Genomic DNA, 198,910 nt, shown 5'->3' with positions numbered 1-198,910 from the left:
GCGGCTGAGTGTGATGGCGTCCCGGGTCATGACGACTTGACGAGACCGAGATCGACGAGGCTTTGCGCCATCTCGAGCAGGGTCTGCTCCACGGAACGAGGTCGCCACCCCAGTACATCGTGCGCCTTCGCGTTGCTCAGGCCCTTGAAGACGCCGAGATCGTGCACCATCGAGCGCACCGAGGGAACGACGAGCCCCAGAGCCCGCACCACGATGTCCGGCATCACGCGCCTGGGAACTCGTCGGCCCGCCGCGCCGAGGTTGTCCCGCAGGATCCGCGCGACGTCCGCCACCCAGAGCGCCTCACCCGCGGTCGCGAGAAACCGCTGCCCGTTCGCCGCGGGGTTGGTCATCGCCCGTACATGGAGATCGGCGGCATCGCGGACGTCCACGACGCCGTAGGTCAAGCGAGGTACCGCCGGAAGCTGCCCGTTGAGCAGTTGCGTCATCAGCTGCATCGAGGTCGTCGGTTCCGGGTACAGGAGCGGTCCGATGATGCCGACCGGGTTCACGACGGCGAGTTCGAGGCCCCCGCCGTCGGTGGCGACGAAATCCCATGCGGCACGCTCGGCGAGGGTCTTCGACCGCTGGTACGCCTCGACGCCAGGAGCATCCGGATCCGTCCAGTCGGCTTCGGTGAACGTGTGAGCTGCTTCCTTCGGGTGTCCGTAACCGATCGCAGCGAACGAAGACGTCAGGACGACCCGCTCGACGCCGGCGTCCCGTGCCGCGCGCAGTACCCGCAGGGACCCGTCGCGGGCCGGGACGATGAGGTCATTCTCGTCGCGAGGTCGCCGCGATGGGTACGGGGAGGCGACGTGGAGGACGTAGCGGCAGCCCGCGACAGCTTCGCGCCAACCGGCGTCTTTGGTCAGGTCCGCTGCGACGACGTCCACGGAGTCGGCGTCGTGCGCACCGCCCGCGCGCAGCATCTCGAGCAGTCGCGGAGCGTTCCGGACATTCCGAATGGTGGTCCGGACCCGGTATCCGGATCCCAGCAGGGCCAGGGCGCAATAGGCCCCCAGGAACCCATTTCCCCCGGTGACAAGCACCGTTTCGTTCGTCATAGTCACTCACCTCTCCGTGGCCCGAGCGAGTTCCCAGGCCTTCAGTCGGTGACGCTAACACAAATGTGACCCTGCGGTCATATATTTCCGACCTTCCGGTCATGTATGGTGGCAACCATGTGCGCCGCATCCAACGCCGTGACGCCGAAGGGCCGGGCGACCAGGGAATCGTTGCTCGATGCCGGCGAGGTGATCGCGGCAGACGGCGCCCAGGGGCTCACCGTTGCCGCTATCACGGCGCGGGCAGGTCTGGCGAAGGGGACCTTTTACGTCCACTTCGACGACCGCGCCAGCTTCATCCAAGCTCTCCAAGCGAGATTCCAAAGCCACGTCGAGACAGCAATCCTGACCGCGGTCGATTCGCAGCCACCCGGACGCGCGTTCCTCGCCGCGGTGCTCGACGGATACCTCAACGCGTGCCTGACCCACCGGGCGGTGAAGGCCGTCCTAGTCGATACGCGTGCAGGGAACGAGGCGGCCGCCGCACACCTCTTGCTGCTCGAACGATTTGAACGACTCGTCGGACCAAGTTTCACCGTGCTCGGCATGGGCCCGATCGATGTGCAGACACGAATCTTGATCTCCGTCGCGTCGGAAGCAGCCCATCTTGCCCTTCGTGCCGGCACCGACATCGACGGAGTTCGCGACGCCGCGAAGGCGTGGCTCCCGCAATAAGTCCCGTCCCAGAACGCCTGGGCTCAGTTCCGTCACTGTTTGCCTCGTCCCTAAAGATCACACAAGCCGTCGCTGCCGCCTCTGTGTGGACAGAGGGGGTTCGCCTGGATCGGCTCAGCCTCCGCTGCTGGCGTCGCCGCAGGCGCTGCGCACATCTGCGCAGCGATCGAACTCGAGGCGCTCCGCACAGGCGCAGTCGTCCCAGCGATCCTCACCCTCGCAGCACTAACGGTCGGTGCGTACGCGGCACGGCCAAGCCGCACCCGCGGACCGATGGCGTCTCAATAGCGGATGGCGGTTTCAAGGGGTCGTTGCAACAGGCGGCTCTGTGAGCTCGAAGAGCAGCTGTCAGAAGGTGTTCTCTGAAGCGGTGGCGGTGGACTTTGCGGAGGTCGTTCGTTGAGAACCGGGTTGTTCAGTCAAGGATCGACATGTTCGTCAGAGGCCGGGTGGGGCGACTCATCTGCCGATCCGCGGCTCCTGCGTATTGCAGCATCTAGCCGGGCATGACGCCACCGGTTCTGCGTGAGCCCGATCCCGACGAGACAAAGCACAGCGCCTGCGCCCGCTAGGACCGTCGGCAGGATGCTCCCTGCCTCGCCCGTTCCGGCGCGCGCGAACGTGATCGTGAGACCGACGAGCCCGACGAACTCCAGACCGAGCACTGCCGCGATCACCTTCATGGTCCGAAGCTACATCGCGTCCCGTGCGCCGATGGCGGTTCCGAGAGGGTTATGGCACCGGACGGCGTCCGGGGGTCCAGAACGTAGGTGTTCAAATGCTTCTCTTGGAGTGCGATGGTCGAGGGTTTTGCGGGGTCGGTCGTTGAGTTCAGCAGCGACTTCGAGCAGTTGTTCGGGAGTGTGGACGCTGAGGTCGGTGGCCTTGGGGAAGTACTGCCGGAGCAGGCCGTTGGTGTTCTCGTTCGAGCCGCGCTGCCAGGGCTTGTGCGGGTCGCAGAAGTAGATCGCGAGGTCCGTTGCGAGAGTGATGTCTTTGTGCCGGGCAAGCTCGGTGCCCTGATCCCACGTCAACGACCGACGGAGGTGCTCGGGCAGGGTCTGGATGGTGGGGATAATCGCGTCGCGGACGGCGTCGGCGCTGTGCCCGTCCGGTAGGTGCAGGAGCATCACGTAGCGGGTGGTGCGTTCGACGAGGGTGCCGATCGCGCTGCGGGCGTTGATCCCGACGATCAGGTCCCCTTCCCAGTGGCCGGGAACAGCTCGGTCGTCGGCTTCGGCGGGGCGTTCGCTGATCAGGATCATGTCGCGGATCTTCGACCACGACGCCCGTCTGGGTTCGCCGCGGTGTCGGCGGATCGCGCGGCCGGTGCGGAGGTGTGTGTGCAGGTCTGCGCGCAGGTGCCCGCGGCCCTGGACGAACAGGGACTGGTAGATCGTCTCGTGGGACACGTGCATCTCCGGCCGGTTCGGGAAGGACCGTGTCAGGTCATCACGGATCTGCTCCGGGGACCAGTTCCGCACCAACCGCAGCTCGACGTACAGGGCAAGCTCGACTCGGTCGAGCTTGCGGGGCTTCGGGCGCCGCGCCCGTTCCCGGCATCGCTTCTCCGCGGAGTGAGGCCGGTAGGTTCCACCGGCCGCGGCGTTCCTTATCAGCTCGCGGCTGATCGTCGACGGCGCCCGACCGAGGGCTTTCGCGATCGCACGCACGCCCTCGCCGCCGAGGCGCAGGTCCGCGATCTGCAGCCGCTCTTCCTGACTCAGGTACCTGTCCGACCGAGGCTTGTGCGCGAACGGGTCCCGGCCGCCGGCTGCTTTGACCCATCGGTATCCCTGACGTCGATCCACGCCGACAGCATCACAGGCCGCCGTCCGTCCGAGGCCCTGTCTCAATAGCTCCCAGAACCGCGCCTCCCGGGCACGGTGTTCCAGCCTCGATCCCATCTGCGGCACTCCGATTCACGGTGGTGTTGCAACGACCAGTTGAACCCAAGGATCGCCATCCGGACGCTGACCGCCTTGGGCACGGGTGAGCTCGCTGGCCCGCGTTCCGCCGAGCGTTGACAGCGCTGCCTGCCACTACCGTTGCTGCACTGCTTCGCGGGGGCAGCCCCGAGCCACCGCATGAGTTCGGGTGCTGCCTGCGGGGCATCCGGTCCGCTCTTGTTGCCGAGACGAGCCTGCCCCTTCTCATGCCGGACTGGGCTTCTCAGCGCCGTCGCCTCATGCCAAGAACACCAGTAGACAAGTGGTTCCGCTCCGGTACAAGTGGATGTACCGTGCCTGTGGGGTTGCAATGTCGCGACCGGGGACAGAGCCCATCGCTGCGCCTCATGGATTCGAGGGGAACCATGAAAATCTCACGCTCAATGATCACGTTGTCGACTGCAGCGGCGCTCGTCGCCGCAACGACAATCTCGGCGGCACCGGCCATGGCGGCTGACTCCGCACCGGAAGCGCACGTTGTGGCATCAGCCTCGGCGAGCACCGCGCTCCACTACTCCGACCGTGACATCGTCGACTTCCTCGTCTTCGGCCGCGGACCCATCGCTACGGAGCAGCCGGAGCTGCTGAAGAGCATGAACATCACGACGATCACGGAAGCATCTGCGTCCGTGACTGACCGGCTGCTCACCGACCTCAAGTCCGTCGACCCGGCATTCCACGACCGCGTGACCGCCCAGGCTCAGGCTGGGGACCCGTACAAGGCAGAGGCCTCCATCAAGGCGTTCACCGAGGACATCAGCGCAGTCGCGGCGAAGTACCAGGTGACACAGAAGACCGTCCGCGCCGCATCCACGGCGGCGACCGCTAACGGCCAGGTGTACGCGTTCGCGAACTACGTCGTCAGCGTCCAAGTCGCCGTCGCGGCGTCTCTGGCCGTCAGTGTCATCGGCGTCGTCGCGGCGCTGGCCGTGTTCGCTTACCAGAAGCCCGGTGACTCCTCCGCAATCGCTCGCGAGGGATACGCCAGTTCCTGGGCGTCGCTGTAACACGGCATGCTCCAACGAAGCACGACGGGACGCTCCGCCTCAAGCTTTGAGACGGGGCGTCCCGACCGCCGTGCATTCGGTATCGCCCTGGCGGTGGTGTGCGCGTTCCTCGCTGTCACCGTCGCCGCATCGTGGTCCACGAACGTCCTCGCTGGTGTCGCCAACGGCGGGCCGAGGCAGGCGCTGCAGGTGCTTGTTCCACAGGGCTGGGCCTTCTTCACCAAGAGCCCTGAGGGCATCACCCTCGTTCCATACGTGAAGACAGGCGGCGCCGGGTGGAAGCGTGCGGACTCACTGCCGCAGAGCTCCGCGGCGAATGGCTTCGGGCTGAGCAGGAATCAACGTGCGCAGAGCACCGAATTGGCCATCATCGCAGCGGCAGTACCGAAGTTCACCTCCTGCGAGGACTACCTCACTGCCTGCCTCCGAGAGCGAGCCGGTGAAACCGTGACCGTGCAGAACCAGACGAACACGCAGCACTTCTGCGGCGTTTTTCGCATCGTTCAGCAGGAGCCGGTGAAGTGGGCGTACCGCGACGCCGTTCCGGAGTCAGTTCGCGTTGCGCGGTTCGCGGACGTGAAGGTCGAGTGTCCCTGAGATGACACCGATACGAGACCTTCACGCTGCGTTCAACGCGCTCGCCGCGAATCTTGAACGATTCGATGGGCAGTCCGTTCGCCCGCAGGTCGGGCGGTCCATCATCGCGTTGGCGCAGTTGATGACGCTGGCTTTGACGACGTGGCCAAACCTAACCGCGGACGTTCTCGGGCGGACCGCGGAGGGCTACTGCGCCGGCCCGAGAAGCATCTCCCTGTTCTGCCTCGGTTCCGCCGCCCCACAAGAGTCTGGCCGTTGGATTGCGATGGTCGTCTGTGCGCTCGTCATCAGCGGCGTGTACCCACGGTGGACGAGCATTCTCCAGGCGTGGGTCGCTATCTCGATGGCGGTGTCGCTCTCCTTGCCCGATGGTGGAGAAGCGGTGGCCGTCTTCAGCTGCGCACTGCTCATCGGCGTGCTCCTTCCGAACGGCAAGACGTTCGGATGGGGCCGATCGGCACCTGCGGAACGCCCTGTCCTCATCGCGGTCGGATACGCCGCTTCGCTCGCTCTGTGCCTGCAGATCGCTGGAATCTACTTCGAGAGCGGACTGGCGAAACTCGCTGTCGCTGACTGGTCTAACGGCTCCGCGATGTACTACATCGTCCGCGACCCCATGTTCGGAGGAGTTGGACCGCTCGGTTCGGTACTGGCCGCCGTCACGGCGAACCCGCTCGGGTCCGCCGTGCTCACTTGGGGAACGATCCTTGCGGAGTGCAGCATCGCGGTCGCGTTCCTCCTGCCGCATCGATTCAAGCGCTATGGCCTCCTCGGCGTGATCGTCCTGCACGCAGGGATCGCACTCATCATGGGGTTGTGGTCGTTCGCGCTGGTGATGGTGGGCACGGCCGTTGTCGCCTCCTACGATCTGCGCCCCCGCGACGGCAGAGACGACGCAGAGCTCGAAGTCGACACCGACGTTGCTCGAGAGAGGAGCACAGCATGATCATTTGGACAGTCGTTGCAGTCCTGGTACTCGCGATGGTGGTGGTTTGCGCGGCAGGATGGGTGAAGCCGAACCATGGAGTCGGACTCCGCATCCCAGCGACTCAGCGCAGCGAAACAGCTTGGAGGGTGGGGCATCGCGCCGCTCTACCTGCTGCCGTCACGGGAACGGCGGTCATCGTCGCGGCGCTCATCGTGTCCCTGGCCGACCCGGCGAGCGGGACCGCGATGATGATCGTCGCCGCTGTCGCGTTCGTCGGCGAGCTCGTCTGGATGATCGTCGCAGCGAACCGAGCCGCATCACACGTCTCCGTACATCATCCATGACCACCCCGGGGCACAGCCACGACGTCGCGGAAGCTCGCGGGGGAGGCCCGACCGTGCGGAGCCCCGCCCTCGTCGTCGCCGCTGTGATGGCATGGGTGCCCGCGGCGGTGCTCGTGGTGGTCCGCATCCTCTGGACGGGTGTGCCCGCGAGGGTACCGACGCACTGGAGCGGAGCAGGGGTCGTCGATGGGTGGGGGTCGTCAACCTTTGCGTTCTGGTCGATGCTTGTCCCCGGCGCGGTAGGTGCATTCATCTGCTCGGTGCTGGCGGTGACGCTCGCGACCGACACGACGAAGGTGAAGGCGGCTCTCGCCCTCGGCATCGTCACAGCAGTCACTGGGGGCATCGCCTCGGCATGGTTCACGATGGTGCTCACCGCAATCGGATCCGCCGTCGCTCTGCTGCCTGTCGCTGGTGCGATCGTCTGGGGTGCGTTGACCTTCGTCGTGTGTCTACTCCGCCGTGATCCAACCGGCTGACGCGTACGGCGGTTCTTCGAGTAGTGCAAGCGATAAGTCTGCCTGGCGTCTTCGGAGGAAGAATTGGAAGCGTCTGTAGACCGCGATCGATGAGGACCCCTACCTCGGCGCCTGGATCCAACCAGACACACTCGACGTTCCCATCGACCCAACAACGGCGAGCGCTACGCACGCCGCATCCGACCCGTCAACAATTTCGATCCACCGGACACGGCTGCACAATCGATCCGGTCGTGGAAGATGGCGCGGTTGCGGGTCTCGCGGCCGATCGTGACGAGGTGATCTCCGTCACGCAGTCATTTCGCAGAGGACCTGACCGTGCACGAGGACGCGCAGATCCTCGTTGAGACCGCCGCCGCTGAGACGGTGCAGGCCGACTGCAGTGCTGCGCTGCGGATGTGTGAATGGTCGACGTTGAGACGCGACGGAACGGCGCTGGCTGTTGAGTGGCGCAGTTGCACCCCTGTCGCGAAGGGGTACACGACAATGACCTCGAATGATCCGAGTGCGATTGCATCTCGGACCATTCCCGACTTCGGCACGTTGTCAGCGGCACGCTCAGTGACGTTCACATTCACGGCGCGCACGGGGACGTCCAAGTGCAAGTGGGATCGGTCTCTGCACACCGGCACGGGGAAGCGCAACGGTCAATTCGCGTACTGATTTCGTCGACGATGTGGCTCCATGCGGGTACCGTCGGAGGCCAGCCCGGGAGAAGTGACATAGACAATCCTGACTACGACCGGCCGCTCGGCGACGACGGCCTCACGGACCCCAGGAAGAAGGGGCCCGTTGCGACGGTCTTCACCGCGATCCTTCGCGCGATCGCCGGTGTGGTCGGCGGGTCCCAGGGGCGGCAGTGGCCGCGGCAACTGCCACTCGACCAGCCCGACAGGAACCGCGACTACCGACCGTAGGCGCAGAGCATAGGAACGCGTGGCAAGCGACCGGCGTCAGACCGCCGCTGCTGCGAGCAGCGCCTCAGCCTCCCGCCGCGCCGCCACGACGGCGGCAGCGCCGAGCCCGCACGCCCGGAGGCACGCCCCGGTGATCGCCTCCCGGTCCTGCTCGTCCACCTCCCCGGTGCGGCGCAGCTGGATGACGGTCTCGGCGAGCTGGATGAGGATCCCGCCCAAGAGCGCAGGCGGCACCGCATCCCGGACGTCCTCGGTCGCAGCCCGGGTCCCGAGCCGGCCGTAGGTGTCCTGCAGCTCCTGCCGGTCGGCACGGAACCCCTGGTACCGGTCCCCCTGCACCTCGGGGAGCAGGTAGAGCGTCCCGATGTTGTGGGGGGTGCGGGCGAGCGTGTCGATGTCGATGAGCACGAGTGCGGCGAGGGCACCCGCGGCGGACACGGAGTCCGGGACGCGCTCCTCGAGGCCGCGCACCACGTCCAGGCTCGGGCGGACGGATGTCGTGAGGAGCTCGACGAGCACCTCGTCCTTGCCCGCGAAGTGGTAGTACAGCGAGGCCTGCCGGATGCCGACGCGCTCCGCGATCGCCCGGGTCGAGGTCGCGCTGAAGCCGTTCTCGACGAACAGGGCCGCGGCCGCGTCGAGGATCTGGTCGCGGGGGCTCAGCCCGGACGCGGTGTCCGGGACGACCCGCGGTCTGCCGAGTCGGGCGGGCCGGTCGTCGGAGGACATGGTCCCATCCTCGCAGCCGGTCGTCACACCCGCTCCCGGGCCGCGTGCTCCCGGTACGTCCGCCAGCCGCCGTGGTGCGTGATGTCCTCGGCCCCTTCGACGGCGTGGGCCTCGACCGTGAACCCGGTGACGTCCGATCCGTTGTCGAGTGTCACGGTGCCGATCGCCATCGGGGCGGGGAGCGCCGCGACGAACGTGCCGAAGCCGGCGGCCGGGAGCCGCCAGACCTCACCCACGATCCCGGCGCCCGGCGCCCCCGTGCCGGGCGCGACCGCGACGGCCCGGACCAGCCCCGGCTTGGGCGGCACCGTGTCGAGTGCGTACAGCCGGTAATCGGAGGCGGTGCGGGCCTCCTGGACGAACGTGCCGCCTGCGGCGACGAGCTGACCGTTCAACGGCTGGTCCCGCAGGTGCGCGCCGACGACGAGCAGGTCGACCGTCGGCGCGGCGAACGCCGCGGCCAGCGCCGCCAGGCGGCGGTCGCTGAACGCGGGTCCGGTGAGCATGACCCCGAACGGCAGCCCGTCGACGAAGCCCGCGGGCACCGCGAGCGACGCCATGTCGAGCAGGTTCGCGAAGTTCGTGTACCGCCCCATCCGGCTGTTCGCCCCGACCGGGTCTGCGGCGACCTCGGCGAGGGTCGGGTGCCAGGTCGTGGTCGGGGTGAGGAGCGCGGTCGTGCCGTCGAGCACCGCCCGGCCCGCGGCGCCCAGGGCGTCCAGGCGCTCCTGGTCTGCGAAGAGCTCCGCGGCGGTGGGCGTCGCGCCGCCGAGCACGATCCCGGCGACGGTCGGGTCGAGGTCCTCGCCGATCAGGTCGCGGTTCGCCTCGATGTGGGCACCGACCGCGGCGTAGCGCTCGGCCACGAACGCACCCTCGTACAGGAGCGCAGCGGCGTCGAGCAGCGGCGCGATGTCGACCTCGACGACCTCGTGCCCGAGCGCACGGAACCGCTCGACGGCCCCGTCGAACGCCGACGCCCAGCCCGGGGCGAGGCCATCGAGCTGGGACGGCAGCGGCACGGCGATGCGCGGCACCGTCGGCAAGGCCACGAGGGCGGCGTCCGTCCGGGCGAGCGGGTCGAGACCGTCGGGCCCGGACATCAGCTCGGTGGCCGTCCGGGCCAGGTCGAGGGACCGGGCGAAGACGGTGACGCAGTCCTGCGAGCGGCAGGCCGGGACGACGCCGGTGTTCGGCACGAGACCCTTGGTGGGCTTCACGCCGACCAGGTGGTTCAGCGCGGCGGGGACCCGTCCGGAGCCCGCGGTGTCGGTACCGAGCGCGAAGTCGACGACCCCGAGGGCGACGGCGGTCGCACTGCCGCTCGATGAGCCCCCGGAGATCCGGGTCGGGTCCCAGGCGTTCCGGACGGCGCCGAAGGGGGAGCGGGTGCCGACCAGGCCGGTGGCGAACTGGTCGAGGTTGGTCTTGCCGACCACGACCGCGCCCGCGGCCCGGAGCCGGGCGACGGCGGTGGCGTCGGCCGTCGGCGTGTACGCGTACGACCGGGCCGCAGCGGTGGTGGGCAGCCCGGCGACGTCGATGTTGTCCTTCACGGCGAAGAGCATCCCGGCGAGGGGCAGCGCGCCGTCCACGGACTCGGCCTCCGCCAGGACGGAAGCGCGGTCGCGCAGGGTGATCCAGACCTCGGGACGGTCGACGGCCTCGATCCGGTCGAAGGCGGCGTGGACGCGGTCGGCGACCGAGCGGCCGGCCCCGGCGACGGCGCTCACGCGGGCACCCCGATCGCTGCCAGGACCTGTCCGGGGGCGACCTGGTCGCCCGGCTTGATGTAGACCTCCAACACGTGTCCTTCCACGGGTGCGTGCACCATCGACTCCATCTTCATCGCCTCCACGGCCAGCAGCCGCTGGCCTTCGTCCACGCGGTCGCCCGGTCGGACGTCCACCTGCCACACGGTCGAGGTGAACGGTGCGGTCACCGCGGTCGCGCCGGCGGGCAGGACCACCTCGTCGGGCAGCACCACGGCCGGTTCGTCGCGGACGTCGAACTCGCCCGAGGCCCGCCACCGTTCCTTCTCCTCGTCGAACGCCCGGGCCTGCTGCGCCCGGAAGTCCGCGATCGAGGTGGCGTTGTCGCCGAGGAACCGGTTGTACGACGCGATCGAGAACTCGCCGTCGACGGTCTCGAACGATCCCCGACCGGCGTCGGTCTCGGCACGCAGCTCGAGGAGCTCCTCCGCACCGACCGGGTACCACTCGATGCGGTCGAAGAACCGGAGCGCCCACGGGTCCTCCTGGAACAGCCCGCCGCGGCGGAACCGGTTCCAGATCTGCACGGTGCGGCCGACGAACTGGTAGCCGCCCGGCCCCTCCATGCCGTAGATGCAGAGGTACGCGCCACCGATGCCGACGGAGTTCTCGGCGGTCCAGGTGCGGGCCGGGTTGTACTTCGTCGTGACCAGGCGGTGCCGGGGGTCGAGTGGGGTCGCGACCGGTGCGCCGAGGTACACGTCACCCAGGCCGAGCACCAGGTAGCTCGCGTCGAACACCGTGCGGAAGACGTCGTCGACGCTGTCGAGCCCGTTGATCCGCCGGATGAACTCGATGTTCCACGGGGTCCACGGAGCGTCGTTCCGGACACCGGCCATGTACCGCTCGATCGCGAGCCGGGTGGCCGGGTCGTCCCAGGACAGCGGCAGCTTGACGGTGCGCGACGGCACGACGAGCTGGTCGGTCGGCGGGATCTCGTCCTCGAGCTCGCGGAGGAGTCCGGCCATCGTGCTCGCCTTCAGCACCGACGCGTCGGTGTGCACCTGCAGCGAGCGGATGCCGGGGGTGATGTCGAGGATCCCCGCCGGCGCCTCCTCCTGCAGCTTCGTCATGAGGGCGTGCACGCGCATCCGCAGTGCGATGTCGAGGGTCATGTCGCCGTACTCGACCAGGACGTTGTCGTCGCCGTCACGTCGGTACGCGACGCCCGGTCGGGCGTCGGTCGCGTCCAGTCGCGCGATCACGCCGTCGTCGCCGTCGCCTCCGGTACGGGGGACGGTCCTGGAGGCCCGGCTCGCCTCGAGCGCGGCGGCGTCGGCTTCGCGGACGGGGACGAAGCGGACCGTGTCGCCCGGTCGGAGCTGGCCCAGCTTCCACAGGTCGCCGCTGGCGACCACCGCGGGACACACGAAGCCGCCGAGTGAGGGCCCGTCCGGTCCGAGGATGATCGGGGTGTCGCCGGTGAAGTCGATCGCACCGACCGCGTACGGGGTGTCGTGGATGTTCGAGGGGTGCAGTCCCGCCTCGCCGCCGTCGGTCCGCGCCCAGCCCGGCCGGGGGCCGATGAGCCGGATCCCGGTGCGCGCGGAGTTGTGGTGCACGGCGTAGTCGGTGGCGTAGAAGACGTCGAGGTCGGCGCGGGTGAAGAAGTCCGGCGCCGCGTGCGGCCCCTCGGTGACGGCGATCTCCCACGCGTCGGTCAGCGCGGTGCGTCGTTCGGCGGGGGTCGGGCCGCCGACCAGGCCGAGCCGGGCGCCGGCGGGGAAGGCGGGGTGCGGCGCGTCCGAGTCCGGTGAGCCCGGTCGCAGGACGTCGCCGGCGAGCAGGGCCCGACCGGCGTGGCCGCCGAAGCCGCCGAGCGTGAACGTCGCGGCGGAGCCGAGGTACGTCGGGACGTCGAAGCCACCGCGGACGGCCAGGTAACTGCGGAGCCCGGGGCCGGGGGCGGCGCCGACCGCGAGGGTCTGTCCGGCGCCGACCTCGACCGGTTCCCAGAGCGCGACGGGCTCCCCGTCGAGGGTGACGGGCACCGGAGCGCCGGTGAGGGCGACGACGCCGGCGGCCGAGAAGCGCAGGGTCGGCCCCGTCGCCGTGATCTCCAGCGCCGGGGCGCCGTCGGGGTTGCCCACCGCGCGGTTGGCCTCGGCGAACGAGCCGGCGTCGAAGGGGCCGCTCGGCGGGACGCCGACCTGCCAGTACCCGACCCGGCCGGGCAGGTCCTGGATCATCGTCATGGTGCCGGGGACGACGACGTCGATCCGCGGGTCCGGGTCCGCCGTCTCGTCGAGCGTCGAGGTGGAGTGCGTGGCGGTCCGGAGCTCGAGGTCGTCGGTCAGGGAGCGCAGGAGCCCGGCGTTCGTGACGATGCCGTCGACGCGGGTGTCGGCGAGGGCGTCGCGGAGCAGGTCGAGGGCGTCGTCGCGGGTCTCCCCGGTGGCGATGACCTTCGCGAGCATCGGGTCGTAGAAGGCGGACACCTCGGAGCCGGTCTCGACCCAGCCGTCGACGCGGACGCCGTCGCGCTCGGGGAACGCCGCCCGGGTGACGAGACCGCTGGAGGGGAGCGACCCCTTCGCCGGGTCCTCGGCGTAGACCCGGGCCTCGACGGCGTGGCCGGTCGGGGCCCAGCTGCGCGTGAAGACGTCGGGTTCGATGCCGGCGGCGCCGTCCCGCGCCAGTCGGAGCATGAGCTCGACGAGGTCGACGCCGAAGACCTCCTCGGTCACCGGGTGCTCGACCTGCAGCCGGGTGTTCACCTCGAGGAAGGACGCCTCTTCGCGGACCGGGTCGTAGACGAACTCGACGGTGCCGGCGCTGCGGTACCCGACGCTCTCGGCGAGCCGACGGGCGGACGCGTGCAGGTCCTCCCGGACCCGTCGGGGGAGTGCCGGGGCCGGAGCTTCCTCGATCACCTTCTGGTTGCGGCGCTGGAGCGAGCAGTCGCGGTCGCCGATCACGGCGACGCGGCCCTCGCCGTCGCCGAAGAGCTGGACCTCGACGTGCCTCGCCGGTCGGACGAGCCGTTCGAGGAAGATGCCGGCGGACCCGAACGCGGCGGAGGCGGTGCGCTCGACGCTCGCGTAGGCCTGTCGGACCTCGTCGAGGGTCGCGCACGCCTGCATGCCGATCCCGCCACCGCCCCCGGTGGCCTTGAGCATCACCGGCAGGCCGATGCGCTCCGCCTGGGCGACCGCTTCGTCGACGTCCGCGAGGAGACCGGTCCCCGAGAGCATCGGCACCCCGGCCGCCGCGGCGAGCTCGCGGGCGGTGTGCTTCGCGCCGAACTGCACGATCTGGTCGGCCGTCGGTCCGACGAACCGGATGTCGGCGTCCTCGCACGCACGGGCGAACGCGGTGTTCTCGGACAGGAAGCCGTACCCGGGGTGCACGAGCCCGGCGCCGGTGTCCTTCGCGGCGCGCACCACCGCGTCGATGTCCAGGTACGAGTCGCGTGCGGGCGCCGGACCGAGCCGGACGGCGACGTCGGCCTCGCGGACGTGCGGTGCTGCGCGGTCGGCGTCCGAGAAGACCGCGACGGTGCGCATGCCGAGCGCCTTGGCGGAGCGGATCACGCGGCGGGCGATCTCGCCCCGGTTCGCGACGAGGACGGTGTTCGTGCTGAGTTCCACGGTGGCGGTCCCGGTGGGGTCGGGCGCGGCGGTCACGGCTGGACCACGATCATGCGCAGCGGGGTGCAGGAGAAGTCGTTGCACGGGTTGTTCATCTGCGGGCAGTTCGACACGATCACCAGGACGTCCCGCTCGGCGCGGACGGCGACCCGCTTGCCCGGGGCGCTCATGCCGTCGACGATGCCGAGTGCACCGTCGGCCTCGACCGGCACGTTCATGAACCAGTTGAGGTTCGACACGATGTCCCGGACGCCGAGTCCGTGCCGCCCGGCCTCGGCGAGGAAGTTCTCGCGGCAGCCGTGCTGGTACTGGGTGTGGTGGCCGTAGCGGAGCGTGTTCGACTCCTTCGAGCACGCGCCGCCGATGGTGTCCTGGCGGTCGATCTCGTTCGCGACGACGGTCATGAGCGGACGGCCCTCGTTCGACATGAGGACGGTGTCGGTGCGGACGTAGGCGTTGCCCTGGGCTGCCAGGGTGTCCGGCACGCTGTAGCGCTCGTCGGGGTCGTGGGCGTCGTAGACCAGGCAGTCGGCGCTCTGGTTGCCGCCGACGTCGACGATCGTGAGCACCTCGCCGGCCCGGACGACGGCGGACCACGGCGCGAGCGGGGCGACCCGGTCGTCGCGGACCACGGCCCCGGGCACGAGGGACTCGCTCCAGTCGAGCGGGACGTCGGGGGCGTGGACGGCGCCGACGGGGACGGTGGACGTGAGCGTGTCGGTCATCAGCAGCCTCGTGCTTCCGCGTGGTCGATCGAGTTCAGGTAGGCGCGGGTGAGCTCCGGCGACGCGGTGAAACGGTCGTCGGCGGCCGTCGTCGGGGCACCGCGCCAGGCGTGCACGCGCAGGGGACCGACCGCGTACTCGGGGCGGGGGTCGATCGGGTGGGCGACGTTCGCGACGAGGACGAGGAGCGGCAGCTCGGCGACCAGTGTGACGTGGTGACCGGGGCCGGCCGACCCGGTGAACTCCATCGCGCCGTCCGGGTCGATGCGCACGCCCTGGAAGAACGAGACGCTCGGCGGCAGGTCCCGCTTCGTGAGCCCGTGCTTCGCCGCGGCCTTCGCGAAGAGCGACCGCCCGCTCGGCGTCGGACCCTCGGGTGCCGCGCCGCCGTACTTGCGCTCGTTCCACGCGTCGGTGGACGTGCCGCAGAAGGCGTCGTGGTGGCCGGACGTGTCCTCGAGCACGGTCGCGAGTGCTCGGCCGTCGCCGCTGAGGAGGGGCGAGCCCTGCCCGAGGTACGCCTGCCACGGGATCTTCTGGGTGTCCGCGACGTTGAGGCGCTCCCACGGTTCGAGGGCGTTGAACAGCAGCAGGTGGGCGCAGGCAGCACCCGTGGGGTCGTCGAACCGGATCCGGGACCCCCGGGCGAGCACCTTGTGGGTGTACCCGCCCGGGGCGACCGTCTCGGCCCAGACCAGGTCGGCCGTGTCCACGCCCTCGGGGGCGAACGGGGACGACGACGCGGGGAGGTACGGCATCCAGTCGGACGTGGCACCGCCCTGGGCGCGGGCGTCCGAGCGTGAGGCGGTCACGCTGTCGGTCTGGTGCAGGTCACGCACGGTGGTTCCTTCCGGTGGTGCTGGCGTTCGAGGAGGACGACGGGGTCACGCCTCGACGGGGGTGGGGGCGGTGTGCGGCACCTCGGCGAGGGTGATCGGACCGTGCGCACGGTGCCGCCACGACGACCACGCCCAGCCGACGAGCAGCACGGCGCCGATGAACAGCAGCGCGCTGTACTGCAGCCACCACGAGCGGCCGGTCAGGTCGTAGATCTCCGGACGGGGCCAGATCAGGTTGACGGCCATGCCGATCTGGAACGCGACGGCGAGGGCGTTCAGCGGGATGCCCCAGCGGCCGAGGGTGAAGAGCGGCTTGCCGTCTTCGTCCACCCCGGCCGGCAGGCCCGTCCGACGGAGCCGGATCCGCTGGACGAGCAGCGGGCCCGTCACCCCGAGGTAGGCCAGGTAGAGCATCGCGATGCACAGGCTGGACAGCGCGGTGAAGATCGCGGACTGGCCGATGTTCACGGCGAGTGCCAGGCCGGCGCCGACCCCGACGACGATCGAGGCCGCGATCGGGGTGCCCGTCCGGGGCGAGACGCGGGCGAGGGTGCGGTGGAAGGGCAACGCCTTCTCGCGGGCCATCGAGTAGACCATGCGGGCCCCCGCGGTCTGCACGGCCAGCGTGCAGGCGAAGACGGCGACCGCGACGGTGCAGAGCAGCAGGCGCCCGGCGACGTCGCCGAGTGCGGACGTGATCACCCAGGCGAGTCCCTGTGTCGCGAGCTTGCCGTCGGTCAGGCTCGGGGCGGCGACGAGGGCGCCGATGATGAGCAGCCCGCCGCCGAGGCCGGAGACCGTGAGCGCGCGGACGATCGTCTTCGGGGTGGTCCGCCGCGGGTTGTGCGTCTCCTCGGCGAGCTCGCCCGCGGAGTCGAAGCCGACCATCACGTACGCGGCCATCAGGGACGACGCCAGGAACGCCCAGACGTAGGGCTCGGTGCTCGTCGAGCCCTCGGTCGAGAACACCACCGCGGCCGAACGGTGCGGCAGGAGGAACAGTGCGGCGATCAGGACGACGACGCCGACGATCTCCACGAGGACGCCGAAGCTGGTCACCCGGGCCATGAACCGGACGCTGACGATGTTGACGATCGTCGTCACGGCGAGCATCACCAGTCCGAGGACCACCGCGTTCGCGGCGCCCGTCGGCGAGGCGACGGACGGATCCGCACCGGGACCGCCGACGAGCTGGAAGCCGGCCCAGATCGTCGGCAGGACCGCCTGGACGGCGATCGCCGCGACGGCGACGGTGAGGATCTGCCCGATGATCATCGTCCAGCCGGTGAACCAGCCGAACCGGGGACCGGCGAGACGGCTCGACCACTGGAAGACCGCGCCGGAGATCGGCCAGCGGGCCGCGAGCTGGGCGAAGTTCAGCGCGACCAGCAGCTGACCGCCGAACACCAGCGGCCACGCCCAGAAGAAGGCGGCGCCGCCGAGTCCGAACCCGAGCCCGAAGAGCTGGAAGACCGTGGTGAGGATGGAGACGAAGGAGAAGCCGGCAGCGAACGACGAGAACGAGCCGACCCCGCGGTGGAGTTCCTGCTCGTAGCCGAGACGGGCGAGGCCCTGGGAGTCGACGCTGGACGTGGCGCGCGGTGCGTGGAGCGGTGCTTCGGGAGAGCGCATGGCTACGGACCTTTCGCGGAGTACCTGTCGTGTGACAGGTAGTGCGACCAGTGTCGTGCGGGGCTGTGTCGCCGTCGTTGCCCGGCTGTTTCGGGCACGTGTCGGAAGTCGCCCGCGTGTAAACGTTCGGGGTCGGCTGGCACGATCGACGACACCCGCGGACAAGAGGGATCCAAACCGATGTAGATTGGATCCGTCAAGTCCGCCACGGTGAAAGGCACGTCGTGATCCAGACCGTCCTCGGTCCCGTCGAGTCGTCCGGGACCGGCCCGGTGTCGATGCACGAGCACCTGCTCACCGATGCCAGCGCACTGCAGCGACCGGGCGTCGAGGCGCTCGAACCGAGCCTCGCCGTCACGGCGGACCTCGCAGCGGCCCTGCGGTGGAGTCAGCTCGCGCTCGCCGACAACCTGCGACTCGACGACATCGACCTGCTCGCCGACGAACTGCGCATCGCCGGGGCCGCTGGGCTCGGGCTCGCGGTCGACCTCAGCTCGCTCGGCTTCGGGCCGGACCACGTCCGGCTGCCCGCGCTCGCGCTGGCGAGCGGCGTCGACGTCGTCGCGGGCTACGGCGCCTACCTGCCGCGCCTGCTGCCGGAGTGGTACACCGAGCTCGACACCGACGGGCGACAGCAGCTCTTCGAGCGCGCGCTGACCCAGGCGGTCCCCGGGACGCACTACCGTGCCGGCATCCTCGGCCTGATGGGCACCACGTCCGCGTTCGCCACCGCCGAGGGGGACGAGGAGCGCCGGAGCCTGACGGCCGCGGCCCGGGCCGCCGTCACCACCGGTGCCGCCGTCGTCGTCCGGCTGGCGGCCGACGCCCGGAACGGCCTCGAGGTGCTCGCGCACGTCGTCGCCGAGGGGGTGGACCCGAGCCGCGTCGTCTTCTCGACCGTCGACGAGTTCCTCGACCTGCCGTACCTGCAGGACCTCGGGCAGGCCGGCGCCGTCCTCGAGCTCTGCTTCGGCAACGAGGGCTCGCACGTCGGCCGGATCCGGAACGCCAGCGACCCGCAGCGCCTCGACGCCTTCCTCGCCCTGCGCGACTCCGCGCCGGAGACCCGGTGGGTGTTCGGTCACGCGACCTGGACGAAGGGGCAGCTCCGTCGTCACGGCGGGCACGGCCTCGACCACCTGACCGCCCGCGTCGTGCCGGGGCTCCGGGCGCTCGGCGTGCCGGACGACGTCCTCACCCGCATCACGGTGGACGAGCCCGCACGGCTGCTCGACCGCCCCTGACCCCGATCACCAGCGCACCGCACCACGTCCCCGGAGGAACCACCATGAGAGACACGCTCGCACCCCTGGCCCCGCTCGAGCCGTTCCTCGTCGACGGCACGTGGACCGCGCCGGACGGTGCCGAACTGCTCGACGTCCTCGACCCGGCGACCGAGGCCCTGCTCACCCGGGTGCCGCAGGCCGGCCCCGTCGAGATCGACGCCGCCGTCGCCGCCGCGCGCCGGGCGCACGAGGACCGCCGGTGGAGCGGGATGAGCCCGCACGACCGCAGCCGGATCCTGGGCCGCGTCGCCGACCTCATCGAGGAGCGGCTCGAGGAGCTCGCCGTGCTCGAGACCCGCGACAACGGCAAGCCGATCGAGCGGTCCCGCGCGGACACGGCGACCTCGGCCCGGGTGTTCCGCTACTACGCGGGCGCCCCGTCCCGCCTGACCGGCACCGTGGTCCCCGTCGACGGCGGCCAGCACCACGTGTACACGACCCTCGAACCCGTCGGGGTCGCGGCGCTCATCCTGCCCTGGAACTTCCCGATCATGACCGGGGCGTTCAAGCTCGCCCCCGCGCTCGCCGCAGGCTGCACCGTCGTGGTGAAGCCGGCCGAGCAGACGCCGCTCACGATGCTGCGCATCGCAGCGATCTGCGAGGAGGCCGGTGTCCCCGCCGGGGTCGTCAACGTCCTGACCGGTGACGGTCGGGTGGGCGCCGCGCTCACCGCGCACCCGGGCGTCGACAAGGTGTCGTTCACCGGCAGCACGGAGGTCGGCCGCAAGGTGATGACCGCCGCGAGCGCCGACTTCAAGCGCCTGACGCTCGAGCTCGGCGGCAAGAGCCCGAACATCGTCTTCGAGGACGCCGACCTGGACGCGGTCGTGGTCACCGCGATGCGGGCGTCGTTCGGCCACTCCGGCCAGATGTGCACCGCTGGGAGCCGGCTGCTCGTCCAGCGGTCGGTGCTCGACGAGGTCACCGAGCGTCTCGTCGCGGCCGTCCGGAAGGTCCCGGTCGGCGACGGTCTCGACGGCGGGATCACCGTCGGACCGCTCGTGTCCGAGGAGCAGCGGCAGCAGGTCCTCGGGTACATCGAGCAGGGCAAGGCCGAGGGTGCCACGGTCGCGGTCGGCGGCGGCGTCCCCGAGCGCCCCGGCTACTACGTCGAGCCAACGCTCTTCACCGGTGTCTCGAACACGATGACCATCGCGCGCGAGGAGATCTTCGGACCCGTCGTCGGGGTCATCCCGTTCGACGACGAGGACGAGGCGATCGCCATCGCGAACGACCAGACCTACGGGCTCGCGGCCGGCGTCTGGACCCGTGACCTCGCCCGGGCGCACCGGATGGGGCAGCGGCTGCACGCGGGGACGGTTTGGGTGAACACCTACAACCTGTTCGACCCGGCGCTGTCCTTCGGCGGTGTCGGCGAGTCCGGTCTCGGCCGGGACCTCGGCGAGGAGGCACTGCGGGCGTTCTGCGAGTCGAAGAGCGTCGTCATCGCGCTCTGAGACCACGACCGTGGGCGCGACCGCGACCGCGAACCGGTCAGCGGCCGCGGTCGTGCCGGCCCAGCGCCGGGACGGCCGCGAGCTGCAGCGCGGCGAGCACGACGAGGGCCCAGCCGGACCCGACCGCCGACACCAGGACCCCGCCCACGAGCGAGCCGACGGCGTAGCCCGCGCTCGTCACGGCCGAGAACACGCCGACCCCGGTCGCGCGGCTCCGGTCGTCGAGCGAACCGGTGCTGAGGATCGTCAGCGTCGGGAACAGCGGCGAGTACCCGGCACCGACGAGCACGGCCCCGGCGGCCGCCGTCGGGAAGTCGTGCGCGACGGCGAGGACGACGAGCCCGGCGGCGAGGACCACCAGCGCGCCCCGCGCCGTGCGGACCGGTCCGATCCGGTCCGGCAACCCGCCGAGGAGCAGTCGCACCCCGACGACGCTCGCAGCGAAGACCGTGAAGACGTTCGCCGCGCCGGTCAGCCCCTGCGCGCCGACCCCCTGCCCGACGAGGTGCTGGATGAGGAACGCGATCATGAAGCCCTCGGCTGCCCAGGCGACCAGGCCCGCGGCACCGGGGCGCACGACCGCACGGAGCACCGGTGCGATGCCGGTCCCCGTGGGACGGGCCGAGCTGCGGTGTGTCGGCGCGGATCCGTCTCGGACGAGCAGCGCCACGGCGAGCCCGGCGAGCTGGATGCCGATCGCGACGATCCACACGGAGCGGTGCCCGGCGGACTGGTACAGGTTCTCGCCGACCACCGGCCCCAGGGCGAGTCCGATCCAGACGGCGAGCCCGAACAGGCCGAGGGCGCGGCTCCGCTGGGTCACGGGGACCTCGGCGACGACCCAGGCGGTCAGGGCCGTGGCGGTCGCGGCGTTGCCGGCGCCGAAGACGACACGGCTGACCGCGAGCGTCGGGATGCTCAGCGCGACGAGCACGATCCCGAGCCCGACCGCCGCCAGCAGTCCGGCGCCGAGGAGCACGCGACGTGGTCCGAGCCGGTCGCTCAGGACCCCGGCCACCGGCATCGCACCGATCGCGACGAACCCCGCGAGCGAGACGAGCAGTCCCCCGAGCGCCGGGTCGGCGCCGAGCTGGTCCGTCGCCAGGCGCGGCACGACCGGCGTGCTCGCGCCGTTCACGACGTAGCCGGCGGTCGACGCCAGCACGAGGAGCCAGAACGCCCCTCCCCGGACGCCGGTCTCGGCGAGCGGTCTCACTCCCCGGCTCGGCGCGGGCGGCACTCCAGGCTGAGCCAGAGCTCGAAGCAGGCGCTCCGCGACAGGGCCGTCGCGCCGATGGAAGCCCGGCCCATCCGGCCGACGTCCGGACCGAAGACGTCGAAGAGCAGGTCGCTCGCCGCGTTCGACACCTGGTTGAGCTGTTCGAAGCCGGGCGGGCAGAGCACGAAGCACAGCCCACGGGACAGCGCGGCGACCTCGTCCAGCGACCCGAGGGCGTACCGGATCATGCCGAGCGCGTTCACCGCCGTGTACCGGGCGGCCTCCTGCGCCTGCTCGAGGGTGACGTCGACACCGACGGCCCCGGGGTGCAGCATCGTGCCGTCGCGCGACTCCGGTGTCATGCCGCTCAGCTCCAGCAGGTCGCCGGTGCGGTGGAACGCGCGGAGCGAACTGCCGTAGCGGCCGCCGTAGGGCGGGTTCGCGTAGTCCGGGATGACGAGTCCGAGTTCGAGCGCGCGGGCTTCAGCGGAGTGCTCCATGCGACCAGAGTATCCGGCGGTGGCGGTAATGGATGCAACCTGTTTATGATGGGATCCATTCAGCGTCCGGGGGTGACGCGCACGAGGGAGGACCCGCGACATGACGATCGGTCTGGAGGACGGCACGCGCGCCGACCCGGCAACGACGGTGATCGACGTGGCCGCCGAGCGGTCACGCACGGCCGGCACCGCGGGACGCCACTACTTCAACGCGGCCGGCGCCGGCCTGGTCAGCGACGGCGTCCTGGAGGCCGTGGTCACCCACCTGCGTCGGGAACAGCGGGTGGGTGGGTACGAAGCGGCCAACGAGGTCGCCGACGACGTCGCCGCGGTGTACACGTCGGCCGCTGCGCTGCTCGGCGCCGAGGCGGACGAGATCGCCCTGTTCGACAGCGCGACGAGCGGTCTCCGCGGCGTCTTCGACGCGCTCCGGCTCGGCGCCGGCGACACCGTGGTCGCGCCACGGTCGAGCTACGTGAGCCAGGCGCTCCGCCTGCTCGCCATGCAGCGGCACGACGACGTCCGGCTCGTGGTCGTGCCGAGCGACGGCAGCGGTGCGATGGACCTCGATGCGCTCGACCGGGCCGTCGCCGGCGCCACCGGCCGGGTCGTGGTGAGCGCCGTGCACGTGCCGACCTCGTCCGGGCTCGTCGAGCCGGTCGCCGAGATCGCCGCCGTCGCCCGGCGCCACGGCGCCCTCTCGGTCGTCGACGCCACGCAGTCCGTGGGACAGATCGACATCGACGTCCGGGCCGTCGACTGCGACGCCCTGGTCACGACCGGCCGGAAGTTCCTGCGCGGCCCGCGCGGGACGGGCATGGCCTACCTGCGCCGCGGGATGCTCGAGGGCATCGGTGCGTGGGCACCGGATGTCCGCGGCGCGGTCTGGACCGGCGAAGATGAGTGGACGATGGACGGCACCGCGCGACAGCTCGAGACCTGGGAGTGCTCCGTCGCCGCGCGGCTCGGCCTCGGGGTGGCGCTGCGCGAAGCGCTCGACCGCGGCCCGGCAGCCACCGAGGCGCACCTCGTCGGCCTCGGCTCCCGCCTCCGGGACGCCCTCGACGGCCTCGACGGCGTGACCGTCGCCGACCCGGCCGCGTCCCCCTCCGCGATCGTCACCTTCACGGTCGACGGTGTCGCGTCGAAGGAGGTCTCCGCACGGCTCCGACAGCGCCGCATCGACTCCATCTCGGTGCCCGCGAGCCACGCGCAGTGGGACCTCGGCGCCCGCGGGCTGCCCAGCGTCGTCCGGGTGTCGCCGCACGTGTACAACGACGACGAGGACGTCCGGGTCCTGCTCGACGGCGTCGCCGACGTCGTGGCCGAGGCCCGGGCATGACCGAGGTGCACGACGTCGTCGTCCTCGGACTCGGGATCCACGGTTCCGCCGCGACCTACGAACTCGCCCGCCGCGGCCTCGACGTCGTCGCCGTCGAGCGGTTCGCCCCCGGACACACGCGGGGCTCGTCGCACGGTGCGACCCGGATGATCCGCCGCGCCTACCCGAGCCCGGTCTGGAACGACCTGGTCGACCGCGCGTACCGCGGGTGGGACCGGTGGGCGACCGCAGCCGGCGCACCCTTCCTGCACCCGACCGCCGGACTGTACGCCCACCGTGGCGAGCCGACGATGCAGGGCGGGGCGAGCCTCCCGGCCGACCGCGACACCTGGCCGACGCACGCGCCGTCGCTGCGTCCCCCCGAGGAGTACGGCGCGGTCCACGACCCCGACGCCGGCGTCCTCGACGCCGCACGGGCGCTCGCCTTCGCGCAGTCGGCCGCCGCCGCGGCCGGTGCCGAGCTGCGCTTCGGTGAGACCGTGCTCGACCGGCAGGTCGACGACGGCGTCGTCACCGTCCGGACCGACCGCGGCAGCATCCGCGCGCGCCACCTGGTCCTGGCCGGCGGCGCCTGGGCGGCGCAGCTCGTGCCGGGGGCCGCCGCGTTCTTCGAGGTCTGGCGCATCGTCACCCTCACCGTCCCCACCGGCCAGGCGATCGCGGAGCCGCCGGCACTCGGCTGCTTCTCCGTCGACCTGCCCGAGGGTCTGGTGTTCGGACTGCCCGAGGCCGCCGGGTCCGGCGCCAAGATCGGGATCGACGCCGGCCCGGTCTGGGACCCCGACGTGCCCTTCGCACCGCCCACCGAGGCCGAGACGGCCCACCTGGCCGGGCTGTTCGAGCGCTTCGTCCCGGGGATCGACACGGCGGGCGGCGACGCCGTCGCCTGCCTGTACACGATGACCCCCGACAAGCGCTTCGTCGTCGGCGCGCTGGCGGACGAGCCCGAGGTCATCGTGGCCGCCGCGTGCTCCGGACACGGGTTCAAGTTCGGCCCGGCGATCGGCGAGGCCGTCGCCGACCTGGTGCAGGGCGTCGCGCGTCCGGACCTCGACTTCCTCAGCCCAGCACGGATGGTGACCACCGCATGACCGAGTCCACCGCAGCCGCGTCCCGCCGGGTCGCCGTCGCCGCACCGCACCCCGCCGCGCTCGACGCCGCGGCCGAGGCCGTCGCAGCCGGCGGTGACGCGATCGACGCCGCACTCGCCGCCGCCGCCGCGCTGACCGTCGTCTACCCGCACCAGTGCAGCATCGGCGGCGACCTCGTGGCCCTCGTCCGCCGCCCCGGACACGCCGTGACCGCCGTGGTCTCCGCCGGTGCCGCCCCGAGCGCGATCGACGTCGCCGCGCTCGCGCAGCAGGAGCGGATGCCGCGGCAGGGTGCGCAGACCGTCACGGTGCCCGGAGTCGTCGCCGGCTGGCGGGCGATCGACGCGCTCGGCGGTCGGCTCGGTCTCCGTCCGGCGCTGCTCCGAGCAGCCGGGCTCGCGGCCGACGGGGCGCCCGTCTCCGCCGGTCTCGCCCGTGCGATCGCCGTCCGCGAGGACGAGATCCGCGCCGACGCCGGCATGACCGACGTCTTCGGCGACGGCGCCGGTGGCCTGCTCGGTGCGGGTGACCGCCTCGTGCAGCCCGCGCTCGCCGCGACGCTCACCGAACTGGCGGCCGACCCCGGGGCGATGTACCGCGGGCGGATCGCCGGGTCGATCACGGCGCGGCTGCGGGGACTCGGTGGCGCGCACACCGAGGCCGACTTCGCCGCGCACGAGGCCGAGCTCGCCGAGCCGGAGCAGGCCGACGTCGGCGGGGTCCGCTGGTGGGTGGCGCCACCGCCCACGCAGGGCGTCGTGCTGCTCGGAATCCTGCCGGAGGCGCTCGCCGACGACACCGACTCCGCAGACCGCACCGCCGAGCTCGTCGACGCCGTGCACCGCGCGGCGCTCGTCCGCCAGGCCGAGCTCGGCGACCCCCGCGGCGGTCCGATCGACGTCGCCGCGATGACCGACCCGCGCGACACCGGCCGGACGGGGGCGCTGCCCCGGGCCGGACGCGCGCTCGGCGACACGGTCGCGGTCACCGCGGCCGACACCGACGGCACCGTGGTCACCCTCATCCAGAGCGTCTACCAGCTGTTCGGGTCCGGCATCCTCGATCCGGGCACCGGCGTCGTCCTGCACAACCGCGGTTCGGCCTTCAGCACGGACCCCGCCCACCCCGGGCACGTCGGTCCCGGACTGCGCCCGCCGCACACGCTGCTACCGGTCATCGCCGAGACGGACGGTCTGGTCGTCGGCCTCGGGTGCCAGGGCGGCAGCGCCCAACCGTGGATCCTCGCGCAGGTCGCCCGTGACCTGGTCGACGGCGACAGCAACCCCGTGGCCGTGCTCGGCCGCCCGCGGTTCGTGGTCGGCGCGCGCGACCTCGGGCACGAGGAGATGACCCTCGTCGCCGAACCGGGGACCGACGACGCGATCGCAGCGGCCACCGCGCTCGGCCTGCCCGTCGCACGGACCGACGGCCCGGTCGACGAGGCCGGGCACGTGCAGACCGTCCGACTGCACGCCGACGGCCACCTCGACGCGGCGAGCGACCCCCGCGCGGACGGTCGCGGCGTCGTCCTCCACGCCAACTGACCCCCGATCCACCCGAGAAGGAAGCCCATGAGCAGCACCGCCCACGTCCTCGATCCGCTCACCTCCGCCGAGATCGCCTCCTTCGTCGCCGCGGTCCGCGGTTCCGGTCGGATCGGTGCACGACCGCGCTTCTGGGGGATCGCCCTCGACGAGGAGAAGGCGCGGGGGACCGTGGCCGGCGGCGCCCGCCCGGTCCGCATGGTCGTGATGGACCCGGACGCCCACGCCGCCTGGGAGGTGCGCGGCTGGACGGCCGGTCCGGACTCGCCGGCGATCGTCGAGCTGTGGACCGACGTGGACCACCGCCGCCCCGGCGTCTCGAGTGACGAGGCACGGCTCATCGCCCAGGCCGCCCGGAAGTCGCCGCTGATCATCGAGGCCCTGGCCAAGCGCGGCATCACCGACACCTCGCTGGTCTGGGTCGACCCGGAGTCGATCACGGGCTTCGTGCCCGAGGACCTCGCCGACCGCCGCCTGAGCTGGGGCACGGTCTGGTACCGCGAGTTCGCCGAGGACAACGGCTACGCCAGGCCGGTCGCGGGGCTCGTCCCGATCCTCGACCTGGACACGCTCGAGGTGATCCGCATCGAGGACCACGGGGTCGTCCCGATGGCCACCGAGACCGGGGTCTACACCTCGGGCACCTGGGGTCCCGACCGCGAGGTCTCGGCGCTCGACATCGTGCAGCCGAACGGTCCCGGCTTCGCGATCGACGGGCACCTGGTCACGTGGCAGAACTGGAGCTTCCGCGTCGGGTTCTCCCACCGCGAGGGGCTCGTCCTGCACGACCTGACCTACCGCGACGGTGACGTCGAGCGCCCCGTGCTGCACCGTGCGGCGGTCAACGAGATGTACGTGCCCTACCTGGACAGCGACCCGACCGCCTACCGCAAGAACTTCTTCGACTGGGGCGAGTACGGCGCCGGACCGCTCACCGCGAGCCTCGAGCTGGGCTGCGACTGCCTCGGCGAGATCCGGTACTTCGACGTCGACTTCCTGGACGGCCACGGCGAGCCCCAGACCATCGTGAACGGCATCTGCCTGCACGAGGAGGACGACTCGATCCTCTGGAAGCACGTGAACACGCGCACCGGCAGCGCCGAGGTCCGTCGCAGCCGCCGCCTGGTGATCTCGAGCTTCGCCACGGTCGCGAACTACGACTACGGCTTCTACTGGACGCTGTCCCAGGACGGTTCGATCGAGCTCGAGGTGAAGCTCACCGGGATCATGTCGGTGTCCGGCATCGCCGACGGCGAGACCCCGCGGTACGGCCGCATGGTCGCGCCGAACGTGCAGGCCCCGACGCACCAGCACTACTTCGCGGTGCGGCTCGACACCGCCGTCGACGGGCCGTTGAACCGGCTGGTCGAGGTCCACGCGGAGCCGGAGCCCGACGAGGCGCTGAACCCCTACGGCAACGCCTGCATCGCGGTCGAGACGCCCATCGCGACCGAGGCCGACGGTGCCCGGACGACCGACCCGGCACGGGCGCTGCACTGGCGCATCGAGAGCGAGTCGGCGCAGAACCGCTTCGGCGAGAGCACCGCGTACCGCCTCGCCGTCCAGAACACCGCGCAGCTGCACGTCCGGCCCGGCAGCATCGTGGAGCGCAAGGCGCCGTTCGTCGCGAAGCACCTGTGGGCGAGCGCGTTCGACCCCGAGGAGCGGTTCATCGCGGGGGAGTACCCGAACCAGGGCGAGCTCGGCGACGACGGCGTGCACGTCTGGCAGCGGGCGGGCCGGTCGCTGGAGAACGAGCGGCTCGTGCTCTGGCCGGTCCTCGGCGTGCACCACTTCCCGCGGCCGGAGCAGTGGCCGATCATGCCCGTCGACCGCATCGGCTTCCGGCTCGAGCCGGACGGCTTCTTCGACCGGAACCCCTCGCTCGACGTGCCGCCGTCCGCGACCGACCACTGCGCACCGGGCGCCGGCCACGAGCACGCGGGCCACGACCACGCGGGCCACGACCACGACATCCACGCCGCGCACGACGGGCACGTCCACGCCGAGCAGCAGCACGACCACGAGGGCGGCCGCTGATGACCGGGACCGAGCACACGCCCGAGCACCTCGCCGACTGGTCCGCCGTCCGACTGGCCGACGCCGTCGCGGCCCGCGAGGTGTCGGCGGTCGAGGTGATGCGCGCCCACCTGGAGCGGATCGAGGAACGCAACCCGCGCCTGCGGGCCGTCGTCTCACAGCAACCCGACTCTGTCTCGCTCGCCGCCGCGGAAGCCGCGGACCGCCGCACCGCCGAGGCCCGCGCCGCCGGCGACCCCCTGCCGCTCCTGCACGGCCTGCCCACCGCGGTGAAGGACCTGATGGACGTCGCCGGGCTGCCGACCACGAACGGGTCCGCGGCCTTCGCCGACGCGCGTCCGGCAGCGCACGACAGCGTCCTCGCGACCCTCCTGCGCGACGCCGGCGCGATCATCATCGGCAAGACGAACACCCCGGAGATGGGGCAGGGCGTCCTGACCTTCAACCCGGTGTTCGGCACGACCGTGAACCCCTGGGGCACGTCCCGGCACGCCGGGGGGTCGAGCGGCGGCGCCGCGGCGGCCCTGGCCGGACGGATGCTGCCGATCGCCGACGGTTCGGACAGCGGCGGGAGCCTGCGCTACCCGGCCGCGTTCTGCAACGTCGTCGGCGTCCGACCGAGCCCCGGCCGCGTGCCGAGCGGCCGGACCGGCAACGCCTGGACGCCGCACGGGGTCACCGGACCGATGGCGCGCGACTCCGCGGACGCCGCGCGCTTCATGGACGCCCTCGCCGTCGAGCAGTCGGTCTGGCCGATGTCGGCGATGACGCGGTACCCGGTGCGGCCGGTCCAGGTCGACGGGCTCCGGGTCGCGTGGAGCGACGACGCCGGCGGGCTGCCGATCGACCCGTCGGTCCGAGCCGTGCACCGTGCGTTCGCCGAGCAGCTCGCGGGCCTCGGCGCGGTGGTCGAGGCGGCCGAGCCCGACTTCGCCGGTGCGGACGAGGCCTGGGAGACCATCGAGACGTTCGAGTTCTTCCTCGGTGGTCGGCACGCCGTCGACGCCGGAGCGACCGGGTTCCGGCCGGACTACGTCCGCAACGTCGAGCAGGGCCGCGCCACCACCGCGACGCAGCTCGCCGACGCCTACGAACGCCGGACGCGCATGTACCGGGACACAGCCGCGGTCCTCGACCGGTACGACGTGCTGGTCCTGCCGGCCACGCCGGTCGCCGCACCGCCCGCCGAGGTCGAGTGGGTCGACGAGGTCGACGGACACCGCTTCGAGCGCTACTTCACGTGGCAGATGCTCGCGAACCGGCTCACGCTGACCGCGCACCCGGTCGTGGTGACCTCCGCCGGGTTCACAGCAGAGGGGCTGCCCGTCGGGGTGCAAGTCGTCGGGCGATACGGCCGCGAGGCGCAGCTGCTCGCGGCGACGCGCGCGATCGAGGAGGCCACCGGCTGGATCCGGCGGGCACCGGCGCTGTAGCCGGGGCGGGCGGCCGGCTCAGCCCGTGAAGACCGTGGACGAGCGGCGCTCGTACCAGTGCGCCAGGTGCTCGCCGGCGCGCAGGACGTGGTCGCGCATGAGTCCGGCCGCACGCTCGTGGTCACCGCTGACGAACGCCTCGATGAGCTCCTCGTGCTCGCGGAAGTTCTCTTCGCGGTGCCGGGAGTTCTCGCGGAGCACGAGCGCCGAGACGTTGCGCGGGAAGGCGTCGTTGATCTCGACGAGCATGCGGGTCAGCCGGGTGTTCCCCGACGCCTGGTAGATCAGCCCGTGGAACTGGTCGTTGTCGACGCCCTCGCGCTGCTTCGGCTGCTCGCCGTCGGCCGCGGCGAGCGAGCGCTCGTACATCGCCTGGTTCACCGATCGCAGCTGGGTGATGGTGGCGTCGTCGAGGCGGTCGACGGCGCGGCGGGCGGCGAGCGACTCGAGTTCGGCCCGGACCTCGTAGGCCTCGCGGACCTCCCACGGCACCGGCACGCGCACCACGGCGCCACGGTTCGGCACGACCTCGATGAGGCCGCCGGTCTGCAGCTGCCGCAGGGCCTCGCGGACGGGCGTGCGGCTGATCCCGAACTGCGCCGCCAGGTCGGCCTGGCGCAGCGGTGCGCCGATCGGGATCTCGCCGGACATGATCTTCGCGCGGATCCGGGCGGCGAGGTCGTCGACGAGTGCGTTGCCGTCGGTGGTGGTCACGAAAGTGGTCTCCTCGGTGCGTCATCGCAGCGAGCCCCCGCTGCGGATCCAATCCTGCCAGGTGTTGGATCCCGTTGCCGGATCCGACCCGCCCATGATTGGATCCAATCATGGGCTTCTTGATCGTCGTGACCCTCGGTGGGTCGCTCGTCGCGCTCGTCCTGGGCGTCGCGGGGGCGCGGCGCGTCGGGCGGACGGCGCTCCTGGGCGAGGTCGTGATGCTCGCCGCCATGGCGGACGTCCACCTGCCGGCCATGGGCTTCGTGCCCGCACCGTTCTGGGCGGTCCTGCTCGGCGGCTGTGCGATGGTGACCGCGCTGGTCGACCGCGTCCGCCGTCCGCGCCGTCCGCAGGGGGACCACCTGCACGCGCTCGGCATGCTGCTCGGCGCGGTGTTCGTGGTGCTCGGTGCGGCGCACGCCGGTGACTCCGCGGGGCACCACCACGGCGCTGCGCTGCTGCTGCCGGTCGCCGTCGCGGTGGCCGTGCACGTCGGTGCCGTGGCGTGGAGCGTCGGGCGGCGCCGCGTCGCACGGACGGAGTCGGTGCGACGGATCGCGGCACTCGTCGGGCTGCTCGCGATGGGCGCGATGGCGGCCGTCCACTGAACCACCTGCGGTCGTGACCGGCGTCGACGAGGCGACCCGAGCCTCCCGGCCGGACCATCCGCTACCAAATTGGATCCAATTCTGGCAGTATCGGATGACATGTGGGGAGCATCGTCCCCGCGAGCAGCCGACGAGGAGACGCCCAGGATGATCATCGACGCCTACAACACCACGCAGGACCGCCGTGGCCGGAGCGACTACCTCAGTGGTGTCCGGCCGGGCGAGGAGCCGCCCGCGTACACGCCGTTCGACGCCAACCGGATCCTGGACCGCATGGACGCGGCCGGCGTCGACCGCGCGATGGTGTGCTCGCTCGCGCAGGGCATCGAGAACGACTTCCTGATGGACCTGGTCGCCGCCCACCCGGACCGGCTGTTCGGCTTCGGACAGGTGATGCCGCAGTGGGAGAACGCGACCGACGAGATCCGCCGGTTCGCCGACGGTGGACTGGTCGGACTGAAGCTGCACCCGAGCCTGCACGGGTACCACGTGGCGGACCACGGCCTGCTCGACCCGCTGTTCGAGGTGTGCGCCGAGCTCGGCCTGCCCGTGCTCATCAACGCCCTCGACGACGCGTTCTGCGCGCCGTTCGCGATCGAGGAGATCGCCAAGGGCTTCCCGACGGTGCCGACGATCATCGCGCACATGGGTGCGGTGTGGAACGTGCCGGAGGCGATCATCGTCGCGGAGCGGAACCCGCACGTCTACCTCGAGACCTCGGCGACGCTCATGTCCGACGTCAAGCGTGCCTACGCCCGTCTCGGGGCCGAGAAGATCCTGCTCGGGTCCGAGTGGCCCGGCAGCGACTTCGACCTGGAGCGCATGAAGATCGCGAAGGCGATCCCGGACGAGGCCGACCGGGCGCTCGTCGAGGGCGGCAACATGGCACGGATCCTGGGCTGGTCGTGAGTGACCGGGGTGCGCCGGTGTCGTCGGAGCGTCCGGTCCTGGACGGGCCTCCGACCGGGATGGACACGGCCGACCGCGAGCTGCTCGCCATCGCCACCGACGTGCTCGAGCGTCGGTACCGCGCGGGCGTGCACGAGGTCGCCGCGGCACTCCGCCTGGTGGACGGCACCGTCGTCACCGGCCTGCACGTCGAGGCGTCGGCCGGTCGGGCGTCGGTGTGCGCCGAGTCAGCGGCACTGAGCGCCGCGGTCGTCGCCGGCGCCGCGGTCGAGTCCGTCGTCGGTGTCCTGCGCCGACCGAGCGGGACGCTGCACCTCATCGAGCCGTGCGGCGTCTGCGCCGAGCTGCTCGGCGACCACGCGCCGGACGCGCACGTGTGGGTGGCGGTCGGCGACGGGTTCGGCCCGGTCGGCGTCGCCGAACTGCTGCCGTTCCGGCGGCGCCGAGCGGCACGAGCGGCGTCGAACTCCGCGACACCTGAGGTTTAACGCCGCGGAAACACCCCCGACCCGTGCGGTGTCCGAAGCCGTCACAGAATGACGGCGACGGCGCGCACCGGTCCCCACCCGAGTGCACCCCGTCGTGGAAGGAACCACCGCATGCTCGCCGTCTCCGGCAACCCCGTCCTGATCGTCGTCGACATCCAGGGCGGCGCCGCCTCGACGATGCCCACCCCGGGCATCCCCGTCATGAGCGGTCGCGCCGAACGCGCACCCCGCGTCCGCGACCTCATCGAGCACTGCCGGTCCGCGGGTGTGCCGGTCGTCTTCATCCAGGAGGTCCACAAGGCGAACCTCGTCGACATTGGTCGGGAGCTCGACGGCGCCGAGGGGCCGCACTGCATCGAGGGGGACGAGCAGACCGAGCTCGCCTCGTGGATCGACCCGCGTCCGGAGGAGTTCGTCATCCGCAAGCGCCGGTACTCGGCGTTCTTCGGGACGGAGCTCGAGATCGTGCTCAAGGCGCACCGCGCCGGCACCGTGCTGCTGGTCGGCGGGCTCACCGACGTGTGCATCCACTACACCGCGGCCGACGCGCACCAGCACGACTACGCGGTGCGGGTGCTCACCGACTGCGTCGCCGGGTCGAGTGAGCGTGCGCACGACGCGGCGCTCGAGGCGATCGCGTACCTGCAGCGCGACGCGCTCGTGACCGCGGCCGACGTGCGCTCGTGGCTCGACGAGCGGGAGCCGGCGCGTGCCTGAGCCGACCAGCACGTCGGAGCGCGGGCCGGCCCGGATCGTCCTCGGCCGCATCCGCACGATGGACCCCGCGGCGCCGACGGCCGACGCCATGCTCGTCGTGGATGACCGGATCGTCGCGGTGGGCACGGAGGACGCGGTGCGGGCCGCCGCGCGCCACACCGCGGCCGCGCGTGACTCCGCGGTCGGCGTGTCCGAGGAGCGCGTCGAGGGCACGGTGCTGCCCGGCTTCACCGACGCGCACGCCCACGCGCAGCGCGCCGGCCTCAAGGCGCTGCAACTGCTCGACGCGGACGCGGACGCCGACGCGTTCTCGGCCGTGATGCTCGCCGACGGCGATGCCGACCCGGACGCCCCGGACTGGCTCGGTGACACCCCGCCGACGCTCGAGGACCGGCTCGCCGCGATCCGCCGGGTGCAACCGCTCCTGCACGCCATGGGCTTCACCGGGGTCGTCGACCCGGCGGTCACGCTCCCCGAGCTCGCCGGGTACCGCGAGGCGTACCGGCGGGGTCTGCTCACCATGCGCGTGGTCGCGATGCCGTACCCGGAGCTCGGCACGGACGCCGTGCCCGACGTCGACGCCGCGCTGGCCGTCCTCGAGTCGATCGACGGCGTCACGGGCGACGGCGACGACCTGCTGCGCCTCGGGCCGATCAAGGTCTACTACGACGGCGAGGGCATGAAGGGGCAGGCCCTGCTCGAGCGGCCGTGGGCCGGCGACGACCACGGCGTACAGCGCATCTCCGCCGACGACTTCGCGCGGCTCGCCGCCGCCTGCGTCGGAGCCGGCTGGGGCCTCGGCGTCCACGCGGTCGGCAGCCGAGCCGTCGCCGAGGTCCTCGACGGACTCGAGGCCGCCGAGCGGCAGACCGGCCGGCCCGTCGCACCCCTGCGGTGCCAGCTCATCCACGCCTACCTCGAACCGAGCCCGGCGAGCGCAGCCCGAGCGGCCCGCCTCGGCGTCGTGGCGTCGCTGCAGCCCTCGATCGCCTGGAAGAACACGGCCGGCCTGCGCCGACGGCTGGGCGACCGGGTGGACGAGGTGAACCCGATGCGCACCTGGCTCGACGCCGGAGCCGTCGTCGCGATGGGCTCGGACGCGCCGTACTTCCCGTTCGACCCGCGCGAGGTGGTCCCGGTCGCGTCCACGCGTCGGATGCGCGACGTCGACGGACCGCTCGGACCGGGGCAGGCGATCTCGGTGATCGACGCGGTGGCGGCCTACACCCGCGGGGCGGCACACGCGGCCTTCGCCGAGGACCGGCGCGGGGTGTTGCGAGCCGGTGCCCTGGCCGACTGGGTGCTCGTCGACGTCGACCCGGGCGACTGCACCCCCGACGAGTTCGCCCGCGCCCGCGTGCGACGGACGGTGGTGGGCGGCCGGACGGTCTTCACCGCGGTCCAGATGTAATCCACACGAAACATAGTTGGATGCGGATTGTCCTAGATTGGATCCAAGTTGGACCCGCTCGGGACTGACTCCCTGGCATCACCCCGAATCCCATTGGAGGACAGCACCATGGTGAGGAAGCGCATCCTCGTCGGCGTCGCGGTCGCGACCGCCGTCGGCCTCTCCCTGAGCGCGTGCAGCACGTCCGGCTCTGCCGACGGCGGCAGCGGCGGCTCGACGACCAGCACGATCAACGCCGAGCTCTGGTACGCCCCGGCGACGTTCGACCCCGCGAAGGCCTCGGCCAGCTCGGACGTCGAGGTCGCCCGACTCGGCTTCGACACCCTGCTCCGGCAGGGCGAGGGCGACGACGGCGGGTACATCGGCGGCCTCGCGACCAAGTGGGACGCGGAGTCGGCCTCGAAGTACGAGTTCACCATCCGGGACGGGGCGACCTGCTCCGACGGCACCGAGATCACGCCGACCGTGGTGGCCAAGTCCTTCGAGTACCTCGTGGGACTCGACGACTCGGGTGCCCAGACCTGGAAGAACCAGGCGTTCGGCTCGGGTGACCCCACCTTCACGCCCGACGACTCCGCCGGCACCCTCACGATCTCCCTCAGCTCGCCGTACTCGCAGCTGCTCGGCGGTCTGACCCGGCCCGGCACCGGCGTCATCTGCCCGGCCGGCATCGCCGACCCGAAGGGACTCGCCGCCGGCACCGTGAAGGGCGCCTGGTCCGGTCCGTACACCCTGACCAAGTCGGCCGCGGGCAAGAGCGTGCAGTACTCCCTGCGCTCGGACTACGACGCCTGGCCGGACTGGAAGACCGTCACCGGCAAGCCCGCGAAGACGATCAACATGACCGTGCAGGGCGACTCGAACACGAGCGCGAACCTGCTGCAGTCCGGTGGCGTCGACGTCGCCCGCTTCTACGACTCGAACGCCGAGCGCTTCACCGGCGACGGCTACTCGACCGTGAAGTTCGCCAGCTCGGCCTACAACCTCGTCTTCAACGAGGCCGAGGGGTCCGGCTCGGTGTTCGCGGGCAACCAGCCACTGCGTGCGGCGGTCGCCCAGGCGATCGACACCAAGGGCTTCAACAACGCCGGACTCGACGGGCTCGGGGTCGCACAGACCACCGTGAACGCCGCCAGCTACCGGTGTGCCGTCGACGGCTCGTCGCTCGTGCAGTCGTACGACGCGAAGGCGGCGGCGAAGGAGCTCAAGGGCAAGACCATCCGCCTGCTCATCATGTCGAACTGGGACCCCGCGGCGGACTTCCTCGCGGAGTCGCTGCGGAACGCCGGAGCCACCGTGAAGGTCTCCGCGCCGGACCCCGCCGACTGGACGACCCAGATGCGCACGAAGCCGGACACCTGGGACGTCGCGGTCGCGGCCGAGGACGCCCAGGTCGGCCTGATCAACCTCTCGATCGCCCGGTACCTCGGCCCGACCTACCCCGAGGGCGGCACGAACGTGTCCTCGAGCGACAACCCCGAGGGCCTGAAGGCCTACCAGGCCGCGATGGCGACGACCGACGAGGACGAGCAGTGCGCGGACTTCGCCACGGCGCAGAAGTCGATCCTGGAGCGGGTCGACATGACCCCGCTCATCACGGACACGCACCGCTACGTCGCCCGCAAGGGCTTCGAGACGCACGTCTTCTCCGGCTACTGGGACCCGTCCGCCATGCGGATCGTCTCGTGACCGTCTGACGCGCTCACCCAGCACCGCCCAGCACCACCCCACCACCGCCCGGACCGGAGCACCTGGAGGACCCGCGATGAGCACCACCACCGTCGACCATCCCCCCGTGCCCGGTCCGGGCGCCCCGGACGCCCCCGTCGCAGCGGCTCCCCGAGCCGCGAGCCTCGGGGGCGCCTGGCGGCGGTTCCTGCTCCGCCGCGCCGGCGGCCTCGTCGTCAACCTCGCGCTGCTCGTCCTCGTGACCTTCCTGATCGTGCAGCTCATCCCTGGCGATCCCGCCACGGCCATCGCGGGCGACACGGCGTCGCTCGCACAGGTCGAGCTCGTCCGGCACCAGCTCGGCCTCGACCAGCCGCTCCCCGTCCAGCTCTGGCACTACGTCGCAGGCGTTGTCCAGGGCGACTTCGGGGACTCGTACAAGTACCGCGCACCGGCCATGGACATCGTCATGACCGCCGTGCCGTACACGCTCACCATCACGATCGTCGCCGTCCTGCTCCTGCTCGTCCTCGGACTGGCGCTCGGGATGACCGTCGGCGTCCTGACCCGCGGCGACCGCCACCGGTGGCTCGACGTGACGTTCACCGCCGTCACCGGCCTGATCTCCTCGATCCCGACGTACGTCCTCGCCACCGGGTTCGTCGTCGTCTTCGCGGTCCTGCTGCACGTGCTGCCGCCGGCGTACTCGCCGGCCTACGACTTCGGGGCCGCCGCCGTGCTGCCGATCGCCTCGCTGACCGTCGGCGGCACGTGTTCCGTCGCCCGCATCGTCCGCCGGGAGACCGCGGTCATCCTCGAGCAGGACTACATGCGCACCGCACGCGGCTGGCGACTGCCGGCACTGTCGATCTACGCGAAGCACATGCTGCCGAACCTGCTCACCACCGCGCTGACGCTCTCCGGCATCATCCTGACCGCCCTGCTCGGCTCCGCGCTGATCACCGAGGCGGTCTTCGCCTGGCCCGGCCTCGGCGGCGTGATCGTCCAGGCGATCGCGGTCGACAAGGACTACCCGGTGATCCGTGCCGCCGTCTTCGTGATCGGCCTGATCTCCCTCGTGATCACCCTGGTCATCGACATCATCCTGGGTCTCATCGACCCGCGCACCCTCGGAGAGAAGCGTGGCTGACACCATCACCGCCGTCCGCGCCGCCACCGTCGACCGGCCCGCGCGGCCCCGGGCGTTCGCGTGGAACGCCGGCCTCGTCGTCGGACTCGCGATGTTCGGCCTGATCCTCGTCGTCGCCGTCGTCGCACCGTTCGTCCTCGGTTCCCAGGCGACCGGGATCGGCGGCACCGCCGGACTCGGGTCGACCGCCGAACACCCGCTCGGCACCGACACCCTCGGCCGGGACATGCTCGCCCGCACGCTCGTGGCCACCCGCGCGACGGTGCTCATGGCGCTCGCCGCCACGGCGCTGTCGGCCGTCGTCGGCATCGCGCTCGGCATCGGCGTGTGGCTCGCCCCGCGGCGGCTGCGCGAGTTCGGGCTCCGTGCGATCGAGTTCGCCGTCAGCTACCCGACGATGCTCGTCGCGATCATCGTCGCCGCGATCCTCGGACAGGGCATGGTCCAGGTGGTGGTGGCCATCGCGGTCGCCAACATCGCCGGGTTCGCCCGACTGACCGCGAACCTCGCCGCGAAGATCTCCACCAGCGAGTACGTGACGACGGCCCGGCTGATGGGCGTCCCGGCACACCGCGTCGCGGTCCGGCACGTGCTGCCGAACATGGCCGAACCGACCCTCATCCTCATCGCCGGCGCGTTCTCCGGCGCGCTCGTCGAGATCTCCGGCCTGTCCTTCATCGGCCTCGGCGCGCAGACCCCCGCGTTCGACTGGGGCACCCTGCTCAACGACGGCCTCGACCGCATCGTGGTCAACCCCGTGGTCATCGTCGGGCCGGCGGTCGCCCTGACGTTCGCGTCGCTCGCCGCCCTGCTCGTCGGGGACGGGCTCGCCGCCGCGGCGAACCCCCGGTCGAACACGACCCGCGCCCGGACCACACGGGCGACCGGGGCGCCGACGCTCGCGGCCGAGGAGGACGCGGTGCTCGTCGCCGACGGCATCTCCGTGCGGCACGGCGCGAGCGGACGCCCGCTGGTGGACGACGTCTCGTTCACCATCCGTCGCGGCGAGGTGCTCGGGATCGTGGGCGAGTCCGGTTCCGGCAAGTCGCTCACCGCCTCCGTCGTCGCCAAGCTCCTCGGCGAGGGGCTCGAGGCGTCCGCCCGACGGCTCGAGCTCGGCGGGGTGGACCTGCTCGGCCGGGTGCCCGACCGCGTGCTCGCCTCGCGGATCGGCCTGGTCTACCAAGACCCCGGCACCGCCCTGAACCCGGCGATGGTGCTCGGCATCCAGCTGTCCGACGTGCTGCGGATGCGCCTGCGCCACAGCCGGCGCGACGCGCTGCGCCTGCTCACCCAGGGGTTCCGGGCGGTCAAGCTCACCGACCCCGAAGGACGCCTGCGGCAGTACCCGCACCAGCTGTCCGGCGGGATGAAGCAGCGCGCGATGATCGCGTCCGCGATGAGCACCAAGCCGGACCTGCTCATCGCCGACGAGCCGACCACCGCGCTCGACGTGACAGTCCAGCGCGAGGTCCTCACCGTGCTGAAGCGCATGAACGAGGAGTCCGGGACCGCCGTGCTCTTCATCTCGCACGACCTCGGCGTCGTCCGCGCGCTGTGCGACCGGGTCCTCGTGATGCGGAACGGCGCGATCGTCGAGCGTATCGACGACGTCGCCGGCCTGTCGCCGGAGACGGTCGACCACCCCTACACGAAGCAGCTGCTCGCGGCCACGCCGGTCGTGACGGTCCCCTCGGAGCAGACGGAGGCGCACGCGTGACCGACACCACCACGACCCGCCAACCGGCCGCGACCGACGTCGACCCGATGATCGACGTCCGCGCGCTCGACGTCGCGTTCGGGTCGACGACCGTCCTGCACGGCGTGGACCTGCGCCTCGAGCGCGGCCGCACCGTGGGCATCGTCGGCGAGTCCGGCTCCGGCAAGTCCACGCTCGCCAAGGTCCTGGTGGGCACGGTGAAGCCGGCCGCCGGCAGCGTGACGGTCGACGGCGTCGACCTCGGCTCGGCACACCGGTCCGCGCTGCACGCCGCACGGCGCCGCATCCAGATGATCCCGCAGGACCCGTACTCGTCGCTCTCCCCGCGGCGCACCGTGGCGCAGACCCTGGCCGAGGCGATCGACCCGATCCGTCCGCGTGTGGCCACCCACGAGGACGTGATCAGCGGCTGGCTCGAACGCGTCGGGCTCTCGCCGGACATGATGCACCGCTACCCGCACGAGTTCTCCGGCGGGCAGCGGCAACGGATCGCGATCGCCCGCGGGCTCGTCATCGACCCGCACCTGGTGATCGCCGACGAGATCACCTCGGCGCTCGACGTGTCGGTGCAGGCCCAGATCCTCGAACTGCTCGCGGGCATCAAGGAGTCCCTCGGCCTGACGATGGTGTTCATCTCGCACAACCTCGCCGTCGTGCAGCGCGTCAGCGACGAGGTCGTGGTGCTGTACCAGGGCGAGGTGGTCGAGTCCGGTCCCGTTGAGCAGATCTACGCCGACCCGCAGCACTGGTACACGCGACGGCTGCTCGACGCGGACCCCGGCTCCGCCCGCTTCAGCCTGACCGGCTGACCGATCACGGAAGGTCGCGACAGTGGCGGCACGACTCCCGACGACCCCGCACGCCCCCGGTGTGCTCCGACTGGTCGGCGCGACCCTCGTCGACGGCACCGGCGCACCGCCGCGCGCCGACGCCGAGGTCGAGCTGCACGACGGCGTCGTCACGTACGCCGGCCCACGACGCGCCCCGGCACCAGGCGTCCCGGTCGCCGACCTCACCGGCACCTGGCTGCTGCCCGGCTTCATCGACACGCACGTGCACCTCAGCATGGTGCCGACCACCCCGGAGGAACAGCGGGCACGGTTCCCCGAGGAGGACGTGCTCGAGGTCGCCGAGGTGCTCCGCTCAACGCTGCACGCCGGTGTCACCACCGCACGGGACCTCGACGGCCTGACCCCCGGGTACCGGAACGCCGTCGCCCGCGGCACGGTGGTCGGCCCGCGCCTGCACCTGGCGATCGCGATGCTCTCGCCCACCGGCGGGCACGCCGACCCCGTCCGGCCGAACGGCTCGCTCCCGGCGTGGGCGGTGCGCTCGGGGATGCCCGAGCCCGGCGTCGTCGACACCGACGAGGACGTCGTCCGCACCGTCCGCACCCTGCTCCGCACGGGCGCCGACGCGATCAAGGTCTCGACATCCGGCGGTGTCGGGTCGCCCACGGACGACCCGGACGACGTCGGGATCACCGAGGAACAGGTCCGCCTGGTCGTCCGCCTCGTCGGCGAACGCGGTGGTCGCCCCGTCACCGCGCACGCCCTGACCGACGCAGCCGCACGAGCGGCCGTGCTCGGTGGCGCGTCGAGCATCGAGCACGGGTACGACCTCAGCGACGACACCATCGCCCTCATGGTCGAGCGCGGGACCGCGCTCGTCCCCACGCTCAGCACGCTGCTCCGCGAGCTCGACCCGGCCACGGCCTCCGAAGCGCGTCTGCGCCACCGCGCCGCCCTGCACGAGCGCGGACTCGACAGCGTCCGCCGCGCCGTCGCCGCCGGGGTCCCCGTGGCACTCGGCACGGACGCCGGCGTGCATCCGCACGGCCGCAACCTGGCGGAGCTCGCACGACTGGTGCAGGTCGGTCTGTCACCGCTCGCCGCCGTCACGGCCGGCACCCTCCAGGGGGCGCGGCTCCTCGGACTGGAGGACCGGCTCGGCTCCGTCGAGCCCGGCAAGGTCGGCGACGTGGTCGTCTCGGGCGTCGACCCGCTGGTCGACGTCGGCGCGCTCGCCGACGCTGCCAGCGTGCGCGCGGTCCTGCAGTCCGGACGCGTGGTCAAGGACCTCGACGGCCTGGTGACCACGGCCTCCTGACCGTGGTCACCGCCGGTCGCTCAGGCGACCGCGGCGATCGCGCGCTCGATGACCGCGACGACCCGTTCCGGGGCGGCGTGGGCCACCGCGTGGCTGGTGTCGACCTCCTCGGTGTCGGCGCCCATGCGTGCGACGAAGTCGCGCTGGATCTCCGGCAGCAGGTGGCGGTCGCTCTGCGCGACCAGGTACCAGCTCGGCCGCGTCGCCCACGCGGGCTCGCCCGTCGGCTGCTGGAACGCGGCGTCCGCGGTCACGCGGTGCTCGTACCGCGCGGCGCGCAGGACGTCCTCCGGGACGTCCCACGCGAGCGCGGCCCGGGACTCCTCGTCGTCGCGGGTGATCCACTCGCCGTCCGGGCCGCGGTGCGTGTACCGCGACACGAGGGCGGGTTCGCGGCGTTCGACGATCGCGGAGACGGACTCGCCGGCGTCCGGGGCGAAGGCCGCGACGTAGACCAGGCCGACGACGCGCTCGTGCGTGCCGGCGTTCGTGATGACCGCGCCGCCGTACGAGTGCCCGACGAGCAGCACCGGACCGTCGACCGCGTCCACCAGTGCGCGCACCGACGCCTCGTCGTCCCGCAGCGACGTCATGGGGTTGTCGGCGAGCGTGTAGGCGATCCCCCGAGCCCGCAGGAGGGGTGCGACGGAGGACCAGGCCGACGGCGACCCTCCGGCGCCGTGGACCAGGACGACGTGCACCGCCGGGGCGCTCACAGGTCGACCGCCGCGACGAGGGGGAGCAGGACGGTCGGGGCGGGCGCGGCCTCGCGTCCGGCGAACGGCACCGGCTGGCACACCATCAGGTAGTCGCCCGGTTCGACAGCGGACAGGTCGGCGTTCTCCAGGATCACGACACCCGCATCGCAGAGCGCGACGTGCGTGGGCCACGCCTCGGTGTGGGCGGGGGCCTCCATCGTCATGTAGTCGATGCCCGCGAACCGCACCCCGTGCTCGACGAGCCACGCGGCGCCGCTCGGTCCGAGGCCGACCCACGTGTCGGAGCGCACGTTCCGCGTCAGCGCGTCGGTCGAGTTCCGGGTGCGGAAGAGCACGCGCTCGGCACCGGCGGCTCCGGCGTCGGCCAGGTCCTCGGCCGTGATCTCCTCGGCGACGTGGCGGAGGTCGAGGACGCGGACCGGACCGACCACGCTGTCCAGCGCGATCTCGTCGACCGTCGCCGCTCCGGGGACGAAGTGCGACGGGGCGTCGACGTGCGTGCCGGTGTGGGCGCCGATCAACCACCGGGAGACGTCCGAGGGGTACCCGTCCGCGATCTCCTCGACCATCTCGAAGGTCGGCCGACGGCCCCAGTGCAGCATCTCGGTGTGGATCGGGATGTTGATGTCGATCGCGTCGGTCATGGGTCCCTCCGGGAACTGCGGCACAATGGATTCGGTTTCAAACAAATTGTATCCAATACGAGTCGAGGAGCAAGCATGGTCCGATCGGTCCGCGACCTGGTGCCGGACGAGCTCGCGCTCGTGGGTCACCCGCGTCGGCTCGTCCCGCTCGTGCTCGGGTGGGAGCCCATCCCCGAGTCGATCTCCCTGCGCGGGGGCGACCCCGCCCGGTTCCTCCTCGAACCGGTGACGGCCGTCGCCGTGGTGTTCGACGAGGGCTGGGTGCTCGTCGACGGCGGGTTCGACCTGGACCGTGTCCGGGACCCCGAGCAGCGTGCGGCGCACTACGACCACGAGAGCTACACCGCCGTCGTGCCACCGGGTGACGCCCTGGCCGAGGGCGTCGCCGCCGCTGGGCTCGGATGGGACGCGCTCGCGGCGTGCGTGATCTCGCACGTGCACCTCGACCACACCGGTGGCCTCCGCCTCGTCGCTCCGGGGACGCCCGTCGTGCTGCAGCGCCGCGAGTGGACGTGGTTGCGGAGCGGGATCGGGCGGCGGGAGACCGTCGTGGTCGACGACGTGCTCGCCGCCGACGTCCGCGTGCTGCTGGTCGACGGGGACACGGACCTCGCGCCGGGTCTCAGCGTGCTCGACACCCGCGGGCACACCCCGGGTCACCAGTCGGTCCGGGTCGACCTGCCGGACCGTTCGGTGGTGCTGGCGTGCGACGCGGCCGACCTCGAACGGAACCTGACCGAGCGGACGCCGTGCGGGTGGGTCGGCGTCGGCGGCGACGAACCCGACGCCCAGCGGTCCGTCGACCGGCTGGCCGATCTGGCGGGGCTGCCCGGCGTCGAGGTCTGGCCGGGTCACGATCCTGCGTGGGGGCCGTGGGTCCGCGGCTCGTCGAGCTGACCCGGGGGCATGCTGGTCCCGTGAGCCACGACGAGAAGGAAGCGGACGACGTTCCGCGTCGATTCCGGAGGCTGCGGTTCAACCCGCTCCGTGACGTCCTCCCCTGGGTCGCTGTCGTGGTCGGCCTCGTCGTGACGCTCAGGGGAGCGTTCGGCGTCACCCGACACGACGGTCCACAGCAGTTGCTGATCGGTACCGGTCTCGTCCTGATCGGTGTGATCGTCTTCCTGGTCAACCGGTGGCAAGCGAGGCGGGGCCACTGAGTCGATCGCGGCAGCGCGCGCGACCCATGGATCCGCGGAGCCGTACTTGCCGCCTCGGCCCGCGCCGTGGGAGTTTGGCCGGATGGACGCTGCCGCCGGACGGGTGCCGACCCTGACCCTGTTCTGTGGCCTGCCGGGATCGGGGAAGTCCACGCTGGCCCGTCGCCTCGAAGCGGCAGGCGTGGGCGTGCGGCTGGCGACCGACGAGTGGCAAGCGGCCGTCGGCATCCCGCACGCCGACGGTGCGTTCCACGAGCGCCTCCAAGCGCTGCTCTACCGGCATGCGCTCGTCCTCCTGCGAGCAGGCGTCGACGTGATCCTCGAAGACGGTCTCTGGATGGCGCACGAACGGGCATCGAAGTTCGCGGACGCCCGCTCGACCGGGGCGAGGATCAGCCTGCACGTCTTCGACACCGACCTCGACACGCTCTGGGCCAGGATCGAGCAGCGCAACACCGCGGCTGCCGCCGACACCGCCCCCATCAGCGAGGCCGAGCTCCGCGCCGCATGGGACGTGTTCGAACCAGTCCGAGATGACGAACTCGCCGCAGTCGACGAGTACAGCCGACACCGTGGCGGTCTGGGCTGATCAGTCGTGCGCCGTCGTACGCTCGACGCGTGAGCGATCCGAGAGAACCTCTCCTCCGTGAGGAACACGGCGCCGGGAACTGGGCTGCTGCCACGCAGCTCGCCAGGGTGCTCGTCGAACGAGGACCGATCGTCGTCGGCGCGTCGGTCCAGGCCGGCCTGGCCGGGCTGAGCATCCTCTTCTTCGCTCTCGGCACGTCCCTGGCGGCACTCGAGCCGTCGCCGTGGCAGGCGATCGTCAGCGGTGCCGGGTGCACCGTCGCTCTGCTCGGCTGGCTGTGGGCACGTCGGCACGACGGCTTGGAACCGCTCCTCGCCAGCGGCGAGCAAACTCCCGCGGCACTTCTCGATCGCGATCAACGGCGCGCCCTCCGCTCGCAGATGCGCGGGAGGACCGCGCCCACTCCGCAGTCGGTGGAACTCGTCGACCTCCTGACTCGTCGACAGCGAGCATCGGCGAGGAACACCTGGCCGACGCTCATCGGGTTCGGAGTCGCCCTCGTCGGCGCAAACCTCACATCCGGGATCCTCCTGCTCGGCTTCCTCGGGGTCGGCGTCTTCATCGCGGTCGTCAGCTGGATCGGGCGACGTCAGTGGAACCGAGTGCGTGCAGCGATCTCGCGAGTTCCTCGCGATCGACGCGAGGACGGCTGAGACTGTCTGACGCCGACGGGTCCCGATGCGCACCACCGTCTCGGGAGCTCGGGCGACGACGGAAGGATCCCCGACCATGCGACCACTGATCCTCTCTGGAGGCCCGGCTGTCGGGAAGACGACCTGCGCTCGGGCTCTCGCGGTCAGCCAGGAGCGAGCCGCGTACCTCGACGGCGACGACATCCGTCAGCTCGTCGTCAGTGGAGCCGCGACGCCGTGGTCTGGTCCGGAAGGTCAGGCGCAACACGAGCTGGCTGCCCGCAACACGGCGGCACTTGCGCGGAATCTGCTGGCGGACGGGTTCACCGTCACAGCATCCGATGTGGTGACCGCGGAGGTCCTGCCCGTGTACCGCGCGCAGTTGCCGGAGTGCTTCATCGTGCACCTGGCGATCGGCCTCGACGAAGCTCGCGCACGAGCGACCACCCGCCCGATGTACATCACGGACGAGGAGTTCGAGCTGCTGCACCGGATCACCGCCACTCCTCCCGCGGTGGACCTGGTCATCGACGTCACGGGCATGACCGTGGAAGAGCAGGTCGACCGGATACGTGACGCTTGGGCGGGAGCCGCGCCCGGCGTCCGGTAGCGGATCGGCTATCGGGCGCTTGAACCGCTACTGCCGCAAAATGAAGAGCGCCGCGGCGGTCGTGGCCGTCAGCGCGACCGCCACGGCTATCGCCATACGGAGCACTACGCTTCGGCTCCAGGAAGGGGCCGCCAGGGCCACGAACGTGATGAGCCCGATGAGGGTCAACCAGATCCAGGGCTGGCTGAGCAAGTACCCCTCCAGCCCTTCATCGGCGGAGGCACCGGCAGAGTTGCCCCAGTTGGCGAGCCAGGCGATGAAGGCGAGTACGGCGTTCGTGGCAATCGCGACGGGAACCGTCCACAGGAGATGCCAGCCGGCACGATTGCGCGCCGGAGGAACTGTGCTCTGCGAGGTGGCGCCGTGGTCGTCCATCATTATTCAGTCCGTCCGTCGAGGCAGCTGCTGTCCGTCACGTGAGTCACACGACCCTGCTCACAGCATGGAGTCGACGCCCCCGTTTCGTCGTTCCCCACTGTTGGGGGCGCCGCTCAGCAACGATCGCGCTACATCGCTGATCGGCCCAGCCCAGCCGAACCGAAGCGGAGCTGACGAGTCGCACCAGACGATCCCCTGGTGAATCGGGTTAGGCCGTCGACGAGGGTCAACCTCGTGAGCGTCGCGCGATCCCCAGCGCGACGGACGCAAGCCCGGCGACGAGCGCGACGACCAGCACTACGAAGCTCGCTCCGTGAATCGTCGGGTTGATGATCCATACAAGCAGCGCGAACGCGATCACGACGACACCAATCACGACAAGACTTTGAGCAGACATGGGGGCGAGTCAATCAGGATGAGCGCCGTCCCAATAGCCGATCGGCTTTCGGACAGACGCTCGATCCGGCAGCCTGCACAGCCTTCGCGCGAGTCTGCAGCAGGTGCAAATGGTTGGTTGTGGGCTCTGCTGATGTTGCCGGTTGTCGTCGCCCTGGGTTCTACCGAGACCGCCGCAAGCGGCTGTGACCGTTCTGCGACCGGAGGACGGACAAGCTCACGGCGAGGCCTCCTTCGCCGCCGCGCGAATCGAACTCAAAAGGGACTGCTCGAACTCCGACAGAACCGGGTCGGGCGCGGACAGGCCACCCCGCCGAGCCCTGACGATCACGACCTCAGAGTCCCCATGCGGTGTCTGGCGGAACGCGAGCGAGATGACCTCGACGCGAGGAATCAAGACGCCCGAGCGTTGCGTGATTGTCGCCCCCCCGTCGTCGAGCTCGGAGACGGATGCGCGCGGAATCCGCGCCACGGCAGCCCTCACGACGCTGGGCACATCCCGCAGCGCCACGTCGACGAGCGTGGAACCCCTCACGGCTGTTGTCACGTGTTCACCCAAGCACGTTGTCCCGTTGTCGATCGATGATCGGACGCCGATGCTGGGGAGTTGGATGCAAGCATGCTGTCCCGCCTCCCGCCTCGCGTACTCGGCCTTGCGATCGGCGCCGGAGCGTTGGCTGCCGGGCTCGTCATGGCGCTTCTCGGAGCTGTCCTCGGTGCGGACTACCTCGGGCTCGTGGCGGCGGGGCTGGTCATCGCTGCGACGGGATTGCTCCTCGCGGTCGCGGGAGCGATTGGCTTTGCACTCCATGGGCCCACCCGACCCGAGCGTGAGTGAACGAAGCGGAGATGAGTTGCTGATCGGGTCCGGACGGTTCGCAGTCTGCTGACGCAGTGCTCGCTGTGACCGTGTGAGCATTCCACGGCGCGTCGGGTTCTGGCATTGTCGAGCCGTGCGCCCGTCGACGATCCTCCTCGCCGCCATCACCGTCGTCTTCGGTGTCGCGACGATCGTCCTCGCGGTCCTGATCGGCACCGACGGAGGACGGGCTTTGTCGACCGAGCTTCGTCTCGGCATTCTCATCACATTCGGCTTCGGCGTTGCCTGCGTCACCACCGAGGTCAACCACCGCCGGCGGGCGCGCCTTCGGCAGAAGTCCGAGACCCATCCCGGCACCGCGTTCGTCACCGCGCATGCGACAGAAGCGACGGCCGCCGACCTCTCGGCTTGGAGCCCGAGGCTGCGGGTCTGGTTCCCGTGCGACCTCGGTTTCGACCGGACGGGGATCACGAGCTGGCCGACCCGGAACGACGGGCAGCGGACACCGATCGCCCTCCGTTCGGAGGTGCTCGGCTTCGATGTGTTCAGCGAGCCCACGCCGCGCGGCGTCGCGTACAGATGGGGGATCGTGGTCCACCTCGCACCCAGAACATCGGGGCCCGGAGCGGTCCACTTGTGGGTGGCCGACGACCAGCCGGCGCAGGACGAGTACGCGATGCGCCGGACGATCGGTCGGATTGAAGCTGCGCTCGGCACGACCCACTGACCAAGCCCGCGCAGTACGGGGGCGCCGCGCTCGGCGCGAAATCCGCCGGAGAATTCGCCAGCTACGGCGGCTGCTCGGCAGCCTTCCAACCGACTTCGGCGTCGGAGGCAAAGGACGTTGGTGGATCTGCGTCGGGGTCTCTTGCAATCAGGACACTGAGGGGCGCAGTGAGCTCGGTTTTCCATCCATCGCCGGCGTCTCCGCCATCGGAGGTGCCGCTTGTAGCCTGACCGAACATCGTTCAACAGTTGCGACGACCCGTTGAAAGCACCGATCCGCTACCGGACAGGCGGAGCTGTCCACACCGCTCGATATCGCCAGAACAGTGAGCGCCGCATCCTGAACCCTGGAAGCACTCGACTCGCGACCGCGTGGATCTCTTCGAACGTGAGCGACGGCATCGTCGTCGGCGCCGTCATGTTCTCCGGCGGCACCACCGCGCGGTGAGGGTGAAGGACCACGCCGATGCCGGCATTCAAGAGAACCGAGGCGAGTGAGCAGGGAAGGTCTTTCGGCGTCTCGCGGGCGAGGCCGACGATGACGAGTCTTCCGCCTGGCCGTAGCAACGAGCGTGCCGCTTCGAGGGCCGGCGCAAGCGGAAGATGGTGGAGCGACGCCACGAAGGTCACGAGGTCATAGCACGGGTCTTCCTGGACTGTGAGGTCGAAGGGTTCTTCTCGAACGGTGACGTTCCGGAGGCCGTTCACGTTCACACGAGCCAGCGCCGCGGACCGGGCGTCTGGTTCGAGGCCGACGACTGCTCCCCCACACTGCGCGAGTCGCCTGATGAGCGAGCCGGTTCCGCACCCAACGTCAAGAACCGTGGCCGCTCTACCCACCCGCCGTGCATGCCAGAGCACGAACGGCGCGTACGCGTCGTTGTGGGACCAGGGATGCCCATCGCTGAACCGCCCCAACTTCGAAAGCAGCCGCATCCCCGTCTTGTTCATGGGCGCAGCGTATCCGCGACCGAGACCGAGGAGCCCGCTCACGATCTGGCATGCGCTGGTGACGACCTCGATGGACTCGAACGGCAGGCAGAGCACTGCGGCGCGGACACGGCACCCGATCAGCCCAACGCGAGGTGGGTCGTGATGCTGGATCCTGCGGGGTACCGGTTCCGCTTGACGCCGTTCACCCGGTGGTGCCCGACGGCTCGGGAGGCTCAGCGCTCGTCGAGATCCAGAAACGCTGGAACACTCGCCCGGCGGCGTCGGTCACCTCCTTCTCGAACCGACCGCCACTGCCCTCGATCACACGCCGGGAGCCGACGTTCTGCGCGTCGCAGGTGACCAGCACTTCAGCCAGACCACGATGGTGAGCGATGGGGAGGACGCCGCGGAGCGCGCGAGTGGCGAGTCCTCGGCGTCGGGCACTCGGGCGGACGCTGTAGCCGATGTGGCCGCCGTAACGGCGGAGGAAGTCGTTCAACTCGTGACGGAGCGCGATGCTTCCCAGGTACTCGTCGTCCTCGACCATCCAGTAGTAGCTGCAGGTGACGAACCCCTCTCCCGCAGGAACGTCCTCCTCGGCGCGGAGCTGCATCACCCATCGAGCGAATCCGCCTTCGGTCGCCAACAGGGCTGCGTCCCGGATACCGGCACCGTCCTGGTGCTCGCCCTCCCACTCGAGCATGGACTGCTGGAACGATCTGAAGAGCCGTTCGGACGGCCGCTCGAGCTGCATCCAGTGATCCTAGAGCTGACTCGGTGGCCGATCGGCTGCACCGGTGCACCACGCGAGGCGGCACCCGTGCGTCACGCCACCACGAGCGCCTTCATCCCCTTCCCCGCCCGCAGCGCCTGGATCGTCTCCTCGACCCGGTCGAGCGGCACGTCGTCCACCCATCCCGTGGTGTCGTACCGGCCCTCGGCCATGGCGGCGATCACCGCGTCGAAGTCCTCCTGCAGGTAGGCCAGGGTGCCGGTGATCGAGGCCTCCGGCATCACGAGCGCGGTGGGGTCGAAGTCCATCGCCCGCTCGTGGATCGCGACGACGACCGCGGTGCCGTGCGGTGCGAGCTGCTCCAGCCCCGAGGCGAGCGCGGAGCCGACCCCGGCGGCGTCGAACACCGCGTCGACGCCGTCCCCGTCGGTGACCCGGGCGACGACCGCGGACAGGTCCTCGGACATCGGGTCGATCACGTGCTCGGCGCCGATGCCCTGGATGGCCCGGCGCCGGACCTCGCTCGGCTCGGACACGACGACGGTCTCGACGCCGCGGGCGCGGAGCGCGAACCAGACGCCGATGCCGATCGGTCCGGCTCCGACGACCAGGGCGCGCTGGCCGGCCTCGATGCCGCTCCTGGTGACGGCGTGCCACGCGACGGCCATCGGTTCGACCAGCGCACCGAGCCGCAGGTCGACGTTCTCGGGGAGCACGTGGAGCTTCGACGCCGGCACGGTGGTGAACTCGCTCATCCCGCCGCCGTGCGCGGTGATGCCGTGGAACCCGATGGTCCGGCAGGCGTTCGGTGCGCCGCGGCGGCACGCGGCACATGTGCCGCACGCGTAGATGGGCCAGACGGCGACGCGGTCGCCGACCGACACCTCGGTGACGTCCGGGCCGAGCTCGACGACGGTGCCGGAGAACTCGTGACCGAGGATCTGCGGCAGGGTCGAGCCGGTGACGGGGTGCGGGTGCTCGAGGTCGATCCCGGCCGAACCGGGAGCGAAGTAGATGTGCAGGTCCGACCCGCAGATGCCGGCGTAGGCGTTGCGGATCTTCACCTCGCCGGGGCCCGGCGTGGGTTCGTCGACCTCTTCGATCCGGAGGTCTTCCTGGGCGTGGAACACGGCTGCGCGCATGGTGCTGGTGCCTTTCGGGGCGTAGGCGGTCAGGTCGGGGCCGGTCAGTACAGGGCCGGCTGGGCGGTCCACGCGGTGAGTCCGCCGTCGACGGGCAGGGTCACGCCGCTGACGTAGGCGGCGTCGGCGGAGGCGAGGAAGAGGATCGCGGCGGCGATCTCGTCGGGCTCGCCGACCCGGCCGAGGGGGATCCGCTCGGCGTAGGTGTCGCGGACGACGGCGTTGGCGTCGAGGATCGGGCGGAGCAGCGGGGTGGCGACCGGGCCCGGCGCGACGGCGTTGACGCGGACGCCCTGGTGGCCGTAGTCGACGGCCATGCTGCGGGTGAGGTTGATCACCGCGCCCTTCGCGGCGTTGTACGCGGCCATCGCGCTGTCGCCGCGCATGACGGAGATCGACGCGGTGTTCACGATCGACCCCTTCGAGGCGACGAGGTGGGGGAGCGCCGCGCGGGCGACGTGGAACACGCCGTCGAGGTCGACGCCCAGCACGAAGCGCCACGTGGCGTCGTCGACGTCGGCGACGGCACCGGCGGCACCGACGCCGGCGTTCGCGACCAGGAGGTCGAGCTTCCCGTGGGCCTCGACGACCTCGGCGATGGTGCGGTTCACGGCATCGGCGTCGGTGACGTCGAGCACACGGGTGTCGAGACGGTCTCCGGCGTCCTGGTGCTCGCCGCGGAACGACGCGATGGTGGCCTCGGCGACGTCGACGGCCACGACGGTCGCGCCTTCGGCCAGGAGGCGGGTGGTCACGGACGCGCCGATGCCGGACACGCCTCCGGTGACGAGGGCGACGGTGCCGTCGAAACGGCCTGGGGTGATCTGCATGGTGGGTTCCCTTCGGTGCTCCTCGATGAGCACCTCACCACCGTACGCCTTTGTCTTGCAGGTGTCAGATAGTCACCGCATCAGGCGAACCAGAACTCCGGCGACGCCGCGATGATCACGGCGACCCCGCGGTCGACGTCGAGTGGCTCGGTGTGGATCCACCGCTCGACGGCGCCGACGGTGCCCGCTGCCGCGTACGAGGCGACGATGTCGAGGGCGTCCTCGTCCGTCGCGTCGACGCCGGCCGGCACGCTCTGCGGGTGCTGGTCGAGGTGCGTGCGGAGCGTCGCGTGGATCGTCCGCTCGAGGTTCGCCCGGAGCGGTGCGAGCAACTGCGGGCCCATCGCGTTCCGGTACACCACGACGTGGTCGGCGACGTGCTGCAGGAGCGACCGCTCGGCTGCCCGGAACGCCTCGAGCCCGGACAGCGGATCGTGCCGTCCGATCGCCTCGGCGAGTTCCTCGCCGAGGGTGACCGCGACGAGTTCGACGGGGGACGGGGCGTGCCGGTAGAAGGTGTCGCGGGTGATGCCCGCCGCGCGGCACACCTCGGAGACCGAGATGGACTGCAGCGGCGCAGCCGCTGCCAGGGTGAGCGCTGCGTCGCGCAACGCGCGCTGTGATCGTGCGTACCGCGGATCCACCCCAGCAGCCTAGGGCGGACGGGAGGCTCGTGGCGGCGCCGCCACGAGCCTCCCGTCCGTCACGGCGCACCAGGCGATCGCGCTCGCCGCCTGCCGGAGGCGACCGTCAGCGGTCGGCGAACCCGCCGAGCATCCCCGAGATGAACCGCTTCTGCAGGAAGAAGTACAGGACCACGATCGGCAGGGCGACGATCACCCCCGCGGCGGACAGCAGCGAGTAGTCGGTCAGGTGCGCGCCCTTGAAGAACGCCAGGCCGAGGGGTGCGGTGCGGTGGTCCTCGCTGGTGATGAGGACCAGGGGCAGCAGGAACTCGTTCCACGTCCACATCGTGATGAGGAGCGCCATCGTCATGATCGGCGCGATGGCCGCCGGCACGATCACCTGCCAGAGCAGCCGCACGTCGCGGGCGCCGTCGAGCCGGGCGGCCTCGATCACCTCGCCGGGGAAGGAGCGGAACTGGCTGCGCATCCAGAAGATGCCGAAGGCCAGGGACTGCGCGGTCTGCGGCAGGACCAGGCTCGTGTAGGTGTCGGTCAGGCCGACCGATCGCAGGTTGAAGTACAGCGGGATGATGAACGCCTCGGCCGGGAGCATCAGCCCGGCGAGCATCACGAAGAAGATCACGTTCGAGCCGAAGAAGTCCAGGCGGGCGAACGCGAACCCGGCGAAGACGGCGAGCACGGTGGTCAGCACGACGACCGACACGGTGACCAGGACGCTCGACAGCATGTAGGACGCGAAGTGCCCCTGGTTCCACGCGGCGCCGAAGTTGCCGAGGTCGATCGTGGTCGGGACGCTGAAGCCGCCGGAGTTCTGCGCCGACGGGGTGACCGACGACAGCAGGACCCCGATCAGCGGGATGATCGCGAACAGGGCGAAGAGCGTCAGGATGACGTAGTTGACGGTCTTCTCGCGGACGGAGATCCTCATGCGACGTCCTTCGGCTGCAGGCGGTTGATGAGCGCCGTGACGATCATGATCACGACGGTGAGGGACACCGCGACGGTGGCCGCCGATCCGACCTGCCCGGTCTGGAACGCCCGGTTGTACGCCTCGAACGCGGGCACCGAGGTGGAGTTGCCCGGTCCGCCGCTGGTCGTCACGTAGACCAGGTCGAAGGTCTTCAGCGCCGACACCACGGTCAGGGTGAGTGCGGCGGCGATCTGCCCGCGGAGCGACGGGAGCGTGATCGAGAAGAACTCGCGCACCGCCCCCGCGCCGTCGATGCGGGCGGCCTCGAACAGGCTCGGGTGGATGTTCCCGACCCCGGACAGGAACAGCACCAGGCACAGCCCGACGTTCAGCCAGGTGCCGACGAACCCGATCGCGGGCAGCGCGGTGTCGTACCCGCCGAGCCAGACCTGCGCGAGCTGCCCGAGGCCGACCAGCCGGAGCGCGTCGTTGAGGAGCCCGTCGGCGGAGTAGATCGACACCCAGATCGTGGCGACGACGACCGACGCGATGACCTGGGGCAGGAACAGCACCGTGCGGAAGAACGACATCCCGCGCAGCCCGTTCGCCCGCGAGATGAGGGCCGTCAGGAACAGCGCCACGACGACCGGCACGGCGGCGTAGAACACCATGAGCACGAGTGCGTGCCCGAACGACGCCCGCAGCTGCGTGTCCGTGAACACGTCGAGGTAGTTCGAGAACCCCGCCCACGTCGCCGCGGACAGCCCGTCCCAGTCGTAGAACGAGTACTGGATGCTCTGCAGGAACGGCACCCCGAGGAACACGGCGAACACGACGAACGCCGGCAGGATGTAGAGGTAGGCGACGAGACTGCGGCGCCGCTTCCGGACGCCGCCGGTCGTCGCACGGGCCCGCCCACGGCGGGCGCTGCGGTCGGCAGCACCCGCCGTGGTTCCGGTGAACTGGGTCACTGGGGAGCCCCCGCTACTTCTTCACGAAGCCGGAGTAGTCGTCCTGGAGCGTCTTCGTGTACTGCTCCGGGGTCGCCTTGCCCGCGACCAGGTCCTGCATCGCCGCCGTGATGGTGTCGTAGAACGTCGGCGTCGCGTAGTCCAGGTACGGGGTGATGCTGTTCGCGCTGGAGATCGTCTTGTAGTTGCTCGTGATGTCCCCGGCGATCGTGCCCGACGCGGGGGTGTCGTCGTCCGGCACCACGGTCGGCAGGTTGCCCTTGTCCACGAGCGTCTCCGCGGCCTTGGCGTTCGTCACGAAGTCGACGTACGCCGCAGCGGCGTTCGCGTTCTTCGTCTTCGAGGTGATCGCCCACGCCAGGCCCTCGCCACCCATCGTCACGGGGGAGTCCGCGCCGGCCGGGGTCAGCGCGGTGAAGCCGATGTCCTTCGCGCTCGCCGCGGCCTCGAGGGTGGCCTGGTACCAGGTGCCCGTGATGAGGAACGCGGACTGGCCCTTGCCGAACGCGGCGACGGCGTCGTCACGCGAGACGCCGTTCGCGCCGTCGGTGACGTAGCCCTTGTCGACCCAGTTCGTGATGGTCTGCGCGGCCTTGACCTCGTCGCTGCCGGTCCAGCTGCCGGACTTGCCGGCGACCAGGTCGTTCACGGCGTCGTGACCGGCCAGCGCGGAGAGCACCAGCCCGTACAGGTGGATGCCCGGGCTCTTCTCGACGTCGCCGTAGCTGAGCGGCAGCGACCCGGCGGACTTCACCTTCGCCATGTCCGCCGTCAGTTCGGCGACGGTGGTCGGCGGAGCGTCGATGCCGGCCTTCTGCAGGACTTCCTTGTTGTAGTAGAGACCCACGAGCTCGCCGGTCTGCGAGACGCCGTACAGCTCGTCGCCCTGCCACGTGGACCCGTCGGAGGAGAACGAGTTGAGCTTGAGCAGGCTCGACGGGTAGTAGTCGTCCCACCCGTAGAGCTTCGAGTAGTCGTTCACGGGGCGCAGGAAGCCGGCCTTCACGAAGGCGCCCATGTCCGGGTAGCCCTGGTTCGCCTGCACGACGTCCGGCGGGTTGTCGCCGGAGAGCGCGAGCTTCAGCGTGGTCTTGAGGTCGGCGAAGGACCGGGACACCCGCTTGATGGTGATGTTCGGGTGCGCCTTCTCGAACTCGTCGTTGAGCACCTGCTGCGCGTCGTTGATGCCGGTGTCGGTGTTCTGGTCCCAGACGGTCAGGGTCGTCTTGCCGGACCCGACGTCCTTCGACACCGGGCCGAGGCTCTGCGACGCGGCGGGGGCGGCCGAGCCACCCGGGGTGCACGCGGTCAGACCGAGTGCGAGGGCTGCGGCGACGCCGATGACCATCGTCGCCTTGCTGGAGTGCTTCATGGTGGTCCAGTCCTTCGAGTGGGCTTCGGGTAGGGGGTACAGGAGGAGTCAGTGGCTGCGGGCGGCCGTGTCGAGGAACGACCAGTCGCCAGGGGCGGCGGTGCGGCGGAGGAAGGCGCGGAGCTGGTCGGGGTGCGGCGCGCTCGCGGCGCCCCCGAGACCGGTGACGGCGTACGCGGCGCTGGCGGCGGCGAACCGCAACCGTGCCTCGAGGTCCCAGCCGTGGTGGCCGCCGGCCATGAAGCACGCGACGAACACGTCGCCGGCGCCGGTGGGGTCGACGACGTCGACCGGCACGGTGTCCGTCGTGACGACGACGCCGTGCGCCGAGTCGACGGCGACCACGCCCGATCCACCGCAGGTGACGACGGCGAGCGGGACCCGCTCGGCGAGGGCCTTCGCGGCGTCGAGCGCGGTCTCGGTGCGCGTGTACCGCATCGCCTCGACGTCGTTCGGGACGAAGACGTCGACCTCGGCGAGGCGGTCGAGCACGTCGCCCGACCACTCGCCGGTGTGGTCCCACCCGACGCCGCCGACGACGGTGGTCCCGCTGGCGCGGAGCTGGGCGACCCAGCCGGGCAGCGGGTGCGCGATGCCGACGTGGGTGGCGGCGACCGGGCCGAGGCCGTCCGGGATCGTCAGGGCGTCGAGGTGTTCCTCGTACGTGATGAAGCTCCGGTCGTCCGGGCCCGTGAGTGCGACCGACACCGAGCTCTGGTGCCCGGGGACGACCTCGAGCATGCTCGTGTCGAGCAGCGGTTCGGCGGTGAGCGTCGCGTACACGTGCTGCCCGAGCACGTCGTCGCCGAGGCGGCTGAGCAGCTTGGTCGGAGCACCGGCACGAGCGGCCGCCACGGCGCGGTTCGCGACACCACCGGGTGTCACGGTGAACGCATCCGCGTAGACCTCGGTGCCCTGCTCCGGCGCGGTGACGCCGGAGAAGACCAGGTCGCAGAACACGTCGCCGGCGAACAGCAGTGCGGTCACGGCGTCTCCTCATCGTTGCGGATCGTCCCTGCGCAGGTCTGCGCATTCCCGGGGCGGTACCGCTGGTGATGCTCAAGCCTGCGTGTTCGGTGTTGCGAGGACGTTACTCGATTGCGCCAGATTTGTTAAGTCTGCGCAGATCGGAAAGAACATGCGCGACCTTGCGTGATTGTGCGCGAGTTCGGATACAGTGGCGCCATGATCCTGCGAGAGCGGCAGAACCGCATCATCAAGGCGCTGCGCGTCGAGGGCGCCGCGTCGGTCCAGGAACTCGCCGACGCACTGTCCGTGAGCGCGGCGACGATCCGCCGCGACCTCGAGATGCTCGACCGCAACGGTGAACTCGTCCGCACGTGGGGCGGCGCCGTGCTCGCACCCGGACAGACCGCGCAGGACGGCGACGACGGGGAACCGATCGAGACCCCGTTCGAGCAGGCCGGCGACCTCGACCTCAAGCGCCGGATGGCCGTGGCCGCCGCCGCGATGGTGCAGGACGGCCAGGTGGTCATCCTGGACATCGGGACGACCACGCCGCAGATCGCGGAGCTGCTGCGCGGCCGCGACATCACCGTCATCACGACGAACCTCGCCGTGTTCGACGTCCTCCGCGACGACGAGGCCGTCCGCCTGGTCCTGCTCGGCGGCGTCGTCCGTCGCAACTACCGGACGCTCGTCGGCTCGCTCGCCGAAGCAGCGCTCGAGCACGTCAGCGCCGACCTGCTCTTCCTGTCCTGCACCGGCGTCCGGGCGAACGGCCACGTCGTGGACAACATGGCGGTTGAGGCCCCGATCAAGCAGTCGATGATCGCCGCCGCCGAGCGCGTCGTGCTCCTCGCGTCGGAGGCGAAGTTCCCCGGCACCGGGGCGCTCCGGCTCTGCTCCCTCACCGATGTCGACACGCTGATCACCACGACCGGCGCCCCTGACGAAACACTCGCACACAGCCGGAACGCCGGCGGAGAGGTCATCACCACATGAAGCTCTGCATCCTCGGAGGCGGCGGGTTCCGCACGCCGTACGTGTACCAGGCACTGCTCCGCGACACCGGCTCGCCCCGCGTCGACGAGGTCGCGCTGTACGACGTCGACGAGGTCCGGCTGCACGCCATGGTCGCGATCCTGATCGAACTCGCCGCCGACTTCCCGGACGCCCCGGTGCTCAAGCCCACGACCGATCTGCACCGCGCGGTCGAGGGCAGCGACTACGTGTTCGCCGCGCTGCGCGTCGGCGGCCTCGAGGGACGCCGCTGCGACGAGCACGTCGCGCTCGACCTGAACGTCCTCGGGCAGGAGACCACCGGTCCCGGCGGGCTGGCCTACGCCATCCGCACCGTGCCCGTCATGGTCGAGGCCGCGAAGGTCATCCGCGACCTCGCCCCGAACGCGTACGTGATGAACTTCACGAACCCCGCTGGCATCATCACCGAGGCCATGCAGTCCGTCCTCGGCGACCGCGTGCTCGGCATCTGCGACACCCCGTCCGGCCTCGGCCGCCGGGTCGCCGGGATGCTCGGTCTCGACCACACCCGCGTCCAGATGGACTACGTCGGCCTGAACCACCTGGGCTGGATGCGCCGCGTGATGTACGACGGCCACGACGTCCTGCCGCAGCTGATGGCCGACGACGAGCGCCTCGGCGCGATGGAAGAAGGGCACGTCTTCGGGCTGGACTGGATCCGCTCGCTCGGCGCGATCCCGAACGAGTACCTCTTCTACTACTACTTCAACCGCGATGCCGTGCGCTCGATCATCGGCTCCGGCAAGACCCGCGGGGACTTCCTGGCCGAGAGCCAGTCCGCGTTCTACGACCGGGCGAGCGCTGCGGGCAACGGTGTCGCCGAGCTCTGGCGGGAGACCGTCGAGCGCCGGAGCGCGTCGTACATGGCAGAGGCCAAGGGCGGCACGCAGGACGAGCCGCTCGACCCGAAGGAGCGCGAGACCGACCCGTCGCACCAGGGCTACGCCGGTGTCGCGCTCGGCGTGATGGCAGCGATCAGCCGCAACGAGCGTCAGACGATGATCCTCAACGTGCGGAACAACGGCACCATCGCCGGGCTCCCGCGCGACGCGGTCGTCGAGGTGCCGACGATGGTCGACGCGAACGGCGTGCACCCGATGACGACCGACCAGCCGGACCTGCACCAGATCGGCCTGATGAGCCAGGTGAAGGCCGTCGAGCGGCACACGATCGCCGCGGCGCTCACCGGGTCGAAGGACGAGGCGCTCAAGGCGTTCGCCCTGCACCCCCTGGTCGACAGCGTGAGCGTCGCCCGGGACCTCGTGCGCGGGTACATCGACGCGATCCCGGAGGTGGCTGCGGTCCTGACGAAGTAACGGCGGTTCCCGTCGGGTCGATCTGTCGTCCACCCGATGGGAAACCTGGGGGTCTGGTAACGATCGGTGCGAACGCATGCGTACGCTCGTCACCGATCAGGACCGAGGTCATCACCGTCGATGTGCCACCACCGCACATCGAAGGACGACCATGCCCCTGCCAGCCCGCACCCCGCGGACCCGCACCCCCGAGGACCGCAGCGCCTACGAGCCCGGCATCGAGACCACCGTCATCCCGGTGCTGCCCCCCGACGCCCGCGCCCGGAAGCGCTTCGTCCGCGTCGTCGCCGCCGTCGCGGCCGTCGGCGGTGCGCTCTTCGGCTACGACACCGGGGTCATCTCCGGTGCGCTGCTCTACGTGTCCTCGGACTTCGACCTCAGCGTCTTCGAGGAGGGCATGGTCACGAGCGTGCTCCTCATCGGCGCCGCGGTGGGTGCGCTGGCCGGCGGTCGGGTCGCCGACCGCGTGGGTCGCCGGCTCGCCCTGGTGCTCGCCGGCGCGATCTTCGTCGTCGCCACGGTCGGGTGTGCCTTCGCCCCGGACTACGCCGTCCTGCTGGTCAGCCGGGTGGTGCTGGGGCTCGCGGTCGGGGTGTCGTCGATCATCGTCCCGCTCTACATCGCCGAGATGGCGCCGTCGGACATCCGCGGACGCCTCGTCTCGCTCAACTCGCTGATGATCGTCACCGGGCAGCTGCTGGCGTACCTGGTGAACGCGTGGCTCGCGCAGTACGGCGCGTGGCGCTGGATGCTCGGGCTCGCCGCCGTGCCGGCGGTGGTCCTGGTCGTCGGGATGCTCCTGCTGCCGGACACCCCCACGTGGTACCGGATGCGGGACCGCGCGGGCGACGCGCTGCAGGTCCTCCGCCGCACGTACCCGGAGCGCGAGGCGCACCGGGAACTCCGCACCATCCGCCAGGCGCAGGAGTCGCAGTCGTCCGAGAGCCAGGGCTGGAACGGCTTCCGGCAGCCGTGGGTGCGTCGGTCGGTGCTCATCGCGGTCGGGGTCGCCGTGCTGCAGCAGGCGACGGGCGTCAACACGGTCATCTACTTCGCGCCGACGCTGCTGGTCGACACCGGCCTGCCGTCGTCGACCGCCGTCGTCGCGACGATCGCGATCGGCGTGATCAGCGTGGTCGCGACGATCGTCGGCCTGCGCCTGGTCGACCGGGTGCCGCGCAAGAAGCTGCTGATCGGCGGGTCCCTCGGCGGGGTCGTGTCGCTCGTCGCGCTCGGGGCCACCTTCCCGCTGACGGAGCGCGGTCCCGGCTTCAGCTACCTGACGCTCGGCGTGATGGTGCTGTTCCTGGCGTTCCAGCAGTCCGCGGTCGCCACGACCACCTGGCTGATCATCTCCGAGCTGGTGCCGTCCGCGGTGCGGGGCATCGGCATGGGCGTCGCCGGGGTGTTCCTCTGGCTCGCGAACTGGGCGGTGTCGCTGGCGTTCCTGCCGGTGGTGCACGCCATCGGCGGAGCCTCGACCTTCATCGCCTTCGCGGTGATCGGCGTCGCGGGTGTGGTGTTCGTGTGGCGCGCGGTCCCGGAGACCGGCGGCAAGTCGTTGACGGACATCGAACACGAGATGCAGGAAGCGACGGACTGAGCCGTCGGCCGGCGGTTCCGGACGTCACCAGCAGACCGGCCTGGAGGCTGATGGCGGCGCCGCCATCAGCCTCCAGTCCGTCGTCTGGTCACCGACCACCCGTGGAGACCCACGCGCCGAGCGGTGCGTCCGGCACGTCCTCCTCGGTGTGCGCGGTGTCGCAGAGGACGACGCCACGGGCCTCGTAGTTGGGGCGGGCTGCCGGCCCGTCGAGGCTGCAGGTGTGCACCCAGACCCGGACCGCGCCGGGGACGGACCACGCGGCGGCGATCGCGTGTTCGAGGAGCGGGCCGCCGAGCCCGCGCCCGAGGCCGGGCGCAGCCAGGCCGAAGTACCGGATCTCGACGTGCACGCCGTCGTCGTGCGTGACGGGCTGGAGCTGCACGTAGCCCAGGGGCACGCCGTCGGCGGTCGGCAGCAGGAACAGCGTGCCGGGGACGCCGAGCTCGTCCACCCACTGCTCCCGCGTCCAGTCGAGCCGGTCGGTCCATCGCCATGCGCCGCCGACGTAGCCGTACAGGAACCGGGCGAACTCGGGGTCGACCGCGCTCGTCCGGTCGAGCCGCACCCCGGTCGGCACCGGCCGGGGTGGCCCGCCCGGTGGGGTGCGCGACTCGAGGGTCCAGGTGACGACGTCCATGCCTGCGATCCTGCCGCACACGGGACGGGCCCCTCGGCAGCAGCCGAGGGGCCCGTCCCGTGTCGTGTCCCGGTCAGGCGCCCGGGACGACCTCGGCGGCCCGGATCTCCTCGATGCGCTCGGTCTGCCCACCGACCTGCTCGAGCTCGTGGGCGAGTTCCTCGAGTTCGGCGCCGCCGGCCATCATGCCGGTCAGCTCGGCGAGGGTGATCCCGCTCTTCTCGAAGTAGCCGATGCTCTTGCCGCGGCGGAGCAGCAGGAAGCGGTCGCCGACGGGGTAGGCGTGGTGCGGGTTGTGCGTGATGAAGATCACGCCGAGCCCGCGGTCACGTGCCCGGAGGATGTACTTCAGCACGACGCCGGACTGCTTCACGCCGAGGGCGGCGGTCGGCTCGTCGAGGATGAGCGCCTTCGCCCCGAAGTACACGGCGCGGGCGATCGCCACGCACTGCTTCTCGCCACCGGACAGGGTGCCGATCGGCTGGTCGACGTCCCGCAGGTCGATGCCCATGTCGAGCAGTTCCTGCTTGGTGATCCGCTTCATCGCCGGGACGTCGAGCATCCCGAGCTTGTTCCGGAGTTCGGAACCGAGGAAGAAGTTGCGCCAGATCGGCATCAGCGGGACGACCGCCAGGTCCTGGTAGACCGCGGCGATCCCGGCGTCGAGGGCGTCGCGGGGCGAGGAGAGCTTGCGGTCCTCGCCCATGATCGAGAACGTGCCGGCGTCGTGCTGGTGGAGCCCGGCGATGATCTTGATCAGGGTCGACTTGCCGGCGCCGTTGTCGCCGAGGACGCAGGTCACGCGGCCGGCGTCGACGTCCATCGTGATGTCGGACAGGGCGATCACGTTGCCGTAGTGCTTGCCGACGTCGCGGAGGGCGATCAGGTGCGGGGCGCCGGCGACGGTCTCGGAGGTCTCCGTGACCGGGACCTCGACGACCTGCGTGGTGGGGTTCGCGGTTTCGGGCATCACTTCTGCTCCGCTCGTTTCTTGACGATGAGGTTGATGATCGTGGCGAGCAGCAGCATCAGGCCGAGGAAGAACTTGAACCAGTCCGGGTTCCACTGCGCGTAGACGATGCCCTTGTTCGCCATCCCGAAGATCAGGGCGCCGATCGCACCGCCGACCGCCGAGCCGTACCCGCCGGTGAGCAGGCAGCCGCCGATGACCGCGGCGATGATGTAGAGGAACTCGTTGCCGACGCCCTCACCGGACTGCACGACGTTGAACGCGAACAGGTTGTGCATGCCGCCGATCCAGGCGCAGAAGCCGACGCCCATGAACAGGCCGATCTTCGTCTTCGTGACCGGGACGCCGACGGCACGCGCCGCGTTCTCGTCGCCGCCGACCGCGAAGATCCAGTTGCCGACCCGGGTCCGGAGGAGCACCCACGAGGCGATGAGCACGAGCGCGATCCAGATGAACACGGTGATCTTCACCGTGATGCCGAAGACCGGGACGTCCGCCGCGAACATCTGTTCGGCGACACCGAAGCCGTCGAGCCGGGAGATGTCGAGCGTCGACACCGATCCGGACACCAGCCGGGTGATCGCGAGGTTCAGGCCCGTGAGCATCAGGAAGGTCGCGAGGGTGACGATGAACGACGGCAGCTTCGTGCGGACGAGGATCCACCCGTTGACGAAGCCGACCCCGAGCGAGAACACCAGCCCGAGCAGGACGCCCACCCACACGTTCGTGGAGAAGTACCAGGCGAACAGGCTCGCGGTGAGGGACGAGGAGATCACCGCGACGCCGGCGGAGAGGTCGAACTCGCCGCCGATCATGAGCAGGGAGACACCGACCGCCATGATCCCGATGGTCGACGAGCCGTAGAGCACGGTCGAGATCGAGTCGGGCTGCACGAAGACCGGGGCGATGATCGCGAAGAACACGAACATCGCGATCGCGCCGACGACCGCACCGACCTCGGGGCGGCCGAGGAGCTTCCGGACGGGGCTCCGGGCGGCGAGGCGCTCGTCCCCGGCGGGGACGAGGCCGGCTGCCGTCATCGCAGACCGTCCTCGGCGTACTGCAGGACCTTGCCGATGTTCGACTTGTCCACGATCGCCGGTCCGGTCAGGGTCGGCTTGCCACCGCCGAGCACGAACCCGCCCTGCTTGTAGAGCACGATCGAGTCGATCGACTCGTAGCCCTGCATGAACGGCTGCTGGTCCACGGTGAACAGGACGTCGCCGGACTTGATGCTCTTCGCGAGCGTCGCGTTGAGGTCGAAGGACGCCACCTTGATGTCGCTGCCGGCGGCCTTCACCGCCTTGAGGATCACCGCGGTGTACGGGGCGCCGAGGCCGACGATGACGTCGGCGTCGCTGTCCGCCTGGAGCTTCGCGGTGACGGTGGACTGCACCGCGCTGTTGTCCGTGCCGTTGACGTAGAGCGTCTGGGTGTCCGGCAGGACCTTCTTGATGCCGCCGCAGCGGGCTTCGAGTGCGACGTTGCCCTGTTCCTGGATGACGCAGATCGGCTTGGCGAGTCCCTGCTTCTTCAGCTCGTTGCCGACGGCCTCACCGGCGACGGACTCGTCCTGGCCGAAGTGCGCGAGGATCCCGAGCGCCGAGTAGGCGTCGCTGCCGGAGTTGAAGGAGACGACGGGGATGCCCGCCTTCTCCGCCGCCTGCACCGAGCTCTTCAGCGCGTCGGGCTTCGCCAGGGAGACCGCGATGCCGTCCACCTTCTGGTCGGTGTACTGCTGGACGAGCTGCGCCTGCTTCGACCCGTCCGGGTCGGACGCGTAGAGGAGCTTGACACCGTCCTTCTTGGCGGCGTCCTCGGCGCCCTTGCGGACGATGTCCCAGAACGTGTCGCCGGGAGCGGCGTGGGTGACGAGGGCGATGGTCAGCCCGGAGTCCTTGCTGGTCCCGCCGGCGGAGTCGTCGCCGCTCGACGCGACACGACCCCCCTGCGAGGAACAACCGGCGAGGACGAGGGCACTCGCCGCGACTGCGACGGTGATGCCCATGACTGCAGAGATGCGCTTCACGGAAGACTCCTTTGTCCAGTGGTTCCGCTGTGGTGCACGGGTTTCGACGGTCCGCCACGGTGCTGTCCGAGAACCGGCAACCCTGCTAATTCTCACCTGGCGGTTTGTCTGTCCGGCGTACGGTATAACGAATCACCCTGGTCCACAAGCATCCGTTTTCACTTTCCGGCCGCTCGCAGCCCCTGTTACAGTGTGAACAGTTCGTCCGCGGTGTGAGAACTGCGGGACACATCTCGCCGAACACGAGTCCACGATGACGAAGGGGTCACAATGTCTGGACAAGGACAACCGCGCGGAACGCTCGAACTCCCGCCCTTGACGACCGGACCGCACCGCAAGCGGATCGGTCTCATCTCGGTCGTGGCCTGCCTCGGCGGCCTGCTCTTCGGGTACGACACCGGCGTCAGCAACGGCGCCGAGATCTCGATCCAGTCGCAGCTGGGTCTCGACGACATCGGTCTCGGTGTCGTCATCTCCTCGCTCGTCTTCGCGGCCGCGGTCGGCGGCCTGGTCGGTGGCCCGGTGTCCGACCGGATCGGACGCCGGTCGACCATCATCGCGATGGCGGTCTTCTTCTTCTGCGGGACGCTGCTCGCGGTGTTCTCGCCCAACTTCGAGGTGCTGCTCGCCGGCCGCATCGCCGTCGGGCTCGCGGTCGGCGCAGCGTCGATCGTCGTCCCCGTGTACCTGGCCGAACTCGCGCCGCTCGAGATCCGCGGCATGATCACGGGCCGCAACGAGCTCGCGATCGTGAGCGGGCAGCTCGCCGCGTTCGTGATCAACGCGGTCATCGGCATCGTGCTCGGCGACGAGGGCGGCGTCTGGCGCGTGATGTTCTTCATCTGCGCGATCCCGGCGGCCGCGCTCTTCATCGGCATGCTCCGGATGCCGGAGTCCCCGCGCTGGTTGGTCGAGCACGGCCACGACGAGCGCGCCCTGGCGGTGCTGAAGACGGTCCGGAACGAGGACCGCGCGGCGGTCGAGCTCGAGGAGATCCGCCAGATCACCACCGAGGAGCCGAGCGAGACGCGGCTGAACGGGCTGAAGGCGCTGCTCTCCAGCCGCTGGCTCATCCGGATCGTGCTGATCGGCTGCGGCGTGGCCATCGCCCAGCAGGTCACCGGGATCAACTCGATCATGTACTACGGCCAGCGCATCCTGATCCAGTCCGGCTTCGGGGCGAACGCCGCCCTGATCGCGAACATCGCACCCGGGATCCTGGCGGTCGTCGGCGGCATGATCGCGCTCCGCAACATGGACCGCGTCGACCGGCGGAAGACGTTCATCCTCGGCCTGTCGCTCACGACCACGTGCCACATCCTGATCGGTGTCTCGTCGCTCGTCATCCCGGACGGCAACCCGATCCGCCCGTACGTGCTGCTGTTCCTGATCTGCGCGTTCGTGCTGTCCATGCAGTCCTGCCTGAACATCGCCGTGTGGGTCTGGCTCGCCGAGATCTTCCCGCTGAACATGCGCGGACTCGGGACCGGCATCGCCGCGTTCGCCGGCTGGCTGATGAACGGCGTGCTGGCGCTCTACGTGCCGTCGCTCATCGAGGGCATCGGCATCACCGGGACGTTCTTCCTCTTCGCCGTCATCGGCGGCATCGCGCTCGTGTTCATCGTCACGCAGGTCCCCGAGACCCGCGGCTGGTCGCTCGAGAAGCTCGAGGAAGAGGTCACGACCGGCGCGATCTACATCGACACGATCAAGGGCAAGGCGAAGCGGGCCGGTCGCGACGAGCGGTGACCGTGCTGCAAGATGTGGTCCATGGCTGACGACGGGTCCACGGCGACGGCACGACGGGCGACCATGCGCGACGTGGCCGAACGCGCCGAGGTCTCCAAGTCACTGGTCTCGCTCGCGTTCAGTTCGCCGGAGTCGGTCAGCCAGGAGCGGCTCCGGCGGATCCTGGACGCGGCGGACGCGCTCGGCTTCCGCCCGAACCGGGTCGCCCGGTCGCTGAACGGGGCGCGGGACGACTTCGTCGGGATCCTCGTCGCCGATTCCCGGAACCCGGTGTTCGCCGAGGTGGTCGACGCCGCACGGGTCTCGCTGTCGGCTGGGGGCCGTCTCGGCCTGATGACGAGCGCTGTGCTGCCCGGCGCGGGGACACACCTGGACGTCGAGGCGGTCGCGATGCTCGGCGACCTGCAGCCCTCCGGGCTCATCGTGGTGGGCTCGGTCCCGAGCATGGACCGCGTGGTGGAGGCGATGGGGGCCGCGCGCATCGTGATCGCGAGCGCCCGCCCGGATCGGCTCGCCGGCGCGGCGACCGTGCGCGGGGACGACGAGGTCGGTGTCCGGCTCGTGGTGGACCACCTCGCCGGACTGGGCCACCGTCGGATCGGCCACGTCGGCGGTGCCGGCGGCCGAGTCGCCTCCGGGCGCGCCGACGCCTTCGTCGCCGCGGTCCGGGAGCGCGGGCTGGACGCCGGTCTCGTCGCGGAGAGCGACTTCTCCGAGGCGGCCGGGTTCCGCGCGGCGCAGGCGCTCCTGGACCTCGACGAGCCGCCGACCGCGATCACGGCGGTGAACGACCTGGCCGCGATCGGGGTGACGGCCGCGCTGCGGCAGCGTGGCCTGACGGACTCGGTCGCCGTCACCGGGTACGACAACACCTACCTGGCCGCACTGGGGGCCGTCGAGCTGACCTCGGTCGACCCCGACAACGCCACGATCGGACACCGCGCCGCCGAGCTGCTGCTCTCCGACGAGAACCCGGGCGAGGTGCTCGTCGCCCCGACCCTGCGGATCCGGTCGTCCTCCGTGCCCGCGCGCGACTGACCTCGGGACGCTGGCCGGCGTCGACCGGAGCACGCGGTTGACACCGCTCGACCGCCGGTCGTACATTGAACCGGTCCAAGATTTTGGACCGGTTCAAAATCAGGAAGCAAAGGAGCCCCCTGTGGCAGAGAACAGCGCGCCCCGCACCGTTGGTGTCGGACTCATCAGCGTCGGGTGGATGGGGCGACTGCACTCCCGCTCCTACGCCCTCCTCCCGCTCCTCTACCCGGAGCTCGGCATCCGCCCGCGCCTGGTCGCCGCCGCGGACGTCGCTCCCGCCGGCCGTGACTACGCCGCGGACGTCCTCGGGTACGAGAAGGTCGTCTCCGACTACCGCGAGGTCCTGAACGACCCCGAGGTCGAGGTCGTCTCGATCTGCGCCCCGAACTCCCTGCACGCGGAGATCGGCATCGCCGCCGCCGAGGCCGGCAAGCCGTTCTGGATCGAGAAGCCCGTCGGCCGTGGCGCATCCGAGACCGAGGCCGTCGCCGCAGCCGCGGACGCCGCAGGGGTCGCCACCACGATCGGCTTCAACTACCGGCACGTGCCCGCCGTGCAGCACGCCCGCCAGCTCGTCCTCGACGGCGCGCTCGGCCGGATCACGAACGTGCGGGGCCGGTTCTTCGGCGGGTTCTCCTCGAACCCCGAGGACCCGCTGACCTGGCGCTTCGTCCGTGCCACCTCGGGCAGCGGCGTCCTCGGCGACCTGATGGGGCACCTCGTCGACCTGATGCACTACGTCCTCGGCCCGATCGGCTCGATCTCCGCCGCCACGGGCACCTACCTCACCGAGCGGCCCGGGCTCCCCGGCACGCCCGACGGCGGCAAGCTGCTCCCCGTCGAGAACGAGGACTACGCCACGATGCTCGTCCGCTTCGGCGAGTCCGCGGTCGGTGCCGGTGCGATCGGCAACCTCGAGGCGTCACGCATCGCGGTCGGTCCGCGCTCCGAGTACGCGTTCGAGGTCTTCGGCACCGAGGGCTCGGTCCGCTGGGACTTCGAGCGGCTCAACGAGCTCGAGGTGGCCCTCGCCCGGACGGGGCAGCACGTCGGCTACACCCGCGCGTTCGCCGACGGGTACTTCCCGGACTACTCCCGCTTCCAGCCGAGCTCCGGCACGAGCATGGGCTACGACGACCTCAAGGTGATCGAGGCCGCCAAGTTCCTCACCGCCGCGACCGGCGGGGAGGCCACGGGGTCCAACATCCACGACGCCGTCGCCTCGGCCCGCGTGCTGAGCGCCGCCGAGGAGTCCGCGGAGTCCGGCCTGTGGGTCGACCTCCCCGTCGAACCCGGTGCCACCGCCAACGTCCGCACGACCGCCGTCCACACCCCAGAAGGGGCACGCGCATGAGCCTCCGCATCGCCACCGCACCGATCTCCTGGGGTGTCAGCGAGGTGGACGGCTGGGGCTACCAGCTGCCGCCGGAGCGCGTCCTGGCCGAGATGAGCTCCCTCGGGTTCGAGGCCACCGAGCTCGGCGCCCAGGGCTTCCTGCCCCCGGCACCCGAGGACAAGGCAGCCCGCCTGGCCGAGTTCGGCATGACCGCCATCGGCAGCTTCGTGCCGGTCATCGCGCACCAGCCCGGCATCGACCCGCTGCCGCGCATCGAGCAGGAGCTCGCGGACTACGCGGCTTCGGGGGCGACCGTGCTCGTGGTCTGCGCCGACAGCGAGCAGACCGGGTACGACGCCCAGCGCGAGCCGCTCACCGACGAGCAGTGGGCCACGCTGTTCGCGAACCTCGACCGCATCACCGCGGCCGCGGCGGCCGTCGGCGTCACCGCGACGCTGCACCCGCACGTCGGCACGGTCGTCGAGACCAAGGAGGACGTCGACGCCGTCCTCGCCGGCTCCACGATCCCGTTCTGCTTCGACACCGGGCACCTGTTCCTCGGCGGGACGGACCCCGTCCGCTTCGCCGCCGAGCACACCGACCGCATCGCCTACATGCACCTCAAGGACGTGTCGCTCGACGGCATGCGCCGGGTCGCGGACGGCGAGATCAGCTACTTCGACGCGATCAAGGCCGACCTGCTCTACCGCCCGGTCGGCCAGGGCGACGTGGACATCCGCGCGATCCTGACGAGCATGGTCCAGGCCGGCTTCGACGGCTGGATCGTCCTGGAGCAGGACAAGGTCGTGCTCGAGGACCCGGCCGCCGGCACGGGCCCGATCGAGGACGCCCGTGCGAGCGTCGAGTACGTCCGCGCCCTCGTCGCCGAGCTCGAGGCCGCCGAGGTCGCACGGTGAGGATCGGCGTCGCCGGGCTCGGCCGCATCGGCGCGATGCACGCGCGGAACCTCGCGCGGACACCCGGCGTCGACGAGGTCGTGCTCATCGGCCGCGACGCCGGACGGACGGAGTCGGTCCGGGCGCGGCTGGCCGAGCAGCAGGCGGCCGAACAGCCCGCCGGGCCCGCGGCCGCGTCGTGGTCGACGGTGTCCACCACGGTCGACCCCCTCGCCGACGTCCTGCCGTCGCTCGACGGGGTGCTCGTCGCCTCGGCCACCGACACGCACGCCGAACTCGCCCGCGTCGTGGCGGACGCGCACACGCCGCTGCTCATCGAGAAGCCGCTCGCCCTCGGCGTCGACGAGCTGACCGCGCTCTCCCGCGACCTCGACGCGACGGGGACGCCGATCATGGTCGCGTTCCACCGTCGGTACGACCCGGGCTACCAGCGACTCCGGCAGCACGTCCTCGACGGCGACGTCGGCACGCTCCGGCTCGTGCAGGCGACGGAGAACGACCACCACGCGCTGCCCATCGACTACATCCCGCAGTCGCACGGCATGTGGCTCGACCTGCTCGTCCACGACTTCGACATCATCCCGTGGACGGTCGGCGACCAGGTGGTCGAGATCTCGATGATCGGGTCCGTGCTCGACGAGCCCGTCTACGGCGAACACGAGGACACCGACACCGCGATGGTGACGCTCCGGTTCGCGTCCGGCGCGGTCGGCAGCATCGGCGCACTCCGCCGCAGCGACGCCGGCCAGGACGTCCGGCTCGAGGTCACCGGCTCGAAGGGTGCGTTCGGCGCGGGCTACGGGCCGCGGACCCCGATGACGTCGACCGAGCCGGGCGGCAGCGCGCCGTCGAACCCGTACGACACGTTCGGCGACCGCTTCGTGCCGGCCTTCGAGGAGGAGATCGCGCACTTCGTCCGGATGGTCCGCGGCGAATCGGAGAGCCTGACGCCGCCCGCCGCCGGACTCGTCGCCACCGCGCTCGCCGAGGCGGCCGCGGAGTCGTTCCACACCGGGCGTCCCGTCCGGCCCCGCACCACCGCGTAGACCACGCGGCACGACCCACCACTCAGGAGATTGCAATGACGCAACAGATCCGGATCGGCCTCTTCGGCACCGGTCGCATCGGACAGGTCCACGCCATGAGCGTGGCCGCCATCGAGGACGCGGAGCTCGCGTGGGTCTGTGACCCGTTCGTGGAGGGCGCCGAGCGCACCGCCGCCGAGTACGGCGGCACGGTCAGCACGGACCCGGCCGAGGTGTTCGCTTCGGGCAAGGTCGACGCGGTGATCATCGCCGCGCCGACCGCGACCCACGTCGACCTCATCGACGCCGCGATCGACGCCGGCGTCCCGGTGCTCTGCGAGAAGCCGATCGACCTCGACCTGGCGCGGGTGGACCACCTCCGCGCAAAGGCGGCCGCGGCGACGATCCCGATCGTCCTCGGCTTCAACCGACGCTTCGACCGGCACTTCACCGAGCTGCAGCGCCGCGTCGCCGCCGGGGAGATCGGCACCCTCGAGCAGGTCCTCATCACGAGCCGCGACCCCGCAGAGCCGCCGGCCGCGTACCTCGGGGCATCCGGGGGCATCTTCCGGGACATGACCATCCACGACCTCGACATGGCGCGCTTCTTCGTGCCGGACATCGTCGAGGTGACCGCACGCGGAGCGAACACCTTCAGTGCCACGGCCCGCGAGCTCGGCGACTTCGACTCCGCGGTGGTGACGCTCCGCGGGTCGGGCGACGAGCTCGTGGTCATCACGAACTCGCGGCACGCGTCCTACGGGTACGACCAGCGCTTCGAGGTCTTCGGGTCCGAGGGGCTGCTGCAGGTCGGCAACCAGACCGACACCCTCGTGCGCCGCTGGAACGCGGACGCCGTGGAGTCCCTCGAGCCGTACCAGAACTTCTTCCTGCAGCGCTACGCCGAGGCGTACCGGCTCGAGGTCGTCGAGTTCCTCAAGGCCGTGCGTGGCGAGCCCTCGCGGAGCCCCGGGTTCGAGGACGGCCGTGCCGCCCTGGTGCTCGCGGACGCCGCGGACCGGTCGGCGCGCACCGGGCAGTCCGTCGCGGTCGACCTGTCCCGATGAGCCCGATCAGCCGCGACCTCGTCGCCACCTGCTGGACGACCGCGGGGACCGCCGTGCCGGACGGACCGTCGGAGCGGAGCTCGTTCTCAGCGCGGGAGCGTGTCAGCGCCGCCGCGGACGCCGGGTACGTCGGGCTCGGCTTCGTCGTCGACGACCTCGAGGTGGTCCGCGACACGATCGGCTTCGACGCGCTCCGGGCGCACGCGGACCGCGTCGGGGTCCGGCACCTCGAAGTGGAGCTCGTGAAGGACTGGTGGCGCGACCCGGCACAGACCCCGTGGCGTGCACGCTGGGACCTCCTCCGCGACGCCGCCCGCGCCTTCCGGAGCCCGATGGTGAAGATCGCGCCGCCGCCCGCGCCCACCGTGGACTCGCTCGAACCGTACGTCGGGCCGTTCCGGCGGTTGGCCGACGAGGCCGCGGAGATCGGCACCCGCCTGGCGCTCGAGCCGCTCCCGTTCGCCGGCATCTCCTCGATGCCGCAGGGGTCGGAACTCGTCCGCGCCGTCGACCACCCGCACGCCGGGCTGGTCGTGGACTCGTGGCACGTGTTCCGCGCCGGCACCTCGCTCGACGAGCTGCGGCGCACCCTGGACCCAGCCACCGTGGTCGGCGTCGAGGTGAACGACGCCGACGCCGAACCGCAGGCGGGCCGCACGCTCTTCGAGGACACCCGGGACAACCGGCGCTACCCGGGGGAGGGCGCGCAGGACGTCGTCGGCTTCCTCCGGACGATGGCCGAGATCGGCTGGGGCGGGCCGTGGGGCGTGGAGATGCTCTCGGTCGAGCACCGCGCCAAGTCCCTCGCCGACGCACTCGACGCTGCCCGGGACACGACGCTGCGCTGCCTCGAGCTCGCCGCAGCAGATTTCCCCACAGCGGACGTTTCGTCCATTCAGCGATAAAAGCGCTATGCTCATCCAGTCCGACGCAACGACGCAGAGAGGATCAGACATGGTCGACCCGCAGGTGCTCAAGCACGGCGCATGGGACGTCATCACCCCGGAGATCGCAGGATGGGAGTTCGTCACCTTCCAGGTGAAGACCTTCGGTGCCGGCGAGACGGTCGAGCTGCCGGCAGACGGCAACGAGCGGGCGTTCGTGAACCTGCACGGTGACCTCGTGCTCACCGTCGGCGGCGACGAGTACCGCATCGGCGGCCGCGACACGGTCTTCGACGGCCTCGGACACACCCTGTACGTCCCGCGCGACACCGCCGTGACGATCACCGCCACCCCCGGCGCCGAGCTCGCGATCGCGACCGCCCCGGCCACCGAGCAGCACGAGGTCGTCCTCGTCACGCCGGACGACGTCGGATCCGCCACCCGCGGTGGCGGCACCGCCACGCGCCAGGTCTCGACACCGATGTCGCCGGCCTTCCCCGCCGACCGGCTGCACATCGTCGAGGTGTGGACCCCCGGCGGGAACTGGTCCAGCTTCCCGCCGCACAAGCACGAGCACGACATCGACGGCGAAGCGCAGCTCGAAGAGGTCTACTACTACCGCCTCCGTGACCCGGAGAACGGGTGGGCGCTGCAGCGGGTGTACAGCCCCGAGCGTGACTTCGACCTCGACGTCCCGGTCCGAGACGGCGACATCTGCCTCATCCCGTGGGGGTACCACACCACCGTCGCGGCCCACGACCAGGACCTCTACTACCTCAACGTCCTCGCCGGCCCCGCGCCGGAGCGCACGCTGCAGGCCGCCGAGGACCCGGCGCTCGCACCGGCCCGCGCCAAGTGGGACGACCTCGGTACGGACCCCCGGGTCCCGTTCGTCCCCGTCCGCCCCTGACCCACCACAGAAGGAAGTTCGCAATGGCGCAACACCCTCAGCCGACCCGCCGCCTCACGGTGGGCCAGGCGATCGTCGAGTTCATGCAGGCCCAGCACGTCGAGCGTGACGGGGTCACGAGTCCGTTCTTCGGCGGCGCGTTCGGCATCTTCGGCCACGGCAACGTCGCCGGCCTCGGACAGGCGCTCCTGCAGTACCAGGACGTCTTCCCCTACTACCAGGGCCGCAACGAGCAGGGCATGGTCCACATCGCCACCGGCTACGCGAAGACGAAGAACCGCCTCGGCGCGCTCGCCGTCTCCACGTCGATCGGCCCCGGCGCGACCAACATGGTCACGGGGGCCGGCACAGCGACGGTGAACCACATCCCGGTCCTGCTGTTCCCGTCCGACGCGTTCGCGACCCGGTCCACCGGCGCCGTCCTGCAGCAGCAGGAGCACCCGTACGCGATGGACGTCACCGCGAACGACTCCTTCCGTGCGGTCTCGCGCTACTTCGACCGGATCAACCGGCCGGAGCAGCTCGCATCGGCACTGCTCGAGGCGATGCGGGTCCTCACGAGCCCGGCCGACACCGGCGCGGTCACCATCGCGGTGCCGCAGGACGTCCAGGCCGAGGCCTTCGACTTCCCGGAGGCGCTGTTCTCCGACCGCGTCTGGCACGTCGCCCGCAACCGGCCGGACCGTGCCGCGATCCAGCGTGCCGCCGAGCTGATCAAGGGCGCGAAGAACGCGGTCGTCATCGCCGGTGGTGGCGTCGTCTACTCGGACGCGACGGACGAGCTCGTCCGCTTCGCCGAGTCGACCGGCATCGGCGTCGGCGTCACGCAGGCCGGCAAGGCGGGCATGCCGTGGGAGCACCGCCTGGCGCTCGGCGCACTCGGCTCGTCCGGGTCGGCGTACGCGAACGCGATCGCGAACGAGGCCGACGTGGTCATCGGCATCGGCACCCGCTACACCGACTTCACGACCGCCTCGAACACGATGTTCCAGAACCCCGACGTGGCGTTCGTGAACATCAACGTCGCCGAGGTCGACGCCGTCAAGGAGTCCGGCATCCCCCTGGTCGGCGATGCCCGCGAGACGCTCGCCGAGCTCCGCGCCGCGCTCGAGGGCTTCACGCTCGACGCCGACGTGGTCGCGTCGAACGAGCAGGCCGCGAGCGACTGGCGTGCCGAGGTCGACCGCATCATCGAGGTCCAGGACGGCCCGACGCTGTCGCAGGCCGAGATGCTCGGACTGCTGAACGCCTCCGCCGAGGCCGACGACGTCGTCGTCAACGCAGCAGGGTCGATGCCGGGCGACCTGCACCGGCTCTGGCGTCCGGGCAGCCCCAAGGGCTACGACATCGAGTACGGCAACTCGTGCATGGGCTACGAGGTCGCGGGCGGTGTCGGCGCACAGCTCGCCGCACCCGACCGTCGTGTCCACGTGCTCGTCGGCGACGGCTCGTACCTGATGATGTCGCAGGAGATCATGACCGCGGTGCAGGAGCACCTGCGCATGACGATCGTCATCGTCGACAACTTCGGCTACGGCTCCATCGCCGCACTGTCGGAGACGCTCGGCTCGCAGACGTTCGGCACCCGCTTCAACGAGCGCGGAGAAGCACTGCGCCACGACGGACGCCGGCTCGAGGTCGACTTCGTCGCGAACGCGGCGAGCTACGGCGCCGAGGTGTTCTCCGCGGACACCGCCGACACCTTCCGGAAGGCGCTCGACGACGCCCGCGCGTTCGACGGCACCAGCGTCGTCTACGTCCGCGTCGACGCGCAGGGCCGGTTCGGCGGCTCCGGCGCCTGGTGGGACGTCCCCGTGGCCGAGGTCTCGACCCTCGACAGCACGAAGGACGCCCGCGCCACCTACGACGAGCACAAGCGGGACCAGCGGCTCTACCTGACCCAGTCCGCCCCGCGCGTTCGAGAACTGGAGCACTCATGACCGACGCGACCGACGTCCTGGACCCGACCACGGACCCGGCGAGCATCGTCGCCGGGGTCCCCACGGGCCTCCTGATCGGCGGGGTGGAGCGAGCCGCGTCGGACGGCGCGACCTTCGACGTCCACAACCCCGTGGACGGCAGCGTGATCGCGACCGTCTCGAGCGGCACCCGGAACGACGCGCAGGCGGCCGTGGACGCCGCGGCGGATGCCGCCGCCGAATGGGCGGCGACCCCGCCCAGGAAGCGGTCCGAGATCCTGTCACGCGCCTACGACCTGATGATCGAGCGTGCCGACTGGTTCGCCCGACTGATCACGGCGGAGAACGGCAAGGTGTTCGCGGACGCGCGCGGTGAGGTCGTCTACGCGGCCGAGTTCCTCCGCTGGTACGCGGAGGAGGCCGTCCGGATCCCCGGGTCGCTGCAGACCGCGCCCGGCGGTGCGAACAAGATCCTGGTCGAGCACCGGCCGATCGGCATCGCGATCCTCGTGACGCCGTGGAACTTCCCCGCGGCCATGGCCACCAGGAAGATCGGCCCGGCGCTCGCCGCCGGCTGCACCACCGTCCTCAAGCCGGCGAGCGACACCCCGCTCACCGCGCTCGCGATCGGGAAGCTCTTCGAGGAGGCGGGCCTGCCCGCCGGTGTCCTCAACGTGCTGCCGAGCCGGTCCTCCGGCACCGTCGTCGAGCAGATGGTCCGGGACCCGCGTGCCCGGAAGCTCTCCTTCACCGGGTCCACCGAGGTCGGCGTGAAGCTCATGAAGCTCGCGGCGGACTCCGTCGTGAACACGTCGATGGAGCTCGGCGGCAACGCGCCGTTCGTGGTCTTCGACGACGCCGACCTGGACGCCGCGATCACCGGCGCGATGATCGCGAAGATGCGCAACGGTGGCGAGGCGTGCACGGCCGCGAACCGCTTCTACGTGCAGGAGGGCGTCGCGGCGGAGTTCTCCGCGCGGCTCGCCGAGGCCATGGGGGCACTGCGCACCGGCGACGGACTGGACCCCGACGTCCAGCTCGGCCCGATGGTGAACGAGGGTGCCCGCGACGACATCGCCCGTCTGGTCGACGGCGCGAAGGAGGACGGCGCGACGGTGCTCACCGGCGGCGCGTCGCCCGACGGCCCCGGGTGGTTCTACCCGGCCACCGTGCTCAGCGACGTCCCCGAGCACGCCCGGATCCTCAAGGAGGAGATCTTCGGGCCGGTCGCGCCCGTCGTGACCTTCCGGACCGAGGACGACGCCGTCCGGCTCGCCAACGGCACCCCGTTCGGCCTGGTGTCCTACGTCTACACGCAGGACCTCGCCCGCGGCTTGCGCGTCAGTGGGCGGATCGAGTCCGGCATGGTGGGGCTGAACCGCGGCCTCGTGTCCGACCCGGCCGCGCCGTTCGGCGGGATGAAGGAGTCCGGCATCGGCCGCGAGGGCGGCGCCGAGGGGCTCCTGGAGTACATGGAGTCGCAGTACATCGCGGTGAGCTGGTAGCGGCGAGCGGCTGCTCGCCGCACGCCGCTCGCTAGGACAGCGGGGTCGCCAGTTCGCTGGCGACCCCGCGCTGCAGTTCCGCCACGGACCCGAGTGCGGCGTCGACGAACTCGTCCGCGCGCTCCCGGATGTCCACGGACCGGCCGGCGATCGACAGGCACCCGACCAGGTCGCCGCCCGACCCGAGCACGGGGAACGCGAGCGCCCCGATCCCGATGGTCGCGTCGTCGAGCGAGAGCGTGTGGCCCTGGGCGCGGGTACGTCGGACGTCCTCGCGGAGCGCGTCGGCGTCGACGATCGTCTGGCTCGTCAGCGGACGGCGGTCCGGTCCGTCCGCCAGGTACTCCTCGACGTCGCGGGCGTAGGCGAGCACGAGCCGGCCGGCGCCACCGGCGTAGAGCGGGAGCGAGCGTCCCGGTGCGAGGGTCAGCACGCCGATCCCGCGGCCGGGAGCCCAGTCGATGCAGACGGCCTGGTCGCCGCGCGGCACGGTCAGGAACACGGTCTGCTCGGTCAGCTCGGCGAGGGCGTCGAGGACCCGTCGGGCCGACGACCACTCGGTCATGGCGGCACGGGCGGCATCGGCCAGGTGCAGCCACTTCACGCTGAGGCGCGCACGGTTCTCGTCCGTGGTCGTCGCCATGCCGACGGCCTTGAGCCCGTCGATGAAGCGGTAGACGCTGGGGCGGGGGAGGCCGGTGGCCTCGGCGAGCTCGGCCGGGGAGAGGTCGCCGCGTTCGGCGAGGGCCTCGACGACGGCCATCGAGTTGGCGAGGACGCGCATCGGCTTCCGCTCACCCACGACGGACCGCCGTCCCCGCGGACGCCAGGGCAGCACCGGCGTCGCCGTGCGCCGCGTCGAACCCGAGGTCCGCGCTGATCTGGGCCGCCGTGGACATCACGAGCGCCCCGAGCTCGGGCTCCCGGTCGACGAGCCGCTCACGCAACCCGCTGATCGACACCGCCGCGACCAGCTCACCGCGGTGGTTGAAGACCGGGCTGCCGAACGCGGCGATCCCGATCGTGACGTCCTGGTCGGACCGGGCGTAGCCGCGTTCACGCGTGGCCCGGATCCGCGCGTCGAGCTCCTCGGCGGACGGCACCGGGTACGGCAGGTCGTCGGCGGTCAGCAGCTCGTCGACGACCGCGTGCTGCTCCCCGGCGGGCAGGAAGGACAGGAGTGCCATGGGCGCGCCGCCCACGTGCAGCGGGAGCGAGTCGCCGACCTGCATCGCGACCGAGCGGACGTCGTGGCCCTCGATGCGTTCGACACACACGGCACGGGTGCCGCGGCGGTAGCAGAGCAGTGCGGCGACGCCGGCCGTCGACCGGAGGGCACGCATGCGGGGGAGCGCCAGACCGCGGACGTCCAGGGAGTCCTCGAGGACGCCGCCGATCTCCATGCACGCCAGTCCGAGGCGGTAGGTGCCGCGGGCCGGGGCAGCGTCGACCCAGCCCATCGCGGTCAGGCTCTGCAGCAGCCGGTAGGTCGAGCTCGTCGGTTCCCCGACGGCGTCCGCGAGCGCGCTCACGGTCAACGCGGTGGTCTCGGCGAGTGCGTCGATGATCGCACCGGCCTTGCTGAGGATCTCGATCCCGCCGTCGTCGGAGGCGCCGTCTGCCATGTGGTCATCCTCCCATGCGGCCTCGCCTCCGTTAATCTCACTCAGTAGACACCTCGTTCACGGAGTGATAGTTTGTGGACACCACCGCAGAACGAAGGAGTCGCCGTGACACGCAACGACGCGAGAGACGTCGAACACCTGGAGACCGTTGCCCGCGAAGGGCGGTGGCGTGTCCTCGAGACCGTCGCGTCCAGCGGCGCCGGGCACATCGGCGGACCGATGTCCGCGATGGACCTGATGGTCGCCCTCTACTTCCACCAGCTCCGGATCGACCCCGAGCAGCCCCACGACCCGGACCGCGACCGGTTCATCCTGTCGAAGGGCCACTCCGCGATCGGGCTCTACTCGGTCCTGGCGCTCCGCGGGTACTTCCCGGTCGACGAGCTCGCGACGTTCGACCACGGCGACTCCCGGCTGCAGGGGCACCCGGACATGAAGCTCACGCCCGGTGTGGACTCCTCCACCGGCTCGCTGGGCCAGGGCCTCTCCGCCGGTTCCGGCATGGCCATCGCCGCCAAGATGCAGGGCAAGGACTTCCACACGTGGGTCGTGCTCGGTGACGGCGAGATCGAGGAGGGCATGGTCTGGGAGACCGTCATCCACGCCCCCCGGTACGGCCTCGACAACCTCACCGCGATCATCGACCTGAACGGCCTGCAGCAGTACGGCTGGCCGTCCGGCGACCACGACCGCTACGACCGCAGCGAACCGATGGGGCACGTCAACCTGCCCGCCGTGTTCCGCGGGTTCGGGTGGAACGTGATCGAGATCAACGGCCACGACTACGACGAGATCCTCGACGCCTACGGCGAGGTCGACGCGGCCCGCGGCACGAGCGGCAAGCCGACCGCGATCATCGCGCACACGGTGAAGGGCAACGGCGTCTCCTTCACCCGCGCCACGTTCAAGTGGCACAACGGCGTCCCCACCGAGGAGCAGCTCGCCACCGCCCGCGCAGAGCTCCTCATCGACCAGAAGACGGAGGCCCTGGCATGAAGGCACAGCGCGCAGTGTGGGGCGACACCCTCACCGAACTCGCCGAGACCGACGACCGCATCGTCGTCGTGGACGGGGACCTGGCCACCTCGACGATGGCCGTCACGTTCGCCAACGCCCACCCGGAGCGCTTCGTCCAGGCCGGCATCGCCGAGCAGAACATGGTCGGGATCGCGTTCGGGATGTCGACGCTCGGGTACCGTCCGTGGCTGTCGTCGTTCGGCGTCTTCCTGACCAACCGCGCCCTCGACCAGGTCCGCATGCTCGTCTCGCAGACGAAGGCGCCGGTCCGGCTCGCCGCGGCCTACACGGGCCTGCTCAACGGGGCGAGCGGCAAGACGCACCAGGACATCGAGGACCTCTCCGTGATGCGGGCGCTGCCGAACATGACGGTGCTCGCCCCCGCGGACGAGACCGAGGCGGAGGCGATCATCCGCTGGGCGGCGGACCACGACGGCCCCGTCTACCTGCGGCTGGCCCGCGACGCCGTGGCCGACGTCTTCGACGGCGGCTACGAGTTCCGCATCGGCGCCCCGGTGCTGCTGCGCGACGGCGGCAGCGCGGCGGACGTCACGGTCGTCTCGACCGGCGTGCAGACCTCCCGCACCGTGCAGGCGGTCACCGCGGTCGAGGCCTCGGGCGCCACCGTCACCCACGTGCACGTGCCGACGATCAAGCCCCTCGACGACGACGCGCTCTGGGCGATCCTCGACGGCGCACGGAACGTCGTCACGGTCGAGGAACACTCCGTCGTCGGCGGGCTCGGCGACGTCGTCGCGGCGGTCCTCGCCGGCCACGCCAGCGGCGCGCGGCTGCACAAGGTCGGGCTCGCCGACTCGTGGGCCGAGTCCGGACCGAACGACTTCCTGCTCGACAAGTACGGGCTCTCCGTCGAGAAGGTGGCAGCCCGCATCCGCGACGTGCTGGGGGAGCGTGTCGGCGTATGAGCATCGCGCGTCCGACCACGTCCGTCACGTCCGGCATCCACCCCGGACCCGGCCTGGAGGCCCTGCACACCTGGGTCGCGGACGTCGCGTCCCTGACGGAGCCGGACCAGGTCGTCTGGTGCGACGGCAGTGACGGCGAGAACCGCAGGCTCCTCGACGAGATGGTCGCCGCCGGGTCCGTCATCGCGCTGGACGACGGGCTGCGCCCGGGCAGTTACCTCGCCAGGAGCGACCCGGCGGACGTCGCCCGCGTCGAGGACCGCACCTTCATCTGCTCGGAGGCCGAGGCGGACGCCGGGCCGACGAACAACTGGCGCGCACCCGCTGCGATGCGTGCCGAGCTCACGGACCGCTTCCGCGGCTCGATGCGCGGCCGCACGATGTACGTCGTGCCGTTCTCGATGGGGCCGGTCGGCGGTGCCATCTCGCAGGTCGGCGTGCAGGTGACGGACTCCCCGTACGTGGTGGTCTCCACCCGGATCATGACCAGGATGGGCGACGACGCACTCGCGCAGATCGGACCGGACGGCGTCTGGGTGCCGGCGCTGCACACCGTCGGCATGCCGCTCGTCACCGACGACGGCTCCCGGATCGACGACGTCCCGTGGCCGTCCAACCCGACGAAGGTGATCGCGCACTTCCCGGAGACCCGGGAGATCTGGTCGTACGGCTCCGGGTACGGCGGCAACGCGCTGCTGGCGAAGAAGTGCTTCGCGCTCCGCATCGCCTCGACCATGGCGCGCGAGGACGGGTGGCTCGCCGAGCACATGCTGCTCATCCGCGTCACGACACCGGCAGGCAGGGTCCTGCACGTCGCGGCGGCGTTCCCCTCCGCCTGCGGCAAGACGAACTTCGCGATGATGACGCCGACCGTCCCCGGGTGGAAGGTCGAGACCATCGGCGACGACATCGCGTGGTTGCGCCCCGGTGCCGACGGCCGTCTGTGGGCGATCAACCCGGAGGCCGGCTTCTTCGGGGTCGCGCCGGGCACGGGGCCGGACACGAACCCCGCCGCGATGACGACCATCCGCTCGAACACGATCTTCACGAACGTCGCCATGACGCTCGACGGCGACGTCTGGTGGGAGGGCGCGTCGGACGAGGCCCCGCGGCACCTCATCGACTGGCGCGGCGAGCCGTGGGAGCCCGGGAGCAGCAGTCCCGCCGCGCACCCGAACGCCCGGTTCACCGTCGCGGCCGACCAGTGCCCGACGATCTCCGACGACTGGGACAGCCCGGACGGCGTCCCGATCGACGCTGTGGTCTTCGGCGGACGCCGCGCGACGAACGTGCCGCTGGTCGCCGAGGCCGAGGACTGGGAGCACGGCGTGTTCTTCGGGTCCACGATCTCGAGCGAGCAGACCGCCGCGGCCGAGGGGCCCGTCGGGGAGCTCCGGCTCGACCCGTTCGCGATGCAGCCGTTCTGCGGGTACAACATGGCCGACCACTGGGCGCACTGGCTGGAGATCGGTGACCGGCTCGGGTCCAGGGCGCCGCGGGTGTTCCGGGTGAACTGGTTCCGCAAGTCCGCCGACGGGAAGTACCTCTGGCCCGGGTTCGGCGACAACGTCCGCGTGCTCGAGTGGATCGCGGCACGGCTCGAGGGGGACGCCGACGTGGACTGGAGCCCGATCGGCGGGCTCCCCGCGGTGGGTGAGCTCGACCTCGCGGGCCTCGACCTCGACGGCTTCGCGCTCGACGAGCTCTTCGCGGTCGACCCGGCCGCATGGTCCGCCGAGGCCGAGCAGCTCCGCGCGCACTTCGACCGCTTCGGCGACCGCGTGCCCGCCCGGCTGCGTGCACGGCTCGACCAGCTGTGCCGTCGACTCGAGGAGGCCGCGTGACCGGCCCGCAGGACGCATCGGCGCTGTGGGACGACTGGAACGCGCAGCTCGAGCTCGCCGAGGAGATGATCCCGATCATCGGGCGGCTGCACCGGCGGGACGGCGTCGTCGCCGGCATCCACGGACGCCGGCTCGTGAACCGCTCGGCGATCGAGATCGTCAAGGCGCACCGGTTCGCCCGGCACGTCGACGGGTCACCGTTGCCGCTGACGGAGTCGCTCGCGATCCTGCGGACGATCGACGCTGCCGGCAGCGGTCCGGCCTCCCTCGACCTCGGCGCGCTCGCCGCGCGGGTGCGGTCGGCGTCCGACGAGGACGCTGCCGCGACGATCGCCGCGCAGCTGCGGTCGGTGGACGCCACCGGCCCGCTGCCGACGACTGACGTCGTGCTCTACGGGTTCGGCCGGATCGGACGCCTGCTCGCCCGCATCCTGATCTCCCACCAGTCCCGCGCGACGGGGCTGCGGCTCCGCGCGATCGTGGTGCGCTCGGCGACCGGCGCGGACGACCTGGTCAAGCGCGCCAGCCTGCTGCGTCGCGACTCCGTGCACGGGCCCTTCGACGGCACGATCTCCGTCGACGAGGACGCCCAGGCGATCATCGCGAACGGCACCAGGATCGCCGTGATCCGGGCGTCCGACCCGGGCGAGATCGACTACACCGCGTACGGCATCGACGACGCGATCATCGTCGACAACACCGGACGCTGGCGGACCGACGAGCAGCTCCGTCGGCACCTGGTGGCGCCGGGGGCGTCCCGTGTGCTCCTCACCGCGCCGGGCACGGGCAGCGTCCCGAACGTCGTCCAGGGCATCAACGGGGCCGACGCCGAGGACGCGGACGTCGTCGCCGCGGCCTCCTGCACGACGAACGCCGTCGCGCCGGTGCTCGCCGCGCTCGACGCCGAGTACGGCGTGGTCCGCGGACACATCGAGACCGTGCACTCGTTCACGAACGACCAGAACCTGACGGACAACTTCCACAAGGCCGACCGTCGTGGTCGTGCGGCGCCGCTCAACATGGTGATCACCGAGACCGGTGCCGCCCGGGCCGTGGCGAAGGCCGTCCCCGCGCTCGACGGCAGGCTCACGGCGAGCGCCATCCGCGTGCCGACGCCCGACGTGTCGCTCGCCATCCTGAACCTGCGCCTCGGGCGTCCGACCGACCGGGACGACGTGAACGCGTTCCTCCGCAGCGTGTCGCTCGGTTCGGCCCTCCGCTCCCAGGTCGACTACGTGGAGTCGCCGGAGTTCGTCTCCTCCGACGTCCTCGGTTCGCGCTTCGCGGGGGTCGTGGACGGGCTCGCGACGCAGGCGAACGACGAGGACGTCGTGCTGTACGTCTGGTACGACAACGAGTTCGGGTACTCGTACCAGGTGGTGCGCGTGCTGGAGACGATGAGTCAGGCGCACCCGGCCGCCGTCCCCGACCGCGGACCACGAGAGCTCGCGATCACGACCTGATCGCGACGGGCACGCCCCTCTGCGGAGTCTCCTGTGGTGGGGGAAGGGCGTGCTCCGAGGGAGGAGGTCGCGCCGCGCCCCCGCAGTCCGCCTCCTCCCTCACCGCCCCACCCGGCGGCGACCCGCCCCGGCGTGACCAGGGTCGATGGTGCGCCGTGCGGGGCTCGGTTCAGGCGCCGGTGGTGCAGACCGTCGCGACCGGGCCGGTCGGTGCCACGACGGCGACCTCGTCGGCCGCGGCCACCGGAGCGACCGGCGCCGCGTTCGTGCGCCGCAGCCCGAGTCCGACGAGCACGACCGCGCCGATCACCGCGATCCCGCCCGCGAACCAGAAGTCCGCCGCGATGCCGAACGACGTCACCGCGATGCCGCCGAGCACCGAGCCGGCGGCGATGGCGAGCTGGATGGTCGTGACGAACAGGGCGAGCCCGGTCTCCGAGCCACCGGGTGACGCCGTCGACATCCACGTCTGCATCCCGAGCGGCAGCGCGCCCCAGACCAGGCCCCAGACGACGAGCAGCGCGAAGACCCCGACGACCGAGTGCGCGAGGAGCGGCAGCGCGATCACGGCGGCCGCGAGCACGATCTTCGACGCCCCGATGGTGCCGAGCACGCTCTTGCCGAGCGTGAACCCGGCGGCGAAGTTGCCGACGATGCCCGCGACGCCGAACACCAGCAGCGCCAGGGTGACGGTCTCCGGGCCGACGCGGACCAGGTCCTGCAGGTACGGCGCGACGTAGGTGTACGCCGCGAACTGCGCGGCGAAGACGAACGCAGCGGCGATGAGTCCGACGCGCGCCCGCGGGACCCGGAGCAGCGCGCCGAGCGTGCTGAAGCGGACCCGCTGCACCGCGGGGATGCTCGGCAGCATCGCGAGCTGGAGCACGAGCGCGACGACGCCGAGCGCGCCGCCGATCACGAACCCGAGGCGCCAGCTGGCGAGCGCGGAGACGAACGCGCCCAGCGGGAGGCTGACGACGGTGGCGACCGAGACGCCGGCGGTGATGAAGGACGTCGCGCGGATCACTGACGGAGCCGGGACGAGCCTCCCGGCGATCCCGGCCCCGATCGCCCAGAAGCCGCCGATCCCGACACCCAGCAGCATCCGCGCGGCGAGCAGGACCGCGAACGACGGCGCGATGGCCGCCAGGCCGTCGGCGACGACCAGGAGCACCGTCAGCGCGACGAGCACGACGCGGCGGTCGAGGCGTGAGGTGGCGACCGTGACCACGGGAGCCGCGACGGCGCCGACCAGGCCCGTCGCGACGACCATCAGTCCCGCGGTGCCGACGGGGACGTCGAGGTCGGTGGCGATGGCGGGGAGCAGCCCGATGGGCAGGAACTCCGAGAGCACCAGGACGAAGGACCCGAGTGCGACGGAGAGGACGCTGAGCCACCCGCGGCGGGCTGCTGACGATGTCATGGAGGCGTCAAAGCCGCCGGGGCCGGTTCCATTCCCCGGTGACGTCGACGTCCGTCACCGTCGGCGCATGACCGCCCGCCAGATCTGGTTCGGGCGGAGCGGCGGGCCGCCGAGCGGTTCGCGCTGTGCGCCCGGCGCGCGGAGGCCGTCGAGCACCAGGTCGACCCAGCGACGGTGCAGCTCCGGTGCGACCTCGCCGAACGTCTCGATCGTGCGGGCCATCGAGAGCTGCACCACGGCGACGTCCTCGAGCGCGGCGTCCGCCCGGATCGCTCCGGCGTCCTGCGCGCGCCGGAACAGCGACTCCAGGCCGTCCTGGATCTCGGCGCGCAGGGCGAGCAGGGTCGGTGCGCCGGTGAACCGCGTCGTCATCAGCTCGCTGAAGCCCTCGCGGCGGGCCTCGATGTCGGCCGTCCGTCGGATGAACGTCGCGAAGCCCGCCCACGGGTCGTCCTCGGAGATCACGAGACACTCCTGCACCAGGTCGAGGACCTCTCGCAGGGGTGCTTGCAGGACCGCCTCCCAGAGGGCCGCGCGTTCCGGGAAGTGCCGGTAGAGCGTGGCGTTGCCGACGCCCGCGGCCGCGGCGATGGGCTCCAGCGGTGCGTCGAGACCGCGTTCCGCGAAGGCGGTGCAGGCCGAGTCGACGATGGCGGCCCGGTTGCGCAGCGCATCCCGTCGAGGGGTCCGCGGTGTCGTCTCGCTCACGATCGGAGTGTACGACCGCGGTCCGGGAATACGGGGAGTCCTGTCCGGATTGAAGCGGAGACCACTGTCCGTTTCACCTGGAGTCCTCCGTGCACATCGCAACCGTCATCCTGTCCCTCGTCCTCGCTGCCGCCATGCTCGGATCCGGGGTGATGAAGTTGATCGGCGCCGCCGCGATGCGAGCGAACATGGCCACGGTGCACGTCACGCCCGGCCAGATGCGCGTCCTCGGGGTGCTCGAGGTCCTCGCCACCATCGGGCTCGTCGCCGGCCTGTGGGTCCCGGCGCTCGGGATCGCCGCCGCCATCGGCGCGGTCGTCTACTTCGTCGGCGCGATCGTCGCGCACGTGCGGGCGCACGACAAGGGACTGCAGGGCGCGGCCGTCTTGCTCGCGGTGTCGGTCGCGACCCTGGTCGTGCTGCTGCTCGCGCGCTGATCCCGTCCGGCGGTGGCGCTCCGGTACCGCCTCCGTCACCGCCGGACGCGGTACCGGAGCGCCACCGCGCCGGTCGCGAACGTCCGGGTGCTCAGCAGGTCGAGGTCGACCCGGCTCGTCGTCGGCGGGAAGTACGGGATGCCGCCGCCGACCAGCACCGGCGAGACGCGGACGCGGTACTCGTCGATCAGCCCGAGTTCGGCCGCGGCCGCCGCCAGGGTCGCGCCGCCGATCGCGATGTCGCCGTCGCCGGGCTCGGCGCGCAGACGCTCGACCTCCTCGGCGAGGCCCGCGGTGGCCAGGCGGGTGTTGCTCGCGTCGACGCTCGACAGCGTCCTCGAGAAGACCACCTTGGGCAGCGCGTTCCAGAGGTCCGCCCACTCGCGCTCGGCGTCGTCCCACGAAGCCGCCTGCTCCGGGTCCTCCCAGTAGACCATCGTCTCGTGCAGCCGTCGGCCGAGCAGGTGCACGTCGATCCCGCGCACCTCGTCGATCGAGGCGCGGAACTCGTCGGCGTCCGGCGCGCCCCAGTCGAACCCGCCGTCCGGTCCGACGACGTAGCCGTCGAGCGTCATCCCCATCGAGTACGTGACCAGCTTCATGGCGCGGAACCTACGCCCACGGTGCGCTCCGTGCACCTTCCTGGACCGGTGCGCACCGCCGCGTGCCTACCGTCCCGCTCGTACCACCACCGACGAGAGGAAGCACCATGGCAACAGGAGTCGCAGCAGTCTGGGTCCCGGTCACGGACATGGGGCGGGCAGTCGCGTTCTACCGGGACACGCTCGGGCTCGATGTCACGAGTGAGTCCGACGACTGGAGCGAGATCGACGCGAACGGTCTGCGCATCGGGCTGAACGGGCGTGAGTCGGCCGGCTCGTCACAGGACGGCGGTGCGGTCGTGTCGTTCCAGCCGGACGGCAGCATCGAGGACGAGGTCGCCGGGCTCAAGGACCGCGGCGCCGACATCCGGGGCGAGATCAGCGAGCACCCGTGGGGGAAGATCGTCCCCTTCAAGGACAGCGAGGGCAACGACCTGCAGCTGTACGCGCCGCCGACGAGCTGACGCGCGGCCCACGCGCGGCCGACATCAGCGTGTGCTCCAGAAGTTGATCGTGCGGCTCTGGTCCGCCATCACGATGGTGTGCGACGAGGCGCGGTCGGCCACCGGCCGGTTGCCCTCGCCGCCGTACCAGTAGGACACGTACTTCCCCTGGCTCGGCGACCAGGCGACGATCTCGACCTTGTACCGGCCGGCGCTGAGCACGGTGCCGAACAGTCCACCTCGCCCCGGCGTCCAGTACGTCATCGTGGTGTCGAAGGTGCTGCCGATGGACTCCCCGTAGACGTGCACCCGGGCGTTCGTGAAGTCGGTGTCGCGCTGCGGGTTCACGATGGCGCCGAGGGAGACGCCCTGGGTCGCGCTGCCGTCGATCCCGTCCACGACGGTCTCGGTCCGCCCGACCGCCTGGTGTGCGACCCGGACGTAGGACCGCTCGGCGGTGCTGCCCGGATCGCGGTGGAAGCCCCAGGACATGCTCCGGAGCGCCGGCCACGAGTCGAGCGTCTCGTCATGCGCGTTCACCTGCACGCTGTAGTCGTCGCTCGGCAGACCGTGCACCCAGTAGTGCCCGTCGGGCCCGGTCACGGTGCGCTCGACGGTCCCGGTGTTCCAGCCCCGGACGACGACCGCGGCGCCGGACAGGTCGGCACCGTACGGGTTGTGCGCGGTGCCGCCGATGGACGCACCCCGTCGGACGACGAGGACCACCGCGTCGTGGCTGCCCGGTGCGACCACGACCCCGGTGCGCTCGGCCGGGATGACGTCGTCGAAGCCGTACGAACCCTCGCGTTCACCGTGCAGCGTCCACGTGCCCGCCGGCACGTCGTCGAACGTCAGGCGACCGCGCTGGTCGCTCGTCGCCGAGGCCTCGGTCGAGCCGTCGGCGGCGCGGAGGTCCACGGCGACACCCTCCATCGCGAGCGGTCGCTTGTCCGGGTCGGTCAGCATCACGGTGAGTGCTCCGTCGGCCGGTGCGGCCGTCGCGGCGGTGACCGGCGCGACGAGCACCCCGATCAGCGTCATGGCGGTCGTGATCCCGACCGTCGTCCATCGTCGTGCGGTCATGGCAGGGCCCCTGATCCCTCGCGGGGTCACCCCTGGCCCCGGTGGAGTGGATGCTAACCGGATCCCGGGCCTCCCGACCGGCCGGTTCGTGCCGTCCCGGGTCGGTCGCCGCCTCGAACGGGGGATGTGAGGCGTCGATACTGCTCAGTACTGTCGACTCCGACGCGCACCGGCGCGGTCCACCCGAGAGGACTCCGATGCGCGCTCGACGCCGCTCCCCGTTCCGCCACGCCCTGTCCGCCCGACTCGCCGCCGTCGCGGTGGCCGGAGTCGTCGCGCTGGGCGGCTTGCTCGCCGTCCCGACCGCCGCGGTCGCCGCCCCGACACTGCACCTCGACCAGTCCAGCGGCCAGCCCACGCAGGGCAGCATGGCCGCCGTCGCGCAGGCCAGCCAGACCTTCGTCGCCGGTGCGAACGGCGCCCTGGCGCACGTGGAGATCTACGAGTACTGGTACGGCTGGGCGGACCAGACGCTCTCGATCTACCCGGTCACCCCGTCCGGATCCCCGGACACCTCGGCGGCACCGCTCGCGGTCACGCCGGTCTCCACTGGCAGCGGCTACAGCTGGGTGACCGCCGACTTCGCACAGCCCGCGCGGCTCGTCGCCGGGACGAAGTACGCCTTGGTGCGCAACGGCCCGGGGCAGGTCGTCGTCGGCGGCGACCCCTACCCCGCTGGCAACCCGAACGTGGGCGGCGGGGACTACGACTGGGTGTTCCGCACGTACATGGACTGGAGCGCCTTCGTCAGCGGCGGCCCCGGCACCGTGACGGTCCCCGTCGGATCGCCGTACTCCTCGACCTTCGGCCTCTCCGGGACCCCGGCGCCGACGCTCTCGGTGACCGCAGGGTCGCTCCCGCCGGGGCTCGTCCTGACCGACGACGGCGTCAGTGGCACCCCGACGGCGACCGGCACCTACGACTTCACCGTCCAGGCGGCGAACTACGACGGCGCGTCCTCGGTGTCGTCGACCATCACGGTCCGCCCGCGCATCGCACCGGCGGCTCCCGCCGACGTCCAGGTCGTGGCGGCGCACCGGTCGGCGGTGGTCTCCTGGACCGCGGGCGCCACCGGTGACGACCCCACCACGTTCACGGTCACCGCGGAGCCGGGCGGCGCGAGCTGCACCACCACCTCGACCAGCTGCACGGTGGAGGGGCTCGCCCCCGGCACGTCCTACGCGTTCTCGGTCGCGGCGTCCTCCGTCGCCGGGGCAGCGACCCCGACCGTCGCGGCGAGCACCGTCACGACCGACGTCCCGCTCGCACCCACCGGGCTCGTGACGACCGCCGTCGACGGCGGCGCACACCTGGTGTGGCAGCCCGCGGTCGAACGCGGCACCCCGGTGACCGGGTACCGCGTCGAGGTGCTCGACGGCGGGACCTGGCGATCGGCGGCGGCCCCGTCCGGGACGTCTGCCGACCTCACGGGACTGGTGAACGGCACGGACTACCAGGTGCGCGTCGCCGCGGACTCGGCCGACGGCACGAGTGCGTGGACGACCGCGCACGTCGTCCCGGTCGGACCGGCATCGGCACCCGGTGCGCCGACGGTCGCGGTCGGGTCCGGCTCGGCGGTCCTCACCTGGTCCGCCCCGACCGACGACGGCGGCTCCGCGATCAGCGGGTACGACGTCGAGTACCGCACCGTCGACGGCGACTGGACACCGGCGCTGTCGGGCGTCACCTCGCCCGCCACGGTCACCGGTCTGGTCGACGGCACGGCGTACCAGTTCCGCGTCCGCGCCGTCTCCGCTGCCGCGGACGGCGCCTGGACCGCGGACCCGGAGCCGCAGGACGCGGCGAGCCCGTTCACGTTCACGGGGTCGTTCGCCGGGACCGATGACGACTCGGTGCAGGTCGGTGCGACGGTCGGCTTCGACGCGACGCAGCTGCCGATCGGGGCGACCGTCCTGCTCGAGCTGCACTCGACGCCGGTCGCACTCGTCACCAGCACGGTGGGCGAGGACGGCGAGGTCCACATCCGCACGGCGCTCCCGGCGGGCGTGGAGATCGGGGAGCACCGCCTGGTCGCGACGATCGCCGGCGAGGGACTCGCTCCGCAGACGGTCACCTCGGAGGCGTTCTCGATCGACCTGGTCGCCGCCCCCGGCCCGACCGACGGCACGGACCCGACGGACGGCACGGACCCGACCACCGGCGCGGGCCCGACCGGCACCACGACGACCGGGACCCCGACCACCACCACGGCTGCCGATGCCGCGACCGGTACGGCGGCGACCCGGCTGGCGTACACCGGCAGCACCGGAACCCCGGACGCGCTGCTGATCGCCGCGGCGCTGACGGCTGCCGGCGGTGTCGTGCTGACGGTCCGTCGTCGTCGCCGAGGTCGCAACTGACCCACAACGGGTGCACTGGAAAGTCGAATCGCGCGTAGTGGGTCGGAAGTTCTGACCCACTACGCGCGTTTCGACTTTCCCCACCGAAATCCCCACCCGCTACCGTTGGCGGCATGGGGACCGCGGGCCGGACACAGCAGGACTGGTCGCGGCTGCCCGTCGGGCGCCGCGAGTACCGGCAGGACGCCCTGCTCGCCGCAGCCCTGGCGGTCGGGATGGCGGTGTCGACGATCCTCTACGGCTCCACCGGCTTCTACGACGAGCTCGCCCCGTGGTGGGTCTCGGTGCTCCTGGTCCTGGCGAACACCGCGCCGCTGGCCTTCCGCCGCCGCTTCCCGATGACCGTCGCCGTGGTGGTGGCACTGACGTTCGCGGCGATGCAGATCCTGCACGTGCCGGAGCTCTTCTTCAACAACTTCACGCTGTTCATCGCGCTCTACACCGTGGGGGCGTGGTGTTCGGACCGGCTCCGCGCCGAGATCGTGCGGTGGGTCGTCATCGCCGGCATGTTCGTGTGGCTGTTCCTCGCGATCTCGTTCAGCTGGTCGGTGCCGAGCGCGCTGCCGAACGACGGGGACGGCCTGGTGTCGCCCGTCATCGCGAACTCGCTGATGTCGATCGTCATCAACCTGGTCTACTTCGGCGCCGCCTGGTACTCCGGCAACCGCGCCTGGGCGTCCGCGGTCGCGAAGCACGCGCTCGACGAGCGCACCGCCGAACTCGCGGTCGAGCGGGAACGGAACGCGGTGCAGGCCGTCGCGCTCGAGCGGGTCCGCATCGCCCGCGAGCTGCACGACGTCGTCGCCCACCACGTCTCGCTGATGGGCGTGCAGGCCGGGGCGGCGCGCCGGGTGCTCGAGCGTGACCCGGCCCTGGCGGCGAGCTCGCTCGGCGTCGTCGAGGACAGCGCCAGGACCGCGGTCGAGGAGCTCCGGAAGATGCTCGGCACCCTGCGCGAGGACGACCGCGAGGACGACCGCGACGCCGACCGCGACACCGACCGCGACGCCGACGGCAGAAGGGTCGACGCGCCCAGCACCGAGGGACTCGCCCGCATCGCGGAGCTCGCCGCCGCCGCGACGGCCGCGGGGCGCCGGGCCGAGTACACCGTCGTCGGGGACGAACGCCCCGTGCCACCGACCGTGGCGACCGTCGCCTTCCGCATCGCACAAGAGGCGGTGACCAACGTCCTGAAGCACGCCGGGCCGGACGCGCGCGCGGACCTGCGACTCCGGTACCTGCCGGACGCGGTGGAGGTCGAGGTGACCGACACCGGGGTCGGGAGCCGGGCCTCCAGGCCGTCGTCCGGAGACGGGACCGACCGCAGCCGCGACGGCGGACTCGGCCACGTCGGGATGCGCGAACGCGTGGCCGCCGTCGGTGGCCGCATCGAGATCGGGCCACGCGCCCGAGGAGGGTACCTGGTGCGCGCATGGCTGCCGACCCCGTGAACGTCCGCGTCGTCCTGGCCGACGACCAGGACCTGGTGCGTGCCGGCTTCCGGGTCATCCTGGAGTCGGAGCCGGGCATCCGCGTGGTGGCGGAGGCCGCCGACGGCCTCGCCGCGGTCCGCGCGGTCGAGGAGCACCGGCCGGACGTGGTCTGCCTGGACGTGCAGATGCCGGGGGTGGACGGCCTCGAGGCCGCACGGCGCATCACGGCCCTCGACGACCCGCCGCCGGTCTTGATCCTCACGACGTTCGACAACGACGACACGCTCTTCGCGGCGCTCGACGCCGGGGCGAGCGGGTTCCTGCTGAAGAACGCCTCGCCGGAGAAGCTGGTCGACGCGGTGCTCACGGTCGCCGCGGGTGACGCGTTGCTGGCACCGGACGTGACCCGTCGCGTGATCAGCCGGGCCACCGGGTCCCAGCCGGTCGTGGCCGTCGACGACGGGCCGATCGCAGGGCTCACCGAACGCGAGGCCGAGGTGCTGCGCCTGCTCGGTCGTGGGCGGAGCAACGGCGAGATCGCACGGCAGCTGTACGTCGGCGAGGCGACGGTGAAGACCCACGTGTCGAACGTCCTGCAGAAGCTCGGGCTCCGGGACCGCGTGCAGGCGGTGGTCTGGGCGTACGAGCACGGGGTGGTCCGGTCCGGCGAGTAGCCCGCCTCTTCCTCCTCCTCGGGACGGAGGCCCGGCACCCGTCCGCCGTGGGAGGTGCCCTCCGCGGTTCCTCCGTAGCGTCGGTGGTGCGGTGGGAGACCCCACCGCCGAGAGGGGAAGACCTGATGCTCAGCATCGACGGGGTGACCAAGCACTTCGGCGACCGGCGGGTGCTCGACGACGTCGCCTTCACGGTCGGTCGCGGCCGGCTCACCGGGTTCGTCGGCGGCAACGGTGCCGGCAAGACCACCACCATGCGGATCATGCTCGGCGTGCTCGACGCCGACAGCGGCACGGTGTCGATCGACGGGCAGACCATCGGCCCCGCCGACCGACGCCGCTTCGGGTACATGCCCGAGGAGCGCGGCCTCTACCCGAAGATGCCCGTCGCCGAGCAGGTCACCTACCTGGCGCGGCTGCACGGCGTCGACCGTCGGGCTGCGGCGGCGCGGACCGCCGAGCTGCTCGACCGGCTCGACCTCGGTGCGCACGCCGACGACCCGGTGGAGAAGCTGTCGCTCGGCAACCAGCAGCGCGTGCAGGTCGCCGCGGCGCTGGCCCACCGCCCCGAGGTGCTCGTGCTCGACGAACCGTTCTCCGGGCTCGACCCGATGGCCGTCGACACCGTGCTCGGCGTCCTCCGCGAGGCCGCCGCCGACGGGGTCCCCGTCCTGTTCTCCAGTCACCAGCTCGACGTCGTCGAGCGGCTCTGCGACGACGTCGTGGTGATCGCCGACGGCCGCATCCGTGCCGCCGGACCGCAGGACGAACTCCGTCGTGCGGCCGGCCCGGCGGCGTGGGAACTCCTGGTCGACGGGGACGTGGCATGGCTCCGCGACGAGCCGGGCGTGCACGTCCGGGAGTTCGACGGCGGGTACGCCGTGTTCGAGGCCGGCGACGCCGTTGCGCAGCGCGTGCTGCAGCGGGCCGTCACCACGGGGACGGTGGGGTCGTTCGGCCCGCGGGTCCCACGACTCAGCGAGGTCTTCCGGGAGGTCGTCCGATGAACTCGGGTCGTTCAGCGAGCACCGCACAGGCGGTCCGCCTGGTCACCGTCCGTGAGATCCAGGCTCGGCTCCGCAGCAAGGCCTTCGTGATCTCGGCGCTGATCCTGCTCCTGATGGTCGTCGCGTCGATCGTCATCGGCGGCATCGTCGGCAAGTCCGCCGCCGGGAGCACCACCCCGGTCGCCGTCGTCAGCGGCGTCACCCTGCCGTCGACGGGTGGTCTCGACGTGACCGAGGTCGACGACCGCGCGGCCGCCGAGCAGCTCGTGCGGAGCGGGGACGTCGACGCGGCGATCGTGCCGGAGTCCGGTCCGCTCGGGTTCGGCGTCGTCGGACTCGACAGCGCACCGACGGACGTCGTCCAGGCGCTCAGCGTCTCGCCGAGCGTCGAGCTCCTCGACCCGAACGCGATCGCCCCCGGGCTCGTGTCGCTCATCGGGATCGCGTTCGGCATCGTCTACTTCGCCGCTGCGGTGACGTTCGGGCAGTCCATCGCGCAGAGCGTCGTCGAGGAGAAGTCCACCAGGGTCGTCGAGATCCTGATGGCGGCGATCCCGGCGCGGGCGCTCCTGGCGGGCAAGGTGCTCGGCAGCAGCATCATGGCGCTCGGGCAGGTGGTCGCGATCGCCATCGCGGCCGCCGTGACGCTCGCCGTGACCGGACAGGACAACCTGTTCACGCTGCTCGGGCCGAGCATGCTCTGTTTCGTGGTGTTCTTCGCGATCGGGTTCGTGCTCGTGGCGTCGCTGTTCGCCGCGTCGGCGGCGCTGGTGTCCCGACAGGAGGACGTCGGCAGCGTGACCACCCCGGTGATGATGCTGCTGATGATCCCGTACTTCCTGATCATCTTCGCCGCGGACAACCCCACGGTCCTCGGGATCATGTCCTACGTGCCGTTCAGCGCCCCGATCGGTATGCCGATGCGCATCTTCCTCGGGACGGCCGAGTGGTGGGAGCCGATCGTCTCCCTGCTCGTCGTGATCGCCTCGGCCGCCCTGGTCGTGGTCGTCGGCGCCCGCGTCTACGAGAACGCGCTGCTCCGCACCGGCGGCCGGGTCAAGCTGGCTGACGCGATGCGACGCTGACGGATCCCGTCCGAGCCGTCCCGGCCGCGACCGCCTCGGCGGGGACCGTCACGGTCCGGCCGGTCCGCACCGACTCCTGCGCCGCCAGGACGATCGACAGCGTCCGCAGCCCCACCCGCACGTCGGGCTGGGGCTGCACGCCCGTCCGGACCGCGTCGATGAAGGTGGCGAGCATCGCCTCGTCGAGGTCGGCGCCGTACCGGGACTCGATCGGCAGCCCGGTCTCCGCCGCGATCCCGTGCGCGGCCGGCCCGAAGAAGTCGAGCGACACCGTGCCGCCCGTCCCGGCGACGTCGAGCGTGAGCCCGCCCCACACCGGCGACGTGTCCGGCTTGCTCCACGAGCAGTCGATCGCGGCCACCACGCCGTTGTCGTACGTGATGGTGACGAGCCCCGCGGTCTCGGCGCGCGCACGTGCGGCGTGCAGGGTGCGGTTCGCGACGGCCGTGACCGTCACCGGAGCAGCACCCATCAGCCCCTCGAGCATGTCCGCGATGTGCACGACGTGGTCGACGATCGCGCCACCGCCCGACAACGCGGGGTCGGTGAACCAGTCGCGGGTCAGGGGCAGCATGCCGTTGTTCGCGCCGCGGACCGAGAACAGCTGCCCGAGGGCGCCGGAGTCGTGCGCGGCACGGAGCTTCCCGAACGCCGATGCGAAGCGCACCGGGAACGCGACCATCAGCATCACACCGGCCGCCTCGACGGCGTCGCGCATGGCGATGCCGTCCTCCCACGTGGTCGCCAGGGGCTTCTCGCAGAGGACGTGCGCCCCGGCCGCCGCCGCCAGTTCGACGAGCTCGCGGTGCCGGGCGTTCTCGCTGGTGACCACGACGGCGTCGGGCTGCCAGGCGAGGAGGTCCTGGTACGAGTCCGCGTAGGACACGCCGAGCGCGTCGGCGAGGTCGCGGCCACGCAGCTCGACGACGGCGTCGCCGGTGCTGACGCCGTCCGGGTCGGAACCGCGGACCTCGACGCCGGGCATCGCGGCGAGGGCGGCGAGGTAGCCGATCGCGTGGGTGTGGGCGAAGGACATCACGGCGACGCGGAGCGCGCTCATGCGGACACCTCCGCGGCGACGTCGAGCCGCACCGGTTGCCCGGTCTCCAGGGACTCCAGCGCCGCGTTCGCGATCCGCACCGCCTCGACCCCGTCCGCCGCGCTCACCCGCGGCGCTTCCCCGCCGGCGAACGCCGCGAGGAACTCCCGCAGCTCCAGCCCGTACGGGTCGTCGGCCGGGTCGACTTGCGGCAGGAAGCCGTCGAGCGCCTCCGGCGAGGCGAGGTCCGCGACGTAGTCCTGCTCGTCGCGGGAGCGGTGGGACAGGCTGCCGCCGGTGCCCGTCACCGAGTACTCGGTGGAGAACCCGAGGTGCTGTGGCCCCCAGATCCCGGCGACGTGGCTGATCGCCCCGGACGCGTGGGTGAGGAGCACGTGCGCCGCCTCGACGGGCTCGGCGTCCGTGCCGGCGCGCACCCCGACGGCGGACACGGTCGTCACCTCGCCGGCGACCCAGCGTGCGATGTCCAGGTCGTGGATCATCTGGTCCATCACGATGCCGCCGGAGAGCGCACGGTCGGCGAACCAGGGGGTGCGGGTCGGGAAGGCGCCGGACCGCACGAACCGCAGGACGGCCAGATCGCCCAGGAGGCCACTGGTCACGGCCTCCTTGAGGCGCACGTACGCGGGGAAGAAGCGGACGACGTGGGCCGGGTAGAGCTGTCGGCCCGCGTCCCGCGCACGGTCCAGCAGGTCCGCGGCGTCGGCGTCGGTGCGCGCGAGCGGCTTCTCGGACACCACGTCCTTGCCCGCGGCGAGTGCGGCGCGCACCACCTCGGCGTGCGCGAACGTCGGCGTCACGACGTCCACCACGTCGACGACGTCGAGCAGCGCCCCGAGCGAGTCCACGACCGTGATCGAGGACCCGGCCGCTTCCGCAGCCGCAGCGAACGCCGCGGCCAGCTCGGGGGCGCCGTCCTGGGCGTACACGGTGACCGGGCCGAGGCGGAGCAGGCCGGGCATGTGCGCGTACGCGATGCCGCCGGCGCCGACGAGGCCGATCCGGGGAGGGGTGTCGGACATCAGGACTCCTTCACGGGGTGCGGTTGGACGGGGGTGCCGACGAGCAGCGCGGCGCCGGCGAGTCCGGCGCCCGCCCCGACGAGCGACTGCTCGATGCTGGGGACCGGGCGCCAGCCGAGTCGTTCGGCGACGCCGGTGCGGAGCGGGGCGAGGAGGCGTTCGCCGGCCTCGCCGAGTCCGCCGCCGATGACGACGGCGCTCGGGTCGAGCACGGCGGTGAGCATCACGACCCCGGTGGCGAGGGCGTCGATCGCCTCGGCCCAGACCCGCGTCGCGACGGGGTCCGTGCCGACGAGCTCCACGACCTCGCGGGTGCTGGCCGCGAGGGCGCCGCCCGCCTCTCGGTAGCGGCGGAACACGTTGCCCGCGGAGGCGTACACCTCGACGCAGCCGCGCTGGCCGCACGTGCACAGCTCGCCGCCCGGGACGACCGGGACGTGCCCGAACTCGCCGGCACCGCCGGTGGCGCCGTGCACGATCGTGCCGCCGGTGAAGATCGTCGCCGCGATGCCCGTGCCGATCGGGATGAACACGAACTCGTCCACGGACCTGTCCGCCGCGCTCCTGGCGGCCTGTTCGGCGCGGGCGGCCGCGCGGGCGTCGTGCTCGAGCGCGACGGGCACGCCGAACCGGTCGGCGAGGAGCTCGGCGACGGGCAGGTCGGCCCACCCGAGGTTCACCGCGAGCACGACACGGCCGGCTGCGGCGTCGACGAGCCCCGGGGAGCAGAGCCCGATGCCGGTGACGGCGCGGCCGGTGCGCTCGGCGCTCGCCGCCAGGCGGTCGACGAGTCCGACGACGGCGGCGAGCGCGGGGCCGCCGGCGTCGGCGGTGTCCCCGGGGCCGCTCGTCGACGCGGCCGCGTCGGACGGTGCCCGGACCGGGAACGTCGGCACGGTCGCCCGGTCGAGCACGGTGCCGTCGGCGTCGAAGAGCGCGCCCTTCACGGTGGTCCCGCCGATGTCGACGGCGACGACGGCCATCAGCCGACCTCGGCCAGGACGCCCCTGCGGGCGAGTTCGTCGATCCGTGCGGGTGCCAGGACCTCGTCGAGGGCCAGGACGACCCCGCCCCGGATCCCGGCGTCCCGCGGCGCACGGCTGGCCCGGACCTCCAGGTCGTCGGCGACGAGCGGCAGGCACATCCGGTACAGCTCGCTGCGGATGGCCGCGACGAGCGGGGGCGAGGCGGACATCGCGCCGGCCAGCACGACCTCTCGCGGGTTGAAGAAGTTGGCGATCCCGGCCAGGACGCGGCCGATCAGCTCCCCGGCGGCGCGGAGCTCCTCGACGACCGCGGCGTCGCCCTGTGCCCCGAGCCGGAGCAGGTCCCCGGTGGTGCCGACGTCGTGCCCCGCGGCCCGCAGCCGTGCGGCGATCGCGCCGCCGGACGCCACCGACTCCAGGCAGTTCGGGACGCCGCACGTGCAGCCGATCGCGGAGACGCCGTCGACGGACGTGTGCGAGACCTCACCGGCAGCGCCGCCGACGCCACGGTGCAGGCGACCACCGGCGATCACCCCGCCGCCGATCCGGGTGCCGAGCTTCACAGCGACGAGCTGCGAGCACTCCGGGGGCAGGGTGCCGGAGCGCTCGGCGAGGGCGATCAGGTTCGCGTCGTTCTCGACCAGGACGGGTGCGTCGGTGTGCTCCTGGAACAGGGCACCGAGGGCGGCGTCGTGCCAGGACGGCTCGAACGCCGGCGTGACGATCCGGCCGCTCGGGTACGCGACCGGTGCCGGGACCCCGATCGCCGCGCCGCGGAAGTCCGCCATCGGCAGGTCGGCGTCCTCGGCGAGCTGCACGAAGCGTCGCCAGAGTTCGGCGACCGCGGCGGCAGGTCCGTCGGCGCGGGGGAGTGGTTCGGAGACGCCGGTGTCGTCCGTGTCGGTGATCGTGCGCCCCGCGAGGTCGCTCAGCACGATGCGGGCGTGGTTCGCGCCGAGGTCGGCGGCCGCGACGAACCCGGCGGCCCCGTCCAGCTCGAGTCGGCGCGCTCGACGACCACCGCGGGAGCCCTCGGCGCCGACCTCGTGGACGAGGCCGAGCTCGACGAGGGTGTCGACGCGCAGCCCGACGGTGGACGGCGCGAGCCCGGTGGAGCGGGCGATGGTCGATCGTGACGCGGTGTCGCCCGTCCGGATGAGCCGGAGGACGTCGCCGACCGACCCGTGGACGTGCTCGACGTCCTGGTAGAGACGGTGGTTCATGGCGTCATGCTAACCCGCAGTTGCGTCGATGTTCGAACGAAGTAATGCAGAAATCGAGTGTTTACTTTTCGTCATCGACGGGCAACGTGTCGGAAACACGCCCTTCCTAGCGTTCATCGCAGAACGAAGGAGGCACGATGCAGAGTGCTGTCGCAGCACCACCCAGGTCGTCACTGGAGCGCAAGGAAGGTCGAGCGGGCTACGCCCTGATCGCCCCGACGAGCATCCTGCTGGCGCTGTTCTACCTGTACCCACTCGTCCAGACGGTCGGGTACTCGTTCACGAACTGGAACCCGGCGACCGGCGTCGCGGGCAGCTTCGTCGGCCTCGACAACTTCGCCGGCCTGCTGCAGGACGACGAGTTCCTGCAGGCCGCCGGCAACACCGCGCTCTACGTGGTGATCGTCGTCCCGGTCACGATGGTCCTCGGCCTGTTCTTCGCCGCACTCCTCGCCCAGCCGTTCCGCGGACGCGGGGTCTACCGCGCACTGCTCTTCGTGCCCTACATCGCCCCGATCGTCGGCAGCGCCCTCATCTTCAGCTTCATCCTGTCGCCGCTCGGCGGCCTGGTGAACGGCGTCATCACCGCGCTCGGCGGTCCGCCGATCGGCTTCCTCAACTCCGAACCGTGGGCACTCGTCAGCGTCATGGTGTTCTCGGTCTGGCAGGGCGTCGGCTACGCGATGATCATCTACTCCGCCGCGCTCACGAACATCCCGGCCAGCTACCACGAGGCCGCGACGCTCGACGGCGCCGGGCCGGTCCGCCGCTTCTTCACGATCTCGCTGCCCCTGGTGGCGCCGACGACCGGCTTCCTCGCGGTGACCGGCGTGATCAGCGCGCTGCAGGTCTTCACCCAGGTCTACGTCCTCACGCAGGGCGGCCCGCTCGGGTCGACCGAGACGATCCTCTACTACATCTACCAACAGGGCTTCGTCTTCTTCCACGGTGGCTCCGCGAGCGCGGCGGCCGTGGTCCTGCTCCTCGTCGGCATCGTCGTCGCCGTCATCCAGCTGCGGTTCATCAACCGCCGCGACCCCATCGAGCTGACCTAGGAGGCCGACGTGACCCAGATCGAAGCCGACGCCCCCACCGGCAACGTGCCCAGAGCCTCCCGTCCGGCCCCGACCGGGGCGACCCGACCACCGCTGCGCCGCCGGCCGCTGCGTGCGCGCTGGCGGAAGACCAGTCCTGCGGTCCTCCGCCACCTCATCCTGATCGTCGCGGTCGTGGTCTTCTTCGGCCCGTTCCTCTGGATGGTGCTGACGAGCTTCAAGTCATCGGCCGAAGCGCTCTCGTTCCCGCCGACGTTCTTCCCGCGGGAATGGCGGTTCGACAACTACACGCAGGTGTTCGAGGTCGCGCCGTTCGGGATCTACTACCTCAACTCCACCATCGTCGCGGTGCTCACCACGGCCGGGCAGATCGTCACGAGCCTCGCCGCCGGGTTCGCGTTCTCCCGGTTGCACTTCCCTGGCAAGAACATCGTGTTCGTTATCCTGCTCGCCGCGCTCCTGGTGCCGTTCGAGGTGGTGTTCACCCCGCTCATCAGCCTGCTGTCCTCGCTCGGCTGGCTGGACAGCTACCAGGGGTTGATCGTGCCGAACATCCCCTCGATCCTCGGGGTGTTCCTGTTCCGGCAGTTCTTCACGTCGTTCCCCGCCGAGATCGAGGACGCCAGCCGGGTGGACGGCGCCGGGGTCTGGCGGCGCATGTGGTCCGTCGTGGCCCCGATGGCGACGCCGATGATCGGGTCCTTCGCGGTCCTGTCGTTCGTCTACAACTGGAACAACTTCTTCTTCCAGTTCCTCGTCGCCTCGAAGACCGAGTTCTTCACCGTCTCCGTCGGCTTGACGCAGCTGCAGTCCGCGAACGCCGCGGAGAGCTTCAACCTGCTGATGGCCGGCTCCACCCTGGCGATCCTGCCGGTGTTCATCGTGTTCCTGGTCTTCCAGAAGCAGATCGTGTCGGCGATGGCCGGCGGTCTGCGCTGAAGCGCACCACACCCTGCACCACACCTCCTCCCCAGCGGTCCGGAAAGGACATCCCATGCGTTCACGAATGCTCGGCGTGGCAGCACTCGCCATCGGCGCCGCCGTCACCCTGTCGGCCTGCGCCGGCGGTTCGGTCACCGGCAACAGCGGCGACTCCGACGGCAAGACCCAGATCACCGTGTGGCACAACTACACCGGCGACCAGGCGAAGGAGGCCAAGAAGCTCATCGAGGAGTACAACGACTCGCAGGACAAGGTCGAGGTCACCGCGCAGTACGCCGCGCAGAGCGACCAGTTCGACGCGAAGCTCATCAACGCGCTGAAGAACGACACCGGTCCGAACATGGTCCTCGGCGACAGCACGCCGCAGAAGATCGGCCAGGTCGTCGAGACGGGCAAGGTCGTGCCGCTGGAGAAGTACCTCTCCGCCAGTGACTCCACGATCACCACCGACAGCTTCACCGAGGGCATGCTCGCCACCGGCAAGTTCGAGGGCAAGACCTACACGCTCCCCACGGACATCGGCGACTACGCCGTCGTCTACAACAAGGACATGTTCAAGGCCGCCGGCATCACCGACACCCCGACCACCTGGGCCGAGCTGCAGGACGACGCGAAGAAGCTCACGAAGGGCACCACGCAGTACGGGATGTACCTGCCGATCGGCACCGGTGAGTGGCCCGTGTTCACGTACCAGTCGATGCTCTGGAGTGCCGGCGGCGAGTTCATGAACGAGGACAACACCAAGGTCGAGTTCAACAGCGACGCCGGTGTGACCGCGCTGAAGGCCTGGACCGACATGCTCGAGGACGGCTCGGCGTACCCGCAGTCGCTGATGACCTCGACGTCGAACGGCGGCACGCCCGCCATGACGGCGAAGAAGGCCGCGATGGCGATCACCGGCGCGTACGACCTCGGCACCCTCGACGAGGCGCTCGGCAAGGACAGCGTCGGCGTCTTCCCGCTCCCCGGCATCAAGGAGAACGCGGCGAACCTCGGCACGAACAACTCGTACCTGCTCGAGGGCACGACGGCCCAGAAGGACGCCTCGTGGGACTTCATGCAGTGGTGGCTGAGCCCGGCGACCGAGGCGAAGTGGGACATCGCGACCGGCCTGCTCCCCGCGAACACGGCGACGAACGACGACGCCACGTGGAAGAAGCACCTCGCGGACAACCCGCGCCTGCAGGCGTTCGCGGACGAGCTCGCCTACGCGAAGTCCCGGCCGTCGATCGTCGCCTACGGCGAGGTCAGTGAGGCGCTCTCGAAGGAGCTCGAGAAGGCGATGCTCCTGAAGGAGGACCCGGCGGACGCCCTCGCGACCGCGGAGAAGAAGGCGCAGGCGGTCCTGGACGCGGCCGACTGAGCCGGTCCGGTCACGCAGATGGTGACCGGACGGCGGACGGGAGGCTCGGTGCCAGCTGGCACCGGGCCTCCGTTCCGTCGCTGGTCACGTTCCGTCTCTGCTCAGCCGCCTGCTCACGTCGCGGCGATCGCGGTCTCGCGCAGCACCACCTCGTCGGTCATCGGGATCGGTCCGCCGATCCGCGGGACGCCGTCCACCCACGTCACCTCGACCCCGGCGCCGCGGAGCCCGGGAACGCTGAGGTCGATGCGCAGCAGGGGGAGGCGCAGGCCGCCGAAGACCGCGGCCAGCACGCTGTCGATGCGATCCGGCGTCGTGGCGTGGACGAAGCCGGTCTCGTCGAGGTGCACGCCCCGGGTGGCGACCTCGTACTCGCCGAAGCCGCGGCTCATCTCCCAGTCGTCCGCGATCGCGATGTGACAGATGACGGTGTCGTCCAACGGTGCTCCTCGTGTCGTGAATGAAACGGCACCGTATCATTCGGTACGCTGGGTCGCATGACCACGAAGCGCGGACGGCCGACCGCTCCGGAGCGGGCCGAGCGACTCGGACGCGTGCTCGCGGCGGCGACGACCTCCTTCGTCGAGGTCGGGTACCACGCGACGACGCTCGACGCCGTGGCCGAGGCGGCCGGGGTCACGAAGCGCACCGTCTACGCGTACGTCGGGGACAAGCCCGCGCTGCTGCACGAGGTCGTCCGCCACCAGCACGCGTACCAGGACGTCCCGGCGCCGGACCCCCGTGCGGCCGGCGTGGCCGTGTGCCGTGCGCTCTTCGGCGACCGGGCGATCGGGTTGCAGCGTGCGGTCCTCGCCGTGGCGTACGAGCAGCCGGAGATCGCCGCCGACTTCTACGCGACGGGGCCCGAGGCGGCGCAGCGGTGGCTCGCCGGACACCTCGACGGTGACCTCGTGCGGGCCGAGCGGCTCTTCACGCTCCTGCTCGGCGAGCCGCACCGCCGTCGGTTGCTCGGGCTCGAGCCGGCGCCGACCGAGGAGTGGATCGACCGCCACGTCGCGGCCGTGCTCGCCGGGTGACGCCTCAGTCGTGCTGGTCGGCCTCCACCGCGGCACTCAGCCGTTCCAGCACGTCGGGGACGGCCGAGCGGACCCGGCTCCAGCTCGGGATGAACGGCTTGTCGTTGGGCCGTGCGGTGAACGCCGCGCCCGCGTCGAGCACCGCCTGGGTGAAGAGCTCGACCGCGGCCTCCTCAGCGTGCTGGTCGAACCCGAGGCCGTTCATCTCCGCTTCGTGCCGGTAGATCTCCACGATGTCGAGCGCGTTCCGGTAGTACGTCGCCTTGAGGACCCGGAAGGAGTCCGAGGTCAGGGGGACGCCCATCGTGGCGAGCTTCCGCAGGAGCGACTGCACGATGTCGTTCCCCATCCGAGCGAGCCCGCCGGTGCCGTCCGCCTCGGCGAGGGGCTGGTGCTTGTGGTCGTAGGCGTCGGCGATCTCGACCTGGCACACCTGCCGGGTGGCGTAGTCGCGGTACACCTCGGACAGCATCCCGATCTCCAGGCCCCAGCCGCCCGGGATCTTCAGGCCGTTCAGGACGTGCGCGCGCATCGCGAACTCGCCGGAGAGCGGGTACCGGAAGCTGCTGAGGTACTCGAGGTACTCGGACTCCCCGTAGACCTGGCGGAGCGAGCGCAGCAGCGGACCGACCAGCAGTCGTCCGACGCGCCCGTTGATCCGCCCGTCGGCGACCCGCGCGTAGTAGCCCTTCGAGAACTCGTAGTCGAACGCCGGGTTCGCCAGCGGGTACAGCGTCCGGGCGAGCATGCCGCGCTCGTACGTGGTGATGTCGCAGTCGTGCAGGGCGATGCACTCGGCGCGCTCGGACGCCAGCGCGTAGCCCGTGCAGTACCAGACGTTGCGGCCCTTGCCGGGTTCACCGGGTGCCAGCCCCGCGCGCTCGAGTTCGGCGTCGAGGGCCCGGAGTCGCGGACCGTCGTTCCAGAGGATCCGGTGCCGCTGCGGCAGCCGCGCGAAGAACTCCCGGGCGTGCTCGAACTGCGCGCGGTCGGCCCGGTCGAGCCCGATCACGATCTCGCTGAGCCAGTCGGCCTCGGCGAGCTCGTCGACGATGCGGTTGAGTGCCGGCCGTTCGAGCTCGGAGTACAGCGCGGGCAGGATCAGGCTCATCGGACGCTTCGCTGCGAAGCGCCGGAGGTCGTCCTCGATGCTCGCGGTGCTGCGTCGGCTGAGGTCGTGGAACGTCGTGATGACGCCGTTCTGGTGGAAGTCGCTCATCGGTCGCTCCTCAGGAAGTGGGTGATGCCCTCGGTCCACCCCTGCGGGCCGGGGGACGTGGTGCGGTACACGCGCTCGGGACGGTCGTCAGCGAGTGGTCCGGGGGTCGGGCCGAGGCCGCGGACGACGACGGCGAGGTCGACGGCGTCGAGCAGCGCGGTGTCGTTCGGGCCGTCGCCGAGGCCGATCGTGCACGGCGTCCGGCCGGTTCGTCGCTCGTGGTCGGCGACGAGCATCCCGACCGCTGCACCCTTGTCGCGCCCGGTCGGCAGCACGTGCCAGAACCGGCCGCCACGCACGAGGTCGAGTCCCGCCGCCGCGAGGCTTGCGTGGAAGTCGTCCGCGCGGTCGTCGTCCTCGGCGTGCCAGAGCAGGACCTCGGACGCCGCACGCCGACGTGCTGCGGACGCGGCATCGACGTCCAGTCCGGTCCAGGTCGCGACGACCTCGTCGGAGACGCCCGAGAACGTCTCGAAGTGCAGGTCGAGTGCGTCCCGCAGGTCGTCGAGCGCGTCCTGCAGCCACCGGAGGCTGCCATCCGCCGGCCCGGCGAGGACCGTGCCCCCAGGGGCGACGACGACCGCGCCGTTCTCCGCGACGAACGCCTCGCCGAGCAGTCCGGTGCGTTCCTGGAGCGCCGTGATCTCGGCGGTGGTCTTGCTGCTGCAGAACACCACCGGGACGCCCATCGCGCGGAGCCGGTCGAGCGTCGGCAGTGCTGCTGCGAACGAGTAGTCGTGATGGTCCAGGAAGGTGCCGTCGAGGTCGGTGACGACCATCAGGTCAGGTGCTGGCATGGGTCTCCGCTCGCGGCTGGTCGGGCTGCGGGCGGCGATGCCCGGTCCCACCCTGCCACGGGCTCGCAACCGTCAGGTGAACGACGGGGCGTCGTCCCTGCGTTGTGCGACCATCGCGCCGTGTGGTCGGGGACCGTCCGCCGGACTGGTGCGGGTGTGGGTCTCGAGCACGTCGAACCCGGCGGACCGGAGTTCTCCCGACAGGGCTCCGGGCGTCCAGCGGTAGGCGGTGACGACGGCGTGTTCGAACGGTTCCACGTGCGGCCCGACGAAGAATCCCACGAGGAGCCCGCCACCCGGTCGGAGGGTCCGCGCGAACTCCCCGAGCGGGCGGTGGATCGCTCCGGGCCCGTGGTGGACGAGCGAGTACCAGGCCAGCACCCCGGCGAGGCCGCCCGCGGCGTCGGGCAGCGCGTCCATGCTCCCGAGGTGGAACGTCGTGCTCGGGTGTGCTGCGCGGGCGTGTGCGATGAACTCGGGTACCTGGTCGATCCCCCGCACGTCGCAGCCGGCCCCGGCGAGGTGTGCGGTCCAGTGCCCGGGACCGCACCCGGCGTCGAGCAGCGGGCCGTCGATCCCGTGGGCCCACGACGTCACCAGGTGCTCGTCCGCCGGGTGCACCGCCGCCATCGAGCCGAGCAGTCCGATGTACTCGGCCGCCCGGTTCGTGTACGATGACTCGACGTCAGACGCCATCGTCCACCGCCGGGGTGCCGAAGTGCGCGACGACCGCCTGAGCGACCTCGGCAGGGGTTCGTCCGTCCGTCGCGATCACCGCTTCGTCGAGGGCCGCCCGGGCCTGCCGCTCCCGGAGCCCGGCGTACCGCGCGAGGTGCCACGACAGTGCGTCGGCCTGCGCCGGGTCGTAGCGACGACGCAACCGGGCCTCGACGGTCGCGGGGTCGGCGACGAGCCGGAGCGTCCGGACGGGCATCTCGACCGCGCGTTCGTACCGGTCGAGGTCACTCCGGCCGGCGATCACGCCGCTGAGGACGAGTTGACGCGGGCCGGCAGCGCGGTAGTTCGCCCAGACCGCCGCGATGTTCTGCGCCTCGATCGCGGTGTTGTCGGGATCGTGGTCCGCCACCGGCCACGAGCGGTGGAACCAGTCGACGTCCATCAGGGTGAACGGGCGGTTCGCCGCTGCGAGGAGGTCCCCGACGTGCTCGAGCGTCGCCGTCTTCCCGACGCCGTACGACCCGTTGAGGAAGATCGCGTACGCGTCGCTGCCGGTCACGTTCCGACCCTACGTGGGATCGCAGGACGGGAGGCTCGGTGCCAGCTGGCACCGAGCCTCCCGTCCGTCTCGTGGTTGCGTCCGGATCAGGCGGCCGCTTCTTCCAGGACGGCTTCTGCCCGCTCTGCGCTGCCCTCGGCCAGACCGCGGTCGATCCGACCGCGCGATGCCAGCCAGATGACGACGCCGGCGAGGAAGACCAGGATCTCGGTGATCGTCAGGGCCCAGATGATGCCGGCGAGGCCGAACCACAGGTTGCCGAGCAGGACGATCGGGATGAACAGGATCCCCTGCGCCATGGACATCGCGATCGCCGGGGTGGCGAGGCCGGCGGCCTGGAACAGCGAGGTGAACAGGCCGGTGAAGCCGTTCACGATCGTGGCGACGAGCTGGGCGACCAGGATCGTCAGGCCGATCGCCAGCACGGAGTGGTCGGAGGAGAAGATCGTGAAGACCTGCTCGCGGAAGACGAACACGGTACCCGAGAAGATCAGCACGATCGCGCCGACGGTGAGGGCCGATGCCTTCAGTGCCGAGTTGAGGCGGGCCCGGTCGCCCTTGCCGTAGGCGTAGGCCAGGAGCGGCAGCACACCGATCGTGACGCCCATCACCAGGAACTCCGGCACCTGGGCGATGCGGACCGCGACGCCCATCGCGGCGAGCGGGTCGTCGCCGTACTGCGCGGCGAGGTTGTTGAGCACGAGCGTCGTGACGATGAGGAACCCTGCCTGCAGGAGTTCGCTGACACCGATGCCGAACACCGGCTTGAGGACGGCGGGACGCAGCGTGAACCAGCGGATCGACAGGGAGACGTTCTCGCTGTGCTTGCCGAGCCACATCACCCAGTAGACGATGCTCACCGCGTTCGCGAGACCGACGGCGAGCGCGGCCCCGGCGACGCCCCAGTGCAGCACCAGGATGAAGAGCACGTCGAAGACCAGGTTCCCGATCGTGGAGAGGATGAGGCCGATCATCGCCTGGCGGGCGGCGCCCTCGGCGCGGACCATCTGCTCCAGGCAGAACGCGGCGGCGAGGACCGGGACGAAGGCGAGCATCACGCTGACGTAGGCACTCGTGGCCGGAACGGCTGCGGCGTCCGCGCCGAGCACGCCGACGAGGGGCTGCAGGAGCAGGAGGCCGATCCCCCCGAGCACGATGCCGGTGATCACGGAGCCCCACACCGCGAAGGAGGCGACGTGCTTGATCTCGCCGGCCTTGGCGGGGTCCTTCTCGGACGCGCCGAGCAGGCGGGACATCAGCGCGCTGCCGCCGACGCCGAACACGCCGCCGATCGCCATGATGAGGCCGAGGAGCGGGGTGCCGAAGGTGATCGCGGCGAGGAGCGAGGTGTCGTGCTGTGAGCCGATGAAGCCCGCGTTGATCACGTTGTAGAGGGCGCTGACGACCATCGCGGCGGCCATCGGGACGCAGAGGTGGACGAGGGCACGGGCGATCGGGGCGGCGGAGAGGTACCAGCGGTTCTTCTGGGCCGCTGTGGTGTTCTCGGTGGCGGTTGCGGTGCTCATGGTGTGCTCCTTCCCTCCCGGTTGCGGGCAGGGTCGAGCGCGCGCCGACGGACGCCGGCGCGGCGTGGTGTGTGTGGGAGTGGGGCGCCCGGGTGGGCGGCGGTCTACCGGGTGGGCTCGTCGAGCTCCGCGGTGACCTTCAGCAGCAGGGTGCGCAGGGTGTCGCGCTCGCCCGCGGTGAGCGGGGCGAGGAGGGTGTCGTCGAGGGCGAGCATCGCGTCCTCGAACCCGGCGATCAGGTCGATGCCGGCGGGTGTGGCGTGGACGAGCTTCGTGCGGCCGTTGGCTGCGTCCGCTCGGCGTTCGACCAGGCCGCGCTTCTCGAGCCCCTGCAGGAGGCTCGAGACGCTCGCGGCGCTGGTCCGGGTCATCTCGGCGATGTCGCGCTGGATGGCGCCGGGGTTCTGCTGCAGGTAGCCGAGCACGAAGCTCTGCTCGTGGGTGAGGTCGCGGTCGCGGACCCACTCTTCGGCGGCCTTGCGCTGCGCCCACCCGATCCAGCGCATGAGCTGGAGTGGGGAGTCGAAGTGCGGTGCCTGCTGCGTCATGATCAGAACTCTAAGTGTTCGAGTTCTAACTGTCAACTCTCGAACGGGTTCGTCACGGTCGCACCGTCACCGTGGCGGTGCTCGGGCCACTGCACTGCGCAGACCCGCCGTGGCGCTTCCACGAGAGATCGACGGCGCGTTCGGTCATCGTCGTCCCCGAGCGGTCGCGGATTGCCACCCGACCGCTGTGGGGCGTTCCCATGTTCGTCGAGATCGTCCAGACCTCGCCGTCACGGATCGTCGTTCGCCACGGCGTCGGGTTCGCGGTGATGGTGCCCGTCGGCTCCGGTCTCGCGGTGAGCGGGCCCGCTGGTGTCGCGTTCCCGGTCGGGACCGGCGTCGAAGCCGGCGGTTCCCCGGGAGTGCAGTCGTCGCCGCCGCAGAACGCGACCTCGTGCACGAGCGACGTGCTCGCGGACGACCCGGGGACGTGCACCTCGACGGCGTTCGTCCAGCCGATCGCCGGGCAGGCCGTCGAGAATCCCGCACACCCGCCGAGTGCCACGACGAGCAGCACCGCACCGATCGCTGCCCTGGCCACCGATCGTCCGTTCCCCATGGGGCCATCGTGCCCGATCGCCGTGTGGGACGAACGGGTCGCGATGTCGGGGCCAGGGCGCGTCGACTGGAACACCGCGCGGGCGCGGCATTGTGCCGGTAGCATTTCACCGACGTCACATCGATGTGGCGCGTGACTCGGGAGAATCATGATGGGCATTCGAACTGGGGTGGCTGGCTTCGTCCTGACCGGGGCGTTGGTGACCGCGGGGATCGTCGCCGCACCAGCGGCGACAGCAGCTCCGAGCGCACCCGCCGCTCTGAACTACGCGGTGCTGGCGGCAGGCATGCCGGCGATCACGCAGGAGACGGCGGAACGAGCCATTGACGAGGCCAGAGCTGCCGGCGCGCTGTCGGCAGAAACCGTGCGTCCTGATGGGTCGCAGGTCTACACCATCACGGCGGGATCGATGAGCTTTGACTTGGGAGTGCGATCGGAGCGGTCTCGTCTTGGCGCCGGGAATGACAAGAACGGGGTCTACGTGGACTTCAACGAGTACGACCAAGGGGTGATCCTGAGTGGCGCCGGGTCCGGACTCGCGGCTGCGGCGTGCTTGCTCGGCCCGGCGGTTTGCGCGATCGCTTCGGTCGCCATCGTGTTGGCCGGTACAGCGATCGGTGGCAATCTGAAGTGCGGCCACAAGGTGATGCGTGTGCACGCGACGGGGCGGCCTGCGCCGTACTGCGTCTAGCTGATGAGGCTCATTTCGAATCCTTGGGTTGCTCTGAGCGTGAGCGTCGTGCTCGTGACAGCGGGAACAGCGGTCTCGGTGGCGCTCAGATCCAGCGGCAACGCGGTCCTCGGCGGTGTCGTTCTCGGGATCAGCGCGGCCATCGGCGGCTGCTATCTCGGAACGACCATCCGATTGCGCCGTCGTCGATGACGTCCGCATCTGGTCAAGTCCTGCTCAGCGACGGCGTTGGCGTCGGAGCCGAGTGTCAGACGTCCAGCGTTGACCTACCCTCCCGCGGAAGGTCAGGCCGCGTCGAGGGCGGCCCGCGCCGCGCGGACGACGTCGGCGTCGGTCACGAAGTGCGCGGAACCGTCGTCAGCGCCACCCATCGGGACGCCGGCGTGCGCGCTGTCCGGCGCCGGTCGCTTCGCGGAGAGGTGCACCGCGGCCGCACCCGTACCGACGAGCGCCGGGACGTCCGCGGGGGTGACGCCGGCGCCGGCCATCACCTGCACGGGCCCGGCCGCCGAGACCATCCGCGCGATCGTCGTGGCACCGGTGAGGGCGGTCGGCTGGCCGCCCGAGGTCAGCACGCGGGTGAACCCGAGTTCGGCGAGCGTCGCCGCGGCCGCGACGGGGTCGACGGCGTGGTCGATCGCCCGGTGCAGGGTGACCTCGACCGCGTCGCGGACGGACCGGGCAGCGTCCACGAAGCGGCGCAGGGCGTCGACGTCGAGGGTGCGGTCCGGGCGCAGGGCACCGACCACGACACCGGCGGCACCGGAGCGGAGCACGGCGCGGAGCTCGCGCTCCATCAGGTCGATCTCGGCAGCGTCGTAGACGAACCCGCCCGGTCGGCTGCGGATGAGCGCGTGTGCCGGGATGCCGGTCTCGTGGACGGCCTCGACGAGGGCCTGCGACGGGGTGAGGCCGCCGAGCTCCAGCCCGACGCAGAGCTCGACCCGGTCGGCTCCACCGTCCCGGGCGACGACCGCGCCGGCGGGTGACGTCACGGCGATCTCGAGCGAGACGGATGGGGCAGTGCTCACGCGATGGCTCCGAGCGGTTCGTTCGACGGCGGGATGATCCGGGCGCGCAGGTCGGGCGCGGTCGGGAAGACCCGATCGTACGGGAACATCGGTCGGACGATCCTGTGGTGCCCGAGCCGTTCGAGGTCCTGGTCGACGCCACCGGGGGTGAGCGCGAGCATCCAGTCGGCGGACATGTCGAACAGCTCCGGCTCGAGGTACCCGATCTTCACGATGACGACGTCGGCGCTGCGCGGGTCGAGGTCCAGGTCCGTGAAGTCGTGCTCATGGTGGTACGGCTTCCGGAGCTTCGTCAGGATCGCGAAGACGCTGCCGACCTGCAGCACGACCTCGGTCTCGGCGTCACGGTCGCCGTGCTTGACCGCGTGCACCCGCCCGGTCATCGTCACCGGTCCGGCGTGCACGGCGTCGACGGTCGCCCCGGCGGTCACGGTGACGGTCGCACCGACCCCCGCGGCCACGGCGGTCGCAACGGCCTCGGCTCCGGGGACGCTGGCGTAGATGACGACCGGGCCGGTCGGGTCGGCGAACTCGGGACGTGCCAGCACCTGCGTCAGCCCCCAGGTCATGTCGCCGGAGCCGCCCGCGGTCGGGTTGTCGCCCGAGTCGGAGACGAAGTACGGCCGTGCGGCACCGGGGGCGAGCGCGGCGGCGAGGCACTCGTCGAAGGAACCCGTCGGCGCCACGAAGACGAAGTCCTCGCGCACGTCCCAGAACGCCCGCGCCAGGCGCTCGGCACCGGCGGCCACCGCGTCCCGGTCCCAGCCGGTGACGACCGTCACGGCACGGTCGCGGGGCTGGTCGGCCCAGGCGTACCCGACCCAGATCGCGGCGTCGAGCACGCCGTCGGTCGCCTCGACCTGCGGTACCTGTGCGTACAACGACGCCGCGGGTTCGATGCGCGTCGAGGTCTGTTCCCCGGGCAGCAGCACCGGGATCGGGATCCACGCCTTCACTGGGCGCCGGGCACCGACGGGCCGGGTGGTGAGCACGTCGACCAGGTTGCGGACCGCACGCTCCTTCGTCTCCATGGCGTCCTCGTGCGGCGCCATCCGGTAGCAGGTGACGAGGTCGACCTGGTGCGCGAGCTCCTGCGTGACGTTGCCGTGCAGGTCCATCGACGCGGAGACGATCACGTCCGGGCCGATCACCGCACGGATGCGCTCCAGCAGGTCGGCCTCGGCGTCGTCCAGCCCCTCGACGACCATCGCGCCGTGGATGTCGTACCAGAGGCCGTCCACGGACGTCGAGGCCACGATCGCCTGCAGCCGCGAGACGATCTCGGTGGCGAGTTCCTCGTAGGAGTCCCGCGCGACAATCCCGCCGGGCAGCGCGTGCCCGATCAGCGCGCCGCGGAAGTCCGCGTCCAGCGCCGCCAGGAACGGGTACCGCGCCACGACCTCGTCCCCGCGGTCCGGGTGGAACGCCGGCGCGAGTGTCCGGGTCGGCGTGAACGTCGAGGTCTCGATGGCGAGCCCCGCGATCGCGATGACGGGACGGGTGGTGGTGGGCACGGTCTCAGACACGGACGCTCCTGTTCCTGGTGGTCGACTGGGGGATCGGCGTGGACAGCTCCTGCAACGAGGCCGCGAGACCCCGCTGCAGGGCGAACTGCCCGGCGCCGACGAGACCCGCGTCCGCACCGAGCGAGGCGCGCTCGATGGCGAGGTGCTCGGTCACGAGCGGGTGGCAGCTCTGGTAGAGCTGGCTCCGCACGGCCGCGACGAACGGGTCGAGGGTGGAGAGGATGCCGCCGAGGTACACGGCGTCGGGGTTGAAGAAGTTCACGTTGGCCGCGAGCACCTCGCCGAGGTACCGCCCGGCCAGTCGCACGGCGCGGGTGGCCTCCGGGTCGGCGTCCGAGGCGAGCCGGACGACGTCCGCGGTCGAGGAGACCGGGACCCCCGCGGCGGAGAGGATCCGTACGAGGGCGGCGCCGGACGCCACGGTCTCCAGGCAGCCCGTGTTGCCACAGGAGCACGGGGTGTCCCCGGCGGCGTCGATGCGCACGTGGGTGATGTCCCCGGCGGCCCCGGTCGACCCGCGGTACAGCCGGCCGTCGATGATGATCCCCGCGCCGATCGCCGAGCCGGCCTTGATCGTGATCGCCTGGCGCCTGGCCGGGTCCTGCACGGTCTGCTCACCCGCCGCCATGCAGTTCGCGTCGTTGTCCACCGCGGCCGGCACACCGAACCGGTCGGTCAGCCACGCGACCACGGGGAACCCGTTCCAGCCGGGCATCCGGCTCGGCAGGTCGACGACACCGGCCTCGACGTCGACCGGACCGGGGAGACTGAGCCCGACCCCGCGGAGTCCGTCACGGCCACGGTCGTCGATCAGCGAGTCGAAGAGTGCCGCCAGGCGCGTCAGGCCGGCGTCCGGGCCGTCGGAGAGCGCGAACGGGACGTTCGCGACCGACTCGAGCGAGCCTCCAGGCAGGACCACGCCGACCCGCGCGTGACCGCCACCGACGTCCGCGGCGACCGCGTACTCGTCGACGCCGCCGATCCGCAGCACCTTGCGGGGCCGACCGCCGGTGGAGACGTCCGTGCCCTCCTCGGCCAGGATCCCGTGCTCGAGCAGCTGCCCGACCACGTGGGAGACGGTCGACGGCGCGGCTCCGAGCAGCTGGGCGATCTCGGTCCGGCTGGACGCCTGACCGGATGCGACGAGTTCCAGCACGCGAGAACTGAGGTCCGGCACGACTTTCTCCAATCGGGGCCGAAGTGCGGCGAAAATGCCGTTCGACCGCGACTCTAACGGTTCGGACGAGTCGTTCACCCTTTCGTCCGAACCGCAGAAACGAAGTATTTACACGAGAACGTTTGTTTTTCCAACGACTTTGGTCATTGACTATGCGCATCCCGACATCCCTCGCACAAGGAGTCCGCATGACCAAGCCCCGTCGCTGGGCCCTCCTCACCGGAGCGGCGCTCGCGGTGAGCGCGCTGCTCGCCGGCTGTTCCGGGGGCGGTTCCGCCACCACGAACGCGAAGTCCGACGAGATCAACTACGCGCTGCCGGCCAACTTCACGCCGAACTGGATCCTGCCGATCGGCACCGCAGCGCACCTCAACACGAACAACGGCTCGATCGCGCAGTCCCTGTACGAGCCCCTCGTCGCGTACGACGGCTCGACCGGCAAGATCGCCTGGAACAAGGCCGGATCCGTCGCAACGGCAGCGGACTTCGCCAGCGACGGCAAGAGCGTCACCATGACGCTCGGCGACCGGCACTGGTCCGACGGGAAGGCGATCACGAGCCGCGACGTCGAGTTCTGGTTCAACCTGATCAAGGCGAACAAGGACCAGTGGGGCTCGTACTCCGAGGGCAAGGCGCCGGACAACTGGACCTCGTTCAAGGCCGTCGACGACACGCACTTCACGATCACGTTCGACAAGGCGTACAACTCCGACTGGATGCTCGCGAACCAGTTGAGCCACATCATCCCGCTGCCGCAGCACGCCTGGGACAAGACCGGCGCGAGCGCGAAGGTGACCGACGCGGACGAGACCACCGCCGGTGCGAAGGCCGTGTGGAAGTACCTCAACACCGCCGCGGGGAAGATCTCCGACTACGCCACCGACGACCTCTGGAAGACCATCTCCGGCCCGTACGGCGTGACCTCGTTCACGACCGCCGGCAAGGTCCAGCTCACCGCCAACAAGAAGTACGACGGCGGCGAGAAGCCCTCCATCACGACGGTCAACCTGCTGCCGTACACGACGACCGACGCCGAGACGAACGCCGTCCGCTCGGGAGCCGTGGACTACGGGTACATCAACGCCACCGACCTCGACCAGAAGGACTCCTTCACGGCGAAGGGCTACGACGTGGAGCCGTGGACCGGGTGGGCGATCACGTACATGCCGTACAACTTCAACAACCCCACGATGGGTGCGGTCTTCAAGCAGCTGTACGCCCGCCAGGCCGTCCAGATGTCGATCGACCAGAAGAGCCTGTCGAAGGTCGTCTTCAACGGCACCGCGACCTCGACCTACGGTCCGATCCCGCAGGCGCAGACGTCCGACTACGTGTCCGACACGCAGAAGGACAACCCGTACCCGTTCAGCACGTCGAAGGCCAAGGCCCTGCTCACCAGCCACGGCTGGACCGAGAAGAGCGGCACGATGGTCTGCACCGACGCCGGCACGGGTTCCAGCCAGTGCGGTGAGGGCGTCGCGGCCGGCACGAAGTTCACGATGTCCGTCCTGTCGCAGTCCGGCTCGACCGTCACCGACAACATGATGAGCGCCATCCAGTCGTCGCTGCAGAAGACCGGCATCGGCTTCACGATCAAGACCGCCCCGGTCTCGAGCGTGCTGTCGCAGACCCCGACCTGCACCTCGGACGAGGCCAGCTGCGACTGGGACCTGTCCTTCTTCGGCACGGCGGGCAGCTGGTACTTCCCGGCCTACCCGACCGGTGAGTCGCTGTTCCAGACCGGTGGCTCGGCGAACTTCGGCAGCTACTCGAACAAGCAGGTCGACGCGCTCATCGACGCGACCACCACCTCGACCGACTCCGCCGCCGTGCAGCAGTACAGCGCCGCCGTCGCGAAGGACCTGCCGGTGATCTGGCTGCCGAGCCCGGACTACCAGGTCTCCGTCGTCAAGCAGGGCCTCACCGGGTTCGACCAGGACTCGCTGGCGAACTTCCACCCGGCCCAGTGGAAGTGGAGCAAGTAGGTCGCTGACGCGACCACGGACCGGAGGCTCGGTGCGGGTCCGACCCGCACCGAGCCTCCCGTCCGCACCATCCGAACCATCTCGATGACGGAAGCCGCATGACCACAGTCCTCTACCTCACCAGGCGGGTGCTCCAGGCGCTCGCGGTGGTCTTCATCGTCACGATCGTCGTGTTCTGCCTGCTGCACGCCCTGCCGGGCGGCCCCGCCCGCGGCGTGCTCGGCGTCTCCGCGACGCCCGCGCAGATCGCCGCGTTCAACCAGCAGCAGGGCCTCGACCAGGCGCTGCCGATCCAGTACTTCCGGTTCCTCGGGCGGCTGCTGAGCGGCGACCTCGGGACGTCGTACACGCTCAACGAGCCGGTCTCGCAACTCATCCGCGAGCGCCTGCCGAAGACCCTCGTCCTCACCGGGCTCTCCGCCGTCCTCGGGCTCGTCATCGCGATCCCGGTCGGCATGTGGCAGGCGGCTCGCCGCAACGGCGCCGTCGACTACACCGTCACCGCGCTCGCGTTCGTCTTCTACTCGACGCCGGCGTTCTTCCTCGGACTCGTCCTGATCGTCGTGTTCAGCCAGCAGCTCCCGTGGCTGCCGTCGCAGGCACCGAGCGGCAACACCCTGGCCGAGGTCTTCCAGGACCCGGCCGGACTCGTGCTGCCCGTGCTGACCGGGGCGCTCGCGATGATCGCCGTGTTCAGCCGGTACATGCGCGCATCGACGCTCGAGAACCTGCAGGAGGACTACGTCCGCACCGCCCGTGCCGGGGGCTCGTCGACGATGACGATCCTGCGCCGGCACGTGTTCCGGAACTCGCTGACGCCGGTCGTCGCGATGCTCGGGTACTACCTGCCGGTGCTGTTCGGCGGCGCGCTCGTCACCGAGCAGCTCTTCAACTACCCGGGGATGGGGCTGCTGTTCTGGAACGCGGCGCAGTCCTCGGACTACCCGACGCTGCTCGGCTGCGTGCTCGTCATCTCGATCGCGACGGTGATCGGCACGCTGCTGGCGGACGTCGCGCAGTCGCTCATCGACCCCCGAGTGAAGGCGGACCGCGCATGACCACCGTCCAGATCGCCCCGGAAGCACCCGGCGGGACCGTCGCGGTCGCGTCCACGGGGTGGAAGCTCGCCGCCCGCCGCTTCTCGCACAACACCCTCGCCGTCATCGGCCTGGCCGTCATCGTCGTCATCGTGCTGTTCTGCTTCGTCGGCCCGTTCCTGTACCCGACCGACCAGACGCACACGCAGCTGTCCCAGGCGAACCTGGGCCCGAGCGCCGCGCACTGGCTCGGCACCGACGCCGTCGGGCACGACGTCCTGGGCCGCCTGATGTACGGCGGCAAGGTGTCGCTCATGGTCGGGATCGCCGCCGGCGTCCTGGCCACCGTCGTCGGCACGCTCTGGGGCTCGGTCGCCGGGTACGTCGGCGGCTGGGTCGACGCCGTGATGATGCGCATCGTCGACGCCGGCATCGCGATCCCCGCCCTCTTCATCCTGCTGGTGATCTCCGCGATCACCACGCCGGGCGTCGCCGGGCTCATCGTGATCCTCGGCCTGGTGTCGTGGCTCGTCCCCTCGCGCCTGATCCGCGCCGAGACCCTGACGCTGAAGAACCGCGACTACGTGCTGACGCTGCGCGCGATCGGCGGCTCCCACGCCCGCGCCATCGGCAAGCACCTGCTGCCGAACTCGGTCTCCACGATCGTCGTCGCGGCGACGTTCCAGGTGGCCGACGCGATCCTGCTCGTCGCCTACGTGTCGTACCTCGGCCTCGGGGTGCAGGCACCGGCGACGGACTGGGGCGGGATGCTCTCGGCGGGGCTCACCGCCGCGTACTCGGGACGGTGGTGGCTGATCGTGCCGCCGGGCCTGGCCGTGATCCTGGTCGTCTGCGCGTTCAACGCGGTCGGCGACGGGCTCCGTGACGCTTTCGACGTGAGGGGCCGGGGATGACCGACACCATCTTGCAGACCACGGACCTCGGGGTCTCGTTCAGCACCGAGTCCGGCACCGTCGACGCCGTCCGCGGGGTGTCGCTCTCGGTCGCACCGGGTGAGACGCTCGCGCTCGTCGGAGAGTCCGGCTCCGGCAAGTCGACCGTGGCGCTCGCCGCGATGGGGCTGCTCTCCGGCAACGCGTCGGCGACCGGCAGCGCCGTCGTCGCCGGCCACGAGGTCGTCGGCGCGGCCGAACCCGCCCTCCGAGGACTCCGCGGCAGCACCGTCTCGATGGTGTTCCAGGAGCCCGCGACCGCGCTCGACCCGCTCACCCGGGTGGGTGCGCAGATCGCCGAGGTGATCCGGAACCACCGGCAGGTCTCCGCGGCGACAGCGTCCGATGAGGCGATCGAACTCCTCCGCAAGGTCGGCATCCCCGACCCGCCCGCGCGCGCGAAGGCCTTCCCGTTCCAGCTCTCCGGTGGACAGCGGCAGCGTGTCGTCATCGCGATGGCGATCGCGAACTCGCCGAAGTTGCTCATCGCGGACGAGCCGACGACCGCGCTCGACGTCACGGTGCAGGCCGAGATCCTCGAGCTCCTCCGCGCGCTCGCGGTCGACAGCGGTACGGGCGTGCTGCTCGTCACCCACAACATGGGTGTCGTGGCGGACTTCGCCGACCGGGTGGCCGTGATGCTGCAGGGCTCGATCGTGGAGACCGGGAGCGTCGAGGACGTCCTGCTCCGGCCCCAGCACGACTACACGAAGCGGCTGCTCGCGGCCGTGCCGCGCCTGGACACGCCCGAGTCCGTCGCCGCCCGGGACCGCGCAGCGGCTCCGGTCGCGCCGGTGACCGACCCGCGGGTCGCGTCGGCAGGTGCGACCGGCGGTTCGGCCGGTGGTGCGGCCGGCGGTTCGGCCGGTGGTTCGGCCGACGGGAGGCCCGGTTCGGCTCCGGTTGTCGACCTGCGGGACGTCTCGGTGACGTTCGGGCGCGGGGCGCGCGCGGTGCACGCGCTGAGCGGCATCGACATCGCGGTCCACGCCGGCGAGACGGTCGGCCTGGTCGGCGAGTCCGGGTCCGGCAAGTCCACGGCCGCCCGGGTCGCGCTCGGCCTCATCCCGCCGACCACCGGCTCGGTGCACCTCTTCGGGCAGGACCTGCGCCGGGCACGCGGGCGGGATCGTCGTGCGCTCCGCTCGGGCATCGGGGTCGTGCTGCAGGACCCCGTCGCCTCCCTCGACGCCCGCATGTCGGTGGGGGAGTGCATCGCGGAACCGCTCGCCGTGCACCGCAGGGGGATGTCCACGTCCGCGCGGCGGCAGCGTGTCGACGAGGTGCTCGACGCCGTCCGCCTGCCCCGGGCGCTCGCGAACCGGGCGCCGCGCGAACTCTCCGGCGGGCAGCGGCAGCGCGTCAGCCTGGCGCGGGCACTCGTGCTCGACCCGCGGCTGCTGGTGGCCGACGAGCCGACCTCGGCGCTCGACGTCAGCGTGCAGGAGGCCGTGCTCGAGGTCCTCACCGAGCTCCAGGGCGAACTCGGCTTCGCGTGCCTGTTCGTGTCGCACGACCTCGCCGTCGTGCAGCACTTCGCCGAGCGGGTCGTCGTGATGCGCCGCGGCGTGATCGAGGAGCAGGGGACCACCGCGACGACGCTCCTGCACCCGACGACGGACTACACGCGTCGCCTGCTCGCCGCCGTGCCCGTGCCGGATCCGGTGCTGCAGCGGCAGCGTCGGACCGAACGACTCGCGACGCTCGCGGCGGTGTCCTCGTGACCCGTGTGCTGGCGGGGATCGACGTCGGTGGCACGAACACGAAGGTGGTGCTCGCGACGCCCGCGCTCGAGGTGATCGACCGCCGCGACCTGCCGACACCGGCCCACGCGGGTGGGGCGGCGATCGTGACGGCGGCCCTCGGAGCGGTGACCGACCTGCTCGACACGCACCGGGCCTCCTTGGCGGGTGTCGGGGTGGGCGCGGCCGGCGTCGTCGACGCGGCCACGGGGACCGTGCTCGTGACGGGGAACTCGTTCACCGGCTGGGCTGGTTACGGCGTGACCGACGCGGTGTCCGCGGCGCTCGGAGTGCCCGCGACGCTCGACAACGACGTGAACGCCTTCCTGCTCGGGGAGGTCGCGGCCGGTTCCGTCGCCGGCGCCCGCGACGTCCTCGGCATGACGCTCGGCACCGGCGTCGGCGGAGCGATCCTGCTCGACGGCGCGCTCTTCGCCGGGCCGCACGGTGCCGCGGGGGAGATCGGCCACGTCCCCGGGTTCGGCGATGCGCTCTGCACGTGCGGGCAGCACGGACACCTCGAGACCATCGCGGCGGCGCCGGGCATCGCCGCTCGGTACGCGGCGCGGTCCGGCCGTCGGGTCGCCGCGCACGAGGTTGCCGACGCCGCGCGGAGCGGTGACCTCGACGCTGCGGCCGTGTTCACGGACGCCGGCTGGGGCATCGCGCGGGGCATCCTGCTGACGGCGGGGATCCTCGACGTGACGACCGTCGTGATCGGCGGCGGGGTGGCCCGCTCGTGGGACCTGCTCGCGCCGGCGATCAGCGCGGCGATCGCTGCCGAGCCGCCGGTGTCCGGCGCCGCCATCCGCGTGGAGCCGTCGACGCTCGGGTCCGACGCGGTCGCGCTCGGCGCGGCCGCGCAGGTCCGGGCGCTGGTGCGCGACGCCGAGCTCGCCTGAGCGCCGCGCTGCGCCGCCCCGCTGCCCGCTGCTCGCCGCCCGCGCGCCCGCCGCCCGCGCGCCCGCCGCTCGCGCGTCCGCGGTGCGGATCGGCGGGGCACAACCGAAACCGATCCGAACCGCGGACGTCCGTGGTGCGGATCGGTTTCGGTAGTGCAACGGCCGTGCGCCGTCCGGGCGCACGGCAGTGCGACGGTCGCGCTGCCTCCGGGCGCACGGCGGCCGTGTACCCCGATCGCGCACGAGTGAGGAGTCCTCGGGAGTACGTTTCGTGCATGGTCGTGTGGATCGTCGTCGGTGTCGTGTTGCTCGTCGCCATCGTGCTCATCGCCCTCGAGGGCCGCGTGATGCGCAAGCCCGAGTCGGAGCGGAGTGCTCGGGAACGCCGCTTCATGCGTGCCGACCGTGCAGTCGGCAGGGCGAACCAGTCGTACGCGCGGAACGTCGCGCCGTGGCTCGTCGTCGGGCTGGCCGTCCTCGGACTCCTGGTCACGATCCCGTTCTGGACCGAGGGGCGGACGGGTGCGGCCGCCGGGCTCACCGCGTTCTTCGTCGTCTTCGGGGCGGGCGCGGTCGTCCTCTGGGCGCTCGTGCTCCGGAAGCGCGGCCGCGGGAGTGCGTGGCGCGAGGACCAGGACCGGCAGACGCGTGAGGCCGACGCCGCAGGACGGCCGCGGTGGTTCGTGAGCGTGCGGGCCGGGTGGTGGCTCGGCGGTGTCGCGACGGCGATCGGGATCGCGGCGTTGGTGGCTGCCGGAGTCGGTGGGAGCGGACTGTTCCCCGGCGTCGTCATCACGGCGGTCGGCGTCCTGTTCCTCGTCCTGGTGGTGATCCAGCAGCGCGCGGAGGCCCATCGCTGAGCGGGCTTCAGCGCTCTGACGTCCCCAGGGGCAGTGCGTCGCTGGTGTTGCGGAGCGACTCCTGGCGCAGCTCCAACTGCGTCACCGCGAGTGCGGCGAGGTCGCGGAGGTTCGCGATGTCCGCGTCGTCGGTCTCGCGCGGCCGGGTGTCCAGCACCGCGAGCGTGCCGATCGCCGCCCCGTCGTGTCGGACCAGCGGCACGCTGACGTAGAACCGGATCCCGAGCGGACCGGTGACCAGCGGGCTGTCGCGCATCTCGGGGTGCGCCTGGCCGTCGGCGATCACGACGGGCACCGGGACCGGGGCGAACCCGTTGCGGAAGCTGATGTTGCGGGCGGACTCGTCGATGCCCTCGGCGATGTACGACTGCGACCACTCGCGGTCCTCGTCAAGTACCTCGACCAGCGCGATCGGGGCGTTGAACAGCCGCGCCGCCATGGCGGTGGTCCGCTGGAGCGCCTCCTCCGGCAGGACGTCGAGGGTCGCGGGGCGCGCCGCTGCCGCCTGCGCCGCGGTGGGCGCCACGGCGACGGACTGCGCACCGTGGTCGTCGCCGGCGGTGTCGGCGATCACGACGTCGCGGAGCAGGGACACCAGCGCTGCACCGGTCGGACGAGCAGCGGGGTCGCGGGCGGTCATCGCGCGGAGGACCTGCTGCCAGTGCGACGGCAGTGGGTCGGGCACGACGGGGTCCCGCGACAACCGGGCGACCGCGGACTCGACCAGGGAACCGGGGAACTCGCGGCGTCGGGTGAAGCACTGCAGCAGGACCAGGCCGAGCGAGTACACGTCGCTCGCGGGCCCGACGTCACCGCCGGCGGCCTGCTCCGGGCTGAGGTACGCGGCCGTGCCCGTCGTCACACCGTCCGCCGTCAGGCGCTCGACGCCCTGGGCGAGCGCGATCCCGAAGTCCGTCAGGCGTGCCCGGGCGCGGTCGGCCGCGTTGCCGTAGTCCACCAGCAGGATGTTCGAGGGCTTGACGTCACGGTGCACGACGCCGCGGTCGTGGATGTAGTGCATCGCCTCGGCCATGTCGTACCCGATCTCGGCGATGTGCCGCGATGCGAGCGGGCCGAGTGCGAGCCGCTCCTCGAGGTCCTGGCCGTGCACGAGCGCCATCACGATGAAGCGCTGCTGTGCGCCGTGCTGGTCCGTGACGACGCCGGCGTCGAGGAGGCTGACGAGGTTGTGGTGGTCGAGCGACGCCAGCACGCCCTGCTCCGCCTCTTGCCGTGCGATGTCGACCAGCCCCGGGTGGAAGACCTTCACGGCCACCGGACGGTCCAGGGACTCGTCGTGCGCGGCGTACACGATCGACATGCCGCCCCGGCCGATGACCGACGTCAGTCGGTACCGCCCGGCGAGGAGCGCGTGCTGCGCCTCCAGACCCTCCATCGGTCGATTGCATCCTCTGTCTCGGTACCGCAGGACTGAAGTTGCATCTTCGCACCCTCCGGCCCTCAGCAGCGACGGCCTGCGTGCAGCGGCTGAACGCGGTCTGCGGGAGCGTGAGGATGCTGGGGTCATGAGCCAGTACGAGAAGCGCGACCCGAACACCCTCTACCCCGCGCCGCCGTACCCGAAGCAGGAGCAGTCGCTGCCGGGTGCCGCGTGGAAGATGGACCCGAGGCCGGACCACGGCGAGGAGAGCTACGTCGGCCGCGAGCGGCTCACGGGCTACCGCGGGATCGTCACCGGTGCCGACTCCGGGATCGGCCGCGCCGCCGCGATCGCCCTCTCGCGCGAGGGCGCCGACCTGGTGCTGTCGTACCTGCCCGACGAGCAGGAGGACGCCGAGCAGGTGCGCGACCTGCTCGAGGGCGAAGGACGCCGCGCGGTGTTGTTCCCCGGTGACATCTCGGACGAGCAGTACTGCGGCGCGCTGGTGCAGAAGGCCGTCGACGAGTTCGGCGGCCTCGACACGCTGGTCATGGTCGCCGGGCGGATGGACAGCAACGACGACATCCTGACGCTCGACACGTCCATGTTCGACTCCACCTTCAAGACGAACATCTACTCGCTGTTCTGGCTGACGAAGGCCGCGGTCCCGCACCTGGAGCCGGGGTCGACGATCGTCACCACCGGGTCGATCCAGGCATCCACGCCCAGCGCCGACAAGATCGACTACGCCGTGTCGAAGGGGGCGATCAAGCTCTTCACCGAGGCCGTCGCGCAGCAGCTGGCGCCGAAGGGCATCCGCGTGAACTCCGTCGCGCCCGGCCCGGTGTGGACGCCGCTGCAGCCGGGATCGGACGACGCCGAGACCGTGTCTCACTTCGGTGAGGACTCGCCGTTCGGCCGCCCGGGGCAGCCCGCGGAGCTCGGTGCCGCCTACGTGCACCTCGTCAGCCCCGAGTCGAGCTACCAGTCGGGCTCGACGATCACGATCGCGGGCGGCACGCCCGCGTTCTGACGCCTCGGTCGGCGCGGGCGGTGACCCGGGACGGCTACCGCTCGCCGACGAGCGACTGCGTCCCGAGCACCACCGCCAGCGCGAGCCGCTCCGCGTCGACCGTGCCCGGCTCCGCCGTGTACGCCAGGATGCAGAGGTCCTCCGGGGCGACGACGAGCGAGTCGCAGTCGAGCGTGATCCGCCCGACCGCCGGGTGGTCGATCACCTTCCGCCGCGACGGCGCCGTCGGCGCCCCGGACACCGACGCCCAGAGCTCCACGAACCGCGGGCTCGCCTGCCGCAGGTCCCGCACGAGCTGCTGCAGCTGGCGGTCCAGCGGGTAGCGCGCGACCGTCATCCGGAGCGAGGCGACCAGGGACTCCTCGAACGCGGCCTGCTCCGCGGCGGAGTGCACGGCCCGGCTGCCCGGGCCGACCAGGTGGCGCCACGCGGTGTTCCGCTCGTGCCCGGTGTACGCCGAGATCGACCCCATCAGCGCGTCGTGCGGGGCGTTCGCGACGAGCAGGTTGCCCGCGGCGTCGAGCACCGCGACCGGGGTGTCCGCGAGTCGGTCGAGCAGCCGCTGCACGCTCGGCGGGATCCGCGTCGGGACGACGTCGGCCCCGGGAGCGGCGTGCCCGGCGAGCCGGTACAGCAGCTCCCGTTCGGCGTCGGGGACCCGGAGCGCCCGGACCAGCGCCTCGACGACCTGGGCGGACGGCGAGGTCGCACGCCCCTGCTCGAGCCGGGTCAGGTAGTCGGCCGAGATGCCCGCGAGTCCGGCGAGCTCCTCGCGGCGGAGTCCGACCGCCCGCCGCCGCGGACCCACGGCCACACCGACCGCATCGGGGGCGACGTGGTCGCGGAGTCGCCGCAGCGTGCTCCCGAAGTCAGCGGCGGTTTCCGTCATGCGCCCAGTCTGCGCTCCCGCGCCACTCCGGTCCTGGCCCTGGCGGTCCTACGACAACCGGACGACTCCCTGCGCGGACGGGAGCGACCGACGCTGGGGTCATGACAACGACACTCGTGACCGGAGCCACCCGTGGCCTCGGCAAGGAAACCGCCCGCCAGCTCGTCGCCGCCGGGCACACCGTCTGGATCGGAGCCCGGAACGCCGAGCAGGGAGCAGCGGTCGCCGCGGAGATCGGCGCCCGCTCCGTCCAGCTCGACGTGACGGACGACGCCTCGGTCGCCGCCGCGTTCGCACAGGTCGACGCCGCCGGCGGCCTCGACGTCCTCGTGAACAACGCGGGCATCGCGATGTGGGGGCTGAACGGGCCCGACGCGCTCGCCGTGTTCGACACGAACGCCGTGGGCATCGTCCGCACGACCGAGGCCGCACTGCCGATCCTCCGCCGCTCCGCCAACCCGCTCGTGGTGAACATCTCGAGCGCGCTCGGCTCGTTCACCGCGGTCCACGACCCGGAGAGCGCCGCGTCCACCGTGCAGGCCGCGGTGTACGGCGCGAGCAAGTCCGCCGTCACGATGCTCACGGTCCAGTACGCACGGATGGCCCCCGAGGTGCACTTCGTCGCGCTCGAGCCCGGCTACACGGCGACCGAGCTCGGCGGCGTGCCGAACCCGCACGGGCGACCGGTCGAGGTCAGCGCCGCGACCGTCGTGGCCGCCGCCAGCGCGGGCCCGGAAGGCCCGACCGGCGTCCTGCTGGAGGACGGCCACCCCCTCGGCTGGTGACCGCGGTCCGGGTCGCGACCAGAGCCGGACGGGAGGCCCGGTGCCAGCTGGCACCGGGCCTCCCGTCCGGACGTGGTTCCGTCAGATGAACTGACGGAAGTTGGTCGACGCCAGATCGAGCAGCTCGTCGCCGCGGCCGCTCAGCACGGTGCGGATCGCGTAGAGGGTGAAGCCCTTCGCCTGCTCGAGCGTCACCGCCGGCGGCATCGACAGCTCCTGACGGTCGGACTTCACCGACACCAGGGCGGGCCCGTCGTGGGCCAGGGCCGCGGCCATCGCGTCCTCGAACTCGGCGGACTCGTCGACCCGGAAGCCCTTGATCCCGATCGCCTCGGCGACGGCGGCGAAGTCCGGGTTCTGCAGCTCGGTGCCGTAGTTGACGAAGCCGGCGGCCTTCATCTCCAGCTCGACGAAGTTCAGCGACGAGTTGTCGAACACGACGATCTTCACCGGCAGCTCGTTCTGCACGATCGTGATGAGCTCGCCGAGCAGCATCGTCAGCCCGCCGTCGCCCGCCATCGCGATCACCTGCCGGTCCGGGAACGCGGCCTGCGCACCGATCGCCTGCGGGACCGCGTTCGCCATCGTGCCGTGCACGAACGAGCCGATCAGCCGACGCTTGCCGTTCATCGTGAGGTACCGCGACGCCCACACGACCGGGGAGCCGACGTCCGGGATGAACACGGCGTCCTCGGCGGCGAGGCGGTCGAGCACCCGGGCGACGTACTGCGGGTGCAGGGCCTTGTGCTTCCCCGCGGGCACGGCCAGGTCGTCGAGCTTCTCGCGGGTCTTCGCGTAGTGCTTCCTGGCGTCCTGCAGGTGCCGGGTCGGCTTCGAGCCGTGCAACAGCGGGATGAGGGCCAGTGCCGTGTCCTTCACGGTGCCGACCAAGCCGATGTCGACCGGGTGCCGACGGCCGAGCTGGGACCCGCGGATGTCCACCTGGACGTGCTTCGCCTTGGCGGGGAAGAACTGCTGGTACGGGAAGTCGGTGCCGAGCATGAGCACGACGTCGGCGTCCTCCATCGCGCGGTAGCCGGACGCGAACCCGAGCAGGCCGGTCATCCCGACGTCGTAGGGGTTGTCCCACTCGATGTGCTCCTTGCCGCGGAGGGCGTGCACGATCGGCGCCTGCAGACGCTCCGCCAGGGCGACGACCTCGTCGTGGGCCCCGGCGACACCGGCACCCGCGAGGATCGTGACCCGGTCGGCGCCGTTGAGCAGCTCGGCGGTCCGCTCGAGTTCGGCGTCGCTCGGGATCACGCGCGGCGTGGTGCGCTCGATCGTCGTGACGCGGTCGTTCTTCGCCTCGGCCAGCAGCACGTCGCCCGGGATCACGAGCACGGCGACGCCACGCTTCTCGATCGCCTCGCGCATCGCGATCTCGAGCAGGCGGGGCATCTGCGTCGGGTCGGCCACGTACTCGACGTAGACGGAGCACTCGCGGAACAGCTCCTGCGGGTGGGTCTCCTGGAAGTAGCCGGAGCCGATCTCCGCGGTGGGGATGTGCGCCGCGATCGCGAGCACGGGCACGCGGGAGCGGTTCGCGTCGTAGAGGCCGTTCACCAGGTGCAGGTTGCCCGGTCCGCAGCTCCCCGCGCACACCGCGAGGTCGCCGGTGAGTTCGGCCTCGGCGGAGGCGGCGAAGGCGGCCGCCTCCTCGTGGCGGACGTGCTCCCACCGGATCGTGCCGTCCTTCCGGAGCGCGTCGGTGAACCCGTTGAGGGAGTCCCCGGGGAGTCCGTAGATGCGCTGGACGTGGTTCTTGCGGAGGGTGGCGACGATGTTCTCGGCGACGGTTGGCATGCATGTCCTCTCGTGGGGGTCCTGCTTCCTGTGTAGTCCTCGGGCCGCGGGCTCCGCCCGCCGCTGTGTGCTTTCTGATGGTGTTGGCGGGGTGGCCGTGCGTGCGGAGTGCGACGATGGTCGGATGATCGACGACGCGCCGCCGCTCCGCCCACGACGGCGGGAGCCCGACGCCAACGGCATCCTGGTGCGCTCGCCGTACCCGCTGTCCACCGTGGCGATCGGCGTCGGCGCGGTCGTGCTCATCACGATCGTCGGGTTCTTCCTCGGCAGCGTCGACATCGGGCTCTCCGAGGCGCTCAACGGCCTGCACACCGGGTTCGTCGGCGCGGTCACGAACGGCGTCTACCACGCGATCAGCCCGGCGCCGGCGCTCGTCGTCACCGTCGTCGTGACCGGGGTGATCTGGGCGGTGCAGCGGAACGTCCGGCCGGCGGCGGCGTTCGCGGGCGTGGTCGCCATCACGTGGGTGCCGTCGGCGATCGTGAAGGAGATCGTGCACCGGGCCCGACCGGACGTCGCCGTGCTGCCGCACCCGTACCCGGTGCAGCCCGACCCGGGGTACCCGAGCGGGCACACCGTCTTCATGGTCGCGTTCACGATCGCGCTGTGCTGGGTGCTGCGGGACACCCGGTGGCACCGGCTCGCGGTGGTGCTCGGGACGATCGCGGTCGTCGTCGTGTGGTTCTCGGTGACCATCGACGCGGTGCACTACCCCACGGACGCGGTGGCATCGGTGGCGTGGGCGCTCGCCGTGGCGCCGGCCGCCCGGGTGGTCTGGGTGGACTGGCTGATGCCCCGGCTGCCGCTGTTGCGTCCGGCTCGCTCGGGCAAGCTGGATCGCGCGTAGGGGGTCGGAACTCCCGACCGTCCACGCGCGATCCGACTGCCTACGCGCGGAACGGCACCCGTCGACCACGAGCCGCGAGCAGCGCGACCACGGCGATCACCGCGGAGGCGACCATCACGATCGCCAGGGGCGCCGCCGTCGTCGACCCGCCGATGCTCACCAGCGGCGACACGAGGGCGGCCAGTCCGAACTGCAGTGCGCCGAGCACCGCCGAGGCACTGCCGGCAGCGGAGGGCACCGCTCCGAGCGCCAGCGCCGTGGCGTTGCCGAGCACCAGGCCGAGGCTGCCGACCGCGGTGAAGAGCGGCACGGCCAGGAAGAACACCGGCGCGGACGTGACGACCAGCACCGCGAAGGCCACCGTCGACGCGAGCACCAGCACGATGCCGAGCGACAGCACCCCGGTGACGGAACGCTGCTCGGTGAGCTTGGCGGACAGGATGCTCACGCCCATCAGCGCGAACGCGTTGATGCCGAACGCGATCCCGTAGGCGACCGTGCCGAAGCCGATCATGTCCTGGTACAGGAACGGCGACGCCGAGATGTACGCCATCATCACCGCGAACGCGAAGCCGAACACCGCGGTGTAGCCGAGGAACGTCCGGGAGCGGAGGGCGCGGAGCGGTGACCCGGTGGCCTGCCGCTCGACGCGGAGCTGGTCGCGGCGGGCGCGGAGGTGGGTCTCGCGGATCACGGCGAGCACGGCCACGAGCATCACGATCGACAGGCCGAGCACGATCGTGAGCAGTCCGCGCCAGCCGATCGGTCCGGTGAGCAGGCCGCCGAGCAGCGGGGCGACGACGGGAGCGACCCCGCCGACGATCATCATCAGGGAGAACGCACGCGCCGCGGGCTTGCCGGTCGCCAGGTCGGAGATCACCGCCCGCCCGATCACCATGCCGGCTGCGCCGCCGAGGCCCTGCAGCAGCCGGGCGACGATCAGCACGCCGACGTTCGGCGCGAGCACGGCCGCGGCGCTCGCGAGCACGCAGAGCACGGCGCCGGCGATCAGCGGGGGCACGCGGCCGAACCGGTCCGAGAGCGGGCCGAACACGAGCTGCCCCGCGGTCACGCCGACGAGGAACGCGGTCAGCGTGAGCTGCACCGTCGTCGCGGACGCCTGCAGCTCGGTCGTCATCTGCGGGAACGCCGGCAGGTACAGGTCGGTGGCGAACGGGGCCACCGCACTGAGCAGGCCGAGCACCAGCAGCAGCGCGGTGGTGATGCCCTGCTGCCGGGTGGTCGGAGGTGTCGCGGTGTGCGCGCGGATGGAGCCGGTGTCCGTCGTCATGATTATGAAATCATAACCCATGGTCGACCGGCGGTACAGTGCTGCCCATGGACCCCGCGGTGACCGACGACCTGCTCGCCGAGCTCGCCGACGTCGTCCTCCGGATCTCCCGCGAGGTCGACCCGCACGGCACGACCGCGCTCGACATCGTCCCGCTCACCGGCACCGAGGCGCTCGTGATGCGCTGGGTCGACATGCACCCGGGCACCTCGCCGAGCGCCACGGCCGAGGCGACCGCACTGCACCGCAGCAACCTCAGCGTGGCGCTGCGCTCACTGGTGTCGAAGGGCATGGTCGACCGCCGGCCCGATCCCGCGGATGCACGCCTGGTCCAGCTGTTCTCCACCGAGCGGGCCCAGGAGAGCATCGCGATCCTGCACGCGCACTGGGCCCGGAAGCTGCGCGACGCCCTGGGGGCCGACACCGCCGGGGTGCAGGCCGCGTTCGCACTGCTCTCCCGCATCGACGACGGTCTGCGCGGTTAGCCCTGCTCGACCGTAGCGTCGGCGTCGGCGTCGTCCACGTCGTCCTCGATCGGCAGCAGCCGTCGGGCGCCGTGCCCCTCGGCGCCGAGCGCGTCGCCGGGGTTCATCACCAGGCAGGCGTTGAGCGAGACGCAGCCGCAGCCGATGCACTGCGTCATCTCCTGCTGCAGCCGCTCGAGTTCGAGTTGCCGGGCTCGGAGTCGTGCGCGCCACCGCTCGTTGAGCCGGTTCCAGTCCCGCAGCGAGGGCATCCGGTCCTCCGGCAGCGCGGCGAACTGCTCCGCGACCTCGCTCAGCGGGATGCCGAGCCGCTTGGCGACCTGGATGATCGCGATCCGTCGTTCCATGTGCCGCGGGTAGAGCCGGGTCCCGCCGTCCGTGCGCTCCGGGTGGATCAAGCCCTTGCGCTCGTAGAAGTGCAGGGCACTGGCGGCGACCCCGGTGCGCGCGACGACCTCGCCGATCGTCAGGAGATCGGTCGGCCGCGGGTGCGGGATCTCGACCATGGTAGGGATCCTACGAGCGCGGACCCACCGCCCGCTCGATCAGCGCCGCGGCCGTCGCCTCGTCGGCCGCCGAGAACGCCGGTGTGACCGCCCACGAGGTCGGCCAGAACGACCCGTCGTCGAGCTGCGCCGGATCCTGGAACCCGAGCGTCGCGTAGCGGGCCCCGAACTTGGCCGCGTCCTGGAAGAAGAACACCACCTTGCCGTCCTTCGCGTACGCGGGCATCCCGTACCAGAGCCGCGGCGCCAGGTCGGGTGCGGCCTCGAGCGCGATGCGGTGGATCCGCTCCGCGAGTCCGCGGTCCGGCTCCGGCATCTCGGCGATCTTGTCGACGACCGCCTGCGCATCGGCCGCGGCCTTCTCCGCCTTCGTCCCGCCGCGCGAGCGCGCTGCGCGCCGTTCCGCCGCGGCTTCCTGCATCGCGGCGCGTTCCTCGTCCGTGAACGTGCCCTCGGTCTTCGTCGTCCGTGCCATGGTCGTCGCCTCCTCGTCGGGCCCAGTCTGCCTCGCCGGCCGCGCCGACACTTCTCCGAACCTGCTCGGATCCGGGACACGCGAACCTGCTCGGATCCGGGACACGCGAACCTGCTCGGATCCCCGGGACGAGGTGCCAGGCTCGGACCATGACCTACATCGCCAGCGACGACCGCTACGACTCGATGACGTACCGCCGCACCGGCCACTCCGGCCTCGACCTGCCGCTGCTCTCCCTGGGCTACTGGCACAACTTCGGCGACGACGTGCCCTTCGAGAACCAGCGCGCCATCAGCCGCCGAGCGTTCGACCTCGGCATCACGCACCACGACCTCGCGAACAACTACGGGCCGCCGTACGGTGCCGCCGAGGTCAACTTCGGGCGTCTGATGCGAGAGGACTTCGCCCCCTACCGCGACGAGATGATCGTGTCCACGAAGGCCGGCTGGGACATGTGGCCGGGGCCGTACGGTCAGGGCGGCGGCTCGCGGAAGTACGTGCTCGCCTCGCTCGACCAGTCCCTGCGGCGCACGGGTCTGGACTACGTCGACGTCTTCTACTCCCACCGCCTCGACGCCTCCACCCCGCTCGAGGAGACGATGGGCGCGCTGCACACCGCGGTCCAACAGGGCAAGGCGCTCTACGTCGGGATCTCCTCGTACGACGCCGAACGCAGCCGTCAGGCAGTGCAGATCCTCCGTGACCTCGGCACCCCGCTCCTCATCCACCAGCCCTCGTACTCGATGCTGAACCGCTGGATCGAGACCGAGGGGCTGCTCGACGCCGCAGGGGAACTCGGCTTCGGCGTGATCGGCTTCACCGCGCTCGCGCAGGGCCTGCTCACCGGCAAGTACCTCGACGGCGTCCCGCTGGACTCGCGGGCGGCGGCGGGGAAGTCCCTCGACGCGACGAGCATCACGCCCGAGGTCGTCGAGCACCTGCGCGCACTGAACGCCATCGCCGAGGCGCGCGGGCAGTCCCTGGCGCAGCTCGCCCTGTCGTGGGCACTCCGCGACGAGCGGGTGACGTCGCTCGTGATCGGTGCCTCACGGGTGTCGCAGCTCGAGGACAACGTGCAGGCCCTGGCGAACCTGTCCTTCACGGACGAGGAACTCCGCGCCATCGACGAGCACTCCGTCGGGATCACCGACGTCGACCTCTGGGCGGGTGCGCGCGCCGGCGAGGTCTCCTGACCGGCGCGCTTCCTTCCCATCGCATCCGCACTGGGAAGGTAGAACGCGCGTAGGCAGTCGGAAGGAACGACTGCCTACGCGCGTTTCGACTTCCTACGCGCGAAACGCCCGACCGAGCCCCCGCGGCCACAGGACCACACCGCCCGCTACGCCCGCGCCGCCACCCGCCCGCGCAACCGCTCCCGCGTCAGCGCGGGCAGCGTCGAGCCGGTGTCCCGCTCGAGCACGTGCGTGCCCGGCGGCACGATCGCGTCCACCGCGTCGAGCAGCTCGTCGTCGAGGACGACCTCCGCCGCCTGCGCGTACGCGTCCACGTGCGAAGCGGTCCGCGGCCCGACGACGACCGACGCCACGTCCGGGTGCGTCAGCGCGAACCCGATCGACAGCTCGAGCAGGGTCAGGCCGGCCTCGTCCGCGAGCCGCCCGAGCCGATCGGCGGTCTCGAGCTTCCGCCGGTTCCGCGGCGACCCGATGTCGTACACCTCCGGGTGCTGCACCGCGTGCGGCGACCGCGGCTGCACGGTCCCCGCGCGGTAGGCGCCCGCCAGCCATCCACCCGCGAGCGGCGACCCCGCGAGCACCCCGAGGCCGAAGCGCCGGGCCACGGGGAACACGGTGCGCTCAGCCGTCCGCGTGAGGACCGAGTAGGGCACGTGCGTCGCGGTCGCGCTCTTCGCCCCCGATCGGAGCCACTGCGCCTCGACGAGCTCCTCCGCGGGGAACCCCGGGATCCCGAACGAGCGGATCTTGCCCTGCGCGACCAGGTCGGCGAGCGCGTCGAGCGTCTCGTCCAGGGACGTCGCCGGGTCCGGCCGCGCAGGCTGGTACAGGTCGATGACGTCGGTCCCGAGGCGCTCCAGGCTCCGCTCCACCGCGCGGAACATCCACCGCCGCCCGGAACCCCGGTGGGCGGGGTCCTCGTCGACGGGGTCACCGAACCGCACCGACACGAAGACGTCGTCGCGGCGTCCGTCGAGTGCGGCGCCGACGACGGCCTCAGCGAGCCCCGAGCCGTGCGCGTCGGACACGTCGATCGCCGTGATCCCGCGGCCGAGCGCCTCGACCACCAGGTCGACCGCATCGTCCACGTCCCGCGCGGCGACGCCCGCGATGGCACGTGTGCCGAGCGTCAGCGCGCTGACGGGGGCACCCGTCCGCCCCATGGTCCGCTGCTCCATGGCCGTCACGATATGGGTGACCCCGTCCCGACGTGACACTGGTGACGAACCGTGACGAGCCTCCCGGCTGTCGCTCCCGGACATGACGTCCCGTGACGTGCCCTCCCGCGGTCCACGACGCCGTGTGACGGCCCGTTGCGACGGAAGACGGGAGGCTCGACCCACCCCCGTCACGCTGCCTACCGTCCTCGACATGACCCGATCCGACACCGCCCGGCGCACGCTCCGCCGCCGCGTGACCGCGGCGCTCGCCGCAGCCGCCGCGACCGCGGTGCTCCTGGCCGGCTGCTCCGCCGGCTCGACTGCGGCGACCTCCGACACCGGACCCGTCCGCGGCGGCACCCTCGTCTACGCAACGGACCGCGAACCCACCTGCCTCGACCCGCACAACTCCGGCGACATGCCGCAGACGTACATCGCGCGCCAGTACCTGGACTCGCTCGTGTCGCTGCAGAAGGACGGCTCGGTGAAGCCGTGGCTCGCGTCGAGCTGGACGATCTCCGACGACGGCACGCAGTACGACTTCACGCTGAAGCAGGGGGTGGAGTTCACCGACGGCACACCGTTCGACGCCCAGGCCGTCGTGGACAACTTCACGCAGATCCTCGACCCCGCGACGCAGTCGTCGACCGACCTGCTGTACCTGACCGGGTACTTCGACAAGGCCACCGCGATCAGCGACCACGTCGTCCGGATCACCCTGAAGCGGCCGTACTCGCCGCTGCTCGCCGCCCTGTCGCAGGCGTTCTTCGGCATGGAGTCGCCGAAGGCCATGGCGCGGGGGCTCGCCGCGAACTGCGAGTCGCCGGTCGGCACGGGGCCGTTCGAGGTCGCGAAGTGGAACCACGAACGGGACGTCGAGCTCGTCCGGAACGACGCCTACAACAGCGCTCCGGCGGACGCGAAGCACCAGGGCCCGGCGTACCTGGACGGCATCACGTGGAAGTTCCTCAAGGACAACACGACCCGGTACGGCGCGCTGAGCTCGGGCGAGGCCGACGTCATCTTCAACGTGCCGCCGGAGAGCGAGGGACTGGCGAAGGCCGACCCGTCGATCGAGCTGCAGTCGTTCGTGCACTCGGGCTCGCCGTTCAGCCTCGACCTCAACACGAAGAGCGCGGTGTTCAGCGACATCCGGGTGCGGCAGGCGTTCGTGCACGCCTCGGACGCGAAGGAAGCGGTCGAGAGCGCCTACAACGGGGTGTTCCCGTACGAGGGCAACGCCGTCTCCTCGGGCACGCCGCACTACGACGCCGCGTACCACGAGCCGTTCCCGTACGATCCGGCGGCAGCGAAGCGACTGCTCGACGAGGCCGGCTGGACCGGACGGGACGCCGACGGCTACCGGACGAAGGACGGCGAGACCCTCACGGTGAAGCTGCCCTACAACGCGGACTCCGCGGAGACCCCGCCGGCGGACGTCACGATCCTGCAGGACATCCAGGCGATGGAGAAGCGCGTCGGGATCAAGGTCGTGCTGCAGGCGCTCGACTCGTCCTCGATGAACGCGGTGTGGGGCAACCCGAAGGCGTACGACCTGCTCGGGAACTACTGGAACAGCCCGACGCCGCACGTGATGTACATCAAGTACTCGAAGGCGACCTACGACGTGGACAACGGCCAGAACTCGGCGTTCGCGTACGACGACGAACTCGACCGGCTGCTCATCGAGGGCACCGCGACGACCGACCCGGCGAAGCAGGCGACCGCGTACGCGAAGGCCCAGCAGATCCTGACGTCGAAGGGGTGGAGCCTGCCGCTCTACCCGATCCAGACGCGCCTGGGCATCGCCGACCGCGTCAGCGGCGTGTGGATCGAACCCAGCGAGGGCGAACCCGTCCTCTCCGACGCCTACCTGATCGACGGAGGCAAGTGATGGTCATCCGAGTCACCAGACGCATCGTCGAGGCGGTGGTCCTGCTCCTCGCCGTGGGCACGATCGTGTTCTTCCTCGAGCACGCGGTCCCCGGCGACCCCGCGGTCGCGATCCTCGGGGGCGCCGCAGCGCACCCCACGAAGGAGGCCGTGGCCGCGGTCACCGCGCAGTACGGCTTCGACCGGCCGCTCCTGGCGCAGTACGGCGACTTCCTGGCGGGGCTGTTCCGGCTCGACTTCGGCGAGTCGTACACGCTGAAGCAGTCCGTCACGAGCGTCATCGCCGGCCAGATCGGCCCGACGCTCGCCCTCACCGTGACCGCGCTCGTGCTGGCCTGGGTGCTCTCGATCGTGTCGACCCTGCTCACCGCCGGTCGGCCGGGCATCGTCGGCCGGATCGGCTCGGTGATCGAGACCGTCGCCGCCGGGCTGCCGCAGTTCTGGCTCGGGCTCGTGCTGCTCCTGGTGTTCGCGGTGCAGCTGCACTGGTTCCCGGTGATCGGGTCCGGCCCGCTCGGCATCGTCCTGCCGGCGCTGACCCTGGCGATCCCGCTCGCCGGGTTCCTCGGGCAGGTCACCCGCGACGAGTTCGAGGACAAGCAGCAACAGCCGTTCGTCCTCTCCGCCCGGAGCCGCGGCCTGTCCGAGAACGCGATCCGCGGGAAGTACGTGCTCCGGCACGCGGCGCTCCCCGGCGTGACGCTGTCCGGCTGGGGTCTCGGCTCGCTGGTCTCCGGCGCCGTCATCGCCGAGGTCGTCTTCGCCCGACAGGGCATCGGCCAGGTGCTCGTCACCGCCGTGAGCGCGCAGGACCTGCCGCTCGTCATCGGCATCACGTTCGTCGTCGCACTCGTCTACGTCGTCGCGAACATCCTCACCGACATCGCCTACGTCGTGGTGGACCCGCGACTGCGCCGCACGACCGGAGCCGCAGCATGACCACCGCAACGATCGCACCCAGCGAGCCGACGGCCCTGGGCCCGGCCCCGCTCCCGACCGCCACCGGCCCGACCAAGGTGCGCCGAGCCTCCCACCCGTTGCGACGCGTGTCGTTCTGGGTGGCCGCCGCGTTCATCGCGGTCGTCGCGGTGGCGGCCCTCTGGCCGTCCCTGCTCGCGCCGCAGGACCCGCTGGCGATCGACCTCGGCAAGAGCTTCGACGCCCCGAGCGCGCAGCACGTCTTCGGGACCGACCAGTCCGGCCGCGACGTGTACTCCCGCGTCGTGCACGGCGCCGGCCAGTCGGTCCTGATCGGCGTCGGCGCCACGGCCCTCGGGCTCGCCGGTGCCGTCCTGCTCGGTGTCCTCGGCGGACTCGGCGGCCGCGCCGTCGACGCCGTCGTGACCCGCGTCATCGAGGTGCTGTACGCGTTCCCGGGCATCCTGCTCGCGCTCATCCTGATCGCCGTGTTCGGGTCGAGCGCCGGGACGCAGATCCTGGCCGTCGGCATCGCGACGATCCCCGGGTACGCCCGGATGGTCCGCGGACAGGTGCTCGCGGTGCGGAACGCCGGCTACGTGCAGTCCGAGCGGGCACTCGGCCACTCCGCCGCGCACGTCCTGTTCCACACCCTGCTGCCGAACGCGTTCCGGCCGCTGACCGTGCTGGTCACGCTCGGGATCGGGCAGGCGATCGTCTGGGCGTCCGCGCTCGGCTTCCTCGGCATGGGCGTCCAGCCGCCCGCTCCGGAGTGGGGCGCGATGCTCAACGCCGGCCGCAACTACCTGCAGCAGGCCTGGTGGCTCGACTTCTGGCCCGGCGTCGTGATCGTGCTGCTCGCCCTGTCGCTGACCGCCGTCGGTCGCGCCGTGCAGACCCTGACCCAGCCTGGAGGCCCCCGGTGACCACTCCTGACCTGCTCACGCCCGCCACGTCCTCCGCCCGCCACGGTGGCGACCCCGTCGTCGAGGTCCGGGACCTCTCCGTCGCCTTCGGCGACCGCACCGTCGTGCGGGACGTCTCCTTCACGCTCGAGCCGGGGCGCTGCGTCGCGATCGTCGGCGAGTCCGGTTCCGGCAAGAGCGTCACCGCCCGGTCGCTGCTCGGACTGAACGGACCGACCTCGACGACCACCGCCTCCACGCTGTCGCTCGGCGGCCGGGACCTGCGCGACCTGTCCGACGGCGCCTGGCGGAAGGTGCGTGGCAAGGAGGCCGGGTACGTCCTGCAGGACGCCCTCGTCTCGCTCGACCCGCTCCGGAAGGTCGGGTCGTCCGTCGCCGACGCGCTCCGCGTGCACGGCGTCGGACCGCGGTCCGAACGGGAGCGACAGGTGCTCGCGCTCCTGGACCGCGTCGGGGTGCCGTCACCGTCACTGCGGGCACGACAGCTGCCCTCCGAGCTCTCCGGCGGCCTGCGGCAGCGGGCGCTCATTGCGGCCGCGATCGCCCTCGACCCCGCCGTGCTCATCGCCGACGAACCGACCACCGCGCTCGACACCACCGTGCAGGCGCAGATCCTGGCGCTGCTCGACGAACTCCGTGCCGGCGGGACCGGCCTGGTGCTCATCAGCCACGACCTCGGCGTCGTCGAGCAGCTGGCCGACGAGGTCGTCGTGATGCAGCACGGTGTCGTCGTCGAGCAGGGGCCGGTCGCAGCCGTCCTGGGTGACCCGCAGCACGCGTACACGAAGCGCCTGCTCGCCGCGATCCCCTCCGCACATGCGCCGGGAGCGCGGCTGTCCGACGCCCCGCGGGCCGAGCTGGCGCCGCGACCGGCATCGCGTCCGGTCCCGGTCGCCGGCTCGGTGGTGCTGTCGGTGTCGCACGTCACGAAGCGCTACCGCGGGCCGGACCGGGTCGTGCGGACCGTGGTCGACGACGTGTCCTTCGAGCTCCGTGCCGGCGAGACCCTCGGCATCGTGGGGGAGTCGGGCTCGGGCAAGTCCACGACCGCGGCGATCGCCCTCGCGCTGACGCCGCCGTCGTCCGGCGAGGTGCTGTTCGAGGGGCGGCCGTGGTCGGCGCTGCCCGAACGCGCCCGGCGGGCCGACCGACCGCGGATCGCGACCGTGTCGCAGGACCCCCTGTCGTCGTTCGACCCGCGTCGCACCGTCGGGGAGCTCGTGCGGTCGGCCCTGGTCGGGGCGCGGTCCGCTCGGGCAGCCGGTCCGTCGCGGCATGCCGGAGCTGCTGGCGCCTCCGGCGCCGGGACGGACGCCGCACGGGTCGACTCGCTCCTGCAGGGTGTCGGGCTGGACCCGTCGCTCGCCGGACGGCACCCGCTCACCCTGTCCGGCGGGCAGCGGCAGCGCGTCGCCATCGCCCGGGCGCTCGCGACGGACCCCGACGTGCTCGTCCTCGACGAGGCCGTCAGCGCGCTCGACGTCTCGGTGCAGGCCCAGGTGCTCGACCTGCTCGCCGACATCCGGCACGAGTACGGCACCGCCGCGCTCTTCATCTCGCACGACCTCGGCGTGATCCACCACGTCAGCGACCGCGTGCTCGTCCTGCGCGACGGCAGGGTCGTCGAGGAGGGGCCGGCCGACCAGGTCTTCCGCTCCCCACGCGATCCGTACACCCGGGGGCTGCTCGACGCGGTGCCCGGCGTCAGCGTCCACCGGACCCTCCAGGAGGAATCATGACCGTCACGGCACTCCCCACCCGCGCCACGCTGCTGGCGCAGTTCGCCCCCGTGTTCGACCGGATCGCCGCCGGTGCCGTGGACCGCGAACAGACCAGGACACTGCCGCACGAGCAGGTCCGATGGCTCGCCGAGGCCGGGTTCACCGCGGTGACCGTCCCCGTCGCCTCCGGTGGCAGCGGCGCCTCTGCCAGCGACCTGTTCGCGCTGCTCGTCCGGCTCGCCGAGGCCGACTCGAACATCCCGCAGCTGCTCCGCGCGCACTTCTCCTTCGTCGAGGAACTGCTGCTCGACCCCGGCGTCGTCCGGCGCGAGGACTGGTTCACGCGGGTCGCCGCCGGCGAGGTCTTCGGCAACGCCAGCCACGAGCGGAGCAGTGCCGGCGTCGGCTCGCTCGCGACGCACCTCGTCCCGGACGGTGACGGCTGGCGGCTGCACGGCGAGAAGCACTACAGCACGGGCACGATCTTCGCCGACTGGACCACCGTGACCGCGCAGACACCGGACGGCCACACGGTCGGGGTCACGGTCCGCGTGGACGATCCCGGCGTCCAGGTCCGCGACGACTGGAACGGGTTCGGCCAGCGCCTCACCGGCAGCGGCACCACCCGGTTCGACGGCGTGCGCGTCGAGCTCTGGCAGCTCCGACCGGAGCGCGGGGAACGGCGCACCGTGCTGCCGGCGTTCCTGCAGACCGTGCTGCTGGCCTCGCTCGCCGGGGTCGCCGCGGCAGCGTCCCGTGACGCCGCCGCGTTCGTGCGCTCCCGGACCCGGCACTACCAGCACGGGGTCGGCGCCACCGCGGCGTCCGACCCGCTCGTGCAGTCGGTCGTGGGGCGGATCGCCGCGGACGCGATCGCCGCCGAGGCGCTCGTGCTGAGCGCCGCCGCCGCGATCGATCAGGCGCACGACGCGATCGTGTCGGACGCCCTCGACGCGGGAGAGCACATCGACGCGGCCGAGCTCCGGACCATCGCGCTGCAGTCCTCGGTGGTCGAGGTGGCGCTCCGGGCGACGACGACCCTGTTCGAGGTCGGTGGCGCCAGCGCGACCGACCGGGACCGCTCGCTCGACCGGCACTGGCGCAACGCCAGGACCCTGTCGTCGCACAACCCGGTCGTGTTCCAGCAGCGGGTGATCGGCGACCACCTGGTGAACGGCGCTCCCCTGACGTACTTCTGGGCAACCGGCGAGGCCCGCTGACCGCTGCGGACCCGCGAGACTGGTGCCGTGCACTTCTCCCTCGGCGACGACCGTCCGGACCTCGACGAACTCCTCGCGCTGTACGGGGCGGTGGGATGGACCGCGTACACCGACGACCCCGGACGGCTCCACGCCGCGGTGCTCGGATCCCACCTCGTGCTGACGGCGCGCAGCGAGGGCGGGGAGCTGATCGGTCTGGTCCGCACGGTCTCCGACGGTTGCACGATCGCGTACGTGCAGGACGTGCTCGTCGCGCCGTCCGCGCAGCGCGCCGGCGTCGGGGCGGCGTTGCTCGGTGCGGTGCTCGACCGGGTCCGTGACGTCCGGCAGGTCGTGCTGCTCACCGACGACGAGCCGGGGCAGCGCGCGTTCTACGAGTCCTGCGGCTTCACCGAGGCCCACGACGTCGAGCCGTCCGGGCTGCGGTCGTTCGTCCGCTTCGCCGCCTGACCCACGCCGAGACCAGGACCACTCCGACAGGGCGCGAGTTACACTTGTGAGCACAAGTGTCACGATGTGGACGCCGTCGTGACAGATCGGAGACGGGATGAGCTGGCCCTCCATCGACACCGAAGAACTGTGGTTCGAGTCGAAGTACGCCGGGTTCGGCATCGCCGCGAGTCGGCGGAGCACCCTCGGGCACCCGTACCGCGCCGCTGTCCCGCCCGTCATCGCGGCGCTCGACCCCGTCGTCTCGTCGGCGACCGCCGCCCTGGTCGACGACGCAGTCGGGGCGTTGGTCCGGTTCGACGCGCAACTCGGTGGCGAGATCGCGCCGTTCGCATCGCTGCTCCTGCGCTCGGAGGCCGCGGCATCGTCCCAGATCGAGCACCTGACGGCGAGTGCTCGAGCCATCTTCACCGCCGAGCTCGGCGACGACTCGAGGCAGAACGCTGCGCAGATCGTGGCCAACACGCGTGCGATGCAGAGCGCGCTCGACCTGGCCGACGAGCTCACGCCGGGATCGGTCCTGGCGATGCACGGGGTCCTCCTCGACGGAGACCCGCACCACGACGCCGGGACCTGGCGGGACGAACCCGTCTGGATCGGTCGGAGCGCGGACAGTCCGGCAGGGGCCGAGTTCGTCGCGCCGGCCTCGGAACGTGTTCCGGCGCTCGTCGACGACGTGATGGCGTTCGCCCGGCGCAACGACCTGCCACGCCTGGTCCAGATCGCCGTCGCGCACGCACAGTTCGAGACGATCCACCCGTTCACGGACGGGAACGGCCGGACCGGCCGCGCGCTCATGCAGGCGATGTTCCGCGGGACCGGCCTCACGCAGAACGTCACGATCCCGGTGTCGGCCGGACTGCTGACCGACACTGCCGGGTACCACGCGGCACTCGATGCCTATCGCGCAGGCGACATCGAGCCGATCGTCGTGGCGACGGCAGAGGCGTCGTTCCGTGCCGTCAACAACGCCCGGGTGCTCGTCGACGACGTCCACGCGGCCCAGGCGCGGTGGCGCGAGCGTGTCACCGCGCGGTCGGACTCGGCCGTGTGGCGGGTGCTCGAGGTCGTGGCGCGGCAGCCCGTGCTCACCGCCGCATCGCTCTCCGTCCAGCTCGGCGGATCGATCAACGTCTACCGCGCGCTCGACTCGCTCGTCGCGGCGGGTGTCCTCGTGTCGAAGAACGAACACAAACTGCGCGCGACGGTGTGGCGGAACGACGACGTGCTCGGCGCACTGGACGCGTTCGCACGCCGATCCGGCCGTCGGGGCTGACGACTGCCCGCGATCCGCCGCTGGTACCCTCGGAGGACGCAGTGTGTATCTACCGGCCGCCGCACCTCGGCGGACAGCGGCGGCACCCGATGGGTCCGCGGAACGAACGTGGGCCGAGAAGGCACACCACGACATGCTCCAGGCGCGCTCCTCTGACGCTTCCCTGATCGCCCACGCCGGGCGGTCGTACTTCCCGATCGCCTTCATCGCCAGGCTCCCGTTCGCGATGATGGTCGTCGGCGTCCTGACGCTCGTCGTCGCCTCGCGGGACTCGGTCGCCCTGGGCGGCATCAACTCCGCGTTCGTCGGCATCGGGTCGGCGGTCTTCGGCCCGATGGTGGGCGCCGCGGCGGACCGGCTCGGCCAGCGGAAGGTGCTCGTCCCCGTCGGCATCGCGAACGGCGTGCTGCTCGGGGTGTTCCCGCTCGTCGTGCAGAGCGCCGCCCCCGACCTGGCCGTCCTGGCGATGTCGTTCTGCATCGGGGCGTCGGCACCGCAGGTCGCGCCGATGTCCCGCACCCGGCTCGTCGCGATCATCCGGCAGCGGATGGCGAAGGACCGCCACGAGAAGGTCCTCAGCGGCACGATGGCGTACGAGTCCGCAGCGGACGAGACGGTGTTCATCATCGGCCCGTTCCTGGTCGGCCTGCTCGCGAGTGCGATCGCCCCGTGGGTGGCCGTCGCCGGTGCATCCGCGCTGACGTTCGTCTTCGTGACGGCATTCGCGTTGCACCCGACGGGCAAGCTGGCGGTCGGGCAGCACGCCGAGGTCGTCCAGGCACCGGCGCGGCAGCTCCTCCGACCGCGGCTGGTCGTGGTGGTCGTCGGAATCCTCGGCATCGGGTTCTTCTTCGGCTCGACCCTGACCTCGTTGACGGCGTTCATGGGCACGCACGGCGAGTCGTCGCAGGCAGGACTCCTCTACGGGCTGATGGGCATCGGCTCGGCCGGGCTGGCACTCGGATCGGCGGCGTTCCCGCGGTCGTTCGGCGTCGGGTGGCGCTGGCTGGTCTTCGGCGTGGTGCTCCTCGGTGGTGCGATCGCGTTCGCGTCGGCGGACTCGGTCGTGGCGGTCGGCATCGTCCTCGCGGTGATGGGCATCGGCATCGGCCCGACCCTCGTCGCGCAGTACAGCCTGGGGTCCGACCGCTCCCCGGTGGGCCGGTCCGCGACCACGATGACGATCCTCGGCTCGGCCGTGATCGTCGGGCAGTCGCTGACCTCGGCCGTCGTGGGAGAGGTCGCCGAGCGCTCCGGCACGTCGGCCGCGATGCTCTTCCCGGCGATCTCCGCGGCGATCGTCGTCGTGGCGGCCGTCGTGAACCTGCTCCTGTCCCGCCGCCGCTGACCCGGGGGCCGATCCGCACGGCGGTTCCTTCCCACACCGCGTGCACTGGGAAGACGAACCGCGCGTTGGTGGTGGAAAGGAACGACCACCTACGCGCGATTCAACTTCCCACGCGCGGGGCGGGGGCGCGGGGCGGGGGCGGCTAGGACTCGGTGTCGTCGACGAGCAGGTCCTCGTGCCGGTAGTCGCCCGAGCGGACGCCGGCGCGGGCGATCATGTGCGTGGACACCGGCACCAGGAACAGCTGGAACACCATGATCGGCAGGACCACCCAGAGCGCCGTCCACGTCCACACCGCGACGACGATCGCCGCGAGCCCGAACGCCAACCCGAGCACCTGGGGCTTCGCCATCGCGTGCAGTCGGACGAGCGGGTCGGGGAACCGGACGATGCCGACGCCCGCGCCGAGGGACAGCAGGGACCCGACGAGCAGCAGCCCGAGCGCGATCCACGCCCGGACGCCGGCGGCGTCGACGAAGGACTGCAGGATCTCGATCACCGCTCGCTCCGTTCCGGGGTCGTGACGTCCGCGCCGTCGTCGGAGGGGTCGGACGACGGCGTGACCGCACGGGCGACGGCGATCGTGGCGAACACGCTCGTGGCGGCGATCACCACGAGGACGGGGATGCCGGTGAGGTCCTGCCGGATCACCATCGCGGCCGCGATCACCACGAGGACGGTGGTCAGGACCATGTCCGAGCCGATCATCCGGTCGAGGATCGTCGGGCCGCGGACGATCCGGAACACGGCCAGCGCCAGGGTCGCCCCGAGGAGCGCCAGGACCAGCGCGATGCCGATCCCCATGACGACGACGGCGGCGCTCACCGGGTCACCTCCGGCAGCGGCTCGGAGAGCTCGGCGAGGTCCCGCTTCGACCCGAGGGCCTTGATCACGAGCATCTCGATCCCGAGCGCCTCACGCTTCGCGGCTTCCACCTGGCGCTCCTGTTCGGTGTCGAGGACGTGCAGCAGCAGTCGGCGACGCCCGAGGTCGACGTCCGCGACGTAGGAGCCGGGCACCAGCGAGACCGCGAGCGTGGCCAGCGTGAAGGTCATCTCCGAGGTGGTGTGCATCTGCACGAGGACGATCGAGCTGCGCCGGACACCGCGGGGCCGGAACGCCACCCAGGCGACGCGGAACGACGCGGCGACGACGAGTCCGGACCAGATGACCAGGAACCAGAGGGTGTGCACGATCGAGAACCGGGCGGACAGGGGGACCGGCGGCAGCGGCAGCGCCTGTGTCACGAGCAGCGCGACGACGACGCCGCAGAGCAGCGTGAGCGGGGTCCACGACCCCCAGAGCAGCGCCCACAGGACGGTCAGCCCGAGGACGAGCGGCACGTCGTACCGCCACGCGACGGCGATGCGCCGGGCGTTCGTGATGCGTCGGGTGTCGTTCGTCACGGGCGCTCCCCGAGGACGGCCTGCACGTACTGCGTCGGCGACTCGAGCGATTCCGCTGCGCGGGTCGCGTAGCCGTAGAGCGGACCGGCGACGACGGTGAGCGCGACGGACCCGAGCACCGCGACGGTCGTGACGCCGACCAGCATGCGGGGCAGGCGCGCCTTCTCGTCGGTGCCGGGGGTCGGTCGGGAGGCCGCGCCCGCGGGAGCAGCGTCGGTGACCGTCACCGAGCCTCCGGTCAGGACGGAACCGTCCGTCTCGGACACGGTGACCGGCGCCGGTTCCGGAGCACGGAGGTGCTCGTGCGGCTCCGCGACGGAGGCGTGCGGTGCGGCCGGCTCGGCGGCCGGCTTCGGCCGCCAGAAGGCGGCGTCCCACACGCGCATCAGCGCGTAGAGCGTGAGCAGCGAGGTGACGACGCCGGCGCCGATGGTCACGTAGGCCATCGGGCTGCCGTCGAGCGCCGCGGCACGGAACAGGCCGAGCTTGCCGATGAAGCCGGAGAACGGCGGGATGCCACCGAGGTTGAACGCCGGCACCAGGTACAGCGCGGCGAGCAGTGGGGCGGCCTTCAGCAGCCCGCCGAGGGACCGGGTCGAGGTGGTGCCACCGACCCGTTCCATCAGCCCGGACACCAGGAACAGCGTGGTCTGCACGACGATGTGGTGGACCGTGTAGAAGACCGCGGCGGCGGTGCCCGAGACGGTACCGAGTCCGATGCCCATCACCATGAAGCCGATGTGGCTGATCAGCGTGAAGGACAGCAGTCGTTTCACGTCGGTCTGGGACACGGCCCCGAGCACCCCGACGACCATCGTCAGCGTCGCGACGACGAGCAGGACGGTGTTCAGCTGCGGCTGGGGGAAGATGATCGTCTCGAGGCGGATGATCGCGTAGATGCCGACCTTCGTCAGCAGGCCCGCGAACACCGCCGTGACCGGTGCCGGAGCGGTCGGGTAGGAGTCCGGCAGCCAGAACGCCAGCGGGAACACCGCCGCCTTGATGCCGAACCCGATGAGCAGCATCGTGTGGAGCAGCAGCTGCACGTGCTCCGGCAGTCCCGCCATCCGCTCGCTGATCTGGGCGATGTTGACGGTGCCCGTCGCGCCGTACACGAGCCCGATCGCGGAGAGGAAGATCGCCGACGCGATGAGGCTCGTCACGATGTACGTCGTGCCCGCGCGGACCCGCTGTTCGCTGCCGCCGAGGGTGATCAGCACGTAGCTCGCGACCAGCAGCATCTCGAACGCGACGTAGAGGTTGAAGAGGTCGCCCGCGATGAACGAGTCGAGCACGCCGGCGGCGAGGACCAGGTAGGTCGGGTAGAAGATCGTGACCGGGGCCTCGCCGTCGTCCGCCGCCAGGCCCTGCCCGATGGAGAACAGCAGGACGATGAGCAGGACGCTCGCGGACACGGTCAGCAGCAGCGCGCTCAGCCGGTCGACCACGAGCGAGATGCCGTACGGGGCGTCCCACCCGCCGACCTGGACGACGATCGTGCCGTGCTGGTCGACGAGGACCATCAGCGTGGCGGCGACCGCGAGTGCGACCACCAGCACGCCGACCGTGATCGCACGCTGGAGCTTCTGGTGGCGGAGGAGCCCGAGCGCGACCGCCGCACCGAGCAGCGGGACGAGGACGAGGAGCGGGACCAGGGCGGTCATCGGGAGTCCTCTCGCTCGTCGTGCGGTTCGTGGTGGCGCTCGTGGTCGTGGGCGATGCCGTCGTCGGCGTCGGACTCCGGGTCCGTGTCGGTCTCCGGGTCGTCCTCCTCGGCGCTGGAACGGTCGCGGCGGATGGCGACGTCGGCCTCGTCGACCTCGACCTCGTCCGCGCGGGACAGCGTCCACGAGCGGTGGATGAGTGCGAGCAGGAACGCGCTGACGGCGAAGGTGATCACGATCGCGGTGAGGGCGAAGGCCTGCGGGAGCGGGTCGGTGATCCCCTTGGAGGACTTCCCGATCGGCGGGTCACCGGCCGCGCCGGACATCACGAGCAGCAGCAGGTTGAGGGCGTTCCCGAGGAGCAGGAACCCGAGGAGCATCCGGGTCAGGGATCGTTCGAGCAGCAGGTAGACACCGGCGGCGAAGAGGACGGCCATCGCGATGACGAGGACGAGCGTGATGGTCATGCGGTGACGCCTTCCTGCTCGGGGCTGCCTTCGATCGTGTCGTTCGTGGGGACGCGGGAGTCCTCGAGGCGCTGCCGGTCGACCTCGGCCCCGAGGCTGCGCAGCACGTCGAGCACGAGACCGACGACGACCAGGTAGACGCCGATGTCGAAGAACGTGGCGGTGACGAACTCGACGTGCCCGAGCACCGGGACGGTGGCTTCGAAGAACTCGGAGTACAGGGCTTCCCGGCCGAAGAACAGCGGCACGATCGCGGTGATCGCCGCCGTCGCGACACCGAGCCCGAGCAGGCGTCCGGCGCGCACCGGGGCCGCGGCACCGAGTTCGGCCGGACCGCCGGCGAGGTAGCGGGCGGCGAGGGCGATGCCCGCGACGAGCCCACCGGCGAAGCCGCCGCCCGCGGCGTTGTGCCCGGCGAAGAGCAGGTACACGGACAGCACGATGAGCCCGTGGAAGAGCAGGCGGACGACGACGTCGAGCAGTGCCGAGCGGCCGGTCGGCAGCGCGGCGCTGGTCGGGAGCCAGGCGCGGGGCTCGCCGTCGGGGCGGTGCTTGTCGCTCGTGACGTCGTTCGGCAGGTCGCGGAGGCGGGGGAGCGTGTCCTCGCGGGAGTTCACGAAGATCAGGCTTGCGACGCCCGTGGCCGCGGCGACGACCACCGTGAGCTCGCCGAGGGTGTCCCACCCGCGCAGGTCGACGAGCGCGACGTTCACGACGTTCAGGCCGTGGCCGAACGAGCTCGTCAGCGCCGGGATGTCCGGCCAGATCGGCTCGGCGGTCCGTGCGGATGCCGCGACGATCACGACGATCGCCAGGGTCACGCCGGCGAGTGCGGCGAACAGGGCACGGAGCAGGCGGAAACGCGACGGGTTCGCGGTGGCGATGCGCGGGGGCAGGCGGCGGAGGACCAGGACGAACGCGATGAGCGTCACGGTCTCGACGACGAGCTGGGTGAGCGCGAGGTCGACGGCGCCGTGCAGGACGAACAGCACGGACATCCCGTAGCCGGTGACCCCGACCAGGACGGCCGCGGCGAACCTGGTCTTCGCGGTGGTGACGGCGATCGCGGCGACCGACATCACGATGACGACCGGGATCTGGCCCCACGAGTCGGCGAACCGGATCGAGAACTGCCACGGCCCGCCGAGCACCAGGTTGGCGAGTGCCCCGGCGACGAACACCGACAGGATGACCGTCAGGTAGTAGGGCAGCGAACCGCGCTGCAGCCCCGCGGTGACGGCCGTGGCGCCGCGGTCGAGCCCGCGCATGACGTGCCGGTAGGTGTTCGCGGCGCTCGGGAACCCGGCGAGACGGTGCTGCAGCGCCTCGACGCGGGTGCGCGCGGCGAACAGTGCCAGGCCGCCGACGAGCGTGATCGCGGAGATGCCGAGCGCGGGCTCGAGGCCGTGCCAGAGCGCCAGGTGCGGCACGTCACCGGCGCCGCGCATCGACGCCGCGGTGGCCGCCGGCTCGATGCCGTGTGCGACGACGGGGGTGAGCAGGCCGAGCGCGAGACCGGTCAGACCGAGGATCGAGGGCACCACGCCGAGGCCGTGCAGCGCGTGCGGCTCGGTGGCCTCGACGTCCGGCTTCGTCCCGAAGGCGCCCCAGAGGAAGCGCAGCGAGTAGGCGACGGTGAGGACCGATCCGACCGTGATGCCGACGAGTGCGAACCACGCCCAGCCGGCTCCGGGGCCGTGCAGCGCGTCGATGAAGCCCGTCAGGACGGCTTCCTTCGCGACGAATCCGATCGTCGGCGGGATGCCGGCCATCGACACGAGTGCCAGCACGGCGACCGTCGCGAGCCAGGGCATCCGCCGGCCGAGTCCGCTCAGGCTGCCGAGGTCGCGGGTGCCGGTGACGTGGTCGATCGTGCCGACGACCAGGAACAGCGTCGACTTGAAGGTCGCGTGGGCCACGAGCAGGGCGACCCCGCCGAGCGCGACGGCCGGCGTGCCCCACCCGGCGGCGAGCACGAGGAAGCCGAGCTGGGCCACGGTGCCGTACGCCAGCAGGAGCTTGAGGTCGGTCTGCCGGAGCGCCCGGTACCCGCCGATGACCATGCCGAGCACGCCGAGCACCGTGATGGTCTCGCGCCAGCCCTCGAGCAACGCGAACGCGGGGGCCAGGCGGGCGACGAGGTAGATGCCCGCCTTCACCATCGCCGCGGCGTGCAGGTAGGCGCTCACCGGGGTGGGGGCCGCCATCGCCGCCGGCAGCCAGAAGTGGAAGGGGACGATGGCGGACTTCGTCAGGGCCCCGGCGAGGACCAGCACCACCGAGACCGTGACGATCGTGCCGGTCGGTGCCTGGGCGACGATCGCCGAGAGCTGCGTGGTGCCCGCGGTCACCGAGAGCATCACGAGACCCGCCAGCATCGCCAGGCCGCCGGCCGTGGTGACGACGAGGGCCTGCATCGCCGCGGCCCGGCTCGCCCGCTTCGCTGCGTCGTGCCCGATCAGCAGGTACGAGAAGACCGTCGTCGCTTCCCACAGGACGAAGAGCACGATGACGTCGTCGGCGATCACCAGGCCGTACATCGACCCGGCGAAGGCGGTCAGGACCCCGGCGAACCGGCCGAGCCCCGGCTCCTTCGGGCCGAAGTAGGACGCGCAGTAGACGAGGACCAGCGCACCGACGACCGACACGACGAGTGCGAGCACCCACGACAGGGCGTCGACGCGGAAGGCGATCGCCAGGTCGAGCTGCGGGATCCAGGTGGTGGACTCGGAGACGCCCGCGTGCAGGGCCCGGTCGGTCTGCGTGACCGTGAGCACCGCGGCCGCCGCGGGGGCGAGTGCTGCGACGTAGAAGACGCGCCGCCCGAGCAGCGGCGTCAACGCCGGGACGACGAGGGCGACGACGGCGAACGCGACGAGGACGGTGACCATGGGGCGCCTCCTCGGGGTCGGGCGTGCAAGTCCGGCTCTGGGTGGCTCACAGGCTACCGAGAGCCGGATGGGGAGAACCTGAACGACCGGACAGCTTGCCGCCCGGCGGATCAGACTGCGAGCACCACTCTGCCCGTCCCGGACTCCGCGTGTCCGGCCCAGGCGTCCGCGACGTCGCGCATCGGCACCGCCGTCGCGTCGACCGCGATCGTCCCGTCCGCGATCGCGGCGACGATGCCCGGCAGCTCCGCGACGAACGCGGCCCTGCCGACCGACCCCTGGCCGCTCCCGACGATGGTCAGACCGGACGCACGGAGCGCGGCGGAGGGGATCGGGGCCTCCGGTCCGGCGGTGGACCCGATCGCGATCCAGTCGAGCCGGTCCCCGCGCGACCGCCGGGCCGTGACGATCGCGGCCATCACTCGCGCGGCCGGCTCGCCCCACACGTAGTCGATGACGACGTCGACGTCGGACGCTGCCGCGGCGATGCCGTCGACGTCGTCCAGCGGGACGACGACGTCCGCGCCGACGGCGGTGAGGGTGGCGAGCCGCGCGGCGTTCCGGCCGCTCGCGACCACGTGCGCGGCACCGAGGTGCTTCGCGACCTGCACCGCCGCCCGCCCGGACGCGCCGGTCGCGCCGAGCACGAGGACCCGGGCGCCGTCCGGGAAGTCGATCCGTCGTCGGAGTGCGACCCAGGACGACATCACCGGGTTGGCGCCGGCGGCGACGGCCACCGGGTCCGCGCCGTCGGGCAGGACCACGCTCGCCCGGGGGTCGACCGCGACGCGCTCGGCCATCGACCCGCGGGTGTCCGACTGCACGGCGAAGTACCGGAGCGTTCCGTCCGGGAAGCGTCCGACGCCGTCGACGCCGGGGACCAGGGGGAGTGCGCCCTCGCTGGTGTAGTGCGAGCCGGCGGCCTGCGAGCGGACGCGGGGGTGGAGGCCGGCGGCGACGACCTCGACGACGACCTCGTCGGGTGCCGGGGTCGGCTCGGGGAACACCGCCCAGGTCGGGGCGGTGTCGAAGCGGGTGACGACGGATGCGTGCATGCGATGCTCCTGTTGGTTCGTGTTACGAATCAAAGTAGTTCGCATCACGAACCTCGTCAAGTAGGGTGGATACATGGACACCACCGAGCAGGACCGGCTCGTCGACGCGCTCGGGCACGCCGCGTTCACGACGATGGGCGCACTGACCGACCTGGCCGCCGACGCCGGTCTGTCGCTGACGCAGCTGCGGGTGCTCGCGATCCTCCGGGACCGGCGACTCCGCATCGGCGACCTGGCCGAGTACCTCGGGCTGGAGAAGTCGACGATGACCGGGCTCGTGGCGCGCGCCTCGGCGAAGGGGCTGCTCGCGCGGGAACCGAACCCGGACGACGCCCGCGCGGTGGACGTGGTGCTCACCGACCGGGGGCACGAGGTCGCCCTCGCGCTGGAGTCCGCGATGCGCGACGCCCTGCTGCCGCTCACCGAACGGCTCCCCGCCGCCGATCGCCGCCGGCTCCGCGAGCTCCTGGAGCGGATGCTGCGCTGACCGCGCGACCGCGCGACCCGCTACCGCCCGTGCGCCCGAGCCGGGATCTGCGTGGCGAGCTTGCCGCCCGAGACGTCGAGCAGCGTGCCCGTGATGTACGACGACGCGTCGCTCGCCAGGAACACCAGCAGGTCGGCGACGTCGTCCGGCGTCTCCCACCGCCGCAGCGACAGGGTGTCGAGCAGCCGGTCCTGCGCCTCGACCGGCATCGTCGCGAAGCCGTTCATCGCCGTCGGGACCATGCCCGGCGCGTACGCGTTCACGGTGATGTCCCACGGCCCGAGCTCCGACGCCAGCACGCGGGTGAACGCCACGACCGCGGCCTTCGACGCGGCGTACGCGGCGCTCCCCACGCTCGGCACGATCGCCGCGAAGGACGCCGCGTTGACGATCCGACCGCGCCCCGCCCGCTGCATGACCGGTGCGACCGCCTGGCTCATCAGGAAGGTGCCGCCGAGGTTCACGTCCATGCACCGCTGCCACGCGTCCCACCGCAGGTCCGCGACGAGGCCGTCCACGTTGATGCCGGCGTTGTTGACCAGCACGTCGATGGTCCCGTGGCGTGCGACGACGGTGTCGACGGCCGCTCGCACCGACGTCGGGTCGGCGACGTCGCAGACCACGTGGTCGGGGGAGTCCGGCCCGTCGAAGGCCAGGTCGAGGGCGACCACCCGGGCGCCCTCGTCCCGGAACCGCGCTGCGAGCACGCTGCCGATCCCCCGGCCGGCTCCGGTGACGACGACCACACGGTCGCTGATGTCGAGGTGCATCGTCGCTCCCTTCGGCCGGCGGACGTCACCGGCCTCAATAGGCATACTAATCAGCATGACGAACGAGACGGAACAGCGCGTCCTCTGGATCACCGGCGGCGGCAGCGGCATGGGTGCCGCGACGGCGCGGACCGCGGCGGCGAGCGGGTGGACGGTGGTCCTCAGCGGACGCCGTCCCGACCGGCTCGAGGCGGTCGCCGCCGCCGTCCGGTCCGGCGGTGGCCGTGCCGACGTCCTGCCGCTCGACGCGAGCGATCCGGTGGCCGTGGCCGCGGCCGCCGAGGAGATCGCGGCGCGGCACGGGCGCCTGGACGGACTCGTCCTCGCCGCGGGCCTGAACGCCCCGCGGCGCCGGTGGGACGACCAGTCGATGCCGGACTTCCGCGCGATCGTGGACACGAACCTCACCGCGGTCGTGACGGTCGTCGACGCCGCACTCCCGGCGCTCCGGGCGTCCGGCGGAGTCGTGGTCGTCGTCTCCTCGTACGCCGGGTGGTCCTTCCAGCCGGGGGCCGGCGTCGCGTACTCCGCGTCGAAGACCGCGCTCGGGTCGGTCGTCCGGAGCCTCAACCAGCAGGAGGCGGCGCACGGGATCCGTGCGACCCACCTCTGCCCCGGTGACGTCGCGACCGACTTCCTCGACCAGCGCCCCGAGGTCCCGGACAGCGCGGCCCGGGCCGTGATGCTGACCCCCGAGGACATCGGCCGCACCATCGGCTTCGTCCTGGACGCGCCCGCACACGTCCGCGTCGACGAGCTCGTCATCAGCCCGGTCTCGCAACGGTGACGAGCACGTTCGACCGGGTGCTCGACGAGCTCGGGTCCGCGGTCGTCGCCGGAACGCTGCCGGAGGGCCACGTCGACAGCATCGACGGCTTCGTCGTCCGCACCGGCGCGAGTCGCAGCATCGTCCGCGAGGCGACCCGGGTCCTCGTCGGACTCGGGCTGCTCAGCGCGGGCCGCCGCGTCGGACTCCGGGTCCGTGGTCGTGAGCACTGGGACGTGATCGACCCGCGCGTGGTCGGCTGGCGCCTCGACGGCCCGGAACGCGACGCGGTGCTCGCGGAACTCCGCGCGCTGCGCCGCGCGGTCGAACCGGAGGCGGCGGCCGCGGCAGCGGACCGTGTCGCGTCCGGCGCGTTCCCACCCGACGGCCTGGAGGCCCTGGTCGCCGCCGCGGGACGACTGGCGGCCGACGACGCGGACGCGACCCATCGCCTCCAGTCCGATCGAGCGGTGCACCGCAGCCTGCTGGACCTGTCCGGGAACGCCGTCTTCGCCCGGTTGGCGCTGGTCGTCGAGCGCGCGCTCGACGAGCGCGCGCACATCGGACCGGACCCGTACGACATGGCGCTGCACGTCGCGCTGGCCGACGCCGTCGCGCGCGGCGACGCGCCGGGCGCGGCGTCCGCGATGCGGGAGATCGTCGACCGCACCTGAGCGGCGTCGGCGACTCGGCGCGCCCGCGGACGCCGCGGGTACGGTGCGCGCCATGCGTACCCGGACCGCAGCACCACTCGCTTCGCTCGCCCTCGTCGTCCTGGCGCTCGCCGGGTGCACCGCCGACGGCGAGCCCACCGGCCGCCGGAGTGCGACCGCCCCACCGACGCCGACGGACCTGGCGAGCGGCGAGGTCGTGCCGACCGGGGCCGTGACGGACGTCGCGACCGGCCTCGACGCGCCGTGGTCGGTGGTGCTGACCGGCGACGGCACCCCGCTCGTGAGCCTCCGCGACTCCGGGGACGTCCTCGAGCTGGACGACACCGGGAGCCCTCGGACGGTCGCGACGATCGACGGCGTCTCGCACGGCGGCGAGGGCGGGCTCCTCGGCCTGGCGCTCCACGACGACGAGCTGTACGTCTACTCGACCGCCGACGACGGCAACCGCGTCCAGCGCTACCCGCTCACCGGCAGCGCCGGGTCCTTCGGGCTCGGGGACCCGACGACCGTTGTCGACGAGCTGCCCGCGAACACGTTCCACGACGGCGGGCGGATCGCCTTCGGACCGGACGACATGCTCTACGTCACGGTCGGCGACGCGGGGAACCGGTCGGAGGCGCAGGACCGTTCGTCGCTCGCGGGCAAGATCCTCCGCCTGACGCCGACGGGCGAGGTGCCGGACGACAACCCCTTCGCCGGGTCCCCGGTCTGGTCGTACGGGCACCGCAACGTGCAGGGGCTCGGATGGGCGTCGGACGGCACCATGTTCGCGTCCGAGTTCGGCGAGGACACCTGGGACGAACTCAACGTCATCGAACCGGGGAAGGACTACGGCTGGCCCGAGGTGGAGGGCGCCGGCGGCACGGACCAGGGGTTCGTCGACCCGGTCCGGCAGTGGTCGACCGACGCCGCCAGCCCGTCCGGCCTCGCGGTCGTCGACGACACCGTGTTCATCGCGAACCTCCGCGGCGAGGTGCTCCGGTCCGTCCCCGCCGCCGACCCCTCGGACTCGCGCGAGTGGTTCTCCGGGGACTACGGGCGGCTTCGCACGGTGCTCGCCGGACCCGACGGCACGCTCTGGTTCGTCACGAACAACACCGACGGCCGCGGTACCCCCGGCGACGGCGACGACCGGATCCTGTCCGTCGGTCTCACCGGGTGACGCGGGCGTACTGTCCGGTCCATGCCTGCTCTCACGGACACCTTCGTTCTGTCCAACGGACTCCACATCCCCCAGATCGGCTTCGGCACCTGGCAGATCCCGCCGGGGTCCGAGGCGTACGACGCCACCCGGGCAGCGCTCGACGCCGGCTACCGGCACATCGACACCGCGGCGGCGTACGGCAACGAGGCCAGCGTCGGCGAGGCCGTCCGTGACAGCGGCGTCCCGCGCGACGAGGTCTTCATCACCACGAAGCTGCCGGCGGAGACCAAGACGGCGTCCGGCGCGCGCGAGGCCTTCGCGGCGTCCACCGCGGCCCTCGACCTCGGTGTCGTCGACCTGTACCTGATCCACGCGCCGTGGCCGTGGAGCGACATGGGCAGCGACCACCGTGCCGGCAACGTCGAGGTGTGGAAGGTCTTCGAGGAGCTCTACGACGCCGGCAAGACCCGGTCGATCGGGGTCTCGAACTTCGTCGTCGCGGATCTCGAGCACCTCCTCGCGAACACCGACGTCACCCCGCACGCCGACCAGATCCGCTGGTTCATCGGCAACACCCAGGACGAGACGACCGCGTTCTGCGCGGAGCAGGACATCCTCGTCGAGGGGTACTCGCCGCTCGCCACCGGTGGGCTCCTGTCGAACGCCGCCATCGCGGAGATCGCCGCGAAGTACGACAAGACGGTGGCGCAGGTCGCGATCCGCTACCTGCTCGAGAAGGACGTGCTCCCGCTGCCGAAGTCGACGACCCCGTCGCGGATCGCCGAGAACGCCGACGTCGACTTCGTGCTCGCGCCGGAGGACGTCGCCACCCTCGACGGCCTGCAGGACACGACCGACTGAGCGGCGCGGACGCATGACGTCGATCACCGACCTGGTCCCGGACCCGGGAGCGCTCGAGCGCATCGCGACCGGGAGCACCTGGGCGGAGGGCCCCTGCTGGATCCCCGCCACCCGGACGCTCCGCTGGTCCGACATCCCGGGGGACCGCATCCTGCAGTGGGACGCGGCCTCCGGGGCGACCACGACCTACGCCGACGGCGTCGAGTTCACGAACGGCCGCACGCTCGACGCCGACGGCTCGGTCGTGCAGTGCTCGCACGGGAACCGCCGGGTCGAGCGGGACCGCGACGGTGTCGTCACGGTGATCGCGGACGGGTGGGGCGGCGTCCGGCTGAACTCCCCGAACGACGTCGTCGTCGCGCGGGACGGCAGCGTGTGGTTCACCGATCCGGCCTACGGCATCACGCAGCCGCGCGAGGGGCACCCGGGCGTGCGGGAGTACGGCGACCACTGGGTGTTCCGCTGTGGGCCGGACGGCGCCGGCCTGCGGCCCGTGGTGCTCGACGCGGACGAGCCGAACGGACTGGCGTTCGACCCGTCCGAGCGGGTGCTGTACCTGGCGAGCTCGTCGTCGGAGCGCCCGGTGATCCGGGCGTACGACGTGTCGGTCGACGGCACCGTCGGCGCCGACGGCGGGGCTGGCGTCGCCACCGGCGTTCGTGTGAAGAACGGACGGGTGTTCGCGACCCTCGGGCCCGACGAGGGTGTGCCAGACGGCATCCGCGTGGACGCCGACGGCAACGTCTGGTCGTCCTCGCACCGCGGGGTCGTCGTGTTCGCGTCGGACGGCCGGCGCATCGGCGAGGTCCCGGTCCCCGAGGTGGTGGCGAACCTGTGCTTCGGGGGCGACGACGGCACCACGCTGTTCATCGCGGCGACGACGTCGATCTACCGGGTGGCGACGACGGCTCGGGACACCGCGCGGGGCTGACCGGCGCTGCCGTATCCTGACTCGGCCATGCAGTGCGACTACTTCGACCGCGGGGTGTGCCGTTCGTGCACGCTCATGGGGCAGCCGTACGCCGACCAGGTCCTCGACAAGGAACTCCGCACGCGCGAGCTCCTGCACGACGCGGTCGAGGCAGCGGGCGGACCGGGCGCCGTGGAGTTCCTGCCGGCGATCACCAGCCCGGAGTCCGGCTACCGCAACCGGGCGAAGATGGTCGTCGGCGGATCGGCCGAGCACCCCACGATCGGGATCCTCGACCACCGGCAGCGCGGGGTCGACATCCGGCACTGCGGGATCTGCACGCCCGGGGTCCGTGCCGCGCTCCCGGTCCTGGCCGACTTCGTCGCGTCGGCCGGCCTCATCCCGTACGACGTCGCGGCCCGGCGGGGCGAGCTGAAGTTCGTCCTGGTGACGGAGTCCCCGGACGGCGAGCTCATGGTCCGGTTCGTCCTGCGATCCGAGGGGCAGCTCGCGCGGCTGCGGTCCCGGCTGGGCGACCTGCTGCTCGCGCTGCCGTCGGCCGTGGTCGTCACCGCGAACCTGCTGCCCGAGCACAAGGCCGTCACCGAGGGCGAGCGCGAGATCGTGCTGACCGAGCAGGAGACGCTGCCCATGCGCCTCGGGCCGGTGACGATGCACCTGCGTCCGCAGAGCTTCTTCCAGACGAACACCCACGTCGCCACCCGGCTGTACGCCCAGGCCGCCGACTGGATCGACGAGGTGGCTCCGGCCTCGATGTGGGACCTGTACTGCGGCGTCGGCGGGTTCGCCCTGCACGCGGCTCGACCCGGTCGCGCGGTGACGGGCATCGAGACGAGCGCGGAGGCGATCCGCTCCGCCAAGCAGTCCGCGCGGGAAGCCGGTCTGGTCGACGTCCGGTTCGCCGCCGACGACGCGACCGAGCACGCACTGCGGTCCCGACCGGGGCAGACGCCGGAGCTCGTCGTCGTGAACCCGCCGCGGCGCGGGACCGGGGCGACGCTCGCCGACTGGCTCGAGGCGTCGGACGTCCGGCACGTCGTCTACTCCAGCTGCAACCCGGTGACCCTGGCGAAGGACCTCGCCCGGATGCCGTCCCTCCGGATGCGCCGAGCGCGGGTGCTCGACATGTTCCCGCAGACCGGGCACCTCGAGGTCGTCACGCTGCTGTCGCGGGACTGATCCGTCGGCGCCGCGGCGACGTTGCCAGGGGATTCGGATGTTCGCGTACCCGGGTACGCCCGATCGCCGTGTGCGCCGCGATCGGGACGTACAGGTTCGGACCTGGGGTACGTAGCACTGATGGGTAGAACCCTTTGTCTCAGTTTGATAACGACGCGGAGTTTCCTATGGTGGCCGACCGTGACGCCGGCGCGAACCACTGCCCCCGGCGACACCTCAACAGACCGCGATCGGTCGGGGTGGGCAGTGATCCGCCGACCGGCGTGCGGCCCCGCTGGAGCAACGACATGAAGAAGACCACCCGTACCCGCGCCCTCCTCGGCGGACTCGCCTTCGCCGGCATCGCCGCGGCCGGTGTGGGGCTCTCGGCCCCCGCGAACGCCGCGTCCGGCTCGACGTGGGACGCCCTCGCACAGTGCGAGTCCGGCGGCAACTGGGCCATCAACACCGGCAACGGCTACTACGGCGGCCTGCAGTTCACGCAGAGCACCTGGACCGCGAACGGCGGCACGGGCAGCCCCGTGAACGCCAGCCGCGAGACGCAGATCGCCGTCGCCGAGCACGTCCTGGCATCGCAGGGCTGGGGCGCATGGCCCGCCTGCTCCGCGAAGCTCGGGCTGAGCGGCACCACCGGCGCCGCGCCCGCCGCCATCCCGCAGCAGCAGGCGGCTCCGGCCCCGGCAGCGCCGGCCGCCCCGGCGCCGACGCAGCAGGCGGCCCCGAAGGCCACCACCCCGACGACCACGGCTGCCCCGGCAGCGCCGGCCGGCCCGTCGAAGCCCGCCGCGGTCAAGACCAGTGGCAAGACCTACACGGTGGCGTCGGGCGACACGCTCGACACCATCGCCACGAAGCTGAAGATCGACGGCGGCTGGAACAAGCTGTGGGCCGCCAACACCTCGATCGACGACGCGAACCTGATCTACGCGGGTCAGACGCTGCAGCTCCCGGCCTGATCGCCGTTCGACCGATCGCGCCCCCGCTCTCCGACGGAGAGCGGGGGCGCTTCGTCGTGCGGTCCTAGTGCGGGGTCTCCCGGAGCCAGCGGCCCAGGTCGTCCGACCGCAGTGCGGAGCTCAGCGTCCGCACCGCGCCGGTGTCCACCGTGACGACGGACTGGCCGTCCGCGGACGTCCCGCCGCCGGCGGTCGGCAGGGTGAACGTCTGCAGGTCGGCGGTGCGGACGTCGCGCAACGACCAGCCGAGACCGACGAGCGTCCGGAAGTCCAGGCCGGCGTCCACCGAGAGGTACTCGCTCGTCGTGCGGACGAAGTCCTGGACGCGACCGGGGTCGGTGAGCGTCCCCCGGGAGAGCACGCCGTCGACGACCCCGCGCATGAACGCCTGCTGGTTCCGGACCCGGGTGTGGTCGGCGTCGGGGAACGCGGACCGCTCGCGCACGAAGGCCAGGGCCGCGTCGCCGTCGAGGTGGTTCGCCCCGGCCGTGAAGTGGTGACCGCGCGCCGTGAACGTCTGCCTGGACTGCACCGTCACCCCGCCGAGGGCATTCGTCATCGCGCCGAAGCCCCGCATGTCGATCTCGACGACGTGGTCGATGCGGACGTCGAGGAGCTGCTCGACCGTCTGCACCGTCAGCGGGACGCCGCCCCACGAGTACGCGGCGTTGATCTTCGCGCTGCCGTGCTCGGGGACGTCGACCCAGGAGTCGCGCATGATCGACATCAGGTACACGCCGTCCCGGTCCGCGGGGACGTGGGCGAGCATCAGGGTGTCGGAACGCCCGCCCGCGGCGCCGTCGGGCTCGTCCGCGCCCTTCCGCGCGTCTGAGCCGATGAGCAGGACGTTCTCGGCGTCGTCGGTCGCCGGTGGGCGGGACCCGCTCGGGAACGGCTCCGGGATGGTGTCGGTCCCGCGGTCGTAGCTGCGCGCGAGTCCGCCGACGAAGACGCTCGCCACGACGGCGATCACGGCGGCGATGCCGACGAGCGATCCGACGGTGACGACGAGCGCGACGAGGAACGGACGGCGACGAGCAGGCATCTGCTCATCTTACATGTAGTATTCCGATGGTCGTTCAGGAGCCGCCGAGGATCCGGCCGAGTGCGCTCCGCAGTGCCGGGTCGTCGGGCAGCACCTCGCGCTCGATGTGCTTGGCGGTGTCCCAGGCGGCGCGCCCGCGTTCGGTCACGGTGACCACGCGACGTCGGCGGTCCTCCGGGTGTGGTCCGCGCTCGACGAGCCCGTCGCGCTCCATGCGCTCGAGCGTGCGGGACATGGTCTGCGGCTGCACGCGAGCGGTCCGGGCGAGGGTGTCGGCGCCCGTCGGCCCGGTGCGGATGAGGATGTCGATCGCGATGAGCGCCGCGTGCGGGAGCCCGATCGCGCGGAGGCGCTCGTCCCAGTCGCGCTCGACCGACCGTGCCGCCGCCGCGAGGAGCCGCCCGAGGGGCCACGCGGCGGGGTCGTCGTCCATGTCTGGATTCTAGGGGCGCTTCCGGTGCGCTCCGGAATGATCAGCATGCTGATGATTCGAGTACGCTCATCGACGTGCCCCGCTTCCTCCGCATCGTGATCCCCGCCGTCGTCATCGTGGCCTGGCTCGTCATCGCCTCGATCGGCGGGCCGTTCTTCGGCAAGATCTCCGAGGTCTCCACGAACGACCAGACCTCGTTCCTCCCCGCCTCCGCCGACGCGACGAAGGTCCAGGAGCGTGCCGCGGCGTTCCGCGACGACACCGGCGCCCCGGCGGTCATCGTCCTCGAGCGCTCCGGCGGGTTCGCGGCATCCGACACGGCGGCGGCCCGCACCCTGGTCGAACGGCTCGGCGACCGCTCCGACGTCGACTCGGTGAGCCCGGCGATCCCCAGCGAGGACGGGGACGCGGTCGAGATCGTGGCGACGCTGACGAGCTCGGCCGACACCGGGGACGCCGTGACGGCGATCCGGGCGGACGTCGACGACGCGCTCACGAGCGGGATGCGCGGGTACGTCACCGGCCCGGCGGGCTTCACGGCCGACCTCACCGAGGCGTTCGCGGGCATCGACGGCATCCTGCTCGGAGTCGCCCTCGCGGCCGTCCTCGTGATCCTGGTCGTCGTGTACCGGTCGCCACTGCTGCCGTTCCTGGTGCTCGGGACGGCGACCTTCGCGCTGACCGCGTCGATCCTCGTCGTGTGGGCGCTCGCCAAGGCCGGCATCGTCACCGTGAACGGGCAGGTGCAGGGCATCCTCTCGATCCTGGTCATCGGCGCCGCGACGGACTACGCCCTGCTCTACGTCTCGCGGTACCGCGAGGCACTCCGGGACCACCGCACCGGCTGGGACGCCACGAAGGCCGCGCTCCGCGGGAGCCTCGAACCGATCCTGGCGTCCGGCGGCACGGTCATCGTGGGCATGCTCTGCCTGCTGCTCTCCGACCTGAACTCGAACAAGGCGCTCGGCCCCGTCGCGGCGATCGGCATCGCGTTCAGCCTGCTCGCCGCGCTGACGCTCCTGCCCGCGCTGCTGCTCGCCTTCCGTCGTGCGGCGTTCTGGCCGCTGCGCCCGGTGCACGGCAGCGCGCACCCGGTGGTCACCGGGCCGGACGCGCGCGGGCTCTGGGCCCGGGTCGGCCGACTCGTCGCACGACGCTCGCGGGTCGTGTGGATCGTGTGCACCGTCGGGCTGCTCGCGATGGGCACCGGTCTCGTCGGGCTCGAGGCGGACGGGGTGCCGCAGAGCGACCTGGTGATCGGGCAGTCGCAGGCGCGGGACGGCCAGGACGTGCTCGCCGACCACTTCCCGGCCGGCTCCGGCAGCCCGGCGCAGGTCATCGGCGACGCCGACCGGATCGACGAGCTCGCGTCGGCGATCACCGGCGTGGACGGTGTGGACGACGTGGTGGCCGCCTCGAAGGACGCCCCGGCCGGCACCGTGCCGGTCGGTGGGAGCGCTGGTGCCGGTCAGGCCGGGGAACCCACCGTCGTCGACGGGCAGGTCCTGCTGCAGGCGACCCTCAGCTCGGCCGCCGACTCGGACGCCGCCGAGACCACCGTGCGCGAGCTCCGCACCACCGTCGAGCGCGTCGACCCCGGCGCGATCGTCGGCGGGGTGACCGCGACGGCGATCGACACGAACGACACCGGCATCCGGGACCGCTCGCTGATCATCCCCGTGGTGCTCGTCGTCATCCTGCTGATCCTGATGCTCCTGCTGCGGAGCATCGTCGCGCCGCTCGTCCTCATCGGCAGCGTGATCGTCTCGTTCGCCGCGGCGCTCGGCGTCGGCGCGCTCGTGTTCGACCACGTGTTCCACTTCCCCGGCGCCGACCCGTCCGTCCCGCTGTACTCGTTCGTGTTCCTGGTGGCGCTCGGGGTGGACTACAACATCTTCCTCATGACCCGGGTGCGCGAGGAAGCGCTCCGACACGGTCCGCGCGAAGGCGTGCTGCGCGGGCTGGGCGTCACGGGCGGGGTGATCACGTCCGCCGGGGTCGTCCTGGCGGCCACGTTCGCCGCGCTCGGTGTCATCCCGATCCTGTTCCTCGTGCAGATCGCGTTCGTCGTGGCGTTCGGCGTCCTGCTCGACACGATCGTGGTCCGGTCGCTGCTCGTCCCGGCCCTGGCGTACGACCTCGGTGCCCGCGCCTGGTGGCCGTCGCGCCTCTCGCGCCGCTCTGCCGACATGTGACACGCTGTGCACATGCCAGTTCCCTCGACGCAGCCAGCTGCCGAGCGCAAGCTCCTCCGTGACACCGTGCAGGACAAGATCCGCGACGCGATCATGGACGGCACCCTGGAGCCCGGCGAGCGGCTCAACGACGACGACCTGATCGCCTGGCTCGGCGTCTCCCGCACCCCGATCCGTGAAGCCCTCGCCGAGCTCGCCCGCGCCGGGCTCATCGAGATGGCGCCGAACCGGTACACGCGGGTGGCCGCCCCGACGAAGGACGAACTGCTCGACGCCTACCGGACGCTCGGCGTGATCTACGGCGGCGTCGTCCGCCTGGCCGTGCCGCGCCTCACCGGTGCCGAGCGCAAGAAGATCGTCACGATGCTCGACGGGGTCATCAGCAGCGTCGGCAAGGACGAGCAGGCGAAGGTCGCCCACGACGGCGCGGACATCTACTCGCTCTGGGCCGACGCGTGCGGCAACCCGTCGCTGGAGCAGCTCTGCAAGTCGACCACCGACGGGCTCGCGTTCAAGCTGCGGGTCCCCGAGCTCGCGGAGCTCGTCCCGGCGGACGTCGTCCTGCCGGAGCTCCGCAAGCTCAAGGACGCCGTCCTGGCGAAGGACCCGATCGCGGCGGAGCTCGCCATGGAGGCCGTGCACCTGCTGCCGACGCGCGACTGACGCCTGGTGGTCAGTGCGCGACGGCGCTGATCATCCCCAGCCCGACGCTGATCCGGTCGGCGACCTCGATGAGGTCCTCGGCGAGCGAGTCCATGTCGCGGTCGCGCAGCTGCGTGACCCGGCCGGAGATCGACAGCGCCGCCGCGATCCGCCCCGACGCGTTCCGGATCGGCGCGGCGATGCAGAACCGGCCGAGCGCGAGCTCCTGGTTCTCCACGCACCACCCGCGCGACGTCGAGGCAGCCAGGTCGGCGGTCAGGGCGTCGTGCGTGGTGATGGTGTGGTCCGTGTAGCGGGCGAGTTCGCCGAGCAGCGCCTCCCGATCCGCCTGGGTCATGTCGAGCATCAGCGCCTTGCCGAGCGCGGAGGCGTGCAGTGGCTGCCGCATCCCGATCATCGTGTGCGACTTCGGCGCGAGCGACCCCTCGAAGTGGCAGAGGTAGATCGCCTCCGCGTCGTCGAGCACGCCGACGTTCGCCGTCAGCCCGATGCGGTGCGCGAGTTCCTGCGCGGCCGCGCGGGACTCCCGGTGCACCGGGTTGTGGTTGAGCCCCTGGCTCGCGAGTTCGAGGACGGCGCGCCCGACCGAGTACCCCTGCGTCTCCGGGTCACGCCGGACGAACTCGAGCGACTCCAGCGTCGCGAGGAGCCGTCCGGTGGTCGAGGTTCCGAGCCCGATCGCGCGGGCGATGTCCGACGCGCGGACGCTCCCGCTCTCGGAGGTGCCGAGTGCGCCGAGGACCGCCGCGGCGCGCTCGATGCTCTGGTTCGGAGGGGTGGTGGCCATGTGCCCATTCTGCTGGTCGAGCGGGCACCCCGCGGTGGTCAGTAGACCTTCACGGCGCTCGCCGTGACGAAGGGCGACCCGTTGGTCGCGGTGACGACGACGCGGAGCGACGACGTGCGCACCGGGTCGACGTCGTGCACCCGGTGCCGGTGGCGGTTCCCCGCGACGGTCGCCAGGGGCTGCCAAGCACCGTCCACGCACGCCTCGATCCGGTAGTCGCGGGCGAGCTCCGGGACGGCGTCCCAGTGCGTGCGGTGGTGGTGCAGGTTGATGAGGTCCGCGTCGACGTCGTCGTTCCAGACGACGCGCACCTGGTGGACGTCGACGGGCTCCGCCCAGTCGAACGTCAGTGTCGCGGCGTCGTGCGCATGGCTCGACCACATGTGCGGCCCACCGTGGGGACGCTGGATGCCGTCCACCACCCGGGAGGCCCGCCACGCGTCCGTCTCGCCGCTGACGGTGAACGCGAACCCGGTTCCGCGCAGGGCCCGGGCTTCCCAGTCCGTGACGGGTTGGTCGGCTTCCTCGGGGATGTGGTCGTCGAAGGCCTCGTCGTCCGCGGACCGGGCACGGAGGGCGAGCACGCCGTACGAGTGCCCCGTGGTGCGGAGCAGGCGGACGCCGGGGACCGCGCGGACGACGACGACGGCGTTGCAGGGGACGTCTGGCGTGAAGTCGAGGTCGACGACCGCCTCGCCGGCACCGGCGGGGACACGTGCGGTGTGGGTGGACACGTGGTCGATCGGGGCGTAGTTCTGCGGCTTGCCCGTCGTCCAGAGCTCCACGGTCAGGTCGGTGGCGTCGTCGGCATCGGTGCGGATGCTGATCGTGCCGAGCGCCGGGTCGACGGGGAGGACGATCGCGGCGTCGCGGTCGAGCGCGAAGTGCGCGGGTTCGGCCGGCAGGAACGGCGTCGTGTCGATCGTCGTCAGCTCGGAGCTCGCGCTGACCCGGGCCCGCGGTGCCAGGTCGGCGGCGTCGACGGCACGGACGCCGATGAGCGGGGCGTCCTCACGCAGGAGCGTCTGCTGCAGCATCGCGATGTGCTCCGAGCCGAGCTCCCGCGGCGTCAGGCCGTGGCGGGCGGCCAGGTGCGCCGCGGTGCCGGCCGCCTGCCCCTGGGTGGCGCAGGTGGCCATCACACGGGTCGACCCGAAGGCGATGTGCGACGCCGAGATGTTCCGCCCGGCGACGAGCAGGTTCGCGACGTTCGCGGAGTACAGGGAGCGGAACGGGATGTCGTACGTGCCGTCCGTGTAGCGCTGCTGGGCCCCGGCGGTCTCGGCGTAGACGCCCTCGACCGGGTGCAGGTCGATCGACCAGCCGCCGAACGCGACCGTGTCCGGGAACGACCGCTGCGTCAGCAGGTCCTGCTGGGTGAGGGTGTGGTCGCCGACGAACCGGCGGTACTCGCGCTTGCCCGGGATCGCGCCGACCCAGTCGAGCGTCAGCGTGTCGGCGTCGAACCGTCCGGAGTTCTTGATGTGGTCCCAGATGCCGTAGACGACGCCCCAGAGCTCGTCGCGGATGTGCTCGTTGTCGGTGACGGTGTCGAGCTCGCCGCCCCACTCGATCCACCAGTAGTTGCAGCCGTTGTCGCCGGTCCCGATGGCACGGTTCGCCAGGATGGGCGTCTGCGAGACGTCGATGGCGATCGACGGCGCGACGAACTTCTCGGGCCTGCCGGTGTCGTGCGTGGAGAAGAAGATCGAGCTGCCGAGGAGCTCGTCGTCGGCGTGCTCCGGCGCCCAGTCCTCGCCGTACTCGTCCCGTCCCTCGCGGCCGATGCGGTACTCGGCGCCGGCCAGGGCACCCACGAGCCCGTCGCCCGTGCAGTCCAGGAACACCGGCGCGGTGAACGTCGTCTCGATCTCGGAGCCCATCGTCCACCCGGTGACGCTCGTGATCCGGTCGCCGTCGGTCGTGACGGTGCGCACGTCGGTGTTGAGGTGGAGGTGCACGTCCGGTTCGGCGCGGACCAGGTCGAGCACGACCTGGTCCCAGTAGACGGCGTTGCCCTGTGGGTTCCGGTACTGGTTCTCGAGGAAGAGCTCGCCCATGATCCCGGTCTCGCGGGCGAAGCGCTGGGTGCCGTGGGCGGTCGCCCCGACGACCCACACGCGGATCTCGCTCGAGGAGTTGCCGCCGAGGACCGGGCGGTTGGTGACGAGGGCGACGCTCGAGCCGAGGCGGGCGGCGGCGACGGCGGCGCTCACACCGGCGAGGCCGCCGCCGACGACCACGACGTCGTGGTGCTGGTTCCGGGACTGCATGGCAGCGACGGTATCACTCGCTGGCGCTTCTTTCCCACTGTGTGGCAAAGTGTGCCCGGCGAGTGCTATCGTCAACGAACTCTCGACAACGAAGTGTGAGGTCACCCCATGAGCGACGGAACCCGAACGCGCACGAGCGCCGACGCCGCCACCACCACCCCGGACGTCCGGGCCGCGCTCGGCGACGACGCCCGCCGCCAGAGCATGCGGAAGGTGATCGTCGCGGCCGGTGTCGGCCACTTCGTGGAGTGGTTCGACTTCGGCCTCTACGGCACCTTGGCCACGGTCATCTCGCTCCACTTCTTCAAGCAGGGCGACCCGCAGGTGGCGCTCCTGTCCGCGTTCGCGGTGTTCGGCGCGGGCTTCGTGATGCGGCCGCTCGGCGGGCTGTTCTGGGGGTCGCTCGGCGACCGGGTCGGGCGGAAGACGACCCTGGCGACCGTGATCCTCATCACGAGCGGCGCGACCGCGGTGATGGGCATCCTGCCGACGTACCAGCACGTCGGGCTGTGGGCACCGATCCTGCTCGTCGTCGTGCGGCTCGTCCAGGGCTTCGCCGCGGGCGGTGAGGGAGCGGGGGCGACCACGCTGCTCGCCGAGTACGCCCCGTCGAACCGGCGTGGCTTCGTCACGAGCTTCATCGACGTCTTCGGGTTCATGGCCTTCATCGTCGGTGGCGGTCTGGTCTTCCTGTTCACGGCCGTCGCGGGCGGGGACGCCCTGCAGTCGTGGGGCTGGCGGGTACTGTTCCTGATCGCCGTCCCGCTCGGACTGGTCGGGCTCTACCTCCGCACGAAGCTCGAGGACACCCCGGAGTTCCGCGCGCTCAAGGCCAAGGGCGAGGTCGCGGCGAACCCGCTGCGCCGCTCGATCCGGAGCTCGTGGAAGGCCCTGCTGTTCTGCGTCGGCTTCGTCGTGATCAAGGCCGTCGGGCACTGGATCCTGCAGACGTTCATGCCGTCCTACCTGCAGGCAGACCTCGGGTACTCGCCGCTCGTGTCCTACGGCGCCGTCGTGCTCGGCTTCATCGTGATCGCCGCCCTGGTGCCGTTCTTCGGGCTGCTCTCGGACAAGATCGGCCGGAAGCCCGTCATGCTCGCGGGGTGCGGCGGGTTCCTCGTGCTGACGTACCCGACGCTCATGCTCATGAACGCCGGCAACTTCTGGGCGGCCGCCGGGGCGATGATGCTCCTCGGGCTGTTCATGGCCGCGTTCGACGGTGCCGTCAGCGCCGCGATGGCCGAGCTCTTCCCGACCAACATCCGCTACGGCTCGATGGGCATCGCCTACAACATCAGCGTCGCGGTCTTCGGCGGGATCACGCCCTACTTCGCCACGTGGTTGATCGCGTCCACCGGGAACAACTTCGCACCGGCGTTCTACGTGATGGCGGCCGCGCTGATCAGTGGCATCGCGGTCCTGCGCGCCCGCGAGACCAACAGGGACGCGCTGCGTCAGGAGTGACGCGACCAGCGGTCGGTCCGGAGGTCCGTGGCGGTCGTGCCACGGGCCTCCAGGCCGTTTTGCAGGGTGGTCCCACACTCGGATCACGGTCCGCGGGTATCGTGCCCCCGTGAGTTCGCAACCCGAAGAGACGACCCTGCGCCGCCGACGCGGTGCCGTGCCGCCCCGGCACGGCCGCCAGAAGCGCGGGATCGGCGTGGTCCTCCCCGCCGTCGCCGGCGTCCTCACGATGGCCCTGCTGCTCAGCGGCGGGTACGCGGCCTACGCGTACAACCGCCTGGCGTCGAGCGTCACGAAGGTCGACGCCATCACCGGTTCGACGGGCCAGAAGGACGACGTCGACGGCAAGGCGATGAACATCCTGCTCGTCGGGGACGACCACCGACCGGACAACGCGACGCCCGAGCAGCTCGCCGAGCTGAGCACCGAGTCGGACGGCGGCGCGACCAACACGGACACGATGATCGTGCTGCACATCTCCGCGGACGGCAAGGACGCGACGATGATCTCGTTCCCGCGCGACTCCTACGTCTCGATCCCCGGGGTCGGCAAGGGCAAGCTCAACAGCGCGTTCTACTACGGCACCCTCAACGGCGGTGGCGCCGCGGGGGGCGCGCAGCTGCTCATCAAGACGATCGAGGGCCTCAGCGGACTGTCGATCGACCACTACGTGCGGGTCTCGCTCCTCGGGTTCTACGAGATCGTGAAGCAACTCGGGCCGGTCGAGGTCTGCCTCAAGGAGCCCGCGAAGGACAGCTACTCCGGGGTCGACCTGCCCGCGGGCAACTCGAAGCTCGACGCGAAGCAGGCGCTGTCGTTCGTCCGGCAGCGGCACGGCCTGCCGAACGGCGACCTGGACCGCCAGGTGCGGCAGCAGTACTTCCTGTCGCAGGAAGCCCGGAAGATCCTGTCCGCCGGGACGCTCCTCAACCCCGTGAAGACCACGAACATCATCGACGCGATCGGGGACTCCGTCGAGACCGACCAGGGCCTCGACCTGCTCTCCCTCGCGAGTCAGCTGCGGAACCTGCGCCCAGCGAACATCAAGTCCGCGACGATCCCGATCCTGGGCACCCCGACGATCTACGTCGGCGGCTCCGCGCTCTCCATCGTCGAGGTGGACACCGCGGGCATGCCCGCGTTCGTGCAGGGTCTCGTCGGGCAGCCGGCGGCGTACACCTCGGCGACCGCCGCCGCTCCCGCCGGGGTGACCGTCACGGTCCTGAACGGCAGCGGGGTGACCGGTGCGGCCGGTGCGGCGAGCACGGTCCTGGCCGGCCGTGGCTTCCAGGTCGGCGCTCCGGGGTCCTCGGACACCACCGCGGCGACGATGGTGCAGTACCCGTCCGGGATGGAGGCGCAGGCGAAGGCCCTCGTCGCCGCCGTACCGGGTGCCGTGCCGGTGCAGACGTCGTCGGTCCAGGGTGTGACGCTCGTGCTCGGGACGGACGGCAAGACCGCGGTCGCCGCGACGCAGCCGTCGGCCCCCTCGGCGCCGTCGTCCTCCGAGGCGTCGAAGCCGTCGTCCGGGTCGTCGTCCGCGGCGTCGGAGCCGAGTGCCACGTCGACCGCGGTGCACAGCTACGGGGAAGCGAACGCCTGCATCTACTAGGTTCGTCCGGTGTGAGCAACGCAGCGCGGACGATCACCCTGATGACCTACAACGTCAAGAACCCCGACCCGGCGCACGACTGGCCGGCCCGACTGCCGGTCCTGCTCGACATCGTCCGGCGGCACGACCCCGACGTGCTCTGCGTGCAGGAGGCGTTCGACCACCAGATGGACGAGCTCCGGGCGGGGCTGTCCGGGTACGCCGACGTCGGGCAGGGGCGTGAGGGCGGCACGGCGGGGGAGCACGCGGCGGTGTTCTTCCGGACCGAACGGCTCCGGCCGCTGGAGACGGGTTCGTTCTGGTTGTCGGACACCCCCGACGAGCCGGTGTCGAACACCTGGGGCAGCCTGTTCCCGCGGATCGCGAACCACGTGCGGTTCCTCGACGTCGACGGCCCGGCGTTCACGCTCCTGACGACGCACCTCGACCACGAGCCGAACGCGCACGGCGACGAGGTCCGCGGGAAGAGCGCGGCGCTGATCGTCGAACGACTCGCCGGCGTCGACGGCCCGGTCGTCGTCGCCGGGGACTGCAACGAGCCCGCCGGTACCGGGACGGCGTCGCGCGTCTTCGCGGACGGCGGCTACACGGACGCCTGGACGGTGGCCGGCGACGCCGCGGACCGGACCGCGACGTTCAACGACTGGCTGCCCCCGGTGGCCTCCGGCGAGCGGATCGACTGGGTGCTGACGAAGGACGTCGCGGGCGTCGACCGGGTGCTGATCGACCACGACGGTCCGGAGACGTGGTTCGCGAGCGACCACTTCCCGGTGGTGGCCACGATCCGGATGTGAGCGGCGCGCGGCATCGGCCGCGCGGCGTCCACGACGTCCGCCCGGGGCGGACGCGTCAGCAGCCGTGCTCGGCGTTGACGGGCATCGGCGAACCGATGACGGTCACGGTGGTGCCGTCGGTGAGAGCGGAGACCCCGTTCGTCCCGGCACCGTCGGCGTCCGACGGCCAGCCCTCGGCGAGCAGGAGCTGCCACGCCTTCGAGTCACCCGAGCCGAGCGACTCGCGGTCGGTCTTCGCGGCGTCGCGGACACGGCGCTCGATGTCGTCCCCGACCTGCACGCCGTCCGGCCCGCTGAGCTCGACGATGCTGCCGGTGCGCGAGCGGACGTCGTCGCGGAGGACCCGGACCTCGAGCGAGTTGCCGAGGTCGGACGGGGTCGAGAGCGCCGCCACCCGGAGAGCGCCGCCCCACGTGTAGGTCGTGCCGGCGGGGAAGCACCGACCGCCGTCGCCCTCGGCGGTCTGCGTCCGGGACGGGGTGCCGAACAGGCGGTTGAGGAGCGACACGGTCGTCCGGGAATCCCGCATCGACGCGACCGCGACGGTCCGGTCGCCACGGCGGAGCGTGATCGTCTCGGCGTCGAGCTCGACGGCGTCGACGCGCTTGAGCTTGGCGTTCGAGACGCGCGTCGCGGTGGTGGCCGGTGTGACCTCTGCCGCGACGGCGCGGTCGTTGGTGCGGGGACCACTCGACAGGTCGGCGGCCGTCGCGCCCGCCAAGAGGGCGAGCGTCGCGGCGCCGAGCGCGAGCATGGTCCGTGCAGTCACCGTTCGACCGTAGGGCCGGGAGCGCTCCTGCACGACGGGTGTTACCGAATCGGGGCCGGGCCGTCACCGGACCGTGACATTGTGTTCGACTGGACAGGTCTTGTACATGTACCATCCCTGTCATGCCCGTCTCATCGAAGCGACGACTCGTCGCCGAAGCCCTCCGCGACGCGATCGCGACGGGTCGGTACGTGTCCGGCGAACGCCTGCCCGGCGAGCACGAGCTCGCCGAACGGTTCTCCGTCAGCCGGGGGACCGTGCGCGCGGCCCTCGCCGACCTCGCCGACGACGAGTACATCGCCACCCGCGGCGGCATCGGCTCGATCGTCACCTTCGACGGCGCAGCGCTCGACCCGCGCGCGGGGTGGGCCCGGTCGATCGCCGGCAGCGGCGCCGAGGTGCACGCCCGGACGCTCCGGATCGAGCGGATCACGGACGCCGAGCTCGCGGGTGTCGTCGGCGCGGACCCGGAGCTCGTCGCGGTCGACCGGGTGCGCTCGGTCGTGGACGGCCCGCACGTGTCCTACGAGCGGAGCATCGTCCCGCGCGTCGGCCGGCTCGACCGTGCGGTAGAGGAGGGCCTGGTCGACGGATCGCTGAGCGCCACGATCGAGGCAGCCGGCCTGGTCCCGGTCCGTGCCGAGCAGTGGATCGACGTCCGGCCGCTCGACGACGCCGAGGCCGCCGTGCTCGACCGCACCCCCGGGACGCCGTTCCTGCACAGCCGCCGGGTGTCCCGGACCGCCGGCGGTGCGCTCGTCGAGGCGGTCGACAGCCTCCTCGATCCCGACCGCTTCCGGATCCACATGCGTTTCGAACAGGGAGTCCGATGACCACGCACCCGTACGACCACGCCCTCGCCGCCTTCCACGGCCTGGCCATCGGGGACGCCCTCGGCATGCCGACGCAGTCGATGTCCCTCGCCGCCATCCGCCAGGACCACGGACGCATCGGCGGGTTCGTCGACGCCGGCCCGCGGCAGCGGATCGCGCACGGCATGCCCGCCGCGAGCATCACCGACGACACCGAGCAGGCCGTCCTCGTCGCTCGGCTCCTGGTCGAGGGCGACGGGCGGCTCGACCCCACCCGGTTCGCCGAGGCGCTCATCGCCTGGGAGCGCGGCATGGCGGCGAAGGGGTCCCTCGACCTGCTCGGCCCCAGCACGAAGACCGCGGTGCAGCGGATCACCGAGGGCGTCCCGGTGTCCGAGGCCGGGTCCACCGGCACCACCAACGGCGCCGCGATGCGGATCACCCCGGTCGGCATCACCACGACGGCCGACGACCTCGACGTGCTCGTCGACGCCGTGCAGGACGCCTCCCGCGTGACGCACGACACCGGACTCGGCATCGGTGGCGCAGCCGCGATCGCCGCTGCCGTGAGCGCCGGCGTCGACGGCGCGACCCGTGCCGAGGCGCTCGACGTCGCCGTGGCCGCCGCCCGCATCGGGGAGCGCCGCGGGCACTGGGTCGCGGGCGCCTCGATCGCCGAGAAGACCGCGTGGGCACGCGGGTACCTGCCCACGGTGCCGGCAGCCGAGCGGATCGACGTGATCGACGGGGTCATCGGCACGAGCGTCGCCAGCCAGGAGTCCGTCGTGGCGGCACTCGCCCTGGTCTCGCTCGACCTCGACCCCTGGGAGACGCTCTGCACGGCGGCGAGCACCGGTGGCGACACCGACACGATCGCCGCGATGGCCGGCGCGGTGCTCGGTGCCGTGCACGGGCCGTCCGCCTGGCCCGCCGACGCGGCACCGCGGGTCGAACGCGTCAACGACATCCGGTTCGCGGACGTCGTCACACCGCTGCTCGCCCTGCGGCGCACGCGCTAGCCCACCCCACAGCTCCGGTCGGTGGCATCCCCCACGAGTCACCGCCCGGTCCCCCCAGAAGCCCTTCCGACGACGTAAGAGGAACCATGACCGACCGTCCCGCCTCCGGCACCCTGACCAGCATCGAGCAACGGGGCATCGAACCCGTCCCGACCGCCGAGCGCACCGGCAGCTCCGGCGCCCTGTTCTGGGTGTGGTTCGCCGCGAACATCTCGATCCTCGGGCTGCCCCTCGGCGCGACCCTGGTGGCGTTCCAGCACCTCGACATCTGGCAGGCGCTCGTCGTCGCGGTGGTCGGTGCCGCCGGGTCGTTCGCGCTGGTCGGGGTGATCTCGATCGCGGGCCGGCGCGGTGGCGCTCCCGGCCTGACCCTGAGCCGTGCGGTGTTCGGCGTGCGCGGCAACGTCGGGCCGACCTTCGTCTCGCTGCTGTCCCGCCTCGGCTGGGAGACCGTGAACACCACGACGGCCGCCTTCGTGCTGCTGTCCCTCTTCACGATCGTCGGGTGGACGGACGGCGACGCGAAGCACAGCCCGGCCCTGACGATCGTCGCGATCCTGGTGTTCGTCATCGCCACGGTGCTGATCTCCGGCCTCGGGCACGCCTTCATCGTCGCCGTGCAGAAGTGGGCGACGTGGGTCTTCGGCGCGCTCAACGTGTTCGTCGCCGTCTTCCTGGTCCTCCGCGTCGACTGGCACGTCGTCGGCAGCGCGCCCGCCGGGCCGTTCGCCGCGATGGCGATCGGGATCGGCACGATCGCCGCCGGTACCGGGATCGGCTGGGCGACCGCCGGCGCCGACATCGCCCGCTACACGAAGACGAGCGTCCGGGCATCGAAGCTCGTCGCCGCCAGCGCCGCCGGCGCGGGCATCCCGCTCGTGCTCCTGGTCGGTCTCGGTGCGCTCGTCTCCGCGGGGGACCCGACGCTCGCGGAGGCCGGGGACCCGGTCGCCGCGATCCGTGACCTGCTGCCCGGGTGGATGGCCGTCCCGTACCTGATCGCCGCGTTCGGTGGCCTGCTGCTCTCGAACCACCTCTCCGTGTACTCGGCCAGCCTCACCACGCTGACCCTCGGCATCAAGGTCCCGCGCGTGTGGGCCGTCACGGTCGACGTGGTCGTGACGTTCCTCGGCGCGATGTACTTCATGCTCGTCGCCGACGGCTTCTACGCGCCGTTCATCACCTTCATCTCGGTGCTCGCCGTGCCGATCACCGCCTGGCTCGGCGTCTTCATCGCCGACATCGTCCGCCGCACCTGGTACGACCCGGTGGCGTTGCTCGACCTGCGGGCCGGCGGTCGCTACTGGTACTCGGGCGGCATCGCGTGGCGCGCCGTCATCGCCTGGGCCGTCGCGATCGTGGTCGGCTTCCTGTTCACGAGCGTGCAGGTCGGCGACGCCGACCCGGTGTTCGTCGGCGCGTTCTCGCACACCTGGATCGGCGCGAACGGGCTCGGCTGGATCGTCACGTTCGTCGTCGCGGCCGCGGTCTACGTGCTCACCGGCGGTCCGCAGGGCGTGCTCCACGAGCCCGCCGACGAGTCGGCACCGATGCCGGTCGGGGAGCACGCCTGATGGCGCGGCTCGTCTCCGTCGGCAACGTCATCGTCGACATCGTGATGCGCGTCGGGGAGCTGCCGGAGCCCGGCGGCGACGTCATCGCGTCCTCGTCGGACATCACCGCGGGTGGCGGCCTCAACACGATGGTGGCCGCCCGTCGCGACGGCCTCGAGGTCGTCTTCGCCGGCCAGTACGGTACCGGGCCGTTCGGCAACGTCGTGCGCCGAGCACTGGCCGACGCCGACGTCGCGGTGCTGCAACCCGGCATCGACGACGTCGACAGCGGGTACTGCGTCGCACTCGTCGACGCCTCGACGGAGCGCACGTTCGTGACGTCCGTCGGCGCCGAGGGACGACTCGGCGAGGCCGAACTGGCACGCGTCGACCTCGGTGCCGGCGACACCCTGTTCGTCTCCGGGTACGGGCTCGCCCACCCGGTCAACGGTGCCGCGATCGCCGCGTGGATCGGGTCGGTCCCGTCCTCGGTGCGGGTCGTGTTCGACCCGTCGCCCCTGGTCGGCACGCTGGATCCGTCCGTGCTCGCGCCCGTCACGGCGCGTGCGGACATCGTGTCCACGAACGCCCGGGAGGCCCGGCTGATGTCCCCGACGTCGGCCGACCTCCGGCAGGCGGTCGCCGCGGTCGCCGCGGCTGCGCGGGGGACGGCACTCGTCCGCGACGGCGGGGCCGGCTGCTGGGTCGCCGACCCCGCGCTGCCCGACGGGCCCGTCCTGGTGCCGGGCTTCCCGGTCGCGGCCGTCGACACGAACGGTGCCGGTGACGCGCACGGCGGCGTGCTCGTCGCGGCGCTCACCCGTGGGCAGGGCCTGCTCGACGCGGTCCGCCGGGCGAACGCCGCGGCCGCGATCGCGGTGTCCCGCCTCGGGCCCGCGACCGCACCGACGCGGGCCGAGACGGACGCCTTCCTGGCCGCCCACGGAGCGTAGGCGACGCGCCGGACGCACGCCGGGCCTCCCGTCCGGGCTGAGTGCAGGGGGACAGTCTCCTGAACGCAACCGGGGGACCCCCTGCGTACCGTCGAGGGCATGACGGACCAGCAGATCGACCAGTACACGATGCAGGACCCGACGAAGCTCTACGCCGACAAGAAGCCCGACGAGCAGTACCTCGGGGGCGCTGGGACGGACGCGGAGATGGCGGAGAACGTGCCTGCCGACCACGGTGAGGACACCTACCGCGGCTCCGGACGCCTGACCGGCCGGAAGGCGCTCGTCACGGGCGGCGACTCCGGCATCGGCGCGGCCGTCGCGATCGCCTACGCCCGCGAGGGCGCCGACGTCGCGATCGGCTACCTGCCCGAGGAGCAGGAGGACGCCGACCGGATCGTCTCGCTCATCGAGGCGGCCGGGCGCAAGGCAGTGGCGATCCCCGGCGACATCACCTCGCTCGAGTTCTGCGAGGAGCTCGTCGCGACCGCCGTCCGCGAGCTCGGCGGGCTCGACATCCTCGTGAACAACGCGGGCAAGCAGCAGAACGTCTCCTCGATCGTGGACATCTCCGACGAGGAGTTCGACGAGACCTTCAAGACGAACGCCTACGCGACGTTCCGGATCACCAAGGCCGCGGTGCCGCACCTGCAGCCGGGCTCGACGATCATCAACACGACCTCGATCCAGGCGTACGCGCCGTCGCCGCACCTGGTGCACTACGCGGCGACCAAGGCGACCGTGAACAACCTGGCGAAGGGCCTGGCGGCGCAGCTCGCACCGAAGGGCATCCGCGTCAACGCCGTCGCGCCGGGGCCGATCTGGACCCCGCTGCAGCCGGCCGGTGGCCAGCCGCCGGAGGCGCTGCCGTCCGCGGGCGAGCAGACCTACCTGGGCCGCTGGGGCCAGCCGGCCGAGCTCGCGCCGGCGTACGTGTTCCTGGCCAGCGGCGAGTCGTCGTACGTGGTCGGCGAGACGCTGCACGTCGACGGCGGCATGCCGACGCCGTAGCGCTGCCGTTCGGCCGCGCAGCGCGCGCTGCGCGCCGTCGCACAACCGAAAACACCTCGCACCACGGACTTCCGTGGTGCGAGGTGTTTTCCGTTGTGCGGCGGCGAACCGCACCACCGCGCGATGGGGTCGTCAGCCGACGGAGCAGCTCCGGGCCATGCGTTCGAGGAGCTCGCGGGCGGACAGCGCCGCGGCCAGCTCGACCTCGACGGGGTTGATGCCGAAGGCGCGCTCGAGTTCGCGGCGTCGGGCCTGGTCGGCGATCGGGACCTCCGGGCGCTGCGGCAGCACGGCGATGGCCTGTGCGGCGGCGTCGAACGCACCCTGCGGCCGGCCGAGTTGCTCCCACATCGCGCGGACGTCGTGCGCGACCTGGTCGGGGTCGCCGCCGAACTCGAAGCCGGCGGACGCCATGGTCGCCAGGCCCTGCGCAGTGGGGTCGTTCGGGGTCATCGCGGCATCGTCACACACGATGCCGGGAACACGCCAGGAACCCGTGGTGTGCGCTCGTGTCCCCCAACATGCCGACACCCGGACCGGGGATTCTGTTCCGCCCCTCGACACGTTTGGATGAACCTGCGGACAGGACGTCCGCAGACGGAGGGCATGATGCTCGAGGACACCAGCGCGGACACCGCGGCGGCAGCGGCAGCGGCAGCGACCCTGCACCTGCGGATCACGATCGTCGATGCGACCGTCGACCTGCTGCACGACGTGCCGTTCCACGAAGCCAGGCCCGAGGCCGTCGCCGAACGCCTGGACATCTCCGTCGACGAGCTCCGCCAGCACTTCCCGTCGTGGGACGGCCTCGTGCTCGCCGCGCTCGACCGCTGGAACGGCGGGCGGATGGACGAGGTCACGCGGGTGGTCGGCAACGGCAGCACCGTGCAGCTCCTCCGCGCGATCGTCGCCTCGAACGCCGAGGACCCCGCGCTGATGCGGCTCCTGGTCGCGCTGCTCTCGGTCTCCGGGAACCCCGCGCACCCGATGTCGTCGTACCTCCGGTCCCGCTACCAGCTCTTCTTCTCGCAGATCAAGCGCGGACTCGAGCACGACATCGCCGTGGGGCGGGCGCCGCACACGATGGAGCCCCGGCGCGGTGCCGAGCAGCTCATCGCGCTGTACGAGGGGCTGCAGCTCCAGGCGCTGCTGCGGTCGGACCTCGACCTGGTGCCGGCGTTCGACCGTGCCGTCGCACGGCTCGAGCGCGGCTGGATGGAGCGGTACGAGCCGCAGGCCGCACGTCGCCTGTCCACGTGGTCCGACGACGGCTGGGACATCTAGACCGCGTCAGGCTGGCGTCGCCGCCGACCGCTCAGGGCGTGCGGGGGAGCCGCGGCACCGTCCCGTTGCCCGGGTCGTACCCGGTGTCGCGGATGACCCGGATCGCCGTGGTGTCGTTGTGCACCGAGTGCACCACCACCCGGCGCGACCGACGGAGCGCACGACGTGCACTCGGCGTCGCGAAGAGCCCGCCGAGCACGAGCCCCGCGCCGATCGCCAGCGCCACGGACACCGCCGCGACGAAGTCGAGTGCCGCGCTCGAGGTCCCGGACATGAAGTTGAGCAGCGCGTTCGACACCGCGACACCGGGCAGCAGGGCACCGCAGAACGCCGGCACCGCGATCGCGGCCACCGCGGTCCGCATCCGCACGGCCGCGTAGGTCGACAGGACACCGAGCAGCACCGCGGCGACGAACGTCGCACCGAGCAGTGGGAACCCGAGCTGCCGGAGGCCCCAGAGCGCTGCGCCCGCGGCGACCGAGAACACCACCGCCACCGGGATGACCCGGGCGCTCGCCTGCTGCACGAAGCAGTTCGCCCCCGCGGAGACGACCGTCAGCGCCAGCGACGCCCAGAGCGGCAGCGTCTGCGTCACGATGCCGGACGGGTCCACCTCGAGGTGGAGCCACTTCGTCAGCGCGATCCCGGCCGGCACCCCGACGACGATCGCGGCGATGATCAACCCGATGTAGAACGCCCGGGCGACGGCCATCGCCCGGAACCCGGAGATCGCGTCCTGCGCCCAGGTCACGAGCGACGGGTGCGGCAGGAGCAGGACCACGAGCGCGGCGACCATGGTGGCAGCGCCGGCGGGGTGCAGGATCCCGGTGCCGATCGCGAGCGTGCCGAGCGCGGACGCCACCGCGCCCTGCGCACCCGACACGAAGAACTGCGGGTACCCGCGCCCGGTGAGCCACCGCCCGGAGACGATGATCCCGAGCATCAGCACGAACGCGCCGACACCCGCGCGCCAGCCGCCGCCGGCCTGCATCGCGATCGACGTGCCCAGGATGGACAGGCCGACGTCGGCCGTCCAGGTCGGCCACCGGGAGGGCATCCGGAGCACCGCGACCAGCGCGCTCACGGCGGAGGTCATGTCGCGCTCGTCGTGGATGACGTCGTCGACGATCTGGTTCGCCCACGCCAGGCGGTTCAGGTCCGAGCCGTCCGAGCGCACGGTGCGCATCTTGACGAGCATCGGGGCGTCCGACGGTGCGTACTGGATCGTCACCGAGCTCCCCGTGAAGTCGAGCTCCAGCGGGGCGAGGTTCCACTTCGTGGCCACCGCGACCAGGGCGATCTCGACGCTGCGGGTGTCCGCGCCCGAGGCGAGCATCACCTCGGCCAGGTCCAGGCAGAAGTCGACGATCTGCGCGGCGGTGTACTGCGCCGCGGTCGCTCGGTCGGGTTCCACGTGCTCGTAGATCGTCCCGCGCAGGCGGGCCCTGATGTCCCGGAGGTCGTGCTGCGCGACGCTGCGGGCCCGAGCACGGTGCGGGGGACGAGGGGGACGGCCCGTCCGGGATCCAGGGTGGAGCGGGTCGGCCATCAGCCCATTGTGCCTGCCGCCCCGGGCCGAGTCCGGGTGCGCGCTGAACGCGTCGCCTAGCCTGGGGCGCATGTCGCCATCCGCACCTGACCCGGACATCGCCGTCGTCGACGACCTGCCGGTCGACGCGACGCACCACGACGTCGACGCACTCCTCCGTGCCGCCGGGTGGACGCACTGCGGGACGGGGGACTGGGCGTGGGCGCTGCGCTCGCCGGGGGGTCGTACCGTCGCCCGGATCAGTCCGTTCGACCCGGCCGCGCCGTACTCCGCGGCGCTCTACCGACGGGCGTCGTCGACCGGGCAGGTGCCCGGTCTGCTCGGCCACCGGGTGCTCGCGGGTGGCGGTGACCTCACGCTGATGGAGTACCTGGAGCCGGTGCCGGAGCCCGAGGCAGCCGCGTTCCACCGTTCCATCGCGGCGGGGGCGCCCGACGTCGCCGTGCTCGCCGCCCACATCGCGTCCGTGCACGCCCTCGGAGCGGCCGAGCAGCCCTGGTGGGGGCCGCTCGACGACAACCCGGCGAACGTGATGCGGGGGCGGGACGGCCGGCTCGTCGTCGCCGACCTGTTCTACGCCGACGGTCCCGACCTCTACCGGACCGTCCGCGACGACCCGGACCGGGTGGCTCGCGCCTACCCCGAGCACCTCCGCCGGTTCATGACCGAGCTCCCGCTGGCGAGTTCCGGTGGCTGGCCGGCGGGCGACGCCGAGTCGATGCGCGCTGCCATGGCGGCCGCCGACGCCCGGCTCAGCGGGCCCGGCGGACGCTGAGTCGCCCCACCGCGAACGCGGCGACGACGGCGCCGAGGACGGCGATGCCGACGCCGGTCCAGAAGTGCCAGTTCGTCGATCCTGCGACGAACGCGTAGTCGGACGACGGCGCTCCCAGGAACCATCCGAAGGACGCCGACGCCGACGGCGCGGTCGCGGCGACGACCGCGCCGACGACCAGCGCGAGCAGGCCGGCCCACAGGGCCACGTGCGTCCAGGTGCGGGGCGGTCCGGCCGTCATGTCCGCCAGCGTACCGACCGACGGACGGGAGGCCCGGTGCCAGCTGGAACCGGGCCTCCCGTCCGACGTGTCGTCGCGTCGCGGACGCGACCCGCTACTGCTCGAACGTCGCGTCGAGCGTGATCTCGACCCCGGTGAGGGCCTTGCTGACCGGGCAGGTCGCCTTCGCGTCCTCGGCGGCCTTGAGGAACGTCGCCTCGTCGATGCCGGAGACCTCACCGTGCACGGTGAGGGCGATGCCGGTGAGCTTGAAGCCGCCGGCGCTGTCCGGGCCGAGCGAGACGTCCGCCTTCACGTCGAGCGCCTCGACGGTGCCACCGGCCTCGCCCAGGACCGCGGAGAACTGCATCGCGTAGCAGGCGGAGTGCGCTGCGGCGATGAGCTCCTCGGGGCTGGTGGTGCCACCGGCGTCCTCGGCGGCGCGCTTCGGGAAGGAGACGTCGTACGTGCCGACCTTCGAGCTGGAGAGTTCGACCTGGCCGGAGCCGTCGTTGAGGCCGCCGTTCCAAGCAGTGCGTGCGGTGCGCGTGGGCATGGCCGCTCCTTTCGTGTGGGGGGTCGGCCACGGGTCGGGCCGACGTGTCCGAGTCAATCGGAGAACGCGCGTTCTCGCAACCCGCTCTCGGCGAAGACGCAGTATCGGTAGGGTCGGACCATGGGGGAAGCAACGACGTTCCGTGCCCGCGTGCGCGCGCCGGGGCCGGTCCGCGACGCCGGACCGCTCGTCGCCTGGGCCCGGTTCTGGACGCAGGGCTGGCGGTTCCACGGACGGGCGAGTCGCTCCGAGTTCTTCTGGCCGATGGTGATCGAGCTGCTCCTCGTCGCGGTGTTCGTGGGGCTCCCGGTCTGGACGGGGACCCCGTGGCGGTGGGACGCCCACGCCGACCCCTTCGGGATCGTGCCGTCGCCGTCCGTGCACTTCTCGCTGATCGGCGACCCGGCGCACGGGGGCGAGTTCGGCTACGGCGAGGGAGCACGGGTCGCCCCGAACCCGTGGGACGTCGTCGTGCTGCTCGGGCTCGCGGTCACCGCGATCCCGCGGTGGTCGCTGCTCGTGCGGCGCCTGCACGACCGGGACCGCAGCGGCGGGTGGATCCTGCTGCTCGCGCTCACCGGGCCGCTCGGGTGGCTCGTCGTGTCCGTGATGGTCTGCGGTCGCCCCCGACCGCGCGGCTCCCGGTTCGACCCGAGCCTGTGGGACGCGTACCGGCCGAGCTCGCAGCTCCCGTCCACCTAGGCAACAGGTGTAGTCTTACTTCCCGGATCGAGACGATCCGATCGCGACGCCGCGCGCCCCACCACGACGCCCCGACAGGTCGTTCAGACCCCGTCAGCACCCGTCACCGGAGGAGAGGCAGCCATGCGCGCCGTCGTGTTCGAACAGTTCCAGACGTTCCCGTCCCTGCAGGACGTCCCCAAGCCCACGCCCGGCCCGGGGGAGGTGCTCCTCAAGGTCGCCGGAGCCGGCGCCTGCCACTCGGACGTCGCCGTGTACCGCGAGTTCCAGGCCGGCCAGCCGGGTGCGCAGAACCCGTCCTTCACCCTCGGGCACGAGAACTCCGGCTGGGTCGAGGCCGTGGGTGACGGCGTCACCGGGCTCACCGAGGGCGACGCCTACCTGGTCTACGGCCCGGTCGGCTGCGGGCACTGCAGCTTCTGCTCGAAGGGGCAGGACACCTACTGCGAGAACGCCGCGACGAACCCGTACATGGGCATCGGCCTCGGTCGCGACGGCGGCATGGCCGAGTACGTCACGGTCCCCGCCCGCAACCTCGTGCCGCTCGGGGACGCCGACCCGATCGCCGCTGCACCGCTCAGCGACGCCGCGCTCACGCCGTACCACGCCATCAAGAACGCCCTGCCGAACCTGGCGGGCGGCGGCCGGTACGCGCTCGTCGTCGGTCTCGGCGGGCTCGGCCAGATCGCCGTGCAGATCCTCACCGCCCTCACCGGTGCGACGGTCATCGCGACGGACATGAAGGAGGACGCGATGGCCCGTGCCGCCGAGCGCGGCGCGATCACGGTCCCCGGCGGCCCGGACCAGGTCGCGGCGATCCGCGAGATCACGGGCGGCAAGGGCGTCGACGCGGCGTTCGACTTCGTCGGTGCGACGCCGACCATCAAGGCGGCGCAGGCGTCGATGGCCGTCGGCGGGCGCTTCACCGTGGTCGGCATCGCGGGCGGCACCACCGAGTGGAACTTCTTCGCGACGCCGTACGAGTCGACCATCACGAACACGTACTGGGGCACGATCGCGGACCTGCACGAGGTGGTCGCGATGTACCGCGCGGGACAGATCGTGCCGGACATCGAGCGCTACTCGCTCGACGACGCACTCGAGGCGTACCGCAAGCTCGAGGCCGGGGAGCTCTCCGGTCGCGCGGTGGTCGTCCCCTCCGCCTGAGCTCACCCCACGGCGACCGCGACGCCCGCCGCGCCCAGGAGCAGCACGTACCCCCACGCGTGCACGGCCTCCGGGATGCGCGGCGGGCGTCGCCGCAGCACCACGATCACCGGCATGGCGCCGATCAGGAGCGCGGCGGCCGCGAGCACGTCGACCGCGCCGACGAGCCCCGGCGCAGCCGGGACCGTCCCGTGGGCGAGCAGTGTCACCAGGACCGCTGGTGCCGCGATCGCCAGTGTCAGCGGGTTCGCCAGGGCGGTCGCCACCGGCATCGACGCCCCGGCCCGCCGCATCACCGGGACCGTCATCACGCTGCCGCCGACACCGAGGAACGCCGCGACCGCGCCGATCGGGAGGCCCAGCACGGTCCGCACGCCGGCCCCGTCCGGCGCCTGTCGCGTCGGGCGGGTGTCGCTCCGCGGGACGACCGGGCGGGTGTCGCTCCGCAGGAACCCCGGGCGGACCAGCAGGTCGACGACGGTCGCGCCGACGTAGACCACGAAGCCCCACCGGATCAGGCCGTCCGGAGCGAACCGGGCCGCCTCCGCCCCGAGCGCCCCGCCCACGACGAGCAGCACGAAGAGCCCGGCCCGACCGCGGAGCCGCCCGAGCACGTCCCGTCGCGTGGACGCCGTCGCGACCGCGGCGTTGACGAGCATCACGAGCGCCGAGGTGGCCGTCGCGACCCGGACCGCGTCCCCGCCCATGGAGGCGTCCGCCACCGCGACGATCGGCACCGTCACGAAGCCGCCGCCGAAGCCGAACAGCACCGTGGTGAGGCCGACGAGCAGACCGATGAGTGCGAGCACGAGGAACGTCATGGGTCCAGTCCACCCGTCACGGGTACGGCGAGCAATCGATGCTGCGCCCGGAACCTTCGAGCGGTAGCCTCACTCCGTGCGCAACGTCCGGGTCGAGGACCACGACCACCTCGCTCGCGACGTGCTGCCGATCGGGACCGAGTACCCGCCGGACTTCCTGCTCGCACGGCACGCGCACCGTCGCGCCCAGGTGCTGTACGGGGCCAGCGGTGTGATGCTCGTCGAGACGGACGAGGGCTCGTGGACCGTGCCCACCGACCGGGCCGTGCTCATCCCGCCGGGCGTCGAGCACCAGGTCCGGATGCTCGACGTCACGACGTGGAGCCTCTACGTCGAGCCGGACGCCGTGCCGTGGTGGCCCACCGCCTGCACGGTGGTGGAGGTCGGCCCGCTCCTCCGGGAACTCCTGCGTGCCGCGTTCGACCTGCCGCTCGGGTACGACGAGCAGGGCCGCGACGGCGCCGTCCTCCGGCTCGCGCTGCAGGAGCTGCAGCGCGTCGTACCCCTCCCGCTCACCGTGGCGCTGCCGGCAGCCGGTGTGCTCCGTGACCTCTGCCGCGCGTACCTGGCGGACCCGGACGTCCACGTGACGAACGCGGACTGGGCGCGCAGCGCCGTGGTCAGCGAGCGCACCCTCGACCGGCGGTTCCGTGTGGCGCTCGGCATGGGACCGGCGGCGTGGCGCACACGCGCCCGGCTGTTGGCGAGCCTCCCGGCGCTCCGCGACGCGACCGTGACGGAGGTCGCCGGCCGACTCGGGTACGCCTCACCGGCGGCGTTCACCGCCGCGTTCACGAAGGCGTTCGGTGCGCCGCCCTCCCGGTTCCGGCGTGCTGCACAGGCCTGAGCCGGGTCAGACCGCCGGGCCGAGTGCGCGGAGCTCGGCCGCACGGTCGGGCGAGGACCGGGCGACGTAGCCGATCCGGCTCTCGCGGACGTGCCAGCCCATCCGCTCCGCAGCGGCCTCGGCGTCCCCGGCGTCGATCGCCCCGAGGATCCGGCGGTGCTCCGGCCACAGGCGCTTCCCGCGGGACGAGGTGTCCATCGCGTAGAGCCACTCGATCTTCCGGGAGAGCTGGCGGAGCAGCGTCGCGAGCGTGGCACTGCCGGACAGCTCCGCGACCAGGAAGTGGAAGCGGTCGTTGAGCCCGACGAGCAGGCCGAGCTCGTCGCGCTCCACGGCGGCGTCGCCCTCGTCGAGCACCACGCCGAGCTCCCGGCGGACCCGCCACCAGTCCTCCGGCGGGGCGTCGCCGTCGAACAGCGTGCGGGCACGCGCGGCCGCACGGCGAGCGGTGGCGATCTCGAGCGACTCGCGGACGGCGAAGAGGTCGTCGGCCTCGTCGAACGGGATCTCCGCGATCCGGGAGCCCGCGTTCGGCCGCGACACGACGAAGCCCTCGCCCTCGAGGCCGCGGAGCGCCTCGCGCACCGGGACCCGGGAGACGCCGTAGCGCTCCGCGAGGAAGGCCTCCGTCACCCGGGTGCCCGGTGTCAGCGCACCCGCCACGATGTCGCGGCGGATCGCGTCGAGGACTCCGGCACCGTTCAGCACGTGCACCAGCGTCTCACGCGCGGGCCTGGGCTCACGCGGTCTGCTCCGCGAGTGCCCGGCCGGGGATCGCGTCGAGCAGGTCACGCGTGTACTGCTCCTGCGGTGCGTCGAAGACCTCGGCCACCGACCCGCGCTCGACGACCCGGCCCCGACGCATCACCACGACGTCGTCGGCGATCCGGCGGACCACACCCAGGTCGTGGGTGATGAACAGGTAGCTCAGCCCGAGCCGGTCCTGCAGGTCGTCGAGCAGGGCGAGGATCTGCTCCTGCACGAGGACGTCGAGTGCTGACACCGCCTCGTCGAGGATGAGCACCTCGGGTTCGAGCGCCAGCGCCCTGGCGATCGCGACACGCTGCCGCTGGCCGCCGGAGAGCTCGTTCGGCCGGAGCTGCGCGGCGGACCGGGGCAGCGCGACCTGGTCGAGCAGCGTCGCCACCCGCTCGGTGCGTGCCGCCCGGTCGCCGATCCCGAACACCCGCAGCGGCTCGTCGATGATCCGCTCGATCGTCGAGGTCGGGTCGAGCGAGCCGTAGGGGTCCTGGAACACCGGCTGCACCCGGCGGCGGATCGCACGCCGCTCGGCGCCGCGTGCCGTGCCGATCGAGCGGCCGTCCACCAGCGCGGTGCCGGATGTCGGCGCCTCGAGCCCGAGCAGGATCCGCGCGACCGTCGTCTTGCCGGAGCCGGACTCGCCGACCACGGCGGTCGTGGTGCCGCGCCGGACCGCGAACGAGACGCCGTCGGAGGCGCGGAGCGTCCCGGCGCCGCGCCCGCGCAGCCGGTACTCCTTGACCAGGTCGGTCACGACGAGGATCGGCTCGCCCGGGTCGGTCGGCTCCGGGGGCAGGCCGGAGAGCGCGGGTGCTGCGGCGATGAGCCGCTTCGTGTACTCGTGCTGCGGGTCGCGGAGGATCGCCTCCGGCGCACCCTGCTCGACGATCTCGCCGTCGAGCATCACGATCACGCGGTCGGTCCGGTCCGCGGCGACCCCGAGGTCGTGCGTGACGAACAGCAGGGTGGTGCCGTGCTGGTCGACGAGCGTCTGCAGGTGGTCGAGGATCTGCCGCTGGACCGTGACGTCGAGCGCGCTGGTCGGCTCGTCCGCGATGAGGAGTTCGGGCTGCCGGGCCAGGGCGATCGCGATGAGGATGCGCTGCCGCATCCCGCCGGAGAACTCGTGCGGGTACTGGTCCGCCCGGCGCTCCGCCTCGGGGATCCCGGCCTCCGTCATCAGGGCGACGACCCGCTGTCGGATCGCCGCGCGGCCGCGCAGCCCGCCGGCGCGGAGCGTGTCGGCGATCTGCGCGCCGACCCGCATCGCGGGGTTGAGGTTCGTCGACGGGTCCTGCGGGACGAGCCCGATGCGGCCGCCGCGGACCCGGCGCATGGCGGCCTCGTCGGCGTTCCCGACGTCGAGGTCGCCGAGCCGGATCGTCCCGCCGGTGATCGCGCCGGCTCCGGGGAGCAGCCGGAGCACCGCCGCGATGAGCGTCGACTTGCCGGAGCCGGACTGCCCGACGATCGCGACGCGCTCCCCGCGCCGGACGTCGAGGTCCACGCCGTGCAGGACCTCACGGCCACCGAAGGCGACACGCAGGTCGCGGACGGACAGCAGCGGGGTGGTGTGGTCAGCGTCCTGTGGCATGTCCCTGTGCTCCTCTCGGGTTGGCGGCGGCACCGAGCACGCCGGTCGCGGGGTCGCGGGTGACGCACGACAGGCGACCGAGCGCCCAGTCGCCCGCGCGGGTGACGACGTGGCCGCGCTCCTCGAGCCCGGCGATCACGTCGTCACCGAGCCGGTCCTCGACGACGACGCCGCCCGGTGTCCAGGTGCGGGGCCAGAACGACCCCGGGAAGGACGTGGTGTGCAGCGCGGGGGCGTCGATCGCCTGCTGCGGGGAGTACCCGCCGACGATCGTGCGGAGCAGGAACAGCAGCTGCCACTGGTCCTGCTGGTCGCCGCCGGGGGACCCGAGTGCCACCACCGGTTCGCCGTCCCTGAGGACGAGCGTCGGGGTGAGCGTCGTCCGGGGGCGTTCGCCCGGCCGGAGCGTCGACGCGGTGCCCTCCTCGAGCCAGGTCATCTGCATGCGGGTACCGAGGCAGAAGCCGAGCTCGGGGATCGTCGGCGAGGACTGCAGCCAGCCGCCGGACGGGGTCGCGCTGATGATGTTCCCCCAGCGGTCGACGACGTCGATGTGGCACGTGTCGCCACGGGTCTCGCCGGTCTCCATCACGATCGGCTCGCCACGGTCCTCGTGCACGGCGGCGTCCTCGGCGGGCGCGGCGACCGCGTCGCCACGGGCTCCCGGCACCGTCGGTTCGCCGACCCCGGCGACCGGCTCCCCGTGGGGCGTGTACGTCTCGCGGAGTGGCGGGAGCTCGCCGGCCGCCGTGGAGACCGCTCCCGGTCGGAACTCGTGCGAGGCGCGCTCGCCGATGAGCGTGCGCCTGGCGTCCGTGTAGGCGTCTGCGAGCAGCTCGTCCATCGGCACGTCGCCGTCGCCGTAGTAGGCCTCGCGGTCGGCGAGCGCGAGCTTCTGCGCCTCGACGATCGTGTGCGCGCCCGCGACGGTCGACGGGTCGAGCAGGGCGTCGTCGAGCGGCTCGAGCAGCCGCAGGGTCTGCAGCAGCGCCGGCCCCTGGCCCCACGGCCCGGTCTTCGCGATCGTGCGGCCGCGGAACTCGGCGGTCGTCGCCGGTTCGTACGACGCCCGGAACGCGGCCAGGTCGTCGGCGCGGATGACCCCGGCGTGGTCGGTGCCGGAGGCGTGACGGTGCGGCGTCCGGACGAAGCGGTCGATCGCCTCGGCGACGAAGCCCGTCGCCCAGGCGTCCCGGGCGGCGTCGATGCGTCGGGCGCGGCCGTCGGCCTCGCCGTCGGCACCGGCCCCGTCGGGACCGGAGCCGGCGTCGACGAGGCGGTCGAGCACCGCCGCCCACGTCTCGTTGCGGATGACGTCCCCTGGGACCGGCACCGAGCCTCCCGGCAGCCACCGGTCCGCGGAGGACGGCCAGTGGTCCCGGAACAGTCCCTGGACCGTCGCGATCGTCGCGGCCACGCGCGGTGCGACGGGGTGACCGTCGCGCGCGTAGCCGACGGCGTAGGCCAGGACGTCGCCGAGTTCCCACGTCCCGTGGTCGCGGAGCAGGAGGAGCCAGGCGTCGACGGCACCGGGGACGGCGGCGGCGAGCGCTCCGGCTCCTGGCACCAGGTCCAGGCCCTCCGCACGGAAGTGCGACGGCGTCGCCCCGGCCGGGGCCGGCCCCTGGCCGGACAGGACGGTCGGGACCCGGTCCGTGGCGGTGGCGAAGACGGCGGTCATGTCGCCGCCGGGGCCGTTGAGGTGCGGTTCGACGACGTGCAGGACGAACGCGCCCGCGACGGCGGCGTCGAACGCGTTGCCGCCGCGCTCCAGGACGGCCTGGGCGGTGGAGGTGGCGAGCCAGTGCGTCGACGCGGCCATCCCGAAGGTGCCCGCGAGGTCGGGGCGGGTCGTGTCGGCGCTCGGGGCGACGAACGCGGGGTTGGTGCTCATGCGGTCACTTCCGGTCGGATGCGGTCGGGTCGAGGGCGTCGCGGAGCGCGTCCCCGAAGAGGTTGAAGCCGAGGCAGATCACGGCGATGGCGATGCCGGGCACGACGGCGGCCCACGGTGCCTGGCCGAGGTACTGCTGCGCGTCCGAGAGCATGATGCCGAGACTCGGTGTCGGCGGCTGGATGCCCAGGCCGAGGAACGACAGGAGCGCTTCACCGATCACCGCGACGGGCATGATCACCGTCGCCTGCACGATGATCGCGGAGACGCAGTTCGGCAGGACGTGCTGCGCGATGATGCGGGCGCCGCCGGCGTCGAGCGTCCTCGCGCTGGTGACGAAGTCCGCGCTCGTGATCCGCAGGGTCTCGCCGCGGACGATGCGGATCATGGCGGGAACGTGCGAGACCCCGATCGCGATCACCGCGTTGGTCAGGCTCGGACCGCTGATCGCGGCGAGCCCGACGGCGATGATGAGGAACGGGAACGCCAGGGCGACGTCGGTCAGCCGGGAGATGATCGCGTCCAGCCACCGCCAGTACCCGGCGAGCAGCCCGAGCGGGGTGCCGACCACCACGGCGACGAGCACCGAGAGCGCGCCGACCACGAGCGACACCTGGACGCCGTACAGCGTGCGGGACAGGATGTCGCGGCCGAGGTCGTCGGTACCCAGGCCGAAGCCGACCGTGAAGGGGACCTGGAACGGCAGGTCGAAGTGCGTCTCGGTGGGGTCGTGCGGCGCCACGAGCGGTGCCGTGAGCGCGGCGAGCACCACGATCGCCAGCATGACGCCGCCGGTCAGGCCGAGCCGGTTCGCCCGGACCTGCTTCCAGACGCGGCCACGGCTGGAGCCGAGGTCGAAGTTCGTCGTCACGGCGGTCATCGGGAGCCTCCCACGCGGATCTTCGGGTTGATGACCGAGTACAGGACGTCCACGGCCAGGTTGATCACGACGTACCCGACGGTGATGACGAGCACGACGGCCTGGATCACGGGGTAGTCACGGGTGAACACCGAGTCGAGCGTCAGCTTGCCGAAGCCGGGCAACGCGAAGATCCGCTCGGTGACGACCGCGCCTGAGATCAGACCGCCGAGCTGCAGCCCGACGATCGTGACGACGACGATCATCGAGTTCCGCAGGCCGTACCGGAACAGGACACGGCCGCGGCCGAGGCCCTTCGCGCGGGCGGTCCGGACGAAGTCGGTCTTCATCGTCTCGATCATCGACGCCCGGGTCTGCCGCATGATCACGGCCGCCAGGGAGGTCCCGAGGATCAGTGCGGGCAGGGTCAGGTGGTAGAGCGCGCTGATCGGGTTCGCCGTCATCGAGACGTACCCGGACGCCGGGAACCACCCGAGGCCGGCGGCGAGCCAGACGATCGCCAGGATCCCGAGCCAGAAGTTCGGCACGGAGAGCCCCACGAGTGCCGCGGCGTTCGCCATCCACTCGGGCCAGCGGCCGCGGTACCGTTCGGCGAGGGTGCCCAGGGCGACGCCGACCAGGACCGCGACGACGATGGCGTAGAGCGCGAGCCACAGGGTGACCGGCAGCGTCGACCCGATCAGGTCGGTCACCGGCGTGCCGGTGCGGGTCGAGCGGCCGAAGTCGCCGTGCAGCGCGTTCACCAGGAACCGCCAGTACTGCACCAGGATCGAGTCGTCGAGGCCGAGCTGCTGCCGGACGGCCGCGAGCCGGGCGGGGCTCGCTTCCTCACCCGCCAGGGCCAGGGCCGGGTCGCCGGGGAGCTGCCGGACACCGACGAACACGACGATCGACGCGAGCACGAGGGTGATCGCCGACTGCCAGATGCGCGTCGTGACGTAGCGGATCACTTGCTCGTGCCTTCCACGAATGCGGCCTGGCTGAGCCGGACCACGCCGTCCGCGTACGTCGAGACGCCCGCGATGTCGTTCCGGACGCCGGTGATGCTCCGGGTCCGGTAGAGGTAGATGACCGGGTCGTCGCGCTGGACGATGGTGGTCATCTGGCCGTACAGGTCGGCGCGCTCCTGCTCGTCCGTGGCCTGCGACGCCCGGGTGATCAGGTCGTCGACCTCGGGGTTGCTGTAGCCCGCGTAGTTGTTGCCGCCGCCGGTGCCGAGGAACCCGCCGATGTTGCCGTGCGGGTCGACGCGGCCGGACCAGCCGAGCTGGAGCGCCTGGAAGTCACCGCGCGTCTGGTCGTCGAGCAGCGTCGTGTACTCGACCGGGGTGATGGTGATCGCGAACCCGCCGGCGCGGGCCTGCGACTGCAGGGCCTGGGCGAACCGGACGGTGTCGGGGGTGTTCGTCACCTCCATCTCGATCGGGAACGGTTGCTGCACGCCGGCCTTCGCGAGGATCTGCTTCGCCTGCTCCGGGTCGTACGCCGGGCAGGCCTTGCTGGCGTCGCTCGCGAAGACGCTCGTGTTCGGCACCGGGGAGCACGCGACGTCGGACCAGCCGTGGAAGACGCTCTGCACGAGCTCGGCGCGGTTGATCGACATCGAGAGGGCCCGGCGGACGTCGGCGCGCTTCGCGAGCGGCGTGTCGATCTGCTTCGGGTCGGTGCCGACGCCGTCCTGGTTGCCGATGTTCACCGTGATGCCCTGGTACCCGAGCGACCCGGTGCGCAGGACGGTCAGGTCCTTCCGCGTCCGCAGGTCGTCGACGTCCTGCGTCGAGATCGTGTCCGCCACCTGCACGTCGCCGGACTTCAGGTTCGCGGCACGGATGCTGGCGTCGGTGATGATCCGGTACGTGATCGTGTCGAAGTGCGCGGAGGAGGGGTCGTAGTACTCCGGGTCCTTCTCGACCGTGATCGAGGTCTGCGGGACGCGCTCGACGAACTTGTACGGGCCGACGCACACGGGGGCGTCCCCGAAGTCGTCGCCCTCGTCCGCGAGTGCCGCCGGCGACATCACCATGCCCGCGCGGTCCGCGAGCGCCGCGGTGATCGGGGCGAACGGTGTGGCGTACCGGAGCCGGACCGTGTGGTCGTCGACCGCGCTGACGTCCGTCACCGGGCCCATCTCGCTCTTCCGGCTGGAGTCGGCCTTGGTCAGGTTCCGCTCGAGCGTCGTGACCACCGCTGCTGCGTCGAACGGGGTGCCGTCGGCGAACCGGACCCCGGTGCGGACCGGGAACGTCACGGTCTTCCCGCCGTCCGTCACCATCGGCAGCGACGTCGCGAGCATCGGCACGATCGTGCCCTCCGCGTCGATGTCGTAGAGCTTCTGGCACATCGTCTCCATGACGTACCGGGTGTAGAGCGACGAGGACGTCGTGGGGTCGAGGCGGTCCGGCTCGGCGGAGAGCGCCATCACGAGGTCGCCGCCCTCTCGGACCTGCTGGTCGCCGATGGGGGCGGTCGTGACCGTGCCGGCGGTGGTGCCGCCGGCCTTCGAGCGTTGGACGGGGACGCACGCCGTCAGGGCGAGGGTCGCGGCGATGACGACGGCCGGCAGCGCGATGAGCGTGCGGCGGCGTCGGGGGCTGATCGGGGACATGGGGATCCTGATGCTGGTGGGGCTGTGGCGTTCCTTGTGGGATCGCGCTCAGGAGCGGGGTTGATTGCATACAATCACGGATCCGCGATCTCGTTTGTATACATTTTGTTTCGAGTGTGTGACGCGTCCTGCACATCGGGCAGCGGGTGACCAGCCCCCACGACTGGGGCTGTGTCGATCCGACACCCGTCGGTGAGCATCGTTCGGCGGCCTGCACCAGGCAGGTCGCACGCGGCTCGTCAGGGAGAGCTGCCGACACAGGGGAACCATGCGCAGCACCATGACCATGACCAGGACCAGACTGGCCGCCGTCGTCACCGCCGCCGCGATCGCCATCGCCGGCTCCGTCGCCGTCGCCGTGCCCGCCCAGGCGGCGACCGTCGTCTCGACGAGCGTCCGGGCGGGGACGACCCTGCAGCCCGGGGACTCGATGACGTCGTCGAACGGCCAGTTCCGACTCGTCATGCAGGGCGACGGCAACCTCGTCGAGTACGGCGTCGGGAACGCCGTCCTGTGGGCCTCGAACACCGCGAAGTACCCGAACGCCGTCGCGGTCATCGGGACCGACGGCCTGCTGTCCGTCCGCTCCGGCTCCAAGGTCGTCGCGAAGTGGGGCACCGGCGGCCACGCCGGGTACGACTTCGGCGTGCTCCCCGACGGATCGCTCCGGATGCGCGACACCACGAAGCGCACGATCTGGCAGATGCAGAACTTCCAGGACCGCGTCGTCTCCGGCACCGTCCTGAAGCCGGGCACGGTCCTGCGCTCCGACGCGGGGTCCGCCCGCCGCTTCACGATGCAGGCGGACGGCAACCTGGTGCAGTACGTCAACGGCAAGGCCGCGTGGGCGACGCGGACGAACGGGCACCCCGGCGCGTGGGCGGCGGTGCAGACGGACGGGAACCTGGTGGTCTACGGGCCCGACAACCGGGTGCTCTGGGCGTCCAGGACCAGCACCGCCGGATGCGGCCAGCTGCTCGTGCAGGTCGACGCGAACGTGGTCCTGTACGGCAGCAAGGACACCAGGGTCTGGTCGACGCGGGCCGTCACCGGTCTCCTCTGGCCGGTCGCGTCCACCCGGATCACCGGCAAGTACGGCGACGACCGCGGCGCCGGGCACACGCCGCGCTACCACCAGGGTGCCGACGCGGGCGTCGGGACCGGTACGCCCGTGTACGGGTCGGGGAGCGGCACGGTCACCGAGGCCGTGGCGAACAACCCGACGTTCGGCAACTACGTCGTCGTGAAGTACGGGCTGACGACGGTGCTCACGGCGCACCTCAGCAAGATCGAGGTGAAGAAGGGGCAGGTCGTGGCGAAGTCGACCGAGATCGCGAAGTCGGGCAACACCGGGCAGTCGACGGGGCCCCACGTGCACGTCGAGACCCGCGTGAACGGCACGCTGAAGGACCCCCTGACGCTGCTGCACTTCCGCTGAGCGCGGGGGGCGCGCCCGGCGCGCGCGCCGCGCGCGCCGCGCGCCGCGCGCGCCGCGCTCGCCGCGCGCGCCCCGCGGTGCGAGCCGCCGTCGCACAACGGAAACCGCTCCGAACCACGGGATCCCGTGGTTCGGAGCGGTTTCCGTTGTGCGCTGCCCGGCCGTACGTGTTGATGACGTCGGTTGGATGGAGCTCGAGCTCCTCAGCGGACGCTTCCTGATCGACGTTCGACGTGGGTTGATCCGCTGTTCTCGGCGGATGCGCGACACGTCGAGGGCATGCACGAGAGCCGGTTCCGCGAGCGTGTTGTCGATGAGCTTCGCGGATCGGCCGATGACGGCCCCCGCCAGTCGCCGTCGACGGTAACGAGACCGCCCACGGACCAGAACGTCACATGCAGTACATTGAGGCACGGCCCACGAACTGGGGGGACGGGGAGTGACTGATGTTGACGGGCGGTCAACTACGGTCGGAACGAGCAAGGGAGAACAGTGGAGTTCGAAGAGCGACTGGCCGCGCTGGCGACAAAGGTGCACAACCAGCGGGACGCGATCCAGACCGAAGAGGCGACCAAGAACGCGTTCGTGATGCCGTTCATCTCGACGATCCTCGGCTACGACGTGTTCAACCCGCTCGAGGTGGTTCCGGAGTTCACGGCAGACGTCGGCGTGAAGCGCGGCGAGAAGGTCGACTACGCGATCATGCGGGACGGCGAGGTGCAGATCCTCATCGAGTGCAAGAAGTCGACGGAGCCGCTGAAGATCGAGCATGCTTCGCAGCTGTTCCGCTACTTCTCCGTGACGAACGCTCGGATCGCCGTCCTGACGAACGGCGAGGTCTACAACTTCTACACGGACCTCGACGCCCCAAACAAGATGGACGACCGCCCCTTCCTCGTGCTCGATCTTGCCGACATCGACGAAACCCTGCTGCCGGAACTCCGCAAGCTCACGAAGGACGTCTTCGACCTCGACTCCGTGATCAGCGCTGCGGAGGAGCTGAAGTACGTCGGCGCGATCAAGCGTGCCATCGCGGCACAGTTCCGCGAACCGGAAGAAGACTTCGTACGCCTGTTCACCACTCGCGTGTACGACGGTCGGTTCACGCAGGACGCGAAGGTGCAGTTCACTGCCCTCGTCGCCAAGGCATCGAAGCAGTACCTGAACGAGCAGGTGAACGACCGTCTCAAGACGGCGCTCGGGGCTTCGTACTCGGCTCCGGTGAGCGTTGAGGCGTCTGAGGAAGCAGTGTCGAGCGAGCCTGTCGCGCAGGACGACATCGATCGGGACACCGAGATCGAGACGACCCTGGAAGAACTCGAGGGGTACCAGATCGTGAAGGCGATCGCGTGCAGCGAGGTCAAGCCGGACCGGATCGCGCACCGTGATCAAAAGTCGTACTTCGCGGTCCTGCTCGACGACAACAACCGCAAGCCCATCGCGCGCCTCTGGTTCAACGGCAAGAAGCAGAAGTACCTTGGTCTCTTCGACGAGAACAAGGTCGAGACGAAGCACCCCATCGACGCGCTTGACGACATCTACCTGCACGCGGAAGCCATCCGGACGGCCGTCGCGCAGTTCGGCTGACGCCGGCCGTACCCTGGACGGGATGAACTCCCGCGGCGCCCGACTCCTCGTGCTCGTGGCGATCGGCGTCGTCGCGGGGGTCCTCTCCGGCCTGTTCGGCGTCGGCGGCGGCGTGATCGTCGTCCCCGCGCTGATGGCCTTCCTGCACGTGGACCAGCGCAGCGCCTCCGCGAGCTCCCTCGTGGCGATCGCCCCCGCTGCCGTCGTCGGCGCGATCACCTACGCGGCGCAGGGCGAGGTGCACTGGCTCGCGGCGCTGACCCTGGCGGTCGGCAGCGTCGTCGGGGCGCCGATCGGCGCACGGCTCCTCCGCGCGGTCCCGCTCCGGGTCCTGCCGTGGGTCTTCGTCGGCTTCATCGTCGTGGTGCTGGTGTCCCTGTTCGCGAACACCCCCTCACGCGAGGGCACGGTGCACTTCGGCGTGGTCGAGGCCCTCGTCCTGCTCGGCATCGGCCTGCTGTCCGGGGTGCTCTCCGGCCTGGTCGGGGTCGGCGGCGGCGTCGTGATCGTGCCGGGCATGGAACTCGCGCTCGGCGCCGGCGACCTGCTCGCCAAGGGCACCTCGTTGCTGACGATGGTGCCGACGGCGGTGTCCGGGACGGTTGCCAACCTGCGGAACGGCGCGGTCGACCTGCGCGTCGGGCTCACGGTCGGGATCACCGCGGCGATCTGCTCCCCGGTCGGTGCGCTCATCGCCAGGGCCGTCGACCCGCGCGTCGCCACGTGGTTGTTCGCCGCGTTCCTGGTGGTCGTCGCCGTGATCGTCGTGCGACGGGGGCTCCGGACCGTGCGGGCGGCGTCGATCCCCGGGCCCGGTGGACTCGAGGGCGCCGCCGAGGACCCGGCGGGCACCCGGTGAGCCGCCAGACGGCGGAGGACGTGCTCGCCGCCTTCGCCCGGACACCCGGGGACGTCGCGGCCGCCCGTCGTGTGGCCCGTGGGTTCGCGGACCTCGACGAGGGGGAGCGCTCGGCCCTGCTCTGGAGCGAGGACCCGGGCGCGCGGCTCCTCGCCGTCGTGCTCCTCGTGCAGGCGATGCGGCAGCGTCCGGACCCCGAGCTGACCGAGGAGTACCTCGGCGCCGCGCGGGCGGAGCGCATCGACCGCACAGACCTCGTCGACATCGCGGCGGAGGAACTCGTCGGCGCGCCGATGGTCGGCGGCTCGACCGGGCCGCTGTTCGCGATGGCCAAGTCCGACGTCGCGTGGGTGCGGCGGATCGCGGTGGTGGCGACGCTCGCGTTCGTGAAGCAGGGCGACGCCGAGGTGCCGCTCGGGGTCGTGGGCCGGCTGGTCCGGGAGCGCGGGGACACCGTGCAGTCCGCGCTCGGGTGGGTCCTCCGCGAGGTCGGGAAGCGCGCATCGGAGCCGGCGCTCGTGGCGTTCCTGGAACGCCAGGGGCGGTTCCTGACCAGGGACGCCCTCGCCACGGCCACCGAGCACCTGCCGCCGGCAGAACGTGACCGCCTGCGCCAGACCCGGTAGCGGTGCCGCGCCGAAGAGCGATCTTTGCTCGCATTCGCGTGTTGCTTCTCGCTCGGACGGAACGATCTGTACCTTCGTCCGGTGACTCCTGTTCCGACTCCTCCGATCCAGAGCACTCACGACAGCCTCGTGGACGCGGTCAACCACGTCTCGGACGTCCGTGCGTTCGACTGGCTCGTCCTCTCGGTCGCTGTGCTGTCACTCCTTGCGACGATCGGCATTGCGGTTGTCGTGAACATCACCTCCGCCCGCCAGCGGAGGCAGGAACGGGAGCTCGAAACCGAACGGCAGCGTCAGCAGCGACGAAACGACGCACTGCGGATGGTCATCGAGCGCCTCGACCGATTTGACGGCGGAAGAATCGACACGAAGTCGCCGGACGCCAAGACCGACTTCTTCGTCGAGACGGAAACCGAGCGGAACCTCCTCTCCTCCGCGCTGGATTCGAACGGGGACGAGCCTTTGCTTCGACTCCTTCTCGCCGAGTTCAGCTATCAGGCGTCACAACGCATCGGAGGTTCGAACTCTGCCCCGATGCCCGTGCTGATAAAGCAGCTGCAGGCCGACCTGAGCCGTGATGTGCTCACCTATTCGGCGAGTGCCGGGTACCGCAGAGCGCTCGCGACGTACGTCGAGGAACATCCCCGAGTCGATGTTCTAGCGTGGCTCGAATCGTGGAATTCTGTGCGTGCGGGAAGGGCTGTAGAGGTCAAGTGAGCCAGGGCCGCCTGCGCCAGACCCGCTAGGCCTCCTGCGCCTCCGCCAGGATCGTCGTCAACCGCGCGATCACGCCGTCCCGCACCTCGATCACGTCGATCCCGCGCACCTGCGGATCCCCGACCGGGCCGAAGCCCCACGCGAGGGCCCCGTGGGACGCGGAGACGTAGCGGCGCCCCTCCTCGACGAACTGGAAGGCACCGGGAGCGCCGTCGAGGAGGCTCGCTGCCTTCGCCTCGAGGGCGTCCCACCCGGTGACGGTCTCGTCCGGGTCGACGAACGCGACGTCCGGAGCGAAGTACTGCTCGATCGCGGTGCGGCGGGACACGGGGTCCCGGTTCCCGAACACGTCGTGGAGGTTCGCGGTCAGCAGCTCGGACGTCGTCGCCATGCCCGGAGCCTAGACGGTCGGCCCGCGGAACGGGACGATGGGGGCATGCCGCACACCGAGGTGCCCGTGATCGACGCCGCGCTCGTCGAGCGGCTCGTCGCCGAGCAGTTCCCCGCGTGGGCGGACCTGCCCGTCACGGAGGCCGATCCGCAGGGCTGGGACAACCGCACGTTCCGGCTCGGCGACGCGCTGTCGGTGCGGCTGCCGAGCGCCGCGGGCTACGTCCCCGCGGTCGAGAAGGAGCAGCGGGTCCTGCCGTACCTCGCACCGCTGCTCGACGTCCCGGTGCCGGAACCCGTCGGCCTCGGACGCCCGGGGCGCGGCTACCCGTTCCCGTGGTCGGTCCGCCGATGGCTGCCGGGCCGGGTCGCAGCAGCGGCGGAGCCGGACCTGACGGCACTCGCCGAGGACGTCGGCGCGGTCCTCCGGCAGCTCCGGGCGATCCCCGCGGCGGACGGACCGGCGGCGGGTGCGCACTCGTTCCACCGCGGTGCACACCCCTCGGTGTACGGCGACGAGGTCGATCGCGCCCTCGAGGTGCTCGGAGACGCGGTCGACCAGGCGGCCTGCCGGAGCGTCTGGGCAGCGGCCTGCGCCAGCAGCTGGGGGCGACCGGGCGTCTGGTTCCACGGTGACGTCGCCCCGACGAACCTGCTCGTGGACCAGGACGGCCGGCTCTCCGCGCTCATCGACTTCGGCACGTGCGGAGTCGGCGACCCGGCGTGCGACCTGGTGCTCGCGTGGACGTTCCTGGACCGGTCGGCCCGGCGGGTCCTCCGCGACGCCGTCGGTCTCGACGACGCGACCTGGGCGCGCGGTCGTGGCTGGGTCCTCTGGAAGTCGCTCATCATGCTGGCCGGCAGCGCCGGCCCCGGCGACCGTGCCGGCCACCAGGCGGTCCTGACCGCGGCCCTGGACGATGACGGACTGACGGACTGACGGACTGGAGGCCCGGGTCGGCCTGGCACCGGGCCTCCAGTCCGGCGGAGCGCACGGAACCGGCGCGCGGCGCGCGCTGTGAAGGCGCCACGCAACGACCGCGTAGACGGGAGGCACCATCACCGCGACGAGAGGAGCGCCCACCGTGCGCGCACTGACCTGGCAGGGCACCGAGAAGGTGTCCGTCGAGAACGTTCCCGACCCGACCATCCAGGAGCCGACCGACGCGATCGTGCGGATCACCTCCACGGCGATCTGCGGCTCCGACCTGCACCTGTACCGGGTCCTCGGCCCGTACATCGACAAGGGCGACGTGCTCGGCCACGAGCCGATGGGCGTCGTCGAGGCCGTCGGCAGCGGCGTCACGAACCTCAAGGTCGGCGACCGCGTCGTCGTCCCCTTCAACATCTCCTGCGGCCACTGCTGGATGTGCCGGCACGGCCTGCAGTCGCAGTGCGAGACGACCCAGGTGACCGAGTACGGCTCCGGTGCCGCGCTCTTCGGCTACACGAAGATGTACGGCCAGGTCCCCGGCGGCCAGGCCGAGTACCTCCGGGTCCCGCACGCCGACTACGGCCCCATCGTGATCCCGGACGACGGCACCCCGGACGACCGCTGGCTCTTCCTCAGCGACATCCTGCCGACGGCATGGCAGGCCGTGCAGTACGCCGACGTGCCCGAGGGCGGGACGCTCGCGGTGCTCGGCCTCGGCCCGGTCGGGCAGTTCGCCGCCCGGATCGGCCGACACCTGGGCTACCGGGTGCTCGCCGTCGACCCGGAGCAGGTCCGCCGCGACCTCGGCACGAAGCACGGCATCGAGACGTTCGACATGGCCGACGACCTGGTGTCGCAGCTGGTCGACCTGACGGACGGCCGCGGCCTCGACGGTGTCGTCGACGCGGTCGGGATGGAGGCGCACGGCAACCCCGCCGCCGGGTTCGCCCAGCGCGCCGCCGGCCTGCTGCCCGACAAGCTCGCGCAGAAGGCCATCGAGACAGTGGGGATCGACCGGCTCGCGGCCGTGCACACCGCGATCGACCTGGTCCGCCGCGGCGGCACCGTCTCGCTGAGCGGTGTCTACGGCGGGATGGCCGACCCGATGCCGATGATGACGCTGTTCGACAAGCAGATCACCATTCGCGAGGGGCAGTGCAACGTGAAGCGCTGGATCGACGACATCATGCCGCTCGTCTCCGACCCGTCGGACCCGCTCGGCACGCTCGACCTGACGACCCACCGGGTCTCCCTTGAGGACGCACCGCACATGTACGAGGTGTTCCAGAAGAAGCAGGACGGCTGCGTGAAGGTCGTGCTCGACCCGGCGATGGCCGCGTCGGCCGCAGCATGACCCGCGTCGTCGTCGTCGGCGCGACCGGCAACGTCGGGACCGCCGTGCTCCGGCGGCTCGCCGCGGAGCAGGACGTGCAGGTCGTCGGAGTCGCCCGCAGGCTGCCCGACGTGCACACCGCGCCGTACGGCGACGCCGTCTGGCACGCCGTCGACGTCGGCGGTCGCGACGCCGTGGCGCAGCTCGCCGCCGTGTTCCGCGGCGCGGACGCCGTGATCCACCTGGCGTGGGCGCTCCAACCCACGCACGACATCCCGACGCAGCACCGGACGAACGTGACCGGGACGGCCAACGTGCTGGCCGCGGTCGCCGCTGCCGAGGTGCCGCAGGTCGTCGTGGCGTCGTCCGTCGGCGCGTACCGCGGCGTCGGCATCGACGGCAAACGGGACCGCAAGGACGAGTCCTGGCCGACCGACGGCATCCCGACGGCGACGTACGCGATCCACAAGGCGGAGAACGAGCGCGCGATGGACGACTTCGCGCGGACGCACCCGCACGTGATCGTGACCCGGCTCCGGCCCGGTCTCATCTTCCAGCGCGCGGCCGCGGCGGAGATCCGCGGGTTGTTCCTCGGGAAGGCCGTCCCGATGCGCGCCGTGCGCTGGATCCGGTGGGCGGTGCTGCCGCTGCCGTACGCCTTCGTGTTCCAGGCGGTGCACGCCGACGACGTCGCGGACGCCTACTGGCGCGTGGTCGACCAGCGGGCCGGCGGCGCGTTCAA

Annotated in this window: 191 protein-coding genes and 1 pseudogene (1 of these 192 cut by a window edge); 109 read left to right on the top strand and 83 right to left on the bottom strand. The window is 71.6% G+C overall.

Going from position 1 to position 198,910, the window contains the following annotated elements; all coding sequences use genetic code 11:
* Window positions 1–26: 26 nt before the first annotated feature.
* A complete protein-coding gene (locus ACIPJY_RS07430) occupies window positions 27–1,067 on the bottom strand; it encodes an SDR family oxidoreductase (RefSeq protein WP_400465903.1) in 1,041 nt (346 codons plus the stop codon).
* Window positions 1,068–1,184: 117 nt separating this feature from the next.
* Between ACIPJY_RS07430 and ACIPJY_RS07425 the strand changes: the two genes are divergently transcribed.
* A complete protein-coding gene (locus tag ACIPJY_RS07425) occupies window positions 1,185–1,742 on the top strand; it encodes a TetR/AcrR family transcriptional regulator (RefSeq protein ID WP_400465905.1) in 558 nt (185 codons plus the stop codon).
* Window positions 1,743–2,161: 419 nt separating this feature from the next.
* Here the strand turns inward: ACIPJY_RS07425 and ACIPJY_RS07420 are convergent, their stop codons facing one another.
* Window positions 2,162–2,425, bottom strand: coding sequence for a hypothetical protein (locus ACIPJY_RS07420; protein ID WP_400465908.1), 264 nt, complete (start codon window positions 2,423–2,425; stop codon window positions 2,162–2,164).
* A gap of 9 nt (window positions 2,426–2,434) precedes the next feature.
* The gene (locus tag ACIPJY_RS07415; RefSeq protein ID WP_400466519.1) at window positions 2,435–3,649 is read right to left on the bottom strand and encodes an IS30 family transposase; all 1,215 of its coding nucleotides are present in this window, start codon (window positions 3,647–3,649) and stop codon (window positions 2,435–2,437) included.
* A gap of 407 nt (window positions 3,650–4,056) precedes the next feature.
* Between ACIPJY_RS07415 and ACIPJY_RS07410 the strand changes: the two genes are divergently transcribed.
* The 5 genes from ACIPJY_RS07410 to ACIPJY_RS07390 are packed head-to-tail and all read left to right on the top strand — an operon-like array spanning window position 4,057 to window position 7,046.
* On the top strand, window positions 4,057–4,698 hold the full coding sequence (locus ACIPJY_RS07410; RefSeq protein WP_400465910.1) for a hypothetical protein: 642 nt from the start codon (window positions 4,057–4,059) through the stop codon (window positions 4,696–4,698).
* 6 nt (window positions 4,699–4,704) lie between these two features.
* Entirely contained in the window at window positions 4,705–5,295 is a 591-nt protein-coding gene (locus ACIPJY_RS07405; RefSeq protein WP_400465913.1) for an SdpA family antimicrobial peptide system protein, read from the top strand.
* A 1-nt stretch (window position 5,296) separates the two neighbouring features.
* The gene (locus tag ACIPJY_RS07400) at window positions 5,297–6,241 is read left to right on the top strand and encodes a sporulation-delaying protein SdpB family protein (protein ID WP_400465916.1); all 945 of its coding nucleotides are present in this window, start codon (window positions 5,297–5,299) and stop codon (window positions 6,239–6,241) included.
* Window positions 6,238–6,567, top strand: a complete 330-nt coding sequence (locus ACIPJY_RS07395) for an SdpI family protein (protein WP_400465919.1) — start codon at window positions 6,238–6,240, stop codon at window positions 6,565–6,567. The genes ACIPJY_RS07400 and ACIPJY_RS07395 overlap by 4 nt, the downstream gene beginning before the upstream one ends.
* Window positions 6,564–7,046 (top strand): DUF1648 domain-containing protein, encoded by a 483-nt coding sequence (locus ACIPJY_RS07390; protein ID WP_400465921.1) that lies wholly within the window; start codon window positions 6,564–6,566, stop codon window positions 7,044–7,046. Before ACIPJY_RS07395 ends, ACIPJY_RS07390 begins: the two co-directional genes overlap by 4 nt.
* A gap of 953 nt (window positions 7,047–7,999) precedes the next feature.
* On the opposite strand, the gene ACIPJY_RS07385 is transcribed toward ACIPJY_RS07390, so the two are convergent.
* Genes ACIPJY_RS07385 through ACIPJY_RS07360 form a run of 6 tightly spaced genes read right to left on the bottom strand, consistent with a single transcriptional unit; the run spans window position 8,000 to window position 17,250 of the window.
* On the bottom strand, window positions 8,000–8,692 hold the full coding sequence (locus ACIPJY_RS07385) for a helix-turn-helix domain-containing protein (RefSeq protein ID WP_400465924.1): 693 nt from the start codon (window positions 8,690–8,692) through the stop codon (window positions 8,000–8,002).
* A gap of 23 nt (window positions 8,693–8,715) precedes the next feature.
* Window positions 8,716–10,425: an allophanate hydrolase gene (atzF, locus tag ACIPJY_RS07380; RefSeq protein WP_400465927.1), complete on the bottom strand. Its 1,710-nt coding sequence runs from the start codon at window positions 10,423–10,425 to the stop codon at window positions 8,716–8,718.
* Window positions 10,422–14,090, bottom strand: a complete 3,669-nt coding sequence (gene uca / locus ACIPJY_RS07375; RefSeq protein WP_400465930.1) for an urea carboxylase — start codon at window positions 14,088–14,090, stop codon at window positions 10,422–10,424. Before uca ends, atzF begins: the two co-directional genes overlap by 4 nt.
* Window positions 14,087–14,779, bottom strand: coding sequence for an urea amidolyase associated protein UAAP2 (locus ACIPJY_RS07370; protein ID WP_400465933.1), 693 nt, complete (start codon window positions 14,777–14,779; stop codon window positions 14,087–14,089). The genes uca and ACIPJY_RS07370 overlap by 4 nt, the downstream gene beginning before the upstream one ends.
* Window positions 14,779–15,618 (bottom strand): urea amidolyase associated protein UAAP1, encoded by an 840-nt coding sequence (locus ACIPJY_RS07365; protein ID WP_400465936.1) that lies wholly within the window; start codon window positions 15,616–15,618, stop codon window positions 14,779–14,781. Before ACIPJY_RS07365 ends, ACIPJY_RS07370 begins: the two co-directional genes overlap by 1 nt.
* A 45-nt stretch (window positions 15,619–15,663) precedes the next feature.
* Window positions 15,664–17,250, bottom strand: a complete 1,587-nt coding sequence (locus ACIPJY_RS07360; RefSeq protein ID WP_400465939.1) for an amino acid permease — start codon at window positions 17,248–17,250, stop codon at window positions 15,664–15,666.
* Between the two features lie 224 nt (window positions 17,251–17,474).
* Here ACIPJY_RS07360 and ACIPJY_RS07355 point away from each other — a divergent pair, with 224 nt between their 5' ends.
* A complete protein-coding gene (locus ACIPJY_RS07355) occupies window positions 17,475–18,494 on the top strand; it encodes a hypothetical protein (protein ID WP_400465942.1) in 1,020 nt (339 codons plus the stop codon).
* Between the two features lie 44 nt (window positions 18,495–18,538).
* Complete coding sequence (locus ACIPJY_RS07350) at window positions 18,539–19,993, top strand: aldehyde dehydrogenase family protein (RefSeq protein ID WP_400465945.1); 1,455 nt, start codon at window positions 18,539–18,541, stop codon at window positions 19,991–19,993.
* Window positions 19,994–20,030: 37 nt separating this feature from the next.
* On the opposite strand, the gene ACIPJY_RS07345 is transcribed toward ACIPJY_RS07350, so the two are convergent.
* Together ACIPJY_RS07345 and ACIPJY_RS07340 are read right to left on the bottom strand one after the other, a co-directional pair.
* A complete protein-coding gene (locus tag ACIPJY_RS07345; RefSeq protein ID WP_400465948.1) occupies window positions 20,031–21,209 on the bottom strand; it encodes an MFS transporter in 1,179 nt (392 codons plus the stop codon).
* On the bottom strand, window positions 21,206–21,712 hold the full coding sequence (locus tag ACIPJY_RS07340; protein ID WP_185017352.1) for a RidA family protein: 507 nt from the start codon (window positions 21,710–21,712) through the stop codon (window positions 21,206–21,208). Before ACIPJY_RS07340 ends, ACIPJY_RS07345 begins: the two co-directional genes overlap by 4 nt.
* Window positions 21,713–21,812: 100 nt before the next feature.
* Between ACIPJY_RS07340 and ACIPJY_RS07335 the strand changes: the two genes are divergently transcribed.
* The 5 genes from ACIPJY_RS07335 to ACIPJY_RS07315 are packed head-to-tail and all read left to right on the top strand — an operon-like array spanning window position 21,813 to window position 29,162.
* Window positions 21,813–23,054, top strand: a complete 1,242-nt coding sequence (locus tag ACIPJY_RS07335) for an aminotransferase class V-fold PLP-dependent enzyme (RefSeq protein ID WP_400465952.1) — start codon at window positions 21,813–21,815, stop codon at window positions 23,052–23,054.
* Complete coding sequence (locus ACIPJY_RS07330; RefSeq protein ID WP_400465955.1) at window positions 23,051–24,145, top strand: FAD-dependent oxidoreductase; 1,095 nt, start codon at window positions 23,051–23,053, stop codon at window positions 24,143–24,145. The genes ACIPJY_RS07335 and ACIPJY_RS07330 overlap by 4 nt, the downstream gene beginning before the upstream one ends.
* Window positions 24,142–25,689, top strand: a complete 1,548-nt coding sequence (locus ACIPJY_RS07325; RefSeq protein ID WP_400465957.1) for a gamma-glutamyltransferase — start codon at window positions 24,142–24,144, stop codon at window positions 25,687–25,689. The genes ACIPJY_RS07330 and ACIPJY_RS07325 overlap by 4 nt, the downstream gene beginning before the upstream one ends.
* A 27-nt stretch (window positions 25,690–25,716) precedes the next feature.
* Window positions 25,717–27,729: a primary-amine oxidase gene (locus ACIPJY_RS07320; RefSeq protein WP_400465958.1), complete on the top strand. Its 2,013-nt coding sequence runs from the start codon at window positions 25,717–25,719 to the stop codon at window positions 27,727–27,729.
* Window positions 27,729–29,162, top strand: a complete 1,434-nt coding sequence (locus ACIPJY_RS07315) for an amidase (RefSeq protein ID WP_400465961.1) — start codon at window positions 27,729–27,731, stop codon at window positions 29,160–29,162. The genes ACIPJY_RS07320 and ACIPJY_RS07315 overlap by 1 nt, the downstream gene beginning before the upstream one ends.
* An 18-nt stretch (window positions 29,163–29,180) precedes the next feature.
* Here the strand turns inward: ACIPJY_RS07315 and ACIPJY_RS07310 are convergent, their stop codons facing one another.
* Window positions 29,181–29,876 (bottom strand): GntR family transcriptional regulator, encoded by a 696-nt coding sequence (locus tag ACIPJY_RS07310; RefSeq protein WP_400465964.1) that lies wholly within the window; start codon window positions 29,874–29,876, stop codon window positions 29,181–29,183.
* Window positions 29,877–29,986: 110 nt separating this feature from the next.
* Here ACIPJY_RS07310 and ACIPJY_RS07305 point away from each other — a divergent pair, with 110 nt between their 5' ends.
* The 10 genes from ACIPJY_RS07305 (at window position 29,987) to ACIPJY_RS07260 (ending at window position 40,656) form a co-directional block, all read left to right on the top strand.
* Complete coding sequence (locus ACIPJY_RS07305; protein WP_400465967.1) at window positions 29,987–30,484, top strand: hypothetical protein; 498 nt, start codon at window positions 29,987–29,989, stop codon at window positions 30,482–30,484.
* Between the two features lie 147 nt (window positions 30,485–30,631).
* A complete protein-coding gene (locus tag ACIPJY_RS07300; protein WP_123655205.1) occupies window positions 30,632–31,393 on the top strand; it encodes an amidohydrolase family protein in 762 nt (253 codons plus the stop codon).
* Window positions 31,390–31,881 carry a hypothetical protein gene (locus ACIPJY_RS07295; RefSeq protein WP_400465970.1) on the top strand — a complete coding sequence of 164 codons (492 nt, stop codon included), beginning with the start codon at window positions 31,390–31,392 and terminating at the stop codon, window positions 31,879–31,881. Before ACIPJY_RS07300 ends, ACIPJY_RS07295 begins: the two co-directional genes overlap by 4 nt.
* Window positions 31,882–31,992: 111 nt before the next feature.
* Window positions 31,993–32,598 carry a cysteine hydrolase family protein gene (locus ACIPJY_RS07290; RefSeq protein ID WP_400465973.1) on the top strand — a complete coding sequence of 202 codons (606 nt, stop codon included), beginning with the start codon at window positions 31,993–31,995 and terminating at the stop codon, window positions 32,596–32,598.
* Window positions 32,591–34,009: an amidohydrolase gene (locus ACIPJY_RS07285; protein WP_400465976.1), complete on the top strand. Its 1,419-nt coding sequence runs from the start codon at window positions 32,591–32,593 to the stop codon at window positions 34,007–34,009. Before ACIPJY_RS07290 ends, ACIPJY_RS07285 begins: the two co-directional genes overlap by 8 nt.
* Before the next feature lie 108 nt (window positions 34,010–34,117).
* The gene (locus tag ACIPJY_RS07280) at window positions 34,118–35,698 is read left to right on the top strand and encodes an ABC transporter substrate-binding protein (RefSeq protein WP_123655208.1); all 1,581 of its coding nucleotides are present in this window, start codon (window positions 34,118–34,120) and stop codon (window positions 35,696–35,698) included.
* A 76-nt stretch (window positions 35,699–35,774) separates the two neighbouring features.
* Complete coding sequence (locus ACIPJY_RS07275; RefSeq protein ID WP_400465979.1) at window positions 35,775–36,827, top strand: ABC transporter permease; 1,053 nt, start codon at window positions 35,775–35,777, stop codon at window positions 36,825–36,827.
* The gene (locus tag ACIPJY_RS07270) at window positions 36,820–38,547 is read left to right on the top strand and encodes a dipeptide/oligopeptide/nickel ABC transporter permease/ATP-binding protein (RefSeq protein WP_400465982.1); all 1,728 of its coding nucleotides are present in this window, start codon (window positions 36,820–36,822) and stop codon (window positions 38,545–38,547) included. Before ACIPJY_RS07275 ends, ACIPJY_RS07270 begins: the two co-directional genes overlap by 8 nt.
* The gene (locus ACIPJY_RS07265) at window positions 38,544–39,356 is read left to right on the top strand and encodes an ABC transporter ATP-binding protein (RefSeq protein WP_400465985.1); all 813 of its coding nucleotides are present in this window, start codon (window positions 38,544–38,546) and stop codon (window positions 39,354–39,356) included. Before ACIPJY_RS07270 ends, ACIPJY_RS07265 begins: the two co-directional genes overlap by 4 nt.
* Window positions 39,357–39,378: 22 nt before the next feature.
* Window positions 39,379–40,656, top strand: coding sequence for an amidohydrolase family protein (locus ACIPJY_RS07260; RefSeq protein WP_400465988.1), 1,278 nt, complete (start codon window positions 39,379–39,381; stop codon window positions 40,654–40,656).
* A gap of 20 nt (window positions 40,657–40,676) precedes the next feature.
* On the opposite strand, the gene ACIPJY_RS07255 is transcribed toward ACIPJY_RS07260, so the two are convergent.
* Both ACIPJY_RS07255 and ACIPJY_RS07250 read right to left on the bottom strand, forming a co-directional pair.
* Window positions 40,677–41,372 carry an alpha/beta fold hydrolase gene (locus tag ACIPJY_RS07255; protein ID WP_400465991.1) on the bottom strand — a complete coding sequence of 232 codons (696 nt, stop codon included), beginning with the start codon at window positions 41,370–41,372 and terminating at the stop codon, window positions 40,677–40,679.
* Complete coding sequence (locus ACIPJY_RS07250) at window positions 41,369–42,019, bottom strand: cyclase family protein (RefSeq protein ID WP_400465994.1); 651 nt, start codon at window positions 42,017–42,019, stop codon at window positions 41,369–41,371. Before ACIPJY_RS07250 ends, ACIPJY_RS07255 begins: the two co-directional genes overlap by 4 nt.
* A 75-nt stretch (window positions 42,020–42,094) precedes the next feature.
* On the opposite strand from ACIPJY_RS07250, the gene ACIPJY_RS07245 reads away from it, so the two are divergent.
* The 5 genes from ACIPJY_RS07245 (at window position 42,095) to ACIPJY_RS07225 (ending at window position 45,010) form a co-directional block, all read left to right on the top strand.
* The gene (locus ACIPJY_RS07245) at window positions 42,095–42,916 is read left to right on the top strand and encodes an N-acyl homoserine lactonase family protein (protein ID WP_400465996.1); all 822 of its coding nucleotides are present in this window, start codon (window positions 42,095–42,097) and stop codon (window positions 42,914–42,916) included.
* A gap of 20 nt (window positions 42,917–42,936) precedes the next feature.
* Complete coding sequence (locus tag ACIPJY_RS07240; RefSeq protein WP_400465999.1) at window positions 42,937–43,179, top strand: hypothetical protein; 243 nt, start codon at window positions 42,937–42,939, stop codon at window positions 43,177–43,179.
* Window positions 43,180–43,261: 82 nt separating this feature from the next.
* Complete coding sequence (locus ACIPJY_RS07235) at window positions 43,262–43,768, top strand: AAA family ATPase (RefSeq protein WP_400466002.1); 507 nt, start codon at window positions 43,262–43,264, stop codon at window positions 43,766–43,768.
* Between the two features lie 29 nt (window positions 43,769–43,797).
* Window positions 43,798–44,421: a hypothetical protein gene (locus ACIPJY_RS07230; protein WP_123655215.1), complete on the top strand. Its 624-nt coding sequence runs from the start codon at window positions 43,798–43,800 to the stop codon at window positions 44,419–44,421.
* A gap of 76 nt (window positions 44,422–44,497) precedes the next feature.
* Entirely contained in the window at window positions 44,498–45,010 is a 513-nt protein-coding gene (locus ACIPJY_RS07225) for a hypothetical protein (RefSeq protein ID WP_400466005.1), read from the top strand.
* A gap of 27 nt (window positions 45,011–45,037) precedes the next feature.
* On the opposite strand, the gene ACIPJY_RS07220 is transcribed toward ACIPJY_RS07225, so the two are convergent.
* From ACIPJY_RS07220 to ACIPJY_RS07210, 3 genes are all read right to left on the bottom strand, one after another.
* On the bottom strand, window positions 45,038–45,388 hold the full coding sequence (locus ACIPJY_RS07220) for a hypothetical protein (RefSeq protein ID WP_400466008.1): 351 nt from the start codon (window positions 45,386–45,388) through the stop codon (window positions 45,038–45,040).
* A 226-nt stretch (window positions 45,389–45,614) separates the two neighbouring features.
* Window positions 45,615–45,785 (bottom strand): hypothetical protein, encoded by a 171-nt coding sequence (locus tag ACIPJY_RS07215; RefSeq protein WP_400466011.1) that lies wholly within the window; start codon window positions 45,783–45,785, stop codon window positions 45,615–45,617.
* A 216-nt stretch (window positions 45,786–46,001) separates the two neighbouring features.
* Window positions 46,002–46,595: a hypothetical protein gene (locus tag ACIPJY_RS07210; RefSeq protein ID WP_400466014.1), complete on the bottom strand. Its 594-nt coding sequence runs from the start codon at window positions 46,593–46,595 to the stop codon at window positions 46,002–46,004.
* 142 nt (window positions 46,596–46,737) lie between these two features.
* Here ACIPJY_RS07210 and ACIPJY_RS07205 point away from each other — a divergent pair, with 142 nt between their 5' ends.
* Window positions 46,738–47,331 (top strand): hypothetical protein, encoded by a 594-nt coding sequence (locus ACIPJY_RS07205; protein ID WP_400468161.1) that lies wholly within the window; start codon window positions 46,738–46,740, stop codon window positions 47,329–47,331.
* 278 nt (window positions 47,332–47,609) lie between these two features.
* On the opposite strand, the gene ACIPJY_RS07200 is transcribed toward ACIPJY_RS07205, so the two are convergent.
* Window positions 47,610–48,281, bottom strand: a complete 672-nt coding sequence (locus tag ACIPJY_RS07200) for a class I SAM-dependent methyltransferase (RefSeq protein ID WP_400466020.1) — start codon at window positions 48,279–48,281, stop codon at window positions 47,610–47,612.
* Here ACIPJY_RS07200 and ACIPJY_RS07195 point away from each other — a divergent pair.
* A pseudogene (locus ACIPJY_RS07195) lies at window positions 48,180–48,401 on the top strand (hypothetical protein); the annotation flags it as partial. The gene ACIPJY_RS07200 and the pseudogene ACIPJY_RS07195 overlap by 102 nt on opposite strands.
* A 64-nt stretch (window positions 48,402–48,465) precedes the next feature.
* Here the strand turns inward: ACIPJY_RS07195 and ACIPJY_RS07190 are convergent.
* The 8 genes from ACIPJY_RS07190 to ACIPJY_RS07155 all read right to left on the bottom strand — a co-directional run bounded on the left by ACIPJY_RS07190 (window position 48,466) and on the right by ACIPJY_RS07155 (window position 55,855).
* Window positions 48,466–49,017 carry a GNAT family N-acetyltransferase gene (locus ACIPJY_RS07190; protein WP_400466023.1) on the bottom strand — a complete coding sequence of 184 codons (552 nt, stop codon included), beginning with the start codon at window positions 49,015–49,017 and terminating at the stop codon, window positions 48,466–48,468.
* Between the two features lie 71 nt (window positions 49,018–49,088).
* Complete coding sequence (locus ACIPJY_RS07185) at window positions 49,089–50,138, bottom strand: 2,3-butanediol dehydrogenase (RefSeq protein WP_400466026.1); 1,050 nt, start codon at window positions 50,136–50,138, stop codon at window positions 49,089–49,091.
* A gap of 44 nt (window positions 50,139–50,182) precedes the next feature.
* Window positions 50,183–50,968: an SDR family NAD(P)-dependent oxidoreductase gene (locus tag ACIPJY_RS07180; RefSeq protein ID WP_400466028.1), complete on the bottom strand. Its 786-nt coding sequence runs from the start codon at window positions 50,966–50,968 to the stop codon at window positions 50,183–50,185.
* 80 nt (window positions 50,969–51,048) lie between these two features.
* Window positions 51,049–51,612, bottom strand: coding sequence for a TetR/AcrR family transcriptional regulator (locus ACIPJY_RS07175; protein WP_400468159.1), 564 nt, complete (start codon window positions 51,610–51,612; stop codon window positions 51,049–51,051).
* A gap of 106 nt (window positions 51,613–51,718) precedes the next feature.
* Window positions 51,719–52,543, bottom strand: a complete 825-nt coding sequence (locus ACIPJY_RS07170; protein WP_400466034.1) for a carbohydrate ABC transporter permease — start codon at window positions 52,541–52,543, stop codon at window positions 51,719–51,721.
* The gene (locus tag ACIPJY_RS07165; protein ID WP_400466036.1) at window positions 52,540–53,496 is read right to left on the bottom strand and encodes a carbohydrate ABC transporter permease; all 957 of its coding nucleotides are present in this window, start codon (window positions 53,494–53,496) and stop codon (window positions 52,540–52,542) included. The genes ACIPJY_RS07170 and ACIPJY_RS07165 overlap by 4 nt, the downstream gene beginning before the upstream one ends.
* A gap of 13 nt (window positions 53,497–53,509) precedes the next feature.
* Window positions 53,510–54,868: an extracellular solute-binding protein gene (locus tag ACIPJY_RS07160; protein ID WP_400466039.1), complete on the bottom strand. Its 1,359-nt coding sequence runs from the start codon at window positions 54,866–54,868 to the stop codon at window positions 53,510–53,512.
* A 48-nt stretch (window positions 54,869–54,916) separates the two neighbouring features.
* Window positions 54,917–55,855: a carbohydrate kinase family protein gene (locus ACIPJY_RS07155; protein ID WP_400466042.1), complete on the bottom strand. Its 939-nt coding sequence runs from the start codon at window positions 55,853–55,855 to the stop codon at window positions 54,917–54,919.
* 198 nt (window positions 55,856–56,053) lie between these two features.
* On the opposite strand from ACIPJY_RS07155, the gene ACIPJY_RS07150 reads away from it, so the two are divergent.
* The 3 genes from ACIPJY_RS07150 to ACIPJY_RS07140 all read left to right on the top strand — a co-directional run bounded on the left by ACIPJY_RS07150 (window position 56,054) and on the right by ACIPJY_RS07140 (window position 59,791).
* On the top strand, window positions 56,054–56,833 hold the full coding sequence (locus ACIPJY_RS07150; RefSeq protein WP_123655236.1) for a DeoR/GlpR family DNA-binding transcription regulator: 780 nt from the start codon (window positions 56,054–56,056) through the stop codon (window positions 56,831–56,833).
* The gene (locus ACIPJY_RS07145; RefSeq protein WP_400466045.1) at window positions 56,830–58,188 is read left to right on the top strand and encodes a 6-phospho-beta-glucosidase; all 1,359 of its coding nucleotides are present in this window, start codon (window positions 56,830–56,832) and stop codon (window positions 58,186–58,188) included. Before ACIPJY_RS07150 ends, ACIPJY_RS07145 begins: the two co-directional genes overlap by 4 nt.
* A 151-nt stretch (window positions 58,189–58,339) precedes the next feature.
* Window positions 58,340–59,791: a sugar porter family MFS transporter gene (locus ACIPJY_RS07140; protein WP_400466048.1), complete on the top strand. Its 1,452-nt coding sequence runs from the start codon at window positions 58,340–58,342 to the stop codon at window positions 59,789–59,791.
* Between the two features lie 88 nt (window positions 59,792–59,879).
* On the opposite strand, the gene ACIPJY_RS07135 is transcribed toward ACIPJY_RS07140, so the two are convergent.
* The 4 genes from ACIPJY_RS07135 to ACIPJY_RS07120 form a co-directional block, all read right to left on the bottom strand.
* Window positions 59,880–60,431: a GNAT family N-acetyltransferase gene (locus ACIPJY_RS07135; protein ID WP_400466050.1), complete on the bottom strand. Its 552-nt coding sequence runs from the start codon at window positions 60,429–60,431 to the stop codon at window positions 59,880–59,882.
* 73 nt (window positions 60,432–60,504) lie between these two features.
* On the bottom strand, window positions 60,505–61,401 hold the full coding sequence (locus tag ACIPJY_RS07130) for an ATP-binding cassette domain-containing protein (RefSeq protein ID WP_400466053.1): 897 nt from the start codon (window positions 61,399–61,401) through the stop codon (window positions 60,505–60,507).
* Window positions 61,401–62,441, bottom strand: a complete 1,041-nt coding sequence (locus ACIPJY_RS07125) for an ABC transporter permease (protein ID WP_400466056.1) — start codon at window positions 62,439–62,441, stop codon at window positions 61,401–61,403. The genes ACIPJY_RS07130 and ACIPJY_RS07125 overlap by 1 nt, the downstream gene beginning before the upstream one ends.
* On the bottom strand, window positions 62,438–63,430 hold the full coding sequence (locus ACIPJY_RS07120) for a substrate-binding domain-containing protein (protein WP_281266985.1): 993 nt from the start codon (window positions 63,428–63,430) through the stop codon (window positions 62,438–62,440). The genes ACIPJY_RS07125 and ACIPJY_RS07120 overlap by 4 nt, the downstream gene beginning before the upstream one ends.
* 270 nt (window positions 63,431–63,700) lie before the next feature.
* On the opposite strand from ACIPJY_RS07120, the gene ACIPJY_RS07115 reads away from it, so the two are divergent.
* The 10 genes from ACIPJY_RS07115 to ACIPJY_RS07070 all read left to right on the top strand — a co-directional run bounded on the left by ACIPJY_RS07115 (window position 63,701) and on the right by ACIPJY_RS07070 (window position 75,780).
* Window positions 63,701–65,179, top strand: a complete 1,479-nt coding sequence (locus ACIPJY_RS07115) for a sugar porter family MFS transporter (protein WP_400466059.1) — start codon at window positions 63,701–63,703, stop codon at window positions 65,177–65,179.
* A gap of 21 nt (window positions 65,180–65,200) precedes the next feature.
* Window positions 65,201–66,217: a LacI family DNA-binding transcriptional regulator gene (locus tag ACIPJY_RS07110; RefSeq protein WP_400466062.1), complete on the top strand. Its 1,017-nt coding sequence runs from the start codon at window positions 65,201–65,203 to the stop codon at window positions 66,215–66,217.
* 121 nt (window positions 66,218–66,338) lie between these two features.
* Window positions 66,339–67,571 carry a Gfo/Idh/MocA family protein gene (locus ACIPJY_RS07105; RefSeq protein WP_400466065.1) on the top strand — a complete coding sequence of 411 codons (1,233 nt, stop codon included), beginning with the start codon at window positions 66,339–66,341 and terminating at the stop codon, window positions 67,569–67,571.
* Window positions 67,568–68,470 (top strand): sugar phosphate isomerase/epimerase family protein, encoded by a 903-nt coding sequence (locus tag ACIPJY_RS07100; RefSeq protein ID WP_400466067.1) that lies wholly within the window; start codon window positions 67,568–67,570, stop codon window positions 68,468–68,470. Before ACIPJY_RS07105 ends, ACIPJY_RS07100 begins: the two co-directional genes overlap by 4 nt.
* Entirely contained in the window at window positions 68,467–69,516 is a 1,050-nt protein-coding gene (locus ACIPJY_RS07095) for a Gfo/Idh/MocA family oxidoreductase (RefSeq protein ID WP_400466069.1), read from the top strand. Before ACIPJY_RS07100 ends, ACIPJY_RS07095 begins: the two co-directional genes overlap by 4 nt.
* Window positions 69,517–69,551: 35 nt before the next feature.
* Window positions 69,552–70,562: an inositol 2-dehydrogenase gene (iolG, locus tag ACIPJY_RS07090; protein ID WP_400466072.1), complete on the top strand. Its 1,011-nt coding sequence runs from the start codon at window positions 69,552–69,554 to the stop codon at window positions 70,560–70,562.
* A complete protein-coding gene (locus ACIPJY_RS07085) occupies window positions 70,559–71,467 on the top strand; it encodes a sugar phosphate isomerase/epimerase family protein (RefSeq protein ID WP_400466075.1) in 909 nt (302 codons plus the stop codon). The genes iolG and ACIPJY_RS07085 overlap by 4 nt, the downstream gene beginning before the upstream one ends.
* A 49-nt stretch (window positions 71,468–71,516) precedes the next feature.
* A complete protein-coding gene (iolB, locus tag ACIPJY_RS07080) occupies window positions 71,517–72,356 on the top strand; it encodes a 5-deoxy-glucuronate isomerase (RefSeq protein WP_400466078.1) in 840 nt (279 codons plus the stop codon).
* A 23-nt stretch (window positions 72,357–72,379) separates the two neighbouring features.
* Entirely contained in the window at window positions 72,380–74,296 is a 1,917-nt protein-coding gene (gene iolD, locus ACIPJY_RS07075) for a 3D-(3,5/4)-trihydroxycyclohexane-1,2-dione acylhydrolase (decyclizing) (RefSeq protein WP_400466081.1), read from the top strand.
* Window positions 74,293–75,780, top strand: coding sequence for an NAD-dependent succinate-semialdehyde dehydrogenase (locus tag ACIPJY_RS07070; RefSeq protein WP_400466083.1), 1,488 nt, complete (start codon window positions 74,293–74,295; stop codon window positions 75,778–75,780). Before iolD ends, ACIPJY_RS07070 begins: the two co-directional genes overlap by 4 nt.
* Window positions 75,781–75,811: 31 nt before the next feature.
* Here ACIPJY_RS07070 and ACIPJY_RS07065 read toward each other — a convergent pair whose 3' ends face one another.
* Both ACIPJY_RS07065 and ACIPJY_RS07060 read right to left on the bottom strand, forming a co-directional pair.
* Window positions 75,812–76,564 (bottom strand): IclR family transcriptional regulator, encoded by a 753-nt coding sequence (locus ACIPJY_RS07065; protein ID WP_400468157.1) that lies wholly within the window; start codon window positions 76,562–76,564, stop codon window positions 75,812–75,814.
* A 10-nt stretch (window positions 76,565–76,574) separates the two neighbouring features.
* On the bottom strand, window positions 76,575–77,405 hold the full coding sequence (locus ACIPJY_RS07060; protein ID WP_400466089.1) for an IclR family transcriptional regulator: 831 nt from the start codon (window positions 77,403–77,405) through the stop codon (window positions 76,575–76,577).
* A gap of 105 nt (window positions 77,406–77,510) precedes the next feature.
* On the opposite strand from ACIPJY_RS07060, the gene ACIPJY_RS07055 reads away from it, so the two are divergent.
* Genes ACIPJY_RS07055 through ACIPJY_RS07040 form a run of 4 tightly spaced genes read left to right on the top strand, consistent with a single transcriptional unit; the run spans window position 77,511 to window position 82,655 of the window.
* On the top strand, window positions 77,511–78,401 hold the full coding sequence (locus tag ACIPJY_RS07055; protein WP_400466091.1) for a transketolase: 891 nt from the start codon (window positions 77,511–77,513) through the stop codon (window positions 78,399–78,401).
* Window positions 78,398–79,348 carry a transketolase family protein gene (locus ACIPJY_RS07050; protein ID WP_400466094.1) on the top strand — a complete coding sequence of 317 codons (951 nt, stop codon included), beginning with the start codon at window positions 78,398–78,400 and terminating at the stop codon, window positions 79,346–79,348. The genes ACIPJY_RS07055 and ACIPJY_RS07050 overlap by 4 nt, the downstream gene beginning before the upstream one ends.
* Window positions 79,345–81,192, top strand: a complete 1,848-nt coding sequence (locus tag ACIPJY_RS07045) for a phosphoenolpyruvate carboxykinase (GTP) (protein WP_400466097.1) — start codon at window positions 79,345–79,347, stop codon at window positions 81,190–81,192. The genes ACIPJY_RS07050 and ACIPJY_RS07045 overlap by 4 nt, the downstream gene beginning before the upstream one ends.
* Entirely contained in the window at window positions 81,189–82,655 is a 1,467-nt protein-coding gene (locus ACIPJY_RS07040; RefSeq protein WP_400466100.1) for a glyceraldehyde-3-phosphate dehydrogenase, read from the top strand. The genes ACIPJY_RS07045 and ACIPJY_RS07040 overlap by 4 nt, the downstream gene beginning before the upstream one ends.
* A 169-nt stretch (window positions 82,656–82,824) precedes the next feature.
* Here the strand turns inward: ACIPJY_RS07040 and ACIPJY_RS07035 are convergent, their stop codons facing one another.
* Complete coding sequence (locus ACIPJY_RS07035; RefSeq protein WP_400466103.1) at window positions 82,825–84,078, bottom strand: MFS transporter; 1,254 nt, start codon at window positions 84,076–84,078, stop codon at window positions 82,825–82,827.
* Window positions 84,079–84,132: 54 nt separating this feature from the next.
* The gene (locus ACIPJY_RS07030) at window positions 84,133–84,786 is read right to left on the bottom strand and encodes a TetR/AcrR family transcriptional regulator (protein ID WP_400466105.1); all 654 of its coding nucleotides are present in this window, start codon (window positions 84,784–84,786) and stop codon (window positions 84,133–84,135) included.
* 89 nt (window positions 84,787–84,875) lie between these two features.
* Here ACIPJY_RS07030 and ACIPJY_RS07025 point away from each other — a divergent pair, with 89 nt between their 5' ends.
* Entirely contained in the window at window positions 84,876–85,223 is a 348-nt protein-coding gene (locus ACIPJY_RS07025; protein ID WP_400466108.1) for a DoxX family protein, read from the top strand.
* A gap of 35 nt (window positions 85,224–85,258) precedes the next feature.
* Here ACIPJY_RS07025 and ACIPJY_RS07020 read toward each other — a convergent pair whose 3' ends face one another.
* Window positions 85,259–85,825 carry a dihydrofolate reductase family protein gene (locus ACIPJY_RS07020; protein WP_400466111.1) on the bottom strand — a complete coding sequence of 189 codons (567 nt, stop codon included), beginning with the start codon at window positions 85,823–85,825 and terminating at the stop codon, window positions 85,259–85,261.
* A gap of 107 nt (window positions 85,826–85,932) precedes the next feature.
* Between ACIPJY_RS07020 and ACIPJY_RS07015 the strand changes: the two genes are divergently transcribed.
* Window positions 85,933–86,289 (top strand): VOC family protein, encoded by a 357-nt coding sequence (locus ACIPJY_RS07015; RefSeq protein ID WP_400466114.1) that lies wholly within the window; start codon window positions 85,933–85,935, stop codon window positions 86,287–86,289.
* A 24-nt stretch (window positions 86,290–86,313) separates the two neighbouring features.
* On the opposite strand, the gene ACIPJY_RS07010 is transcribed toward ACIPJY_RS07015, so the two are convergent.
* On the bottom strand, window positions 86,314–87,351 hold the full coding sequence (locus ACIPJY_RS07010) for a carboxypeptidase regulatory-like domain-containing protein (RefSeq protein ID WP_400466117.1): 1,038 nt from the start codon (window positions 87,349–87,351) through the stop codon (window positions 86,314–86,316).
* A 197-nt stretch (window positions 87,352–87,548) separates the two neighbouring features.
* Between ACIPJY_RS07010 and ACIPJY_RS07005 the strand changes: the two genes are divergently transcribed.
* The 5 genes from ACIPJY_RS07005 to ACIPJY_RS06985 all read left to right on the top strand — a co-directional run bounded on the left by ACIPJY_RS07005 (window position 87,549) and on the right by ACIPJY_RS06985 (window position 93,910).
* The gene (locus ACIPJY_RS07005) at window positions 87,549–89,711 is read left to right on the top strand and encodes a fibronectin type III domain-containing protein (protein ID WP_400466120.1); all 2,163 of its coding nucleotides are present in this window, start codon (window positions 87,549–87,551) and stop codon (window positions 89,709–89,711) included.
* Between the two features lie 113 nt (window positions 89,712–89,824).
* The gene (locus ACIPJY_RS07000) at window positions 89,825–91,162 is read left to right on the top strand and encodes a sensor histidine kinase (protein ID WP_400466123.1); all 1,338 of its coding nucleotides are present in this window, start codon (window positions 89,825–89,827) and stop codon (window positions 91,160–91,162) included.
* The gene (locus ACIPJY_RS06995; protein ID WP_400466126.1) at window positions 91,144–91,818 is read left to right on the top strand and encodes a response regulator; all 675 of its coding nucleotides are present in this window, start codon (window positions 91,144–91,146) and stop codon (window positions 91,816–91,818) included. Before ACIPJY_RS07000 ends, ACIPJY_RS06995 begins: the two co-directional genes overlap by 19 nt.
* A 125-nt stretch (window positions 91,819–91,943) precedes the next feature.
* Window positions 91,944–92,825, top strand: a complete 882-nt coding sequence (locus tag ACIPJY_RS06990; RefSeq protein WP_400466128.1) for an ABC transporter ATP-binding protein — start codon at window positions 91,944–91,946, stop codon at window positions 92,823–92,825.
* Window positions 92,822–93,910 carry an ABC transporter permease gene (locus ACIPJY_RS06985; RefSeq protein WP_400466131.1) on the top strand — a complete coding sequence of 363 codons (1,089 nt, stop codon included), beginning with the start codon at window positions 92,822–92,824 and terminating at the stop codon, window positions 93,908–93,910. Before ACIPJY_RS06990 ends, ACIPJY_RS06985 begins: the two co-directional genes overlap by 4 nt.
* On the opposite strand, the gene ACIPJY_RS06980 is transcribed toward ACIPJY_RS06985, so the two are convergent.
* The 4 genes from ACIPJY_RS06980 to ACIPJY_RS06965 are packed head-to-tail and all read right to left on the bottom strand — an operon-like array spanning window position 93,882 to window position 98,201.
* Window positions 93,882–94,970: a Gfo/Idh/MocA family protein gene (locus ACIPJY_RS06980; RefSeq protein WP_400466134.1), complete on the bottom strand. Its 1,089-nt coding sequence runs from the start codon at window positions 94,968–94,970 to the stop codon at window positions 93,882–93,884. The genes ACIPJY_RS06985 and ACIPJY_RS06980 overlap by 29 nt on opposite strands.
* A complete protein-coding gene (locus tag ACIPJY_RS06975) occupies window positions 94,967–95,992 on the bottom strand; it encodes a Gfo/Idh/MocA family protein (protein WP_400466137.1) in 1,026 nt (341 codons plus the stop codon). The genes ACIPJY_RS06980 and ACIPJY_RS06975 overlap by 4 nt, the downstream gene beginning before the upstream one ends.
* Window positions 95,992–96,975: an ROK family protein gene (locus tag ACIPJY_RS06970; RefSeq protein WP_400466140.1), complete on the bottom strand. Its 984-nt coding sequence runs from the start codon at window positions 96,973–96,975 to the stop codon at window positions 95,992–95,994. Before ACIPJY_RS06970 ends, ACIPJY_RS06975 begins: the two co-directional genes overlap by 1 nt.
* Complete coding sequence (locus tag ACIPJY_RS06965) at window positions 96,975–98,201, bottom strand: ROK family protein (RefSeq protein WP_400466142.1); 1,227 nt, start codon at window positions 98,199–98,201, stop codon at window positions 96,975–96,977. The genes ACIPJY_RS06970 and ACIPJY_RS06965 overlap by 1 nt, the downstream gene beginning before the upstream one ends.
* Window positions 98,202–98,338: 137 nt before the next feature.
* Here ACIPJY_RS06965 and ACIPJY_RS06960 point away from each other — a divergent pair, with 137 nt between their 5' ends.
* From ACIPJY_RS06960 to ACIPJY_RS06950, 3 genes are read left to right on the top strand one after another with little or no spacing between them, the layout of a single operon-like run.
* The gene (locus tag ACIPJY_RS06960; protein ID WP_400466145.1) at window positions 98,339–99,256 is read left to right on the top strand and encodes a carbohydrate ABC transporter permease; all 918 of its coding nucleotides are present in this window, start codon (window positions 98,339–98,341) and stop codon (window positions 99,254–99,256) included.
* A 9-nt stretch (window positions 99,257–99,265) separates the two neighbouring features.
* Window positions 99,266–100,195 (top strand): carbohydrate ABC transporter permease, encoded by a 930-nt coding sequence (locus ACIPJY_RS06955; protein WP_400466148.1) that lies wholly within the window; start codon window positions 99,266–99,268, stop codon window positions 100,193–100,195.
* Window positions 100,196–100,250: 55 nt separating this feature from the next.
* Window positions 100,251–101,561 carry an ABC transporter substrate-binding protein gene (locus ACIPJY_RS06950; protein ID WP_400466151.1) on the top strand — a complete coding sequence of 437 codons (1,311 nt, stop codon included), beginning with the start codon at window positions 100,251–100,253 and terminating at the stop codon, window positions 101,559–101,561.
* Window positions 101,562–101,674: 113 nt separating this feature from the next.
* On the opposite strand, the gene ACIPJY_RS06945 is transcribed toward ACIPJY_RS06950, so the two are convergent.
* Window positions 101,675–102,001 carry a DUF952 domain-containing protein gene (locus tag ACIPJY_RS06945; RefSeq protein ID WP_400466154.1) on the bottom strand — a complete coding sequence of 109 codons (327 nt, stop codon included), beginning with the start codon at window positions 101,999–102,001 and terminating at the stop codon, window positions 101,675–101,677.
* 57 nt (window positions 102,002–102,058) lie between these two features.
* Here ACIPJY_RS06945 and ACIPJY_RS06940 point away from each other — a divergent pair, with 57 nt between their 5' ends.
* The gene (locus ACIPJY_RS06940; RefSeq protein WP_400466156.1) at window positions 102,059–102,598 is read left to right on the top strand and encodes a TetR/AcrR family transcriptional regulator; all 540 of its coding nucleotides are present in this window, start codon (window positions 102,059–102,061) and stop codon (window positions 102,596–102,598) included.
* Between the two features lie 4 nt (window positions 102,599–102,602).
* Here the strand turns inward: ACIPJY_RS06940 and ACIPJY_RS06935 are convergent, their stop codons facing one another.
* From ACIPJY_RS06935 to ACIPJY_RS06905, 7 genes are all read right to left on the bottom strand, one after another.
* Window positions 102,603–103,817, bottom strand: a complete 1,215-nt coding sequence (locus ACIPJY_RS06935; protein WP_400466159.1) for a hypothetical protein — start codon at window positions 103,815–103,817, stop codon at window positions 102,603–102,605.
* Complete coding sequence (locus ACIPJY_RS06930; protein ID WP_400466161.1) at window positions 103,814–104,614, bottom strand: HAD-IIB family hydrolase; 801 nt, start codon at window positions 104,612–104,614, stop codon at window positions 103,814–103,816. The genes ACIPJY_RS06935 and ACIPJY_RS06930 overlap by 4 nt, the downstream gene beginning before the upstream one ends.
* 72 nt (window positions 104,615–104,686) lie before the next feature.
* The gene (locus tag ACIPJY_RS06925) at window positions 104,687–105,310 is read right to left on the bottom strand and encodes a class I SAM-dependent methyltransferase (protein ID WP_400466164.1); all 624 of its coding nucleotides are present in this window, start codon (window positions 105,308–105,310) and stop codon (window positions 104,687–104,689) included.
* Window positions 105,300–105,851 (bottom strand): hypothetical protein, encoded by a 552-nt coding sequence (locus ACIPJY_RS06920; RefSeq protein ID WP_400466167.1) that lies wholly within the window; start codon window positions 105,849–105,851, stop codon window positions 105,300–105,302. The genes ACIPJY_RS06925 and ACIPJY_RS06920 overlap by 11 nt, the downstream gene beginning before the upstream one ends.
* Window positions 105,852–105,937: 86 nt before the next feature.
* On the bottom strand, window positions 105,938–107,377 hold the full coding sequence (locus tag ACIPJY_RS06915) for an MATE family efflux transporter (RefSeq protein WP_400466170.1): 1,440 nt from the start codon (window positions 107,375–107,377) through the stop codon (window positions 105,938–105,940).
* A gap of 104 nt (window positions 107,378–107,481) precedes the next feature.
* Window positions 107,482–107,925, bottom strand: a complete 444-nt coding sequence (locus ACIPJY_RS06910; RefSeq protein ID WP_400466173.1) for a MarR family winged helix-turn-helix transcriptional regulator — start codon at window positions 107,923–107,925, stop codon at window positions 107,482–107,484.
* A gap of 52 nt (window positions 107,926–107,977) precedes the next feature.
* Window positions 107,978–108,484: a hypothetical protein gene (locus tag ACIPJY_RS06905; protein ID WP_400466176.1), complete on the bottom strand. Its 507-nt coding sequence runs from the start codon at window positions 108,482–108,484 to the stop codon at window positions 107,978–107,980.
* A gap of 169 nt (window positions 108,485–108,653) precedes the next feature.
* Between ACIPJY_RS06905 and ACIPJY_RS06900 the strand changes: the two genes are divergently transcribed.
* Window positions 108,654–109,175, top strand: a complete 522-nt coding sequence (locus ACIPJY_RS06900) for a hypothetical protein (protein WP_400466179.1) — start codon at window positions 108,654–108,656, stop codon at window positions 109,173–109,175.
* Between the two features lie 284 nt (window positions 109,176–109,459).
* On the opposite strand, the gene ACIPJY_RS06895 is transcribed toward ACIPJY_RS06900, so the two are convergent.
* The 3 genes from ACIPJY_RS06895 to ACIPJY_RS06885 are packed head-to-tail and all read right to left on the bottom strand — an operon-like array spanning window position 109,460 to window position 112,888.
* Window positions 109,460–110,206: a copper homeostasis protein CutC gene (locus ACIPJY_RS06895; RefSeq protein ID WP_400466182.1), complete on the bottom strand. Its 747-nt coding sequence runs from the start codon at window positions 110,204–110,206 to the stop codon at window positions 109,460–109,462.
* Window positions 110,203–111,732 (bottom strand): M81 family metallopeptidase, encoded by a 1,530-nt coding sequence (locus ACIPJY_RS06890; RefSeq protein WP_400466185.1) that lies wholly within the window; start codon window positions 111,730–111,732, stop codon window positions 110,203–110,205. The genes ACIPJY_RS06895 and ACIPJY_RS06890 overlap by 4 nt, the downstream gene beginning before the upstream one ends.
* Window positions 111,725–112,888 (bottom strand): ROK family protein, encoded by a 1,164-nt coding sequence (locus ACIPJY_RS06885; protein ID WP_400468155.1) that lies wholly within the window; start codon window positions 112,886–112,888, stop codon window positions 111,725–111,727. The genes ACIPJY_RS06890 and ACIPJY_RS06885 overlap by 8 nt, the downstream gene beginning before the upstream one ends.
* A gap of 209 nt (window positions 112,889–113,097) precedes the next feature.
* Here ACIPJY_RS06885 and ACIPJY_RS06880 point away from each other — a divergent pair, with 209 nt between their 5' ends.
* The 6 genes from ACIPJY_RS06880 to ACIPJY_RS06855 all read left to right on the top strand — a co-directional run bounded on the left by ACIPJY_RS06880 (window position 113,098) and on the right by ACIPJY_RS06855 (window position 120,388).
* Window positions 113,098–114,894 (top strand): peptide ABC transporter substrate-binding protein, encoded by a 1,797-nt coding sequence (locus tag ACIPJY_RS06880; protein WP_400466191.1) that lies wholly within the window; start codon window positions 113,098–113,100, stop codon window positions 114,892–114,894.
* Window positions 114,895–114,992: 98 nt separating this feature from the next.
* Window positions 114,993–115,952 carry an ABC transporter permease gene (locus ACIPJY_RS06875; RefSeq protein ID WP_400466194.1) on the top strand — a complete coding sequence of 320 codons (960 nt, stop codon included), beginning with the start codon at window positions 114,993–114,995 and terminating at the stop codon, window positions 115,950–115,952.
* Window positions 115,949–116,845, top strand: a complete 897-nt coding sequence (locus ACIPJY_RS06870) for an ABC transporter permease (protein ID WP_400466196.1) — start codon at window positions 115,949–115,951, stop codon at window positions 116,843–116,845. Before ACIPJY_RS06875 ends, ACIPJY_RS06870 begins: the two co-directional genes overlap by 4 nt.
* Window positions 116,842–118,608 (top strand): dipeptide ABC transporter ATP-binding protein, encoded by a 1,767-nt coding sequence (locus ACIPJY_RS06865; protein WP_400466199.1) that lies wholly within the window; start codon window positions 116,842–116,844, stop codon window positions 118,606–118,608. The genes ACIPJY_RS06870 and ACIPJY_RS06865 overlap by 4 nt, the downstream gene beginning before the upstream one ends.
* Complete coding sequence (locus ACIPJY_RS06860) at window positions 118,605–119,528, top strand: ROK family protein (protein ID WP_400466202.1); 924 nt, start codon at window positions 118,605–118,607, stop codon at window positions 119,526–119,528. The genes ACIPJY_RS06865 and ACIPJY_RS06860 overlap by 4 nt, the downstream gene beginning before the upstream one ends.
* Window positions 119,529–119,803: 275 nt before the next feature.
* Window positions 119,804–120,388 (top strand): hypothetical protein, encoded by a 585-nt coding sequence (locus ACIPJY_RS06855; RefSeq protein ID WP_400466205.1) that lies wholly within the window; start codon window positions 119,804–119,806, stop codon window positions 120,386–120,388.
* Window positions 120,389–120,395: 7 nt separating this feature from the next.
* Here the strand turns inward: ACIPJY_RS06855 and ACIPJY_RS06850 are convergent, their stop codons facing one another.
* Entirely contained in the window at window positions 120,396–121,784 is a 1,389-nt protein-coding gene (locus ACIPJY_RS06850) for a protein kinase (protein WP_400466208.1), read from the bottom strand.
* Between the two features lie 130 nt (window positions 121,785–121,914).
* On the opposite strand from ACIPJY_RS06850, the gene ACIPJY_RS06845 reads away from it, so the two are divergent.
* A complete protein-coding gene (locus tag ACIPJY_RS06845) occupies window positions 121,915–122,802 on the top strand; it encodes an SDR family oxidoreductase (RefSeq protein WP_400466211.1) in 888 nt (295 codons plus the stop codon).
* Window positions 122,803–122,836: 34 nt separating this feature from the next.
* Here the strand turns inward: ACIPJY_RS06845 and ACIPJY_RS06840 are convergent, their stop codons facing one another.
* On the bottom strand, window positions 122,837–123,691 hold the full coding sequence (locus tag ACIPJY_RS06840) for a helix-turn-helix transcriptional regulator (protein WP_400466214.1): 855 nt from the start codon (window positions 123,689–123,691) through the stop codon (window positions 122,837–122,839).
* Window positions 123,692–123,792: 101 nt separating this feature from the next.
* Here ACIPJY_RS06840 and ACIPJY_RS06835 point away from each other — a divergent pair, with 101 nt between their 5' ends.
* Window positions 123,793–124,476, top strand: a complete 684-nt coding sequence (locus ACIPJY_RS06835) for an SDR family NAD(P)-dependent oxidoreductase (protein WP_400466217.1) — start codon at window positions 123,793–123,795, stop codon at window positions 124,474–124,476.
* Window positions 124,477–124,557: 81 nt separating this feature from the next.
* Here the strand turns inward: ACIPJY_RS06835 and poxB are convergent, their stop codons facing one another.
* The gene (gene poxB, locus ACIPJY_RS06830; protein WP_400466220.1) at window positions 124,558–126,282 is read right to left on the bottom strand and encodes a ubiquinone-dependent pyruvate dehydrogenase; all 1,725 of its coding nucleotides are present in this window, start codon (window positions 126,280–126,282) and stop codon (window positions 124,558–124,560) included.
* Between the two features lie 124 nt (window positions 126,283–126,406).
* Between poxB and ACIPJY_RS06825 the strand changes: the two genes are divergently transcribed.
* Window positions 126,407–127,132, top strand: a complete 726-nt coding sequence (locus ACIPJY_RS06825; RefSeq protein ID WP_400466223.1) for a phosphatase PAP2 family protein — start codon at window positions 126,407–126,409, stop codon at window positions 127,130–127,132.
* A gap of 40 nt (window positions 127,133–127,172) precedes the next feature.
* Here ACIPJY_RS06825 and ACIPJY_RS06820 read toward each other — a convergent pair whose 3' ends face one another.
* Window positions 127,173–128,423 carry a multidrug effflux MFS transporter gene (locus tag ACIPJY_RS06820; protein WP_400466226.1) on the bottom strand — a complete coding sequence of 417 codons (1,251 nt, stop codon included), beginning with the start codon at window positions 128,421–128,423 and terminating at the stop codon, window positions 127,173–127,175.
* A 47-nt stretch (window positions 128,424–128,470) separates the two neighbouring features.
* Between ACIPJY_RS06820 and ACIPJY_RS06815 the strand changes: the two genes are divergently transcribed.
* Window positions 128,471–128,908, top strand: coding sequence for a MarR family winged helix-turn-helix transcriptional regulator (locus tag ACIPJY_RS06815; RefSeq protein WP_400466229.1), 438 nt, complete (start codon window positions 128,471–128,473; stop codon window positions 128,906–128,908).
* Here ACIPJY_RS06815 and soxR read toward each other — a convergent pair.
* Both soxR and ACIPJY_RS06805 read right to left on the bottom strand, forming a co-directional pair.
* On the bottom strand, window positions 128,905–129,414 hold the full coding sequence (gene soxR / locus ACIPJY_RS06810; RefSeq protein ID WP_400466232.1) for a redox-sensitive transcriptional activator SoxR: 510 nt from the start codon (window positions 129,412–129,414) through the stop codon (window positions 128,905–128,907). The genes ACIPJY_RS06815 and soxR overlap by 4 nt on opposite strands.
* Window positions 129,415–129,424: 10 nt before the next feature.
* Window positions 129,425–129,889, bottom strand: coding sequence for an iron chaperone (locus ACIPJY_RS06805; RefSeq protein ID WP_400466235.1), 465 nt, complete (start codon window positions 129,887–129,889; stop codon window positions 129,425–129,427).
* 149 nt (window positions 129,890–130,038) lie between these two features.
* On the opposite strand from ACIPJY_RS06805, the gene mgrA reads away from it, so the two are divergent.
* On the top strand, window positions 130,039–131,082 hold the full coding sequence (mgrA, locus tag ACIPJY_RS06800) for an L-glyceraldehyde 3-phosphate reductase (protein ID WP_400466238.1): 1,044 nt from the start codon (window positions 130,039–130,041) through the stop codon (window positions 131,080–131,082).
* Window positions 131,083–131,228: 146 nt separating this feature from the next.
* On the opposite strand, the gene ACIPJY_RS06795 is transcribed toward mgrA, so the two are convergent.
* On the bottom strand, window positions 131,229–132,260 hold the full coding sequence (locus tag ACIPJY_RS06795) for an aldo/keto reductase (protein WP_400466241.1): 1,032 nt from the start codon (window positions 132,258–132,260) through the stop codon (window positions 131,229–131,231).
* A 193-nt stretch (window positions 132,261–132,453) separates the two neighbouring features.
* Between ACIPJY_RS06795 and ACIPJY_RS06790 the strand changes: the two genes are divergently transcribed.
* The 8 genes from ACIPJY_RS06790 (at window position 132,454) to ACIPJY_RS06755 (ending at window position 141,994) form a co-directional block, all read left to right on the top strand.
* On the top strand, window positions 132,454–134,136 hold the full coding sequence (locus ACIPJY_RS06790; RefSeq protein ID WP_400466244.1) for an ABC transporter substrate-binding protein: 1,683 nt from the start codon (window positions 132,454–132,456) through the stop codon (window positions 134,134–134,136).
* On the top strand, window positions 134,136–135,074 hold the full coding sequence (locus ACIPJY_RS06785; RefSeq protein WP_400466247.1) for an ABC transporter permease: 939 nt from the start codon (window positions 134,136–134,138) through the stop codon (window positions 135,072–135,074). Before ACIPJY_RS06790 ends, ACIPJY_RS06785 begins: the two co-directional genes overlap by 1 nt.
* Window positions 135,071–135,979, top strand: coding sequence for an ABC transporter permease (locus ACIPJY_RS06780; protein ID WP_400466250.1), 909 nt, complete (start codon window positions 135,071–135,073; stop codon window positions 135,977–135,979). The genes ACIPJY_RS06785 and ACIPJY_RS06780 overlap by 4 nt, the downstream gene beginning before the upstream one ends.
* Window positions 135,976–137,718: a dipeptide ABC transporter ATP-binding protein gene (locus tag ACIPJY_RS06775; protein WP_400466252.1), complete on the top strand. Its 1,743-nt coding sequence runs from the start codon at window positions 135,976–135,978 to the stop codon at window positions 137,716–137,718. Before ACIPJY_RS06780 ends, ACIPJY_RS06775 begins: the two co-directional genes overlap by 4 nt.
* Window positions 137,715–138,920: an acyl-CoA dehydrogenase family protein gene (locus ACIPJY_RS06770; RefSeq protein ID WP_400466255.1), complete on the top strand. Its 1,206-nt coding sequence runs from the start codon at window positions 137,715–137,717 to the stop codon at window positions 138,918–138,920. Before ACIPJY_RS06775 ends, ACIPJY_RS06770 begins: the two co-directional genes overlap by 4 nt.
* A 27-nt stretch (window positions 138,921–138,947) precedes the next feature.
* Window positions 138,948–139,370 carry a GNAT family N-acetyltransferase gene (locus ACIPJY_RS06765; protein WP_400466258.1) on the top strand — a complete coding sequence of 141 codons (423 nt, stop codon included), beginning with the start codon at window positions 138,948–138,950 and terminating at the stop codon, window positions 139,368–139,370.
* A 97-nt stretch (window positions 139,371–139,467) separates the two neighbouring features.
* On the top strand, window positions 139,468–140,646 hold the full coding sequence (locus ACIPJY_RS06760) for a Fic family protein (protein WP_400466261.1): 1,179 nt from the start codon (window positions 139,468–139,470) through the stop codon (window positions 140,644–140,646).
* Window positions 140,647–140,779: 133 nt separating this feature from the next.
* A complete protein-coding gene (locus tag ACIPJY_RS06755) occupies window positions 140,780–141,994 on the top strand; it encodes an MFS transporter (protein WP_400466264.1) in 1,215 nt (404 codons plus the stop codon).
* Between the two features lie 142 nt (window positions 141,995–142,136).
* Here the strand turns inward: ACIPJY_RS06755 and ACIPJY_RS06750 are convergent, their stop codons facing one another.
* From ACIPJY_RS06750 to ACIPJY_RS06720, 7 genes are all read right to left on the bottom strand, one after another.
* The gene (locus tag ACIPJY_RS06750) at window positions 142,137–142,493 is read right to left on the bottom strand and encodes a cation:proton antiporter (protein WP_400466267.1); all 357 of its coding nucleotides are present in this window, start codon (window positions 142,491–142,493) and stop codon (window positions 142,137–142,139) included.
* On the bottom strand, window positions 142,490–142,819 hold the full coding sequence (locus ACIPJY_RS06745; protein WP_400466269.1) for a sodium:proton antiporter: 330 nt from the start codon (window positions 142,817–142,819) through the stop codon (window positions 142,490–142,492). Before ACIPJY_RS06745 ends, ACIPJY_RS06750 begins: the two co-directional genes overlap by 4 nt.
* Window positions 142,816–143,400: a Na+/H+ antiporter subunit E gene (locus tag ACIPJY_RS06740; RefSeq protein ID WP_400466272.1), complete on the bottom strand. Its 585-nt coding sequence runs from the start codon at window positions 143,398–143,400 to the stop codon at window positions 142,816–142,818. Before ACIPJY_RS06740 ends, ACIPJY_RS06745 begins: the two co-directional genes overlap by 4 nt.
* The gene (locus tag ACIPJY_RS06735; protein WP_400466275.1) at window positions 143,397–145,064 is read right to left on the bottom strand and encodes a Na+/H+ antiporter subunit D; all 1,668 of its coding nucleotides are present in this window, start codon (window positions 145,062–145,064) and stop codon (window positions 143,397–143,399) included. Before ACIPJY_RS06735 ends, ACIPJY_RS06740 begins: the two co-directional genes overlap by 4 nt.
* On the bottom strand, window positions 145,061–145,531 hold the full coding sequence (locus ACIPJY_RS06730) for a Na(+)/H(+) antiporter subunit C (RefSeq protein ID WP_400466278.1): 471 nt from the start codon (window positions 145,529–145,531) through the stop codon (window positions 145,061–145,063). Before ACIPJY_RS06730 ends, ACIPJY_RS06735 begins: the two co-directional genes overlap by 4 nt.
* Window positions 145,528–148,422, bottom strand: coding sequence for a Na+/H+ antiporter subunit A (locus tag ACIPJY_RS06725; protein WP_400466281.1), 2,895 nt, complete (start codon window positions 148,420–148,422; stop codon window positions 145,528–145,530). The genes ACIPJY_RS06730 and ACIPJY_RS06725 overlap by 4 nt, the downstream gene beginning before the upstream one ends.
* A gap of 110 nt (window positions 148,423–148,532) precedes the next feature.
* A complete protein-coding gene (locus ACIPJY_RS06720) occupies window positions 148,533–149,477 on the bottom strand; it encodes a zinc-binding dehydrogenase (protein WP_400466284.1) in 945 nt (314 codons plus the stop codon).
* 73 nt (window positions 149,478–149,550) lie between these two features.
* Between ACIPJY_RS06720 and ACIPJY_RS06715 the strand changes: the two genes are divergently transcribed.
* On the top strand, window positions 149,551–149,964 hold the full coding sequence (locus tag ACIPJY_RS06715; RefSeq protein WP_400466287.1) for a MarR family winged helix-turn-helix transcriptional regulator: 414 nt from the start codon (window positions 149,551–149,553) through the stop codon (window positions 149,962–149,964).
* 20 nt (window positions 149,965–149,984) lie between these two features.
* Here the strand turns inward: ACIPJY_RS06715 and ACIPJY_RS06710 are convergent, their stop codons facing one another.
* A complete protein-coding gene (locus ACIPJY_RS06710; RefSeq protein ID WP_400466290.1) occupies window positions 149,985–150,734 on the bottom strand; it encodes an SDR family NAD(P)-dependent oxidoreductase in 750 nt (249 codons plus the stop codon).
* A gap of 55 nt (window positions 150,735–150,789) precedes the next feature.
* On the opposite strand from ACIPJY_RS06710, the gene ACIPJY_RS06705 reads away from it, so the two are divergent.
* The 7 genes from ACIPJY_RS06705 (at window position 150,790) to ACIPJY_RS06675 (ending at window position 157,245) form a co-directional block, all read left to right on the top strand.
* Window positions 150,790–151,521, top strand: coding sequence for an SDR family oxidoreductase (locus tag ACIPJY_RS06705; protein WP_400466293.1), 732 nt, complete (start codon window positions 150,790–150,792; stop codon window positions 151,519–151,521).
* A complete protein-coding gene (locus tag ACIPJY_RS06700; RefSeq protein ID WP_400466296.1) occupies window positions 151,518–152,174 on the top strand; it encodes a FadR/GntR family transcriptional regulator in 657 nt (218 codons plus the stop codon). The genes ACIPJY_RS06705 and ACIPJY_RS06700 overlap by 4 nt, the downstream gene beginning before the upstream one ends.
* Before the next feature lie 52 nt (window positions 152,175–152,226).
* Window positions 152,227–153,336, top strand: coding sequence for a PQQ-dependent sugar dehydrogenase (locus ACIPJY_RS06695; RefSeq protein ID WP_400466299.1), 1,110 nt, complete (start codon window positions 152,227–152,229; stop codon window positions 153,334–153,336).
* Window positions 153,337–153,357: 21 nt separating this feature from the next.
* Entirely contained in the window at window positions 153,358–154,179 is an 822-nt protein-coding gene (locus tag ACIPJY_RS06690) for an aldo/keto reductase (RefSeq protein ID WP_400466302.1), read from the top strand.
* A gap of 13 nt (window positions 154,180–154,192) precedes the next feature.
* Entirely contained in the window at window positions 154,193–155,110 is a 918-nt protein-coding gene (locus ACIPJY_RS06685; protein ID WP_400466305.1) for an SMP-30/gluconolactonase/LRE family protein, read from the top strand.
* 27 nt (window positions 155,111–155,137) lie between these two features.
* Window positions 155,138–156,289, top strand: a complete 1,152-nt coding sequence (rlmC, locus tag ACIPJY_RS06680) for a 23S rRNA (uracil(747)-C(5))-methyltransferase RlmC (protein WP_400466308.1) — start codon at window positions 155,138–155,140, stop codon at window positions 156,287–156,289.
* Window positions 156,290–156,576: 287 nt separating this feature from the next.
* Window positions 156,577–157,245 carry a transglycosylase family protein gene (locus tag ACIPJY_RS06675; RefSeq protein WP_400466311.1) on the top strand — a complete coding sequence of 223 codons (669 nt, stop codon included), beginning with the start codon at window positions 156,577–156,579 and terminating at the stop codon, window positions 157,243–157,245.
* Between the two features lie 64 nt (window positions 157,246–157,309).
* Here the strand turns inward: ACIPJY_RS06675 and ACIPJY_RS06670 are convergent, their stop codons facing one another.
* The gene (locus ACIPJY_RS06670) at window positions 157,310–158,290 is read right to left on the bottom strand and encodes an LCP family protein (protein ID WP_400466314.1); all 981 of its coding nucleotides are present in this window, start codon (window positions 158,288–158,290) and stop codon (window positions 157,310–157,312) included.
* Between the two features lie 34 nt (window positions 158,291–158,324).
* The gene (locus ACIPJY_RS06665) at window positions 158,325–158,723 is read right to left on the bottom strand and encodes a MarR family winged helix-turn-helix transcriptional regulator (RefSeq protein ID WP_400466316.1); all 399 of its coding nucleotides are present in this window, start codon (window positions 158,721–158,723) and stop codon (window positions 158,325–158,327) included.
* Window positions 158,724–158,797: 74 nt separating this feature from the next.
* Here ACIPJY_RS06665 and ACIPJY_RS06660 point away from each other — a divergent pair, with 74 nt between their 5' ends.
* Together ACIPJY_RS06660 and ACIPJY_RS06655 are read left to right on the top strand one after the other, a co-directional pair.
* The gene (locus tag ACIPJY_RS06660; protein ID WP_400466319.1) at window positions 158,798–160,918 is read left to right on the top strand and encodes an MMPL family transporter; all 2,121 of its coding nucleotides are present in this window, start codon (window positions 158,798–158,800) and stop codon (window positions 160,916–160,918) included.
* A gap of 12 nt (window positions 160,919–160,930) precedes the next feature.
* Complete coding sequence (locus tag ACIPJY_RS06655) at window positions 160,931–161,581, top strand: GntR family transcriptional regulator (RefSeq protein WP_400466322.1); 651 nt, start codon at window positions 160,931–160,933, stop codon at window positions 161,579–161,581.
* Between the two features lie 10 nt (window positions 161,582–161,591).
* On the opposite strand, the gene ACIPJY_RS06650 is transcribed toward ACIPJY_RS06655, so the two are convergent.
* Window positions 161,592–162,368: an IclR family transcriptional regulator gene (locus ACIPJY_RS06650; protein WP_400466325.1), complete on the bottom strand. Its 777-nt coding sequence runs from the start codon at window positions 162,366–162,368 to the stop codon at window positions 161,592–161,594.
* 38 nt (window positions 162,369–162,406) lie between these two features.
* Window positions 162,407–164,746, bottom strand: a complete 2,340-nt coding sequence (locus ACIPJY_RS06645; RefSeq protein WP_400466328.1) for an FAD-dependent oxidoreductase — start codon at window positions 164,744–164,746, stop codon at window positions 162,407–162,409.
* Between the two features lie 3 nt (window positions 164,747–164,749).
* On the opposite strand from ACIPJY_RS06645, the gene ACIPJY_RS06640 reads away from it, so the two are divergent.
* The 3 genes from ACIPJY_RS06640 (at window position 164,750) to ACIPJY_RS06630 (ending at window position 168,511) form a co-directional block, all read left to right on the top strand.
* Window positions 164,750–166,105, top strand: coding sequence for an MFS transporter (locus tag ACIPJY_RS06640; RefSeq protein ID WP_400466331.1), 1,356 nt, complete (start codon window positions 164,750–164,752; stop codon window positions 166,103–166,105).
* A 109-nt stretch (window positions 166,106–166,214) separates the two neighbouring features.
* Window positions 166,215–167,717, top strand: coding sequence for an LCP family protein (locus ACIPJY_RS06635; RefSeq protein WP_400466334.1), 1,503 nt, complete (start codon window positions 166,215–166,217; stop codon window positions 167,715–167,717).
* Between the two features lie 11 nt (window positions 167,718–167,728).
* Window positions 167,729–168,511 carry an endonuclease/exonuclease/phosphatase family protein gene (locus ACIPJY_RS06630; RefSeq protein ID WP_400466337.1) on the top strand — a complete coding sequence of 261 codons (783 nt, stop codon included), beginning with the start codon at window positions 167,729–167,731 and terminating at the stop codon, window positions 168,509–168,511.
* A 55-nt stretch (window positions 168,512–168,566) separates the two neighbouring features.
* Here the strand turns inward: ACIPJY_RS06630 and ACIPJY_RS06625 are convergent, their stop codons facing one another.
* Window positions 168,567–169,280, bottom strand: coding sequence for a hypothetical protein (locus tag ACIPJY_RS06625; protein WP_400466340.1), 714 nt, complete (start codon window positions 169,278–169,280; stop codon window positions 168,567–168,569).
* Window positions 169,281–169,402: 122 nt separating this feature from the next.
* Between ACIPJY_RS06625 and ACIPJY_RS06620 the strand changes: the two genes are divergently transcribed.
* From ACIPJY_RS06620 to ACIPJY_RS06600, 5 genes are all read left to right on the top strand, one after another.
* The gene (locus tag ACIPJY_RS06620) at window positions 169,403–170,113 is read left to right on the top strand and encodes a GntR family transcriptional regulator (RefSeq protein WP_400466343.1); all 711 of its coding nucleotides are present in this window, start codon (window positions 169,403–169,405) and stop codon (window positions 170,111–170,113) included.
* The gene (locus tag ACIPJY_RS06615; RefSeq protein WP_400466346.1) at window positions 170,110–171,111 is read left to right on the top strand and encodes an ADP-ribosylglycohydrolase family protein; all 1,002 of its coding nucleotides are present in this window, start codon (window positions 170,110–170,112) and stop codon (window positions 171,109–171,111) included. Before ACIPJY_RS06620 ends, ACIPJY_RS06615 begins: the two co-directional genes overlap by 4 nt.
* 86 nt (window positions 171,112–171,197) lie before the next feature.
* Entirely contained in the window at window positions 171,198–172,685 is a 1,488-nt protein-coding gene (locus ACIPJY_RS06610) for a purine-cytosine permease family protein (RefSeq protein ID WP_400466349.1), read from the top strand.
* Window positions 172,685–173,617 carry a PfkB family carbohydrate kinase gene (locus tag ACIPJY_RS06605; RefSeq protein WP_400466351.1) on the top strand — a complete coding sequence of 311 codons (933 nt, stop codon included), beginning with the start codon at window positions 172,685–172,687 and terminating at the stop codon, window positions 173,615–173,617. Before ACIPJY_RS06610 ends, ACIPJY_RS06605 begins: the two co-directional genes overlap by 1 nt.
* A 99-nt stretch (window positions 173,618–173,716) precedes the next feature.
* Window positions 173,717–174,628 (top strand): SDR family oxidoreductase, encoded by a 912-nt coding sequence (locus ACIPJY_RS06600; protein ID WP_400466354.1) that lies wholly within the window; start codon window positions 173,717–173,719, stop codon window positions 174,626–174,628.
* Window positions 174,629–174,760: 132 nt separating this feature from the next.
* Here ACIPJY_RS06600 and ACIPJY_RS06595 read toward each other — a convergent pair whose 3' ends face one another.
* Complete coding sequence (locus ACIPJY_RS06595; protein ID WP_400466357.1) at window positions 174,761–175,081, bottom strand: hypothetical protein; 321 nt, start codon at window positions 175,079–175,081, stop codon at window positions 174,761–174,763.
* Window positions 175,082–175,234: 153 nt separating this feature from the next.
* On the opposite strand from ACIPJY_RS06595, the gene ACIPJY_RS06590 reads away from it, so the two are divergent.
* Window positions 175,235–175,912, top strand: a complete 678-nt coding sequence (locus tag ACIPJY_RS06590) for a TetR/AcrR family transcriptional regulator (protein WP_400466360.1) — start codon at window positions 175,235–175,237, stop codon at window positions 175,910–175,912.
* 31 nt (window positions 175,913–175,943) lie between these two features.
* Here ACIPJY_RS06590 and ACIPJY_RS06585 read toward each other — a convergent pair whose 3' ends face one another.
* Window positions 175,944–177,461, bottom strand: coding sequence for a threonine/serine exporter ThrE family protein (locus ACIPJY_RS06585; protein WP_400466363.1), 1,518 nt, complete (start codon window positions 177,459–177,461; stop codon window positions 175,944–175,946).
* 70 nt (window positions 177,462–177,531) lie between these two features.
* Here ACIPJY_RS06585 and ACIPJY_RS06580 point away from each other — a divergent pair, with 70 nt between their 5' ends.
* Entirely contained in the window at window positions 177,532–178,236 is a 705-nt protein-coding gene (locus tag ACIPJY_RS06580) for a hypothetical protein (RefSeq protein WP_400466366.1), read from the top strand.
* Here ACIPJY_RS06580 and ACIPJY_RS06575 read toward each other — a convergent pair.
* Entirely contained in the window at window positions 178,214–178,477 is a 264-nt protein-coding gene (locus tag ACIPJY_RS06575) for a hypothetical protein (RefSeq protein ID WP_400466369.1), read from the bottom strand. The two genes, ACIPJY_RS06580 and ACIPJY_RS06575, sit on opposite strands and share 23 nt — an antisense overlap.
* Before the next feature lie 94 nt (window positions 178,478–178,571).
* A complete protein-coding gene (locus ACIPJY_RS06570) occupies window positions 178,572–179,012 on the bottom strand; it encodes an OsmC family protein (protein ID WP_123655363.1) in 441 nt (146 codons plus the stop codon).
* A 120-nt stretch (window positions 179,013–179,132) separates the two neighbouring features.
* Between ACIPJY_RS06570 and ACIPJY_RS06565 the strand changes: the two genes are divergently transcribed.
* Window positions 179,133–179,714 carry a DUF805 domain-containing protein gene (locus ACIPJY_RS06565; RefSeq protein WP_400466373.1) on the top strand — a complete coding sequence of 194 codons (582 nt, stop codon included), beginning with the start codon at window positions 179,133–179,135 and terminating at the stop codon, window positions 179,712–179,714.
* Between the two features lie 123 nt (window positions 179,715–179,837).
* Entirely contained in the window at window positions 179,838–180,881 is a 1,044-nt protein-coding gene (locus ACIPJY_RS06560; protein WP_400466376.1) for an NAD(P)-dependent alcohol dehydrogenase, read from the top strand.
* Between the two features lie 2 nt (window positions 180,882–180,883).
* Here the strand turns inward: ACIPJY_RS06560 and ACIPJY_RS06555 are convergent, their stop codons facing one another.
* Window positions 180,884–181,702 (bottom strand): sulfite exporter TauE/SafE family protein, encoded by an 819-nt coding sequence (locus ACIPJY_RS06555; protein ID WP_400466379.1) that lies wholly within the window; start codon window positions 181,700–181,702, stop codon window positions 180,884–180,886.
* Window positions 181,703–181,778: 76 nt separating this feature from the next.
* On the opposite strand from ACIPJY_RS06555, the gene ACIPJY_RS06550 reads away from it, so the two are divergent.
* Complete coding sequence (locus ACIPJY_RS06550) at window positions 181,779–182,549, top strand: AraC family transcriptional regulator (protein WP_400466382.1); 771 nt, start codon at window positions 181,779–181,781, stop codon at window positions 182,547–182,549.
* Window positions 182,550–182,555: 6 nt separating this feature from the next.
* Here the strand turns inward: ACIPJY_RS06550 and ACIPJY_RS06545 are convergent, their stop codons facing one another.
* The 6 genes from ACIPJY_RS06545 to ACIPJY_RS06520 are packed head-to-tail and all read right to left on the bottom strand — an operon-like array spanning window position 182,556 to window position 190,284.
* Window positions 182,556–183,257: a GntR family transcriptional regulator gene (locus tag ACIPJY_RS06545; RefSeq protein ID WP_400466384.1), complete on the bottom strand. Its 702-nt coding sequence runs from the start codon at window positions 183,255–183,257 to the stop codon at window positions 182,556–182,558.
* 31 nt (window positions 183,258–183,288) lie between these two features.
* The gene (locus ACIPJY_RS06540; RefSeq protein ID WP_400466387.1) at window positions 183,289–184,905 is read right to left on the bottom strand and encodes a dipeptide ABC transporter ATP-binding protein; all 1,617 of its coding nucleotides are present in this window, start codon (window positions 184,903–184,905) and stop codon (window positions 183,289–183,291) included.
* A complete protein-coding gene (locus ACIPJY_RS06535) occupies window positions 184,889–186,799 on the bottom strand; it encodes a gamma-glutamyltransferase family protein (RefSeq protein WP_400466390.1) in 1,911 nt (636 codons plus the stop codon). Before ACIPJY_RS06535 ends, ACIPJY_RS06540 begins: the two co-directional genes overlap by 17 nt.
* A 4-nt stretch (window positions 186,800–186,803) precedes the next feature.
* Entirely contained in the window at window positions 186,804–187,679 is an 876-nt protein-coding gene (locus ACIPJY_RS06530; protein WP_400466393.1) for an ABC transporter permease, read from the bottom strand.
* Window positions 187,676–188,629: an ABC transporter permease gene (locus ACIPJY_RS06525; RefSeq protein ID WP_400466396.1), complete on the bottom strand. Its 954-nt coding sequence runs from the start codon at window positions 188,627–188,629 to the stop codon at window positions 187,676–187,678. Before ACIPJY_RS06525 ends, ACIPJY_RS06530 begins: the two co-directional genes overlap by 4 nt.
* Window positions 188,626–190,284, bottom strand: a complete 1,659-nt coding sequence (locus ACIPJY_RS06520) for an ABC transporter substrate-binding protein (RefSeq protein WP_400466399.1) — start codon at window positions 190,282–190,284, stop codon at window positions 188,626–188,628. The genes ACIPJY_RS06525 and ACIPJY_RS06520 overlap by 4 nt, the downstream gene beginning before the upstream one ends.
* A gap of 286 nt (window positions 190,285–190,570) precedes the next feature.
* Between ACIPJY_RS06520 and ACIPJY_RS06515 the strand changes: the two genes are divergently transcribed.
* The 5 genes from ACIPJY_RS06515 (at window position 190,571) to ACIPJY_RS06495 (ending at window position 195,511) form a co-directional block, all read left to right on the top strand.
* A complete protein-coding gene (locus ACIPJY_RS06515) occupies window positions 190,571–191,722 on the top strand; it encodes a peptidoglycan DD-metalloendopeptidase family protein (RefSeq protein ID WP_400466402.1) in 1,152 nt (383 codons plus the stop codon).
* Between the two features lie 492 nt (window positions 191,723–192,214).
* The gene (locus ACIPJY_RS06510) at window positions 192,215–193,309 is read left to right on the top strand and encodes a type I restriction endonuclease (RefSeq protein ID WP_400466405.1); all 1,095 of its coding nucleotides are present in this window, start codon (window positions 192,215–192,217) and stop codon (window positions 193,307–193,309) included.
* Between the two features lie 22 nt (window positions 193,310–193,331).
* On the top strand, window positions 193,332–194,168 hold the full coding sequence (locus ACIPJY_RS06505) for a sulfite exporter TauE/SafE family protein (RefSeq protein WP_400466407.1): 837 nt from the start codon (window positions 193,332–193,334) through the stop codon (window positions 194,166–194,168).
* The gene (locus ACIPJY_RS06500) at window positions 194,165–194,794 is read left to right on the top strand and encodes a DNA alkylation repair protein (protein WP_400466410.1); all 630 of its coding nucleotides are present in this window, start codon (window positions 194,165–194,167) and stop codon (window positions 194,792–194,794) included. The genes ACIPJY_RS06505 and ACIPJY_RS06500 overlap by 4 nt, the downstream gene beginning before the upstream one ends.
* Before the next feature lie 129 nt (window positions 194,795–194,923).
* Window positions 194,924–195,511 carry a hypothetical protein gene (locus tag ACIPJY_RS06495; RefSeq protein WP_400466413.1) on the top strand — a complete coding sequence of 196 codons (588 nt, stop codon included), beginning with the start codon at window positions 194,924–194,926 and terminating at the stop codon, window positions 195,509–195,511.
* 25 nt (window positions 195,512–195,536) lie between these two features.
* Here ACIPJY_RS06495 and ACIPJY_RS06490 read toward each other — a convergent pair whose 3' ends face one another.
* Entirely contained in the window at window positions 195,537–195,902 is a 366-nt protein-coding gene (locus ACIPJY_RS06490; protein WP_400466416.1) for a nuclear transport factor 2 family protein, read from the bottom strand.
* 45 nt (window positions 195,903–195,947) lie between these two features.
* Between ACIPJY_RS06490 and ACIPJY_RS06485 the strand changes: the two genes are divergently transcribed.
* The 3 genes from ACIPJY_RS06485 to ACIPJY_RS06475 all read left to right on the top strand — a co-directional run.
* Window positions 195,948–196,841: an aminoglycoside phosphotransferase family protein gene (locus ACIPJY_RS06485; RefSeq protein WP_400466419.1), complete on the top strand. Its 894-nt coding sequence runs from the start codon at window positions 195,948–195,950 to the stop codon at window positions 196,839–196,841.
* A gap of 145 nt (window positions 196,842–196,986) precedes the next feature.
* Window positions 196,987–198,189, top strand: a complete 1,203-nt coding sequence (locus ACIPJY_RS06480; RefSeq protein WP_400466422.1) for a zinc-dependent alcohol dehydrogenase — start codon at window positions 196,987–196,989, stop codon at window positions 198,187–198,189.
* Window positions 198,186–198,910: the 5' portion of an NAD-dependent epimerase/dehydratase family protein gene (locus ACIPJY_RS06475; protein WP_400466425.1), read on the top strand. It continues 304 nt past the right edge of the window; only the first 725 of its 1,029 coding nucleotides appear in the window; the start codon lies at window positions 198,186–198,188; the stop codon falls past the right edge of the window. Before ACIPJY_RS06480 ends, ACIPJY_RS06475 begins: the two co-directional genes overlap by 4 nt.

Origin of the sequence: Curtobacterium sp. NPDC090223, from assembly GCF_044746585.1 — a bacterium.
GTDB lineage: Bacteria > Actinomycetota > Actinomycetes > Actinomycetales > Microbacteriaceae > Curtobacterium.
This window is presented reverse-complemented; position numbering and strand designations above follow the sequence as displayed.

Coding starts and splice junctions, on each gene's coding strand:
- ACIPJY_RS07430 (WP_400465903.1), bottom strand. CDS start 1,067: ATGACGAACGAAACGGTGCTTGTCACCGGGGGAAATGGGTTCCTGGGG.
- ACIPJY_RS07425 (WP_400465905.1), top strand. CDS start 1,185: ATGTGCGCCGCATCCAACGCCGTGACGCCGAAGGGCCGGGCGACCAGG.
- ACIPJY_RS07420 (WP_400465908.1), bottom strand. CDS start 2,425: ATGAAGGTGATCGCGGCAGTGCTCGGTCTGGAGTTCGTCGGGCTCGTC.
- ACIPJY_RS07415 (WP_400466519.1), bottom strand. CDS start 3,649: ATGGGATCGAGGCTGGAACACCGTGCCCGGGAGGCGCGGTTCTGGGAG.
- ACIPJY_RS07410 (WP_400465910.1), top strand. CDS start 4,057: ATGAAAATCTCACGCTCAATGATCACGTTGTCGACTGCAGCGGCGCTC.
- ACIPJY_RS07405 (WP_400465913.1), top strand. CDS start 4,705: ATGCTCCAACGAAGCACGACGGGACGCTCCGCCTCAAGCTTTGAGACG.
- ACIPJY_RS07400 (WP_400465916.1), top strand. CDS start 5,297: ATGACACCGATACGAGACCTTCACGCTGCGTTCAACGCGCTCGCCGCG.
- ACIPJY_RS07395 (WP_400465919.1), top strand. CDS start 6,238: ATGATCATTTGGACAGTCGTTGCAGTCCTGGTACTCGCGATGGTGGTG.
- ACIPJY_RS07390 (WP_400465921.1), top strand. CDS start 6,564: ATGACCACCCCGGGGCACAGCCACGACGTCGCGGAAGCTCGCGGGGGA.
- ACIPJY_RS07385 (WP_400465924.1), bottom strand. CDS start 8,692: ATGTCCTCCGACGACCGGCCCGCCCGACTCGGCAGACCGCGGGTCGTC.
- ACIPJY_RS07370 (WP_400465933.1), bottom strand. CDS start 14,779: ATGACCGACACGCTCACGTCCACCGTCCCCGTCGGCGCCGTCCACGCC.
- ACIPJY_RS07360 (WP_400465939.1), bottom strand. CDS start 17,250: ATGCGCTCTCCCGAAGCACCGCTCCACGCACCGCGCGCCACGTCCAGC.
- ACIPJY_RS07350 (WP_400465945.1), top strand. CDS start 18,539: ATGAGAGACACGCTCGCACCCCTGGCCCCGCTCGAGCCGTTCCTCGTC.
- ACIPJY_RS07340 (WP_185017352.1), bottom strand. CDS start 21,712: ATGGAGCACTCCGCTGAAGCCCGCGCGCTCGAACTCGGACTCGTCATC.
- ACIPJY_RS07335 (WP_400465952.1), top strand. CDS start 21,813: ATGACGATCGGTCTGGAGGACGGCACGCGCGCCGACCCGGCAACGACG.
- ACIPJY_RS07330 (WP_400465955.1), top strand. CDS start 23,051: ATGACCGAGGTGCACGACGTCGTCGTCCTCGGACTCGGGATCCACGGT.
- ACIPJY_RS07325 (WP_400465957.1), top strand. CDS start 24,142: ATGACCGAGTCCACCGCAGCCGCGTCCCGCCGGGTCGCCGTCGCCGCA.
- ACIPJY_RS07320 (WP_400465958.1), top strand. CDS start 25,717: ATGAGCAGCACCGCCCACGTCCTCGATCCGCTCACCTCCGCCGAGATC.
- ACIPJY_RS07315 (WP_400465961.1), top strand. CDS start 27,729: ATGACCGGGACCGAGCACACGCCCGAGCACCTCGCCGACTGGTCCGCC.
- ACIPJY_RS07305 (WP_400465967.1), top strand. CDS start 29,987: ATGGGCTTCTTGATCGTCGTGACCCTCGGTGGGTCGCTCGTCGCGCTC.
- ACIPJY_RS07300 (WP_123655205.1), top strand. CDS start 30,632: ATGATCATCGACGCCTACAACACCACGCAGGACCGCCGTGGCCGGAGC.
- ACIPJY_RS07290 (WP_400465973.1), top strand. CDS start 31,993: ATGCTCGCCGTCTCCGGCAACCCCGTCCTGATCGTCGTCGACATCCAG.
- ACIPJY_RS07280 (WP_123655208.1), top strand. CDS start 34,118: ATGGTGAGGAAGCGCATCCTCGTCGGCGTCGCGGTCGCGACCGCCGTC.
- ACIPJY_RS07275 (WP_400465979.1), top strand. CDS start 35,775: ATGAGCACCACCACCGTCGACCATCCCCCCGTGCCCGGTCCGGGCGCC.
- ACIPJY_RS07250 (WP_400465994.1), bottom strand. CDS start 42,019: ATGACCGACGCGATCGACATCAACATCCCGATCCACACCGAGATGCTG.
- ACIPJY_RS07245 (WP_400465996.1), top strand. CDS start 42,095: ATGGTCCGATCGGTCCGCGACCTGGTGCCGGACGAGCTCGCGCTCGTG.
- ACIPJY_RS07235 (WP_400466002.1), top strand. CDS start 43,262: ATGGACGCTGCCGCCGGACGGGTGCCGACCCTGACCCTGTTCTGTGGC.
- ACIPJY_RS07225 (WP_400466005.1), top strand. CDS start 44,498: ATGCGACCACTGATCCTCTCTGGAGGCCCGGCTGTCGGGAAGACGACC.
- ACIPJY_RS07220 (WP_400466008.1), bottom strand. CDS start 45,388: ATGATGGACGACCACGGCGCCACCTCGCAGAGCACAGTTCCTCCGGCG.
- ACIPJY_RS07215 (WP_400466011.1), bottom strand. CDS start 45,785: ATGTCTGCTCAAAGTCTTGTCGTGATTGGTGTCGTCGTGATCGCGTTC.
- ACIPJY_RS07210 (WP_400466014.1), bottom strand. CDS start 46,595: ATGGAGTGCAAAGCCAATCGCTCCCGCGACCGCGAGGAGCAATCCCGT.
- ACIPJY_RS07200 (WP_400466020.1), bottom strand. CDS start 48,281: ATGAACAAGACGGGGATGCGGCTGCTTTCGAAGTTGGGGCGGTTCAGC.
- ACIPJY_RS07190 (WP_400466023.1), bottom strand. CDS start 49,017: ATGCAGCTCGAGCGGCCGTCCGAACGGCTCTTCAGATCGTTCCAGCAG.
- ACIPJY_RS07185 (WP_400466026.1), bottom strand. CDS start 50,138: ATGCGCGCAGCCGTGTTCCACGCCCAGGAAGACCTCCGGATCGAAGAG.
- ACIPJY_RS07180 (WP_400466028.1), bottom strand. CDS start 50,968: ATGCAGATCACCCCAGGCCGTTTCGACGGCACCGTCGCCCTCGTCACC.
- ACIPJY_RS07170 (WP_400466034.1), bottom strand. CDS start 52,543: ATGAGGATCTCCGTCCGCGAGAAGACCGTCAACTACGTCATCCTGACG.
- ACIPJY_RS07160 (WP_400466039.1), bottom strand. CDS start 54,868: ATGAAGCACTCCAGCAAGGCGACGATGGTCATCGGCGTCGCCGCAGCC.
- ACIPJY_RS07150 (WP_123655236.1), top strand. CDS start 56,054: ATGATCCTGCGAGAGCGGCAGAACCGCATCATCAAGGCGCTGCGCGTC.
- ACIPJY_RS07145 (WP_400466045.1), top strand. CDS start 56,830: ATGAAGCTCTGCATCCTCGGAGGCGGCGGGTTCCGCACGCCGTACGTG.
- ACIPJY_RS07140 (WP_400466048.1), top strand. CDS start 58,340: ATGCCCCTGCCAGCCCGCACCCCGCGGACCCGCACCCCCGAGGACCGC.
- ACIPJY_RS07135 (WP_400466050.1), bottom strand. CDS start 60,431: ATGGACGTCGTCACCTGGACCCTCGAGTCGCGCACCCCACCGGGCGGG.
- ACIPJY_RS07130 (WP_400466053.1), bottom strand. CDS start 61,401: ATGCCCGAAACCGCGAACCCCACCACGCAGGTCGTCGAGGTCCCGGTC.
- ACIPJY_RS07125 (WP_400466056.1), bottom strand. CDS start 62,441: ATGACGGCAGCCGGCCTCGTCCCCGCCGGGGACGAGCGCCTCGCCGCC.
- ACIPJY_RS07115 (WP_400466059.1), top strand. CDS start 63,701: ATGTCTGGACAAGGACAACCGCGCGGAACGCTCGAACTCCCGCCCTTG.
- ACIPJY_RS07110 (WP_400466062.1), top strand. CDS start 65,201: ATGGCTGACGACGGGTCCACGGCGACGGCACGACGGGCGACCATGCGC.
- ACIPJY_RS07100 (WP_400466067.1), top strand. CDS start 67,568: ATGAGCCTCCGCATCGCCACCGCACCGATCTCCTGGGGTGTCAGCGAG.
- iolG (WP_400466072.1), top strand. CDS start 69,552: ATGACGCAACAGATCCGGATCGGCCTCTTCGGCACCGGTCGCATCGGA.
- ACIPJY_RS07085 (WP_400466075.1), top strand. CDS start 70,559: ATGAGCCCGATCAGCCGCGACCTCGTCGCCACCTGCTGGACGACCGCG.
- iolB (WP_400466078.1), top strand. CDS start 71,517: ATGGTCGACCCGCAGGTGCTCAAGCACGGCGCATGGGACGTCATCACC.
- iolD (WP_400466081.1), top strand. CDS start 72,380: ATGGCGCAACACCCTCAGCCGACCCGCCGCCTCACGGTGGGCCAGGCG.
- ACIPJY_RS07070 (WP_400466083.1), top strand. CDS start 74,293: ATGACCGACGCGACCGACGTCCTGGACCCGACCACGGACCCGGCGAGC.
- ACIPJY_RS07065 (WP_400468157.1), bottom strand. CDS start 76,564: ATGCGCGTCCTCGCCAACTCGATGGCCGTCGTCGAGGCCCTCGCCGAA.
- ACIPJY_RS07060 (WP_400466089.1), bottom strand. CDS start 77,405: ATGGCAGACGGCGCCTCCGACGACGGCGGGATCGAGATCCTCAGCAAG.
- ACIPJY_RS07050 (WP_400466094.1), top strand. CDS start 78,398: ATGAAGGCACAGCGCGCAGTGTGGGGCGACACCCTCACCGAACTCGCC.
- ACIPJY_RS07045 (WP_400466097.1), top strand. CDS start 79,345: ATGAGCATCGCGCGTCCGACCACGTCCGTCACGTCCGGCATCCACCCC.
- ACIPJY_RS07035 (WP_400466103.1), bottom strand. CDS start 84,078: ATGACATCGTCAGCAGCCCGCCGCGGGTGGCTCAGCGTCCTCTCCGTC.
- ACIPJY_RS07020 (WP_400466111.1), bottom strand. CDS start 85,825: ATGAAGCTGGTCACGTACTCGATGGGGATGACGCTCGACGGCTACGTC.
- ACIPJY_RS07015 (WP_400466114.1), top strand. CDS start 85,933: ATGGCAACAGGAGTCGCAGCAGTCTGGGTCCCGGTCACGGACATGGGG.
- ACIPJY_RS07010 (WP_400466117.1), bottom strand. CDS start 87,351: ATGACCGCACGACGATGGACGACGGTCGGGATCACGACCGCCATGACG.
- ACIPJY_RS07005 (WP_400466120.1), top strand. CDS start 87,549: ATGCGCGCTCGACGCCGCTCCCCGTTCCGCCACGCCCTGTCCGCCCGA.
- ACIPJY_RS07000 (WP_400466123.1), top strand. CDS start 89,825: ATGGGGACCGCGGGCCGGACACAGCAGGACTGGTCGCGGCTGCCCGTC.
- ACIPJY_RS06995 (WP_400466126.1), top strand. CDS start 91,144: ATGGCTGCCGACCCCGTGAACGTCCGCGTCGTCCTGGCCGACGACCAG.
- ACIPJY_RS06990 (WP_400466128.1), top strand. CDS start 91,944: ATGCTCAGCATCGACGGGGTGACCAAGCACTTCGGCGACCGGCGGGTG.
- ACIPJY_RS06985 (WP_400466131.1), top strand. CDS start 92,822: ATGAACTCGGGTCGTTCAGCGAGCACCGCACAGGCGGTCCGCCTGGTC.
- ACIPJY_RS06980 (WP_400466134.1), bottom strand. CDS start 94,970: ATGAGCGCGCTCCGCGTCGCCGTGATGTCCTTCGCCCACACCCACGCG.
- ACIPJY_RS06975 (WP_400466137.1), bottom strand. CDS start 95,992: ATGTCCGACACCCCTCCCCGGATCGGCCTCGTCGGCGCCGGCGGCATC.
- ACIPJY_RS06970 (WP_400466140.1), bottom strand. CDS start 96,975: ATGGCCGTCGTCGCCGTCGACATCGGCGGGACCACCGTGAAGGGCGCG.
- ACIPJY_RS06965 (WP_400466142.1), bottom strand. CDS start 98,201: ATGAACCACCGTCTCTACCAGGACGTCGAGCACGTCCACGGGTCGGTC.
- ACIPJY_RS06960 (WP_400466145.1), top strand. CDS start 98,339: ATGCAGAGTGCTGTCGCAGCACCACCCAGGTCGTCACTGGAGCGCAAG.
- ACIPJY_RS06950 (WP_400466151.1), top strand. CDS start 100,251: ATGCGTTCACGAATGCTCGGCGTGGCAGCACTCGCCATCGGCGCCGCC.
- ACIPJY_RS06940 (WP_400466156.1), top strand. CDS start 102,059: ATGACCACGAAGCGCGGACGGCCGACCGCTCCGGAGCGGGCCGAGCGA.
- ACIPJY_RS06935 (WP_400466159.1), bottom strand. CDS start 103,817: ATGAGCGACTTCCACCAGAACGGCGTCATCACGACGTTCCACGACCTC.
- ACIPJY_RS06930 (WP_400466161.1), bottom strand. CDS start 104,614: ATGCCAGCACCTGACCTGATGGTCGTCACCGACCTCGACGGCACCTTC.
- ACIPJY_RS06925 (WP_400466164.1), bottom strand. CDS start 105,310: ATGGCGTCTGACGTCGAGTCATCGTACACGAACCGGGCGGCCGAGTAC.
- ACIPJY_RS06915 (WP_400466170.1), bottom strand. CDS start 107,377: ATGAGCACCGCAACCGCCACCGAGAACACCACAGCGGCCCAGAAGAAC.
- ACIPJY_RS06910 (WP_400466173.1), bottom strand. CDS start 107,925: ATGACGCAGCAGGCACCGCACTTCGACTCCCCACTCCAGCTCATGCGC.
- ACIPJY_RS06905 (WP_400466176.1), bottom strand. CDS start 108,484: ATGGGGAACGGACGATCGGTGGCCAGGGCAGCGATCGGTGCGGTGCTG.
- ACIPJY_RS06880 (WP_400466191.1), top strand. CDS start 113,098: ATGACCAAGCCCCGTCGCTGGGCCCTCCTCACCGGAGCGGCGCTCGCG.
- ACIPJY_RS06875 (WP_400466194.1), top strand. CDS start 114,993: ATGACCACAGTCCTCTACCTCACCAGGCGGGTGCTCCAGGCGCTCGCG.
- ACIPJY_RS06870 (WP_400466196.1), top strand. CDS start 115,949: ATGACCACCGTCCAGATCGCCCCGGAAGCACCCGGCGGGACCGTCGCG.
- ACIPJY_RS06865 (WP_400466199.1), top strand. CDS start 116,842: ATGACCGACACCATCTTGCAGACCACGGACCTCGGGGTCTCGTTCAGC.
- ACIPJY_RS06855 (WP_400466205.1), top strand. CDS start 119,804: ATGGTCGTGTGGATCGTCGTCGGTGTCGTGTTGCTCGTCGCCATCGTG.
- ACIPJY_RS06850 (WP_400466208.1), bottom strand. CDS start 121,784: ATGGAGGGTCTGGAGGCGCAGCACGCGCTCCTCGCCGGGCGGTACCGA.
- ACIPJY_RS06845 (WP_400466211.1), top strand. CDS start 121,915: ATGAGCCAGTACGAGAAGCGCGACCCGAACACCCTCTACCCCGCGCCG.
- ACIPJY_RS06840 (WP_400466214.1), bottom strand. CDS start 123,691: ATGACGGAAACCGCCGCTGACTTCGGGAGCACGCTGCGGCGACTCCGC.
- ACIPJY_RS06835 (WP_400466217.1), top strand. CDS start 123,793: ATGACAACGACACTCGTGACCGGAGCCACCCGTGGCCTCGGCAAGGAA.
- poxB (WP_400466220.1), bottom strand. CDS start 126,282: ATGCCAACCGTCGCCGAGAACATCGTCGCCACCCTCCGCAAGAACCAC.
- ACIPJY_RS06825 (WP_400466223.1), top strand. CDS start 126,407: ATGATCGACGACGCGCCGCCGCTCCGCCCACGACGGCGGGAGCCCGAC.
- ACIPJY_RS06820 (WP_400466226.1), bottom strand. CDS start 128,423: ATGACGACGGACACCGGCTCCATCCGCGCGCACACCGCGACACCTCCG.
- ACIPJY_RS06815 (WP_400466229.1), top strand. CDS start 128,471: ATGGACCCCGCGGTGACCGACGACCTGCTCGCCGAGCTCGCCGACGTC.
- soxR (WP_400466232.1), bottom strand. CDS start 129,414: ATGGTCGAGATCCCGCACCCGCGGCCGACCGATCTCCTGACGATCGGC.
- ACIPJY_RS06805 (WP_400466235.1), bottom strand. CDS start 129,889: ATGGCACGGACGACGAAGACCGAGGGCACGTTCACGGACGAGGAACGC.
- mgrA (WP_400466238.1), top strand. CDS start 130,039: ATGACCTACATCGCCAGCGACGACCGCTACGACTCGATGACGTACCGC.
- ACIPJY_RS06795 (WP_400466241.1), bottom strand. CDS start 132,260: ATGGAGCAGCGGACCATGGGGCGGACGGGTGCCCCCGTCAGCGCGCTG.
- ACIPJY_RS06790 (WP_400466244.1), top strand. CDS start 132,454: ATGACCCGATCCGACACCGCCCGGCGCACGCTCCGCCGCCGCGTGACC.
- ACIPJY_RS06785 (WP_400466247.1), top strand. CDS start 134,136: ATGGTCATCCGAGTCACCAGACGCATCGTCGAGGCGGTGGTCCTGCTC.
- ACIPJY_RS06780 (WP_400466250.1), top strand. CDS start 135,071: ATGACCACCGCAACGATCGCACCCAGCGAGCCGACGGCCCTGGGCCCG.
- ACIPJY_RS06770 (WP_400466255.1), top strand. CDS start 137,715: ATGACCGTCACGGCACTCCCCACCCGCGCCACGCTGCTGGCGCAGTTC.
- ACIPJY_RS06760 (WP_400466261.1), top strand. CDS start 139,468: ATGAGCTGGCCCTCCATCGACACCGAAGAACTGTGGTTCGAGTCGAAG.
- ACIPJY_RS06755 (WP_400466264.1), top strand. CDS start 140,780: ATGCTCCAGGCGCGCTCCTCTGACGCTTCCCTGATCGCCCACGCCGGG.
- ACIPJY_RS06735 (WP_400466275.1), bottom strand. CDS start 145,064: ATGACCGCCCTGGTCCCGCTCCTCGTCCTCGTCCCGCTGCTCGGTGCG.
- ACIPJY_RS06730 (WP_400466278.1), bottom strand. CDS start 145,531: ATGACCATCACGCTCGTCCTCGTCATCGCGATGGCCGTCCTCTTCGCC.
- ACIPJY_RS06725 (WP_400466281.1), bottom strand. CDS start 148,422: ATGGTCACCGTCCTCGTCGCGTTCGCCGTCGTCGCCCTCGTCGTCCCG.
- ACIPJY_RS06720 (WP_400466284.1), bottom strand. CDS start 149,477: ATGCACGCATCCGTCGTCACCCGCTTCGACACCGCCCCGACCTGGGCG.
- ACIPJY_RS06715 (WP_400466287.1), top strand. CDS start 149,551: ATGGACACCACCGAGCAGGACCGGCTCGTCGACGCGCTCGGGCACGCC.
- ACIPJY_RS06710 (WP_400466290.1), bottom strand. CDS start 150,734: ATGCACCTCGACATCAGCGACCGTGTGGTCGTCGTCACCGGAGCCGGC.
- ACIPJY_RS06705 (WP_400466293.1), top strand. CDS start 150,790: ATGACGAACGAGACGGAACAGCGCGTCCTCTGGATCACCGGCGGCGGC.
- ACIPJY_RS06695 (WP_400466299.1), top strand. CDS start 152,227: ATGCGTACCCGGACCGCAGCACCACTCGCTTCGCTCGCCCTCGTCGTC.
- ACIPJY_RS06690 (WP_400466302.1), top strand. CDS start 153,358: ATGCCTGCTCTCACGGACACCTTCGTTCTGTCCAACGGACTCCACATC.
- ACIPJY_RS06685 (WP_400466305.1), top strand. CDS start 154,193: ATGACGTCGATCACCGACCTGGTCCCGGACCCGGGAGCGCTCGAGCGC.
- rlmC (WP_400466308.1), top strand. CDS start 155,138: ATGCAGTGCGACTACTTCGACCGCGGGGTGTGCCGTTCGTGCACGCTC.
- ACIPJY_RS06675 (WP_400466311.1), top strand. CDS start 156,577: ATGAAGAAGACCACCCGTACCCGCGCCCTCCTCGGCGGACTCGCCTTC.
- ACIPJY_RS06670 (WP_400466314.1), bottom strand. CDS start 158,290: ATGCCTGCTCGTCGCCGTCCGTTCCTCGTCGCGCTCGTCGTCACCGTC.
- ACIPJY_RS06665 (WP_400466316.1), bottom strand. CDS start 158,723: ATGGACGACGACCCCGCCGCGTGGCCCCTCGGGCGGCTCCTCGCGGCG.
- ACIPJY_RS06655 (WP_400466322.1), top strand. CDS start 160,931: ATGCCAGTTCCCTCGACGCAGCCAGCTGCCGAGCGCAAGCTCCTCCGT.
- ACIPJY_RS06650 (WP_400466325.1), bottom strand. CDS start 162,368: ATGGCCACCACCCCTCCGAACCAGAGCATCGAGCGCGCCGCGGCGGTC.
- ACIPJY_RS06640 (WP_400466331.1), top strand. CDS start 164,750: ATGAGCGACGGAACCCGAACGCGCACGAGCGCCGACGCCGCCACCACC.
- ACIPJY_RS06620 (WP_400466343.1), top strand. CDS start 169,403: ATGCCCGTCTCATCGAAGCGACGACTCGTCGCCGAAGCCCTCCGCGAC.
- ACIPJY_RS06615 (WP_400466346.1), top strand. CDS start 170,110: ATGACCACGCACCCGTACGACCACGCCCTCGCCGCCTTCCACGGCCTG.
- ACIPJY_RS06610 (WP_400466349.1), top strand. CDS start 171,198: ATGACCGACCGTCCCGCCTCCGGCACCCTGACCAGCATCGAGCAACGG.
- ACIPJY_RS06605 (WP_400466351.1), top strand. CDS start 172,685: ATGGCGCGGCTCGTCTCCGTCGGCAACGTCATCGTCGACATCGTGATG.
- ACIPJY_RS06600 (WP_400466354.1), top strand. CDS start 173,717: ATGACGGACCAGCAGATCGACCAGTACACGATGCAGGACCCGACGAAG.
- ACIPJY_RS06595 (WP_400466357.1), bottom strand. CDS start 175,081: ATGACCCCGAACGACCCCACTGCGCAGGGCCTGGCGACCATGGCGTCC.
- ACIPJY_RS06590 (WP_400466360.1), top strand. CDS start 175,235: ATGATGCTCGAGGACACCAGCGCGGACACCGCGGCGGCAGCGGCAGCG.
- ACIPJY_RS06585 (WP_400466363.1), bottom strand. CDS start 177,461: ATGGCCGACCCGCTCCACCCTGGATCCCGGACGGGCCGTCCCCCTCGT.
- ACIPJY_RS06580 (WP_400466366.1), top strand. CDS start 177,532: ATGTCGCCATCCGCACCTGACCCGGACATCGCCGTCGTCGACGACCTG.
- ACIPJY_RS06575 (WP_400466369.1), bottom strand. CDS start 178,477: ATGACGGCCGGACCGCCCCGCACCTGGACGCACGTGGCCCTGTGGGCC.
- ACIPJY_RS06570 (WP_123655363.1), bottom strand. CDS start 179,012: ATGCCCACGCGCACCGCACGCACTGCTTGGAACGGCGGCCTCAACGAC.
- ACIPJY_RS06565 (WP_400466373.1), top strand. CDS start 179,133: ATGGGGGAAGCAACGACGTTCCGTGCCCGCGTGCGCGCGCCGGGGCCG.
- ACIPJY_RS06560 (WP_400466376.1), top strand. CDS start 179,838: ATGCGCGCCGTCGTGTTCGAACAGTTCCAGACGTTCCCGTCCCTGCAG.
- ACIPJY_RS06555 (WP_400466379.1), bottom strand. CDS start 181,702: ATGACGTTCCTCGTGCTCGCACTCATCGGTCTGCTCGTCGGCCTCACC.
- ACIPJY_RS06540 (WP_400466387.1), bottom strand. CDS start 184,905: ATGCCACAGGACGCTGACCACACCACCCCGCTGCTGTCCGTCCGCGAC.
- ACIPJY_RS06535 (WP_400466390.1), bottom strand. CDS start 186,799: ATGAGCACCAACCCCGCGTTCGTCGCCCCGAGCGCCGACACGACCCGC.
- ACIPJY_RS06530 (WP_400466393.1), bottom strand. CDS start 187,679: ATGACCGCCGTGACGACGAACTTCGACCTCGGCTCCAGCCGTGGCCGC.
- ACIPJY_RS06520 (WP_400466399.1), bottom strand. CDS start 190,284: ATGTCCCCGATCAGCCCCCGACGCCGCCGCACGCTCATCGCGCTGCCG.
- ACIPJY_RS06515 (WP_400466402.1), top strand. CDS start 190,571: ATGACCAGGACCAGACTGGCCGCCGTCGTCACCGCCGCCGCGATCGCC.
- ACIPJY_RS06505 (WP_400466407.1), top strand. CDS start 193,332: ATGAACTCCCGCGGCGCCCGACTCCTCGTGCTCGTGGCGATCGGCGTC.
- ACIPJY_RS06490 (WP_400466416.1), bottom strand. CDS start 195,902: ATGGCGACGACGTCCGAGCTGCTGACCGCGAACCTCCACGACGTGTTC.
- ACIPJY_RS06485 (WP_400466419.1), top strand. CDS start 195,948: ATGCCGCACACCGAGGTGCCCGTGATCGACGCCGCGCTCGTCGAGCGG.